Source organism: Myxococcales bacterium (assembly GCA_016712525.1).
Classification (GTDB): Bacteria; Myxococcota_A; Polyangia; order Polyangiales; family Polyangiaceae; genus JAAFHV01.
In genome coordinates, this window is the sequence record JADJQX010000008.1 from 403701 (window position 1) to 631238 (window position 227538).

Genomic DNA, 227538 nt, shown 5'->3' on the forward strand with positions numbered 1-227538 from the left:
GGGTAGAAACACTCCATGCCTTGGAGGTGGAAGTAGGCGGAGGTGTCGAACGTGATGCGGTAGGTCGCCACCTCGAGCTTGCCCTCGGGCACGAGATCACGAATCCGGCCGTCGGCGTCGGTCACCCCGGCCCCCTCCTTCTCCCAGCGGCCGTCACCTCGTTTCTCTAGCAATACCGGCACGTTAGCAGCAGGTTTGCCGAACGTCGTGTCGAGGATGTGGGTCGATACGGAACGCATGGTGGTCTCCCTTTCTCGGGGCGCTCAGCGGCGCCCGAGGACGAGCTTCTCGAGGCGAAGCTCCGTGATCTTTCGTTGTTCGTCGGCCGCGATCGTGAGCTCTTCGTCCGGGCCGTTGCCGAGACGCCCACGGAGGATCGCGAGGAGCTCGTCGGCCGAGCGGCCCGTCGCGCACACGATGTAGATGCGACCGAACTTCTCTCGGTAGGCGGCGTTTCCCTTCGCGAGCTCGGCGAGGGTAGACGCCTCGGCCGAGCCGACCTTCGACTGTTCGCCGCGGCTCCACGTGGCGCTCGTGGCGGTCTGAGGTCCCTCCGCCTTCTTGCCGCCGATCTCGGGGTGCGCGCGGAAGGCCTCGTCCCAGTCGGCCGGAGAGAGTCCGCGCCACACCCGAAGCGCCTCGGCGATCATGGCCTCGAGAGAGGCGAACGGTCGGGCGAGCGCCATCGTCCGCGCGAAGACCTGCGAGCCGCAGCAGTGGAGGAACGCCCGCTCCGCGTCGCCCGCAGGGAGGGTGTTCACGTAGCGCACACCGTGGGCTTCGGCGCCGTCGGGGGACAGCGTGCCGAAGAGGCGGAGGCGACCCACGCCTCCGTCGGGCCAGACGCGCAGGCGAACGTGGGTTCCCGGGGCGTGAGGGCGGAGCTCGTCCTCGATCTCGTGGACGGTGTCACCGAGGAGCCTCGTGCGCGGGAGGATCTCGACGAAGTCGGTGTCTCCGAGCGACGCCACGTCCCGACCTCGCGCGTCGGCGATCTCGAGCGTGACGCTCTCGGGCGCGCTGCCGCGAAAGGGCGCCGTGTCGACGACGACGCGATGGAGGGCACCGCGACCGGCGAGCTCGACGAGCACGGAGTCGGGCCCGCCATCGCGACGGCGAGGTGTCTCCCACCCGTCGCTTCGGTCGAGCGCGCGCCCGGGGAGGACGAGACGACGGGCCGCGTCCACGGTCGTCCCCGTGCACGCGACGACTCGACCCCCGCGCTCGACCGCCCCGAGGTCGCTCTCGGGGCGCGCGAGCACACGAGGGCTCGGGAGCACCTCGCCGTGCACACGCAGCCTCGCCACGCCGCCACCCGGAAAGGTGCGGAGCCGGACGTGGGTGACCCTCACGTTCGCCGTGACCTCGAGCACGTTCTCCGCGCCGGCGGTGAGGGCGACGCGTGGCACGAGCTCGGTCCACACGAGGTCCTCCGAGAGGAGAGCGGCCACGTCGGGGTGACCGGGCAACGCGACACCTTCGAGGCTGCACTCTTCGGGGTGCTCCCCCTCGAAGAACGACGTGTCGACGACGACCGCCCGCACCCGGCCCGGCATGCCGAGGCGAACGATCGCGGCGTCGTGACCGGGACCTCGGCGCCGCCTCGGCTCCCACCCGTCCCTCGCGGAGGCCCCACGCGCGACGGGCGCGGTGACCACGAGCATGCCGTCGGCCCTCGCGGAGGTCTCGTCCGTCACGTGGAGAACGGCGCCCCCGGTTCGGGCGGCGGCGAGGTCGGGGTAGTCGCGATGGTCGGCCATGGTCGTCTCGTCTCTCGTCCGAGGTCGCGCGCTCGCGGGCCGGGCGCGGAGCCCATGCGTCGCGGCTGCCGAACGTCGAAGCGGTGGGCCGGGCATTTTCGGTGGCCGCGCTCGCGAGGGTCAAGGGCGAACGCGGAATTCGCCGTCGACGCGAGCTCGCCCCTACGCCCGCGCTCGCCAAGCGCGCGCCTTTCTGCCACAACGTCGGGCGTGAGCTTCGCCGAGACCCTCGCCTCCCTGTCGCCCGCGGCCGCCCTCTCGAGAGAGGGTAACATCCTGAAAGATTTGTGGAATTTCGCGAGCAAGGTCCCCGGCGGCAAGCGGCTCTTTTCACGCGCGATCGGCATGGCCGCGCCCTACACGGGCACGATCCCGTTCGAGGTGCGGAGGCTCGAGCCGGGGAGCTCCGAGTGTGTCCTCTTCGACAAACCCCACGCGCGAAACCACCTCCGCTGCATCCACGCCGTGGCCCTCGTGAACTTCGCCGAGGTCACCGGGAACGTCGCGCTCGCGTATGGCCTCCCCGACGACGCTCGCTTCATCGTGGCCGGCCTGTCCATCGAGTACCTCAAGAAGGCACGCGGGACGATCACGGGTCGCTGCACCATGCCGCCCATCACGTCCTCCGAGCGCCGCGAGTACGAGGTCCCCGTCGAGATGAGCAACGAGGCCGGCGAGGTGGTCGCCACGGCGACGCTCCGGACCCTCGTGGGGCCCAAATCCCGCGGGTAGCTCGCGCTCACACCTCGCGGCGCACGGCGACGAACGACTCGTGGATCGCGACGCCTACGTCGCTGCACGACCGCTGAAGCTCGTCGAGCCACACGTGGAGCCCCCGGGAGAGCACCTCGCCTACGTCGGTGCGCTCGACACGCGTCACGAGCGCGGTGAGGCGATCCTCGGCGGTCGACGCGCTCGTCCCGAGCGGACGCCCCGTGATCGCGTGGAGCGAGCGCTCCCCCTTGCGCAGGCAGTACCTCACGCTCCGCGGGAATTTCTGATCGAACAGGAGGAACGACACCACCTGGGACGGCATGATCTGGCCGTGCCGCTTGCGGTACATCTCGAGACCCGAGGCCGATCGCAGGAGCGCGCCCCACGAGATGTCGTCGTAGGGGGCCCCCATCGCGGTAGGGTCGGGCGTGAGGAGCTTGTGCTTCACGTCGAGGATGCGGCTCGTCATGTCGGCCCGCTCGAGCAGGCGCCCGAGCCTCGCGAAATGCCACGCCTCGTTGTGGGTCATCGTGAGGTACGTGATGCCCACGAAGAGCTGCGACGCCTTCTTCACCGAGTCGAGGAAGTCGAAAGGCGACTGTGCCGCGGCCGGATCGCGCGACGCCTCGACGGCCATGAGGTACGTCTCGTTCACCTGCTCCCACATCTCCGACGAGATGATCTCGCGGACGGTGCGGGCGTTCTCGCGGGCGCACGCGAGCGACGACACGACCGAGCCCTGCGCCTTCGGGTCGAACGCGAGGAAGCGCAGGACGCTCTCTTTCGTCGCCTGTCCGTAGCGCGAGGCGAACGTCGTGTGGTCGCCGAGGGTGCGAACGAGAGCCTCCCAGTCGATCTCGCTCTCGTCGGGGCCGTCGAGCGTGAGCAGGTGGTTCACGCCGATCACACGCGCCGTGTTCTCGGCCCGCTCGAAGTACCGGCTCATCCAGTAGACGGCGTCGGCGACGCGGCTCAGCATCGGCCTTCCTCGCGCGGCGAGACGTCGGCGCCCGATCGGTCGGGCGGCGCGCCGAGCACCCACGTGTCCTTGCTGCCCCCGCCCTGCGACGAGTTCACGACGAGCGAGCCTTCGACGAGCGCCACGCGCGTGAGGCCACCGGGCAACACCCACACGTCGTCTCCGTAGAGCGCGTAAGGGCGCAGGTCGACGTGCCGCCCACAGAGACTGTCGCCTACCAGCGTGGGGACGCGCGAGAGCCCGATCACCGGCTGCGCGACGTAGTTTCGCCCGTTCGCGAGGATCGCCGCGCGCACGTCCTCGAGCTGCTTCTTCGTGGCCTTGGGGCCCACCACGATCCCGTACCCGCCCGACTCGTTGACCGGCTTCACCACCATCTCGGCGAGGTTCGCGAGGACGTGCTCTCGCTCGCTCGGCACGTCGCACGAGAACGTGGGAACGTTCGGCAAGACCGGGTCCTCGCCGAGGTAATACTTAATCATTTCAGGAACATACATATACACCGCTTTGTCGTCCGCCACGCCGTTGCCCACGGCGTTCGCGAGCCCCACTCGGCCCGTGCGGTACACCTCGAAGAGGCCGGGCACGCCGAGCAGGCTGTCTTTGCGGAACACCTCCGGGTCGAGGAAGTCGTCGTCGATGCGTCGATAGAGGACGTCGACGCGCTCGTAGCCGCGGGTCGTGCGCATGCACACGTTCCCCTGGTGCACGACGAGGTCGCGCCCCTCGACGAGCTCGATGCCCATCTGCTGCGCGAGGAACGCGTGCTCGAAGTACGCCGAGTTGTACGCGCCCGGGGTGAGCAAGGCGACCGTGGGGGACGACGACGGCGAGAGGTGCCGGAGCGTCGCGAGGAGACGCGAGGGGTACTCGTCCACCGGGAGCACCTTCGAGGCCGACAAGACCCCGGGGAAGACCCGCTTCATGAGCCTGCGATTCTCGAGCACGTAGCTCACGCCCGACGGGCAGCGGAGGTTGTCCTCGAGCACGTACATTTGGCCGTCGCGGTCGCGGACGAGGTCCGTGCCGACGACGTGGCAATAGATGCCGCGCGGGGGCACGACGCCCTGGCACTGCGGGAGGTAGCCCTTCGCCGACAGCACGAGCGCCTCGGGCACGAGGCCCGCCTTCACGATGCGACGCTCTCCGTACACGTCCCCGACGAACGCGTTCAGGGCCAAGATGCGCTGCCGGAGCCCCCGCTCGATGACGGAGAAATCCGAGCTTTGGACGATGCGCGGGACGACGTCGAACGGGAAGATGCGCTCGGTGCCGCCGTCGGCGCCGTACACGTTGAACGTGATGCCCTTCTGGAGGAGATCCCGCTCGGCCACGCTCTGCCTGCGACGGAGCTCCTCGGGGCGGAGCCTCTCGAGCTCGCTCGTGATGGGGGCGCTCCCGGGGCGCGGGCTCCCGGGCGACGCGAACATCTCGTCGTAGAAACCACCGGTGTCGTAGAAGGAGAGGTCCACGGTTTCCCCCGTCTTGGGTTTTCCGACGATCACGCCGGGAGCGACGTGGCCGCGCCTTCGAGGAGCGCGCGGGCCGGCACGATCAGGTCATCAAGGTTTCCGTTTCCGAGAGGTTTCGCGTCACCCCGAGGTCGCGAGGTCGCCCCGCGTTCGGCGACGAATGGCCGCGAAAATGGCCTCGTGGGTCGCGGGGCTCGCGAGCAGCACGGGGCCTTGGTCCGGCGACCCGTCCCCGAAGGCCGCGACGGCGTCACGGAGGGCCTCGCGGGCGGCGATGGCGAGCATCAGCGGGGGCTCGCCGACGGCCTTGCTCCCGTGGATGGTGCCGGGCTGCGCGGCGTCGGGGAGGAGGGTCACGTTGAAGATGGGCGGCGTGTCGCCGATCGACGGGATCTGGTACGTGCTCGCCGAGTGCGAGAGGAGCCGCCCCTCGGCGTTCCACTTCAGCTCCTCGCCCGTGAGCCAGCCCACGCCCTGCACGAACGCGCCCTCGACCTGCCCGCGGTCGATCGCCGGGTTCAGCGAGTCGCCCACGTCGTGGAGGATGTCGACGCGGCGGAGCGACTTCATGCCGGTGTACCCGCACACCTCGACCTCGACCACGGCGGCGCCGTACGCAAAGTAGTAAAAGGGCTTTCCCATCCCCTTCGTGCGGTCGTAGCCGATGCCGGGGGTGCGGTAGAACCCCTGGGCCGAGAGGTTCACCTGCGCGAAGTAGGCGCGCTCGCAGACCTCGGCGAACGTCACCGCGTGCTCGGGGATGTCCTCGGCGTAGACCTTCCCGTCGGCGAACACCATGGCCGCTGGCGCCACCATGCGGCCGACCTTCTTCTCGACGAGCTGCGCGGCGACGGGCCGGAGGCGCTCGCGGAGGATGTCGCACGCGGCCTTCGCGGCCGCCCCGTTGAGATCGGCCCCGCTCGACGCGGCCGTGGCGCTCGTGTTGGGGACCTTGTCGGTGCGTGTCTTCATCATTCGCACCGCGTCGGCCGTCACGCCGAGCTCGCGCATGACTACGCCGCGAATCTTCGTGTAGAGGCCTTGCCCCATCTCGGTGCCGCCGTGGCTCACCTGCACGGTGCCGTCGCGGTAGGCGAGCACGAGCGCCCCGGCCTGGTTCAGGAAGGTCGCCGTGAACGAGATGCCGAACTTGACCGGTGTCATGGCGATGCCGCGCTTCACCCGCGCGCTCTTCGCGTTGAAGGCGGCGATCTCGGCGCGGCGCTCGTCGAGGCGCGCCGAGGCACGGAGCTCGGGGAAAATGCGCTCGATCCGGTTGTGCTCGAGCGCTTGCCCGTAGTGCGTGGTCGCGGTCTCGCCGGTGCCGCGGTAGAGGTTCAGGGCGCGCACGTCCTCGGGCTTTTTGCCCAAGGTGCGGGCGATACGATCGACGATCTCCTCGATGACCACCATGCCTTGGGGCCCGCCGAAGCCGCGAAACGCCGTGTGAGAGACGACGTTCGTCTTGGCCACGCGGCCCGAGAAGCGCACGGCGGGCAGGTAGTACGCGTTGTCGAGGTGGAAGACGGCGCGGTCGCAGATCGACTCGCTGAGGTCGAGGGCCCACCCGCCGTCCGAGACGAGATCGATCGCCGCGCCGACGATGCGCCCCTCGCCGTCGAAGCCCACGTCGAACGACGCGAAGAACGGGTGCCGCTTGCCCGTGAGCTCCATGTCGACGTCGCGATCGAGCTGGAGGCGCACGGGCCTCTTCGCGACGGACGACGCGAGCGCCACGATGGCCGCGAACGTGTTGCCCTGGGTCTCTTTGCCTCCGAAGCCACCGCCCATGCGCGGCGCGCGCACGACGACGCGGTTCCTCGGGACGTTCATCACGTGCGACACCACGGCCTGGACCTCGGACGGGTGCTGCGTCGACGAGGTCACGCGCACGTCGCCGTCGTCCCCCCACTCGGCGTGGGCGGCGTGCGACTCGAGGTAGAAGTGCTCTTGCCCGCCGATCTCGAGCTCGCCCGAGAGCCTGTGGGGAGCGCGCTCGAGCGCCGAGGCCGCGTCGCCGCGACGAATGACGTGAGGCTCCGTGTGGTAGCTGCCCTGCCGGATGGCCTCACGCAGCCCGAGGACCGCGGGGAGCGGCTCGTAAACCACCTTGACCTTTTTCGCGGCCCATTTCGCGGCCTCCCGTGTCTCGGCGACCACCACGGCGACGATGTGCCCCACGAAGCGGACGGTGTCGTGGGCGAAGAGCGGCTCGTCGTGGCGGACTGCGCCCACGTCGTTCGTGCCGGGGACGTCGCGGGCCGTGAGCACGCAGACCACTCCGGGCATCGCGCGGGCCTCGGCGTCGTCGACCGAGACGAGCCGCGCGTGCGCGTGCGGGGACATGACGGGCCACACCTCGAGCGCGCGCTTCGACTGGGCCTCGTCGTCGACGTAGAGGGCCGTGCCGGTCACGTGCCCCTTGGCGCTCTCGTGCGGCAGGTCGAAGCTCGGGGCCTTGCAGGTGAACGTTGCGCCGCGCTCGAACCACGGGAGCCCCTCTTGGGCCTCGCTCTCGTCGCCCGCGAAGAGCTTCTCGAAGAGTCCGACGACGAGCTCGCTCCGGAAGTCTTTGCCGGAGCGGACGTCGTCGAGCGGGGTGAACTCGCCCGCGAGCACCGCCGACACCTCGCGCACCGTCGCCGCGTTCCACGGCTTCCCCACGAGCGCCGCCTCGGCCTTCGTGGCGAGCGCGGGGGTCGCCGCGACGCCGCCGTACGCGAGCTTGGCCGCGACCACCACGTCGTTCGAGTCGAGGTCGACGGCGAAGCTGCTGGCCACGATGCTGATGTCCATCTCGCGCCGCTTCGACACTTTGTACGACGCGGCGATCCGCCGGGCCGCGCCGGAGGGCCCGCGCGGGATCACGATTTTCGAAACGATTTCATCACGTTCGAGAACGGTCTTTCGGTACCCTGCGAAGAACGCGTGGAGCGGGATCGTGCGCTCGCCACGGACGCTCGACGCGACCACGTCGGCCGAGAGAGACAGGAGCACCGGCGCCATGTCGCCGATGGGCGAGGCCGTCACGAGGTTTCCTGCCAGGGTGGCTCGGTTTCGAACCTGGCGCGACGCGAACACGAGCAGCATCTTTTTGAGCTGCGGGAGCTCCTCGCCGATGGCGTCCTCGAGCGCCGTGAGGGTGGCCGCTCCACCCACGACGAACGCATCCGCCGTGCGCTCGACACGCGTGAGCTCCGCGACGCCCTCGGTCGAGACGAGCAGCGCGTAGCGTCGGTCGTGTTTGTTCACGTAGACACCGATCTCGGTCGCGCCGGCGACGAGCTCCGCCTCGGGGTGCTTCGCGCGGAGCTCGAGGAGCTCGGCGAGCGTGGTGGGCCTCACGAAGCGCCGGCCCATGGCCTCGTAGTCGACAGGCCCGAGCTCGGGAGCCGGTTTTTTCAAGCGAAGCGCGAAGAGATCCCCCTCGGGAGCGCGGGCCTTCTGCTCACGGGCTTTGGCCGCGGCCTCCCGGATCGGGCGGTACCCCGTGCAGCGGCACAGGTTGCCGTTGAGCTGATCGACGAGGTCCGCGTCTCCGCGAATGTCGTCTCGGTAGTAGGCCTCGAACATGGAGCAGACGAAGCCCGGCGTGCAATACCCGCACTGCGACCCGTAGGCCTCGACCATGGCGGCCTGCACGGGGTGCATGGCTTCGGGTGTGCCGATGCCCTCGACCGTGACGACCTCGCGCCCGGCCACCATCGGGAGCAGCGTGATGCACGCGTTGATGGCGCGGTAGGTGGGCGTGCCGTCGGCGCGGCGCTCGACGATGGCCACGGTGCACGCGCCGCAGTCGCCCTCGGCGCAGCCCTCCTTCGTGCCGGTCTTCCCGGAGGCCCGCACGTACTGGAGGAGCGTCGTGTGGGTGGCCTCGGACGAGACCGTGACCGGCTTGCCGTTCAGCGTGAACGAAAACGAGGAAGCGTGCGCCATGACGGCCTAAGTTACCCGAAATTGCCCGGCTTTCGCACGCTCGATGCCCGGCCCGCGCGACGCTCTGCGGCATGACGCACGCGAACGGCACCTGGCGCCAGCGCAGCAGCGGTGTATAGGAACCGGATGCTCGTCGCTCGTCGGAAAAGCTCCCTCTTTTTTACCTCCGTGTGCCTGGTCGCGCTCGGCGCGTGCACCGAGGTCGTCGTCGTGGAGCGACCTTCCGGACAGCCCGCGCCCGAAGCCGACGGCGCTCCCCCGCCCCAGCCCGAGCCCGAGGCCGACGCCGCGCCCGAGCCCGAGGTCGACGCCGCCCCCGCCCTTCCCTGCCTCGAGGACCTCACGCAGCGGAACGTCCCCTTCACGAAGGCGCAGGCCCGTGGTGTGGTCGACGCGATCGTCGTGAACGCGCCCATCAACGGCGTCGTGTTCGCGTCCGAAATGGGGGACAAGCCCACGACGCAGCCCATGGCCTGCGAGTTCGTGCGCACCCTCTTCCGGTTCGCCGAGGTGCTGAAATCGAAGGGCATCCACAAAGTGGGGACGCTCGGCTCCTACTGCTACCGCTGCTGCTGCGCCTGGAGCGAGACGAACTTCTGCCGCGGCGTGAACGACCCCGAGCCTTCGTGCGGGTCGAACGGCTACTCGAACCACTCGTTCGGCCGCGCGGTCGACGTCCGCTACCTCACCTTCGACGACGGCCGCACGGTCGACATCAACAAGGACACCGACTTCAAGGCCACCGCCGGCGGGACGTGCGGCGCCGCGCGCACGAGCCAGACGGGCACGAGCAAGACCCTCTACGACATCGTCTGCGAGACCGCGGCGCTCAAGATCTTCTCGACCGTGCTCACGCCGAACTACAACTCCGACCACCGCAACCACTGGCACATGGACACCGGCCAGTCGGGCAACCCGAAGAGCACCACCGTGCGCTCGCTCGGCGAGATCGACGTCGATCGCGGCGACCACCCCGACTCCTGCGGCGAGTAATTCGTCAGCAGTTTCGTAGCCTTACACGGCCTCGTCAGGTCTGCCCCGGCCCTCGCCCCCGCAGGAACGCGACGAGCTCGGCCGCGATGGCCACGGCGATCTCGTCGGGGAGGCGCGCGCCGATGTCGAGGCCCACGGGCATGCGCACGCGCGCCGCATCGCTCTCGGAGAAGCCGCGATGCAGGAGGCGCTTTTTGGTGCGCTCGGCCTTGGCGCGGCTGCCGACCCCCCCGACGAACGAAAAGGAGCGCCGAAGCGCCCACTCGATCGCGCGCTGATCCTCTCCGTGATCGTGGGTCATCGCGAGAAAGATGCCCCGCTCGGGCACCTCGCGGCCGAGCTCGTCGAACGCGCCGACCAGCGTCCTCACGCCCGGGAGACGGCCCTCGGTGGCCCATGCCTCGCGCGGGTCGACCACCGTGACCGCGAGCCCGAGGCGCGCGAGGAGGGGCGCCGTGGCCGTCGCCACGTGACCGCCACCGACCACGAGGCACGGCTCGACCGACACGAGCGGCTCGAGCAACACCGAGACCCGCCCGCCGCAGCACATGCCGAGCTCGGCCCCGAGGAGGAGCTCGCGCACGCTCGCCCTGGGCGGATCGTCGGCGAGGTACGGTACGAGGGCGGAGAGCACCTCACGCTCGACGGCCCCACCGCCGACCGTGCCGATCGAGGTGCCGTCGTCGCACACGTAGAGCTTCTGCCCGGGCGTGGAGGGCGCCGACCCCTTGCGATCGAGCACCGTGGCCATGGCCCCGCGGCGACCGAGCGCGGCCTTCTTCGCGGCGGTCTCGAGCACCGCCGAGGGCGTGGCCGCGTGCGGGACGAACCCCTCACCGGCCTCGCCTCGGGGCTCTGTGCGATCTCCGTGTGGCACCGACGTGACACTTTACGCGAATTTGGGACGCTGCGGCAGGATGCGGGTATCTTCGGGAGCGGAGGCGTTCCCGCATGACTCGACGGCTCGAGCCGAACCAGGTGCTCGTCATGATCCTCGCCGGCGGCGAGGGCAAGAGGCTTCATCCCCTCACGTTCGACCGTGCGAAGCCCGCGGTCCCGTTCGGGGGGCGCTACCGCATCATCGACATCGTCCTGTCGAACTTCGTGAACTCGGGCCTCACCCGCATCAAGATCCTGACGCAGTACAAAAGCGCGTCCCTCGAGGAGCACATCGCGCGCGTGTGGCGGCTCTCCCCGATCCTCGATCAGTTCATCGAGGCCATCCCTGCGCAGCAACGCACGGGGAAATCCTGGTTCCGAGGCTCGGCCGACGCGGTGTACCAGTGCCAGCACGTCATCACGGACGAGCAGCCCGAGCACGTGTGCATCTTCGGCGGCGACCACGTCTACAAGATGGACGTGCGCCAGATGCTCGACGCGCACGCGACGTGGCAGGCCGACGCGACCGTCGCGGCGATCCCGGTCCCCAAAGAAGAGGCGCGCCAGTTCGGCGTCATCGAGGTGAACGCCGAGGGCCGGATCGTGGGCTTCCACGAGAAGGTCGAGAATCCGCCCGAGATGCCGAACCGCCCGGGGTACTGCCTCGCGTCGATGGGGAACTACGTGTTCCGGACCGAGGCGCTCATGGATGTACTCTACACCGATACCGGCCTCGAGGACTCGAAGCACGACTTCGGCCACGACATCCTCCCGGCGATGGTGGCCGAGGGCCTCAAGGTCTACGCGTACGACTTCATGACCAACGCGGTCCCGGGCGAGGATCCGGCCGCGCGTGGGTACTGGCGCGACATCGGGACGCTCGAGGCCTACTGGGAAGCCCAGATGGATCTCATCAGCATCCACCCGGCATTCAACCTCTACAACACGGCGTGGCCCATCCGCACGGGCGTCACGCACGACCCGCCCGCGAAGTTCGTGTTCCGTGACGCGGCCCAGGCCCGCGTCGGCATCGCGACCGACTCGCTCGTGTCGCACGGCTGCATCATCTCGGGCGGGCGCATCCACAGGAGCGTGCTCTCGGTCGGGTGCCGCATCAACTCGTTCAGCGAGGTCGAGGAGAGCGTGCTCTTCGAGAAGGTGCGCATCGGGCGCCACGCGAAGATCCGGCGCTGCATCATCGACAAGGACGTCGAGATCCCGAGCGGCATGGAGATCGGCTACGACTCCGAGGCCGACAGGCGCCGCTTCTTCGTCACCGAGACGGGCCTCGTCGTGATCCCGAAGCGCGCCAAGCTGCGCGACGACGGGTCGATGAAGGTGCTCGACATCAATGGCTGAGAGCGGGCGGCGGACGGTGTTCGTGGGCGACGTCCACGGGTGCCGACCGGAGCTCGAGAGGCTGCTCGAGCAGGTTCAATTTTCGGAGCGCGACAGGCTCGTGTTCGTGGGCGATCTCGTCGCTCGCGGGCCCGACTCGCTCGGCGTGCTCGCGATCGCACGCGCGCTCGGCGCCGTGGTCGTGCGAGGGAACCACGAGGAGCGTGTGCTCCGGGAGCTCGGCCTCGGGGCGACGTTCGGGGGCTCCCCCTCGCGCCCGCACCAAGAGATCGCCGCGCGCCTGGGCCAGGCCGACGTCGACCTCCTCCGCGAGACGCCGCTCTATCGCACCTTCGACGAACACGGGCTCACGGTGGTCCACGCGGGCATCGATCCCGAGGAGCCCCTCCACCTCCAGCGGCCCGAGACGCTCCTCTTCGTGCGGAACGCGCGCACGCCTTCGGGAAAAAAACGGCTCTGGGGCGAGGTGCACGAGGGGCCGGTCTCCTACGTGTTCGGGCACAACGCCATCGAGAAGCTCCAGCTCCACCCGTTCGCCACCGGCCTCGACACGGGCTGCGTCTACGGCGGCGCGCTCACCGCGCTCGTGCTCGGGGAGAACGAGACTCTCCCCCGCGACGTCACGGCGCGTCGCGCGAAGCTCGTGTCGATCCCCGCCGAGCGCGTCTGGTTCGATCCGCACTCGCGGGACGACTGACGAGCCGCGCATGGCGTGGCGCGGCGCGAAATAGCGCGGCGCGTCTTCTTTTCCCCTGCCACGAGGAGGCACGGAGGGCTTGCGCGTGCACGCTCGCGGCGCTAGTAACTCTCACATGAGTTACGACATGGCTCACGACGACGCCCCGGTCTCCTCCGACGATCGCCTCCTCGCCCGCGAGGCCGACGATTCCCCCGCGCGTGTCCTCACGCCGCGCCTCGGTGGCTTCTTCAGCGACGTCGTCTGGCTCGAGCCGATCGCCACGGAGCCCTCGGCGTCCACGTCCGTGGCGCGTGACGAGTAGGCTTGACGGAGGGCGCACGTCGGCGCTTTCGTGCGTAGCGTGAGCCAGACATCCTCCTCATCGACGCTCGACGACCTCCTCGCGTACCTCGGAGCCGCTCCGACGCCCTACCACGCCGTCGCCGAGACGCGGCGGCGCCTCGTCGGAGGGGGCTTCCGCGAGCTCTCGGAGCGCGAGCCGTGGGACGGCCTCGCCCCGGGTCGCTATTTCGTCGTGGCCGGGGAGACGACGCTCATCGCCTTCGTGCTCCCGCACGGTCGGAAGGTGGGCGGCTTTCGCATCGTGGGCGCGCACACGGACAGCCCCAACCTGCGCCTCAAGCCGAAGCCCGACTACACCAAAGAGGGCTACGCCCAGCTCGGCGTCGAGGTGTACGGCGGCGCGCTCCTGAACTCGTGGCTCGACCGGGATCTCGGCATCGCCGGCCGCTTGCTCGTGCGCGAGGGCGAGAGCATCGTCCCGAAGCTCGTGACCGTGGCGCGGCCCATGTGCCGCGTCGCGCAGCTCGCCATCCACCTCGATCGTGACGTGAACGACGGGCTCAAGCTCAATCGCCAAGAGCACCTCGCGCCGATCTTCGGCCTCGGCCTGGGCGACGACGTCCTCACCACGTGCGCGAAGGAGGTGGGCGTCGCGCGCGACACCGTCGTGGCCCACGAGCTCATGCTGTTCGACGTCACGAAGCCCACGCGCGGGGGCCGCTCGGACGAGCTCTTCTTCTCGGCCCGCCTCGACAACTTGGCCATGTGCCACGCGGGAACGCACGCGCTCCTTCGCGCCGTCCCCGAGGCCGAAGCCGGCAACGTCGTCCCGGTGCTCGCGCTCTTCGATCACGAAGAGGTCGGCAGCGAGAGCGTCACGGGCGCAGGCTCCGCGTTTTTGCCGCGCGTGCTCGAGCGCATCTCGATCGCCACGGGCGCCTCGCGGGAGAGCCACCTCCGAGCGCTCGCGAGCTCGCTCTGCGTCTCGGCGGACATGGCCCACGCCGTGCACCCGAACTACGACGGCCGCCACGAGCCGCGCCACAAGCCCGTGCTGAACGGAGGCCCGGTCATCAAGACGAACGCCCAACAGCGCTACGCGACGAGCGGAGAGACGGCCGCGCTCTTCCGCGAGCTCGGGCGCAAGGCCGGCGTGCCCATCCAAGAATATGCACACCGCACGGATCTCCCGTGCGGCACGACGATCGGCCCCATCACCTCGAGCCTCCTCGGCATCCGGACGGTCGACGTGGGCAACCCGATGCTCAGCATGCACTCGGCGCGCGAGCTCGGGGGCTCCGAGGACCCCGAGCTCATGGCGATGGTGATGCGCCTCTTCTTCACCTGCCACGACCCGTCGGCATGAGACCGAGTCGGGCCCTCTCGGGCGCTTCGGTGGGCGTCGTGGCGGCGCTCGTCGTGGCGCTCGGGTGCTCGAAGAAGGCCCTCTTTTCGGCGGGCGATCCGTGCCAACCGGGGCGCGTCGAGTGCGTCTCCGGGAGCGTGGCGCTCGTGTGCGGCGCCGAGGGGACGTTCGTCTCGGTGGCCTGCCGTGGCAAGGGAGGCTGCGTCGCCCAAGGGGCCCTCGCCACGTGCGATCGTTCGACCGCCGAGCCAGGCGACGCGTGCGAAGGCGACGACGGGCGATCCACCTGCACGAGCGACGCCCGACGCGCGCTCCTCTGCCGCAGCGGAAAGCTCGAGACCGCCTTCGAGTGCCCCACGTTCGACTGCCACGTCTCCGGGAAGCGTGCAGAATGCACGCGAGCCTTCGCCAAGGAGGGCGCGCCCTGCACGACGGAAGGCGACACCGTGTGCGCCGAGGACGAACGCTCGCTCCTCGTGTGCCGCGGAAAGGTCGCGGCGAAGAGCCGCCTCTGCCACGGCAAGAACGGCTGCAAAGGAGCGCGGAACCCCGCCTGCGACGACACCCTCGCGAGCCCCGGCGATCCCTGCACCCTGTCGGGCCAGATCGTCTGCTCCGAGGACGAGACGACCGAGCTCGTCTGCCAGAACGGCCGCTTCACCACGTCGCGCTCGTGCCCGAAGGCGGGCTGCCGCGTCGAGAACGCCGCGCAGAAACGGATCTCGTGCAGGTAGCCTAAGCGCCTGATTACTTTACAGTTTCGGAGCTATCCGAGGCGGGCTCCGGGGGGGCCTCGCTCGCCGAGATCCGTGCGTCGCGATCGCCGTCGAGGGCGCGCATGACGATCCCCGCGGCCACGTCGGAGGGGGGCCTCCGCGTGTGCTCGGTGATGGCGGCGCCGAGCTCGCTCGGGGTCACGAAGCCGTCGGAGTTCCGGTCGACGCGGGCGAACCCGCCGAGCTTCGACCATAGGTGACGGGCGAAGCTCTCGAGCAGCACGACCTTCACGTCCCTCCCGCTGCCGGCCGGGGGGATGGCGTCGGGCCTCTCCCTCGCGAAGTCGACGAGGGGGGTCACGTGGTCCATGCCCTCGAACAGGTTTCGCACGAGCGCGACCGTGTACGTTCGCGACGGATCGAACGGCGCGCCCGCGACGTGGGTGAGGCGCCCGTCGGGGCCGACGACCGTCCGATCGCAGACCTGGAAGAAGCTGCCCGACTCGACCGGAGCCTTGGCGCGCGAGACGGCGATGGCGCGCTCGATGACGGCCCCCGGCAAGGCGACGACGACGAGCTCGTTCGCGAACGGCACCTCGGCCTCGAGATCGCCGTAGGAGAAGGTCTCGGTGTAGTCCCTCGAGGCGCGGATCCCGCCGCCGTTGAACACGCACAGGTCGGCCCCGAGGGTGTCGCGGACCCGCGTCGCGAGCAGCTCGCCGAGGGTCGTCTGGCGGGAACGTGTGCCCTTCGACGACAGGGTGACGCCGGGCTCGATCACGAGCAGCACGGCCGACGCGAGCGCGTGGACCTTCTCTTCGTGCGAGCGCGCGCACGCGCGGACCTCGGCGACCTCGGGGTAGTCTCGCGTCTTCACGAGGGTGGCCGAGACCTCCGGTTTTCCTTTGCCGGAGGGCGGGAACGCGAGCTCGACGACGGCCGCCAAGATCGCGTCGGCGCCCGCCTTGACGAGGGTCGTGTCCGCCACCGTCTCGAGGTACGGCTGGTGATCGTGGCCCCCGAGCAGCACGGGGAACGCAAGGTCGCCGAGGGCGGCCGACGCCAGCGCCCGATCGTCGGCGACGGGTTGATGCGTGAGCGCCACGACCGTGTCGCACCCCGAAGCGCGGAGCCGCCGGGCCTCGTCGAGGGCCGCGCGATTCGCAGGCAGCACAGTGGCCGGCGCGAAGGGTGGCCTGCGGTACACGGCGCGATCGTCCATCACGACGCCGACGAGCCCGACCTTCGTGACGGCACCCGACGGCGCGCGCACCTCGACGACGTCGGACAACGGAAGGTCGGGATCGTACCCGCGGAGGTTCGTGCCGAGGAGCATCGCCCGCAGCTCGCGTGCGCGCGCCGACAGCTCGTGTGGGGGGATGTCGTCCTCGTGGTTCCCGAAGCACGCGTGTGTCACGCCGACGGCGTTCAACGTGTCGACCATGCCCGCGCCCGCGTCGAGGCTCGACAGCAGGCTAGGCGCCACGAAGTCTCCCGCGAGGGTCACGAGGAGCGTGTCGGCCGGGTCGGTCGCGCGCGCGTGCGCGACGAGCCCCGCCAGGTGCGGCAGGGCGTCGAGGACGTACACGTCGTTGATGGCGACGATGCGCAGCCTCGGGCCACGCGTGAGATCGGGCTCGGCCATGGTGCCTCGAAGCTTACCCGCGGCAGCGCACGCTCAGCGGGCGTTTTTGCAGCAGCGGAAGCCGGTCGAGTAGTCCTTGTAGGTCGCGTCGTGCGCGTCCGTTCGGTACTTGCAGCCGTCGCCGTTCTTGGTCGTGTCGAGGTAGTAGCCGCCGCGGAAGGTGCCCGCGGGATCGGACACCCACTCGTGCACGTTGCCGACCATGTCGTAGATGCCGAACGCGTTCTTGCAGTGCGGGTGGCTGCCCGTGCGCGCGAGCGACCCGGGCACCTGGTTCAGCCGGGGGTCGTTCATCTTGGTGCTCGACTGGAACACGGTGGCGTCGTTGGGGAAGACCACCGAGAGCGGCGCTTTGCCCTGGTCGTTGCAGTATCCGTCGTGCCGGTCGTTCCCGTACGGGAAGGTCGTCGGGTTCTTGCCCTGGCACGCGCTCACCCACTCTTCTTCGGTGCAGAGGCGCTTCTTCGCGGCGGTGCAGGCGGCCTCGGCCTCGTTGCGGCTGATGTGGGCCTGGGGCACGACGCCGGGACGCGACACGGCCATGAGCTTCTCCCCCTTCACCTGCTCGTACGGCGAGTGAGGGACCTCGCGGCCACCGGCGAGGCCCACCAACGACGCCTCCCATTTGTCGATGCAGAAGGACGTCTTGGCGGTGACGTGCGCCATGCCGGCGGGGCACGGGCCTTTGGCGCCTTCGGCCTCGTCGACGGGCGCTCCGACGAGAGCCGCGAAGGCACAGACGACGCCGAGGACGGCGAAGCGTGTACGGCGGGGCTTTCGCGTAACCATGGCCGGTGCCTAGCAGACCCGCGCTCGACGCGCCAATCGGGCCCGGGACGGCACCGCGAGCCTCAGCGCATACCGCTTCCGCCCGGGTACATGACGCCGAGGGTTTGGATGGTCTCGGGGCGAGACGACGGTTCGTTTGCGCCCGGCCCGCGGGTGGCCTTGTAGGCGACCGCCACCGAAACGACGGCCGCCGCGCAGGCAGCGACGACGACGGCCCGGCTCGTGTTCGAGGTCTTGGGTTTTACGCGGTCCAAACGAGGATTCCTTCCGTCGAGGCTTTTCGACCGACGCGCGGGCTTCGCCGCCAAATGGCTCCCGCTATTGGAAGCCGAACCCCAAGGAAGGACTCTATGAAAGCAAAGTTTCGTCCCCTCGGGAGAGAAAGATCGCGCCAGGCGGCAAATTGAGGCGGGACCTCAGGCGTGGGACGAGGGACGCACGACCTCCATCGCCCGCGCGACACCGCGGAAAAGCAGCTACGCTCGTCCGACGCGAGTCTCGCGTGCGACGAGAGCCCCCATGAGCACCATCGGACCCCGCCCCCGTTCCCTCCCACTTGCACCTACAGCCAAGCCCGCCGAGCGAAAGCTCCCGATCTTCGGCGAGGCGCGCGACATCGATCGGCGCTGGCGCCCGATCTACGTCGTGTGGGAGACCACGCTCGCGTGCGACCTCGCGTGCCGGCACTGCGGCTCGCGTGCGGGGCGCGCCCGGCCCGACGAGCTCACGACCGAAGAGGCCCTCGACCTCGTCGACCAAATGGCGGCGCTCGGCGTCAAGGAGGTCACCGTCATCGGCGGCGAGGCCTACCTTCGTGACGACTGGACGGACATCATCAAGCGCATTCGCTCGCACGGCATCTCGTGCAGCATGACCACCGGAGGGCGCGGGCTCACCCTCGAGCGCGCGCGCGCTGGCAAAGAGGCAGGGCTCCTCTCCGTGTCCGTCTCGATCGACGGGTTCCGCGAGACGCACGACGCCCTCCGCGCGGCGCAAGGCAGCTTCGACGCGGCCATGCAGGCGATGGACAACCTCAAGGCCGTCGGCATCCCGTTCTCGTGCAACACGCAGATCAACCGGCACAGCATGCCGGAGCTCGAGGCGCTCTTCGACTTCCTCGTAGAGCGGGGCATGCACTCGTGGCAGATGCAGCTCACGACGGCCATGGGGCGCGGCGGCGACGAGCCCGACATGCTGCTCCAGCCCTACGAGCTGCTCGAGCTCTTCCCCATGCTCGTGCGCATGAAGCGGCGCGCGGACGAGAAGAAGGTGCGCTTCTGGACGGGCAACAACATCGGCTACTACGGCCCGCACGAGGCCGAGCTCCGCCGCACGTTCCCGGGCAGCCATCGCGGCTCGTGCGGCGCCGGGCGCCTCAGCATGGGCATCGAGGCCAACGGGGACATCAAGGGGTGCCCCTCGCTCCCCACCCAAGACTACGTCGGCGGCAACATCCGCGACGCGAAGCTCGTCGACATCTGGGAGGGCACGAAGGAGCTTCGTTTCACGCGCGACATGACGGTCGAGGATCTCTACGGCTACTGCCGGACTTGCTACTACGCGGAGGACTGCAAGAGCGGCTGCAACTGGACCACGCACGTGCTCTTCGGCAAGGTCGGCAATAACCCCATGTGCCACCACCGCGCCCTCGATCTGGCCGAAAAAGGCCGAAGGGAGCGCCTCGTAAAGACCCACGGTGCCCCGGGGCTACCGTTCGACTACTCGCTCTTCGAGATCATCGAAGAGGCCTTCCCCGAGGACGAGCGCGCAAAATACCTCGAGCTCGCGCACGCGGCCATGAAGCGCCCACCGCGCGCGACATGACCCCCGTCGGCGCGACGCTCACCCGCGCCAGTCGACGGTCGCCTCGGGATCGAACGGTGCGTCGTCGCCGGGGTACGTGACCGCTCGGACGAGGCCCGTGCGTGCGTCTTGTTCGTCGTCGTCCATGCTCGGCGGGAAGTCGCTGTCGGACACGTCCTCGTCCGGCCAGGGCTCGTCGTCCGTGGGCTCGTCGTCCTCGATGGCGTAGGGCGATTGGCCTGGAAAGGCGCGCTCGATCGCGCGAGCGAGGAAGGGCCTCGCGTCACCGACGCCGTGCGAAAAGGCGATTTTCCGCAGCTCCCACGCGACCACGCGGGCGTTCGGAGGACGGTCGTCGGGGGACGTGGCGGTCGCGGCGAGCAAGAGCTCCGTGAGCGCCTCGGGGAGCCTCGGTCGGAAGACGGGCTGCTGCACCTCGCCGGCGCGCACCATCGCGAGGGCCTCCGCGTGCGTGACCTCGGCCGGAAATCGAGGCCCGAGGAACATGGAGCGCACGAGCATCCCCAACGCGAACACGTCGGAGCGCGCGTCTTGCGGTCGGCCGTGCACGAGCTCGGGCGCGAGCATCTCGAGCCGCGACGAGACCGTGCGCATGCTCCTCACGCCGGACTGCGCGCTCGACACGCGGCCGATCTCGAAGTCGGTCACTTTGACGGCCCCGGCGTACGCGAGCATCACCTGGCGCGCCGACAAATCGCCGTGGAGCACACGCGCACGCGCTCCATCGAGATCGCAAGCGACGAGGGCGCCCGAGAGCGCGTCGGCGACCTCCGAGGCGACGAAGAGCGCGACGTCGAACGCGAGCCGAGACGAGGCGCGATCGTGGGCCGCGAGGAGCTCGGCCAGCGAGACCCCGGAGACGTGCTCCGCGAGGACGTACGCCCGGCCGGAGAGGACGCCGTGCTCGTAGACCTGGGCGACGTTCGGGTGATCGACCAGCGCAGCGCGCGCGACCGATTGCCCGAGAGCGCGCACGAAGCCCTCGGCGTCGTCGCTCGGGACCGTATCGAAGAGCTTCACGATCACGCGCCGCCGGACACCTCCGTCGGACACGAGCTCCGCGCGGTGCGCCGACGTGCGCGAGCCTCGCCCCACGAGCTCGCCGAGCTCGACGCGACGCCCCGAGAGGGGGAGCGAAGCCTGAGGGAGACGCACCACGGCCATGCCCCGACGGGATTGCAAACGGCGAGCCACGTGGGGCCCGCCGGGTTCGGCCCATTTCCGTAGGCTCGCGCGTGGGGCGAGCGCAGCCCGGGCCGACCATCGGATCCACGTGCGCGATCCATGACCGATGTAGGAGAACGTAAGGCAAAAGCATTCGACGCTGTTGTGCTACTCGATGGGCATGCGACCGGGGCAAACGCCACGGAGTCACCTCTTCGTCTGCGAGAACGTGAGGCACGGCTCTCCGCTCGGGCCCGGATGCGGCGCGCGAGGGACCGAGGTCGTAACGACCCTCCGCGACGCCGTGCTCCGTTCGGGCATCGTCCAGCACGTGTGGGTCACGAGCACGAAATGCCTCGGTCTCTGCCCGAAGAAGGGGACGGCGGTCGCCCTCTATCCGCACGGTGGTCTCTTCGTCGAGGTCACGAAAGACGACTGCAAGGCCTTGCTCTCTCTCGCCATCGAAACGAAGGACTCGCCATGAACGCGCTCGATTCCGCCCTCACCGAGCTCGAGAAGCTCGAGGAGCTCCAGAGCCAGAAGGTCATCGACCTCGCCCGCCGCTTGAAGCCCGGCCTCACGTCGGACGACATCAAGAACCCTCACGACTTCCCCGAGCTCGACGACCCGGACTGGCACTACCAAGACGGTGTGCTCACGGGCATCCAGTCCGCGATCGCCACGGTGCGATCGCTCCTCCAAGGGGGCAGGTCGTGACCTCGAAGAAGAAGCCGGACGACAAGAACCGTCCGTTCTCGAGCGCGCTCGTCGGGCTCAAGAAGAAGCTCGAGGAAGAAGAGGCCGCGAAGAAGGCCCAGAGGGCCCAAGGTCAGAGGCCTGCCCCGCCGAAGCCGCAGACCTCGCGCCCGAAGGCGCCGAAGTCCGACGCGCGTGAGGACGAAGAGAGCTTCCACCGCATGATGGCCGGAGTCGTCCCGCTCGGCGAGGCGAAGGCGACCCGCCTGCCGAAGGGAGCCGAGACCGCGCAAAAGCGGCCCAAGCCCACCGTCGAGGAGCTCGCGACGCGCGCACGGACCGAGGCCGAAGAGGTCCACGAGCACCTCCGGCGCCTCGTCGGCGGCGGCACGCGCTTCGAGGTGCAAGACGATGGTCGCCGCGTCGAGGGCCGCCGCGTCGACGTGCCCCCCCAGGTCGTGCGATCGCTGCGCCGCGGCGCCGTACCGATCGACGCGCGCCTCGATTTGCACGGGCTCGGGGCGAGCGAAGCCCACGCCGATGTCGCCACGTTCCTGAAGGAGAAACACGCCAGAGGCGAGCGGTGCGTGCTCGTCATCCACGGCAAGGGGGAGAGCCTGCCCTCTGGCAAGGGTGTGCTCCGCGGCGAGATCGCGGCGTGGCTCTCGCAAGGCAAGGCGAGCGAGCACGTGGCGGCCTTCGCCACGGCGCTGGACGAGGACGGCGGCGAGGGCGCGGTTTACGTGCTGCTCCGGCGTGACTTGGGCTAAGGGCTCGCCCATGAACGATTCCGTCTGGCCGGGGCTCGTGCGGCGCGCCATCGGCACCGCGGGGGTCGCCTCGCTGGTGCTCGCTTGTACGCCTCCGGCAGAGCCGAAGGGCCCGGCGCTCGAGCCCTCGAGCGTGGCCCCGAAGGAGAGCGCTCCGCCCTTCGCCGAAGACGACAAGGCGTGGGGCTCGTTTCATTCGAGCCGCTTTCTCATGACCTTGCACCTCCCCGAGGGCAAGGCCTGGCGCATCGACGACCACACGAGGCCCGAGCTCGTCGGCATCCACGAAGCCACCCGCTCGGAGCTCCACTTCGCGGTCGAGCGACAGCCCGAGGTCGTGGGGCGAGCCCAGTGCGAGGCCGACGCGCGCAAGAGGGGCCGCGTCCCCGCGGGAGACCTCCGCACGCTCGAGGACCGCGTCACCGTGGGGCCGGAGGCCTACGATACGCGCATCTGGGTCGCGCTCGAGATCTCGACGCGAGGCACGATCCGCGGTCACCTCTTCGCCTTCGGCGGCATGGTCCGAAGCTGCCTCTTTTTCCACTACGCGACCGAGATCCCGAGCTTCGCGTCGGAGCGCGTGCTCTCGGCGCGCCTCGCCCTCGTGCGGGCGCGGGTGCTCGACACGATCGCGGTCGATCCCCCACGAACCACGACCGACGCCGAGCTCCCCCGGGCCAAAGACGGCCAAAAATAGTCGTAAGATCAGGTATTTGAGCGAAAGCGAAGGCTTCCCGGGTGCGCCGCCCTCGTGGCTTTTCGGCGCATCGCCTATGCTTCGGGCGCTCATGGCCGACCTCCGCGAAGCGCTCGAGACCGACGTCGCCATCGAGACGCCGGAGCACGTCGTGTTCCGCTACCGCGTCGCCGGGCCGGCGCGCCGCACGCTCGCCCACCTGGTCGATCTCCTCGTCTGTTACGGCGTGCTCGTGGTGCTCGGGATCGTGCTCGTCTTGGCCGCGGGCTCGGGCTCGTTCGGTGAGGACATGAGCGCGCTCGCGAAGGTCGGCGCCGGCGTGATGCTCGTGCTCCTCTTCTTCGTGCAGTGGGTCTACTTCGTCGTCGTCGAGACGATGTGGGGGCGCTCGCCCGGAAAGGCCGCGCTCGGGCTTCGCGTGTTGACCACGACCGGTCGGCCGGTGACCTTCGTGCACGCGGTCCTCCGGAACCTCTTGCGCGCGGCCGACGCCCTACCCTCGGCCTATGTCCTCGGGGTCGTGTGCATGGCGGCCACGCGCCGGTTCCAGCGCATCGGAGACCTCGTCGCCGGGACCATGGTCGTGGTGACGGACGGGCCACTCCACGCCGATCCGATCGCCCTCTACCCTCCCGCGTCGCCGCGGGAGCTGGCGAGCCTGCCCGAGCGTGTCACGTTCGATCCCGAGGAGCGCACGGCCATCGAGCTCTTCCTGCGCCGCCGGGGGAGGCTCGGTCCGGCCCGCGAAAACGAGCTGGCGCGCATGATCGCGCCGGCCCTCGCGGCGCGCTTCGAGGTCCGCCACGACGACCCCGTTCGTCTCGTCGCCCTCCTCTACGACCGCGCCATGTCCGGAGGGCGCGAAGAGGCGCCGCCCTCGTCGCGGAGCGCTCCACCCGTCGAAGCGAGGCGAGCACCATGGCGCTAGCGTCGGTCCCCAAAGAGCGCGCCTTCGCCGAGCGCCGTGCCCGTGACTGGAACGATCTCGACACGCTCGTCCGCGTCGCCGAGCAGCGCGGTCCGAAAGGGCTCTCGGACGAGGCCGTGCGTCGCCTCCCTCCGCTCTACCGTGACGTGTGCGGCGATCTCTCGCGCGCGCAAGCGGCTCGGTACAGCGCGCCGCTCGTCGACCACCTCCAAGACCTCACGGCCCGCGCACACACGGTGCTCTATGGTGCGAGCGCCGGGAGGCCCGCGCGAGAACGCGGCGCCGTGCCGTGGCTCGCTCGCTTCCCTCTCGCGGTGCGGCGCCATCGTCGCGCCATGGCGCTCGCGGCGGCGCTCTTCTTCGTGCCCTTCGTGATCGGCCTCGTCATGACGATCGGCAAGCCCGAGCTCGCGTTTCGCATCGTGCCCGAGGCCATGCTTCGCCCCCTCACCGAGGCCTACCAGCGCGGCTTCGACGGCGGGCGAAGCTCGGCGGACGACACCCTCATGACCGGCTTCTACGTGAACAACAACGTGGGTATCGCCCTCCGTTGCTTCGCGCTCGGCATTTTCGGCGGGCTCGGCTCGGCCTTCACGTTGGTCCAGAACGGCCTCTTCACGGGCGCCGTCGTCGGCTACGTGGGCTCCCAGGGCGCGGGGCTCAACATCCTCACGTTCATCGTCGGACACAGCACCTTCGAGCTCGGCGCGATCGTCATCGCGGGCGGAGCGGGCCTCGCCATGGGGTGGGCCGTCGTGAGCCCCGGCGAGAAGACCCGCCTCGGGTCGCTCCGCGCGATCGCGCCCGACGTCGTCACCATCGTGTGTGGCGCGGCGGTCATGCTCTTCGTCGCCGCCCTCGTCGAGGGGTTCTGGTCGTCGTCGTCGGTGCCCATGCCGGTGAAGCTCGTCGTCGGCGTCGTGCTCTTCGTCGTCGTCCTCGGGTACCTCGCGCTCGCAGGCCGCGAGCACGAACGAGGAAACGGGAGGGCGCCATGAACGTCCTCTCGTCCCGCGTGGTCCTCCGCGTTCGAAAGCCGTCCGACGTGCTCGATTTGGCGCTTCGTTTCGTGGTCGAAAACCGTATTCCTTTCGCGAAGATGGCGCTCATCGTGCTCCCCCCCGGGGTGCTCGCGACCTGGGCCCTCGGGCGAGCTTCCGGCTGGGCCCTCGCGTGGGCGTTCGCGGCGCTCTTCGGGCTGCTCGCGCAAGCGCCCTTCACGGCGCTCGCGTCGCGCCTCGTCTTCGAGCGGGACGTCCCCGTCCTCGCTGTCCTTCGAGAGTCGGCGCGGAGGCTCCCGTTCCTCGTCGGCGTGAGGGTCGTGCACCTCGTCGCGGTCGTCGTGGCCGCGTCGTTCTTCGTGGTGCCCGCGCTCTTCGTGCTCGGCTTCGCGCTCTTCCTCGGCGAGGTCCTCCTGCTCGAGAGGGCGAGCGTGTCCGCGGCCCTGACGCGGCTCCAGCGGCTCTCTGCGGGCGCCGCCGGCGACTCGGTGCTCGCGGTCCTCGTGCTGACCACGCTCCACGCCGCGGCCACCGTGCTGGGCGACGTCGTCGGTCGGGCGATCGTGGCCGATCTCCTCGCGTTCGACCCGCCCGCCGCGGCGTGGGAGAGCGGCATGGGCAGCGCCTTCGCGGCCGTGGGTTTTTGGGCTTTTCTGCCCTACGCCGCCACGGCGAGGCTCTTCTTCTATCTCAACGTGAGGACACGCGCCGAAGGCTGGGACGTCCAAACTCGCTTCTCGGCCATCGCCGGCCGCGCACGTGGAGACGACGACACGTCGAACCCCTCGAAGGAGGCCGCGTGAGGCCAGCGCGATCCCTCGCCTTCGCGCTGACGCTCACGTTCGCGCTCACGTTCGCGCGCAACGGAGCGGCCGAGCTCGATCCGTCCAAGGCCGCGAGCCAGGCCGAAGCGGCGCGCAACGAGCCGGCGATGGAATTCTGCCGGAAGCCACGCGCGCCCCTCGGGGAGCGCGCGCTCGAGCTCTGCACGATCGCCGAAGAGACCCCGACCTGCGAAGGGTTCCGCGCGGCGTGCGCTGCGGCGCTCACGAAGAAGCCCGACGACGCGCCGAGCGAGGCGTGGGCGCGTATCGTCCGCGCCCTCGGGGTCGTCGCCCACGTGCTCGTTTACGTGGTCGTCGCCGCGGCCGTGGCGCTCCTCCTCGTGCCCATCGTACGCGCGCTGCGCAAACGCAAGCGGGACCTCGCCGTCGACGAGGAGCGCGCGGCGATCCCGTCGCCCGAGCCGCGCCCCGACGCACCCCGGGATCCCACGACGATCGACGACGCAGAAGCCGCGCTCGCGCGGGCCGACACACTCGCGCGTGACGGCGACCTCCGTCGCGCGACCAATCTCTACCTGCTCGCCTCGCTGTCGGCCCTCGACCGACGTGGCGCCATTCACGTCACGAAGAGCCGTACCAACGGCGAGTACGTTCGCGCGTGCGCGGAGGAGTCGAGCCGAGCGAGCCTGCGCGCCATCACCCGCGAGGCCGATCGTCAAGCGTTCGGCGCCGAGCCCCCGGCGGGGGCCGAGGTAGACCGCATCGCGAAGCTCGCGCGCGCCATCGTCCGCGCCATGCCGGCGGGGCTCTTGCTGCTCGCGTCGCTCCTCGGCGCGGGTTGCTCGCCGAGGCCTCGTACGTTCGACGATCCTGCCGGGACCGAGCTCTTGTCCGAGGTGATGAAGCGCCAGGGCTCGCCCATCACCCCCCTCGGCTCGTCGCTCGCCAAGCTCGCGCCGGTGACCGACGACGCCCCCTCGCCCATCGTGCTCGTCGATCTCGAGAGGACGGCCCTCGAGCCCGAAGCCGAGGCCGCCCTCGTCGCGTTCACCGAGAGCGGTGGGGTCCTCGTCCTCTTCGGCCAAGAGAATCATAAACTTTCGGAAACGTTCGGCTTTCAGACATCGCTCGGCATCGATCGTGCGATCGACGTTTCGCTCACGCCGCTCTCGGTCGACGTGGACGACGACGACGAGGACGCCGCGCCGCTCGACGCGCGCCTCGCACGCGCGTACGCCGCCGAAACCCGGCACTTCCCCGGCAAAGTGGCCCGACCGCGCATCGTGCGCATGTCGGGCGCGCGCTCTCTCGCGACGATTCATGGCGAGCCGTACGCGGCCGCGAAGACCTACGGGAAAGGCACCGTCGTGGTGGTCGGGACGGACGATCTCCTTTCGAACGTCGTGCTCGCGCGCCCCGAGAACGCTGCCGCCATCGTGGCGCTCCTCGCCGAGCTCTCGGCCGTCCCCGCGCTCCCCGGGGAGGCGAACGAACGCCGCAGCGCGCTCGCGCGCCCGATCCGCATCGCGAGGCCGGAGGACGGAGCGTCACCCCCGTCCAACCCGTTCTCGGCGCTCGCGCGGGCCGGGCTCGCGCGCGGCATGTGGCACGCCCTCGTCGCGTCGCTCGTGCTCTTCCTGGCCTACGGGATCCGGAGCGCGCGGCCGAGGCCGGAGCCGGCCCCTTCGCGTCGCGCGTTCACCGAGCACGTCGAGGCCGTCGGAGCGTTCTACGCGCGAGCGCCGAAGCCACCCCACGCCCTTGCCGCGTTCTCCCGCTACTGCGAGGAGAAGCTTCGCCCCGCGTTGCCGCGAGGCTCCCACGACGTCCCCGCGTTCCTCGCGGCGCGGACGGGGCGAACGGTAGAGTCGTGCCGTGAGGTCTGGGAGAGAGCCCTCTCCGCGCGATCGGAAGACAGCCCCAAGGGCGACGAGCTCCGCGTCCTACGAGACCTTCGGGCGCTCGTCGTGGCTGCCATCGCCCACGACGACCCCGAGACCCGGAAAATGAGGCCATCGTGACCACCCAAGCGCTGACAGAAGATTCTTTGCGTCCGTTCGTCGACACCTTCGAGCGAATGCGCGCGCGCATCGGCGAGGTCATCGTCGGACAGGAGGAGCTCGTGTTCGGGCTGCTCGTCGCGCTGTTCGGAGGCGGGCACGTGCTCGTCGAGGGGGTGCCCGGCCTCGGAAAGACGCTCGTCGCGCGGAGCCTCGCGCAGGCGTCCGGCGCCGCGTTCAAGCGCATTCAGTTCACGCCCGACCTCATGCCGAGCGACGTGACCGGCTCGTCCATCTACGATCGTCAATCGGGCACGTTCGCGTTCGTGCCGGGGCCCATCTTCACGAACCTCCTGCTCGCCGACGAGGTGAACCGCGCGCCCGCCAAGACGCAGTCGGCGCTCCTCGAGGCCATGCAAGAGCATCAAGTCACGGTCGATGGGCACAGCCGCGCGCTCCCCCCGCCGTTCCTCGTGATCGCCACGCAGAACCCCATCGAGTCTCAGGGGACCTACCCTCTCCCGGAGGCCCAGCTCGACCGGTTCCTCCTCAAGCTGAACGTCGAGAGCCCGCCCCGCGAGGTCGAGGAGCGCATCGTCAAACATCACGCGCAAGGGTTCGATCCCAAAGACATTTCTAGCCTCGCGCCCGCTTCGAGCCCCGAGGAGATCGCGCGGCTCCAGCGCGTCGTCGGTGCCGTGCGTGTCGACGACGCGATCGTGTCGTACATGGTCGAGCTCGTGCGGCGCACGCGGGACGATCGCGCCATCGAGCTCGGCGCCTCGCCGCGCGCGTCCATCGCGATGCTGAAGGCGGCGCGCGTCGTGGCCGCGAGCGAGGGGCGCACCTTCGTGACCCCCGACGACATCAAGCCCATGGTGAAGCCCATCCTGCGCCACCGCGTGATGCTTCACCCGGACGCCGAGCTCCAGGGCCTGTCGGCGGACGACCGCATCGACGCCATCGTGAAGGCGACGCCGGTGCCTCGGGGCAAAGGATGATCTTCGTCCCGAGGAGGCGACTCGTCGCGCTCGCGTTCGTGGCCGCCGCCGTCGCCACCGTGTCGGGGTTCGTCCCCGGGCTCGGCGCGCCACTCGTGGCGCTCGACGTGGTGCTCGCCGTGGCAGCCCTCGGCGACGCATTTTTCGCGAGGAAGGCGTCGATCCGCGCCAGCCGTGAGGTGGCCGAGATCCTCTCCCTCGGCCGCGCGAACGCGGTGACCCTCACGCTCCAGCAACCCGACCCGGGCTCGGCTCCGCGGGACCGTGATGGACGATCCGCTCCCCGACACCGAGACCCGAGGCCTCCCGGCGACCTTCGATCTCGGCCCCGGCGAGAGCGCGGACGTACGCTACGAGGTCACCCCCACACGACGCGGCCCACGGCGCTTCGGGGCGGTGACCGTACGCACCGAGAGCCTCCTCGGCCTCGTCGACGTGCAGGCGTCTACGGCGTGCGCGGCCGAGGCCAACGTCTACCCCGACGTGCACGCGGCGCGCGAGCTCGAGATGCTCCGGAGGAAGGGCCGGGGCGACAAGAACGTCGGCTCCCTCCGCGCCCGAGGCGGGGACACCGAGTTCGAGCGCCTCCGCCCCTACCTCTTGGGCGACGAGATCCGGCACATCGACTGGAGAGCGTCGGCGAGGCGCGACGATCTGACCGTTCGCACGTTCCAGGCCGAGTCGAACCAGAACGTGGTCTTCGCGATCGACGTCGGCCGTGGCATGCGCGGGGAGAGCCAAGGCATCACGGCGATCGACCGCGCGCTGAACGCCGCCCTCCTCACCGCGGACGTGGCGCTGCGCGGCGGCGACAAGGCCGGTTTCCTTGCGTTCGACGACCTCCCGCGCGCATTCCTGAAGCCCGTGGGTGGGCGCGCCGGAGGTCAGAAGCTCACGCGGGCGGTCTACGATCTCGAGGCCGGGCTCACGGCGACCGATTTTCACGCGGCGACGACGTTCCTCCGCGCGAAGATGAAGGCGCGGTCGCTGCTCGTCGTCTTCACGAACCTCCTCGAGCCGCGCGCGGCGAAGGAGCTCGCGTCCTCGCTGAAGGGGCTCCTGCCACGCCACCTCCCGCTGTGCGTCCTCATGCGCGACGAAGAGGTCGAGCGGCTCGCCCTCGATCCGATCGGGCGCGAGGACGAGGCCTACGTGAGGGCCGCCGCGGCCGAGGCCCTCACGTTTCGAGAGCAAATCATCCGTGATTTGCGGCACGCCGGCGTGCTCGTGCTCGATGCTCGGCCCGAGGAGGTGACGCCGCTCCTCGTCAAACGGTACCTCGAGGTGAAGGCGCGCCGCCTCTTGTGAGCCCGCGCGCGAGGAGGCTCAGCGCAGCATGCGGTGCACGACGAGCAACACGAGCGCACCACCGACCGCGAGGCCGAAGCTCGGGAGGTTGAAGCCGGTCACGCTGCCCCAGCCGAGGCGAGTCCCGATGAACCCGCCGACGATGGCGCCGAGGATGCCGAGCGCCGTGGTGGTGATGAACCCTCCGCCGTCTTTGCCCGGCATGACGAACTTGGCGACGAGGCCCGCGAGGAGGCCGAACACGATCCAGCTCAGGATGCCCATCGTGTGCGGAACGTAGCCACAGATGCGCGCCCACGGAAGCTCCGACGTCGACCGCGCTCGTTCGACCCGCGGGCGGCTAGCCTCTGCGGAGCTCGAGCACGGGGAGCTCGGCGCCGCACCCGAGCCGGAACGGGTACCAGTGCCCGAAGCCACTCGTGGTGTAAAGCCTAGTGTTTTCGACAAGATAGGGACCCCACAGGTACCCATCGGGGGCGAGCGGCTCGAACGCGCTCTTCCCCGCGAACCCGATCTGCCCTCCGTGGGTGTGGCCCGCGAGCACGAGGCCCACGTCGAGGGACGAAGCGGGCACGATGCCCTCGGGGCGGTGCGACAGGAGAAGGCGAAAGTCCCCGTCCGCCCTCCGTAGGGCTCGCTCGATCGACGCACGCATGGGCGTCTCGATGTCCCCGCGCATGGCGCGCGGATCGTCGATCCCGAGGAGGGCGAGAGACGCACCGTCGACGTCGAGCTTCACACCGTCGTCGACGAGCAGCGGGACACGGGCGCGCTCGTAGGCCCGACGGACGTCGCGCGTCGATTGAAAGTGCTCGTGATTGCCGAGGCAGCCGTACACACCGAGGCGCGGCCGCGCGTTCGCGAGCACCGAGAGCGCGTCATCCCAGAGCCACGGCCTCTCGACGAAGTCGCCCGTCACCACCACGAGGTCGGGGCGCTCGAGGCTCGCGCGCTCGAGGGCGGCCTCGAGGTCTTCCGTCGTTCGGTACACGCCGAGGTGCACGTCGCTGACCTGCACGATCCGGAGCCCCTCGAGCGCCTTCGGTAGCTTCGGGACGGAGAGGACCTTCGTGCGGACGGCAGGCGACGCAAACCCCGTAGAAAACCCGATGGCGCCCGCACCGACGGCGCTCGCAGGGGGGAGCGCCGCCACGGCCGAGAGCGCGGCACGGCGCGTGATACGCGGGCGGGCGAGCGGAGGAGGGGCGGCCGAGGGAGGAGCCTCGGGTGACTGCCCGGGCGAGTCGATGGTGCCCTCGCTCGCCGGACGCGAGCGGCGCGTGAGCCACGCGAGCACACCCGCCGAAGGGATCGACACGAGCACGAGCGCGAGAAAAACTGGGGCGGCCGAGACGAACGTCCCTCCGGCTCGCCCCGCGAACGAGGACGTCCGAAAGACGAGCCACGCGCCGTGCGCCGCGAGCGCCGACATCACCAAGGCGAGCCACGCGCCCCGCAGCGCGGGCCTCGCATAGACCCGCGGCAAGAACACGCGCACCGCCGCGAGGTTCGCGAGGAGGAGCCCGATCGTCGCGACGAGCGACCACGACGAGCGAACGAGCGGGAAGATCATGCGCGCCTCGAGATCGACGTCGACGCCATCGTGGAGGGGAACGCTCGACCGAAGGAGAGGCTTCCGTTTCGCATGCCGAGAGCATGGGCCCGCGAGATGGGAGGGGTGCGAGGCTCGCGTGAAACGTCGTCGCAGGTCAGGTGAACGCCGCGTGAACGGGCGCCCCAGGGGCCGACTATGCCTTTGATTTCAAAGGACAAAATGCGAAAGGGGCGCCCTGTTTCGAGCGCCGCCTTCGGGGTGTCCGGAGCCGTACCCGCTATTTCTGGGGCACGATGTTCCGCTTCTGGAGGAGATCGGCGAGGGTGCCGAACTTCGCCTCGCGCTTCACCTGCGCGCGGTACTGCTGGTACGCGTTGCGCTCGGTGTCCTCGTTCATGGCGCGAATCGAGAGCTTGAGCTCACCGCGCTTCGGGTCGATCTCGACGATCTTGGCGTCGAGCTCCTTGCCCACGGGGAACTCCTTGCGGAGGTCGGTGCCGCGGGGGGTGCCCGTCGCGCCGGCCGTGATGAAGCCGCGCGCGTGCCGCCCGGTGGCGCCGAGAACACGCACGGTGAGCCCCGCCGCTTCGGCCGCCACGATCTGGACCTTGACGGTGCGATGCGGCGCGATCTTCTGAGGCGCCTCGCCCGCCGCGTCTCCCGAGGGGGCCGGGTGGAGCGCGATGCGGTGCGAGCCGGGCTCGACGTGAGCGACGACCACCTCGATCGCGTCGCCCTCTTTGAGCACCTCGTTCGGGTGGTTGATGCGCTTCACCGAGAGATCGCCGACCTGGATGAGGCCGTCGACCCCGGGCTCGAGCTCGATGAAGGCGCCGAAAGGCTTGAGGCGCGCGACCTTGCCGGTGTGCCTCGTGCCGACCGCGAACTTCTCGGCCACGGCGGCCCACGGGTCGTCGATCGTCGCGCGACGGGAGAGCCAAATCTTCTGCTTCTCGTCGACGCGGAGGATCTTCACCTTCACGGTCTCGCCGACCTTGAAGACGTCCTTCGGCTGATCGGCGCGGTTGTGGCTCATCTCGCTGAGCGGGACGAGGCCCTCGACGCCGCCGATGTCGACGAAGGCGCCGAACGACACCACCGTGCGGACCACGCCGTCGACCGTCTTTCCGATCTCGATCGACTTGAGCGCCTCTTCGCGCCGCTCCTTCGACTCGCTCTCGAGCATGGCCCGACGCGACAGCACGACGTCGCGGCCGCGCTTGCCGTACTGGGTCACGGCGAAGCCGAGCCGCTTTCCGACGAGCGGGTGGAGGTCGGCGCCGAGGCGCAGGTCCATGTGCGAGCCCGGGGCGAACGCGCGGAGGCCGTCGACGTCGACCTCGACGCCGCCCTTGATGACGCCCGTCACGATCCCGAAGACCATGGTCTTGTCGCGGAACGCAGCGGCGACGAGGGGCTTCGCGCGGCGAAGACGCTTCGGGTGGTGCGTGAGCACGACCAAGCCGCCGCGGCCGCCGTCGTTGTGCACGACGCCGACGAACGGAGCGCCCGGTTCGAGGATGACCCGCGGGAGCTGCACGGCCGCTTCTTCGGTCTTCTTCGCCGGAGCTTCGGCGGCAGCGGCAGCGGGAGCCTCAGCGGCCGCAGGAGCCTCGGCGGCCACGGGAGCCTCGGCCGCGGCCTCCACGCCTTCGGCCGGAGCCTCGGCGGATTCGGTCGCGGGAGAGCCGGGGGAGACCTCGGTCACGGGCACGGGCTCGCCCGCAGGCGCGGCGCTCGTGTCCTTGGCGTCGTCGTCGTCGTCGGCCGCGAGATCGGCCTTGGCGTCTTCCTCGGAGATGAGGAGCTCGCGAAGATCGAAGAGGGCCGTGCCCTTGCCCGAGAGGTCGACGAAGAGCACATCTTCGGTGATCTCGAGCACCTTGCCGAACACCACGTCACCGAGGGCGAACGCGGGGCGCTCCTTCTCGGGCTTCGGGGCCTTCTTGGGCTTGGCCGGACGAGCGGCCTTCTCACCTTCGGCGCCTTCGGCCGACGCGCCCTCGACGGGCTGGCCTTCGCCCTCGGCACCTTCGGCCGACACGCCGGCTTCGCCCTCGGGGCGCGCGCCGGGCTTCTTCTTGCGGCGACGACGACGACGCTTCTTTTTCTCGCCACCCTCGGTCCCGGAGGCTTCTGCGGTCGCGCCCTCACCTTCGCCCTCTGCGCCGTCGTCGTCGCCGGCCCCTTCGGGCGCGGCACCGAGCGGCGTGGTAGGCGCCTCGGACGAGACGGCCGATGGCGCTTCGTTCGACGCGGAGGCCTCGGGGGCTTTCGGCGCGTCGACCGAGACGGCTTCGGGGGAGGTGTTCGGGGTTTCGGGAGTCTCCGGTGTGCTCATGGCTTTGCCCGATCGGGGGGGCCGACCATAGCCCATTTCTTCGCGCATCAAAGCCGATTTGGGCCCCGCACGAAGAAACCGGGCCTCGCGCCCCTCACGGCACGGCTCTCGGATGTCCCGCCCTCCGCCCCGCGAGCCCCCTCCGCGGTGCGGCTCGGGCGCACGACGTCCGCGCGAGCGACGATCGGAGCAGGGCCGTCGTAGAGAAGCCCCACGCCTCCAACGAATCCAAATAAACCAATAAGAACGGTTACTTCGCGAGCGCGTCGTACGCGAGCCCGTGGAACGCGAGGCGGTTCTGGTAGTAGAACAAGAGGCGCGTATCGTGCAGAACGAGCGACTCTCCACGAGGCGAGAGGACCTCCTCCACGTGGTACCCCGCGAAGGCGCGCAGGGCGTCCTCGAGCACACCGTCGGCGTCGCGGTTTCGGAGGCCGGGCGCGGCCACGATCTTGTTCTTCGACTCGAGCTCTCGCACCTCGGCGAGCACCCGAGCGACCTCGTTCGCGAGCTCGGCCCGGGGCATGCGCACGTCGTCCTTGGAGCGCAGCATGGCGAAGAGATCACCCTTGCCGACGTGCCGCCGTAGGCTCCCGAAGGCCGCGGCCGCGACGACGTGGGTCGCCATCACCACGGTCTCCTTCTTGAAGCCACGCACGATCGCCTCGCCGAGCTCGCGGGTGTACTCGACGTCTCGCTTCGCGTCGCGGCCGCGCGAGCCGTCTTTGCGCTGGAGGAGAGACTCGGCGTCCACGTGCCGGCCGCGCGCGTCGTGCGAGCGCCCCTCTTCGTCGACGAGGTTGCCGAAACAATCGAGGGGCTCGCCGAAGCGCACGACACACGCGCCGTCGAGCCCAAGGAACTTCTGCGAGAAGGCGGCGACACGCCCCACCCGCGTCGACTCGTCGTCCTCGATGATGTAGCGGGCCTTGCCTTCTTCCTGGAGGAAGTCGTCGATGAGGGTCTCGGCCTCGAGCGTGAGCAGGTAGTTGATGGTGGCCGGGACGAAGAACACCTTGCGGGGTCGCCCCGCTTCGACCGTGCGGGCGAAGGCCTCGAGGCCCGTACCCGCGAGACCGAGCTTCAGCTTTCGCTCGACCCCGCCGGAGCGAGACCGCGTGCCTCCCGGGAAGAACAGGCTGTGGTACCCGCGCTCGATGAGGACGCACGAGTACGCCTTCAGCACGTCCTTGTAGAGCGCGTGGCGGAGCCTTCGGTCGACGCGGTAGGCGCCGAGGTTGTGCATGAAGTAGCTCAGCACCGGGTTCGTGAAGAGGTTCTTGCCGGCGCCGTAGGTGGCGGGAGGAAGCCCCGAGCGCTCGAGCGCGAACCCGAACACGACCGAGTCGAGGTTCGAGAGGTGCGTGGGCACGTAGACCACGGTGCCGATCTCGGCCAGCCGACGCACGTGCTCGCGCGGCCCTTGCACGACGATGCGGCCGTCGAGCGCCGTGAGATCCAGCGACTGCGGCAGGTTCTTCATCATCGATCGCGGAGACATGAGCGCCCCGAGGAGGGGAGCCATGGCGCGCGAGGCGAACTGGTAGACGCGGGGGTCGAAGTTGCCCGCCACGTCCCAGGCGTACACCTTCGCGTACTTCGACACGGTCTCCCGGAGCTCGGCCTCGGACATGCGCCCGAGCGACGAGGCGAGGTGACGCCACTCCGCGAGCTCCGCCCCCCCCGACGAGGCGAGCCTCCGAACCTCGAGGTACGCCGCATCCGACAGCGTGTAGAGCGGGTCCTTGGTGGACGCCCCCACGCGCGACACGACCTCCTCGACGATGCTGCTCCGCGCCTCGTTGAAGCGGAAAATGGGGGCGGCGCTGTCGCGCACGGATACGGACCTTTCGAAGAGGCGCTCGAGGGGCACGCGCCGATGACACCAAGGGCGGTCGCTCGAGGCAAGCGGAAGCGCGACTATACGTACTCGTACACAAAGAACCGCGTGCCCGAAGCCGATCCGTCCGCGAGGCTCGTGCGTAGCCCGAATGACGCGGGAACCACGCGACCTTCGGCGCCATGCGCGGAGAAAATGCGTTAGGATCCTCCCGTCGAGCTCCCCTCCCCTGGCCCAACCACCCCGACCATGAGCGACGCCCCCGATTCCGATGCGCCCGACGAGCTGTGGGCCGAGGTGTCGAGCCTCCTCTTCGCGGCCCGCCACCCGCGGATCGAGGGGCTCGTGCTCGAGATGCAGCCCCCGCCGGTCGTCGACGCCTTCCACGCGGCCCGAGAGACGGCCGCGGCGGTGGGGCTCGCGCTTCCCCCCGAAGCTCCTCCCCCCGCCCTCCGGGAGCGCATTCTCGCCACGTTGGCCGAAAAACGCCGAGGGCCACGCCAGGCGCTCCTCGTGCTCGACATGCTCGTCGATCACCTCGCCCCGGGCGGCGCCCTCGAGGTGCCCCGCGCCCGCGACATCGTGCCCGCCCTCGCGAAGCGCATCGACGAGGCGCGCGCCTCGGGCATCCCCGTCATCTACGTCGTCGACGAGCACTCCGCCGACGATCCCGATCTCGCGATGTGGGGCACCCACAACGTCGCCGGAACGGGCGGGAGCGACGTGTGGCCCGCGATCGCGCCCCACGAAGGGGACACGGTGGTGAAAAAGCCTACCTACAGCGCCTTCTTCGAGTCCTCGCTCGACTCGGTGCTCGAGGGCCTCGCGGTCGACACGCTCGTCCTGACGGGCTGCCTCACCGAGATCGGCATCAAAGCGACGGCGATCGACGCGCTCCAACGGGGCTACGCGATCGACGTCCCCCCCGATGCGCAGGCCGGTGCGGCCGAGCCCCTCGAGCAGGGCACGTTGGCCTCCCTCCGCATGATGGCCCCCTATGGTCCGGCGCGGCGGGCGCGGCTCGCGAGGCTCGGCGCTACGGCTCCGCACGCGCCCTGAACGCCAGCGTTCACAGCGCCGCGCCGAAGCCGAACGTCGCCGCGACGAAGAGCTGCGGCCCTCTCCCGATGGGCACGTAGCTCGGCTCGAGCTCCGCGAAAATGCGAAAGCGCGACGCGCCCATGCCGTGCGACACACCTCCGACGAGGCCGAGCCCGGACCTGTGATCGAGCCCACGCGACGAGTCCCCGAGGAGCGACGCGCCCGGGTGGTCGCGCCACGTCTCGGCCTTCGCGTAATGGATATGGACGAGGCGAAGCCCGCCGTACGGCCTTAGCCCCCAGGTGTCCGTGCGTTCGACCCGCAAGCCGAGCGCCAGCCGAATCCAGATGTTGTTGGGCTCGGTGTCTCGCGCCGCAGAGAGCCCGGCCGCGCCGAGGAGCTCGAGGGCGAAGAGCCTCCCCAAAGGGAACGTGGCGCCGAGCTCACCGCCGATCGCGGGTACGGCGCCGGCCCCCGTGTCGAGCACCGAGATCCCGGCCGTTCCCGCGTAGATCGTGAGCGCCCGTGGGCGTGCGGCCGCGGGGGGAGCGTCGGCTTCGACGGCCCACGCGAGGCGCGGAGCCAGGGCCACGAAGAAGAGGGCGAGCGCGGCGAGCGACGAGCGTGCGACGAGGCGGTCCATGAGCCGTGGGTGGACCCACGCGCCACGGATTATGAGTACGCTCTTGCTCGAGGTGACCTTTGGGGTTCTGGCAGCGACGCCGTCGAAAGAAGATCGTGACGCGAGACCTCTCCCGCGACGAGCTCTCCGCGATCGTGCGGGCCGTGCACCTTTGGCCCGTCCTGCCCGAGCCCGACCGGAAGAGGCTCGTCGACGACGTCAAAGTCTTCCTCGCCGAGAAGACCTTCGAAGGCGCCCAAGACCTCGAAATTACCGATGAAATACGCACGACCGTGGCCGCCGCTGCGTGCCTCTTGGTCGTGCGACGCCCGCCCGAGCGCGCGGACGATCTCTACCCCGATCTCGAGACGATCGTGATCTACCCGCATCCGTTCGTGGTCACGGCGAGCGTGAGGCTCGGAGCCGTGACCCTCGAGGGCACCCAGGTGAGGAGCGGCGAGTCGTGGTCACGGGGGCTCGTCGTGCTCGCGTGGGACGAGGTCGCGCGGGACGTGAGGGTGCGAGGCTCGGGCCACAACGTGGTGCTCCACGAGCTGTCGCACCAGCTCGACGCCGAGGACGGAGACGTCGACGGCGTGCCGCTCCTCGGCTCGCGCGGCGCCTACACGCGCTTCGTGTCCGTGCTCGACGCGGAGCGTGCCTGGCTTGAGGGGAGGCTCGCGCGCGGCCTCTCGGTCGACATCGACGCGTACGGAGCCCAGAGCCCAGCCGAGCTCTTCGCGGTGACGACCGAGGCCTTCTTCGAGCGGAGCGTGCCCCTCGCGCGGCGCCACCCCGAGCTCTACGAGGCGCTCGTGTCCGCCTACGGAATCGACCCCGCGGCGCTCCTCGAGGGGCGTCAGGAGCGGCTCGGCGACGGAGACCACGAAGCGTGACGGGACGACGCGACGAGTGGCCTCAGGCGCCCTCGAGCGCCTCGTGCACCTCGACCGCCACCATGTCGGAGAGCTTCTCGTAGAGCTCGTGCCCCTCGTCGGCCGTCGCCAGGCTCGGCGCGCCCGTGTAGGCGTCGGGCATGCCGATCTCGCGGAACGTGGATTTTCCCTCGCGGATGCCGTCGGCGAGGCTCACGGTCAACGTGGGGAGGCTCGTGTAAGATGCACGCACCTCGCCCCCCGCGGCGAGCACGAGGGACGTCTCGTAGCGCCCGGCGTGGCAGTCTCCGCGCTTGAACTCGTCCGACAGCGTACGCCCCCACCTCCGCGTGAGCGGGCACGCCACCGACACACGCCCCTTCGGATGGAGCGCCGCCGCCGCGCGAACGGCCGCGTCGTGTGCCGGCTCGAGGTGGTTGTTCACGAAGCACACGTGCGCGAAACCCTCGCGCAAAAAACGCCCGGAGAGATCCGCGAGCAGGCTCGTGAGCACCTCGGCCGAGAGCCCGATCGCCCCCGCGAAGCCACCGGCGTAGTCCGTCACGCCGTACGGAACGCTCGGCGCCACGACGGCGACGATCCCCTTCGCGGCGAGCTTCGCGACGGCGCGACGCGCTGCCTCTTCGGAGATGCGCGTGTCCGTGTCGAGCGCGAGGTGAGGCCCGTGCGGCTCGCAGCTCCCCGTCGGGACGAGCGCCGCGACCGGTCCGGCGCGGAGCATTCCCGAGAGCTCCTCCGTGGTGAGCGTGGCGAGCCTCACGACGGCGACCTCTCCGTCTCGGGGAGCGGGGGCAGGCTCGGGCGCTCGCGTAGGGCCTTCTTGTCGACCTTGCCGCGATCGTTTTTGGGCAGGTCGTCCACGAACTCGATGACCCTCGGGTACTTGTGCTTCGACAGGATCGCGCGCACGTGGTCTTGGAGCTCGGCCTCCACGACGTCGTGCGCGCGGGTCTCGCCGGAGCGGAGCACGACGAACGCCTTCGGCTTCACGAGGCCCTCGTCCGTGATGCCCACGACGGCCGCGGCCTGCACCGCGGGGTGGCGCATGAGGCACTCCTCGACCTCGAGCGGCGCGACCCACTGCCCGCCCACCTTGAGCAGATCGTCGGCCCTACCTGCAAAGTACACGTAGCCGTCGGCGTCGATCGAGAAGAGGTCGCCGGTGCGGCACCAGTGACCATGGAACGTGCGGAAGCTCCGGTCCCGATCGAGCCAGTACCCGTGGCTCACGCTGTCGCCCTTCACCCAAAGCACGCCGATCTCGCCCGGAGCGCAGGGCACGGCCCCGGCCCCCTCCGCATCCTCCGGGAGCACGCGGATCTCGTAACCCTCGACCACCCGCCCGAGCGAGCCCGGGCGCACGTCGCCGGGCCGGTTCGAGGCGTAGATGTGGAACATCTCCGCCGACCCGATGCCGTCGTACACGTCGCTCGAGAACCTGTCGTTCCACCTCCGGAGGAGCGCCTCGGGCAAGGCCTCGCCGGCCGACAGGGAGAAGCGCACGCTCGAGAGATCGAGGCCCGGCCTCCCGGCGGCGCGCTCGGACTCGTCGTGGTCGAGGAGCTTGCCGAGCATGGTCGGGACGTTCGTCACCACGGTGGGCTCGTACCGCTCGAGGGCCGCGATGAGGCTCTCGGGCGTGGGCCGCTCGGTGAAGAGCCCGACGGTGGCCCCCACGGCGAACGGGAAGAAGAGGTTCGTGCCCGTGGCGTACCCGAAGAAGAGGCGCGGCACCGACACGGTCACGTCGCTCGCCTGGTACTTCACGGTCCGCTTCGCGTACATCTCGGTCGAGTAGGCGAAGTCGCGGTGGGAGTGCACGTTCGCCTTGGGCTCCCCGGTCGAGCCGCTCGTGAAGAGCCACATCGCGGGCTCGTCGCGGTGCGTGGGGATGGGCTCGAGCGCGGGCGTCACGTCCGCGATGGCGCGCGCAAAATCGAAGAATTTCGGATGCTTGGGTACATCGCAAGGGGCCTCCGGGTCGGCCCCCGTCGGCACGTCGGGCACGACGAACACCACCTGGAGCTCGCGGCCGAGCGTCGGGAACTCGTCGGCCACGTGCTGGGCGATCGACGGCGTGGTGATGACGCACGTCGCGCGGGTGTAGCCGATGAGGTAGTCGATCGACTCGACGGGCGCGTGCGGGTTGCCCATGGCCACCACGGCCCCACGGTGGAAGGTCCCGAAGATGGCCCACGCGAACGGAGGCATGTCCGGCAGCACGATGAGCACACGCTCGCCGCGACGGACGCCGTGTCTTCGCAGCGCCTCGGCCACGTGCCGCGCGCGGTGAGCCACGAGCTCGTAGGTGTAGGCGCGCTCCCCGAACCGGAGCGCCACCTTGGCCCCGAGGCCCTCGGCGATCCGCTCGAAGAGAAAGTAGCTGGCGAGGTTCAGGTCGTCGTCGAAGCGCATCGGGCGAGAGTCTTACTCAAAGACCCGCCGCTTGGGCACCCGACCTTCGAGCATCTTAGGACGCTCTGCGTCAGGTCACTTGAAGCCCTTCGGAGGGAGCGCGCGCAGGAACGTGACGAGCCCGTCCATCTCGGTGGGCGTCGTGGTCCACTGGTGCTTGACGCCCCCCGGGATCATGATGGGCTGCCCGTTGAGGATGCCCGTGGAGATGATGACGGCGACGTCCTCGTCGGAGACGGACGCGAGCGACGCCGGGGAGTGGTCGACCCCCGCCGCGCCCGCGTGGCACGTGGTGCACGCAGGCTCCGACTTCGGCGCGTAGCCCGACTTGTAGCGCGTATCGCCGGCCGTGTAGCGCGTCGGGGCGTAGCTCGTCACGGTGAGCGTGCTCGACACCTTCTTGCCGCCCACCTCGGCCGAAATCGTGAATGTTCCCGCTTTCTTGGCCGTCACCAAGAAGTAGCGCCCGTCGTCCCCTTGGGGGTTCTCGAGGGCCGCCGCGACGATGTCGACTGCGGTCGGATCCGACGCCGTGAGCTTCGTGTCGGGGCCCGCCCCGTAGACGGCGAACGGGACCTTGAAGACCCGCGTGCCGTCGAACCCGGTGAACGACGCGGCCGGGTCCATTCGGAGCTCGGGGGTGGCGTCCGGGACGGGGCTCGTGCCCGTGTCGTTGATGGTGCTCGTGTCCCCCGTGCTGCCGCCGTCGGTCGGGGTGACGCCTCCGTCGGTCGCGCCGGGGTCCGAGGAGCACGCCCCGAGCGGCGTCATGGCCACGAAGGCCGCGGCGGCGAGGGCGAACGAGGGAACGGCGAAGCGAAAGGACGAGGAGGCCATCGGGCCGCACTCTAGCAAACCCACGGCTCCGAGCACGCCCGCGTCGCCGAAGGACGTGCCGTTCCGCCCGGGCTTCAGCTTTGGGATGCGAGCACACGAAGCGAGCCGCGGACCACGCCGTACCCCGCCTCCGTGCGCAGGGCGCGGACCACCTCGGGTGGCGAGAGCGTGCCGGCGACGAGCTCGCGGTAGGCCGAGACCACACGACGTACGTCGTCGGGCGTCTCGCGGACGAGCTCGATGCGGAACCGCCCGACCCCTTGTTTCACCAAGGTCGGGACGATGTCGGCCGCGCTCTGCGAGCGCTCGTGGAAGACCGTGTTCCGGCATCCGACGTCGGCGATCACCGGGTGGCTCATGCCGGCCCGGTCACGGAGCGCCACGGCGTGCCGCTCGCACGGTCTCCCGCACGTCCTGTGGTCCCGCCCCTCGGAGAGCAGGTGGGCGAACACGCAGTGCTCGGTGTGGAAGAGCGGCATCGGATGGTGCACGACCACCTCGGCCCGCGCGGCCAGGTCTCCGCGCAGGAGCGACACGACCTGGGCCGCGTCCGAGTCGAACGAGGGAGTGAAGGCTCGGAGACCGCGCGAGAGCAGGTACCGCGCCGTGACCGCGTTCGTGACGTTGAGCGAGAAGTCGCCGATGCGCAGGCTCGTGTCGAGGGGACCGTCATGAAGCGCGCCGAGCCCACGAACGAGCGTGACCGACGGCTCGAGCGACGCGAGGTACCGGTCGATCTTCTCTTCGCCCGGTTTGCGAATGCGCGGCGGCGCGACCCCCACGACCTCGTGGCCTTCGGCGCGGAGCGCGCGGAGCGCCACGCCCACGCCTTGGAGCTCCAGAAAATCGAGGTACACCCCGGTCGCTCCGGCGAGGAAGGCCGCGCGCGCCTGCGGCAAATCACGCGCGAGCACGAAGAGCCCCGGCGGCACGGCGGGGGGCAGCTCCACGGCTCCGAACGCGCCGAGGTCGACGTCATGGACCACGTGCGCGCGTGACCCGAGAGCACGCGTGAGCTCGTCGACGAGCGCTCGCCGCGCGCGGTTCATCGACGACGGAGGCACGAGGGTCCGCTCCGGGACGCGCAGCTCGATCGCGTCGAGGAAGAAGGGTGTATCTTTCAGCTTTCCGAGCTTGTCGCGGACGACCGCCTCGGCGAGGGGCCTCTCGGCGGGCGCGAGCGGCAAATCTCCCTGGACCGAGACCTCGAGCCCCGAGGCGACGCGCGCGGTGAACGTAGGGAGCTCTCCGTGATTTCCCGACACGGTTACGGAGAACCCGAGCCTCGCCGGCTCACGCTCGAACGCCTTGCGCGCCTCGGCGGCCGCGACCGGGTCCGACGTCTTCCAGACGCGCCCCCCCGGCTCGGGAGGTACGAAGGTCTTGTCCGGGCCGAGCCAGACGCTCACGCGCTCCGAAGGCTCCGCCACCTCGACGTCGACACCGCCCCGGAAGATGGACCACACGCGCCCACCGACCTCGCCTTCGCCGGCCTTTTTTCCCTCGAACAGCACGCCGTCGCCGCGACGGAGCGGCGCCTCGAGCTGGACGTCGACGGTGCGGCGCGCGCCCGGCCTCGAGGGCGTGGGCCCCACCGTACCGAGGAAGAGCCCACGATGGTCGCACGTCTTTCCATCCACGAGCCGCTGGTGGTCCGTGCCCTTCAAGAAGCCCGGCCCCGAGCCGCGCGTGTACGCCTGGAGCGCCACGGCGCGGTCCTCGTCGCCCGGGGGCGGGGCGTCTCCGGCCGACGCGAGCGCCGCTTTTTTGTAGAGCCGCGTGGTCGACGCCACGTACTCGGGCCCCTTGAGCCGCCCCTCGATCTTGAGCGAGCGAACCCCCGCGCTCGCGAGCTCGGGCACGAGCGCCGAGGCCTCGAGATCCTCGGGCGAGAGGAGATAGGCCATGCCACCGAGCGGCCTCACGTCGCCATCGACGACGAGATCGTACGGGAGCCTGCAGGCCTGCGCGCACGCCCCTCGGTTCGCGCTGCGACCGCCGATGGCCTCGCTCGTCAAACACTGCCCGGAGTACGCGACGCACAGCGCGCCGTGCACGAACACCTCGAGCTCGGCCCGCGTACCTTCGGAGATCACGCGGACGTCGTCGATCGACAGCTCGCGCGCGAGCACGACGCGCACCGCACCGAGCTCCTCGGCGAAGCGCACGCTGGAGGCGTCGGTGCACGTCATCTGGGTCGACGCGTGCACGGCCAGCGTGGGAGCCACGGCCTTCGCCAGGAGCGCCACGGCCGGATCTTGCACGATGATGGCGTCCGCGCCGGCCCTCGCGACCGCCGAGATCGCCGCGACGACGGCGGGGAGCTCGTGCTCGAAGACGAGCGTATTCAGTGCAACATACACCTTGGTTCCCCGCTCGTGGGCGAACCGCACGGCCGACACGAGATCGTCCTCGGTGAAGTTCGTCGCCCGAGCGCGCGCGTTGAACGACGAGAGGCCGAGGTAGACGGCGTCGGCCCCGGAGAGCACCGCCGCCTCGAGCGCGTCCCTGTCGCCCGCGGGGGCGAGGACCTCAGGCCGGAGCGCCATGCGCCCCCTCGGCGACGAAGCCCGCTGGGCCATCGTTCGTCGGGAAATGGAGCATGTCGGAGGGCGCCGCGTGCACGCCGATCCGACCGAAGAGCGTCACGTACGCGAGCCAACCGAGCGGCGGTCTCGGCGGCTCGATGCCACCGGAGAGGACGTCCTCCGCGGCCGCGCCGAAGAGGTCGATCAACATGCCCGCGAACACGCGGCCGGAAGCGGCGTTCGCGTGGCGCGGCGCGCTCGTGTACCCGGGGAAAGGGCGGAGCCCCATCCACGCCGCCCCCCGCGCCACGAGCGAGAGCTCCTTCGCCGCGCGCGAGAAGCCGAAGCCCTCGACGAGGCGAAGCGCCGCCGACACGACCCTCGGGGGCGCGAAGGGCGGACAGTCCGGCACTTCTGTGTAGAAGGCACGGACCGACTCGGGCGCGTAGTGGAGCGCGAGGCTCGTCTCGAAGAAGCCCGCGTGAAAGTCGTCTTCCATGCCCGCGGCGAGGCGCGCCCGAAGGTGCTCGTCGGCGACCGGCTCGTACGCGCGGGCGTACTTGCGAGGGTCGACGTCGACGAGCTCGTGGAGCAAGAGGCTCATGGGCGAGAACGCCACGATGCCGTGCTCACGGAGCCACGACACGCCGGCCTCGAGGGCGGTCGTGTGGAGGGGGCTCCCGTGGAACGTCACGAAGACGACCTTGTGGGCGCCGAGCCGCCGGAGCTCGCGGCACGCCGACAGCACCTTCGCCTTCACGGCGTCGAAGGAGACGGGCACGCTGCCGGGCCCGGACGCCGGCTCGACGCCGACGTCGAGGTCCCGCGTGGGCAAGAAGGGAAAGAGGCCGTCGTCCCGTTCGCCGGAGCGCGCGCGGAGGAACGCGTGGAGATCCTTCGCGAGCCCCATCGACACGAGGTGGTCGTTCCGGAGCGAGAGGTGCGGCCCGTGGTACTCGATAGGGTTCACGAGGACGAACGCCGGCACCCCACGCGCGAGGGCGGCCGAGGCGAACGAGTCGTCGTCGAAGAGCTTCACCCGAGAGACCTTAGTCAAAAAGCGTCGCCTCGTCCTGCCCACGGCACCCGGACGGAGGAAATGAGACGCAAAAAACCCCGGAAGATCGGGATCTTCCAGGGTCTTCGGCCCGCGCGTGAGGCGCTTCAGTTGTTCGGGGCGCCGGCGTTGATCCAGCCCTGTACCGTGGCGAGCTCGGCCGCATTGAACGGGGTGCCGTTCTGCGGCATGCGGCCGCCACACGTGGTGCCCGAGAGCTTCTGGAAGAGCTTGCTCATCGCCGCGTTGTTCCGGACGACACGCTGGGTGCCCCCGCCGCAGGTGGTCGGGTTCGAGGCGTTGGCCACGCCGACGAGGTTCGTGTAGGCCATGGCCTGGTTCTGCATCGAGAGGCCTCCCGAGCCGTTGTTCCGGAGGTGGCACGCGTTGCCGCAGCGACCGCCGCCGCTGAAGAGGGCATAGACCTGCGTGAACGTCGGCGCGACTGCACCGTCCGAGGCGTCGCCCCCGCCGCCATCGGTGGGCGTGCTCGAGTCGGGGGTGGCGGAGTCGGGGACGCTGCTGTCGGGCAGCGGGTTCGTGCCCGTGCCGGTCGGAGTGGGCGTCGTGCTCGTCGAAGTCGACGTGGTGGTGCCCGTCGGGCTCGTCCCTGCGTCGTCGGTCGTCGTGCCCGTGTCGTCCGAGCACGCCGCGAAGGCGACGCCGAGACCGATGAATGCCGCTCCAATGCCAAGTCCACGAAGAATCATGTGCGTCCTCCTCCAGGTGCCGGCCGCGCGCCATCGCGCTGCGACGCACGGTTCGTATACGCAAGCCGAGGGCAAAGCGCACGGTTTTCGGCACAAATTCGCGGAGAACGCAAGCGTTGCTGGTACAGCGCCGTACCGGTCACGACCGATCCGGGCCCGGCCCCCTCAACGCGCATACTCAGCCGTTTTCGCCAAGCCGACGGCTCATGGTCGTTTCCGAAAAAAAGTTGGAGACAACCCGAGCGAGGGGAGGTAAAGGAATGCGCGTTCGGCCGTGGTCACCACCACGGAAGAGCCTTCCCGGGGTTGTAGCTCAGCTGGGAGAGCGCATCCATGGCATGGATGAGGTCAGGGGTTCGATCCCCCTCAACTCCACGAAAACCCGAGTGTGACTCCGAGAGCCGCCCCCTTCGAGCGGCTCTCTCTCGTTTTGTGCTTCTTTCACGCGGGACACCTCGGAGCTACGCGAGGCGGTCCCGGCAGCCGCTCGCGCGGGGAGCCTGACGACGATTCGTCGTCCCCCTCGTTCTTACCCCAGCGCTCGCCGGGCGCTCAGACGACCATGTAGCGATAGAGGCGATTGTCGCGGCCGAGCTCGGCCACGAGCGCGAAGACCACGTCGCCGAAGGCGTCCCCCTCGGCGAGGCGGGCGCGGCGGTACGTCGGGTCCGAGAAGAGGGTGTCTTGCTCCTCTTTCGACCGCGAGGTCCGCTCCAGAAAATCGACGTAGCGCGCGCGGAGGTCGTGAACGAGACCCGAGACGCGCGCCTCTTCCGAGAAGTCTCGCGCGACCTTTCCGAGCCGCGCCATCGGCGAGAGGCCCACGATCTCCCTCATGTCGTCGAGGCCGACGTGCCCCGTGCGGCGCGCGCACGCGAGCAGCGAGACGAGGACCGAGTAGCAGGTCATGCAGCGGCTGAAGCGGAGCTTGTAGCTCCGGAGCCGAAGGTCGGCCTTGAGGCGCTCCGCCGAGAGCTCGAGGCGCTTCTCGGTGTTCTTCGACTCGTAGTTGAGGAGCAAGATGCGCCAGTAGCGGACCACGTCGTTCACGAGGACGATCGGCAGGTAGTCCTGCGGGTGGAACTCGGCGTTCTTCCAGTAGGCGGCGATCACGTCGTCGACCACGGCCCGGTAGGCGGTCTCTCCCGCGACGGCCTCGCTCTCGAGGAGGAGCAGCATGCGCGCCGTGAACGTGTTCTCCGCGTCGTCCTCGGGCTTGCCGATGTTCGCGACGAGGCGCTCGGCCGTGTGCATGCGCAAGAACTCGCCGTCCCGCGAGGGCGGAGGAAACCCCACCTCGCGGAGGGTCCGCACGATCGCGGCCTGGATCTCGACGGCGTCGAGCGTCCGCGCCGGCCTACCCCTGCGGACGAGGAACACGTCGAGATCGCTGAAGGGCGAGAGCTCCCCCCTGCCGGCCGAGCCGGTCGCGTAGAGCGTCGTGTGGTCAGAGAGCAGCACCTCCGAGCGCTCGAGGTTCGCCGCGAAGCCTTCGCGGAACGTGGCGAGGCGCGTTTGGGACCGCGCCGCGCGGGCCGAGAGATCGTCGTCGACGTTCGTCATGGGAGGGCTCCGTCGTGGGCCGCGAAGAGCCGAGCGATGAGCTCGGCGAGCGAGCGAGCGTCGTCGAGGGCGGCGTGCGTGTGGGGCAACGAGGGGCGAAGGTGCGAGGGGAGCTTGCCCCTCCCCGCCTCGCCGATCGGGACCTCGGTCCGGAGCGCCACGGCGGTCTTCACGCAGAAGCCTCGCGAGTACGAAAAAGGGGACATTTTCGCGAATTCGTAGAAATAGTAAGTCAAAAACGACCAGTCGAAGCCGAGGGGGTAGGCGCAGAGCACGGGGGTCGTCTCGCCGGCCTCGGCCGCGACCCACGCCGCGAGCGCGGTCATCGCCTCTCTCGGGTCGCGCCCCTCGGCCGCGAGCCGTTCGCGCGACAGCCCCGAAACCCGTAGAGCCTCGGGGTCGAACCTGTCCGAGATGGGACGGAGCTCGACCGCGAACGACCGCTCGGGGCCCGTCGCGGGCCGGAACGAACGCCCGTCGAACGTACCCGCGACGACGAGGCCGAGCGACAGCATCGAGAACGATCCAGGGACGGGGCCGTCGGTTTCGACGTCGGCGGCGAAGAAGGTGTCGACCATCGGGCGCCAGGGTCTCCTACCGTGGGCGGGCCCCGACGAGAAGCCCCGGGCCGCCCGGGCGCCGATTTCCCCGCGCGGCTCGACCTTTCGAAACCCAGGTGGTGCACGCTTCGTGTCCTCGGGTACGTTTCGAGGGCTCGCCCATGTTGCCCCACTCCCTCGAAGAGACCGTACGGGTCGTGTCGATCGCCCCGCACGTGCGAAAGACCTTCGAGCTACTGCCGGAGCCCGTCCGTCTCGACGCCCACCTCCCGAAGGAGCGTACGCCCCGAGCCCACGTCGCGACCCAGCTCGTGAAGCTCGGGTTGCTCGGGTGCGGCGTCCGCCTCGGCGACGTCACCGTCTCGGGCGAGGGCCGCGCGACGATCGTGCTCTCGCGAGGCGGAAAGAGCATCTCGCTCGCGGACGACGTGGATCCCGCCGACGTACGCGCGCTCGTGCCTTGGATCCTCGGTGGGCTCTTCGACGCACGCGACACGGCCCACGTGCTCGAGCGCCTCGCGTTCCAGTCGTCGGCCTTGGCTACCCTGCGCACGCTCACGAGCGCCATGCTGTCGGCCGGAGATCCCGACACGGCGCTCACCTTGTTCTTGGCCGGGGTCACGTCCGGGCACGGCCTCGGTCTTCATCGCGCCGTCCTCTTCGCGCGGGACGCCGACGGTACGCTCCGTGGGACCCACGCGGTGGGACCCGACGACGAGGCCGAGGCGCACCGCGTGTGGGAGGCCCTCGAGATCGAGGACGTGGGCCTCGATCGGCTCGTCGAGGACATCGCCCGTGGGGCGTACGACCGCCGCCTCGAGACGCGCGCGCGAGGCATCGTGCTGCCTGAGTCGGGCGAGGTGTCCGCGCTGCTCGCAGGCGACGGCCCCGCGCGCTACACGCGCCCGCCCGAGAGCCCTGCGCTCGCCCTCCTCGGCGGCCGAGGGGGGTTCGTGCTCGCCCCGCTCCGCACGCGCGACGGGGTCGTCGGGGTGGTCTACGCCGACAACCTCTTCCCCGGAGCGCGGATCTCCGACGACGCCTTCGCGACGCTTCCTCTCTACGTCGGGCAGACCATGCTCGTGTGGGAGAACCTCGCGCTCTTCGCCAGGGTCGACGCCCTCTCTCGCGTCGACCCGCTCACGGGGCTCGCGAACCGCCGGGAGCTCGACGTGCGCTTCGAGGCCGAACGATCTCGGGCCGAGCGGCGCGGCTCCTCCCTCTCGCTGCTCGTGCTCGACGTCGACCACTTCAAGCGTGTGAACGACGAGCGCGGTCACGCCGAGGGCGACACGCTCCTCCGCGCGCTCGGAGAGATCCTCCGAGGCTCGAGCCGGCCGCACGACGTGGCCGCGCGCTACGGCGGCGACGAGCTCGTGTTGCTCCTCCCGGACTGCGGCCCCGAGGAGGCCGCAGCCGCCGCAGGCCGCATCGGTAAACTTGCGAAAGAAAAGGGTATTTCCCTGAGCATCGGAGGCGCGAGCTTCCCCTCGGGCGACGCCCCGCAGGCCACCGATCTCTTCCGCTCCGCCGACTCCGAGCTCTACCGCGCCAAGCGGAGCGGCCGAGGGCTCGCCTTCGTCGCGGGCGCGCGGGTCACGTACGACTAGGACGGCCGCGCGGCGCCCGCGGGACGAGCCGTGACTAGCAGCCCGTTGATTTTCTCCCGTCCCCCGTCGGGGACTTCCAAGGGTCGTCGGCCCGTCGCCGCCGCATCCCTACCGCCTTCGTTGCGATCCTGCGGTGCCTCCCCCGTCGGGGACTTCCAAGGGTCGTGCTCTCCTACAAACGACCCTTGGGAGTCCCTGACGAGGGAGTAGGCTCCGGGCGCTCCTCGGAACGCGCCTCGGCGGGTCGGGCGCGGACGTCGAACGGCCTCGGTCCCCCGTCGGGGACTTCCAAGGGTCGTCCGAAAATCAACAGGCTGCTAGCCCACCTTGATGCCGAGGCGCTTCATCATCTTCTGGAGCCCGAACCGCGACAACCCGAGGTCTTGGGCGGCGCGCGACTGGTTTCCGGCCGACACGCGGAGCGCCTCGCGGACGAGCTCGGCCTCGAGGGCGTCGACCTTGTCGCGGAGGGTACGCCCCTCGGGCCCCTGCCCCGCGCCGAGGGAGATCTCGGTCGAGAGCTCGCTCGTGTCGATGCGCTCGTCGGCCAGGACCAAGGCCCGCCGGATCTCGTTCTCGAGCTGACGGACGTTGCCGGGCCACCCGTACGCGACGAGCTTCGCCATGGCCGCGCGCGTGACCGTGACGGGCCTCGTGCCGCCGTACTTCGCCAAGAAATACGCGACGAGCTCGGGGATGTCGCTCGCGCGTTCCCGCAGGCTCGGCACCGTCAGCGTGACCACGTTCAGGCGGTAGTAGAGGTCCTCGCGGAACGCTCCGGCGCGCACCATCGCCGCGAGATCGCGGTGGGTCGCGCCGAGCACACGCACGTCGACCTTGCGGCCGCGCTCCCCCCCCAAAGGTCGCACCTCGCCGTCTTGGAGCACGCGGAGGAGCTTCACCTGCATCGCCGGCGACATCTCGCCGATCTCGTCGAGGAAGAGCGTGCCCTTGTGGGCGAGCTCGAAGAGGCCGACGCGGGTCGCGCTCGCTCCCGTGAACGCGCCGCGCACGTGCCCGAACAGGGTCGACTCGAGGAGAGGCTCGGGCACGCTCGCGCAGTTCTCGCTCACGAAGAGCTTGTCTCTTCGGGGTCCGCGCTCGTGGATGGCCCGGGCGACGAGCTCCTTGCCCGTACCGGACTCGCCCAGCACGAGCACGGGGACGTCGCTCGCGGCGACGCGGTCGGCCACACGCAGGACCTCGAGGAGCCGAGGCGCGCGCCCCACGATCCCCGAGAACGAGTGGGTCTCTTCGCCGAGCCGCGCGCGCACGTGGGTAAGCTCGGCCGACACACGACCGAGGCTCTCACGCGCTCGCTCGGCGGCGCGCTGCTCGCGCCGGAGCGCGCGGCGCAAGAGGACCTTGTCGCGTGCGTCCGAGATGGCCATCGCGGCCTGCGTCGACAGGAGCCTCACCCACGAGAGCTCGCGCGGTCCGAACGCGCCGCGCTTCACGCGATCGTCGAGGTACACCACCCCGAGCACCTCGCCCCGCGCCACGAGGGGCACGGCGAGCACGCTGCGGAGGCCGAGCGCATGCACCGACGCGTAGGCGTCCCCGTGGGTCTGGAACGCGTCGAGGGCCACGATGGCCTCCCCGGTCTCGAAGGCCCGCCGCGCGAGCGTCGTCGAGACGCGGAGCTTGTCCCCCTCGAGGTCCTTTTTTTCGAGGTTCCGAGCCGCGCGCGGGAGGAGCTTTCCGTTCGGCGCGCGCAGGAGCAAGAGCCCCCGCTCGACCCCGGTCCACAGCACGAGCGCGTCGAGCACCTGTTCGAGCAGGGGCCGCAGCCGCTCCCGTGAGGCGAGCGTCCGCACGATGCCCTCGAGCTGCGCGATCTGGGCCGGGAGAAGCTCCGACGGGGCGGCCGGCGTGCCCTCGATCGCACCGGCTGGCGCCGTGAGCCAGTGCCCGTCGGGCACGTTGGCCACGAGCTCGGGGCGCACCTCGCACCACTTTTTCACACGTCCTACGACCTCACGGAGCGCCACGTCGAGCGTTCGCGCGGAGGTCTCGTCACCGAGCTCGCGCGCGAGAGTGCGGCCGGCCGCGAGGGCAGGCCCCGACGCGCTGACGGCCACGTTCGGCCGCAACGTCGCGAGCTCGACGAGGGCCGCCAAGACCTCGCGAGCCGACCTCGCGCCGTCTCCGACCACCTCGGGCCGAGCCCGCGCGCGCGCCCCCCAATAGTCCCACGCGGCGGCCGACGGCTCACGGAGCGCCTTCGCGTCGCACGCGGCCATGCGGGAGGGTGACACGGTCTCTCGCGCGAACACGAGGAGCCGAGCAGTCGCCGACAGGTCGGGCTCGGCGACGGGCGAGAGCCCCGCGAGCAGCGTGTCGGCGCGTCGCGCGGCGTCGGCGGCCTGGCTCGCGTCGCGCGCGACCTCCGCGAGCCCGAGGAGCGCATAGGCCTCCGCGCGCGAGTCGGAGGCCGAGGCCGCGAGGGCGACGGCTTCGCGCGCCGCAGCCTCGCCTTCGCGAACCGCGCCCACGAGGCCGTACGCGGCCGACATCGACAGAAACGCGCGCGCCGCTCGGCCGGGCTGCCCGAGCCGCTCCCAGAGGAGCGCGGCGCGTGTGGCCTCCGCGAGGGCCGTGGGCACGTCGCCGACGTCCGTCGCGGCCGCGGCCATTCCGGTGGCGTAGCTCGCCTCGTCGACGATGGCCCCCTCGCGGGTCGCGTGCACCCGCGCGCGCTGGAACGCAGCACGCGCCCGCTCGGGCTCCCCCGCGGCGTGTGCGATCATTCCGCTCACGTTCTCGAGGCGCCCGACGAGCCCCCCGTCGGTGCACTCCGCGATCGCCGCTTCGAGCGCAGAGAGCGCCGGGAGCACGCGGCCGGCGTCCCCCTGGCAGACCCACGTGTACGCGACGAGCCCCCGCACCTCGGCGACGTAGGGGTCGAGCGGACGGAGCCCTTCGACGAGCGCCGCGGCCTCGTCGAGCTCACCGCGGTCCCACGCGATCCGGGCCCGAACCGCGCGCGCACGCGATCGGAGCTCTGTGGCTCCACCCGGGTGCGAGCCCTCGACGACCTTCGCGAGCCCCGTGGCTTCGTCCGGATCTCCGCGCCTTCGCGCCACTTCGGCCGCGACCACGCACGCCTCGGCGACGTCCCGCGACGACGCCTCGCCGGAAGCCTTCGCGGCCTCGATCGCCTCGCCCGTGGGCCCCGTGCGGAGCGTCGCGAAGGCCTCGCCCACGGCCCCGTCCCGCACGAGACGTTCGGCGTACGCCACGACCGACACGAGCGGCAGCGCAGCCCCACGCGCGAGCGCGGCCTCGACGCCACGCATCGCGCCACGCAGCGCCTCACGCGACCTCGGCTCGAAGAGGACACGGAGCAACGCTTGGCCCTCGAGCGGGGCCTCCTCGATCGGGTGCACGCGCGCGGGGGCGTCGAAGGTGAGGTCGCGGGCGGTGAGAGCACGCAGGTCCCCGAGCTCCCGAGCGCGTGCGACGAGGAGGCGCGCGAGCCCTCCCTCGTGTGCCCCCTCCGGCAGCGAAAACTGCGCCGCGTGCGGCCCGACGAGCCGCACGAGCCACCGCCGCAGCTCGAGGGGCACGAGGGCGCGGACGGGCGGGACCTCGGCCGTGACGCCGATGGCGGCCAGCCGCTCGCTCGCCTGCGACAAGTACGTACGTGTAGGCTCCTCGATGCCCTCGTCGAGCACCATGCCCAGACCGAGGCCTCGAGCCCGCTCGGGCGAGACCGCGATCGCGGCCCGCGCCACGCGACGGAGAAGGTCCTCGTCACGCGGCTCCTCACGCGGGAGACCGAGCAGCGCGCTCGCACGATCGGCGACCCACGCAGGCGAAGGACGCGCCGTCGGCAGGCGCGCCATGAGCGCCTCGGCCCACGCGCGGCAGGCATCGGCGCGAGGGCAGGCCCCGGGCAAAACACCCTCGACCAGCTCGCTCAGGATCACCCCGAGGGCGTACGAGTCCGCTTCGGGGAGGGCGAGCGCGGGACGGCCGGCGCCCATGGCCGCGAGGAGCTCGGGGGCGGCAAAATGCCTCGTCGCGCCGCGCGACTCTTCGGTGGCTCTCGCCGCGAACCCATAGTCGACCAGCGACGCGCCGCGCCCGTCGGGGCTGTCGCGTGTGGCAAGCCCCGAGACCACCACGTTGTCGGGTTTGACGTCACCGTGGCAGAACCCGAGCGCGTGGAGCTCGGCGAGGGCCCGCCCGACACCGTGGGCCACGACGAGCGCGAGCTCTTGCGCCGAAAAGGTCCAGTCACGCACGGCATCGCCGAGCGGTCGGCCCTCTGCCCATGTGAGCGCGACCCATCGGGCCGGAGGCCCTCCCGGAGCCCCCCCGAGGACCTCCGCCGCGGCCTCTCCGGAGGCGACCACCCTCGGGCCGTACGCGAGATCGAGCCGCGCGAGCAGCTCGGCCTCACGCCAAGCGGCCTCGTGGTCGACCCGCTTCACCGCCAAAAGCGCACCTCGTGCCGTGCGACCTCGGAAGACCGTCGCGCTCGAGCCCTGACCGACGAGGGCCTCGAGCTCGACCGGCCCGAGACGCGTTGTCAACGTAGATGCCACAGGAACACCGCCCAGCACCTCGGTATTTCAAGGTCCGTACGTGCACCTGTCAACCAAGTTTATAGCAGCCTCACCCGAGGCCCCACGGGGCGAGGTGACGCGCGGCCTCGGCGAGCACGCGCGGCAAGCTCTCGGCGAGCTCGTGACCGTCGTCGACCTCCACGAGGCGCACGTTCGGCCGGCCGCGAGCAAACGCTCGGGAGCGCTCGACCGGCACGACCTCGTCCCGGAGGCCGTGGACGATCAAGGTCGGGACCCGAACGTCGGGCAAGACCTCAGGATCGTGCGCGGCGAGGTCGAGGTAGAAGCCGTAGTCGACCGTGGCCTTGGTGCCCGAGACGTAGTCGTCCACCTCGAGCGCGCCCGTGGTCTCCCACGTCGAGAGCCCCTCACGCCCCAGGCGGGCCTCCCACAAGGTACGCAGTCCGAACGCGGGCGCGAGCAGCACGAGGGCCCCGACACGCGCATCCCGCTCGGCGACGCGGCACGCGGTGAGCCCACCGAGGCTCGAGCCGACGAGGACCACCCGTTCGGCCGGGCCCCCGATGCGGGCCACGGTGTGCTCGATCATGGCGGAAAGTCGGAGGCGCTCGAAGCTCGGACGGCGAAGGTCGAGCCGCTCGAGAGAGGCGTCGTGGTCGCGAGCGAAGTCTTTGAAAGCCATAGCTTTTTTGGACATGGGCCCGGAGCCGAAGCCGTGGAGATAGAGGATCTTGGGTGCGAGGGCGGGCATGCCCCGAGGAGACCACGAAAAAAGCCCCTCGGCGAAGCCACGGGCGCGCCTCTGCCCCTCGGGACCGCGGAGGCCATTGCCAGGGTGCCGCGCCCCTCGCTAGACTCTGCCTGCCCGCGGGCTCCGAGGAATTTCCCTCGGCCTTCCGCGGTCGTGGTCCCCTCAACGTCGCGCATAGGAACGAAGCCCGACCCCATGTGGAAGCTTGTCATCGAAGACGACGAGGGAAAGCGCACGGTCGTGCCGCTCTCGCGGGACGAGTACACGCTCGGCCGTCGCGAGGGGAACACGATCCGCCTCACCGAGCGCAACATCTCCCGGGATCACGCGAAGGTTCGCCGTAAGCCCGGCGCCAAAGAGACGTACGTCCTCGAGGACGCGCAGAGCTACAACGGCGTCCACGTGAACGGCCTTCGGGTCGCCGAGCCGATCGAGCTCCAGCACGGTGACCTCATCCAGGTGGGCGACTACCGCATCGTCTTCCAAGACGACAGCATGACCGAGGCCACGGCGCCGTACGTGCCCGTGTCCGAGGTCGAGGCCACCAAGAAGACGCTCCCCATGGCGAACGCGTTCCGCGGCTCGCTGCTCATGGAGCGCCCCACGCGGCTCGTCATGCTCGTCGGCCCGACGCCCGGGGTCGAGTTCCCGATCGAGACCGAGCTCACCACGGTAGGCCGCAGCGAAGAGTGCACGGTGTCGATCGACCACAACTCGGTCTCGCGCGTGCACTGCGAGATCCACGCGCTCGGCGAGGGCCGCTACGAGATCGTCGACAAGGGCTCGTCGAACGGAGTGCGCGTGAACGGCGCCGATCTGCGGCGCGGCATCATCGAGGCCGGTGACTTGATCGAGCTCGGCGACGTGCGCTTCAAGTTCGTCGGCGCGGGCCAGGTGTTCATCCCGGGCGCAAACGAGAGCCAGCAGCTCACGGCCATCAGCGATCGTCAGGTCGAGCTCGCCGATCGTCGCCCCAAGCCCGCCAAAGGTAGCGTCGTTCCCTACATGATGCTCGGCGCGGTCGTGGCCGCGCTGCTCGTCGGGGGCGGGTACTACGCGCTCGCGCGAAACGGGAACGGCCCGCCCGCGGGTGGCACCACCGGAGACGCGATCGTCGACTACGAGAAGGGCAAGCTCGACGAGGCCGTGGCCGTGTGCGCCAAGGGGGCGACCCTCCCCGCGTGCGACGAAGCCTACGGGAGCGCGCGCGGGCAGATCCGCGAGGCCTCGCCGATCCGCACCTCGACCGACTACCGCACGTTCGAGGCCAAGTGGGCCGAGGGGCTCATCCAGCGCGCGCAGGCCACGGCCGACGTCGCCGCGAAGAACGCGCTCCTCCAGCGCGTCGAGGCCACGACGTCGCTCGACGCGGCGATCCGCGCGAAGGCCACGGCGCTCATCGTGCACGCCGAAAAACCCGAGACCCCGCCGCCACCGGCCACGGAGACGGCCGCCACGGCGAGCGCACCCACCGGAGCGCACGCGACGGCACCCACGGCTCCTGTCGTGGTGGTCACGCCGCCCCCTCCCGAGACCACCGCCCACCCGACGGTCGCCCCACCGCAGCCCACGGCCCCGACCGCGCCGCCCCCGAGCGTCACCGCCGCCCCCACGGCCAAGCCGTCGGCCACGGCCAAGCCCGAGAAGCCGGTGAGCCCCCTCGAGGCGGCCATCAAGGACGCCAACTGGGCCCAGGTGAAGAGCATCCTGCTTCCGCGCATGAGCTCGCTCGGGTGCGGAGATCTTCAGACGCTCAAGACGGCCTGCCGCGAGACGGGCGACGCTTGCGCCAAGGCGGCGGGTCAGCTCCGCGTCGACAAGGGCTGCACCCACTGAAGGGCAAAGCCCACCCAAGGCCCTGAATTCGTTCAGGTTCTTGGTGGGCTTGACGCCCGCCTCGCCGTGCGCCTCGAGGCTCGGCCGCGCATCGTCCAACCGATAGTCCGCGGTCCGAAGGGCGTGCTTCGATCGCCATGAACTTGGCGTTCGCGCCGAGCGCCGCGACGCTCTCCCTCGTGTGCGCGACGGATCCGGCCATTGGCCTCAGCGATCGCGTCCGGGCTCGCTGGCCAGACGTCGATCGACGCCTTCCAGAGTCGACGAAAGCCACGCGGCCCGACGGGAGGCCGCGGCTTTAGGGGACCGGATCGGGCTTCACGCCCTTCTCGAGCGCGTTTTTGCAGCCGAGCTCGACGCCCGTGGGGCCGTCGGCCGTCTTCACGATCTTGAACTCGACGCGCCGGTTCTTCTCCCAGGCGGCCTCGTTGTGCTCGGGATCCTCGGGGCAGTACTCGCCGTAGCCCTTGCTCCGGAGCTTGTTGGCCGGGGTCCCGCGCGCGACGAGCGCCGCGACGACCGCGTTCACGCGGAGCTGCGTGAGCTGGAGGTTGTACGCGTCGGGGGCGCGCTCGTCGGCGTGGCCCGCGACCTCGACGAGCTGGAACTCGGGGTGGTCCTTGATGGTACCCGACACGGCGTCGAGGATCTCGTTCGACTCCGGGAGGATCTCGGCCGAGCCCGTCTTGAACTGGATCTTCTTGAGGATGACGATGTTGTTGTCCTCGACCACGACGTTGCCGCGGTCGGGGCAGCCGTCCTCGTCGCGGAACTTGTTGAACGTCTCGGGCTCGTTCGGGCAGAGATCTTTCACGTCGGGGATGCCGTCGTGGTCGTTGTCGGGCTCGGGGCATCCGTCCTCGTCCTCGAAGCCGTCTTTGTCCTCGGGGTCGTCCGGGCACTTGTCGCGCGAGTCGGGGATGCCGTCGTGGTCGCGGTCGCCGTCCTTCGGGGGCTCGGGGCAGCCGTCGGTGTCCTCGTCGCCGTCCATGTCCTCGGGGACGTTGGGGCACTTGTCCTTGATGTCAGGGATGCCGTCGTGGTCGTTGTCGGGCTCGGGGCACCCGTCCTCGTCCTCGAAGCCGTCGAAATCTTCCTTTTCGTCCGGGCACTTGTCGAGGTCGTCCTTGATGCCGTCACCGTCGCGATCGCCGATGGAGGGCTCGAAGATGAAGCCCACGAAGGCGCGCATGTCGGCCGCCTCGAAGCCGCTCGTGTACCGGGGGCCGGCGCCGAGCATGAGGTAGCTGTTCCGCTCGATGAAGATCTTGAGCCCGCCGGTGACCTCGTTCGAGGGCTTCACCGCGCTGTCGGCGTTGCCGAGGAGGAAGGTGCCGTAGGTGTCGGCGACGATGTCGACCGGCTCGGCGACGCGAACCGAAGCGCCGAGGCCATACGTGATCCGCTGACCGTCGACGAAACGGCCGTCACGGAGGTCGAGCTGCGTGCCGCTCGCGCTGTGCGCGCGGAAGCCTGCGTTCGCGCCGATCTTCAAGATACCGGCGCCGAAGAAGCGCTTCTCTCCGATGAGCTGCGGCCAGATGAAAAACCCAGGATCGGCGCCCGCCGAACGAGGGGCGTCGGTGACAGGGACACCCACCTGCGTGGCGAGGGCGAGGCCGAAGCCACGCTCGACCCGAAGGATGCGGAGCTTGCCGTGCACGGCGATGAACCCGAGCGTCTGCGAGTCGAACGCGTTCGGCGACCACTGCCCGGCGTTCACCGTGGGCTGCGGAGGGTTCTGATTGTCGAACTGGGCCTCGCCCGAGGCGAGGTTCACGGGCGCCGAGAGCCCGAGGACCAGCATGTTCGCGATGCCGTAGTTGAACGAGAACGTGCCCTGGAACTGGTGGTTGATGAGCTGCGGGCTCGACTGGCCCACGTCTCTCACGCGGAGGAGGTTTCGCCCGTAGTCGATGACGAGACCGAGGCTGAAGTCGTTCGCGCCGAGGATGTCGGTGCCGTTCGTGTGGAAAAACCCCTTCGAGTCCATGGAAGGTCGGAAGAGGTGGGTGTCGAACCCCTGCCCGTTCGCCTCGGGGATCGGCTGCGCCGAAGCCGTACGAGGCAGCGCGAGCGCGCACGCCCCCGCGAGACAGGTCACCCCCACGAGGCCCAAGAGACCGCGACGATTCGGACGCATGACCCTATGCGACATAGCACCAAAGCGACGATTCGCGCTCATTTTCGGGGAAGAATCGCGTGAAGTGGAGCACCTCGGCGCCGTGTCCCCTAGCAGCCTGTTGTTTTTCGGACCGAGGCCGTTCGACGTCCGCGCCCGACCCGCCGAGGCGCGATCCGAGGAGCGCGCGGAGCCTACTTTTGTAGGCGAGCACGCACCGCAGGATCGAAACGAAGGCGGTCGGGATGCGGCGGCGAGCGGCCGACCGGAGAAAATCAACGGGCTGCTAGGGCCAAAAAGCACGAGAGCCCGAGGGATTTTCTTCTCCCGTCGCCGAGTTTGCTATCGTCGTCGGGTACCGTGCGTCGGAATCCGGTCCTCTCCTTCACTGCGCTGGCGCCGCTCCTCGGAGCCTTGGCGCTCGTGGGCGAGGCCCGCGCCGACTCGCCACTCGACGGCAAGTGGCGTCAGAGCGCCCTCCGCGAGGATTTCACGGTCCAGAAGTGGCAGACGGGCTGCGGACCACCGCCGCGTTCGTCGTCCACCGGGGGCGGCGAGACCGTGACCGTGCGCGCCGAAGGCGACGTGCTCTCGTTCGTCGGCGGGGGGCGCGTCTACCGCTCGAACCAGTGTTACGACCCCTTGCCCACGCTCGCCCGCGAGACGTACTCGCACGCGGCGGACAGCCGACTCTGGCGGATCCGCTGCACGACGCCCCCCGGTGACCCGCGCAAGACGATCATGCAAACGCTCGTGGCCGCCACGAGCGACACGCACATCGACATCACCGAGACCGGTCGCTACGAGATCGCCCACGAGGACGGGCTCTGCGTCGCCGACGTCAAACGCACACGGTCCTTCGATCTCGTGCAAAAAGACGGGCCCGCCGCGCCGGCCACCGCGACGGCGACGGCCCCTCCGCCCGCCCCGACGCCCCCTCCGCCTCCCAAAGAGGAGCCGAAACCCACCTCGTCCTGCGCCGCGCCAGGTCCTCCCGCGAGGCTCGAGGCCCGTCCCTCGAAGAAGCTGCTCCGGCCCGGGGAGACGTTCGTCTTTCGGGGGAAGACCGTCGATCGCGAGGGCTGCCCGCTCCCGTCGGAGGTCACGTGGGCGGCCTCGAAAGAGGCCATCGCGGCGAAGATCACGGTCGATTCGAAGGGGAAGGTCACCGTGCCCGAAGGCACCCCCGAAGGCGAGTACACCCTCGAAGCGACCGCCGACGGAAAGACGGCCAAGGTCGTTTTGTCCGTGACGAGCGCCGCGAACTACGAAGCGTTGCTGACGAAAGACGGGCTGAACGCCGCGGGCGAGACCGACACCGCGAGCGTCACGTCCTTCCCTGGCGTGAGCATCGGGTCGAGCGAGGTCGCGGCGGACGATGGCCATGCGCGTAGGCGAGCCGTGTTCGTCGGTGTCGTGGGCACGGCCGTCGTCGCGTTGGCGATCGCTTACGTCGTCCTGAGACGGAGGCAGCGGCGCGCCCAGGCGCTCGAGGCCGAGGCCGTCGATCGTTACGAGTCCCGCGTGCGCGAGACCGAGGCTCGGAACGAGGCATCGTCGCTCGACTACGAGAAGAAAAAGCGCGCGCACGAAGAGAGCCTCCGGGCGGCCGAGGAAGCCAAGGAGAAGCTCGCCGCGGCACGCGCCGCACGAGCTGCCGCGACGCGGGCCCGCGCCTCGGGGGCGGCCATCGCGGCGCCGGTCGAAGAGCGCACCTGCCCGACCTGCAAGCGCACCTTCGAGAACACCTACTTCTGCCCCCACGACGGCAGCAAGCTCGTCGAGGGAGCCCAACGCGACGAGCTCTCGGGCGCGCTCTCCTGCCCCACCTGCAAAAAAGGCTTCCCCGAGGGCACGAAGGTGTGTCCCGAGCACGGCGACGAGCTCGTGCCCGCGGGGGCTCCCCGGCCGGCCCCGGTCAAGGCGGCCCGCGGCAAAATCTGCCCGAGCTGCGGCGCTCGGTTCGACGGCGCGGCGACTTTTTGTGGCAAAGACGGCACCTCGCTCGTCTTGCTCAACTGAGCGACCACCCGCAACCATCCGAAATCGCTCGATAAAAGACATCCGCAGGGTGCCCGAGCGCCGAACGGGTGGAACTTTAGATCGTCCGCGGTTCTGCCTCGTCGAATCTGACCAAGCCGAGCCCGCCGGCCTTCGTCTCACCCCCGTCGACCCAGCGCCCCCGAGACGATTTCGGCCTTCACTTGATCGCCCAAAACGATGCCCGCTATAGTTCCAGGTGTGGTCGTCCCCTCGGGGAGCCACGAGCCTCCCGTGGCTCGTGACCCCGCCGGCGACGTTCACGACGACGATTGGATGCCGGCGCGAGCGACACGTGTCCCACGCCCCCAAAGGATGGTTCCGCGATGAAGATTTCGTGCCAATCGTGTCAAGCCAAGTACACCATCGCGGACGAGAAGGTCGTCGGCAAGGTCGTCAAGATCCGCTGCAAGAAGTGCGGCGCGACGATCGTGATCAACGGCGCCGAGGCCTCCGCGGGCGACGACGCGAGCGCGGGCGGCGAGGTGTTCGACTACGCCGCAGGTGCCGGCGACCAGTGGACGGTGAACGTCGCCGAGGGCGATCAGCGCACCATGTCGACCCAAGAGATCGTCGCCGAGTACCAGAGCGGCGTCGTCTCCGCCGAGACGTACTGCTGGAAAGACGGCATGGACGGCTGGCTCCCGCTCCGCGACATCGATCAGCTCCACCGCGCCGTCTCGAGCCCGAGCGTGCACCCGGTGGCCATCAACACGGGCGGCGAGTTCGCCCCGCAGCCCGCGGCGCCGCTCTTCGGCGGTGGGTCCTCGCAGCCCGCGAGCCTCTTCGGCGACAGCTCCGCGTCGACGAGCCCTGCGCCCGCAGCGGCGCGGCGCGACCGTGGACGGAACGCAGGCGCCGACCTCTTCGGTGGGGCGGCACAGGCCGGTGGCGAAGAAGACCGCCTCGGCGCAGCCGCGAGCCGTGAGGAGCCGAAGCTCACGGGTCAGCGCAACGAGTCGAGCGTGCTCTTCTCCCTGAGCGCGCTCACCAAAGAGGCCGAGAAGCCCAGCGCGAAGCCCGAGAACAAGACCACCGCGCAGGGCGATGGCTCGGGCCTCATCGACATCCGCGCCCTCTCGTCGGCCTCGAAAGCCAACGACAAGCCCAAGTCGAGCGGCGTCGACGACATCATGAACCTCGGCGGCGGCGGAGCCTTCGGTGCGGCCCTCGCGGCGCCGATCCTCGCGCCTCCCCCGATGGACCCCGCCGTTTCCGCCGCGGACGCCTCCTCGGCGTCCGGTTCGAAGGGCAACAAGGGCATTATCTTCGCCATCATCGGCGGCGTCGCCTTCCTCACGGTGGCGGTCGTGTTGGCGATCGTGTTCACGCGGCCCCCGGCCGACGCGTCGGCGAACAACGGCAAGACGACCGGCGGAACGGGCGCCACCGGACCGAGCGCCATGGCCATGAACGAGCCCCCGAAAGAGACGGCGGCCCCCACGGCGGCCCAGCCGCCCCCCTCCGATCCCGGCACGACGGCCAAAGAGCCTGGCGCAGGCGCCGCGGCCCCCACGAAGGGCGCGCCGGTCGCGGCCGCGGGTGGTGCGGCCAAGAAGACCGAGCCCTCCGGTGGCGGCGGCGCAGCGCCCGCTCCTGCGGCCCCGAAAGAGGCTCCCGCCGCGGGCGGCACCAGCCTCGAGGCCAAGATGCGCGCCGCTGCGGGTCAAACCGCGGCGCCTACGGCGGCTCCCGCCCCCGCGTCCGGCGCTCCGTTCGATCGTGGCGCCGCCGCGGCGGCCCTCGCCGGCGTGAACCCCGCTGCGTGCAAGAAGCCCGACGGGCCCACGGGCTCGGGCCACGTCACCGTCACCTTCGAGCCGAGCGGCTCGGTGTCGTCGGCGGTGGTCGACAGCGGCCCCTACCCCGGCACCCCGGTGGGTGGATGCATCGCCGGCAAGTACCGCGGCGCACGTGTCCCGCCGTTCGGTGGAAGCTCGGTGAAGGTGGGCAAGAGCTTCTCGCTCTAAATGCTCTGCCGGCCCTCGCGGCCCGCACGAAGGCACGCTCGACCCTCGCAAGCGGGGCTCCGGGGGTGCCTTCGGCGCTTTCGGAGAAGCCAGAAATGTCGGCTCTTTTCATAGCGATAGCGATCGCCTGCGGCTTCATCCTGGGCTTGCGCGTCGGCCTCGCGCTAGGCAAACGGAACGCCGAAAAGGCGGCCCTCGCGAAGCGAAAGCGCTAAGCCCAGTTCATGCGGCTCGTGCTCTCGGTGCTCGTGATGGCCCTCGTCTCGCTCGCCGCGACGAAGGCACGCGCCGAGGTCACGTGCGGGGCCCGCGACGCGAGGCTCGATCGGGTGGCGCAGACCCTCGCCGAGCGGAAGGCGCGTGGGCAAGGTCCCCTCGATCTGCCGGACCTCGCGCTCGCGGTGCAAGCCGAGCGCGTCGCGCACGTCTGGCCTCGCGCGTGGGTGGCCGAAGGGCCGTCACCGGACGCGCTCGAGCGTGGGTACGCCACCTACCGAGCGGGAGAACGGGGTCGTCCGGCGCGCGCCTGCGGCGTCGGCACCACCACGACGAGCGCGGGCCGAGCCGTGCTCGCGGTGCTCTCCCTCGAGGTGTTCGGAGAGCTCGTCCCCGTCAAGGAGCGTGTACGCGTCGGCGAGTTTCTTCCCGTGGAGGCCACGCTCGGCGGCGACGTCCGCGGGGCGCGAATCATGGTCAAGGGGCCCCTCGGCGCCCCGCGTGTGCTCCCGGGCGGCTTCGACCCTGCGACCAGCAAGGTCCGCGCGACCTTCGCAGCCGACTCGCGCGGAGCGTTCGTCGTCCAGGTCGTGGCCGACACCGACGCGGGCCCGCGGCCGGTGCTCGAGGCCCGCGTCTTCGCCGACGTCCCACCGAGCTACACGCGGCCGAAAGACGAGCTTTTGCCTCCCTCGGGCCCGCCGGACGAGGCCCTCTTTCAGCTCGTGCAGAAGCTCCGAGAGGACGCGGGCCTCCCGCGCTTCGTGCGAGATCCGAAGCTCGACGCGATCGCGCGTGCCCACGTCGAGGCCATGATCGCCGCGCGTGCCATCGCCCACGACACCGGCGACGGCGATCCGCGGCAGCGAGCCGAGGCCGCGGGCGTCCGCCCGAAGACGGTGGGAGAGAACGTCGCCGAATCGCGCGAGGTCATGGGGCTCCACCGCGCCCTCACCGAGAGCCCCTCGCACTACGAGAACCTGCGCAGTACACGTTTCGAGCGCATCGGCGTGGCGGTCGTGGCCGACGCTCGCGGCGCGCTCTGGGGCTGCGAGCTCTTCGTCGGAGAAAAACCATGATCCGTGCCCTCTTCGTGCTCACCCTCGTGTCCGCCGTGGCGTGCGGTGGCCCGCGGCCTCCGTTCGACGCGACCTCCGCGAACGCCGCCGTCGGCAACGTGGATCTCGCGTCGTGCACGACCGGCGCGCCGCTCGACTTTCACGCGACCCTCGTCTTCGCGAACGACGGCTCGGCAGAGAGCGCCATCGTCGACGGCGGGCCCCTCGCGGGTACGCCCGCGGCGGCGTGCGTGGAGAAGGTATTGCGGGGCGTGAAGGTCGCGCCCTTCGACGGCCCCCACGCGACGGTGCGCCGTTCTTTCCACATGAAATAACTCGGGTTTTTGCCACCCGCCCCCCCGCCGAGAAGACCGGGGTTGCGCTCGGCGGCGCGGTGAGAAAAACCATTCGAAAGGGCGCAACGTTCCGCCCTCGCTTGCCGACGATGGGGCACACCCCCGCGTCTCCCCCGAACCCACGAGCTTCCCATGCGCCTCTCCATTCGCCCGACGGCCCTCCTCGCCACGGCTCTCGTCTCCCTCCTCGCGGCCGCGTGCAGCGTCACCACCACCGAGCCCCCGGCGGACGGCGGCACGGGCCCGACCCCGACCGGCACGTCGACCGGGCCTGGCCCGACGCCCTCGGCAGGCCCGAACGTCATCGGCGCAGGCGGCATCGCCGCGTGGGACGCCCTCACCGACAAGGACGCGATAAAGGCCTTCCCGTCCCTCTATTTGCACCAGTCGGTCGGCCAAGACCTCGAGGACGGCGCCGAGGCCATCGGCTTCGGCTTCGAGTACTACGGCCCCGGCCAAGCCCCGAACAGCGTGGTGAACGGCTTGAACGGCGGGCTCTTCGCCGACGTGGGCCCCACCGACAACGGCAAGCCCATCTCCAAGATGAACGTCGTCCGGCGCGAGTTTCAGAAACAGAAGGGCAAGCTCAAGGTGATGACCTTCTCCTTCGGCTACGCCGACGTCATGGACACGGTCGACGACGGTGGCAGCGTGCCCCTCGATCGGGTGCTCTCCGAGTACAAGAAGCTCGTCGACGAGGTGAAGGCCGCGGGCGTGCGGTTCGTCCACGTGACGCCGCCGCTCGTCTTCGATCCTTCGACCAACGCGCCCAAGATGAAGATGCGCGCGTACATGCTCGAGACCTTCAAGGACGACAAAATCTTCGACCTCACCGACATCGAGAGCCTCGATGGCGGCGCGCGCTGCGAGAAGGGCGGCGTGTGGCACATCTGCCAAGCGAACCGCTCGACGGCCGCGTGCCCGAGCAAGGGCCAAGGGGTCGACGGCGACGGGCAAGGCCACCTCTGCTCGACGAAGGCCGCCGAGCTCTCCAAGGCGCTCCTCTATTCGATCTATCTCGCGGGCAAGTGAGGCGCTCGCCGAGGGCTCACCCTCGGCCCGTGACGCGCACAAAAACGAGAGCGGCGAGGCCCCGGAGGATCTCGCCGCTCGTTCGTTACGTGCAGAGCGCACGCAAGCTCACTCGGTCTTGGTCTCGCTCAGGATCTTGAACTCGACGCGGCGGTTGGCCGCGCGGCCGGCGTCCGTGAGGTTGTTGTCGATGGGCTTCTCCATGCCGTAGCCGTGCGCCTCGAGGCGCCCCGCGACGATGCCGTGCTCGGTGAGCCAGCGCATGACCGAGTCGGCGCGGTCTTGGGAGAGCTTCTTGTTCATGGCCGCGCCGCCCTTGTTGTCGGTGTGGCCCTCGATGCTCATGCGCTGGATGCCGGGGTTCGCGCGGAGCACGTTCGCGATCTCCTGGAGCATGGGGAAGCTGTCCGGGAGGATGTTGGCCTTGCCCGTGGCGAAGTGCACCTGCTGGAGCACGCGGATCTGACCGCCCTCGAGCTTGATGAACGCCGGGCAGCCATTTTTGGCGGGATCGGTGTTCGGAGCGCCGGGCTCCTTGGGGCACGCGTCCTTCGCGTCGACGATGCCGTCCTTGTCGTTGTCGTCGTCGGGGCAGCCGTCGCCGTCCTCGAAGCCGTCCTTGTCCTCGGGCTGATCGGGGCACTTGTCGGTCGCGTCGGGGATGCCGTCGCCGTCGCGGTCGGCCGGCATCGGGCAGCCGTCGTTCGGGTCGTTGCCCTGGTGATCCTCGGGCTCGTCCGGGCACGCGTCGATCTCGTCCGGGATGCCGTCGTGGTCGCGGTCGGGCGCGCTCGGGTCGACCTTGACGGACTTGTCGCGCTTCTTCGGCGAGGGGGCGTCCGAGTCGAGGATGGGCACGTAGGTGCCGAGCAGCGCGACGATGCGGAGGTCGGTCGCGCCGTAGCCCATCGCGATGCCGCGGCCAGCGCCGAGGCCCACCCACCAGCGATCGGCGTGACCGAAGCGCATCCGCCCCTCGACGTTGAACTCGATCGAGGTGTTGCGCGACGTGAAGGCGGTGGGGCCGGTGATGTTCGAGTCGGTGATACCGGTCTGGCCGAAGATGTTGAGCCCGAGGCGGTATTTTCCGTCTTGGATGGGCAAAAATCCGCCGAGGGCCCAGCGCCACTCGGTGCCCACGCCGAGGCCGTTGCCGCGGGTCGGGGCGTTCATGGCGCGGTCGGGGCGGAAGTGCACGCCGGTGTTCGCCGTGAGCACGATCGGGCCCGCGGTGACCTCGCCCATGACGAGGACCATGGCCGAGGCCTGCGAGTCGCCGCCGAAGTTCGTGGTGGTGCCGGTGGGCGCGAAGAGGCTCCCGCCCACGCCGAGCGCGTGTTTGCGGTTCTCGCTGCGGAGGGCCACGGCGCGCACGTCGACGCGCATGTCGCCCGCGCCGGGGCCGCTCGGGGTGAAGGCGGTGGTGCCGGCCGTGCCTTGGCTCGTGATGCCGGCCTGGTCGTAGTTCGGGACGTCGCCGTTCTGGATCGGCGTGAACGGGAACGTGAGCCCGAGCGAGAACCGGTCGAGGAACTGGAACCCCAAGCTCCCGTACATGGTGAGCTGGTTGTGGATCGCCCCCGACTTGGAGTTGAGCAGGGTGTTGCGGTCGGTCGCGATGGTCGCCGTGCGGAGCGGGCGGAACGAGTACCCCACCGCGAGCTGCCCGTAGAAAATGGGGCGCTGGTTCGTCACGGGGCGGAACACGGCCACGCCGTCGTCGGGTGCGCCGGGCACCTCGAGGCGGTCGAGCTTGAACGTGCTCTGCTGGGCCGAAGCCTGGCCGTACGCCGCAAAAACGCCCACGAAACCAAGGAGCCCGAGGGCCCGACCGAACCTGCGCTTGCTCGTCATCGCCACGGCACCGTACACAGGACATTCGGCCTTTTCTACCCGGTATTCGGCGATCCGCTCCGGGGCGCTCGGAGGGCCACCGTCTCGTAGCTCGCCGCGCGAGCTTCCCCATGGACGTCGAGGGCTTGGGGCCCCGGGCTCGCGCGGTCTCGAGGGCCTCCGCGGGTAGAAATCGACATGGATTCGGCGTGCTCGCGCCGTGTTCGCTTGACGTGGTCGAGGCCTAGTGCTTTCTTGCGCCGCCCTGGCGACGGGACGAGCCGTCCGCTAGCGCCCCACGACGAGAGAGAACCATGAAACGCACGTACCAGCCCCACAACCTCCGGCGTGTTCGCACCCACGGCTTCCGCGCCCGCATGGCCACCGCCGGCGGCCGCAAGGTTCTTTCGAACCGTCGCCGCAAGGGCCGCGCCCGCCTCGCCGTCACCACCTTCAAGAAGTGAGCGCGACGAAGGCGCCTCGCGCCTTCTAGCCTCATGCCTCGCTCCCCGCGACGAGCTTCGTCTCGGGGCGTGGGCTCCCTTCCATGTCGGCCGACGCACTCCCCGCCCCTCCCCGAACCTTCGGGAAAGAGAGGCGGCTCGTGCGTCGGGCCGATTTTTTGCGTGTTCAGGCGTCGACACACAGGGTCGCGACCTCGTCGTACGTGCTGCTCGTGGCCCCGCGGCCCGAGCCGCTCCGCGAGAGCCTGCCCGCGCGCCTCGGGCTGACCGTGGGCAAGAAGGTGGGGCACTCGCCGGACCGAAACCGCGTAAAGCGTGTATTTCGTGAGCTTTTTCGGCTCTGGCCAGCGCCGGGGCTCGTGCCCGCGGGGTTCGATCTCGTGGTGATCGCGAGGGCCGGCGCGCCGCGTCTCGGCCTCGCCGAGGCCCGCGCCGAGGTGCAGAAGGTGGCGAGGCTCCTCGCAAAGAGGTGTGAAGAATCGCTCTCCGCGCTGGCGAAGGCGCCCGCCGCGCCCCATGTTCCCGCCCGCGCATGACCGACGCACCGCCCGGCCCGGTCGCACGCCTGCTCATCGGGCTCGTGCGGCTCTATCAGATCGTGCTCTCGCCGTTCCTCGGCGGGCAGTGCCGGTTCTACCCGTCGTGCTCCCGGTACGCCCTCGAGTGCCTCGCGCTCCACGGCGCGGCCCGCGGCAGCTTGCTTTCGGTCATCCGCGTGTGTAAGTGCCACCCGCTGCATCCCGGCGGTCACGACCCGCCACCTCCACGGCTCGCGCCCCCTCCCCCCAGCGAAGCCCCGTAACACTTCCATCGCGCCGAGCGCAAAAAGCCCTCACGAACCGCGAGCCCGACCGAGAGCACCGAAAGCATGGACCGTAATACCCTCGTCCGCTGGGTCGTCATCGCGGCCGCGATCTTCCTCTTCATGAAGTTCGGCATGCCGCTCCTCCGCGGCACCGACAAGCCGCAGAGCGTGCCGCTCGAGACGTACGTGAACGCGCCCGGCTTCGAGCCCGACGAGCTCGATCCCCCGAAGGACGGCGCGCCGGTCGTGAAGCCGAAAGAGGGCGAGCTCTGCGAGATCGCGGGCGCCCGCTTCGACGCGGTGCTCTCGACGCGCGGGGCCTCGCTCGTCCACTTCGACCTGAAGGATCAGCAGTACGCGGGCGGCGGCACGTTCGACATGTCGACCACGCCCGACCACGAGCGCTGGCGCAGCCTCCGCACGACGTTCCGCGGCGAGGGCGCGAACGACCAGCTCAAGTACGACCGCTTCCTTTGGAAGCTCGAGCGCCTCGAGGGCAAGAAGGGCTGCGTCTTTTCGTACGAGGACGAGCTCGTCACCATCAAGAAGACCGTCCGCACCAACGATCGCCCCTTCGAGCTCGAGGTCACGACCGAGGTGAAGAACCTCGCCGAGGACGCGAAGAGCCACAAGCTCGCCGTGGGCATGTTCGCCTTCCGCCGCAACGAAGAGGTGAAGGGCAAGCTCGGTCGCGTCTCCCCCTTCCAGACCGAGCTCGTGTGTGCCCAAGGCAAGGACGTCACCCGAAAGAACAAGGACGAGTTCAAAGAGGGCTGGCAGACGGTCCAGGGTGTCGACCGATTCGCGGCGATCTCGAACTACTACTTCGGCCAGGCGATCGTGCCCACGGTCGAGGGCGGCCCCGCCGACTGCGCCATCCTCGCCGAGGACTGGTTCTCGCCCGGGCAGGCCCGCGACGACGACAAGGCCGGCGCCGTGTACCACGCGAGCCTCGTGTATCCTGCACGCAAGCTCGCCAAAGGTGAGAGCGCGTCGTACACGCAGGTCGCCTTCTTGGGCCCCAAGGAGCGCGACGTGCTCGCCGCCGTGGGCCAAGGCGGAAAGGCCGCCCCCGTCACGGGCAACCCGCACCTCGGCGAGCTCATCAACCTCGGGTTCTTCTCGCCCGTGGCGAAGGTGCTCATCAGCTTCCTCGTGTTCCTCCACGCGAAGGTCACGTTCGGGAACTGGGGCCTCGCCATCATCTTGATGACGATCTGCGTGCGCCTCGTGCTCTTCCCGCTCACGTGGAAGTCGATCAAGTCGACCGTGGGCATGCGCAAGCTGAAGCCCGAGGTCGACGCCATCAACGCGAAGTTCGCCGACGACGCGCAGGCGAAGAACCTCGCCATGATGGAGCTCTGGAAAAAACACGGCGTGAGCCCCTTCGGCGGGTGCTTGCCGCAGCTCGTGCAGATGCCGGTCTGGTTCGCGATGTACACGACCCTCCAGACGGCCGTGGAGATGTACCACGAGAAATTCTTGTGGTTCCAAGACCTCTCGGCGCCCGACCGGTTCTACATTTTGCCGCTCGTGCTCGGCGCGTTCATGATCGTGCAGCAGCGCATCGTGCCGCAGCAGCCCGGCATGGACCCGGCCCAGCAGAAGATGATGATGTGGCTCATGCCGGGCATCTTCACCGTCATGATGCTCTTTTTGCCGGCGGCGCTCGGCGTCTACATGCTCACGAACAGCATCCTTGGCATCGTGCAGCAGCTCGCGGTCGAAAAATTCGCCCCGAGCGGCCCCCAAAAGAAGGCCGGAGAGATTTCGGTCGAGGAAGTGGCCCAGTCCAAGGTAGAAGTCGGGAAGGGAAAGGCCCGGGTATGACGATGAGCGACGTGGAGACCAATAGCGCAGACGCGCAGAGCCAGCGGGCTGTCCAGTTCGTCCGGATGCTCCTCACCAAGATGCAGGTGGACGCGGACGCGATCCTCGCGCCCGACGACGGCGAAGGCTCGGCCGACGAGATCCGCATCGACATCGAGGGCCCCGACGCGGGCCGGGTCATCGGCAAGCGCGGCAGCGTGCTCGAGGCCATCCAGTACCTCACGACGCGCGTCGTGCATCGCCCCGGCGACGCACGCCGTCACGTGCAGGTCGACGCCGAAGGGTACCGCGCCCGCCACGAGGACCAGCTCGCCGAGATGGCCCAGAAGCTCGGGCAGCGCGTCGCCAAAGAGGGCAAGATCATCACCTTCGACCCGATGAGCGCCCGCGATCGCCGCATCGTGCACGTGGCCCTCAAGGACGTGCAGGGCGTCCGCACGGAGAGCCACGGCGAAGGCCCCGATCGGCGCGTGCAGATCATCCCGCTCAAGAACGGCTCCTGATCGGGAAGCGCCCGCGCGCGCGCGGCGGCCGAGCTCCCCCAAGGGCTCGGCCGTTCGCCATTTTTCCTCGTCGCGCGGAAAAATAGGTCGTTCGACCTACTGCGTCGAAGATCGCGGCGACGGGCAATCAAGGGCGGGTTCGCCCTGGCCGGCGCATTTCGCTACCATCGGCTCACCCGATGGCGGCCCGCTTCACGAACCTCGATGGCACGACGCCCGACAAGGGCCCTCTCGACATGTTGAAGTGGCAGGTCGGCGATCGCCTGCTCGGGAAGCGGCGGCGCTCGGGCCCTCCCTTTACGGTGCCCCATCGCCCGAACGACGGCGCCCTCGTGCGCGAGGCCCGCGCGAGCCTCACGTGGGTCGGCCACGCCACGTTCGCGATGCGCCTCGGGGGCAAGCTGGTGGTGACCGACCCGGTGCTCGGCACGCGCATCCAAGGCGTCGTGAAGCGGCTCTCGCCGCCCGGGCTGCGGCGCGAGGCGATGGGCCACGTCGACGTGGTCACCGTCTCGCACGACCACTTCGACCACCTCGACGTCCCCTCGCTCCGCCACATCGGCCCGGAGGCCACCTTCGTCACGCCGCTCGGGTGCGGCAAGCTCCTCCGCGACGCGGGCCTACCGAACGTGATCGAGCTCGACAGGTGGCAAGAGGCCGACGTGCACGGCCTCCGCGTGCGGCTCGTGCCGGCGCAGCACTGGTGCATGCGTGCGCCGTGGGACAGGAACACACGGCTCTGGGGCGGCTTCGTGATCGAGGGCCCCGAGGGCAAGGCCTACCACGCGGGCGACACGGCCTTCGCCGAGGACGTTTTTGCCGCGATCGGCGCGCGTGAGCCGGGCATCGACTGGGCCATGATGCCCATCGGAGCCTACGACCCCGAGTGGTTCATGAGCCCCCAGCACATCGGCCCCGAGGACGCCGTGCGTGCCCATCGTTTGCTCGGCGCGAAGCACTTCGTCGCGATGCACTGGGGCACCTTCCGCCTCACCGACGAGCCCATCGGGGAGCCACCGGTGCGCGCGCGTGCGGCGTGGGAAGCGGCTGGTAACCCTAGAGATCATTTGTGGATTTCGGATCTCGGAGAGACCCGGGATCTCACGCGCTGACGCGCGCTCCGGGCCGCACGCGCGCGAGCGACGAGGCCCGTCGCATCGAGCCTCGCCGCCGCGCCGACGCCACGACCATCAGGGCTTCGCCCAGAGCACCTTCAGCCTGTCGAAGGCCGCACGTGGGGTCCTGCCGTCGACCACCTGCACGCCGGGTCCCGGAAAATACGCGCCGCCGCGGCGGTTCTCGACGGCGTGGATGCCGAAGCCCTCTTCGTCCCAGCAGCCACCCGGGAAGGCCTCGCTCGCGGCCTTCGATGGCGTCGCGTGCCACACGTCGGTCTCGATGGCGTTCGCGTGGGCGCCCGCCTTGAAGTACTCGTCTTGCCACTCGAAGACGAGCCCGCCCGCTACGACGTCGCGGTTCGCGTCGATGTGCTTCCAGTGGCCCTCGATGTAGTCGGCCTGGGCCTTCGCCCGGTCGGGGAGCTCGACCATCGCGCCGTTCGGGCACATGCTCACGAGCGACGGGCTCGAGCCGGGGCGCACGGGCGCGCCGAGGGACGCGAGGATCTCCTTGCGGGTCGTGGCAGGGGCGCCGAACTCGGTCACGACGAAGGGCTTGTCGCTCACGTCCGCGAGCTCCTCGAAGAGGTGGTCGAAGTCGTTCGTGCTCGCGTTCGGATCGAGACGCCCACGGTACGAGTTCACGCCGAAGACATCGATGTTCGATACGTCGAAGCCCTTCTGCTTCACGATGCGGAGCGACTGCATGCTGTCGTCGATGAGCGCCATCAGCGTGTGCTTCTTCGGCGCCTTCGCCTTCACGGCGGCGCCGAGCTCGTTCATGTAGCCCCAGAACGCGGGATTTTGCCGGTTCTGGACGAGGTTCAGCTCGTTCGAGAGCACGAACCCGAGCACGGCCGGGTGGGACCCCACTTCCTCGGCGAGCGCCTCGAAGGCACGCTTGTCCGTCGCGCGCCGCTCGGCGGCGGTCTGTTGGCCGTTCCACGCCCACCCGGCCTCCGTTCGGGCTTCGTCGGCGACGAACGTGTCGCCCTCGGGGGTCGTCACGAAGAACGAGCCGTCCGTGGGGGGAGCCGAGACGCGCGTGTACCGGAAGATGCCGGGGCTCACGGGGAACGCCACGTACGCGCGGATCGGGCGGTCGCCGCCGTTCCAGAGCATGTCGAGGAACTTCGTGTGCGAGCGCATGGCACGCGGCCCCTTCTGGGCGTCCCACGGGTGCATCGCGTAGAGGCGGATGGTGTTGACGCCCATCTCGCGCATCTGCGCGACGTCCTTCGCCAGGACCTCTTGGTACGCGGGCTCGGCGAAGATGTCCCCGCCGTGTCCGTCGAGGTTCCCCGGCCCCCAGAAGGAGCTGTTGTCGCCCCCGATCGGGATGGGGGAGTAGTCGACGCCTCGCACCTGGTAGTCGTGACCATCGAGAACGAGCTTCCTGCCGACGATGGTGACGTCGGTCGCCGAAGGAACGAGGGCCGACGCCACCGACGCGCGCCCGTCGGCGTCGCTCGAGGGGAGCTCCCCAGGGTCGTGGGCGCAGGCGAAGAGGGAGGTCGCGGCGGCGAGGAGGGCGGCGAGGACGTGGCGGCGCATGGGGCTCTCTTTTCGGGTGAGGGGTCGTGCGGGCGGCCGGGCCATCGCGGCTCGGCGCCCGTCTCACGAGAGAGCATGCGGCGCCCCACGATGCAGCACAACGCAACCATCGTGAGCCATACCATTAGGGAAACTTATCTATTGGAAACCTGCCCCAGCGCCCGCACGTCGAGCACACGGAACTTTACGCGGGCCGCGTTTGCGAGCGTCCGCGGTCGGACGAATGCTCTCCACCGCGTGCGGCACTCTCGCCCACGTGTTCCCAAGCCCCGCCCCGAGCCTCTCGGGGCGCGTGGAGACGACACATGCATCCTGCATTTTATCATTGGTGGAAGACCTCGAGACGCGGCGCCGATTGTCACGCGGGGGCCCAGGCCTCGTGCGGCCCGTTCGGCGCGCGGCATCACGGCGGCGAGCCCGACGCGACCCGCAGCGCAGGCCCCCCCGGCCACGACGAGCCGTTCGGCGGTGGCCCCTTCGGCGTGAGGCGACCGCTCCGGTTCCTCGCGCACAAGCTCGAGCTCGACGAGGCCCAGGTCGAAGAGCTCGCGCGCATCATGAACACGCTGAAGACCGAGCGGGCCCAGGCCGAGGTCGATCATCAGCGCACGATCGCGGCGCTCGCCGACGCGATGGAGGGCGCGACGTTCGACGAGGCTCGGGCGGCCGAGGGCGGAAAGATGCGCGTCGAGAGCGCCGAACGTCTGAGGACCGCCGTCATCACGGCCCTCGGGCGAATCCACGCGCTGCTGAACGACGGGCAACGCAAGAAGCTCGCGTACCTCGTACGCACGGGCACGATCGCGGTCTGACCCCGGTGGCAGGGGCCCCAGCAGCTGCAGGAAGGGGCTCCTGCCTTCCCCGCGGGGCGCGCCGGACACGCCTCGCGAGCCCCTCGAAATGGGCGTAGAGTCGGCCCATGATGCCGAAGCTCGCCCGCGCCCTCCGGATCACCCTGTCGCTGTCCGTCGCGGGGCTCGCCGTGGCGTGCGGGTCGGCCAAGACGCCCGACGCCGTCAAGACGGAGCTCGCGCGAGGGCCCGCCGACACCGTGACGGTGGTGGTGTTCTCGGACTACGAGTGCCCGTTCTGCAAGGCCGCCCACACCGAGCTCGCCAAGGCGCTGCAGGCGTCGCCCGGCCTGAAGGTGCGGTTCGTACGGCACCACGTGCCTCTCCCGAGCCACCCGCACGCGGAGATGGCGGCACGCGCGGCGATCTGCGTCGAGACCCTCGGCGGGCGCACCGAGACCATGGACGACGCGCTCTTCGCCGCGGGCTCGGCGAGGCTCGATCCGGGGAGCTGCGAGGACGCCGCGGCCGACGCGGGCGTGGACCGCGACGCCTTCCGCGACTGCCTGCGCGCGCCCGCGACCGACGAGCGCCTCCGCCGCGATCTCGCCGCGTACATGGAGACCTCGGCCGGTGGCGTCCCGCTCTTCTTCGTCGGGAGCGCGCGCTTCGAGGGTGCGCAAGACTCGAGCACGTGGATCGACGCTTTTGCCCGGGCAAAACCGGCCAAATAGGTCCGACCAAGCCGCCGAGCCGATCTCCCTACATTGGCACCTCGGACTGCGCGGCATAGGCAAAAAACCTGGCCCGGGAAGGCGGTCGAGCTATGGTGCTGTCCATGCGGATGCGCCCCTTCCTTTGGTTTGCCGCGGCCTCGGCCGCAGCCGTCGCGGTCGCTTGCGCCACGGGCACCGTCGCGGAGGACGACGACGCAGGCGGAGGCATCGGCGAAGAGGAAGACTCGGGGGTCGTCACGCCGGTGCGCGACTCGGCCACTCCTCCACAGAAGGACGCGGCCGGCCCGACCGACGCGGGCACGGGCGACTCGGGGCCGCTCGTGGATGGCGGCGGAGACGGTGGCACCGACGGAGGCACCGGTCAGTGCGTAGCGCCGAACACCTGCGTGGGCGGCATCACGATGACCCCCGTGAGCGGCGACAAGAACGCCGACACCTCCACACAGACCGGCTCGACATCGCGCTGGCTCAAGATCCGCGTGAGCGAGGACGACAGCAGCATCGTCGGCGAGTCGATGAAGCTGAAGCTCACGCTCACGTCGCCCCCGGGCACGAACTTCGACATGCGTGTCTTCCTCGCGGGAGACGGCTCCGGCCAAAAGTGCCCGCCCGAGGGCGCCGACCGCACGACCAACACCGTCGCCGGGGCGGACGTGACGTCGATCGAGTGGGGCGAGATGGGCATCACCTCGAACGGCTCGGACGACGACCGCACCGTGAGCGTCGAGATCGTGCACGTGTCGGGCACCTGCACCACCGGTCAAAACTGGACCTTGCTCGCCGAGGGCAACAAGCTCTGAAGAGCGCTTCGTGAAGCGCGCTCGGGGCACGTTCGCCGTCGTCGCAGCCGCAGGTCTCCTCGCGTGCACGGCGCCGCCGAACGCCGTGGCGCGCGCGCCGAAGGTCGAGACACGCGCCGAGCCCCACGTGTTCGACGACGACTTCGAGGCCGCGCGCGCAGAGGCCCGGCGCAGGCAGGTGCCGCTCTTCGTCGACGCGTGGGCGCCGTGGTGCCACACGTGCCTCGCCATGCGCGCGAACGTGCTCGCCGATTCTTCGCTCCGCGCCGAACGCCTCCCCGACGGGCGCACGCTGGGCGAGGCGTTCGTGTGGGCCTCGATCGACACGGAGAAGCCGAAAAACCAGGCCTTCGTCGCGAAGTCCCCGAACCGCTCCTGGCCGACGCTGTTCGTGCTCTCCCCCGACGGCGATACCGCGCGGCTCGTATGGGGTGGCTCGGCCACGCGCGCGGAGCTCGTTTCGTTGCTGGTCGACGTGACCTCGTCCGGCGAGGGCTCGTTCGCACGAGCGACGAGGCTCGCCGCCCTCGGTCGAACGAAGGAGGCTCACGCCGCATACGAGGCCATCGCAGGGAACGACAGAGAGCCGCTCGTCGCGAGGGCGCGCGCGGTCGAGGGGATGGTCGGCCTCGCCGGCACGCCCCCGGAGGACGTGCTCACCCTCGCGCGCGCCGCGCTCGAATGGCTCCCTCGAGGCACGTCGCGCGCCGTCGTGCTCGCAGCCGCCCTCGAGGCCCTCGGCGAGACGAAGTCCAAAGACCCTCGCCTCCTCGCGCAGGCCCGGGCCGAAGCCAAGCCGAGCTGCGGAACGGCCCCTTGCGCCGATCCCATGGCCGACGACGATCGGTCGAACCTCTACGAGGCCTTGTGCGCCTACGACGATGCCGTGGGCGACGCCCTTGCCAAGACCGACGACGCGGCGAAGTGGCTCGCCACGATCGAGGCGACGCGGGCGTCCGCCACGTCGGCCGAAGCTCGCCTGGCGACCGACGCGCATCTCCTCCTCGCGGCCGAAGCGGCCAAGCGGGTGGCTCGTGTGCTCCCTGCCCTCGAGGCCTCGGCGCGTGCCTTCCCCGCGGACGGGAACACGCACGCGAGGCTCGCGCGCGCCAAGGCCGCCCTCGGGGAGTGGGAGGCGGCCGTGAGCGAAGGTCGGCGTGCCCTTTCCCACCTCGAGGGACCGAGGCTCCTCCGTGTGGCGGGAGCCCTCGCCGACGCGCTCGAGAAGGTCGGGCGCCCCGCAGAGGCCCGAGAGGCCCTCGATCTCGCGCTCCGAAGGACCTCGACGCTCGCGCTCACGGAACGCCAGCGCGCCCTGGCCGACACCCTCACGCGGCGAAGGGACGCCCTCCGGCCCAGCCCGGCGGCGCCCTGACGATCTCTGGGGTAGCCTAGTGACGTGAGCACGGTACGCTGAAGGGCATGCCGTACGCTGCCCTCGCCACGGTCACGGTCGCGCTCGTCGTGTTGGCGTTGGGTGGGCTCGCCGCGCGCAGAGCTCGCCGCGGACGACACCGTGGCCTCCCTCGGCGCCCCATCGCGGCGAAGCGCCTGCCCCGAGGGACGGGCACCGTCGAGATCGGCGACGGGCTCTTCGAACGCGCGCGCCTCGACGACGTGCCGCACCCCACCGCAGGGATCACGGCGTCCCCCCCCAGGGGCTTCTCACGCGTGCCCGCAGGGCCTCACGTCGTTCGCCTTACGAGCGACGAAAAACCGAACGAATTCGAAGAGATCAACATCACCGTCGTCGCGGGAGAGCGCGTCGTGATCGGGCTCGATCGCACACGCTCCCCGGCCGTCGTCGCGCGCGAGCCGGAGCCCGCCGCGTTCGATGCATCGTACATTCATTACCCGACGTGGGCGCGAGGTGTCGGGCTCACGATCCTCGACCGAGCCGTGCGCGCGCGCGATCCTCAAGGCGCTTGATGTCCTCTTTGGTGCTCCAGGCGACGAGCACCACGGCGAGCAGCGAGAGGTTCGCCCCGGCCTGCACGAAAAACCGAAGGCCGGGGAACTTGGCCGACGCGAAGAACGCCGCGAGGTACGCGAGCGACGCGAACACGAACCGAACCTCGGTCGTGACGGCAAGCATGACGGTGAGGAGCGACCAGAGCGCGAGGACGAGCGCCACGTGGAAGTGCAGCGGGAGACCGAGCAAGAGCGCGCCGGGCACGGCGAGCACCTGGGAGGCGTACCCCACGAGCAGCGTGTAGGCCATCGCCTTGTTGATGTGGGTCTTCCGGAGCGAGTCGCGCGCCCACACGACGAACGCCGCGCACATGACGGTGAGCCCCGTCGTGCGGAGGAGCAGCACGTCGACCGCGGGCTCGGCCTCGTGGAGCACCGCGAGCCCGAGCGGCCCTACGACGCCGATCACGCCGAACACGATCGCCACGAAGAGCCGCGTCCGCCGGCCGACGTTGGGATCGTATTGCTCCTCGAGCTTGTCGAGCTTCTCGAGGCGCCGCTTCTCTTCTTCGCGAGCCTTCATCGCGGCCTCGACGCGCGAGACGAGCTCCTCGGGGGGCTCGGGCATCTCGGCCAAGATGGAGTGCGCGGCCTCGGCCGAGCCGGCCTCGAGCTCGTAGCCGATCATGCGTACGGACACGGCGTGGAGACCGTCGCGTGCGTCGGTGTTGTCGGGCCACGAGCGCAGGGCCTCGAGGAAGCCGAAGCGCGCCGCGCCGAACAGGTTGTAGACGAGCTGCCGCTCGGGAGGCGTAGGCGAGGCGAGCGCGTTCAAGAGCTCGCGGCTCTTCTCTTCGGCGAGCGCCGTGAGCGCGCTCGAGCCGCGATGGGTGAGAAAATCCAAGATCGCGTTCCGGAGGTCGGCGACGTTCGCGTATCTATCTTCCTTTTTTCGCGCCATCGCGCGCAGGCACACCTGCTCGAGCTCCTTGGGCACGTCGCCCGGAAACTCGGGCGAGGAGCGCACGATGTGCTGCATCATCTCGACGAACGAGCGCCCGTCGTGCGGCGGTTTTCCAGCGACGATCTCGTAGAGCGTCGCGCCCACGAGGTAGACATCGGTGCGCTCGTCGATACGCGGAGGGGACTCGCCGAGCATCTCGGGCGCCATGTAGCAAGGCGTCCCCGCGGGCTCGGTGGCGTCGCGCGCGAGCGGGAGGCGACCCGAGCCGTCGTCGACGAGGCTCACGGCGATGCCCCAATCGAGCAGGTAGACCTCGCCGAGCTCGCCGACCATGACGTTCTCGGGCTTCACGTCGCGGTGAACGATGCCGACCTGGTGGGCGCGGCTCAGGGCGAGCGTGACCTGCACGAGCACCCGCAGGTGCCACTCGAGCAGATCGACCACGCCGTGTTTCTCTTTGACCAGGGACGGCTCGGCGAGGAGGGCGTCCCACGAGGTGCCCTCGACCTTCCGCATCACGATGTGAGGTCGACCGGCGTCGTCGGTGCCGAGATCGTAAATGGGGATGACGTTCGGGTGCTCGAGCCGGCCCGTGAGCCACGCCTCGCGGAGGAGCCGCATCGCCGCGTCGCCGCCGGATTTCCGCCCTCCGCCGGCCTCGCCCGCGTCGCGTAGGGTCTTGACGGCCACGAGCCTGCCGAGGGCCGACTGCTCCGCCATGCGCACGATGCCCATGCCGCCCTCGCCGAGGGTCGACTTGAGGACGAACCCTGGGAGGGTGCCCGCGCCAGGCTCCGCTCTGTGCAGGCCCGCCCGCGCGCGCTCGTCGGCCGAGGCGTGCCGAGACCGAGGCTCGATGGTGGAGCGAGGACGATCGACGAAGGTCGCGCCGAGGTCGCGAAGGAGCGGGAGCGTCGCGAGGTGCTCGGCGGCGTCGTCGGGAGACAGGGTGTCGTCGAGCTCGAGGCTCTTCACGAAGGCAGAATGCGCGCTCTGCCCCTTTTTTGGAAGCCTTCGGCCAGGTATTTGGGGCGCATGCGCTCCAAGAAGCCACTCCGCCTCCCGCCGTGGGCGCACGCTCTCCTCGCCCTCGTGGCCCTCGTGACGGCGCTCGCGGCGCGACCGCCTTCGGCGATGGCGCAGCTCAAGGTCCCCACGCCCGCGCCGTCGGCATCGGCGAAGGCCGCGAACCCTGCCGACGACGACGAGGCGGTCGCGTTCGACTCGCCTCGCGCCAGCATGACCCGGTACCTCGCGGCCGCGAACGAGGGGCGCTTCGTGGAGGCCGCGGCCTACCTCGAGCTCTCCAAGGCCGACGCCCCGAAAGGCCCCGAGCTCGCGCGCATGCTCGACATCGTGCTCGCGCGAAAGCTCTGGCTCGACCCGGGCCAGCTGTCGCCCCACGCCGCCGGCAAGAAGGACGACGGCCTCCCCGCGAACGTCGACGAGATCGGGCGGATCCGCACCAAGGACGGGAAGCTCGTCCCCATCCGCATCGTGCGCAAAGAGGCGCGATCGGGCGACGAAGAGCCAAGGTGGGTATTTTCCGCACAGACGGTCTCGTTGATCGACGGCCTCTACGACGAGCTCGGCGAGCGCTGGGCGCGCAGCAAGCTCTCTCCGTTCTTCTTTCGCGAGCTGCCGGGCTCGTTCCTCGTGTGGCACGCAGGCGCGCTCGTGCTGCTCGTCCTGCTCTCGGCGCTCGTCGCGCGGCCGCTCGGGTTCGTCGCGATCGGCGTCGCGGGCTACATGGCGAAGAGGGCGCGGCTCGCGTGGAGCCCCGAGCTCCGCCAGGGAATGAAGGGGCCGGCCCGGCTCGCGTGCGCCCTGCCCGTCATCTACGGGGGCACGCGCTTCTTCGGCCTCTACCAGCCCGCCGACGCGCTCGTCATGCGAGGGCTCCGGGCCGCGGCCCTCGTCGCGCTCTTCTGGTTCTTCTTGCGCGTGGTCGCGTCCTTCGGGGGCAGCGTGCTCGAGAGCGACTGGGGCCGAAACCGCCCTTCGCTCCGCGGCTTCTCGACGTTCTCCCTCAAGGTCGGGAAGTTCGTCGTGTGGGTGCTCGGCGCGGTGACCGTGCTCGGCGAGCTCGGTTACCCCGTCGGCAGCATCATCACCGGCCTCGGCATCGGGAGCATCGCGATCGCGCTCGCCGCCCAGAAGACGATCGAGCACCTCTTCGGCTCGATCTCGATCTTGGTCGATCAGCCCTTCCGCGTCGGAGACACGATCCGCGTGGACGGCATCGAGGGCACCGTCGAGACGGTGGGCCTCCGCTCGACCCGCATTCGTACGGCCGATCGCTCGCTCGTCGTGATCCCGAACGGGAAGCTCGCCGACATGCGCATCGAGTCTCTCTCGGCGCGCGACCGGACACGCTTCGTGTGCAAGCTCCGCATCACGCAGGGCGCGAGCGAGGCCACGCTCGCACGGTTCGTCGCGCTGCTCGACGCGCGCATCCCCGAGCACCCGAAGGTGCGCCGCGAGGACGTCCGCGTGAGGATCTCGTCGATCTCGGACGGGGTCGTCGAGGTGGACGCGGGGTGCAGCCTCGAGACGACCAAGCTCACCGAGCTGGTCGACGCGCGCCAAGAGCTCTTCTTCGTGTGCCTTCGCACGGCGAACGAGGTGGGCGTGGCGCTCGCGGGCCCGCGCGAGGCCCCGGCCGCCCCGCTCCCCGGGTGAGCGCCTGGATCACGCGGGGATCGCCGCCGTCCCCGGCATGGACGAGGGTGGATCCATGATGTGGAAAGTCAGGAAAATTCCGCGCCTCTTGCAGCACGAATTCCGATGTAGGCGCATGTCGCCTCGGCGATTCGGCGGCGGCACGTCCGTTGCTTGGTGGAGGGTGTGATGGGTGCACGCGGCCGGGAGTGGCTGCGGCCGTAACGCGAAGAGGAGTCGGAGGAACATGAGCTCGAAGCGCTTGACTGGTCTCGTGGGCTCGCTCGCAGCGTGTGCGATCGTCGTCGCGTGCGGAGGCGGAGGAACCGAGGACCCAGGCGCGTTCCCGACCGGAACCGGCGACGGCAACGGCAACGGCACGGGGACCGGCAACGGCAACGGCACGGGGACCGGCAACGGCCCCTTCGGCGGCCCGACGCAGCCCGGCGGCGGCAACGTCAACGCGGAGTGCGCGTCGGTCAAGGCGCAGGCCGACAAGCTCCCCCTCGAGATGATCGTGGTGCTCGATAAGTCGGGCAGCATGTGCGAGTACACGCAGAACACGAACCCGCGCGACTGCAACAACACGTCGTCGAAGTGGAAGGTCGTGACGAAGGCGCTCGAGACGTTCTTCCGCAGCTTCGAGTCGGCCGAGATCACCGTGTCGCTCATCGCCTTCCCCAACGGGAACGAGTGCAGCGCGGCCACCTACCAGACGCCCATCGAGCGCCAGAAGCTCCCGCTCGGCGCCGACGCCCTCGTGGCGAAGATGAACGGCCTCTCCCCGAACGGCTCGACGCCGACGACCCCGGCCGCCCAAGGCGCGGTCGCGTACGCGAAGACGGTCGACGCCGCCCTCGCGGGCAAGGGCAAGACCGTGATCGTGTTCGCCACCGACGGCCTCCCCCAAGACTGCAACGGCAACACGATCGCCGCCGCCGGCAACGCCGTGGCCACCGTGTCGTCGACGATCAAATCGTACGTCATCGGCGTCGGCAACCTGCTCACCCCCCTGAACGAGCTCGCCGTGAAGGGTGGGACCACGAAGGCCATCCTCGTGAGCACCGCCAACACGACCCAGGCGAGCACCGACCTCACCACCGCGCTCTCGGCCATCCGCGGCGAGTCGCTCGCGTGCGAGTACGCCATGCCGGCCGCGCCCCAAGGGCAGACGCTCGACATCAACAAGGTCAACGTGCAGTTCACGCTCGAGGGTGGCCAGCCCGAGACGCTGCCCTACAGCGCCGACTGCTCCAACATGAAGGGCTGGCGCTACGACAACGCCCAGGCCCCGACCAAGATCACGCTCTGCCAAAACGCGTGCGACAACGTGAAGGCCGTGGCAGGCACCAAAGCGAAGCTCGACGTCGTGCTCGGCTGCAAGACCGAGGGCGGCACGCCGCGCTGAAGCTCTCGCGCGGGGCCCTCCCACGTCGCCCCCCTTCGGCGGGCGTTTCGGGGTAGGATCCTGCGCGACGATGACCTTTCCCTCGCAGCCGGCCCGCGGACCGTCCGCCGAAGAAACGGCGTGGCAGGGCATGACCCTCGAGGGCTCCGCGTTCGGGCAGATTCGCCTCGACGTCCTCGTGGCCGTGCGCCGCGGAGAGGCCGTGTACCGTGGGCTCGCGATCGACTCGGGCGCGCCGATCGAGGTTCGGCTCTCGCTCGCGCACGCTGGAGACGAGGCCTTCCTCGCGCGGCACGCGGACGACGCCCGTGCGCTCGCCGAGCTTGCACACACGACCCCACATCTGGTTCAGGTCGTCGCGTCGGGCACCGCCGTGGGCCCATCGGGCAAGCTCACCGCGTTCGTCGCCACCGAGTCGCTCGGCGGTCGTACCCTCCGCGCCCAGCTCGATGCTCGCGCAAAAGGCGGAGCATCGCTCGCCGAAGGCCTCGTCATCTTCGGGCCCGTCGTCACGGCGCTCGGAGCCCTCCACGCGAGAGGGCTCTCGCACGGGGCGTTCTCTCCGGCGTCGATCGTCTTCGCGGAGATCTCCGGTCGCTCGGTCACCAAGGTGGTCGATGTCACGCTGGGCGCTTCGGGCGGGACGGAGCCCGAGCCTCGCCTCGAGGGCGCCGAGCTCTTCTACGCGGCCCCGGAGCACTTCAAGCGGACCTACGGGAGCACCGGCCCCGCGACCGACGTGTTCGCCCTCGCGCTGGTGCTCGTCGAGCATCTCTCCGGAGAGCGCGCGCTCCGTTCGTCCGACCCGACGGACCTCTACCTCGAGGTGACGAGCCTCCAGAAACGCCCTACCCCGAAGGCCCGGGGCGTGTCCGTGAGCGACGCGGTCGAGGCCGTGTTCGGGCGCGCGCTCGCCGTGGATCCGAAGAAACGCTACGACGACGTCCCCAAGTTCTGGGAGGCGCTCAACGCCGCGGCGGAAGACCGGCAGAGCCCGGTGTCCCTCGCGCCGAAGCCCCTCACGTCGGGCGAGGCCGCGCTCGCGCGGCGAGGGGAGCGCGCCGAGAAGGCCACGCGTCGCACTCTCGCGCTCCTCGCGATCGCCGCCACGTTCTTGGCGGGAATGGGCGGCAGCCTCTACGTGCGCTCGAAGCGCGCCAAAGAGGCAGCGCCCATCACCACGGCGTCCTCGCCCGTCGCTTCCGCCACGGGGGCAACGGGCGGCGTCGACGCGGCCCCTTCGCCCGCCCAGCTCGCCTCACCCGAAGCCGCGGCCTCGGCGGTCGGCGCACAAGAGTCCCCGGACGCATCCCCCACCGACGGCGGCGCCCCGGCCGAAGGCGCGATGATCCGCGTCCCGCCCTCGGCGTTCCCCATGGGCTCGGACCACGAGTCGCGCGCCGAGAAGCCCATGCATCGCGTGGTCCTCTCCAAGGCCTTCTTCATCGACGCGCTCGAGGTCACGGCAGGCGCCTACGCGGCTTGCGTCGCGAAGGGAGCATGCACGCCGCCGATCGTGCACTTCGGCGCGGGCAGCGACCCTCTCCAGAAGGGGTGCAACACGAGCCCCGAGCGCGCACGCCACCCGGCCAACTGCGTCGATCAAATCCAGGCGGGCAAGTACTGCGCGTTCGCCGGAAAGCGCCTCCCCACCGAGGCCGAGTGGGAGCTCGCCGCGCGTGGCACCGACGGCCGCGACTACCCCTGGGGAGACGCGCCGCCCAAGTCGTGTGCGCAGGGCATCCTGCGTGGGCTCACCGGCGGCTGCGAGAAGAAGCTCGAGACGTTCGAGGTCGGCCTCACCCCCGAAGGAAGGAGCCCGTTCGGTGCCTGGGACATGTCGGGAAATGTGTGGGAATGGGTCGCCGACGGGTTCGCGGACTATCCGGCGACGGAGGTGAAAGACCCGTTCGTCGCGCCGGGCACCGGACCCGACGCCAAGGGTGTCCTCCGGGGCGGCTCGTTCGACTACGCGACGACCGTGGCCAAGACGAGCTCGCGGCTCGGGTTGCTCCGCACGGCGGGCCACGTGAGCACCGGCTTCCGCTGCGCGAAGGACTGAGCTCCGCCGCGCGCTACTCCTTCATGCGGGTCGAGCGGTAGAAGAGCGCCGCGCCGACGACCCACACCGGGACCGACATGATCGCGATCCCCGTGTAGAGCTTGCTCGTGCGCAGCTCGGGTCCGGTCATCACGAGGGTGGCGCCGCCCATCAGGAACGGGAACACGAAGAAGAGACCTGCGAGCACGCGCGCCGTGAACCTGTCTGTGAGCACGGGCGGACCCTAGCAGCCTCCAGCCATTCGCGCATGGGCCCACGAGGCAGGGCGGTTCCGGACGAAGAACGCCGGCGCTCGCCCTAAAAAGACAGCGGGCGGCAGGTCTTGGTATAGTGCGGGTCGTTCCATGCGTACCCCCAAGGCCCTGGCCCTCCCTTCGCTTCTCGTCGTCGCCGCCACCGTGCTCTCGGCGTGCGGCTCGACACCTCCGTTCCTCGTCTTCCGGAGCGCCCCGGGCGAGAAGCTCGCGAGCGTCGACGGCGACCCCGTGCGCACACGAAGCCCCGGCTACGAGGTCTTCCCCGGCGCCAAGGCGGGCTACCACTTCATCCACTCGCCCGAGCAGTGGAAGGAGCTCTTCCCGGGTGGCGAGGTCCCGCCTCTCCCGACGGACCTCGATTTCAAGCGCAAGATGATGATCTTGGCCGTGGGCGACGGGAAGAAGGTCCAGGGCGTCAAGATCACCAAGGTGCTCGACACGGCGAGCACCGTGCACCTCTTCGTCCGCGAGACGCTCGAGGGCGAAAACTGCAAGTCCGAGACCGAATCGAACGCGTACGACGCGGTCATCACCGAGCGCCTCGACAAGAACGTCCAGGTCCACGTCGAGATGGAGCCGGGCAAGTCGTGCGGCGCGCCGCCGAGCGCGAAGGTCATGTGCCGCGTCGGGAGCAGCTCGTCGTGGGAGCCGAAGATCGCGGCCCAGCCCGGCGAGACGGTCGAGTGCGAGGCCGTGCCGCAGGTGAACGGGACGTTCGCGATCGTCGACCAGCACTGGCGCTTCGCCACGGTCCCGGCGGGATCGGCCACCAAGATGACGTTCTCGAAGAACAACACCCACGTGACGTTCCCGGTCGACGGCTTCGGCAGCTACGTCGTCGAGTTCGACATGACGGACGACGCGGGCCGCAAGGGCATGGGGCAAGGCACGGCCGAGGTGCTCCCCCCGAAGGACAACGACACGTACGTGCAGCTCGCGTGGGCCCACTTCGACGCGAGCGACGACCCGTCGACCTTCCCGCGTGTGTCGCTCAAGATCGCCGAGGACGGGAAGCCGAACCCCAAGGTGTGCGCGAAGGACGTGCCGAAGAAGCCCGACTTCTGCGACATTCGCGAACAGGCGCCCACCGTGCTCTTCCACCTCAAGGGATCGCGCGAGAAGTTCCTGGTCGATGCAAACTACATGGATGAGCGCGCCAAGGGCGGCCCGTACATCTGCGTGCGCACGTTCTTCAACGGCGCGAAGGTCGCCGACCAGTGCGACGACGTGCCCCGCCCGGCCGACTCGGTCTGGACGGTAGGCCTGCTCGACGCAAAGACCGGCCAGATCGGCGCGCCGCCGCCTCCCCCGCCTCCGGCCGAAGAGGCCCCCCCCTCGAAAAAGAAGAAGTAGGGGCGAAGGGCGACGCGCCGTCAGCCGACCATGGCGCGGCGCACGATCGACTGGACGAACCCGGGGAGCGCCTCGGGGGCCTCTCGAAAGAAGAGCGAGGGCTCCAAGAGCTCGAGCTCCATCAAGAGGAGCCCGAACGACGCGTCGCGGGCCACGTCGACCCTCGCGTAGAGCAGGTCCGAGTACGACGAGAGGACCCGCTCGGCGAACGCACGCTCGTCGTCGGCGACGGGGACGCGCGCGACGGCCTCCGCGTCTCCCGAGAAGCGGGGGCTCTTGCGCACGGCGTGCGACACCCGACCCTCGAGGACGACGATCGAGCGCTCCCCGTGACCGTCGACCGACGCGACGTAGGGCTGGACCATGACGTCACGCTCGGCGACGAGCGAAGCGAAGGCTTCTTCGGCCAAAGGCGCGCCCTCGGAGAAGCGCATCGTCTTCCACGAGCCGGCGGAAACCCTAGGCTTTACGACCACTTCCGAGAACCCGTGGGCTTCGCGGACGGCGGCGAGCGTGCGACGGTCCCCGCGATCGACGAAGGCCGTGGGCACGATCGGGATGCCGCGCGACGCGAGCCCTCGGAGGTAGATCTTGTCGACGTTCTCGAGGAGCACGGGGACCGGGTTCGCGACCTTGGCGCGCGAGCCGAGAGCGCGCAGCCACGTGACGAAGGCGTCGACGTTCCTCGCGTAGCTCCACGTCGACCGGACGAGCACGAGGTCGACCTCGCCCGGGGCCGGGAGCGGTGTGTCGCCGTCCCACGCGAGGAGGCTCACCCACGCGCCGGCACGCGCGAGCGCACCGACCAGCGCGGCCTCGTCGGGGTCGGGCTCGGGCAAGGTGCGGCACGTGGCGATGGCGATTCGAGGGAGAGACTTGGGGCTCGGCATGGGCCTTTCGCCGAAGGTACACCTTGGGCCGTGGGGGCCGGAACCGCGGTCGGCGCGACAAAGTGCGAGCGCGGCGCGCGACGCCTCCTAGGCCGCGGCATCCGATACCACATGCACGTCGTCGTCGTCGGAGGCGGGATCGCGGGGCTCGTCGCGTCGATCGACGCGAGGGCCCTCGGCATGGAGGTGACGCTCCTCGAGTCGCGGCCGGACACGGGGGGCAAGGTGCGTACGGTCACCGTGGGCGGGAAGCCCATCGACCGAGGTCCCACCGTGTTGACGATGCGATGGGTCTTCGACGAGCTCTTTCGGGAGACCGGGGCCGAGCTGTCGTCCGTGCTCGAGACGCGACCGCTCGACGTCCTCGCTCGGCACGCTTGGGGCGACACGCAGCTCGACCTCTACCGTGACGTGTCTCGGACCCGCGAGGCGATCGCGGCGGTGTTCGGCGAGCGGGACGCCGAGGCGTACGTCGCGTTCGCGGCGCGTACGAAGCAAATCTACGAGACGGCCCTCGGCCCGTTCTTGCGGTCGCAGCGGCCGACGATGGCCGGCATGCTCGCGCAGGCCGCGAAGATGGGTCCGTGGGCCCTCCACACCATCGACGCACATCGCACCCTTCAGAAAGCGCTCGAGAGCACCTTCGCCGACGAGAGGCTCGTGCAGCTCTTCGGGCGCTATGCAACCTACACGGGCTCGAGCCCGGTGCTCGCGCCGGCGACGCTCGCGCTCATCGCACACGTGGAACGCGACGGCGTCGAGGTCGTCAAAGGGGGCATGGTCGCCCTCCGCGACGCCCTCGAGGCCCGGGCGCGCGAGCTCGGAGTCTCTTTCGTACGCGGCGCACACGTGCGCAAAATTGCTACAAAAAACGGGCGGGTGAGCCACGTGGTCTGGGACGGCGCCGAGATCGGGGCCGACGCCGTGATGTTCGCGGGCGACGTGTCGGCGCTCGGCACGGGTCTCCTCGGAGACGATGTGCGCTCCGCGGCCCGCTTCGTCCCGCGCGAGGAGAGGTCCCTCTCCGCCGTGACGTTCTCGCTCGTCGGGCGCGTCCGCGAAGGGTCCACGTTCACCCTCGACCACCACAACGTATTTTTTCCGGACGCGCGCGGCGGTGGAAAAAAAGAGCACGAGACGCTCTTCGCAACACGCGGCCGCGCCATGCCTTCCGATCCGACCGTGTACGTGTGTGCCCAAGACCGCGGCCCCTTCGCTCCCGGCGTGCGCGATGAGCCCGAGCGACTCTTCGCGATCCTCAACGCGCCCGCCGACGGTGACACGAGCCCCCTCTCGGACGAGGACATCGAACGATGCAAAGACCGTATGATTTCCCGCCTGGAAGCGTCGGGCCTCTCGCTCGACGTCTCGAGCTGGACGGCCCACACCCCGACGAGCTTCGCCGAAGCGTATCCGGGCTCGGGGGGAGCGCTCTACGGGGCGGCCAGCCACGGGGCGTTCTCGGCGCTGAATCGGCCCTCCGCCCGTACCAAGGTGAAGGGGCTCTACCTCGTGGGTGGGAGCGTGCACCCGGGGGCCGGCGTCCCGATGGCGGCCCTCAGTGGGAGGCTCGGGGTCGCGGCGCTGTCGGAAGACCTGCCCTCGACCGCGAGGTCGCGAAGGGCGGCTACCACTGGATCTATCTCGACGCGCTGAGCGACTGCGGCTCCTTCGCGGTCGTCGTGATCGCGATGGTGGGGAACGCATTCTCGCCGCGCTACTTCCGCGCTCGGCAGCAGAAGACGGCTGCGAACCCCATCGACTACAGCTCGCTCCACGTCGCCGTGTACGGACCGGGCAAAGGCGCGTTTGCGTTCACCGAGAGGGCGTCTCACGACGTCTTCCGGTCGCGCGAGGCGCTCGCCATCGGCGCGAGCACGTTGACGTGGGAGACGACCCCCTCGGGGGAGGACGCGCTCGTCGTCCGCATTCACGAGATCACCTCTCCGTTCCCTTCTCTCGTCCCCAAGAAGCTCCAAGGCACGGTCACCCTCGTTCCTCGCCACACGGTCGACGAGCCCATCGCGCTCGACGCCAAGGGTAGGCACATGTGGTACTGCCACGCGCCCGACGCGCGGGTGTCCGTGCGGCTCGACGAGCCCGGTCTCTCGTTCGACGGCTCGGGCTACCTCGACGAGAACGGCGGCGACGAGGGCCTCGAAGCCGCGTTCTCCACGTGGCAGTGGTGCCGCGCGTCGCTGCCATCGGGGCGCGCCTTCGTGCACTACGCGACCCAGGAGAGCCGCGAACGCGGTCTCGTGAGGCGCACCTCGTCGCGCCTCTTCTCGAACGGGACGTCGACGCGCGCCGTACCTCCCCGCGAGCTCGACCTCGGGCGCACGCTGTTCGGTCTCGAGCGCCACGTGAGGCTCGACGCCGGCTTCTCCCCCACCTACGTTCGCACGCTCGAAGACGGGCCGCACTACGCACGAACGCTCGTGCGGGGCCGCGTGCTCGGCGAAGATGCGTTCATGATGCACGAGACGTTCGACGGAGAGAGGTTCCGCTCCCCGTGGGTTCGTTTCCTCCTCCCGTTCCGCATGCGGGGCGGACGCGCGGGGCTCGTGCCGTGACGCTCGGCTCGCCGTTCGAGGCGCTCGTGGGCCTCTGGGCCACCTCTCAGGTCGGGTTTCTGTCCGTGATGGTGGCGCGCTCGAGGTCGCGCCACGAGGAGAAAGGCACGCCGGGGCCAAGTGAGCCCTCGCGGCGCCGTGTCTTGCTCGTGCGCCCCGTCGCCGGGCTCGAGAGCGACCTCGAAGCGAGGTTGGAGCGTTCGGCCGGCGCGCCCGCCGTGATGCTCGCCGTGCGCGACGAGAGCGACCCCGGCTTCGAGAGCGCGACGCGCGCATCCCTGCGCCTCTGCGAGGGAGGCACACGCTCGAAGGTCGTGCTCACGTACGCGGATGGCCCGAACCGAAAGGCCGAACAGATAGCTCGGGCCCTGTCTCGGGCCGCGCGGGACGGCCTCTCGTTCGACACGGTCGTCGTCGCCGACTCCGACGTGGCACCGAGCCCCGCCGACCTCGACGCGCTCGTAGGGGCGCTCGACGGGGGCGCGAAGGCCGCGTACGTCCCTGTGTCGGAGGCGCCGCCCCCGGCCGACACGAAGCTCGGGGATCGCGCGAACGTCGCCGTCCTCTCGGCCTCTCCCCACGCCTTCCCGCTCTTGGCCGGCATGGATGGCGAGCTCTTCGTCGGGAAGCTGTGCGCCATCGACCGAGCCGCGCTCGAGGGTGCGGGAGGGTTCGAGGGGCTCACCCATCTGCTCGGCGAGGACGTCGAGCTCGAGCGCCGGCTCCGCGCGAACGGCCACGACGTGGTGCCCGTGCCGCGCGCCGCCGTGGCGACCCGGGGCGGCCGAGAGCTCTCCGATGCGGTCGCACGGTTTGCCCGGTGGCTCGGGGTGGTGCGCGCGCAAAGGCCTCACCTCCTACCCACGTATCTCTTCGTTTTTGCTTCGTTTTTACCCACCTTGTCCGCCTGTCTCCTCATCGGCTCACGCGGCGCTGACGCGGCGGCGTATGGCGCTCTCCTCGTGGGGGCCGTGCTGTTCGCGCGCCTCGCCGTAGCGTTCGAGGGGCGGCGCATCGCGGGACTTCGCCGGGGCCTCGGCGTAGCCTTCGTCGACGTGGTGCTCGCCGACGCCGTGCTGCTCTCCGCGCTCTTTCGTGCGGCGACGTCGCGGGAGGTGGCTTGGCGGGGTCAGGTCCTCCGCGTGACCAAAGGCGGCGTCGCTCGTGTCGGAGAGGGCGCGATCCGGCGCGGGGTCGTGCCATGAACGTTCCGACCGTGGCCATCTGGCTCCCCGTTGCGCTCGTGGTCGCGTGCGCGATGGAGCCTTGGGCCATGCTGCTCCACGGCGTCGTGTGGCACGGCCCGCTCGCCTTCGTGCACCGCAGCCACCACACGAAACGCACCGGGACCTTCGAATGGAACGACGCCCTCAGCACGCTCCATGCGCCCCCGGCCATCGCGCTGATCTTGTTTGGCTGCCGCGGGCCCGAGGGGCCGCTCCGCGAGGTGCTCTTCGGTGTGGGCCTCGGCATGACGCTCTTCGGCATGGCCTACGTGGTCGTCCACGACGGGTTCGTGCACGAGCGGCTCCCCATCACCTGGCTCGCGCGCTTTCGCTACTTCCGCACGCTGCGCGCGTGCCACCGCGCCCACCACCGCGGCGACGCCGACCATGGGCCGTACGGGCTCTTTCTCGGGGCGTTCGAGGCTCGATGGCACGCGCGACGCCGCGGACGCACGCGTGCCGTCTCACGGTAAGTCAGCGCCCGACGCGGCGCTTTAGCTTCTCGAGCTCTTCGTCGTCGTCGTCTACGGCGGTGGTCTCTCGCGCGTCGGCGAGGCGGGCTCGCCGAGGTGTCCGTGGGTCGGCCGACGCCACACGCACCTTCTTGGCTTCGTCGGGCTCGCGCTTCGCGAGGAGCTTGGCGGCGAGCGCGCCGCCGAGGAATCCGAAGAGGTGCCCTTGCCACGAGATGCCCTCTTGGCCCGGCAAGACGCCGAACAGCGCGCCACCGTAGAGGAAAAACACGACCAAGCTCCCGAGGATCGAGCCGAGCTTCCGCTCGACGACGCCACGCGCGAGCAAATAGCCGAGGTACCCGAACACGAGGATGCTCGCGCCGACGTGCACCGTCGCCGCGGGTGCGATGAGCCACGTGCCGAGGCCACCCACGAGGGCGGCGAGCGCGCTCACGATCGCGAGGTCTCGTTTCCTTCGCATCATGACGAAGGCGCCGAGCACCAGCATGGGCATCGTGTTGCTCACGAGGTGGGCGAAGCTCCCGTGCAGGAACGGAGCGAAGAGGATGCCGAGGAGTCCGAGGAGCGTGCGCGGGTGTACCCCGAGCGCGACGAGGTGCCCCTGGAACACGAGCGCGTTCACGAGGTGAACGACCCACATGAACCCGACGAGCCCGCCGAGGATCTTGCCTTGGGCGCGGACCTCACCGAAAAATTCGGATTTTGCCTTCGTGAGCTCGGACGCCATACCGGACACAGCGTAGCCCCTTCCTGCACGAGCGGAAGGGGCGGGGCGGTCGACCTTACGCCCGGGACGCGACGAGCGCTCGGCCGAGCTTCGCCGCCCAACGGGCCGTACCCAGCGCTCCGAGCCCGCGCGCCGCGTCCACGTAGGCGCGCGGCCTCACGAGGCTCGTGCGAGCGAGGAACTCGGCCATCGTCGCCGGCGACGCTTCGTCGCGGAGGACGGCGCCGTAGGGCTCGTCTCCCATCGCGTGGAGAGAGGCGAAGGCCGCGTCCAGGAGGCGATTTTGCGCGTCTCCACGGAGCGAGCCCCCCGCCATGATGCGAGACAGGCCGCCCGTCACGGCGTGGATGGCGGCATCGTGAACGATGGGATCGGGCAGCCCTTCCCCGCGGGAGAGCGCACGAGCGACGTGCCCGCGGACGAGCGAGAGGCTCCGAAGCATGGCCCCGAACCCACAAAACGTGAGCGGCGAGTGGCGCGAGGCCGCGTCGCCCACGAGGCCTACGCGCGGGTGCGGGGGAGCGGGCGGGGGCACGGCCCGAGACGCTCCTGGTATGAGCCCGAACGTGGGGCGGACGAGCGTCGGATCCCCGCCCTTGTAGTCGGGGAGCGTCTCGAAGAAGCGCGTGTAGAGCGCACGCAACGGGCCGACCTCTCCCACGGGCTCCGAGGTCAAGGCGTAGTAGAAGAGATACACGGTCGTCTCGCCGGTGTGCCCGGGGAACCCCTCCCACACGTGCTGGCGCCCACGCGCGTCGGCGTGCTCGGTGGTGACGAGGATCTCGCCTACGTCGGGGTCGATGTCGGTGGGGCCGCTCCCCTCGCGCACGCCACGGAGCACACCTCCGACCGTCGGGCACACGATGTCGGCGCGCGCGTAGGGGCTCGCGAAGCCGCGTGCGTCGAGGACGAGCCGCGACACGATCGTGGTCGCCCCGGACGGCCCTTGGACCTCGACCCGAACCGCCGTCTCCCCGCATCCGAGCCCTGTCACGCGGGAGCCATCGACGAAGGCGACGCCGAGGGCATCGCAGCGGCGGCGCGCGAGGGCGAGCAGGCTCCCGGCGTCGACGGCGACGTCGAGGGTGCGCGTGACGGGGTACGACGAGCCGCCAAAAAACCTACAGAATCCGTGACGATAGCGACGAACGACGAGGCCCTCGAGCTCGACCTCCGTGACGAGCCCCTCTCGCACGAGCGCGGAGAGCTCGGCGTCGCTCGCGTTCCACTCGCGGTGCCCGCGGCCTGCCCTCGCCCGCTCGACCACGGTCACGCGCACCCCACGTGCGGCGAGGGCCCAGGCGAGGAGCAACGACAAACCTCCGCCCGAAAGGACGACCTCGGTATCGGGGGTCACCGACGCATCGGGCGGCGCGAGCTCGCGATCGCGCTCGGGGCCCCGACGAGCGGCGTCGAGCGCATCGAGCCGCTCTTCGAGATCGTGGCCCAAGCGCTCGCGCAATAATCCCCGGTCATGCGTCACGCGGCACGCTCGCTCTCGGGGGTCACGGCGTCGACGAGGTAGCGGGTCGCGTCGAGCGGGCCGTCCACCGAGGCCCGCGACGGCACGAGCGCGCGCGCGCGGCCCTCGGCGAGCAAAAGGAGCTTCTTGCCCGTCGACACGACGGCCCGCGTGGAGACCGCGTCGTACCCGTTCGACGCCACGACACGCCCGATCTCCGCGTACACGAGGCGCGCGCCCCAAATGGCCGCGCGGCAGTCCTTCGGCAAGAGGCCGATCCCCGTCTCGGCGCGGGCGTAGAGGAGCTCGGCGCGACGGAGGAGCCTCGCCGTGGTGCGGCGGAGGCGAGGGTCGGCGGGCCCACGCAAGGCGAGCGCGAGCGCCTCGTCCCGGGAGAGGCCTTCGTCCGCGAGCCACGTCGTAGGGAGGTACATGCGTCGGAGGCGCGCGTCGGCCCCGACGTCGCGGGCGACGTTGGTGAGCTGCATCGCCACGCCGAGGTCGCAGGCCCTGGCGAGAGCCTCCTTGGAGCGGGCGCCCATCACGAGCGTCATCATCGCGCCGACCGCACCCGCGACTCGCGCGGCGTACGCCTCGAGCGACGCGAGGTCGGGCGTCTCGCGGTCGTCGGCGTCCCACGCCATGCCGTCGAGCAGGGCGTCCGGGAGCGCGCGAGGGATGGCGTGCTCGTGGGCGACCCGCGAAAAGGCGCGCTCGACGGCACCCTCGGGTTTCCGTGCGTCATACACGCGATCGAGCCGCTTCCCGAGCACGGCCACGGCGATGGCGCGCTCGCTCTTCCCGACGAGCGAAGGGTCGTCCACGGCGTCGTCGGCCGTTCGGCAGAACGCGTAGAGGGCGATCGCCGCCGGGCGAACGCGCGAGGGCAAGAGGCGCGACGCTCCGTAGAAGCTCTTCGAGCCCTCGCGGAGCATGGCCTCGCACTCCGCGAAATCGCGCGACGACGGGGAGCTCACCTCGCGCCTTTTCGGGCGAAGGCGCTCGCGTCGGGCACCACGGTGTCGAGCACCCGCGCCGACGAGAGCACGCCGGGGAGCCCCGCGCCCGGGTGCGTGCCCGCGCCCACGAGGAAGAGGTTCTCGATGTCCTCGCTCTGGTTGTGGGGGCGGAAGTAGGCGCTCTGGGTGAGCACGGGCTCGACGCCGAAGGCTGCCCCCCGGAACGAGAGCAGCTCGTCCTGGAAGTATTGCGGATCGATGTGCTCGCTCACCACGATGTTCTCCCCGAGGTTCGGGAGCACGGTCTTCTCGAGCACCTTCTGGATGCGCGCGCGGTACGGCTCCGCCTCCTTCGACCAGTCGGTGCCGCTCTCGAGGTGCGGGACCGGAGACAGCACGTAGAAGGTGTCGCACCCCTCGGGGGCGAGGCTCGGATCGGTGGCCGTGGGCCTGTGCAAGTAGAGGCTCATGTCCGTGGCGAGCACCTTCTTCTCGAAGATGTCGTCGAGCAGGCCCTCGTACCGAGGCCCGAGCAAGATCGAGTGGTGGGGCACGTCGGAGTAGACCTTCTTCGTGCCGAAGTACCAGACGAAGAGCCCCATGCTGTACCTTAGGCGCTCGATCTTGCGGTTCGTCCACGAGGGCCGCGCATCCTCCGGGACGAGGTGGCGATACGTCCAGGCCGAGTCGGCGTTCGACACGACCACGTCGGCCGCGACCTGCTCTCCGCTCTCGAGCAGCACGCCGGTCGCGCGGTTCTGCCGAGGGCGCGAGGCGAGGACACCTTGCTTCTTCGCGTTCGTGGGCGCGACCGTGATGCGGCGCACGGCCGTGCCGAGGCGCACGGTGCCGCCCTGGTGCTCGATGAGCTTCACGAGGCCGTTCACGAGGGCCCCTGTGCCGCCCATCGGGAAGTGCACGCCCCACTTTCGCTCGAGGAACGCGATGAGCGTGTAGATCGACGTGGTGCTGTAGGGGTTCCCGCCGACGAGGAGAGGGTGAAAGCTCAGGACCTGGCGGAGCGCGTCGTCCTCGACGAACTTCGACACGAGCCCGTACACGGTGCGGTAGCTCTCGAGGGCCACCATGTCGGGCGCGATCTTGGCCATGCTCGTCCACGAGCCGAACGGGACGTGCGCGAGCTTCTCGAAGCCGACCTTGAAGATCTTCTCGCTCATCGCGACGAACTGCTCGTACCCGGCGACGTCACGCGGGGAGAGCTTGCGCACCTCGGCGGCCATGGCGTCGGCGTTGCCCGTGTAGTCGAAGGTACGACCGTCCGAGAACCGAATGCGATAGAACGGCGTCACGGGGCGGAGGTCGATGTCGTCCGCCATCGTGCGGCCCGCGAGCTTCCAGAGGTCCTCGAAGAGGAAGGGCGCGGTGATGACCGTGGGCCCCGAGTCGAAGACGAAGCCCTGACGCTTGCGCACGTAGCCGCGCCCCCCGGGGGCGTCGAGCTTGTCGATCACCGTGACGCGGTACCCGCGGGCACCGAGACGGACGGCCGCGGCGAGCCCGCCGAAACCGGCCCCGATGACGACCGCGTGAGGCCTGTCGTCGGCGCCGCGGGGGCTCGGGTCGTGCGCTCGACCTTTGGTGGAAGCGGAGCCATTCAACGTGCGGGATTCGTTCATCGTCATGACCTCGGGCAGGTACGATGCCGCTCGGAGCCGGGCGTGCTTTCGGGCACGATCCTAGGGAAATCTTCGGCTCTTTTGCGCAGGTTGGGGGAGGCACCTGCATTTTTCGGCAAGAGAAGATTGACGAATGACACGAAACCTTGGCAAAAAGGCGTCGCGATTCGAGAGGATCTCTCCGAGGAGGACGTTTCCATGAAGAAGATTGCGCTTTTGTTTGCGGTGACGGCGGCGGTGGCGGCGGCGGCGATCGCCTGTGGCGACGTGAAGCCCCCGATGGACCCGTCGGCGCTCAGCTCGGCTTCGGCCGGCATGCCCGCGGCCCCCGAGGCCCCCGCGGCCCCGAGCGGCGCGCCCTCGGGCGCCCCCGCGGCCCCCGCCAAGTGAGCTCGCAGGTCGCGTAACGCGGCCGCGATATCCGAGAGAGGCCCTCGCACATGCGGGGGCCTTTTTCGTTCCATCGGTGCCGTCCGAAATGTGCAGCGCGCCGGCGCGCTCGCCCGGGGGGTCCTCGCCGAACGCCAAAACCTCGCCCTCACGGCGAGGCTTTTTTCTTAGGGTCTCGTGCCCCTCGCCCGCTTCATTCCAGGCGCCTGGAATGGAAAGGGCCCCGTCGCGAGCGGGTGACGCGAGCCTCAGTGGGACGTGGCCTGCGCCTTGGGCTTCGCGTTCCACACGCGGGTCGCGAGGAGGAGCCCCACGAGGGCGACGGGGATGATGGCCGTGGGCCACGTCCACCAGGCCGACGCGTCATGGGAGGCGGGCTTCGCGGGGAGGACGGCCTTCATGACACGAGAGCCGAGCGTCGAGCCCAGATAGACACACCCGTCGATGACGCCGACCACGATCCCGACGTTCTTCTTCCCGCCGAAATCCATGCTGGCCGTTCCCGAGAGCATGCCGTGCACGCCGATGATGGCGAGCGTCATGAGCACGAGCACCCAGCCCACGTAGGGTGTCGAGATGGTGGCGTACATCGCGAGCGAGCCGGCCAGCATGACCGAGTAGAGCACCGCCGAGACGGGACCACGGCGCGACTGGAAGAGGCGGTCGGAGATCATGCCCGCGACCACGCCGCCCATGATGCCGGCGACGCAGTTCAACATGCCCCAGTGCTGCTGGACGAAGTCGGTCGCTGCGCGCCCCGTGTCCTCCGAGAACGGCTTGTACGTCTTGAGGATCGCGTTCCGGAGGTAGCCGCTGCAGAACTCGACGGCCGCGATCGTGAGGATCGCCGAGCTGCCGAGCATCATCTTGAGCAGCTTGCCGAGGGGGAGCCGCTCTCCGCCGCCCGTCGCGTCGCCGAGGTCGAAGTCTTGGTGGCCCGCGTCGCCAGGCGTGTCGCGCACGAGGCCGAGATCGACCACGGCGAGCACGAGCAGGATGCCCGCGGGGATGAAGAAGGCGTAGGCGCCGCCCATCACGCGGACGATCGCCGCGCACCAATCGAAGGCGAAATAGAGGCCGAGCGAGATGAGGATGCCGAAGATGCCGCCGAAGGTGCCGCGCTCGCGGAGGTGGAACCAAGCGGAGTTCACCTTGACGATCGACACGGCGCCGAAGCTCTGGAAGTACATGTTCACGGCGTAAAGGACCGAGAACAAGGGCACGATCGTGGCGCGAGCGTCCTTCGGGATGCCGCCGTTCTTGATGGCCGACAGGGCGACGACGCCCATGACGACGTTGGCGACGGCCGAGCCCACGGCGGCCAAAATGGTCGTCTTTCGGCCGCCGATCTTGTCCGTCAGAGGGCCGTTGATGACGAACGAGAGGCCGTAGGTGAGGGCCCCCCACGAGTCGATCTCGAAAAATTGCTGTTTGTCGAAGAGGAGCGCCACGTCCTTCTTGTCGACGCAGGCGGCCAGGTTGTAGCGCGCCATGTAGAGGAACGCGTACGTGAGCCCGACCGGGAACCAGTTCATGAACCTGCGCCGAACGAAGGCCTGCGAGTGGCCGAGGTCGGGCTTGGGCAGCCTGACGACGACGACCACGATCACGACGAGCAGGATCGCGATGACGAGGAGCTCGGAGAGCCAGCCGGGCATGTTGGCGGCGGACAATGGCACAGCACGCGAGCCGCCCCAACGCAAATCGCGTGACATTTCGCGCACGCAGCCCCACCTCGGCCGAGGCGCTCGTTCCGCGCGGGCCGCCTACGCTTGCGTCCCCGGTGCGATGCCGTGCATCATCGCCGAGCCCCGAGGGGGACCTTCTACCGAATGCTTCACTCCGAGCTCCTCGCCCAGATCCCGCTCTTCGACACGCTCTCGACCGAGGACACGGAAGCCCTCGCGAAGCGCCTCGCCGAGCGAAAGTTCGCGGCGGGCTCGAAGGTGTTCGACAAGGGCGACAAGGGCTCGTCGATGTACATCGTGCTCTCGGGCGCGGCGCAAATTTACCTCCCGGGAGACGGCGACGACCGCGTCGTCCTGAAGGACGTCCGCACCGGGGAGTACTTCGGCGAGCTGTCCCTCTTCGACGACAAACCCAGGTCCGCGAGCGTCTCGGCGAGCACCGACACCGTGCTCCTCGAGCTCACGCGCGAGGAGTTCGCCGAGCACCTCGGGCGCTCTCCCACCGCCGCCATGGCCATCTTGGCCGAGATGGCCGAGCGCCTCCGCGAGACGAACGCGCTCCTCTCCCAGCGCGCCGCGAGAGACGTCGTCAAGGAGATCGAGGACAACCTCACCTGGGGCCAGAAGCTCGCCGACAAGGTCGCGGAGCTGAACGGGAGCTGGGCGTTCATCCTGTTTTTGTTAGGACTTACGGTAGCTTGGGTGATCTTGAACAGCGTGTTCCGGCTCGCCTTCGACGACTACCCGTACCAGTTCTTCAACCTCGCCCTCGCCATCTTGGTCGCGCTGCAGGGCCCGCTCATCGTCATGAGCCAGAACCGCCAGTCGTTGAAGGATCGCGCCCAAGCCGAGACCGACTTTCGCGTGAACTTGAAGAACGAGGTCGGCATCGAGGGCCTCCAGCGCGAGCTCGGCGCCTTCCGCGCGGAGACCTTGAAGCGGCTCGAGGTGCTCGAACGCTACGGGCGAAACGAGCGCATCCGCCACGAGCTGCCCTCGAAGAAGTGACGAGCCCGCTTGCGTCGACGCGGCCCACCGAGTAGACCGGGCGGCGTCGAAGGAGGCGGGAAGTCCGGTGAAATACCGGCACGGAGCCGCCGCTGTAACCGGGGACTTTCGTATCACGACCCACTCGGACCTCTCGCGAGGGAGCCTCCGGGGAAGGAGATACGAAGGGACGATCCGGGAGTCAGAACACCCCTCCCTCGAGGGCCCTCTCGTGTCGCTCATCCCGGGCGCCGCCGCCGAGGGCTCTTCCGAACCTTGCCGCGCGAGCTTCGCGGCCGGAGGCCCGAATGGTCCAAGGTGTTCGTGTCGGCGCTCTCGCCCTGGGTGCCCTGCTCGTCGGATGTGCGTCGCTCGCCGAAGGCCCCGAGGGCCCGGCCCCCGGAGCCGTCACGTTCGGAGATGCCCCTCCCCCTTCGTTGCCCGTCGGAGACGGCGGCCAGAAGCCTCGCGTCGACGGAGGCTTCCCGACCGACGGGGGCGTGCTTCCGGCCGCGCGGTTCGCGCAACGGGTCGTGTCGGTCACGCCGGGCGACTGCGCGGGCTTCGGCCTCGCCTCCATGCCCGACGTCGTGCTCGGGCCGCCCGAGGGCAGCGGCGACACCCAAGGCAGCCTCGACGTGCTCTCGCTGGGGAAGGGCGGCGCGATCGTGCTCTCGTTCGAAGAGAACCCGATCGTCGACGGCCCCGGTGCGGACTTCGTCGTGTTCGAGAACGCCTTCTTCGCTGGCGGAGATCCGAGCCGGCCGTTCGTCGAGCTCGCCACGGTGTCGGTGAGCGAGGACGGCGTCTCGTTCGTCGAGTTTCCGTGCACGAAGAGCGCGAGCGAGCCTCCGCCGTACGGCACGTGCGCGGGGTGGCGGCCGGTGCGCTCGTCCTCCGCGAGCGGGGTGTCTCCGTTCGATCCCGCGACCGGCGGCGGCGATCCCTTCGATCTCGCCGACCTCGGGCTCCGTCGCGTGCGGTTCGTCCGCATCGTCGACCGCGGGGAGGGCAACTGCGCCTCGAGCCCCACGGACAAGCTCACCACGGTCGGTTTCGACCTCGACGCGGTGGCCTCGATCCACGCCGAAAAGAAGTGACGTTTCGGCATGTTGCACTCGGCGTAAGGTTGGGCGTTTCGGCGCGTTGGCACTTCCGGTGGGAGTTTTTTCTCCCGCCACCGTCCATCGGGACGTAGACTCACGCCCGCTTCGGGTGCCCTCTCTCGGGAGGGTCCTCGGGCGGAATCAACCGAGGAGCTTTGCCGTGAACGTATCCCTGAAACTCGCCGCGACCATCGCCCTGACCTCGCTCGCCCTCACGGCTTGCGGCAAAGACGAGCCACCGCCCCAGACGCCCCCCGGCACCTACGGCGCGCAACCCGGACAGCCCGGCTACGGACAGCCCGGCTACGGGCAGCCCGGGCAGCCCGGACAGCCGCCGCCCGGTTACCCGCAGCAGCCCGGCGCTCCCCAGCCCGGCGCTCCTCAGCCCGGCGCTCCCCAGCCCGGCGCTCCCCAGCCCGGCGCTCCCCAGCCTGGCATCCCCGGCTTCCCCGGCACGGCCCCGGCCGCTGGCGGCGCTGCGGGCGGAACGGCCACGCAGATCGACCCGAACCTCGCCGGCCTCGCCGCCGGCCCCATGATGCTCTACGCCAACGGCGAAGCGCCCGGCATGGCCAAAGAGGGCAACCTCGCCGCCGGCAACTTCCAGCCCGGGCAGACGCTCGAGGGCGCGTTCACCATCCAGCCGGGCAAGTGCTACACGCTCGTCGCGGCCGGCGCTGGCGTCTCCTCGATCGACCTCGAGATGTTCCTCGTCACGCCGATCCCCGGCATGCAGGGCTCGTTCGCGAAGAACACGAACAAGGGCGCGCAGACCTCGATCGGTGGCAAGGCCAACTGCGTGAAGCTCGCGCTCTCGCCCGTGCCCGTCCAGGCCAAGTGGGTCGCCACGGCCAAGGCCGGCGCCGGCATCATCGCCGTGCAGCTCTACTCGAAGTGAGACGACGACCGCTGCCCACCGCGGGCAGTTAGGCCGAAGAGGCGCCGCAGGATCGTACGATCCGCGGCGCTTCGGCATTTCGGGCCGAAAATTCGGCGCGAAGCTCGGCGCGAAGTCGTGCTACTCGACCCTCGTCATGCTCGACATCGCCTTCATTCGCCAGAACCCCGAGCTCGTCCAAGCGGCCATCACGAACAAGCGCCTCGAGCTCGACGTGAACGAGCTGCTCGCCGTCGACAAGGAGCGCCGCGACGGCATCGTGTCGGTCGACGCGAAGCGCGCCCGCAAGAATCAGCTCGCCGCGATGATCCCGAAGGCGAGCAAAGAAGAGCGCCAGGCCCTCATCGACGAGGCCAAGACCGTGCGCACGGAGCTCGAGGCCCTCGAGCCGAAGATGGCCGAGATCCAGCGGCGCTTCGACGACCTCATGCTGCGCGTCCCGAGCCTCCCCCGCCCCGAGGTGCCCATCGGCAAGGGCGAAGAGGACAACGTCGAGATCCGCAAGGTGGGTACGCCACGCACCTTCTCCTTCACCCCGAAGGATCACGTCGAGCTGGCCACGGGCCTCGGCCTCGCCAACTGGGATGGGCCGCGCAAGTTCGCGGGCGGCCGCTCGTACGCGCTCACCGGCATGGGCGCGATCCTCGAGATGGCCGTGACGCGCCTCGCGATCGACGTGCTCGTCTCGCGGGGGCTCACGCCGGTCATCCCGCCCGTGATCGTGCGGGAGCGTGCGCTCGTCGGCACCGGGTTCTTCCCGCTCGGCCGCGAAGAGGCCTACTCCATCCCCGCCGACGATCTCTTCCTCGTCGGCACGAGCGAGGTCGCGCTCGTCTCGCTCCACGCGGACGACGTGCTCGACGCCTCGAGCCTGCCCATCCGGTACTGCGGCATGTCGCCGTGCTTCCGCCGCGAGGCCGGAGCTTCGGGCAAGGACACGAAGGGCCTCTACCGCGTGCACCAGTTCACCAAGGTGGAGCAGGTCGTGTTCTGCGCGCCGGACGAGGAGCTCGCCGAGAAGGAGCACTATGCCCTCCTCGCGAACGCCGAGGCGATCCTCGAGAAGCTCGAGATCCCGTACCGCGTGGCCATCGCGTGCACCGGCGAGATCGGCCTCGGGCAGACGCGCAAACACGAGGTCGAGTCGTGGATGCCCGGGCGAAACGCCTACGCCGAGACCCACTCGTGCTCGACCCTCGGCGATTTCCAGGCGCGCCGCTCGAACATCCGCTTCCGGAAGGAAGACGGCACGCTCGCGTTCCCTTACACGCTCAACAACACGGCGATCGCGAGCCCGCGCATCTTGATCCCGCTCCTCGAGAACCACCAAAACGAGGACGGCTCGGTGACCGTGCCCAAGGCGCTCGTGCCGTACATGAACGGCGTCGAGGTCTTGCGCCCCAAGGCGTGACGCGGAGACGAGGCGGCGGCGCGGCGCTCAGACGAGCCGGACAGGGGACGCGAACGCCGCCTCGCCGTGCCGGAACGGGAGCTTTTTTCCCTTCAGCGTGAGGTACGCCCCCGCCGAAGCGAGACACACCACGAAGGCGAGGAGCAAGAGCACCCAAGTGCTGCTCCTGCGGCGAGGCGCGTCGGTCGATGGTGGAGGCGCGACGGGCGCCGCGTCGGGCGAAGGCGCGCCGAACGGAGCGCCCCCGAACGATCCGGAGGGCACGGGCCCCGACATCGGCCCCGAGCCAAACCCGTTCGGCATCCCGCCAGGTTGACCGGGCATCGCGCCAGGTTGACCGGGCATCGCGCCAAGTTGACCGGGCATCGCGCCAGGCTGACCGGGCATCGCGCCAGGCTGACCGGGCATCGCGCCAGGCTGACCGGGCATCGCGCCAGGTTGACCGGGCATCGCGCCAGGCTGACCGGGCATCGCGCCGAACCCTTGTGAGGGAGAAGGCCCTTGCGGGCCTGGCAGCGGCCCACCGAGCAGCGCCGCCCCTGGTGGCCCGGAGAAGCTCACCGGGGTGCGGACCGCGAGCGGCCCCGGCGAAGGCGCGCCACTCTGCGGCGCGGGGAAGCCTGGCGCCACGGCTCCCATGGATCCCGAGGGATAGCGGGCGGCCTCCGGCATCGGACCGTAGCCCGGACCGGCCCCGTAAGGCCCGAGCCCCGGCATCGCGGGAGCCACGGGGGGGGCCACCGGCGACGGCATGGATCCGGAAGGGAAACGCTGGGGCTCTGCGCCCTGCGCCGGGCCGAGCGCGAAGGCTTGCGCGGGCGGTGGAGAAGGCGGACCCGCGCCCAGAGGCGGTCCTTGAGGCGCTTGCACCGCGCCCATTTGCCCCGAGGGGAACCGCTTGGGCTCGTTCCCCGAAAGGCCGATGTGCGGGTTCGACCCCGAGGGCGCGCGCCCCTCGGACGCTCCTGCCGGGAGGCCCACCGCGGGGGGACGCGGCGAGGCCTCGACCTCGGGCCAAGAGGGTGCATTCTGCACATTTTGGGTCGGCAGGGGGAGCCCACCCGGCGGGCTCTTCGTGGCGTCGTTTCGTGAGCCGAGCGCCATGGTGGCCGCGAACGGAGCGGCGGGAGCGGGGGGCGCGGGGCGCGGGGGCTCGGCGCGTGGAGGAGCTGGGCTGCCGGCGGGCCCGAGGCGACCCGCGAGGATGTCGGCGGGCGTGAGGCCGAGCGGGAGCGTGTTCGGGGCGTGGGGCTTCACGCTCTCGGCGAGGAGCTGCCGCGCGGCCGCCGGGCTCATGGCCGCCGTCACCTCGTTCGCCGCGGGGGGGTCGAAATCGAGGTTGGGGAGGCCACCCGTCGGATCGACCGGCTTCTTGGTGAGGAGCAGCGCCTCGCTCGACTCGACACCGCTCATGGGGACGAGCGGCTCCGGAACGAACCCGGCCTTCGTACCTGCGAGATCGCCCTCGAGGGCGGCGCGGGTGCGAAGGAGCTTCACGACCTCGGGGGCGACCTGAGTGGTGACGAGGCTGCGCGGCTCCCGGCTCGACCGAATCGACTCCACGTCGAGGTCGTCCGGGACGAAGATCGGCCCCCGCTCCGTCGCGTCGTCGAAGCCTCGCTCGGGGATCGTCGACGGGACGACCTCGGCGTTGCCCCACACGTCGAGCGAGGGCGCAGGGCGCGCCACGGTCGCCTCGTTCCCCGCGGGAGGGAACGACGAGGTCGTTCGGATGGCCACCATCGACGGCGAGGACACCTTGCGCGCGCGGAGGAGCGCCGTCGGGTCGACCGCACCGGCGGATGGCTTCAACCGCGCCCCGGGCCCCTCCATGATCAGGCGGCGAACGTCGGCGCGAGAGAGCTTCTGCGTCAGCGCCGCGTCCTCGTCGTCTTCGAGGAGCCCCGGGTCCGGCGGCTCTCCTGGGTCGCGTGGGGTCTTCCCCGCCATACCCAGATGCTAGCGTCGCTTTCGGGGCCTGGGCCAACTCGATTGCTAAGACGGTCGATTATTGGCCGAGGGGGGATCCGGCGTTCAGCGCCGCGGGGCGTTTTGCGCCGAGAACTTGGTCGCAGGGTTTCCGGCGATTTACCGGGGAAAGGTGACCTACGAACGCCCCACCACCTTCGCCGTGCTCTTCACCCTGTCGGCCCTCGTCGCTCCCGCGTGCGATTCGGGCGCGAGCCGCGCCACGGATGAGCCGATCCCCGCCCCGTCCGCGAGCGTGCCTCGCGACGAGCCGAAGGCCGAGAGCGAAAAGGACACGGGGCAAGGGGACACGGCGCGCCCCGCGGCGGAGCTCGACACGGGCGGCGCGTGCCCCGAGGGGATGGCGCTCGTCGACGGCGACTACTGCAGCGCGGTCGAGCAGCGGTGCAAAGAGGGCAAGAGCTGGTACGCGAAGTGGAACGACAAGACGATCTGCCTCGAGTTCGAGGCCCCGTCGAAGTGCGTCGGCACGAAAGAGCACAAGCGGTTCTGCATGGACCGCTACGAGTACCCGAACCGCGCCGGCGTGCGGCCCACGGTGATGAACGACTTCCCGATGGCCCAGCGTTTGTGCGCCGACCAAGGCAAGCGGGTGTGCACCGAGACCGAGTGGACGATGGCGTGCGAGGGGCCCGAGTACAAGCCGTACCCCTACGGCTTCGCACGAGATCCCGAGATCTGCCGAGGGGATCAGAAGGGCGTGGAGCCCGAGCCCGAGGGCACGAGCGAGAACGGGATCCCGTTCTACAAGTTCGCGTCGAAGGATCGCGAGGTCCGAAGGGCCGAGCTCGAGAGGCTTTGGCAGGGCGTCCCCTCGGGGTCGCAGCCGAAGTGCGTGAGCGACTACGGCGTCTACGACATGCCCGGAAACGCCGACGAGCTCGCCGCGGCCGAGTCCAAGGAGAGCCTCTACGACAACGTGACCACGGGCGGGCCGTGGCGCTACGGCGTCAGGAACCAGTGCCGCCCCAAGATCACGACCCACAACGAGGGCTTCGCCTACTACTACCTGAGCTTCCGCTGCTGCGCCGAGGCCGACGGGAAGCCGACCGATCCTCGCTCGCCCAAGCAGATCCGCAGGCACGAAGAGTGGCGAGGCGGCAAGCCTCCCGTACGCGACAGCTGGGACGGCGACCCGATGCCCGACGCGACCCAGGGCGCGCTCGAGCCCAAGCGCGAGAAGCCCGCGCGAAAGACGGCGAAGGCGCCGAAGCCCGAGCCTCGCTGAGGCTTCCCCTCCGAAGACGAATGCCCCTCGGCTCGTGTGCAGACTGCACGCATGCGCGAGGGGCATCGACGTTACGGGCGGAGGCGTGGATGGGATTCGAACCCACGTATGATGGTTTTGCAAACCATTGCCTAACCACTTGGCTACCACGCCGCCCGAGCTTGCGCTCTGCAACGAGGACTTAGCCGAAAGGGGCGGGCGAGGTCAACGCCTTCCGCGTGGTGGCCCTCCTCGGGCCGACGAAACCGGGTATGGTGCGGCCCATGCTCGTGCTTCGTTCCCTCGCATTTTTCCTGGTTCTCGCGGCGGCGGCGCTCGCCCTCTCCGGCTGCGGGACCCCATGGCGTGTGCTCAGCCAGGCGAACCCGAACCCGATCGGCCCGCGGTCGAAGCTGACCGTCCAGAAGATGACGTTCGAGAACCTCCAAGTAGGCGAAAAGAGCGACAAGCAGTACGCGGGCGAAAAAGAGGACAAGACCGCCGCGGCGTGGGAGGGCGACAAAGCCGAGATGGCGCAGGCCTTCGCGAGGGCCTTCATCGAGGCCCAGGAGCCGCTCCAGACCGGCGACAACGGGGACTTCGTCGTGCAGCTCAACTGCACCTTCATCGAGCCGGGGTTCTACGCGTACGTGGCGAGCGCGCCGGCCGAGATCCACGTCCGGGTGCGGGTCGTCGACCGCGCCGGCACGCTCGTCGACGAGATCGAGATCCGCACGGCCTCGAGCGACATGGCGAAACGAACGCGGCTTCGAAACGCGGCCGACGCCGCCGGCGCGGCGCTCGCCAAATACCTGAAGAAACGCGTCGGGCTGTGAGCGACGAGGCGAAGCCCTCCGAGCCCGCTCTCTTCGAGGAGGATCCGAAGGCGGAGCTCGCGTCCCTCCGCGCCGAGCTGCGAGAGACGCGCGAGCTCCTTCGTGAGCTCGTGGCGATGCTCGGGGAACGTGGGCTCGTCGATCCCGTCGAGGTGAGGGCGCGCCTCGCCAACGCGCGGAGGCAAGGGCACACCGACGCGCACCCCTACCGCGCCGCCGCACCCCCGGCCGAGCCGCCTCCCGCGGGCACGGTCGCGTGCGCCAAATGCGGCACGATCGTCCCCGAGCGAAAGGTGTTCACGAACGCGAACGGGCGGTTTTGCCGCGACTGCTTCGAGCCCGCATGAGCCACGCCGTCGTGCGACGTGACGCGCTCGTCGCGAGGCTCCTCGTGGTCTTCGCGAGCTTCGCCTTTCGCCTGCCGGAGCTCGTCCACGCAGGCGAGGTGAACTCCGACTCGGCGATCGTCGGGCTCCAGGCGATGCACGTCATGAAGGGCGAGACCTCGGCCTTTCTGTGGGGCAGCGGATACCAGAGCGCCGCGGACGCCTACTGGGCCGCACCGTTCTTTGCGAGCTTCGGCAAGACCCCGTATTCACTCGTCTTTTCGGCCCTCACGCTGCACGTGCTCGGCACCTTGGCGATGCTCTCGATGGGCGAGCGGCACGCGCGGCTCGCCCGGCTCTCGCGCCCGAGCTACGCCGGCGCCCTCGTGAGCCTCCCGCTCGTGCTCACGACCGCCGCGATCCACACCTACGCGCTCTACCCGCCGCGGCAGCTCTCGATCACGGCGGCCCTCGTCGCGCTTTGGCTCGTCGACAGGGCATCGACGTCGCGTTTCCGGCTCGGGCATCTCTTCGGCGGAGCGGCGCTGTCCGGGCTCGCGTGCGCAGCCGATCCGTACGCGCTCGTGTTCGTGCCGCTCGTGGGTCTCTCGGTCGCCTTGTCTTCGCTCGAGGGCCCCATGGGCCGCGCGCACGTGAGGCTCCTCGCGTCGAGCCGCGACCGCCGCGACGTCGCGGTGCGCCTCGGGGCGGCCCTCTTCGGCGCCGCGGCGGGGGCCGTGCCGGTCTGGCTCATGTGGCGTTCGCAGGGCGCGCGCCTCGGCGTGACGAACCTCGACGCCTCGCGCGTCGCGCACAACACGAAGCTCCTGCTGGAGACGTGCGGGCCGTGGGCGTTCGGCATGACGAGCTACTACGCCAGGGTCTCCATGGACTACGCCCCATGGGACATGCACCCGGCCTACGCGCTCTTCGCGAAGGCCGGAGGGTGCCTCTTTTTGGCCTTTTTCCCCGCGGCGCTGCTACTCGCCGTCACGAAACGGCGGCTCCGGTTCGCGTCGCGGAGGGCCGGGGTGGTCGGCGCCCTCGCCCTGCCGCTCACGCTCTACGGGTTTCTCACCTCGGTCATGGTGATGGACCATTTCTCGATGCGGTACCTCGCGAGCATTCCGCTGCTCGCGCCGTTCGCCCTCGTGCCGCTCCTCGTCTCCCTCGGGCCGAAGCGGCTCGCGTGGCTGCTCGTCGCGCCGCTCGCGGCGGCGGGGATCTCGGGGTGGGTGTCGTTCGGGCCGGACGTGCGTGGCCCGCTCGTCGCGCCGAGACCGGTCGGCCCCACGGACGAGGCGCGCCTCCACGAGGCGCTCTCGCGGGAGGGCGTGACCTATGCCATGGCCGACTACTGGACGGCCTACCGCGTGACCTTCATGACCCAAGAGGGGCTCGTCGTCGTCCCGACACACGAAAAACAAGACCGGTACCGACCCTACCGCGACGCGTTCGAGCGAGCCTCACGCGTCGCGTATCTCGTCGATCCGAAGCGGTCCTCCGAGGCCCCCGAGGTCGTCGGCGAGGCCCTCGCGAAGGGCGAGCTGTGCGGCAGAGGGCGCGTCCGCCGCGCCGATGTGGGGCGCTTCGTCGTGTTCGTGGTCGACCGCGCGCTCTGACGTTACGCCCCGGTCGGGCCGGGTCGCGCGAATCAGAAGAGGAGCGCGAAGATCTTCATCGCGACGAACGCCATGAGCGCGCTCAACGGCAGCGTGAGCACCCAGGCGATCACGATGTTGCCGGCGACGCCCCAGCGCACCGCCGAGAGTCGCTTCGACGCGCCGACGCCCATGATGCACGCGTTGATGCAGTGGGTGGTCGAGACGGGCACGCCGATGTGGCTCGCGCCGAGGATGACGAGCGCGCCGGCCGCCTCGGCCGCGAACCCTTGGATGGGCGAGATGTGGATGATCTTCGAGCCCATGGTCTTGATGATCTTCTGCCCGCCCGCCATGGTGCCGAGCGCGATGGCGCTCGCGCACGCGAGCACGACCCAGAGCGGAACGGCGTCGCCCTTCGGCGCGATCATGGGCGGCAGCGTGTGGCCGGCCTTGCCGTAGGCGAGGAGCGCGAGGGTGATGACACCCATCGACTTCTGCGCGTCGTTCGAGCCGTGCGCGAACGCCATGAGCCCGGCCGAGACGAGCTGGAGCTTCTTGGAGGCCCGGTTCACCGCGGCGACGCGGGCCTTCAGGAAGTGCACGATCCAGAGCACGCCGATCATGACGAAGAACGCCACGACGAAGCCGAGCGTAGGCGAGACCACGAGCGGGACGAGCACCTTCTGGACGAGCGCCGACCACTTGAACGCCGAGAGGCCGGCGTGCGCGACGACGGCGCCTGCGAGCGCCCCGATGAGGGCGTGGGAGCTGCTCGACGGGATCCCGAACCACCAGGTGACGAGGTTCCAGATGCACGCGCCGACGAGCGCGGCGAGCACCACCTCTTGCGTCACGATCGACGGATCGGCGAAACCCGACGCGATCGTCTTGGCGACCGCGGTACCGACGACGGCACCAAAAAAGTTCAATAGTCCCGCCAAGATAACGGCCGTACGAACCGGGAGTACGCCGGTCGACACCACGGTGGCGATCGCGTTGGCCGCGTCGTGGAAGCCGTTGATGTAGTCGAACACGATGGCGGCGATGACCACCGCGACGAGCAGGCTAAGCATGCTTGACCGCGAGGTTGGCGAGCACGCTCGCGAGCTCGTCGCAGTGATCGAGAGCGTTCTCGAGGTCGTCGAGGACGGCCTTCTCGCGGATGAGGACCTTGCCGTCGATCGAAGGGTCCTTGAAGAGCCGAGACACCTCGGCCTTGTAGATGCGATCGCCCTCTTTTTCGAGCTTTCGGAGCTCGCGCGAGAGCTCGACGATCTCTCCGTACGCGTGCTTTCGAAGGAGCGGGATGGCCTTGTCGACGACGACCGTGCAGTCGTGGAGGACCTTCATGAGCTCGCGCATGGCCGGCGAGAAGGCGTCGACCCCGAAGAGCCGCGCGGCCTTGGCGGCCCCGTTCGCGAGATCGAGCACGTCGTCGAGCTCGGACGAGAGGTGGTGGAGATCTTCGCGATCGATCGGCGTGACGAACGTCTTCGCGAGCGCCTCCTCCATCTCGTGCACGAGCTGGTCGCCCTTGTGCTCGAACGACTGGAGGACTTCCGACGCCTTCGCGACGTCGTCCTCGGCGAGCACGGCCGCGACGCCTTCCCTCGCCGTAGTCGCCTGTTTCTCGAGGATGTCGAAGAAGTGCTCTTCTTTGGGGACGAGCCACCGGATGACGTCTTGGATTCCCATGCGGTCGGCGCCACGGTGGCGACTTGTCGGGCGGGGGTCAAGGACCACGGCTCGAAAGTTGCGAAGCCTTCACATAGGCGTGCCACGGGAGTTTCGTGGCGGAGAGAGCCGCGGCAGAACCTGCGCGTTTCGGGCCCCCTCTCGGGGTCAGGGCTTCTTCCCGAGGTAGGCGCGCGCGGCGAGCGTGCCCTTTTCGTGGAGCGGCACGACCTCCGGGGAGAACCCGGCGCGGCGCAGCGACCCGACGAACGACGCCTCTTCGTAGCCGGACCAGACCGCGTACACCCCACCTGGGGCGAGGGCGTCCCGGGCCGTCGCGAGGCCGGGCGGTGCGTAGAGTCGCGCGTTCGGGCGGAAGCTCGCCCACCCCGGGCCATTGTCCACGTCGAGGAGGATGGCGGCGAGGCTCGTCTCGCGCGCGATCACGTCGACCACGTCGGCGGTCTCGAGGACGACACGCGGATCGGAGAGCACGTCGCCGACGAGGTGCTTTCCGTGCGTCTCGGCGATTCGGAGAACGGCCGCGAGCTTCTCGACGACGACGACGCGGGTTCCGGCCGGCACGACCGAGAGCACGCCGCGGAGGGTCGCGCCGAAGCCGAGGCCACCGACGACGACCGCGCGCGTCGCGTCCGGGAGGCCTCTCGCCGCGAGCGCCCCGAAGCCGTGCTCGGTGCCGAGGGCGCGGCTCGTGAGGAGCGGAACGTTGCCCAAGACGAGATCGAGGTGGCCGTCACGCTCGCGCAGGGTGAGGGTGCGCCCGGCCTCTTCGTACACCTCGACGATCCGAAGGGCCATCAGCGCCGCTCCGGAGCCACGCCCGAAGGGGCCGAAGGCGGGAGAGGTGAAAGCAGCACGGCCCCCGACGGCCTCGGTGGCGACGGCGTTCCGGCCTCGAGCGGCACGACCGGGTGCGAAGGGATCGCAGCCGAGTGAGGCGGCGCGACGGGGTGGGGTTGGGGAGCGGACCGCCCCGCGATGTAGGCGGCCATGAAAAACGCGAGCACGGCCGCCACGGCCGCGACGATGGCGAGACCGTAACGAGGTGGTTCGTGGGGGGGCGCCGCGGGCGGAGCTTGCCTCGGTGCCCCCTGGGGCGCCATCGGGTAGAACTGACCGGGCGTGGAGAGCCGAAGCTGGGCGCCCGCCACCCCGAGCGGCGTGGGCGCGATCGGGGCGTGCGAGATCGCGACGGGGGGTGCGGGGGTGTAGGAGAAGCTCGGACCGAGGATGGCCGCGCGCTCGAGCGACGGGGCGGTCGCGTGGGGCGCGTAAGGGGCGAGCGCGCGCGCGAGCTCGGGGATGTCCGTGTAGCGTTTCAGGCGGTCGCGCTCGAGGCACTTGGCGACGACCTCGCTGAACCCCGGCGGGCACTCGGGCAGGATCTCGGCCACGGTGGGGATCCTGTGCTTCATGACCTGCTGCACGAGCTCCCCGAGCGACTCGGCGGTGAACGGCCCTCGACCGCAGACGAGCTTGAACAGGATGACACCGAGCGACCAGATGTCGCTGCGGGTGTCGGCCGCGCTCGCGTTCAGCACCTGCTCGGGGGCCATGTAGCTCGGCGACCCGAGGAGATCGGTCGCGCGGGTCACCACGCTGTCGTTCGTTCGAGCGGGCGGCCTGCGGCTCCCGGCGCGTGCTTTTCCGCCGGGGTTCGTGTCGTCGGCCTGCGCTTCGATGTCGAGGAACTTCGACACGCCGAAGTCGAGCACCTTGATCGTCGGCGCGCCGCCCGGCCCCTCGGCGAGGAAGAGGTTCGCGGGCTTGATGTCCCGGTGCACGATCCCGTACGAGTGCGCCTCGCCGATCGCCTCGCACGCTTGGAGGATGTACTCGACGGCCTCGGGCACGGGCAGGCGGCCTCGGATCTTCAAGAGGTCGGAGAGGTCCCGGCCCTCGAGGTGCTCCATCACGATGTAGGGGGTGCCGTCCTCGAAGGCGCCGACGTCGAGCACCCGCGCGGCGTGCTGGCTCTTCAGCTTCACGCTCGCGCGCGCCTCGCGCATGAAGCGCTTCGTGTACGACGGGCTCACGACCTCGGGGCGCATGCACTTCAGCGCGACGGTCTGGCCGAGCTGGAGGTGGGTCGCGGCCACCACGATGCCCATGCCCCCCTCTCCGAGGATCCGCTCCACGCGGTACTTGCCGCCGACGATGCCCCCGGGAGTTAGTGCCACGCGCGCTCCAGACTGGCCTTTCTATCACGACCCGACCGGCCTCCACGAAAAGGCGGCGCGACCGGGCCAGGCCAAAAAGTGGCCGGGCCACCCGCGACACCCCGAAAATCGGCCAATTTCTCGGCCATTTTGCTTGGCACGGGGTGTGAAGATGTGTGGGCATGCACCACCGCTCCGCCCCTCCCCTCTCCCACCGCGCCGCGGCGTACCTGGTTCGCCTCGCGCTCGCGGTGCTCCTGTGGCCGTCGCTCGCGCGTGCCGACGAACCGATGCCCGAGTCGGTCATGGTCGACCGCCTCGCCGACGGTGACCTCGACGCATTCGACACCGTGGGTCCGCTCCGACGGGGCGAGACACGAGGCCGCTACCGGGGGCTCTCCCTCTCGCTCGGAGCGCACGCGGCGCTCGGGCCCGAGCGCACCGAGCACGGGGCGTTCGTGGTCGTGGGGATTCCGCTCGACGCCGCCCTGCCCGCGCCGAGGGCCCTCCCGGATCTCCGTGGAATCTACACCGATTCGCCGCCGGTCGAGCGCGCCGTCCTCCGCGCCCAGGGCGTCGGCACGAACGAAGGTCCGACGTCCGGTCCGAGGCCGCCCGGTGCGCCCTACGTACGCGCGATCGTGGCGGCGGCCGAGCGGGCCCAGGGCGTCTCTTCCGGGTTCGGCCGCCTCGACGCGCTCGCCGGTCGCGCGAGGACGAGCGGGCTCTTGCCCGAGCTTCGCCTCCGCGCCACGCGCTACGTCGACGACCGCGCCCAGGTCGACGCGCTCGCCGATCAGAGCCGGCTCACGGACACCTCGTCGAAGAACCTCGGGCTCGAGGCGAGGCTCACGTTTCGCCTCGACCGCGTCGTGTTCGCCGACGAAGAGCCGGCGCTCGAACGCACCCGTCTCGAGGTCGCGGCGTACCGCGCGAAGGTGTCGCAGAAGGCGCTCGATCTCCTCTTTCGCCACTACCGCGCGCGGGTCCTCGCGAGCGACGGAGGCCCCGATCACGACGAGGCCATCGCCCGCGAGGCCGAGCTCGCCGCGGCGCTCGATGCCCTCACGGGAGGTTTTTTCGCCGCCCACCCCCCACCGTGACCCGTGGTCTCGCGCGCGGCCCGGCGAGGCCTTGCCGCTTCAGTCGGCCTCGTCGACCGCGCCGCCCTTTTTGAGGGTGCCGCCGGCCGCCGCGAGCAAATAAGCCTCGATGAAGTCGTCGATGGCGCCGTCGAGCACGGCGTCCACGTTGCCGGCCTCGTGCGAGGTGCGAAGGTCCTTCACGAGGCGGTAGGGCGCGAGCACGTAGCTGCGGATCTGGTTTCCCCAGGCGATCTGCGTCTTCGTCGCTTGGTAGGCGTCGTGCGCCTCTTCGCGCTTCTTGAGCTCGACCTCGTAGAGCTTCGCTTTCAGCATCTTGAGGGCGAGGGCGCGGTTTTGATGCTGCGAGCGCTCCGCGCGGCACACGATGACGATGCCGCTCGGGAGGTGCTTCATGCGGACGGCCGTCTCGACCTTGTTGACGTTCTGCCCGCCCTTGCCGCCGGCGCGCATCGTCGTGGTCTCGAGGTCGGTGTCCTTCACGACGATGTCGATCTCGTCCTCGATGTCGGGCGTGACCTCGACGGCCGCGAAGGCCGTCTGGCGGCGAGCGTTCGCGTCGAACGGAGAGATGCGCACGAGCCTGTGCACGCCGTGCTCGGCGCGGAGGTACCCGTACGCGTTCGGACCGGTGACCGAGATAGAGGCGCCGTCGATGCCGGCCTCGTCCCCTTCTTGGTAATCGAGCAGCTCGCACTTGAAGCCGCGGCGATCGCACCATCGGCGGTAGAGCCGGAGGAGCATGAGCGCCCAGTCCTTCGCGTCGGTGCCGCCGGTGCCGGGGTGGATGCTGACGATCGCGTTTGCGTGGTCGACCGGACCCGACAGCATGCGCTGGAGCTCCGACGCCCGCACACGCGCCGACAGGTCGGGGAGCAGCGCCTCGACCTCGGCGACGATGCCCTCGTCGTTCTCGGAGGCTCCCAGCTCGAGCATCTCGGCGGCGTCGTTCACGTCGCGGTCGAGCTTCTCGAAGGCCTCGACCTTCGTCTCGATGTTGCCGCGCTTCTTCGTGGACGCTTGGGCCTTCTTCTGGTCGTCCCAGAAGCCTGGCGCCATCGTCTCTTGGTTCAGGGCCTCGAGCTCACGCTTAAGCTTGGGGAGGTCAAAGATGCCCCCTTAGCGTCATGAGGCGCCTTTGGAGGTCTTGGAGGATTTCCCGGGACTCGGAAAGCATGGGACGCGGGGGTTTAGGCGCCCTTCACGCCGAAATCAAGCGAGGCCCACCCGGCCGACCGCCTCGGCACACATAGGCACACGGCACACATGTGCCATAGGCCACGAAATTTCCATACGTTACGAGCACATAAGCACATGTCATCCGCTGGCATGGGCGCTGCAAACCTCCTCGGCACACACCGCCTTTGGAGGTCCCATGCGACTCGGAGCCCGTCTCTTCCTTCTTCCCATCCTGCTCGGCGCCACGCTCATGAGCGAGGGGTGCGCCGCCGAGAGCGACGACATCGACAACGGCTTCGAGTCCGACGACCCGCGCGGCGAGCAGGAAGAGGTCGACTACACGTCGTCCGCCACCCCAGGGGCAGCTCAGGATGCCGGAGCCGCGGCCCCTTCCGCGTCGAGCGACGCACGCTCCCCCGAGGCGGCGAACCGCGCCATCGAGGAGGCGGACATCATCAAGGTCGAGGGGAACCGACTCTACGCGCTCTCACGGTACGGGGGGCTCTCGGTCGTCGACACGACGAACCCGGGCGCGCTCCGTTTGCTCGGGCGGAAGCGCCTCGGCGGCATCCCGTTCGAGATGTACTTCCGAGACGGCCGGGCCATCGTCATGATGAACGACTTCGGCCACTACGTCCGCGACCAAGGCTCGTTCTACGGGCGATGGGTCCAGACGAGCGAGATCGCCGAGCTCGACGTGGCGGACCCCGCCCGGATCACCGAGGTCGCGACGTACGACGTGCCCGGCGCGATCGCCGACTCGCGGCTCGTCGGCAAGGCGCTCTACCTCGTCACGTACGAGAACGGGAGCTGCTACCGCTGCGCCGATAGGCCCTCGACGATCGTCACGTCGTTCGACGTCGGAGCCGCGATCACCAAGATCGATCAGCTCCCGTTCTCCTCGCCGAACGCGGGGTACGCGGCGTGGCAGCGGAGCGTCTCGGCGACGAACGAGCGCCTCTACGTGGCCGGCCCCGAGTGGAGCTGGAACGGCGGCGACGGCGGCCGCTCGGTCATCCAGGTGGTCGACATCAAGGACCCGAACGGCAAGCTCGTGAAGGGCGCCGACATCCCGATCGCCGGCCAAATCCAGAGCCGGTGGCAAATGGACGAGCACCAAGGGGTGCTCCGCGTCGTGAGCCAGCACGGCAACGGGTGGGGCCCGAACGGGGCCATCGATCCCCAGGTGGAGACCTTCGCCATCGACTCGTCGTCGAGCTTCCGCAAGCTCGGACAGACGAACCTCAAGCTCCCGAAGCCCGAGTCGCTCCGGGCCGTACGCTTCGACGGGACGCGCGGGTACGCCATCACGGCCGAACGGTCGGATCCGCTCTTCACGATCGACCTCTCGGTGCCCTCGGCCCCGAAGCAGGCGGGGGAGCTCCACATGCCGGGCTGGATCACGCACCTCGAGCCTCGAGGGGACCGGCTCGTCGGCTTCGGCTTCGAGGACACGACGTGGCGCTCGCGCCTCGCGGTCTCGCTCTTCGACGTGTCCGATCTCGCGAGGCCCACGCTCACGAAGCGCGTCGCGTTCGGAACGGCGGGCGGGGGGTACGCCGAGGACGCCGACCGCATCCACAAGTCGGTCCAGGTGCTCGACGACAAGGGCCTCGTGCTCGTGCCGTTCGCGAGCCGCGGCGGGTGGGACGGAGCCTCGTGCAGCCCGGGCAAGAGCGGCATCCAGCTCATCGACTACTCGCGGAACGACCTCGTGCTCCGCGGCGTCGCGCCGCAGCACGGCGAGCCGCGGCGCGCGTTGGTGACGGGAGACACGCTGCTCGGCGTCTCGGACCGGAGCGTGACCACGTTCTCGATCCAAGACCGCGATAACCCTACGAAATCCGACGACACCGACCTTTCGAATCCGGCGTACCGCATGGTCTCGGTGGGGGCGAGCATCGCCTCGATCACGAACGACGGGTGGTCGTCGGAGGTGATGCTCTCGCTCACCCCGAAGGAGAGCCCCGACGACGCCCGGGTGACCGGGAAGGTCTCGCTCGCGAGCCTCGCGGGAGAGGGCGCGAGCGCGTGTGCGATGTGGGGGAGCTCGTGGACGGCCTGGTACTCGGCCCGGCTCTTCGCGTACGGCCACCACGTGATCGTGACCGTGCCGGTGCACACGTACGATGGAGCGGCCTCGAGCAAGCTCGTGGTCGGGGTGGTCGACGTCGCCGATCCCTCGGCCCCCAAGCTCGTCGCCAAGAGCCAGATCGTCATGTCCTCGCGGGGCTACGGGTCGGGCTTCTTCGACGGCTACGGCTTCTACTCGAGCTACGGCGGCGCGATGCTCGGCGCGGGCGACGGCGTCGTCATGGTGGGCTCCAAGCTCGCCTACCTCGAGAACACGACGGAGGTCGCCTCGGGGCCGTTCGGCGCTCGCTCGAGCGTGGTGCGCCGAACCCTCCACGTGCTCGACCTCGCTGCCCCCGAGGCGCCCGTCGAGCTCCCCGCGATCACGCTCGGCGACAGCCTCGGGGCGTTCCCGCTCCTCGTCGACGGGACCAAGGTCGTGACGTCACGCTGGGTCGAAGGGTCGCGCGCAGGGAAGGTGAAGTTCTTCCTCGACCGCGTGGACCTCGACGGGCCCTCGCCCACGCGGCTCCCGGCGGTCAACACGCCCGGCTCGGTGATCTCCCTCGACGCGCCGACCTCGCGCCTCGTCACGGCCGACTACACGAAGATCACGTACCCGGCGTCGGACTACGCGTCGTGCGCGGCGGTGACGGGAGGGGACGGGCGCTACGTGACCTCGAAGGAGACGTGCACGACCGTGGCCCGTACGTTCAAGCTGGTCGACGCGGACGGGACGAAGCTCTCGGTTCGAAGCACGCTCGCGCCGCCGTCGCAGCGCATGGGCGGCCTCCTCGCGACGGACGACCGCGTGTATGTTACACACTACCCGAAGTACGACTACACGAGCGTGCGGACGTCGGACGGGATGTCGATGCCTCGGGTCCTCGACGAAGGGGGCATGTGGACCCTCGGGGGCGTGCGCGACGGGCAGCTCCGGATCGTGAACGAGCTCGTCGGTGACTCGAAGTGGCCGCTCGCGGCGCGCGGGACGACGATTGCACTCTACACCGAGAGCGGGCTCGCGCTCTACGACACCACCGCGGAGGCCTCGCCCCCGAGGCTCGTCGGAGAGGCCAAGCTCCGCGGCTGGGGGTACACGTCCCACGTGCTGCTCGAGGACGACCGCGCCGTCTGCGCGATCGGCGAGCACGGCATCCAGGCCGTCGCGCTCACGCGCTGAACCGGGAGCCTCGAGCATCGCCCGCGCGGGTCACGGAGCGCCGTGGCCCGCGCGACGCCGATTTCGCTCGACGAGTGGCTACGGGGGTCACGAGCTACGGAACGTCGCGTTCCATCCGCACGTGCATGCCGATGCCCGGCATGTCGAACGGCTCCGAAAACCGGCTGAGCCCGAGGCGCTCGTAGAAGGGAGCGGCCGTGAGGCGCGCGTTGCACCAGAGCGTGCCCCCGCCGCGTTCCGTGACGTGCGCGACCACCGCGGCGACCAGGGACGCGCCGTGCCCGTGCCCACGAACCTCGGGGGCCGTGGCCATGCCCCGCAGGCGAAACCCACGGCGACCGTCGCCGCCCGGGCGAGCCTCGGGGACGAGCGAGGCCACGCCGACGATACGCCCGTCGACCTCGACGCCGAAGTGCACGGCCAGAGGGCTCGTGTCCCCCTCGAAGACGCAGTCCGCGAGCGGCCTCCCGGGGCGAAGGACGAGGGAGCGGAGGGGGTGGGTGGCCTCGGCCGAGATCGAGACGACGCGTGGCATACCAGACGTTCTCATCGCGGAGGAGCGTATCAGAGCGCCCCGTTCGCCGACCCGTCGGCCCCGCCATCGCCCTTGCGTGGCGCGACGACGGGCGAGCCCGAAGGATCGAACGGCGAAGGGACAGGGGCGCGACGCGGGCCTTCCGTACAAGGTGGGACACGTGCGTCGTAGAAGGCACGCGCGACCTCGAGCCGGGGGGTCGCGCCGACGAGGCGGAACGGCGTACCGACGAGGGCGCAGTCGCGCTGGAGCAGAACGTAGAGCTCGCTCCCTCGGCCGTGCGGCTCCTCGAATCGCAGGCGGCCGAACGCGCGGCGCCCCTCGTCGTCGGGTCGAGGGCCGAAGAGCTCGACGACCTTCGTGACGCGGCTCTGCGAGACGACGTCCTCGCACGAGCCGGGGAAACACGCGGGGCTCGAGAGCTCTCGGACGGCGCCGCGATCGCCCCGCTCGGACGCCTCGACGAGCGCGCCGAGGAGCCGCTCGGCCTTGTTTTTCCCTGTGGCGACGGACGGCTCGGCCGAGGGCTCGAGGGAGGCGTCGGGAGACGTCGCCCACGCGGGGACGTCTTTTCCCTCGGGCGAAGCGCCGAGACGGCGGGGGGGGCCCGAACGCGCGAGCCGCTCGCGGAGGTCGTCCGGCGAGGGAGGTAAGCCTTCTTGCTGCGGCCAACACGCGACGGCGCCCGAGGTGGCAAAGGCCGCGCCGAGCGCGAGGGTGGTGAGCCACGCGGCGCGACGAGGCCTCACGCGATCCCCACGAGCGCGCGCGCCGAACGCACGGGGCCGAGCGTGACACCGAACGCGGCGAGGGCCGACCTTCGCATCTCGTCGGGGTCTCCGGTCGTGAAGAAGCCGGGCTCTCCGCCTCCCTCGGGCACGAGCCCCGACGCTCGCACGCGTTCGGCGAGGAGCGCGGCGGGATCGAGCAGCGCGACCCCCGGCAGCGCCTCACGGAACACGGGGAGCAGCGCCGGGTAGTGCGTGCACGCGAGCAAGACCGCAGGGAGCGCGCGCAGATCGGCGACCGCACGCCGAACCTCCCGCGACACCGCGCTCCCCGAGAGCTCTCCCCGCTCGACCATCGCCGAGAGGGGCTGCGCGACACGCGCGACGACGCGGACGTCTCCGAGCCTCTGGGCGTGGGCGCGCGAAAGGACCGTGCGCACGCCCCCCACGAGGCCTATCTCGCGATGCCCCGACGCGCGAACGAGGGCGACGCCCGACGAGATCACGTCGTGCACGGGCACCCCTTCGGGGACACGGGCGCCCGGGAAGGCGGTGCTCGCGGCGTTGCACGCGACGACGACCGCGACGGCCCCGCGCGACGCGAAGGCCGACACGATGGCCTCCATGCGGGCCCGCAGCGCCGCCCGCGACATCTTACCATACGGTAAGGAACCGCTGTCCGAGAGGTAAACGAGGCCAGCGCGCGGACGCCCCTCGGAGAGGCGACGAAACACGTCGAGCCCGCCGATGCCCCAGTCGAGCACCAGCACGAACGGACCACGCGCGAGCCCCGGCTCGGTCATGGATAGCTTTGGGGGAGCGTGAACCCGCGTGGGAGGGGGCCCGTGTCGAACGCGACGATGCGCGAGGCGAGGGCCACGTCGATGACCTCGAGCTTCTTGCCGGGGAAGCGCCCCTCGAAATACCACCGGTACTCGTGCTCGGCCCGAATGGGGTTGTGCTTCAGCATCGTGGCCCAGCCCGGATCGCGCACGAGGCGCCGGAGCTTCTCGCGGAAGGCCTTCTTTCGACCGCGCTCGCGGAGCCCTCGGAGCGTCGACGCGACGAGCGCGGGGGCGTCGGACGAGGTCAAAGGAGACGCGACCATGTCGACCACGAGGATGCGACCTCCCGGCGCGAGGACCCGCCGGATCTCGGCCATGATCGGGTCCCAGTCGAGGTAGCGGAACGACAGCATCGACACGACCACGTCGACCGACGCGTCGGGGACGGGCAGCGAAGGCCCCGCGATCGTGCCGAACGTCACGTTCGAGAGGTGACCGAAGCGCCGCTCGGCCCGGGCGATCATGGCCCCCGAGGCGTCGACCCCGTGGCCCGAGGCGATCCGTGGCGAGAGCCTCGCGAGCAGCGCGCCGTTGCCCGTGCCGATCTCGAGCACGCGCGGAGCACGGGAAAAAGGCATGTGGCGTTCGATCCAGTCGACCTCGGGCCCGCGCACCGCGATGTCGGCGAAGGCCTCGTCGTAGAGGTCGGCCACCTTGTCGTACGAGCCGTCGACCGGCGCCTCGTCGGGCTCGTAGCGGGTCATCGCCTCGACGGGTAGGACATGCGCGTACTTGAGGATCGAGGCCCCGAGCCCGTGCGATTTTCGGCCCGGGAGGGCGACCACGTAGAGGGCGGCGTCGTCGCTCGCGTGCGGCGGATCCCACACGAAGCGGCGCGGGCTCCGCGAGAACGTCGTGTAGAGGTGGTAGCCGTAGGCAGGCACGCCGAAGGTCCGCGCGAAGAACGGGCAGAACCAACGCGCGCTCCGGCAGGCATGAAAGTAGGCCGAGGCGCCCTCGGCGAAGGGGATGTGGAGGGTGCGCCACTCGTGGGGGCTGAGCTGCTCCGGCACCTCCGTCGTTCGGAACATGGGGCCGTACATGCCGGAGTGGCCGACGAAGTGGAGCTCGTCGATGCGCTCGCCGCGGGCCGCGATCCGTCGGATCGCCGCGACGAGCTCGGCCTTGCTCTCGACCGCGACGTCGACGACACGCACACCGGGCAAAGCGGCGCGCTTCTCGGCGGCGAGCGTGCGGGCCACCCGGCGAAACTTGGGGCCGCCCTCGCGGTAGAGGGTCGTGTAGGCGACGAGGACGGTCACGGGACGGGCTCCCACCGCTCTTCGGAGAGCACGACGTCGGCCGGGAGCCAGGCCCCGCCGCGGGCACGCAACGTGACACGCGCGGTCTCGTCGAAGAGCCGGAAAGACGCCACGTCGCCCGCGTAGACGTGCAAGGTGACCCCGCGCGCGTCGTGGCTCTTCATGGTGTGCACGCGGTCTTCGTCGATCTCGAGGACGTCCCCCAAGGAGAGCTCCCGCACCGCGCGCTCGCAGAGGCCCAGCGAGGAGCTCATGGCGTACCCTCGTTCCTCGAAGCGTCCCTCGAGCACGGCGACGACCCCCCGCGCCCCTCCGTGGTCGTGCGGCGCCGAGCGCACGCCGGGCGCCCATGTGGCGCGCATCACCTCGCCCACGTCCGCCTCCGCATAGAGCACCTCACGCGTGTAGGGGCGCCCCGCCACGACCTCGACACGCGGAGGTGGGAGCGCCATGGCCTGCGCGCGTGCGGCGGCGAGGGTGGCGGTCGACACACGGCCCGTGGCACGAAGCTCGGCGAGCGCCGCCACGAACGGGCGGTCCGGGCGATTGTCGTCGGCGTTCGTGCGGCTCACCATGTCTCGTGCTCCTCGAGCGTCGAACGCCGCGCGGGGCCCGACCGATTCCGCGGCGAGTCTTCGCGATGACGGCGCGATTTTCAAGGGAAGAGCCGGGCCGGTCGAGGGCAGATGCGCTAAGGGTGAGCCCCATGGAACGGCGCACTTTTTACCCGGAGATCGAGCCCTACAACCAAGGCCACCTCGACGTGGGCGACGGCCACACGCTCTACTTCGAGGAGTCGGGGAACCCGAACGGCAAACCCGTGGTGTTCCTGCACGGCGGGCCCGGGGGTGGAACGGAGCCGAAGCACCGGCGTTTCTTCGACCCGAAGGCGTACCGCATCGTCCTCTTCGATCAGCGGGGGTGCGGGAAGAGCAAGCCGCACGCGTCGCTCGAGGCGAACACCACGTGGCACCTCGTGGCCGACATCGAGCGCATTCGCGAGCACCTCGGTGTGGAAAAGTGGCAGGTCTTCGGCGGCTCGTGGGGCTCGACGCTCGCCCTGGCCTACGCCGAGGCTCACCCCACGCGCGTGACCGAGCTCGTGCTCCGCGGCATCTTCTTGCTCCGAAAGAGCGAGATCGACTGGTTTTACCAGGGTGGCGCGAGCGCCATCTTCCCCGACGCGTGGGAGGCGTTCCGCGATCACATCCCGGAGGCCGAGCGGTCCGACTTCGTGAAGGCGTACTACGCGCGCCTCACCTCGAGCGACCCGGCCGTGCGGAGCGCCGCGGCGCGGGTGTGGAGCGTGTGGGAGGGCCGAACGAGCTGCCTCATCCCGAACGTCGACCTCATCGAGCGCACCGCGGGGGACGACTTCGCCCTCGCGTTCGCGCGCATCGAGTGCCACTACTTCATCCATGACGGGTGGGTCGCGGGCGACAAGGCGCTGCTCGCGAACGTCGACAAGATCCGCCACATCCCGACCGTGATCGCGCAGGGGCGGTACGACGTGGTGTGCCCGGCGACGAGCGCGTGGGATCTTCACCGCGCCTTCCCCGAGGCCGACCTCCGGATCGTGCCCGACGCGGGCCACGCCGCGGCCGAGCCGGGCATCGTGCACGAGCTCGTCTCGGCCACCGACAGGTTCGCCAAGCGGGCATAAACACAAACGATTCGGGCACTTACGGGCGACCGATCGTGGGGCAGAGCGGGTCCCCGGGAACACACGGGGGCTCGGCTGCGCTCGGGCCCTTGGACGTGCCCGCGTGGGGGGCTCCCGTCGGCGCGTGGGTCGATGGGGCGTGGGCGCGGGCCGCGCGGAGCTCCGCTTCGAGCGCAGCGATGCGGGCCTCTCCGCGGGAGACGTCACGCGAGGCGGCCTCGGCCTTCGCCTTCTCGGCCGCGAGGTCGGCGCGCGCTCGCTCGAGGGCCACGCCGTCTTGCCGGAGCAAGGCGTCCGCTTCGGCGAGCCGCGCTTCGGCCGCGGGGCGCACGATGCCGAAGTACCCCGCCGCCGAGCCGAGCGCGACGAGGCCCGCGAGCGCGTAACCGAAGAGCCCCGCCGCGGGAGAGCGCTCCGCCGATGCGAGCACCTCGAGGCGCTTCACCGCGAGCTCGTGCTCCCGCTCGAGCACCCTGGCTCGTTCGGCGACCTGCGCCTCGGCGAGTACCCGCTCTCGCTCGATGGCGGCGCGTTTGTCGGCCTCGATGCGGGCCTCGAGCCTCCGATCCTCCTCGGCGCGGATCTCTCGGGCGCGCTCGGCGTCGCGTCGACGAGCCTCTTCTTCGCGGAGAAGCGCCTCGGCCGCGCGCGCTTCCGCAGCCAGCTTGGCCTCGTGCGCCGCGAGGTGGCGCTTCTCTTCGCTCGCGACACGCTCCTTCTCGAGCCTCATGAGCTCACCGAGGGACGAGACGGACGAGTCGTCGTTGGGCTTCGTGGGGGGCCGATTCATGGGGTGCGCCTCTCGACGGCGCGCGCGCGCGGAGGGGCCGACGACCGAGAGGAGCCTCGATCGTCGCCCTCACCGCGCAACCACGCGCGTGCATGGGGAGCCTGCTCGCGGCGTGCGCGAGCGGCGTTGCTCCGATGCGACACCCGGGACGCTCGAGCCATTGGGAGAGTCGCGCGAAAATTTCGCGAGAGGCCACAAAATGCGGAACGGCGCGCTCCGAAGAACGCGCCGCCCGACTCGGCCCGGCTTACGCCGAGCGACTCTTCACTTGATGACCGCGTCGACGACGTGGATGACGCCGTTCGAGGCCTCGATGTCCGTCTTGGAGATCTTGACCTTGTTGATGGTCACGTCCGAGCCCTTGACGGCGATGGCGAACTTCTTGCCGTTGAGCATGGTCGCGTCCTTCGCCTTGGCGACGTCGGCGGCCATCATCTTCGAGCCGACCACGTGGCCCTTGAGGAGCGCCTCGAGCTTCTTCTTGTCCTTCGCGAGGGCGTCCATGTCCTTCTTGGACACCTTGGCGAACGCCTCGTCGGTGGGCGCGAAGACGGTGAAGGGGCCCGCACCCTTGAGGGTGTCGACGAGGCCCGCGTCGCCGAGGAGCTTCGCGAGGGTCTTGAAGTTGCCCGCGTCGACGGCCGTGTCGACGATGTTCTTCTTCTCGGGGACGGCCGGCTTGGGGGGCTCGGGAGCGGCCGAAGCCGAAGCCGAGGGGGCCGCCGAGGGGGCCGCCGAGGGGGTCGGCGTCGGGGCCGGGGTGGGCTCGGGAGCGGCCGACGGCGTCGGGGGGACTTCCGGCGGCGGGGTGTCGCCGCAAGCGATGATGGCGGCCGCAGCCGAGACGACGATGAGCGAAACGATACCGAGCTTCTTCATGGGAATGGGTGCTCCTCTATACCTTGGGCGCCACTCCGATGCGCGGGGCAGAGCGCGTGTTGCATGGGGCGCCCGGGCAAGTTCCTCGGAATGACGCGCCCTTCCTACATCGGTTCCGCCGGAATGGCGAGCCCCTTTCGAAGGGGCGGTATGCTCGTTTTTTCCGACGAATCCCGATCTCGGCCAGAAATTGTCACCCCAAGAGCCATTTGCCGGGGCGGAATGGGGCGCGCGAGGGGATGCCGATAGGCCCCATTTCGAGGCGGAGCCGCCTCCCTCGCGATATCGTCCTGCGTCATGAACGTGCGCGAAGGCCTCGCAGGGTGGCTCGGACGGACCCCCCTCGTGAAAATCCCCAGCCTCTCCGAGGAGACGGGCTGCACCATTCTTGGCAAAGCGGAGCTCTCGAACCCCGGCGGGAGCATCAAGGACCGCACGGCGTTCGGGCTCGTCGACACGGCGCGGCGCGAGGGAAAGCTCGCCCCCGGGGGGCTCGTCGTCGAGGGCACGGCCGGCAACACGGGCATCGGCCTCGCGCTCGTCACGCGGGCCCTCGGTCACCCGCTCCTCATCGTGATGCCCGACAACCAGTCGGTCGAGAAGATCGAGACGCTGCGGGCGCTCGGAGCGGAGGTGGTACTCGTGCCCGCCCTCCCCTTCGCCAACCCTGGAAATTACTACCATGTCGCGCGCGCGCTCGCGGAGGAGCGCGGGGGCTTCTGGGCCGATCAGTTCGAGAACCCCGCGAATTTCGACATCCACTACCGCACGACCGCCGAGGAGATCCTCGAGGACACGGGCGGCGCGCTCGACGGCTTCGTGTGCTCCGCCGGCACGGGCGGCAGCCTCGGGGGCATCTCGAAGAAGCTCGCCGAGAAGAGCCGCGCCGAGTCGTGGCTCATCGACTGCGAGGGCAGCTCGCTCCACGCCCACGTCACGCGGGGCACGCTCGATGCGGAGGGCTCGTCGATCATCGAGGGCATCGGCATTCGCCGCATCACCAAGAACTTCGCCGAGGCCCGCCTCGCCGGGGCCTTCCGAGGCACCGACCGCGAAATGGTCAAGATGCTTCACTACATGGGAAAGAACGACGGCATCTTCGTCGGCGGGTCCGCGGCGCTCAACTGTGTGGGGGCGGTGAAGCTCGCGCGGAAGCTCGGCCGAGGGGCGACGGTCGTGACGCTGCTCTGCGACGGAGCGGGCCGCTACCAGAAGCGCCTCTTGAACCCCGAGTGGCTCGCCGAGAAGGGGCTCGACCCCGAAGCGAAGGACCTGTCGTTCGTGGAGTAAGGAGGGCGACCTGGCCGGCGGGCCCGGGAAAGGCTAGGATTTCGGACCCATGGCGCGACGCATCTCGACACTCGGCAAAGGCATCGTGGTGCTCACCGCCGTCTCCGGCGCGGCCTGTGGCCTCGCGTTCTCCGACATCGGCGACGAGCTCACGCCTTCTGCCGACGGCTCGACGACGTCCACGTCCCCGACGGGGACGACGCCCCCCACGGGAACCACGCCCACCCCTGGCCAGGATGGCGAGGCGCCCGACACCGGGGCCGACGCGTTCGGTCAGCCCGACGCCCTCGGCGGCCTCGACGGCGGGGCCGACGCCGCGACCGACGCCCGTCCTCCGAACACGACGGCGCGTCCGCGGATCGTCTTCCGCTTCGAGCTGAACTGGATCTGCGGGCTCTTCCCCACGGTTTACTGCACGAGGAACGAGGGGGCGTTCGGCGCGAATGGGACCTACCGCGGGCTCTCGGCGAACCTCGGCGGCACCCCGAGCGGCACGGGGCTCAACGCGTGGCGAGGCGAAAACGCGGGCACGAGCTTCCTCGAGATCGAGAACGCGATGGACACCGTCCCCACGGGCGCCGCCCCGACGAAGCTCACCGTGGCCGCTTGGGTGAAGCGCGCGAGCGGAACCAAGCGCGACACGCGGATCCTCTCTCTCGGTCCCAAGTCGGGGGCGGGCAAACCCGTCTTCGAGCTCGGGTTCAAGGCCGACAACGACACGAAGATCTACTTCTCCGTCGACGACGACCTCGACAAGGGCGAGGGCACGGGCATGCCCGATCTGATCCAGCAGGGGGTGTGGACGTTCGTCGCCGTCACCTACGATCGCGAGCTCACGAGCAACCGGGTTTGTTTCTACCGAGGCACGGAGGCCGTCGCCGTGACCGAGGTGGAGTGCCGCAACTACTCGGCGCGCGACATCAAGCGGCCGAACGCAGGGCGCTTCGTCGTCGGGGGACCGGCCAAGGACAGCGACCGCAAGAACGACACCTCCTTCGCCGGCGGCATCGACAACGTGTTCGTGTACGTGGGCGACGTTCTCCCGATCGCCGAGATCGAGAACCTCCGCAACGACTGAAGGCCTACAGCGTGCCCAGGTAGGCGAGCACGGCCTTGCGGTCGTCCTCGGGCATCTCGCTCGCGCGGCCCATGTCTTTGGCCTTCTTGAGCATCTCGTCGAGCGTCGTGTAGGCGCCGTCGTGGAAGAACGAGGGCCGCGTCGCGATGCCCGCGAGGGACGGCGTGACGAACTTGCCGCCCGAGCCGACGTCGTGCGCCTCGCGATCGCTCTCGAGGCCTCCGCCCGTGTGGCACGTCGCGCAGTCGTACTTGGCGGACGCGAAGACCTCGGCGCCGCGCTTCGCGAGCGGATCGGGCACGGCAGGGCGTGTACGCGGAGGTGCACCGAGGGACGACACGTAGGTGACGAGCTTGCCGAGGTCGGCGTCCGAGAGGCCCGTGCCGCCGAGCTGCCGCTCGGTCACCTTGATGTGATCGGCGAGCGTCTTGTGCTCGCCGAGCCAGCCGTACGGCCCCGCGCCGAGCTGGCCTGCGAGCGTACGCGTGCGGCGTTTGCCGTCGGGGGTCGCCCAAACGATGCCGTCGTCGAGCCCGTCGACGTGGCAGCTCGCGCACGCACGGCCGTCCTTGGAGATGCGCGGATCGAACGTGGAGAAGAAGAGATCTCGGCCCTCGATCCACGCGTCCTCGCGGGGCAGCTTTCGCGCGAGGGCGACGTCCAGCACCTTTCCGTCGAGCAAAGCGAGCTCCGGGACCTTGACCTTGAGCGGGGGGACGTCGAAGTCGGTCACGAAGAGGGTCTTCTCGACCTCGCGCATGGTCGAGCGCGGCGTGACGAGGTGCACCGAGAGGTGGCGCGTCGCCTGAGAGTACACGTAGACCTTGTCTCCGCCGGGGGCCAAGGCGAGCGCGGACGGCGAGCCCCCCACGTCGATCGACCGCCGCGCGGAGGACCCCGAGAGGGACGAGCCGTTCGCCGACGGGAGAGGCACGACCTCGACGCGCTTCGTCCCCGCGCAGGCGACGAGCGCGAGCCCCTTCGAGGCGGGCGCCACGGCGGCGACCGGGAGATCGCACTTCGTCGGGTCGTTGAACGCCGACCCGCCGCCGACGACCGAGGAGCGCCCGGTCGTGACGCCGTCGTTCACCGAGACGGACACCTCGCGCGCCTCGAAATGCACGGGCGCCCCGCTCTCGGCCGTGGTGCCGTAGCCCGTGACGCCTCCCCCGCCTCCGCCTCCGCCCATGGGCTCCATCGGGAAATCGCCGTCGCCCTGAATGGACGGCACGTTCCGAGCCCGCGGCATGGCGGTGAGCTTGGACGCGACGAAAAACGATCGCGGGCGCGGGCGGACCATCGCGACGGGCGCGAAGACGTGCTCGGTGACCTTGCCGTCACGCTCGTCGATCGTCGCGACGAGCGCGTTCCCGTGGCGCGACAGCTCGCTTTTGCACATCGCGTGCTCTCCGCCCGAGCCCGCCTCGCAGGCGCCCGAGCCCACGCCGTGGGCGACCTCGTGCACCTTCGCGTCGCCCGCGACGAGCGCTGCGCGGTGCACCACGGAAGTCGCGTCGTATGCGGCGTGCGCGACGTAGATCGTGCGACCGTCCCGCGAGACGACCATTCCACGAGGCTCCCGCGGGACCAATGCGCGCCCGAGCTCTCGGCCCGATCGCGCGTCGAACGCGAGCAGCGTGTGCGACGCGCCGCACGTGACGTAGAGCGACGCCTCGTCCGGAGAGAGTGCGAGGGCGCGAGGGTCGTCCGAGGTGGGGATTCGTCGCACCTCTCGGTAGCGCTGGCCGTCGACGTGCCGCGCATAGACGACGACCGCGTGCTCCTCGGGGTGAGCGACCGCGAGCGTGCCGTCCCCGAGGAGGAGGCCCGTGGCGGGCGCGCTGCCCACGAGCGTGCGCGCGAGAGGGGTCCCGTCGCGCGCGTCGACCTCGACGATGGCGGCGTCGTCGGCGTCGAGCACGATCGCCACGGGGCGCTCACCGATCTTGGCGAGCAGGAGCCCACTCGACCGCGCGACGTCCTCCCCTTGGCGGACGAGCGGCACCGACGGGAGCGCCGGACGCGTGCGCCGCACGAGGTGAGCGACGGCAGCGCGTTCGTCGGGGGAGGCCTTCGCGACGCCGAGGGCCGCAGCGGAGACCAAGAGAGAGACAGCGGCCAATGGGACGATCCACGTCTTTCGCATGCAGGGTCGTCGCCCGTGCGCCCGATTCCGTGACACGGGCCGCACGATTTTTTTCCGGAACCTGCGGCCGCACGCCACGACCCCCTCGACCATCGGGGCGCCCCCGACTATTCACCGCGAAGCCCCCATGACGAACGAGACCCCCAAAGAGCCGTCGACCACCCCCGAGAAGGCCTCGGCCGAGCAGGCCATCATCGAAGGCCGCAAACAGAAGGCCCAGAAGCTCCGGGAGCGCGGGGAGAACCCGTTCGCGAACGACTCGCGCCCCCGAAGCGGCGGCGAGACGACCACGCTCCGCGGCCTCCGCGACGAGGCAAGCGCCGCGCGCGACGACGCCGGCAAGTACGACGAGGCGAAGGTGAAGGGCGCGCTCCACGGCCGCTCCTTCCACGTGCGTGGCCGCGTGCTCGCCATCCGCGTGACCGGTGGGCTCTCCTTCCTCCGCCTCCGGGACGGGACGGGCGAGCTCCAGATCCTCTGCGATCAGAGCAAGATGGGTGAAGAATACACGCGGCTCGACGACCTCGACATCGGCGACGTCGTCGAAGCCGAGGGCACCGTCACGGCCTCGAAGCGCGGGGAGCTGTCCCTCGAGCCCACGCGGGTGCGCCTGCTCACGAAGGCCTACCGCCCGCTCCCCGAGAAGTGGCACGGCCTCACCGACGTCGAGACCCGGTACCGCCAGCGGTACGTCGATTTGGTCGCGAACCCGGACGTGGGCCAGGTCTTCCGGGCGCGGAGCTTCATCGTGCGGGCCGTGCGCAAGATCCTCGACGACGCGGGCTTCCTCGAGGTCGAGACGCCGACCATGCACACGCTCATCGGCGGCGCGGCGGCGCGCCCCTTCACGACCCACCACAACACGCTCGACATGGACCTCTTCATGAGGATCGCCCCCGAGCTCTATTTGAAGCGCCTCCTCGTGGGCGGGCTCGACCGGGTGTACGAGATCGGCCGCTGCTACCGAAACGAAGGCATCTCGACCCGCCACAACCCGGAGTTCACGATGCTCGAGTTCTACCAAGCGTACGCGACCTACGACGAGCTCATGGGCTTCGCCGAAGAGATCCTGCGCGGGGCCGACGCGGCGCTCGCGAAGGCCATGCCCGAGGCCCAGAAGGCCTGGAAAGAGGCGCGCCCCTTCACGTTCGACGAGCCCTTCGCGCGCGTCCCGATGGCCGACGCGGTCAAGAAGGGCGCCGAGGCGACGGACATCGCCGACTGGAAGGCCGCGGTCGCCGACGGCGGCACGGGGCTCGTCGCGCTCCTCCGCGGCGGGTTCGTCGACAAGATGAAGGAGTGGAGCAAGAGCTCGCCCCGCGCCAAAAAGCTCGACTGGGGTAACCTCCGGAAAGGCTTCGAGAAATGCGACAACGACGGGGAGCGCCTCTTCTGCCTCTACGAGTACGTGGTCGAGCCCTTCTTGGCCGACGACTACCGCTCGAAGGACGGGACGAAGAGCCTGCCCGTGTTCGTGAAAGACTACCCGTTCGAGACCTCGCCGCTCGCGCGCAAGAACGACGCGCGCCCCGAGCTCGTCGACCGGTTCGAGCTCTTCGTGCACGGCCGAGAGCTTTGCAACGCCTTCAGCGAGCTGAACGATCCCGAGGACCAAGCCGCGCGTTTCCTCGAGCAGGTCAGCAAGAAGGAGAAGGGCGCCGAAGAGACCATGGACTACGACGAGGACTACGTGCGCGCGCTCGAGCACGGCATGCCCCCGGCCGCCGGCTTCGGGATGGGCATCGATCGCCTCGTCATGATGCTGACGAGCGCGGCCTCCATCCGCGACGTCATCTTCTTCCCGCTGCTTCGTAAGGAGAGCTGACCGCTCGCGGTCCGCGGTCCCGAGCCGCGTCCTCCGCATCGTGCCCCGAGCTCCGGGAGCGATGCGAGGCGCGGCCACGAGGGAGCCCGCGTCGGCCGCCCTCACGTTCCGAAGCGACCCGCTGGCCTCGTCGGCGCCTCTCGTGGCCACTTCGCCCGACCGCCGAGGCAGGTGCGAGGAGCCACGCGCGAGGGCGTGCGCGGACTAGCGGAGCCGGGTGTGCAAGATCCGGAGCGCGCTGCGCGGAACCAGCAAAAACCAGGGAATAAACGCTGCCGCGGCCCGTGGCACGGTCTTCGCTCTCCTCCCTTCGACGCTGGAGGAACGATGAAGGATTGGATGGGTAGGATCGGGCTCTTCGGGCTCGTCGGGGCGTGCATCTTCGGGTCGAGCATCGCGGGCTGCGCCGGCGAACGGGACCCGATAAACCGCGTGCAACAGGGCGTCGTGCAGAAGTCGTTCTTCTTGGGGCAAAACCTAGAAGACCACCGGGACGACCCGGAGTTTCGGACGAAGAGCTTCAACATCGACAGCGGCGCGAACGTCGAGAACGCCTCGGGCACCATCGGCGGCGCCACGGCGGTCGATCGCGTGCGCTGGGAGGTGACCGAGGGGATGCTCTTCGCGCGGCGCTCGTACCAAGAGTCGCCCGGGGCGGACAACCGCGGATTGCCTCGCGTCGAGGTGGCCCCCGGGAAGTGGGAGTTTCCCACGAAGCCGACCGGCACGATCGTGGCCGCGTACAAAATCCTCTCTCACTTCGACATTCGCCGCGAGTACAACCCCTCGACCGGCGAAGAGCAGAACACGATCGTCGAGAACACGAGCGACAGGCCTTGGTACTCGCGCGAGTACATGCGCGTCGACTGGTCGATGAACCTGGCCGAGAGCTCCAGCGGCGATACGAGCTGGGTGTTCGGCGCGGGCTCGAGCGCCACCGCCATCCAATACTCGCCGACGAACGACAACGACGAGGACCGCCCCCACTTCGAAGAGGGGTATTTCGATATCACGAGCAAATACCAGCTCAAGTCGCAGGAGCTCCCGGGCTTCGGCGTGTCCGAGTGCGTGCTGCTCGGGTTCTTCAACGGGTCGAGCTCGTTCGACTGCACGCCCACGGAGGTCAAGTTCCGCTCGTCGTTCGTGAGGCTCGACGGGAGCGAGGACTTCGAGCCGTTCGAGGAGTCGCGCGCATCGCGTGACATCGTAGGCAATTGGGGCAACGCCGGGAACAACTTCAACCGCGAGTACGGCGCCGCGCCCATCACCGCGTGGGACCCCCAATACGGATATACCGACGCGAAGACCAAGACCTTCTTCGCGATGCACAACATTTGGGAGAAGAGCCACCAGGCGGCGGCGTGCACCTCCAACGAGGACGCCGACTCGGACGGCACGGCCGACGCCTGCTCGAACGAAAAGACCGGATACAAGGGGAGCCGGGGCTCGCAGTGCGACGTGCACGTCGGCAAGTGCACGCTACCCGTGCGCGACCGCGAGGTGAAGACCGTCGGCTACTGGCTGAACGCCGAGACACCCAAGGAGCTCACCGACCAGGTCGGCGCCGATGGCAAGACCATCACCAAGCCGGGCCCCATCGAGGAGATGACCATCACCTGGAATCAGCTCCTCCGCAACGCCGTAGCGACGCGGCGCGAGGTCGAGTGCCGGCGCACGAAGGACGGCGACCGTGACACCTGCCACGGACAGTTCTTCGACGGGCAAGGACCCGAGGCCAAGGAGATGGTCGCGTTCGGTGGCTGGGGAATCGACAAGGCCAAAGCGCTCCCCGTAGACAAGGGCAAGCCGGTCATCACGACGTGCCACAACCCGGTCCGTGCCTACGATCCCGAGTCGTGCGGCAAACCCGGAGAGGCCATCCGCCTCGGAGATCTCCGGAAAAACTACACGATCTACTGGCCCTTCGCGTCGCGCGCCCCGTACGGCGGCGTCGCGTCGATCGGCGCCGATCCCCTCACAGGAGAGATGCTCGGGGCCACGGCGACGATCATGGGCCGATCGGCCACGGCCGCGGCCGCGCAGCAACGCGACATCATCCAGCTCGCCATCGGCGACACCACCATCGACGACCTCGTGCAGGGTGGCCAAGCCGAGCGCTACGCCGATCTCGTCAAGAACGGTCGTGTCAACGAGACGATGGCCCGCGGGAAGACCCCGGAAGAACACCGTGAAATCGCGGGCCGCGTGGACCAAGCGCCCATCAAGGCGACCCTCGGCCAAGAGAGCGCTCGGCTCGACACGCTCGGTCAGGTGGACCGAAGCCTCGCCCGCGCCAAGCTCCGCGCGCAAGACAGCCTGCTCTCGCCCCGGATCACGGCGGACAACCAGCGCGTCGACGGCCTCCTCGGGAAGCTCGACGGCTCGCCCCTCAAGGCCGACATCGCCGACAAGAACCTACAACAGCTCGTCGCCCAGTCGAAAGACAGGCAGTCGACCGTGTACCGCGCGCTCGAGACGTTCGCGAAGAACGACCCGGGGAAGACGCAGGACCTCTTCGAGCGGTACGAGGCCTACCTCGGCAACAAGGGTATTTGTTTCCACGACTCGGCCGCGTCGGCCGGCGCGGGGAGCATCTACCAGGCCGCGCTCGCCCCGTACTTCAAGAAGAAGTACGAGGGGCTCGACCCGAAGGCGCGCGGAGCCGCGATCTACGAGGAGCTCCTCCGCGAGGCGGTCAAGGGGATCGGCTTCCACGAGATCGGCCACTCGATCGGCATGCGCCACAACTTCGCGAGCTCGTGGGACGCGATGAACTTCTCGCCCCAGTACTGGCAGCTCCGCACCGCCGAGGGCAGCGCCACCGGCAAGTGCGCGGACACCGGCCGAAGCGGCCCTACGGACTCCTGCATGGGGCCGCGCTACCTCGACCCGGTCACCACCGACGAACAAGGGCTCGATCCGAACGAGCCGCGCCCCGGCATCGAGTACTTCGCCAACACCTCGACGATGGAATACCAGATCGAGCGCTTCGGCGAGACGGTCGGGGCCGGCACGTACGACCTTCACTTCATGAAGACGATCTACGGGCGCGTCCTCGAGACGATGGACCCGCGCCAGATCGCCCCGGAGCAACAACAGTATTTCGGCTTGAAGACCCTGTCGCAGGGTATCCCGTCGAACCTCGTGTTCGTCCCCAACTCGGGATACGGCGTGCACTACACGAAGCAGGCGAACCTCGCCAAGGTGTTCGACCCGGCCCGCGACTGCCGCCCTGCGACCGAAGCCGAGAAGGAGACGGCGAAGTGGCGTGTCGTCCACGGGAAGATCTGCGCGCCTTCTCCGAAGAACCACCTCGCCTACGAGGACATGAAATCGTCGGAGATCGCGTTCACCGACAAGAAAGGCGTCAACACCCCCGTCGGCGTGGACGGAGTGCGCTGGTCCGGCACGGACGAGAATGGCGATCGCCTGGTGCGCTGGCACTACCGCTACGGCGAGGACTACAGCCGCGGAGGGTACATTCACGCGAAGCTCTTCGACAGCGGCGCCGACGTCTACGAGACGACCGTCAACACGATTCGTCGCTTCGACCTCACCTACCCGTGGACCTACTTCCGACGCCTGAACAAGGAGTTCGCGTGGTGGTCCGTCCCGAGCGCGGTCGCGGGCAACACGTTCGCTCGTCTTCGCGCCTACCACTGGAACACCACGACCGACATCGGCCGCGCAGGGCGGACCGACCTCACGAACCCGGACCAGGATCAGCCGGCGGTGTACGCGTCGAACGAGATGTTCGACTTCTTCCAGCGCGTCGTGCTCATGCCCGAACCGGGGACCTACGGGCCCTCGGCCGATACGACGCTCCGCACCCCGAAGCGCCCGAACGCCCTCACCATCTTCGATCTCACGACCGACACCAAGAACGCCGGCAACATCGGGGAGATCGGCCTCGTCGACGGCAGGTACGTGCAGATCGACTTCGACAATGCGCGAGGTGGGAGCTGGGACTACCAGCACTACCCCGTCCACATCGGCTTCGACGAAGAGAAGATCCTCGCGCTCCGTGAGATGGTCGACTCTCGCCCGACGCTCTCCACCATCTCGCGTGAGAACGCCCTCGACGGCCGGGACCCCTACATCAGCTTCCGGACCGACAACGCAGCCGGGCTCGATCGCCTCATCGGCGGCATCCTCGCGCAGGACTGGGAGACCATCGCCCCGTCGCTCTCGAGCGACAAACGCACCCTCCAGACCTTCAGCATCGTCGACCGCGACCCGAGCAAGCTCGTACGTCCGAACGGCGCCAAGATCGTCTTCCCGAACACGGGCTACTCGAACGCGATCGGCATGGGCATCTACTCCGTGCTCTTCTCGCGGTTCTCGAGCGACCTCACCCTGACGAACAAGCTGCGCATCCGCTTCGCCAACGACAACGGACCGCAGATCCCGGACGCGAGGCGCGTCTCGTTCACCGACCCGCAGACGGGCTTCCGGTACGACGCGAGCCGCTTCGGCGTCGAGCGCATCCAAGGGAGGGACGTGGAGACCGGCATCGCCTCGCGCATGCTCCAGCGCGCGAACGAGCTCGTCTCGGCGGCCTACCAGGTCAAAGAGGTCGACGGCGCCCCCGTCCTCGACGGCTTCGGCCAGCCGGAGCTCACCCTCGTGAACGGCGCTCCCGTGGTGAAGGCCCCCGACCAAGCCGCGGCGCTCCGGCGCTACATCGGCCTGCTAGACGGCATCCGGCAGGTCGGCCTCATCCTCGGCGACGGCCCGCTCGGGAACTGACGAGGGCCACGGCAAAGGCGGCGGGCGGCTCCTTTCGGGGGGCCGCCCGTCGGCGTTCGGCGAGGGATGGTGCGGGTGGAGGTGACCCCTGCCCTCCCCCGGGAATCGCGTGGCACAGGCTCGTGTCGCTTCCCCAAGCCCACCTCCGGGCGCTAAGAGAGGGGCCTCCGCATGTCCATCGCCCTGCTCGTCCTGCTCTTCTCCGTGGGCCTCGGCTCGGTGCTCTTCGTCGCGCGAGGCGTGCGTCGGGCGATGAAGCGCGAGCGCGGCAAGGTCTTGACGAGCGCGCTCGGCGCCGTCGCGGGCATCGTGTTCATCCGCCTCACCTACTGGGCCATGACGCTGCCGATCCTCCGCGGCTCGGCATGGACGGTGAAGGACGCGGCCGTTCGCGCCGGTGCGCTCTTGAGCGGGCTCGTGTTCCTGTGGGCGGGCCTCGCGGTGGTCGTGGCGCTCGCGTTCGACGTCGCCGAGCGCCGCGCGTTCGCGCTCTTCGTCGCGATCCGCCACGTGCGCTCGAAGAAATCCGGGTTCTTGTCGGCGATAAGCGGCCTCTCGATCGCGGGCGTCGCGATCGCGTCGTTCGTGCTGTGCGGCGCCACGAGCGTGATGGGCGGCTTCGCTGCCGACCTCAAACGAAAGATCCTGGGCAACAACGCCCACATCGTCGTCGATCAGACGTCCCTCGCCCCGTTCGAGGGTGGCGAGGAGCTGCTCGCTCGCGTGCGAAAGGCCCCTCACGTCATCGGCGCGTCGCCGGTGCTCTACGGCGAGGTGATGATCACCTCGAGCTCGAACCTCGCCGGCGTCGTCGTGCGTGGCATCGACCCGGGCACGATCGGCACGGTCATCGATCTCCCGACGAACATCGAGGTCGGGAAGATCGATTACCTGTCGAGCCCCGAGAAGCTCCTCCACCTCCCCGAGAAGGAGATCATCGGCCTCGGCCCCGGCGGGGAGCCCTACACCAAGGGCCCCGAGACGCTCGGGTTCGAGATCGACCCCGTCACACGCGAGAAGCTTCCCCCACCCCCCGTGAGGCCCGGCATCATCGTCGGGCGAGAGCTCGCGAAGACGCTCCACGTGTACGTGGGCGACGAGGTGACGCTCATCTCGCCGCTCGGCGACCTCGGCCCCATGGGCGTCATGCCCAAGACGAAGCGCTTCCGCGTGGCCGCCGTGTTCTTCAGTGGCATGTACGAGTACGACGCGAGCCACGTCTACACGACGCTCGACTCCGCCCGGGAGTACTTCGGCATGCCCGGCAAGGTGTCGGCGATCGACGTGAAGGTGGACGATCCCGAGCTCGACGGCTTCGACTTCGGGGGCTTCGAGGCCGCCGTCGCGCGCCCCGAGCTCCGCATCCGCGATTGGCGCGGCATCAACAAGAACCTCTTCTCCGCCCTCAAGGTCGAGAAGATCGCCGTGTTCCTGATCTTGACGCTGATGACCGTGGCGGCGAGCTTCTGCATCATCTGTACGCTCCTCCTGCTCGTCACCGAAAAGACCAAAGATATCGCTATATTGAAGGCTCTCGGTGCGACCGACGGGGCCATCCTGCGCACGTTCATCCTCGAGGGCGTGCTCGTCGGCTTCCTGGGTACGTTCCTCGGCGTGAGCTCGGCGACGGCGAGCTTCAAAGGGCTCGAATGGTTCGGCGTGCGCCTCGACCCCGACGTCTATTACATCGATCGCCTCCCGGTCGCGGTCAACGCGAGCGACTTCGTGCTCGTCGCGGTGAGCGCCATCGTGATCTGCACGCTCGCCACGGTGTATCCGGCCGTCGCGGCGTCGAGCATTCGGCCGGTCGACGGCCTGCGGTTCGACTGACGTGGCGAAGGCTCCGCGCCGCACCGTCTCTCCGGAAAAAAAAGACGACGAGCGCCCGCTCGGCGAGCGCTTGCGGGAGAGCGCGCGGTACACTGTCCGCACCGCGCGCCTCGTGTTCCGGTCGGCCCCTCGCCTAGCCTCGGCCTTCGTCGCCCTGACGCTCGCGGCGAGCGCCCTGCCCCTCGCCGTCGCGTTCATCGGGAAGCGCCTCGTCGACGCCGTGGTGGCGAAGCACGAGCGCGAGGCCCTCGCGTGGGTCGCCGCCGAGCTCGCCGTGGTCGTGACGCTCGCCCTCGTCACGCGGGGGGCCCAGCTCGCGCGCCTCGTGCTCGGCTCGCGTCTCGGGGTCGACGTGAACACGGCCATCTTGGCCAAGGCCACCACCCTAAGCCTGCCCGACTTCGAGGACTCCGAGCTCTACGACCGCATGACCCGCGCCCGACGCGAGGCCTCGTCGCGCCCCGTCGCCCTCGTGAGCGACGCCTTCTCGTTCGTGCAGAATACATTGACGCTCTTGGGGTACTTGGCGCTGCTCGTGGGGTTCGGCGGCTGGGTCGCGGCGCTCCTGCTCCTCTCGACCGTGCCGGCCACGATCGCCGAGGTTCGTTTCGGGAAGAAGCAGTTCAAGCTCCGCAACTGGCGCTCGCCCGAGTCACGGAAGCTCCTCTACCTGGAGCAGGCGCTCGCGAGCGACGAGCACGCGAAGGAGATCCGCCTCTTCGACCTCGGCGCGCTCTTCCTCGGGCGGTACGTGGAGACCGCCGAGGCCTTCTACCAAGAGGACACGAAGCTCGCGGTGAAGAAGTCGGCCACCACCACGGGGCTCTCGCTCATCGCGACGCTCGCCCTCTACGCGACGTACGCGTCGGTCGCGCTCCTCGCGGCCCGCGGTGCCCTCTCGCTCGGCACGATGACGATGTACGTGCTCGCGTTCCGTCAGGGCCAGTCCGCCTTCCAGAGCGCGCTCTCTTCGGTCGGGTCCATCTACGAGCACAACCTGTACATGTCGAACCTCTTCGGCTTCCTGGGTGACGACGAGGCCTCGTTCGGCGCCCTCGCCGTGACCTCCGGAGATGGCGCGACGACACGTGCGAAGACGGACGCGCTCCCGAGCGCGCCGAGGAGCGGCGGCGCAGAGATCCGCTTCGAAGGGGTCGGCTTTCGTTACCCAGGCAAGGAGGCCTACGCGCTGCGGGGGATCGATCTCGTCCTCCGCCCCGGGGAGAAGGTGGCGCTCGTGGGCCACAACGGCGCCGGCAAGACCACCTTCGTGAAGCTCATGACCGGCCTCTACACACCGACCGAGGGGCGCATCCTCGTCGACGGCCGGGACGTCGCCGAGTGGGACAGGCGCGCCCTCGTCCGAAGGTTCGGCGTGGTCTTCCAGGACTTCAACCAGTACCAGCTCTCGCTCCGCGAGAACGTCGGGGTCGGTGAGGTCGCACGCATGCACGACGACGACGCGATCGAGCGCGCCGTCGCGCGGGGCGGAGCGACCACGGTCGTCGAGTCGCTCGCCGAGAAGGGCGGCCTCGACGCCGCGCTCGGGCAGTGGTTCCGCGGAGGTGTGGAGCTCTCCGGCGGACAGTGGCAGAAGATCGCGCTCGCCCGAGGGTTCATGCGCGAGGACGCCGACGTGCTCGTGCTCGACGAGCCTACGGCCGCGCTCGACGCCGAGAGCGAGCACGTGGTGTTCGACCGGTTCCAGGCGCTCGCCGAGGGCCGCACGACCCTCGTGATTTCCCATCGATTTCCGACGGTTCGCATGGCCGACCGCATCGTCGTGCTGGACGGCGGCGCGGTGTGCGAGGAAGGCACACACGACGCGTTGGTCGCCCGTGAAGGGCTCTACGCGAGGCTCTTCAAGCTTCAAGCTCGTGGGTACACCTGAAGGATTTTCGCGATCGCCGTCGTGCTTGTCGGCGCGAGCGGGTTCGGGCGAGCATGGGGGAGGAGCGGCGGTTCGCCGCCTTGGCGAATGCGAGACGACGACATCCCGCAAGGGGAAAAGATTGGGGCCTATCGCATCGTCCGGAGGCTCTCCCGCGGCCCCATCGCCGACGTGTGGCTCGCGAAGGCCGAGGGCCCGCTCGGGTTCGAGCGCACCGTCACGCTAAAGAGGCTCGCCGATCGGCACCCCACCGACAGCGCCGTCGCGCGGACGTTCGCGACCGAGGCCGCGGCCTACGCCAAGCTCTCGCACCCGTCGATCGTGCGCCTCTTCGACTTCTTCTCGCACGACGACGAGCTCGTCATGGTGCTCGAGCACGTCGACGGCCCGACCCTCGAGGCGCTCGTCGCCGCCGCGACCGGCGCCGGCCTGACCGTGCCCGACGGTGCCGCGCTCTACGTCGCGATTTGCCTCTTCGAAGGGCTCGCCAAAGCCCACGCCGTCCGGGACGACGACGGCCTCGCCTCCCCCATCGTGCACCGCGGCGTGAGCCCCGCGACGATCCAGATCGCCTTCGACGGCGACGTGAAGCTCGCCGATTTCGGCGTGGCGAAGGTGACGGGGGTGCGCTCCGAGACCGAGGCTGGCGCGCTCAAAGGCACGCTCGGGTACATGGCGCCCGAGCAAGTCAAGGGCAAGCCCATCGGGCCCCACACCGACGTGTACGCCGCGGGCGTCTTGGTGTGGGAGCTGCTCGCGAGGAGGCCGGCCTTCAAGGCGCCTGGCGCGAGTGATTTCGCCGTGCTCAAAGCGATGGCCGAGCCGAGCCTCCCTTCGCTCGACGAGCTCCGCCGCGATCTGGATCGGCGCGTGCGCGAGGTCGTCGGGGCGTGTTTGATCGTCGACGACGCACGACGCGTGGTCACGGCCGCCGAGGTCGCGCGCACCCTCCGCGACGTGTGCCCGCCCGAGACCGGACGCGGGGAGCTCGTCGAGCTCGTGACCAAGCTCCGCGGCACCCTCGAGCCACGCGACGAGCCCGAGGGAACGAGGCCCTCGTGGCGATCGTCCGTGCCCGACGAGACCTCGGCCGACACGCTGCTCGACAGCCTTTTTTCGCTCGATGCGCCGCACGGCCCCGACAGCGCCGCCACACCGCCCAAGGCACCCGAGGTCGACGCGCCGAGCCCCGCGAAAGCCGTTGCCGCCCCCCCCTCGCCCAAGTCGCCCTCGCCCCCGCCCGCAGCTCCGCTCCCCACTCCGACACGCGACGAGCCGCGCGTGACCGAAGCCTCACCCCGTGCGACCGCCCCGCTCGCCTCGGCGCCGCGCTCGGGCAAGCCGGAGGTCGACGCGGCCGACGCGGACCTCGTCGCGAGCCTGCACGCCGCCCCCGCGAGCACGTCGAAGCCACGCCCTACCCACCGTCCGGTGAGCCCTCCGGCCGCCGCGCCGCGCACGACGGGAGGGTTCGCCGTCACCTACGGCATCGTGGCCGTAGCGCTCCTCGCGCTCTCCGGCCTCGTGTACGCGAAGCGCGCGGCCGTAGCCGAGATCATGCTGGACCATCCGACCGAGCCCGTCCCGTTCGTTCCGTCGGATCCGTTCCCGCCCCACGAGGCGCCGATCGTGCTCCCGCCCACGGCCGATGCTCGCGCGGCCGCGCCGTCCCCGTCCGCCACGACCGACCCCCCCGCGCCGAGCGGCCCCGTCCCGCGCGACACGGGTCCGACGGACGCAGGCCCCCGCGATGCCATCCTCGACACGTCCCCGGCCACGCCCGGGCACCGCATCTTCGTGGACGGGAAGGTCGTCGGCGAGACGCCCCAGCGCGTCGTCGTGCCGTGCGGAAAGCGCACGATCCAGCTCGGAAAGGGCGCCCCGGTGCGCACACTCGATCTGGCCTGCGGGAAGACGACCCCTCTAGGCGACAAATAACCACACAGTGCGCCTGTGCCTAGAACGCGCGGGGCGTGGTAGCCTCGCCGCGCTTTGCGCTCCACTTCCCCCCACGCCCGCTCCGTCGTCGCGCTCGTCACGGCCGCGGCCCTCACGCTCGAGCCGCTCGCGCTCGCGCAGCCGAAGGCCCCGCCCAAAGGGCCCGCGCCCTCGGCGACCCCTGCGCCGCGCGGGGATCTCATCGCGCGCGGCCGTGAGCTCTTCGAGGACCAGCAGTACGAAGAGTCGATCCAGACGCTCTCGGCGGCGCTCCTCCGACCGGGGAACACGAAGGCCCAGAAGGTCGACGTCTACCGCCTCTTGGCCCTCAACTACATCACGCTGAACCGCAAAGAAGAGGCCGAGAGCGCCGTGCGCGGCCTCCTCTGCATCGACCCCGACTACCAGCTCCCCGCGAGCGAGTCGCCGCGGTTCCGGGACTTCATCGCGCAGACCCGCGCCAAGTGGGAGCAAGAGGGCAGGCCGGGCCTCGAGAAGCCCGAAGCGCCGCCCCCTCCGGCCGTGGGCATGCGCCACACGTCGCCCTCCGAGGCGAAGCGCGGCGCCGAGCTCGATCTCTCGGCGCGCCTCGAGGATCCCGGGCATCGCGTCGATCTCGTCGAGCTCTACTTTCGTACCGGGACGAAGGGCCCCTTCGAGAAGGTCCGCGCGCGTGTCGACGGCGACGGCGTGCGCGCCACGATCCCGGCCACGGCGGTGAAGCCCCCGCTCGTCGAGTACTACCTCCAAGGCTTCGACAAGGCCGGGCTCCCGGTCGTCTCCCGCGGCGACGCGGCCGCTCCCTTCCGCGTGCCCGTCCCCGAGCCGAAGAGCGGTGGGTGGGTGCTGCCCGTCGCGATCGGCGGCGGCGTCGTGGGCGCGGCGGCCATCGTGGTCGGCAGCCTCGCGCTCGCGGGCGTGTTCTCGTCCACCACGACGCCCCCTCCGCCCGGCCCCGGCCAGGGGACCGTCACCGTCACCATCCGCGAGTGAACGCGGCGTTCGCGATCGATCCCTCCATGAGCCAAGAGCCACGATTTCCGTTCCTCCACGTCCACGTCTCGCCCGACGACGCCGATCTCGTCTCGAGCGATCTCTTCGATCTCGGCGCCACCGGCGTCGAAGAGCGCGACGAGACCACCCTCAAGAAGAACGAGACCTCGGGCAAGGTCACGCTCGTCGCGTCCTTCGAGGACGAGGCGACCGCCAACCTCGCCATCGAGTCGCTCGACCCGGCCCTCGAGCCGCGCCTCGAGTGGGTCGTCGGCGACGCCTGGCGCGACGCTTGGAAAGAGCATTTTCGCCCATTCGCCGTGGCCCCGGGCCTCGTCGTGCGCCCCCCGTGGGAGGCCTACGAAGCCAAAGAGGGCGAGCGCGTGCTCGAGCTCGAGCCGGGCCGCGCGTTCGGCACGGGCCTCCACGAGACGACGTCCCTCGTGTGCGGCGCGCTCGTCGCCCACGGAGACGAGCTCCGCGGAAAGCCCATCCTCGACGTGGGCACGGGCAGCGGCATCCTCGCGCTCGCGGCGATCCACCTCGGCGCCTCGCACGCGACCTGCACGGACAACGACGACGAGGTCATCCCCGTCGTGCTCGAGAACGCCGAGCGCAACGGCATGACCGACAAGGTGAAGGCCGCCGCGATCGGGCTCGACGCCGTCGAGGGCACCTTCCCCGTCGTGGTCGCCAACATCGAGGCGCGCGTGCTCGTGCCCATGGCGAACGACCTCAAGGCCAAGGTCGCGAAGGGCGGGCTGCTCGTGCTGTCGGGCATCTTGCTCCCGCAAGAAGAAGAGGTCGTCGCGGCGTACGCGCCGTTCCAGGTCGTGTCGGCGCCCAAGAAGGGCGAGTGGGTCGCGATCGTGCTCCGCGCGCCGTGACCCGCCTCCTCCGCGCCCCGGTCCGTGGCCTCCACCAAGGCGCCATGCGGCTCGAGGGTGAGCTCGCCCACTACCTCACGCGGGTGCTCCGGCTCGAGCACGGCGCGGCGCTCGAGGTGTTCGATCCCGAGGCGAAGCTCGAGGCGCGCGCGAAGCTCTCGCTCGACGGCGCGAGCGTCACGCTGCACGTCGAGGCGCTCGCTCCGGCGCGTGTCGTCGCGAGGCGCACGCTGTGCCTACTCCAAGGCCTGCCGAAGGGCGACAAGCTCGACGCCATCGTCCGCGACGCGACCGAGCTCGGGGCCTCGCGCGTCGTGCTCGTCGCCGCGGCGCGCTCCGTCGTGAAGCTCGATCCGAAGCGCGCCGAAGAGCGCCGCAGAAGGCTCCTGCGCATCGCCGAAGAGGCCGCGCGGCAGTCCGGTCGCGGCGACGTCCCCACGATCGAAGGCCCGTTCGCCCCCCGCGACGCAGCCTCGCGCGCCCCCGAAGGAGCCCGCTTCGTGCTCGCGCCCGGCACGCCCCACGGCCTCGGAGATGCGCTGCTCTCCGAGCTCGGCCACCCCGACACGCCGCTCACCTTCGCGGTAGGTCCCGAGGGCGGGCTCGCCGAGGACGAGCTCCGCGCCTTCGAGGACGAAGGCTTCCTCCGGGTGGGCCTCGGGCCCTTCGTGCTCCGGACCGAGACGGTCGCCGCGGCCGTGCTCGGCGCGGTCCGCGTCCTATCGACGTAAACTGCCGTATCTTCTCGCATTTCCGGCCGTGCTCGCGTCTGCCTTTCGAGCACGTGGTCCACGCTTCGTCCATGGCAGGGTCGAAAAGGCCTGCTATCTCTGGGCGTTACGGGTCCATCCCGAAAAACGAGGCTTCATGAAACGCTCGATCGCGCTCGCTTCTCTGCTCGCCCTGGCCGCTTCGCTCGTCGCCTGCTCCGCCGAAACGGACACCGGCCCCACCGCTGGGGACGACGAAGGCGCGGTCATCCCGAACATCGAGACGCTCACCGGCAAGAGCGTGCAGTGGGTCTATTCGGGTCCGCTCCCGAGCCTCGAGTCGCCCAAGGTGGAGGTGTCGATCCCCGCGAGCGTGGCGCTCGTGACGGGCCTCTTGCCCGAAGGGTACGACGTCGCCAAGCTCCCGCCCTACGCGCGCACGCGCCGCACCGAAGCGGGCCGCACCGAGCTCGCCATCGGCTACCCGGTCGCCACCGCCGCGACCGACAAGATCAACCCCGAGCGCAACGCGCCCTACCGCAACTGGCCGGGCGACAACAAAACGCTCTATTCGATCCCGTTCACGCCCTCCGTGAAGGACTCGGCGAACAGCGACGCCACCATGTGGGGCGGCTTCCCGTTCATCAAGTACTCGTCCGTCGGCCACGCGCTCCACGGCCCCATCGACGTCGCCCCGGAGGAAGAGGGCGGCGAGGTGTGGAAGCTGAAGCGCGCCCCCGTGTCGAAGGGCTGCAACCGCATGGCCGGCGAGCACATCGTCGAGCTCGCGCACCTCATCGGCACCGACATGGCCACGAAGAACTGGGCCGAGAACACCGTGCTCCGCACCGCGGGCAAGGACGGCGTCGGCGTGCCCGTGCTCGTGCGCGAGGCGCAGATCTCCTGGAACGGCAAGGCCGTCGACTCGGACTACCCCGTGCACCCCGGCTACGAGGCGCGCGTGAAGCGCCCCGCCGCGGCCGAGGCGAACGTCTTCCACGCGTGGGACGCGAGCGCCGCCGAGTACCGCTCCTTCGTCTGCCCGCTCGACAAGAAGTGGCTCCGGCAGAAGGCCCTCACGGCCGTCCCGAAGGACTACTGCAAGACCCGCTGGCCGAACGCCGAGTGGTACACCGACTGGTCGCGCTTCGGCTTCCGCTGAGATTCGTCGAAGAGGCGAAAACCGCAGCGAAACGCGCGAAAGCCCCCCGGACGAGCTCCGAATCCGCCTTTCCGCGCTCGGAAACACCGAGATCGAGGTCCATTTCGGTCGTTCCGCGCCCGGAAGGGTCGAGATGGACCACAGAATCGGTCCTTCTGCGCGTGGAAGGTCCTCGTTTGACCGGATTCTCGGTCCTTCCGCGCTCGGAAGCTCCCCGTTCGACCTCATTCTCGGTGCTTCCGCGAGAACGCCGGGACCTTGGGTGAGCCGCTTGTGCGGGCCGGAGAAACGGGCGAAAAGGGGCCCATGAAGCGCGCGTTCTCTTCGCTCTCCGCCCTCGCGGTCCCGTTCCTCTTCGCCGCCGCGTGCGGCACGCCCCCCGCGGCCCTCCCGCCGCCTCCGCCGCCTCCGGTGCCGAGCGCCGTGCCCGAGCCCGCGCCGCAGGGCAAGGTCGTCGAGGGCGCGTCGGGCGTGGACATGTCCGCGATCGACACGCAGGTGAGCCCCTGCGAGGACTTCTTCGGGTACGCGTGCAACGGCTGGATCAAGGCGCACCCCATCCCGGCCGAAGAGACGAGCTGGATGCGTAGCTTCTCGGTCATGCGCGAGGAGAACGAGAAGACCCTCCACGAGATCCTCGAGCGCTACGCGAAGGGCGAGGGCAAAGACGAGCCCTACGCGAAGCTCCTCGGCGACTTCTACGGCTCGTGCATGGACGAGGCCGGCATCGAGAAGGCGGGCAAGAAGCCGCTCGAGGCCGACCTCAAGCTCGTTCAAAACGCGAAGGACGCGAAGAGCCTCTCGAAGGTCATCGGCAAGCTCCACAAGTCGGGCACGGTGGTCTTCTTCGACTACGGCCCCGAGCAAGACTTCAAGGACGCGAGCCGCGTCATCTTCGCCGTGCACCAGGCCGGCCTCGGCATGCCCGAGCGCGAGTACTACCTGAAGACCGACAAACGCTCCGAGGAGCTCCGCACGGCGTACCTCACGCTCGTGCAGACGGTGTTCGAGCTGCTCGGCGAGCCCAAGGCGAAGGCCAAAGAGAAGGCCGCCGCCGTGTTCGCGGTCGAGAAGGCCCTCGCCGAGATCTCCTCGACGAAACAAGACCTCCGCGAGCCGCAGAAGAACTACCACCCGACGAAGCGCGACGAGCTCGCCAAGGTGGCGCCGAACGTCGACTGGGCGAGCTACCTCGGTGAGCTCGGCATGGAGAAGACGCCCGACTTCAACGTCGCCCAAGATGGCTTCTTCAAGGGGCTCTCGGCCCTCATGGACGGCAAGAAGCTCGACTACGCGAAGGTGCGCGCGTACCTCACCTTCCACGTCGTGCGCGACGCGCTCCCCACGCTCCCGAAGGCGTTCGTCGACGCGGGCTTCGAGTGGAAAAAGGCGATCTCGGGCGCGAAGGCCCAGCCCCCGCGGTGGAAGCGCTGCGTGCGCGCGACCGACGCGGCCCTCCCCGAGGCGCTCGCGCAACCCTTCGTAAAGAAGACGCTCGGCGCCGAAGGCAAAGACGCCGTGAAGAAGCTCATCGTCGCCGTCGAAGAGGCGATGAAGCAGAACCTCGACACGCTCGGCTGGATGGACGAGCCCACGCGCAAGATGGCGCTCGTGAAGCTCGCCAAGATCGCCAACAAAATCGCCTACCCCGACACGTGGCGCTCCTACGACGCGGTGAAGGCCGATCGCGCGAGCTACTTCGCCAGCGCGAAATCCGCCGACGCCGTCGAGATCGCGCGCCAGCTCGGAAAGGTCGGAAAGCCCGTCGATCGCGCCGAGTGGCAGATGAGCCCGCCCACGATCAACGCGTACTACGAGCCGCTCTTGAACGAGATGGTGTTCCCCGCGGGCATCTTGCGCACGCCGTTCTATTCGAACACCGTGGCGGCGCCCTCGAACTACGGCGGCATCGGCATGGTCATGGGCCACGAGCTCACACACGGCTTCGACGACGAGGGCCGCCAGTTCGACGCCGACGGCAACCTCAAGTCGTGGTGGACGCCCAAGGTCGACGAGGAGTTCGTGAAGCGCGCCTCGTGCGTCGAGAAGCAGTTCAACGAGTACACCGTGCTCGGCGACGCGCACGTCGACGGCAAGCTCACCATGGGCGAGAACCTCGCCGACCTCGGCGGCGTGAAGCTCGCGCTCATGGCCCTCGAGAAGCAGATCGGCCCGAACGCCCGCCAAGCGGACGGCCCCTACACACCGCGGCAGCAGTTCTTCCTCGGGTTCGCCCAGGCGTGGTGCGGCAGCTACCGCGACGAGTCGATGCGCCTCCTCGTGGCGACGAACCCGCACTCGCCGCCCCAGTTCCGCGTGAACGGCCCGCTGTCGAACACGAAGGAGTTCGCCGAGGCCTTCCAGTGCAAGCCGGGCCAGAAGATGGTCCGCAAGGAGCGCTGCGAGGTCTGGTGACCCTGCGGGCCCCCGCGGGCTCGGGTTTCGAGGGCGCTCTCCCCAGGGCGCCCTCGCGCATTTTGTCGACCACGATAACCCATGAAGATCGCTAACGAATTTTGACCGGAAAGGGCGTCCGTTTTCCCCTATCCTGACGGCGCATGCTCGAGCGGATCGCCCTCCACCAGACACGCCTCAGGACTCCCGGGCTCGGGCTCGAGGGAAAGGGCGTGGCCCTCGGCGCGAAGGGGCTCGTGCTCCTCCCGTCGATCGATCGGCTCGTCGCGTGGCTCTCGGTCTACACGCGGGAGCACTCGCTCGAGGATCTCATGCCGAGCATGGAGATCGAGCTCGTGCGCTCGAAGCTCGGCACGCGCGAGATCACGCTGTCGTTCGCGGCCGAGTCGAGCGATCGCATGGACCGCGTGGCCGAGACGGCGCGCCTCGTCGGCGGGTTCACCTTCACGGGCACGAGCCGCCACTTCGTGCAGTACCGCGACGCGGGCGCGCCCTTCGGGTACGACGCCACGCAGCTCCTCTCCACGGAGCTGCCGCTCTGCCTCTACCACGACAAATTCTCGCAGATGTACGAGGTCGACAAGAAGGTCGACCTCCGCGCGCTGCTCCTCCGCTTGATGCCCCACGTCGACCCGTCGACGAACGACGACGCGGGCCCGCGCTTCATCGTCGCCGAGGCGGGGCTCGGGCCGGCCCTCATCCACTACTTCGTGCGCTCGCGTGTCGAGGGCGAGGTGGCCGTCGGCGAGTGGCCCCCGGAGAGCGCGTTCGACGAGGGCCCGGTGCGCAGGTACGTCGTGCGCCTCGCCGAGCTCCCGAAGCGCATGCTCTCGCTCATGCGGCTCACCCCCGGGATCACCACGTTTTTGCCGGCGGGCCCCGGCGTGGCGGTCGAACAAGGCTACAGGCACCCCGTCGCGCTCCGAGCGTGCCCCGTGTTCGATCCGAACGGGCTCGTGCTGCTCCGTGGCCGCGGCGACGACCCGTGGACCCTCGAGCGCACGCCCGCGATGGGCGATCTCCGGGCCTTCGCGCGGGTCGAGCTTCGGCACGACGCGAGGCCCGACGCGCTCTCGGCGCAGAGCACCATGAAACCCGACGCGGTCCGCGTGCCGCTCCGGGTCGTGCCCTCTCCGGCTCCGTGGCGCAACGTCACGGCGAGCTGGGTGCCCCCGGAGCAGGTCTCGCTCCTGCGCAGGCTCGCGTACGTGCTCCCCCACGACACCATCACCCGCACGCGCATCGCGATCACGCCGAAGGGGGCGTTTTTGCGCGCGTCGATGGGCATCGAGGCGATCCCGATCGGCACGTTCTTCTACGAGTTCCACCCGAGCCTCTTCTTGCCCGCGGGGTACGACGTGACCCCGGCCGTGGCGCCCGAGGTGCTCCACCGCGCGCTCGGGGCGCCGGCGTCCCAAGTGCTCTTCGTCGACAACCTCGCGCGCGCCATGAGCGTCGAAGAGTCGGCGTTCGTCCCCCTCGAGACGGTGCTGCTCGAGGCGAAACCCTGGGAGCCCATCGTCGCCGAGTCGATCGAGCGGGCCCTCGCCGAGAAGACCGTCGACCTCAAGCTCGACGGCCTCGGCGCCTTCCCCATGAGCGCCGTCGAGCCGCCGAAGCCCGCGCCGAGCGGAGGGTGACGTGGCGAAACCCGCGCCGGGTCCCATCCAAGACGCGCTCTTCATGACGTTCCTCGCGCCGCTCGTCGTGGGCGGCGAGATGCACCTTCACAAGCCCATCGGCGGAGCCACCGCGCTCGCCATGGAGGGCGACCGGCCGTTCCCGGACCCGGAGCTCGGGAGCCATGTGCAGCTTGCACGTGTTCGGGTCGCGCGGGCCCTCGCGCCCGTCGATCGCTTCGAGGCCATCACGTCGAGCGAGTGGGCCCTCACCGCGATCCTGAACGACCTCATCCAATCGACGCACCCGGGCTTCGACGCCGTGCTCCGGAGGAGCGCCCCGGCGAAGCTCCTCGCGGTGCTCGACGACACGCTCTCGCTCGTCCCCTCGCCCGCCACGGTCGGAGAGGCGCTCTCGCGGCACACCCTCTTTTCTCGCATCTTCGAGGTCACCCGCACCGACGTGTCCCTCGCCTGGTGGACGGGCAAGGCGCTCTTCCTGGGCGAAGAGCCACCCGCACGCCTCAAGGCCTGGCCCGAGATCCGGCGCGTCGTCGAGACCCGCCTCCCGCGGCCGCTCGTCGAGCTCCCCACGAGCGGAGGTGTAGCGCCCCACTCGACGTTCCTCCTTACCCTCGCGAAGCTCCTCTCCAAATCTCCCCTCACGGACTTCGCGACGATCGACCGCAAAGAGCCGATATTTCACTGGTCGGCGCCCACGTTGGGCCTCGTGTCGACGCGCAACGGGCGCACCCTCGCGCTCCGCGCGATGCACGATCTCCCCGAGGACGCCGTCGACGAGGCGCTGGGGATCGCCACGCGGGTCCTCGTCGAGGCGAAGGCTTGGCAGCCCCTCGGCGTCGCGCTCGATGTGCTCGGCGAGCGAATGCTCGCGCGCGCCGTAAAAATCGCAGGGAAAGGGGGCGACGCGACCCCGATCCCCGAGGACAGGGCCGGCACGCCTTCGGGCTTCACGCGGAGCGCCGGTGCGTTCGCAGCGCAACGCATCGTCGCGACGACCGGCGCGGGCCTCGGCGCCGAGGACAGGGCCCGTGTGCTCTCCCTGCTCGGTCCTGCGGCGGGCTCGGGGGCAGGGCTCGCGCTGTCGCAGCTCCTCGGAGGTTAGAGATGAAGTCGGTGGTGTACGACGCCTACGGCCCGGCCAACGTCGCGCGCGTGCGAGAGGTCCCGGCTCCCACGAAGCGCCCCGGTACGCTCCTCGTGCGCGTCCGAGCGGCCGCCCTGAACCCGAAGGACGTGCTCGTCCGAAAGGGGAAATTCAAGGTCGTCACGGGCTTCCGGTTCCCGCGCACGATGGGCTACGACTGGGCGGGCGAGATCGTCTCGGGCGACGCGACCTTCCCCGAGGGCACGAAGGTCTTCGGCATGATCGGCGCATGGTCCGGCGGCGCCTTCGCGGAGGTCGCGAGGGTCTCCCCGAACGAGCTCGCTCGCATGCCCGAGGGGCTCTCCTTCGTCGAGGCGGCCTCGCTCCCCCTCGCCTCTCTCACCGCCCTCCAGGCGCTCCGCGACGAGGCTCGAATCGCCCCAGGCCATCGTGTGCTCCTCCACGGCGCGAGCGGCGGCGTGGGCGTGCTCGCCGTCCAGATCGCGAAGGCGCTCGGCGCTCACGTCGTCACGACCTCGAGCGAGGCGAACCGCCCGCTGCTCACGTCCCTCGGAGCGGACGAGACGCTGGACTACCGCGCGCTCGATTTCGCCAAGGGCGAAGGTTTCCCGCATCCGCTCGAGGCCTTCTTCGACATCTTCGGCAACCAGTCCTTCGCGAAGATCCGGCCCTTCCTCGGCCCCGAGGGCACCTACGTGAGCACGGTCCCGTCGGCCCGCGTCGTGCTCGACACGCTCACGACGCGCCTGCCCACGCGGCGCCGCGCGAGGCTCGTCGTGGTTCGGTCGCGGAGGAGCGACCTCGAGACCATCGCCGGCCTCGTCGGCGACAAGAAGCTCCGCCCCGTGGTCGACGCGGTCTTCCCGCTCGACGGCATCGCCCAGGCCTGCGAGCGTGTCGAGACGAAACGCGCTCGCGGCAAGGTCGTGCTCACGGTGCCCTGAGCGCCTCGTGCCCCCCTGAGACCCGCGGTTCACGAGCGCACGGAGAGCCGCGGCGAGGGGCCAGGCTTACGGCACACTTTTCCCATCGAATTCCGACACTTCCACGAACCCACGAGGATCGCGGGCGCTGGCCCGAGACGTGCTGAGGAGAGGGACGTGCTCCCTCGCTCCTCGTGCCTCGTGCTCGGCGTCCTCGCCCTCACCGCCCTCCCCCGAGAGGCCTACGCCGACGAGACCGTCCCCGTCGAGGTCCGAGTGCCCGAGGGGTTCTCTCTCCGCGGCACGGGTGCGCTCACGGGCACACGGGCGACGTGCTCGCCCCCCTGCACGCTGCGGCTCGCGCCGGGGACCTACACGTACACCTCGTCGCGGCGCACGGGCGACGAGGTCGCCTTCACGGGAGCGAGCCGCCTCGACCTCCACGGTCCGGCCGAGCCTCTCCACACCGCGGGCCTCGTGATGGCCGGGGTGGGTCTCCTCGGCGTCGCGGGGCCGGTCATCGCCATCTTCTCGACCTGCACCGACTCGACCGTCGACGCGTTCGGGCGCGTGACACCGCGGAGCTGCGTGCGATTCGGCGAGAGCACCGACAAGGCCTTGGCCATCGTCGCAGGCTCGGGCTTCTTCCTTGGCGTCGTCGGGGCCATCCTCTTCTTCGCGACCTCCGGCGGGCTCACGGTGACCGACGTGCCGCAAACTGCCGAAAAGGGCCTTCGGGCGGGCCTTTTGCGGGGTGGGACGTTCGTGTTCTGAGGTCCGCCCAATTTCTACCGTGGGGGCTGTAAGGCCGGGAGCGAGCGCCCGTTCGGAGCCCACGATGCTCGCCCTCACCCGCTCCCTCCTCGTCGGCACGGCCTCCTTCGCTTCCCTCCTCGCCCTCACCGGCACCGCCCACGCCGACGACTTCGGCACGCGCCCCGCACAGGCGGCCTCGCCCATCGCCCCGGTCGACGCCCCCACGGCGAGACCACGCCCGGAGACGAACCGCGCGACTCCGCCCGAGCCGAGCGACGAGCCCGAGAGCCCGCCCCAGCCCCAGCGCCTCGACCTCGTCCCATCGCGCTCGACGCCCGAGCTCGCGACCGATCCTCCGCGAGACTGGGCCGTGCTCTACGGCGGTCTCCGCCCGACGCTCGGCACCTTCGGAGGCATCGCCACCCTCGCCGTGGCCCAGTCCCGCACCGAACGTTTTTATGGCGCCTTCTCGCTGGCCCTCGTGCGCAACGACGCCGGCACCCACGCTGGCGCGCTCCAGCTCGCCCTCGGTCGGAACCTCGCCGACACCTTCGCGGGCATCGCGCAGGTGAGCCTCACCGAGAACCGGGCCCGCACCATGCGCGGCCTTCTCCAGACCACCCTCGCCTACAACCGCGCCGGGGACTTCGTGGGCCTCGCGCAGGCCGCCGGGTACAACCGCTCCTCGGAGTTTCTCGGGGTCGCGCAGGTCGGCGGGTACAACCGCGTCGATCATGGCTTCACGGGGCTCGCCGAGCTCGGGCTCGTGAACCACGCGCGCGGCGGCTTCACCGGGCTCGTGCAGCTCGGAGGGCTCGCGGCCACGGGGCGTGAAATCTACGGTTACGGCTCGAGCAAGGACGGCTTCGCGGGCGCCGCGCAGGTGGGCCTCATGACCAGCACGAGCGGCGACTTCGACGGCCTCGTGCAGCTCGGCTTGGGCGCGTACACGGGGCGCACGTTCACCGGGCTCGCCCAGATCGGCGCGCGGAGCGAAGCCGAGACGTTCCGTGGGCTCGCGCAGGTCGGCGCGTCGGTCGTGTCCGAGAAGTCTTCGTACGGGAGCCAGATCGGCCTCGCCGCGATGGCGATGCGCGAGCACACGGGGCTCCAGATCGGAGCCCTCGCGTACGCCAAGTCCACCGCGGGCGCGCAGCTCGGCGTCGTCAACGTGGCCACCGAGGTGACCGGCGTCCAGGTCGGGCTCGTGAACCACGCGGAGAAGCTCCGGGGCCTCCAGATCGGGCTCGTGAACCACGCGAACGACGGCGTGCTGCCGTGGACGGCGCTCATTAATTTCGGCTTCGGCGACGCCCCCGAGCCCACGCACGACGACAGCATCGCTCGGGCGTCTTCCCGCGCGACGGCCCACTGACGAAGGCCGTCACTCGGCGGTGATCGTGACGCGCTCGATGACGATCGGCGTCACCGGGCGCTCTCCGTGGACCGGCTCGTTGGCGATGGCGTGCACCACGGACACGGGCCCACACTCGCCGAAGATCGTGTAGCCCTTGTCGAGGTGCGGCGCCGACGCGTCGGTCACGAAGAACTGAGCGCCGTTCGTGTCGGCCCCGCGGTTCGCCATGCACAAGAGCCCCGCGCGATCGTGTTTGGCGCCGGGCCAGAGCTCGTCGGGAAGCACGAAGCCGGGCTCTCCCGTCCCGTTCCCCTTGGGATCCCCCCCTTGGATCATGAACCCCGGGATGATGCGGTGGAAGATCGTCCCGTCGTAGAGCGGGCGCGTGACCCACGTGCCGCTCGACGGATCCTTGAACGGTCGCAGGCCCCGGGCGAGGCCTACGAAGCTCGCCACCGTCACCGGGGCACGATCCTCGTAGAGCTCGCACCGCAGATCGCCGTGGCGCGTGGTCAACGTGGCGACGAGAGGGCCGTTCCCGGTGAGCCCTTGCGTGGCGTCGGCGAGGAAGAATTTGCCGCCGAGCGGGTCGTCGGGCGACGGGACGATGCGCTCGCGGGTACGGAGCTCCGCCTCGGAGGGTGGGCGGGGGGTGCGCGGGGGCGGGGCAGCGACCTTGGCCGGCGCGGGGGCCTCGACGAGGGCGCGAGGCGCAGGGGGCGGCGCGAGGACGACGCTCTCGACACGAGGGGGCTCGCACGCCGCGAGGAGCACGACGGAGAGCGCGCTCACGCAAGAGAAGACGGAGAGAGAGACGATGGCAGGTCGCATCGGCGCGCACCTTAGCAGCGTCGCTCCGCTCACCCGAGCCCCGCGAGAAGCGACCGGACGAGCAAGACGAGCGACGAGACCGCGAGGAGGCCGAACACGGCGACACGAAAGCGCTCGGGGGAGAGCCTCGCGTGAACACGCTCGCCCACGACGAGGCCGAGCACGACCGGCACGAGCAAGACGGCCGAGTCACGCAGAGAGGGCCCCGTGAGCTTGCCGGTGGCTGCATAGGAGACGACGAGGACACCGTTCAACACGACCCACAGCGCCGACAGCGTCGCGCGGAACGCGCCCTTCTCGGGCAGCGCGCGCCCTACCACCCACACGCACATCGGGCCCCCACACGCGAACATTCCATGCAGAATACCGGCAATCGTGAGCGCGGCGACCTGCGCGGGGCGCCCGGGCTCCGAGGGTGCGGCAGCGGACGGGCTCGAGGCCGCTCGAAGCTCTCGCGCGGCGAGCGCGAGGACGAACGCGGCGAAGACGACCTTGACGATTCCCGGGCTCGCGACACGGGCGACGAGCCCACCCGCGACCATCCCCGCCCCCATGAACGGCACGATCCTCCCGAAGAGCACGCGCTTCTCGACGAGCCGGTAGGTGCGCGCCACCATGACGAGCGAGAGGACCAGGTTCGCAGGGAGGAACCGGACGAGCACGTCGTCGACGGGGAGGAGCTGCGCGCCGAGCGAGACCGAGACGACCGTGCCTCCGAAGCCCGCCGCCGCCTCGACGACGAACGCAACGAGGACGACGAGGGCGAGGGCGAGGGTCGTCATGACGGAACGCGGCACCGTACGCGCGAGGCCCGAGAGGGGCACGTCCTCCGCGCGTCTCGATGCTACGCTCCCGCGTGGAGGCCTTGCATGATCAAATCCATCCTTCCTTTCGCCCCGTTCGTCGCCGCCGGCATCGTGCTCGCGGCTTGCTCGAGTGATCCGGACACGACCGGTGACGGCGGAACGGCCGACTCCGGCGCCACCACGCCCGACTCCAGCACCACGCCGACCGACTCCGGAACCACCACGCCCGACTCGAGCACCCCCGCCGACGCGAGCGTCGCGCCCACGTTCACGAACGTCTACGCGAACGTGCTCCAGGGCGCCTGCACCGGATGCCACACGACCGGACATGCGACCGGGCTCGACATGAGCTCGAAGGCGACAGCCTACACGAACCTCGTCGACAAGGCCGCTGGGCAAGGGGGCACGTCGACGAGCTGCACCGGCAAGACGCGTGTCACGGGCGGCGCGCCGGGCGCGAGCCTCCTCTTCACGAAGATCGACCACTCGGCCGGGTGCGGCAACCCGATGCCCCTCGGCGGCGCGAAGCTACCCGCCGACAAAGCCAAGCTCGTATCGGACTGGATCGCCGCCGGCGCCCGCAACGATTGACCTGCGCGCCCGAGCCCGAGGCCCGATCGTCGGCACGGTCGGGCCTCGCGCCGTTCACGGGCGAGCCACGCGAACCGCGCGGGCTTCGGGCGGCTCAGGCGGCCTTCGGCCCCTTGAGGAGGAACGTCTCCATCTCGCCCTTGCCCTTCACCTTGATGACCCCGCGAGCTTCGAGGTCGAAGCCGTCCCGGAGCTTCTCGAATGCGGCGCGTGTCACCTGGATCTCGCCGGGGGAGCCGCTCGATTCCATGCGGCTCGCCGTGTTCACGGTGTCACCCCACAAGTCGTAAATGAACTTTCTCTTGCCGATCACGCCGGCCACGACCGGCCCCGAGTGCATCCCGATGCGGAGGCGCAGGGAGTAGCCGCCTTCGCGGTTGATGCGCTCGAGGGCGTCGCGCATGCCGAGCGCCATCGCGGCGACGCGCTCGGCGTGATCGGGCTGGGCCGACGGGAGCCCGGCGGCCACCATGTAACAGTCGCCGATGGTCTTGATCTTCTCGACCCCCAGCCGCTCGGCGAGGTCGTCGAACGCGCTGAACGTGCGGTTCAACATGTCCACGAGGGCGGCGGGTGTGAGCTTCTCCGAGAGCTCGGTGAAGCCGACGATGTCCGCGAAGAGCACGGTCACGTCCGCGAAGCCGTCGGCGATGGGCTCGCCCTTCTCCTTGAGGCGCTCGGAGATCGCGCCCGGGAGGATGTTGAGGAGGAGGCGTTCGGAGCGGGCGTGCTCCTCGGCGAGCTTGTCCTCGGCGCGCTGGGTGTCGCCCGTGAAAAGGTGCACGATGAAGCAGAGCGTCGCGATGACGGCCAGCGCGCTCGACACGTCGAGGCCGACGAGCACACGCATCGGGATCACCTTCACGAGCTCGCTCGGCGGCGGCGCGGCCACGAGCATGTACACCGAGAAGAGCGTGCTGAGCCCCGCGAGGCCATAGCGCCCGGCGCGCTCCTTTTCGGAGAACACGAGGAACGCGACGGCCGCGAAGAGCACCATGTAGTACACGAACCCCACGCGCCCGCCGAGCAGAGCCGAGGCCACGAGCACCACGGTGTTGACCGGCACGAGCACGGCGACCTTCGCGAGCGTGAAGAGCCCCCGCTTCGACAGAAAGAGCGCCACGATCATGAAGGCGACCGCGATCACGTTCGCCAGAAGCGGGGCGAAGAAGACCCGGGCGTCCGCCACGGCATACCCCAGGGCGAAGCTCCCGCAGCTCAGCGTACCGAGCAGCGCGCTCTGGTTCGTGAGCCGGATCCGGCGCTGCTCTCCCGGCGCCTCGGTCGTTATGCCGAGGGACGACCATGTTCGAAGCAGAGAGAGCATCGCGGGCATGTTCGATCGGCAAGGGGGGCGAGTCAAAGAGGCATTTTTCGGGGGCGGTGCGCGCGGCACCAAGGGCCGTTCGAAACGCCGATTCCCTCATGACCTCGCGAGCTTGGGTACAAGCCCCGCCGTCGCTCCCGCCCTCCCCTCCCCGGCCGCCCTCGTCGCACGGAGAAATCGACGAACGACGAAGGAAGATGCCGGAAAGGCGCCTCGTAGGAAGAGACCGGAATGGGACGCGGGCGGCGCTTCGGCCGGCCACGCATCCTCGGTGGTTCCTATCCTTCTTCTCTCGATGAGGTAAGTGTCATGCGCTCCTACGTGAAGCTCGTCATGGTGTCGGTCGGCCTGGGTCTCTTCGTCGCCACGGCGACGGGCTGCGGCGGTGGCGCCGGGCAAACGAAGGTGAGCTCGGCGAAGGTGGAGCTCTCGGCGATGGACGAGCTCAAGGCGATCCCCGAGGACCTCACGAAGGACGTCGAGGCGCTCACGAAGCCCATCGACGACGCTCAGAAGATCGCCGACGAGATCGGCGCCCTCCCCAAGAAGCACCACATCAGCGCCGCGGACATGGCGGCGATGAGCAAGGCCACGTTCGACAACGGCAAGGTCGAGGTCAAGGTCAACGGCGACGTGAGCGCCGAGGCGAAGGCCGAGATCGAGGCCACGCTCAAGAAGCTCTCCCTCGTGGTCGCCGAGCTCAAGGCCACGCCCGAGAAGGTCGCGGCGCTCACGAAGAAGTGCGTCTCCGCGACGGCCCGCGTTCCGGTGCTCGCCACCGAGGTCACGTCCAAGGCGACCTTCGCGGTGTCGAACCCCTTCACGAGCGCCGAGGGCAAGGCGAAGGCGCAGGGCGAGATCTCGAGCGTGCAGAAGGTTCAGGCCGACGTGTCCAAGTCGATCAGCGACGCGCAGTCGAAGGTCACGAGCATCCCGGGGATGGCGACCGGCGCCCTCGCCAAGCTCGGCGCGTCGTTCACCTCGATGAACTGACACACACCGTCGCACGTCGACTCGCGTCAGCACGGAGGGCTCACGACGGAAATCGTGGGCCCTTTTCGTATGTTCCGCGTCGCCGCTTCGAAGGTCAGAGGTCGTCGACGGGGCGCGGGATGGTGCTCGTCGACGAGGAACGACCACGCTCGCCGATCGGGCCCGCGCCCCAACAGCGAACGTCCCGATCGCCGAGGACGACGCACGCGCTCGATTCGCCCACGGCGAGCAGCCGCACGCCCTGGAGATCGACCTTGGTGGGGCTGAGCTGGGAGGCGACGGGAGCAGCGACGCCCCGGGCCGTGAGCGAGCCGTCTCCGAGCACCGAGCCCGTGCTCGTACCCCAGCAGTAGACCTTGCCGCCGGCCGCGGGCTTCTGGAGCGCGCACGCGTAGCCGTCTCCGACCCCGACGTCCGCCACCTGGGCGAGGGCCGCGCCTCCGGCGATTTGCACGTCGAACGAGATGTCGGTCTGGGTGCCGCCGACCGGCTCGCGACCGGCCTGACCGACGTTGTTCTGCCCCCAGCAGCGCACGCGCTCGGCGCCCGTCACGGCGCACGCCGACGTGTCCCCGACCGCGAGGCGCGTGAGGGGAAGGACGTCGGGGACCAGCGTCTTTCTCGGCCGACCGTCGGTGACGGAGGTCGCGTTGCCGATCCCGAGCTTCCCCGAGCCGTTGTCTCCCCAGCACACCACGTTGCCGGGCTCGACGAGGGCGCAACCATGGGTGCGCCCGAGGCTCACGATGCGCGCGTTGACGAGCTGATCGACCTCGGGGAGCGGGCTCTGGAGCGCCGCGAGCACGGGGCGTGGCGTGATGGCCTCGGCCATCGGCGGGGTGCCGCGACCGAGGCCAAGGTTGTCACCACCGCTCACATAACCCCAGGTATAGACGCGGCCCAGATCGCCGATGGCGGCCGAATAGAGCGCACCAGCCGAGACGCGGCCCACACCCGACCGTTGCACGGGCCCTTTGAGCGCGCCGGCCGTGAGGGCATCCTTCACGATGCGCGCGAAGGCCGTCCGATCCTGGCTCGGAGACGAGTCGCGGGTGAAGTCCCCGAGCTGGTACTCGTTGTTGAAGCCCCAACACGCGTACGTCCCGTCGAGGAGGCGCGCACACGCGTGGCGGTACGAGGCGTGCACCTCGGCGACGCCACGCAAAAACCCACCGCCGTCCTCGGCGCGAATCGGGATGGGGCTCGGTTTGGGGGTGCTCGTCCCGCCACCTCCGGCGAGGCGGTAGTCGCCCCAGCAGCGCAAGATGCCCCCCTCGAAGACCACGCACGCCACGTTGTCGCCGACCGTGATCGACTCGACCTTGAGCCCCGCCGTCTCGCTCGCCGCGTCTCCCCCGCTGTCGACCGCGGGCACGTCTCCGTCTTCTTTGGCCGCGTCCAGGTCGGGTGCTCCGTCGGGGAGCGTCGGGACGATCGCCCCATCGGGGAGCACGGTCCCGTCGACACCTGCGTCGCTCGAGAGCTCCCCCTCGCGGAGCGCCGAGCACCCGCCGGCCAGGCCTCCGAACGAAACGAGCGAGAGCCCGACCGAAACCCACGCGAAGGAAGAGCGCACACGCGTCATGCCGTGGAACGTAGCAGACGACAGCGCCCGAGGGGCGACGAGCGCGCCCGGTAGGCTCACCCGGGGCGGCGGACGATACCGCGAATTCCCGAAAGGATACGGGCATTTCCGGGCCGTAGGAGCGGCGCGAGGGCCCCGAACGCGGCGGGCACGGACGCGGCGGGCTCGATGGCCATCGTCCACGTGAGACGCGTCCCCGAGCCGTGCGCGGAGAGGCGGAAGTCCTCGGCGAGGGCACGGAGCCACGGCCGATCGGCGCGGGTCACGCGGAACGTCGCGCGCTCGTTCTCGTCCCAGCGGTAAAACTCCTCCTCGACCTCGATCGCGCGCGCCACGCGCAGCCTGCGCACGCAGCCCGCCTCGTGGGGACGAGGGGTGAGCCACACGAGCCTGTCGATGCCGGGGAACCACGACCACATGCGGTCGCTCCCGAGCGCCTCGAAGACCGCCGGCGCAGAAGCATCCACGTCGACGTGGGCGTGGACGACGATCGGCGCGGTGTCGAAGAAGGAGTCGTCGATGGTGCGGAGCGTGTGCTTCATCTCCCCACGCCCTACACCAGGCGAGGCCCGCCGTCACGGCGAGGGAGCCCCGAGGCCGGGTCGAGGCACTCCCTCACGCAGAAGGCTCCGCGGCACGCTCAGCCGGTGGCTGCCGGCGCGGGCGGGGGCGCGCCGAGGCTCGCTTCGATCGCGGCGCGGAGGGCGTTTCGGAGGCCTTCACGGTCGGCGGCGATCCCCTCGGCGTAGGCCTCCCCGAGCGGGCGCGCGTGGACGCTCGCCTCGTCGTCACGTTCCTTTCGGAACGCGCCGAGGATGGCCCCGAGGACGTCCGGGCCCTTCGCGCGGAGGGCTTTCCACGCCGCGTCGCTCCCGCGCGCGAGAGGCCGGGTGTCGACCTGGGCGAGCGCCGCCTCGACCACGGGAGCGACCTTCGCCGCGCCGTGCACGAGGTAGTGCCCCTCACCGAAGACCACGTCGAGGGCGACGCTCCGCGCGTACCAGCGCCCGACGAGCTCCGTCGTCTCCTTGGCGTCGAGCACGAGGAACACGGCCTTGAAGAGCAGCTTGAGCGGGAAGAGCAACACCGCCTTGGCCGCCCCTTTCACGAAAGCGAAGAAGCCCTCGTCGGGCTCGCTCGCGAAGAGCTTGATCTCCTCTTGGGGGAGGCGGATCCCGTGGGTGCCCGCCACCGTCTCGACCATGCGCCGGGCGATCTGGCGCGAAATCACGCCGTCGAGCAAGGGCACCGGGACGAACCCGGAGAGGGCTTGGAGCACGGCGAACGTACCGAGGAGCGGCTCGGGCGTCTTTTCCATGGCTCGAGGCGTACCGAGGTCGGCCCCGCCTGTCGAGCGTCCCGTTGCGCTCGCGCTGGTGGTCTTGCCTCCCCGGACGACGGCCGGGCTCGCGCTCGCTCCCGGGGTAGACTATCGAAGACGTATGGTCCCGAGAGTGCTCCCCGCCAAGGCCCCGTCCTCGATCGCCGAGGCCGTCGCGCTCTTGCGTGAAGGCGAGCTCGTCGCGTTCCCGACCGAGACGGTCTACGGGCTCGGAGGTCGCGCGCTCGACCCGGCGCACGTCGCTCGCATCTTCGCGGCCAAAGGTCGTCCGGCGTCGCATCCCCTCATCGCCCACGTGCCCTCGGCCGACGAGGCTCGCGAGCTCAGTCGCGGCGGGAGCCTCGGGGCCGCCGGTGTCGCGCTCGCCGAGGCGTTCTGGCCCGGGCCCCTCACCCTCGTCGTGGAGCGTGCGGCTCACGTGCCGCCCGAGCTCACGGGGGGCTCCGACTCGGTCGCGCTCCGTGTTCCGCGCCACCCTGCGGCGCTCGCGCTCCTTCGTGCCCTCGGGGAGCCGCTCGCCGCCCCGAGCGCGAACCGTTTCCAGTCGCTGAGCCCCACGCGCGCCGAGCACGTCGTCCGCTCGCTCGGAGCCGAGGTTCGCCTCGTCCTCGACGGGGGGCCGTGCCGCGAGGGGATCGAGTCCACCGTCGTCGACGTCCGCTCGGACACTCCGCGCGTGCTCCGGCAGGGCGCGCTCTCCCTCGAGATGCTCCGCCGCGTCTGCCCTCACGCGGCCCTCGCCGAGCCGAGCGCGCCCTCGCGGGACGAGCTCCGTGCGTCGCCCGGGCTCGATCCGAAACACTACGCCCCGCGCGCACGCCTCGTCCTCGTGGAGCGCCAGGCCCTCGCCGCGGCCGTACGCCACGAAGCCGAGAGAGGCCGCCCCGTGGGCGTGCTCGTGCTCGGGCCGTTCGATGCGCGCGACGGTGTGAAGGTCGAGCGCCTCCCCGACGACGCCGAAGGGTACGCCCACGGCCTCTTCGCCGCGCTCCACCGCCTCGACGACGAAGTGGCGACCATCGTGGTCGAGCGCCTCCCCGACGACCCCGCGTTCGACGCCGTGCGCGACAGGCTCGCGCGGGCGTCCCACATCGCCTAAAACCCGGGCGAATTTCGCCACAGTTTCGGGCATTTACAAAATCAGGGCCGTGGGTATCGACCGGCCCCGCGGAGGCCCGCGAGCTTGCTAAGGTTCGGCGTCGAACGTGCCCCGGCGCCTGCGGGGGCCCCGGAGGTCGAATGTCGCACACGCCCGTCACACCGCATGGTTTCCCGAAGCCCCGAGGTTACGCCCACGGCATCGTCGCTCAAGGGCGCACGCTGTACGTGTCGGGCCAGATCGCATGGGACGGGAACGCGCGCCTCGTCAGCGCCGACTTCGGCACCCAGTTCCTCCAGGCGCTCGACAACTTCATCGCGGTCGTCCGCGAGGCCGGCGGGGGCACCGAGCACATCGTGAAGATGCTCGTCTTCGTGACCGACCTCGACGCCTACCGCAACGCCACCCGTGAGATCGGAGAGGGCTGGCGCTCGCGCCTCGGCAAGCACTATCCGGCCATGAGCCTCGTCAAGGTCGCGGGGCTGCTCGAGCCCGGCGCCATGGTCGAGATCGAAGGCGTCGCCGTCCTCCCCGAGTAGCCCGAGCGCGAGAGCCCACCATGCGTACCCCCGAAGGATTCCTCTACTCCCTCGCCCCCGAGACCGGCGTCGCGACCATCACGCTGAACCGGCCCGACACGCTGAACTCGCTCACCTTCGCGATCTACCGCGAGCTCACGGACTTCTTCGCGGCCCTCGACCACGAGCGCGACGTGCGCGCCGTGGTGCTCACCGGCACGGGGCGCGCCTTCTGCTCCGGCGGAGACGTCGAGGACATCATCGGCGAGCTCTTCGCCCGCGACATGCAGGGTCTGCTCGAGTTCACGCGGGTCACGGGCGCGCTCATCCGCAACATGCGCGCCCTCCGGAAGCCGCTCGTCGCCGCGGTGAACGGGACGTGCGTGGGCGCCGGCGCCGTCATGGCCCTCGCGGCCGACTTCCGCGTCGCCGCCGACACGGCCAAATTCGGCTTCATTTTCCCGAAGGTCGGGCTCTCGGGCGCCGACATGGGCGCCGCCTACCTGCTCCCACGCATCGTGGGTCTCGGCCGGGCGAGCGAGCTGCTCTTCTTGGGAGACATCGTGCTCGCCGACGAGGCCCAAAGGATCGGGCTCGTTTCGAAGGTCGTCCCCCAAGCCGAGTGCCTCGCGGCCTCGGTCAAGCTCGCGGAGCGCCTCGCGAGCGGCCCCGCCTTCGCCCACGCGATGACGAAGCAGATGCTCGAGAGCGAGGTCGGCATGACGCTCGACCAGGCGATCGAGGCCGAGGCCCAGGCTCAGGCCATCTGCATGCAGCACCCCGACTTTCGCGCCGCGTACGACGCGTGGGTCAAGAAGGAGCCCACCTTCTTCCAAGGGTCCACGCGCCCCTTCTCGGCGAAGCCATGAGCTCGCTCGGGATCCCCGCGTTTCTCCCCGAAGAGGGGCTCGTGAAGCTCGCCGAGGAGCTGCCCTCACGCGTCGCCGAGCACACGCCGACGAGCCACGATCCGTTCGGCGCGGTCGCGAAGCTCGTGCGGCAAGGCCTCTTCGCCCACGTGGTGCCCGAAGCGCTCGGCGGCGCCCCCTCCCCCACGGGCCGCCCCGACACGCTCGACGTACGCGCGCTCTGCCTCGTGCGCGAGGCCCTTGCCTACCGCAGCCCCCTCGCCGACAGCATCTTCGCCGTGCAGGGCCTCGGCTCGTACCCGCTCGTGCTCGGCGGCGATTTCCCGGGTCGAGACGCGATCTTGCGCGAGGTCGCGAAGGGTGAGCGGGTGTGCGCGTTCGCCCTCACCGAGCCCGAGGCCGGGAGCGACGTCGCCTCGATGCGCACGGTCGCCGAAGAAGAGGGCGGCGCGTACTACCTGACGGGCGAGAAGATCTACATCTCGAACGTCGGGCTCGCGCACCACTACGTCGTGTTCGCCAACGCCGATCCGGCCGCGGGCAAGAAGGGCATCTCGGCGTTCCTGGTCTCCGCGCGCGAGGCCGGGCTCGAGCTCGTGAGCGTGCCCGTGGGCGGGGGCCACCCGCTCGGGCGCCTCGTCCTCACACGGTGCAAGGCAGAGCGCATGATCGGCGAGAAGGGCCAGGGGCTCAGGCTCGCGCTCGGCACGCTCGACGTGTTCCGCACCTCGGTCGGCGCCGCGGCGTGTGGCATGGCGAGGCGCGCCCTCGACGAGACGCTCGCCCACGTGCGGAGCCGTACCCAGTTCGGCAAACGCCTCGTCGACTTCCAGCTCACGCAGGCCGCCCTCGCCGAGATGTGGACCAAGCTCGAGGCGGCGCGCCTCCTCGTCTACCGCGCCGCGCACGCGAAGGACACGGGCCACGCCGACGCGAGCCTCTTCGTGGCCATGGCCAAGCTCGAGGCCACGGAGAGCGCGCAGCTCGTCATCGATCGCGCGGTGCAGCTCCACGGGGGGAGCGGCGTGGTCGAGGGCTCCGTGGTCGAGCAGCTCTACCGCGACGTGCGCCCGCTGCGCATCTACGAGGGCACGAGCGAGATCCAGAAGCTCATCTTGGGCGCGGCCCTCGCGAAGCCGTGAGCGCGCCTTCGCTCTTCGAGCCGCTCCCGCTCCGTTCGGGCAAGACGCTCCCGAATCGGCTCGTGCTCCCCGCGATGGTCACGCGCCTCTCGGGCGAGGACGGGCACGTGAACGCCGACGTACGCGCCCGGTACGCGCGGTTCGCGAAGGGCGGCGTCGGGCTCGTGGTGGTCGAGGCCATGGCGGTGCACACGGCGAAGAGCGGCCCGCTCCTCCGCATCTCCGACGACGCGTTCTTGCCCGGCCTCCAGGATCTCGCGAGCGCCTGCCACGACGCGGGCCCCGGCCTGGTTTTCCCGCAGATCATCCACTTCTTGAAGGTGGCGAGGTCGGGCTACCGGCAGACCGTGGACATGCTCTCGCACGACGAGATCGACGCCATCGTCGACGCCTTCGCCCGCGCGGCCGTGCGCGCCCGTCGCGCGGGGTTCGACGGCGTCGAGCTCCACATGGCGCACGCCTACACGCTGTCGTCGTTCCTCTCGCTCAAGAACCCTCGGAAGGACGCGTACGGTGGCTCGCTCGAGAACCGCCTGCGGCTGCCGAGGCGGGTCCTCCGCGCGGTGCGTGCCTCCGTCGGAGACGACTTCCCGGTCGGGCTGCGCTTCGTCGGAGACGAGTTCATCCGAGGTGGCTACACCGTGAAAGACGCGGGGCCCATCGCCGTGGCGCTCGCGCGCGAAGGCGCCGACATCGTCTCGCTCTCGGCGGGCGGAAAGTTCGAGGACGCGCGCAAGATCGAGGGCGAGCCGCCCTACCCGTACACGGGGTACTCCGGCGACAGGTGCATGCCTGGGGCGCAGTACCCCGAGGGCGCGAACCTCGGCATCCCTCGTCACGTGCGCGCCGAGCTCCGCGCCCACGGCCTCGCGACCCCGGTCGTGGCCGCCGGCAAGATCGCGACGAAGGCCTTCGCCGAGAGCGTGCTCGCCGAAGGGAGCGCCGATCTCGTGGGCCTCGCGCGGGCGCTGCTCGCCGACCCCGACCTCCCCACGAAGTGGCAGAAAGGGGAGGAAGATCGGGTCGTTCGATGCCTGTACGGAAACGTATGCAAGGCCCTCGACGAGAGCTTCCGAAGGGTCGACTGCACCCTCTGGCCGAAGGGCGCGGGCCAGGCCCCGGAGAGCACCGACCGCACGCCCCCCACCTGGAGCCCGCAGGGCGACGCGCTCCGCGCCGAGCACAAGGACGGCCGCGTGATCGTGCGGTGGGAGAAGGCGCTCGACCCCGAGGGGCTCTACGGGTACGAGGTCCTTCGTGGCGAGGGCGACGGGGGGCTCCTCCTCCACGTGGCGACGGTCCGCGAAAAATCGCAGCGCTTCGAGGACTCGCGCGTGCTCCCCGGTGCGGTCGTGCGGTACGCGGTGAGGCCGTTCGATCTCGCGGGCAACCGCGGACCGCTGTCGGCCACGGTCACCGTCCGGGTCCCCTCGGACTGACCTCGGGGTGCCGCCGCGCACCGTTCGCGCCGAGACCCCTCGTCACGAGGGCCGAAGCTGCTATGTCCATCGCGTGAACAAGCTCCGGTGGGTCTTCGTGGGTTCGGCGCTCCTCCTCGTGGCGTGCGGGCTCACGTTGTCGACCGAGCCCGACGACGGCCCGCTCGACGCGAGCCCAGCGCCTTCGGGGACCGCGACCGCGACCACTCGCCCCCCCCTCCGAGACGCCACCCCCCCGGTCGAGCCCGACGCGGCGCTCCCTGACGCGGCGCTCCCTGACGCGGAGGCCGGGGCGGCTGACGCGAGCGACGCGGGCGATGCGGCCGACGCACGACCCGACGCGGGGGATGCGGGGGATGCGGCCGACGCGCGACCCGACGCGAGCGACGGAGGAACTGTGGTCGTTCCGCCGGCCACGTTCATCTTTCGGTTCTCCGGTCTCGTCGGAGGGCGCTTCGTGAACGACGCGAACGCCACCTTGCCCGGGGTGCCCACGAACGCCGCGGCCCAGAGCGACGCGCCCCTCGGCCTCCCCGGCCCCGCGACGAACCCTGGCTCCGTGCGCATCGCGCCGAACACACGCGGGTGGGTCAAGGTCGATGCGGCGCAGGCCGCCGTCACGGCGTCCCCTGTCACGAAGCTCACGTTGTCCGCGTGGGTGAAGCCCGAGGTCACGGCGGGCACGGCCACCATCGTGTCGTTCTCGACGGTCCGTGGCGCCACGCCCCTCTTCGAGATCGCCCGCTCGAACACGAACGAGGTCCGCTTCGGCATGGGCGAGCTCGTGACGGCCGCAGGCTCGACTCACGTCGGCTCGGCGACGCCCTTCCTCGCGCCCGGTGCGTGGCGCTTCCTCGCCGTCACGTACGACGGGGCCACGGGGCAGGCGTGTTTCTACCGCGGCGCTCAGGGCCCTCTCGGAGAGGCGACGCTCGACGGGTGCGTAGCGTACGCGGGCCGCTCCTTCACCCCTTCTCCGAACCGCGACAGCGCGCTCGTCATCGGCAATTCGGCGAACGAGAACGTGGCCGATCCGACGAACCCGAACCGCTACGTGCCGAGCGTCGGCGGCGGCCTCGACGCCGTGCGAATCACCCTTGGAAGTACCCTGAATCTCTCACAAATTCGGGCCGTTCAAGCGCTCGACTGAACGGGTGCCGCGCCCGTCAGGCCTCGCGCAGGGCACGCAAGAAGGACTCGCCGTAGGCGTCGAGGCGGCTCGGACCGAACCCGTCGACGAGCCCGAGCTCGGCGAGGGACGAGGGGCGCCTCTTGGCGATCTCGGCGAGGGTCGTGTCCTTCGCGACCACGTACGCGGGCACGTTCTTTCCGCGCGCGAGCTCGGAGCGGAGCGCACGCAAGCGCTCGAACGTCGTGCGATCGTCCTCCGCGATCTCGACCGTTCGCGAGGGTTTGCGTGCCGTGCCCCCGGTGCGGCCCCGCCTCTGCGCCGTCTCTCGCGCGGGCACGACGACACGCAGGGGCTCCTTGGCGCGCAGGGCATCCCAGCCCTCTCGCGTGATGAACGGCACGGGGTGCTCGGTGGGGGTCAAATCGAGGAAGCCGGCCGCGAGCCCCACGCGCAGCACCGAGAGCACCCACGCCGGATCTTCGCCGCGAAAGAGGCCGAACGTGGAGAGATCGTGGAACCCGAACCTCTGCACCCGCGCGTCGTCGTGGCCGACGAGCATCGACACGATCGCCCCGAGGCCGGCGCGCTGCTTCGCGCGAGCCACACCCGAGAGCGCCTTCTTCATGACGAGGTCGGCCTCTTCGCGCGCGAGCGCCTCTCCCTCGCCCGCATCGAGCCGCTCGCACACGTCGCAGTGGCCGCAGCCGCCGAGCGTCTCTCCCTCGTCGCCGAAGTAGCGAAGGATGAAGTCGTGCCGGCACGAGCCTGCGTCGATGTACGTAAGCACCTCGCGGAACTGGGCCCAGGCCCGCCGCGCCGCCTCCGCGTCGCCCTCGCCGGTGGGGTCGAGAGCGACGAGCCGCCTTCGAACGGCAATGTCGGCGGACGAGCACAAAAGCAGCCCGTGGGCCTCGTCGCCGTCGCGCCCTGCGCGCCCCACCTCTTGGTAGTACGCCTCCACCGAGGTAGGGGGTTGTGCGTGCACGACGCAGCGGATGTCGGGGCGGTCGATGCCCATGCCGAACGCGTTGGTCGCGACGACGACGGCGAGGCGCCCCGAGGAGAACCCGGCCGACACCTTCGCGCGCGTCTCGCCTTCGAGCCCGGCGTGGTACGCGGCCGAGGCGTATCCCTCGCCGACGAGGAGCTCGTTCCAGCGCTCGGCCGACTTGCGCGTCGCCGCGTAGACGATGGCGGCGCCTTTGGGGGACCTCGGCCCGGAGAGAGCGTCCCGGAGCGCGCCGAGCACACGCTCGCGGGCCTCTTTCGGGCCGTCGATCGTGCGCGCGCGCAGGTGGAGGTTCGGCCGCGCGAACCCTCGCAGCACCTCGTCGTAGTCGGTGAAGCCGAGGCGCGAGGCGATCTCCTTGCGCACGAGCGGGGTCGCGGTCGCCGTGCACGCGAGCACACGCGACGGCGAGAGCATGCCGAGGAGATCCCCCACACGGAGGTAGTCGGGGCGAAAATCGTGGCCCCACTGCGCGATGCAGTGGGCCTCGTCGACCGCGACGAGCTCGACGCGCGCGCGCGCCAACCGGGCGAGGAACGCCCCCGAGGCGAGCCGCTCGGGCGCCACGAACACGAGCTTGTACTCGCCCGCGGAGAGGCCCTCTTCACGCCGCCGCCGCTCGTCCGCGTCGAGCGTGGCCGACAAGTAGGTGGCCGAGATGCCGCGCGCGACCAAGCTGCGGACCTGGTCCTCCATGAGGGCGACGAGCGGCGAGACCACGAGCGTCATGCCGTCGAGCACGGTGGCCGGGAGCTGGTACGTGAGCGACTTTCCACCGCCCGTGGGAGCGACGAGGAGCGCGCGACCGCGGCCCACCAAGAGCGACTCGATGGTCTCCCACTGCCAGGGGCGGAACTCCCGGAGGCCGAACACGTCGCCGAGCGCCGCCCGCGCGCGCACGAGGCGCGGGTCGTCGTGCCGCTCGCTCGGCTCGGGCGCTCGCAGGTCCATGGGCGGCGCACCCTACAGGCGGAAGGAGGAACCTTCAACGTGCGAGAGCCCACGGAGATCGACCTTCGTGGAGGGCTCGCTCGCGCTCACTCGGCGACACGAACCGTGTTTCGACCCGCGTTTTTGGCGGCGTAGAGGGCCTTGTCGGCGCGCGCGACGAACGCGGCCGGGGTCGTGTCGCGGAGCGGGTCGATCTCGGCCACTCCCGAGCTCACGGTGAGCGGCCCCGAGGTCTTCGGCGAAGGGAGCGCGAGGCGCTCGACCGCGATCCGCATGCGTTCCATGACCCTCGACGCGTCCGCGAGGGGCTGCTCGGGGAGGATCACCACGAACTCCTCTCCGCCGTAGCGAAAGAGCGCGTCCGACGAGCGCAGGTTCGTCCGCATGGCTTCGGCGACGGACCGGAGGGCGTCGTCGCCGGCGACGTGCCCGAGCGCGTCGTTGAAGGCCTTGAAGTAGTCGATGTCGCAGATCGCGAGGGAGCACTTGTGGCCGTACCGCTGCGCCCGCGAGATGAGCCCCTCGAGCTCGTCGTTCAGGCGGAGGCGATTTCCGGCCCCGGTGAGCGCGTCGGTGCGCGACGCCGCGAAGAAGCGTGTGCTGTCGTGACGGAGCGTCTCGGCGCGCGTCGCGAGTCGGCGATGGAGCCTCACGACCCGCGCCGCGGACAAGAGGCGAGCTTCGAGCTCGTCGAGATCGACGGGCTTTCGCTGGAAGTCGTCCGCGCCGGCGCGCATGCCCGCGAGAAGGTGAGCGCGATCGTGATGGCTCGTGAAGATGATGAAGTAGGTGTAGGGCGCGTCGTCCCCCGCGCTGCGGACCTTCGCGCAGAGCTCCGGCCCGCTGATACCCGGCATCTCCCAGTCGCTGATGACGACGTCGGCCGGGTGCACGGCGAGCTTCGCGAGCGCTTCGTCGGCATCGCACGCGCTGCGGCACGAGTGACCGAACGAGCGCACGGCCGCGGCGAGCCCCTCGCGCGTGGCGCGGTCGTCGTCCACGACGAGCACGTCGAGCCGCGCCGCGGCATAGTCGGGCACGGCGGACATGCCGTTGGCCGAAGATTCACCCTCGAGAGAGACCACGGCCAGACGAGGTGCACATCGTGTGCCTCCTCGGATTCTCGATGGTCGAGCACGCGACCGAAGCGCTCCACGCAGCACGTTCGCGACCCCCGCACCGATTGCACGCCCCCGGCGAACAGAACGACAATCGTTCGTCATTTCAAGCACTTAAGTCACTTCTTGTGCCAACGATGGGCCGTTGGCGCGCTTGACCTGCGCCGAGGAGGCGGCCACTGTGGAGCCGTGAGTCGCGTGTCGTGCTCGGCCTCGGTCCGGAGGTCCCTCGAGCGGGGGATCCGTGGGCCTCTCCGGCAGCTACGGCGAGCCGTCGCGGCCTCGTGGATCGCGCGTCTCGTCGTCGTCGTCGCGATCGTGCCGATGGCGCTCTCCTTCGCCATGCCGGCCCTCGCGCGCGTCGTGGCGGGCCCTCCTCCGCACGTCTGCCACTGCGACGTGCGGCACGGTCACGCGTCGTGTGCGTGCCCTAAGTGTTTCCCCGATCTCGAGGAGCCGGGCTTCGGGGAGGACGTGCTGCGTGGCCAGTGTGGGGACGTGGAAGCGGCGGCGCGTGACACGGTGGCCCTCGACATAGGCGTGCCGACCCCGGCGTTCGTCATGGCCCCGGCCTTCGTCGGCCCCTCGCCGAGGTCGCGTGCGATCGTGCTGCCCGAAGGGCCCCCGAGCGCGCCCCCGAGGCGACCTCCACGGAGCGCCAGGACGTCGTCCAGCTAGGCCTGATCTCTCGGAGATCGCTCCATTTTTCCTTCGTCTCCGGCGCCTCGCCGGGGAGGGTTCCATCATGTTTCGTTTTGTTCTCGCCGCGACGCTCGTGGCGCTCGCCGGCTGTGGCGGAGAGCCACCGTCGGACGACTTCACGGGCGGTACACGCTCGGTCGCGCTCGTCCCGAGCGGGAGGGAGCTGACGCTCCGCACCGAAGGCCCTGCCATCGTGAGGGGCACGAACACCTTCGTCTTCTCCCCGTTCGGCGGACAGGTCACCGGCGCGTCGGGCTTCATGCCGGCGCACGGTCACGGGACGCGCCCGGCCACCTTCGAGGCGCTCCCGGACGGGACACAGAAGGTAGGTCTCGTGCTCTACATGTCCGGCCGATGGGAAATGTCGTTCGACGTTCGCGTCGGCGAGGCGACCGAGACCGTCCGGCTCGACGTGCAAGTGCCGTGAAATATCCCTACCTCCGGGTCGCGACGACGCTCGCGACCTTCGGGGCCTTCGTGGCCCTGACGGAGCCTCGCGCCGAGGCGTGTGGCTCGTGCCGAGGCCCGGGTGGCGCAGGCTCGGCCGTCACGGCCCCGTACGAGACCTTCGGCGTCACGGTCGCGCAGACCGCACGCCTCGGGCACGGCATCTGGAACGATCGCGGCGAGTACGTGGCGTTCGGGAAGGCGAGCCGCGACGTCGCCATGGACGTCGCGTTCGGCGCGGCCTACCGCCTCCGCGACGACGTCGAGCTCGCCGCGTTCGGCACCTTCGGGCACGCGAGCGTGAGCGGGCCCGATTTCGCTCAGGCGCGCACGGCGTTCGGGGACACGTCTCTCCGTGGGCGGTGGGAGATCGTCTCCGAGCCCGCCATCGCCCTCCCCGGCACCTTCGGGTACCCGTCTCTGGGCGCGAACCTCACCGCGCGTGTCCCCACGGGCTCGGTGGAGCTCGCTGGGGCGTCGGGGTCCGGACCGAGCGCGGGCACGGCGGGCTCCACGGCGACGAGCCTCGGGCTCGGCACGACCGAGGTCGCCCTGTCGATCGACGTGCGACGCACCTTCGCTCAAAAGGTGCAGCTCGCGCTGATCGTCGAAGGGGCCCTCCGCGCCCCGGACAGCGCCCTCGGCATCGATAGGGGCCTCGGGCCGCGGTGGCTCACGCGGGCCATGGCCCTCTATTTCCCGTCGAGCACGGTCACGTGCGGCCTCTTCGTCGACGTGCTCGGAGAGGGCAACGTGTCGTACGGCGGGCGCACCATCGAGCGCTCGTTTCAGAGGGCGTTTTCGTTCGGTGGGCTCGTCGGCCTGAAACACGACTCGGGCTTCCGCGCGGGAGTGTCCCTCGGGCTCGGCCCACCGATACCTTCGCTTCCGGTCAACGTGGTCGGCATGACGACGGCGACCGCGTTCCTCGGCTTCACGCGGTAACGCGAACAGGCTCGGTCACTCGAACGAGGTGACCGAGCCGCCGTTCACCACCGTGTAGCCGAGCGCATGGAGCGCCTTCGCCGCGCGGGTCGCGCGTTTTCCGCTTACGCACACGACGACGAGAGGCTGCTCCTTCTCGAAGAGCCCGGGGGCTTTCGCCTCGATCTCGTCGACGGGCACGTTCACGGCCTTCGCCGGGTGCCCGTCCTCGAACTCGCCCGGCGTGCGCACGTCGACGAGCACGGCGCCCTTCGCGAGGGCCTCTTTGGCTGCCGCGACGTTCGGCGTGTCCGATGCGGGGGCCTCGGCCTTCGCGCCTTCGGTCGCCGGGAGCGGCGCGGAGCTCGAGGCCTCGCTCTTCGCGCACCCGGCGACGGAGAGCGCGAGCGCGAGGACGGAGACGGACAGTGACGACGACACGGACCGCACGAGCTTCGATCGTTTCATGGTGCTCCCTTCAGCAACGCACGTGCCAGCGGTCCACCCTGGCGTCGCGCCGCGAAATCGGGATTTCCGTTTTGATTCGCGCGTTTCCGACGTTTCACGCGACGTTTCACGTGGCGACGCAGGATCCTCTACGGATCGCTCCCCACGGCCCCCTTGAGGCCGCTCACGACCTTCGCGAAGCGCCCTCCGAACCGCTCGCACACGTCGCACTCGGCGAGGTGCGCGTCGACCTTCGCGCGCTCGTCCGGCCCGAGCTCCCCGTCGAGGTAGTCGCTCAGGCGCTCGAGGACCTCGCCGCACGAGAGGCCGCCCACCGTACGCATCTCGGGAAGCTTCACGACTCACCTCCGCGGTAGGCCCCGAGCAGCCGAAGCCGTGCCCTATGCAGACGGCTCTTCATGGCGGGGAGAGAGACGCCGAGGGCGTGGGCGGTCTCTTCGCCCGAGAGGCCTTCCACGTCCCGGAGCCACAAGACCTCGCGCTCCTCGTCGTCGAGGAGGGCATACGCATCGCGGATCGCGAGCTTCTCGTCTTCGCGAGGGGGCACGACTTGCCCCCACCCGGCCGAGATCCCGAGATCGAGCAACGTGGGCTCGGTAGTCTCGGCCCGGCGAGCGGACCGACCGTGGGAGCGTGCCACATTTCGTACGATCCCGAAGAGCCACGAGCGCCGCGAGCCCTCCCCGCGGAACGCGCCCGGATCGCGCAGCGCGACGAGCAACGCCTCTTGGGTCACGTCGTCGGCGGCGTCGGGCCGGAGCAGACGCGCGAGGCGACGCATGGGCTCGCGCGCGGCGAGGATCTCGGCTTCTTCATGGGGCTCGGGTGTCACGACTTGGTGGCAGGTACCTTACACGTTCCGATGCCGAAGAGCGTATAGAGCGGGCAGCTCCCGAGGAGCCCCGTCGCGAGCGGGACGAGCCCGATGAGCCCGAGCCAGGTCTTCGGACCCACGAAGACGAGGGTGAGCCCGACGAGCCCGAGGACGATACGAACGGCGCGGTCGATGACGTGGGTGTTCTTAGGGAGGAGGTTCATGCCCATCCGTGCGCCGTGGCGCCAAAAGGATTCGCGGGGCGACGAAAAAAAGAAATCGGGGCGCCCCTCACGCTGCGACGCGCAGGCCTTGCACCCACGCCGTCAGTAGCGCGCATCCTTCGGTTTGCCGCCCTTCGGCCAGTCTTTGGCTTTGCCCGCGAAGTCGGGGCGAGGCTGCGTCGTGAAATACGCCGCGACGTCATAGGCATCTTGCTCGGAGAGCGTGTTGCCGGCCCCGAGGGGCATCTTCGACTTCACGAAGGCCGCGGCCGTGTCGAGGCGGGCCATGCCGGCTCCGATGTTGAACGACTTGTCGCCCCAGAGCGGAGGGAATTGGTAGGCGGTCCCCGCAGGTTTGCCGAGCCCGTTCTCTCCATGGCACGCGACGCACTTCGCCGCGAATACCACCTTGCCGTGGTCCTTGTCGGGAGTCGGCGGATTGGCCATTTTCTCGAACCCGCGCCCCTCCACGGGGTGACCGACGGGCACGTCGCGCGAGAGCCAGGCGATGTAGGCGACGAGCGCGGTCATGTCGCGGCTCCCGGGCGGTAGGCGCTTTCCGTTCATGCTGCGCTCGAAGCAGTCGTCGATGCGATCCTCGAGGGTCGCCACCTCTCCGCTCCGGGCGCGGTACTCGGGGAACATGCCGGTGAGGCCGACCCACGGGGCCGCGCCCGCGACCGTGCCTCCGCCGAGATGACACGTCGAACAGTGGAGGGACGCGCCGACGTACTCGGGCAGCTCCTCGTACGTCGCGGTCGCGATGCGGCGCCCGCGCTTCACGGCCTCCCCGAGCGGACCTTCGGGGATGGTGGCGTCGTCCGGCACCTGGAGCTTCACCTTCTCTCCCGGCTTGAGCGCGGCGCTCGCGTGGGGCTCGGCGGCGCTCGAGAGGGTCGTGGGCTCTTCGCGAATGAAGCTCGAGCTCTCGCGACGCCCACAGCCGAGGCCCGCAGCCGTCGCCACGACCATCGCCACGAGACCGACCCGCACTCCGACACGATGTTTCATTCTGTTTCTCCCGGGGCTCCAAGGGTACGCCCCACCCCACACCTCAGCACGCGCCGTGCCAGATCGACTGGCATCGGTCGTGCTTTCCGCTCCGTGCCCAAGCGTGCGCGAGCGCCAGTGATCTCGGCGAATAGCACCGCACGCGCACGACGATGGGCTCCTTTCACGGCTCTGCCTGCCGTTCCTCCGCCCGGGGGCCCGGTCGTCGCGAGCGCGACGCTTCGAAGGCCTGAAACAAATGAAACAAACAGAAACACGAACGAGACGTATCGCGGTCGGCGCCCTGGCCGCGCTCGCCATCGCCCTCGGGCTCGAGCGACCGGCGAAGGCCGACCCACCGCAGATGAAAGAGGAGTCGGCCGTGCCACGCCTCGGCGTCGAGTCGAAAGACGGGTCGATGGCGCTCGCGCTCGGAGGGTTTCTCCAGGCGCGGTACGGGTTCGCCGCCAAGGAAGGCGAGCACATCGAGCCGGAGCTCGTCCTCCCCCGCGCGCGGTTTTACGCCTTCGGTCGCATCGCGGGGGAGCGCGTCCGCTACCGCATCGGCATGGGCAACCCTCTCGGCTCCACGGCGGTGGAGCTGCTCGACGTGTACGCCGAGGTGAAGGCGCTCCCCGAGGTTCGCCTCCGCGCCGGGAGGTTCAAGATCCCGGTCGTCCGCGAGTGGGTCGAAGCCGCCAGGCTCCTCGCCTCCGTGGAGCGCAGCACGGTGACCCAGGCCGTGCTCCCTGGGCGCGAGATCGGGCTCCTCGTGGCGGGCGAGCCGCTCGGAGGGCACCTCGACTACGCGGTCGGATTCTTCGGTGGCCGGGGGGACAGGCCGACCCCATCGACGAGCCGCGTGCCGTCGGCCGCTGCGCGTATCGTTTGGAACGTGCTCGGGCGTGGCATCGAGGGCGAGGCCGACTTCGAGGGCTCCGAGCCTGCGCTCTCGGTCGGCGCGAGCGCCTTCACGACGTTCGCGTCTCCCAACGACGCCCCAACGGATCGCCTGCACGCACGCGGCGTCGAGATCGCCTTCCGAGCCCACGGCTTCGACCTCGCCTTCGAGGCGATGGAGCGCGCGGACGCCCTCGGCCACACCCGCGGGGCCTATCTTCGCGGCGACTATTACGTGCGACCGCTCAAGTCGACGGTCGGCCTCCGCGCCGTACGTCGACTCTCGAGCGAGCCCGGGGGGACGTCGAGCGAGCTCTCCGTCGACCTCGGCTACTACCCGCTCGGCCACGACCTCAAGCTCATCGGCGACGTCGGTCTCGCCCACGTTCGCGGCACCTACGAGCCCTTCGCCACCGCCCAGCTCCAGGTCGGCTTCTGACTGCACGACGAGGCCCACCCCGGCGTCCGGAGCGGGCCTCGCCTTTCACGCACCAAGCGGTCTCAGCGGCCAGAGAACCGGCCGTTGCCACCCTTCTCCTGATCCGAGGTCGCGATGGCCATGAACGTGGCCTGGTCGATGTGCTTCGCCTGGTAGGTGCCGCCCACCGCCGAGAGCTGCCCGTAGTACGCCCGGAGGTGGTTTCGCGAGCCGCGAATGAGCTCGTCGAGCGCAACGCGGACGTCGTCGTGCGTGCTCCTCGCTTTGATGCCGTCGAGGTCGTGGATGTCGAGCTCCTCGATCTCGAGACCTACCGCCAAGGCCCCGTTACGACTGGCTTTTCCGGCGGCGACGAGCGAATCGTAGAGCGCCTTGAGCTCGGCGTTCTGAAACTCGCCCGGGCCGCGCCCGGCCACCGGGTCGGGTACGCCGTAGAGATCGAGCAGGTCCTTCATGCGGTCCATGTGGGTCTGCTCGCTCGACGCGATGTTCTCGAACGTCTGGCCGCCGATGGCCGCGAGCGCCACGTAGACGTCCCGCGCGAGCTTCTCCTCCTCGCGAACGAACGCGAGGTCCGCGGCCTCGACCGACGAGAGCGGCACGACGGTCTCTGCCGCGCACCCCACCACGGGCACGAGCGCGACCGCACCGACACCGACCAGGAACGAACGACGCGAGAGGAACATGGCACCTATCTCCTTCACTCGTAGGAGCCACGACCTCGTCGCGGGGGTTCGCACGATCCTACGAATCGGTAAGAAGTGGGCGCCGGCCTCTCTCCCCGAGCCTTCACTGTGCGGTGAGCACGAGCACGTACTGCTGCGGGAGGCGCGACTCCGAGCGCTTCACGAGACCGCTGGCCTTGGCCTCCGCCACCACCTCGTCGACCGAGAGCCGATGCTCTTTGGGCGGCCCCATGGTCGCCTCCGCGTGAAAGTCGACGATGACCACACGGCCCCCGGGCCGGAGGGACGCTCGGATCTTCTTGAAGTACGCCTCGCGCGCCCCGATGTGGTGCAGCGTGTCGACCACGAGGACGACGTCCACGGGCTCGGGGATCTTCGGATCGTCCGCCGTGGACTGCACGGCGACGAGGTTCGTGAGCCCTTCGCGCGTCGCGCGCTCCTTGAGGTAGCGGACCATGTCGCCTTCGACGTCGACGGCGAACACCTTGCCCGAGGGCACACGCTTCGCGATCTTGACCGAGAAATACCCCGTGCCGGCGCCCACGTCGGCGACGAGCTCGGTGCCCTTCCCGCCCTTGTCGAGCCCCATCGCCGAGAGCACCTCGTCGGGCTTCTGCCACGCGTCGCGGTCCTCGGCGTCGAACACCTTGGCCCAGCCTTCGGCCCCGTCGAACCGGTGCTGCATGCCCTGGCCGTGGTGACCGTGACCGTGCCCCGGGGCGTGACCATGACCGTGCCCGACGTGGGCCCCTTGCGCGGGCCCGGGCCCGGACGGGGGCGCCGCACCTCCCGATGCGCACCCAGCGACCAAGCTCACCACCACCGCACCGTGAACGATCTTCATCACCGCATCTCCTTCGGCCAAGTCGCGCTCGCCCGGAGGGCCGGTCGCGCGCGCTCCCTTCTTTAGAGAACCCGGGCCGACGAGAGAAGGGCCGGTCTTCGCTCGGACGGGAACACGTCGTCGAATTTTCACGAACCCTCACGGCGAGTGGCTGGCTCCCATTCGACGAAGAGGTGATTTCATGGCGACCGTCCCCGTACAGCTCTCGACCTTCACCGACACCGTTCAAAAAGAGGGCATCGTGATCCTCGACTTTTGGGCCTCGTGGTGCGGGCCGTGCGTCGCGTTCGCCCCGGTGTTCGAGGGTGCGGCCGACAGGCACCCCGACATCACGTGGGGCAAGATCGACACCGAGGCCGAGCCCGAGCTCTCCCACGCCCTCGGCATCCGCTCCATCCCGACGCTCATGGTCTTTCGCGATGGCATCCGTGTCTTCAGCCAGCCCGGGATGCTCCCCAAGGATGTCCTCGAGCGCCTGGTGGAGGACGTCCGCACCCTCGACATGACCGAGGTCAAGAAGCACGCGCGGCCCGCCTGACGAGCCGCGGTTCGAGCAAAGAAAGGAGGCGCCGAGCGACCCTTCCCAACCACCTCCGCACGACGACAGGCCCCGCTCCGGGAGGAGACGGGGCTCTCGTCATTTCGGAGCTCGAAAAGGCGAGCGGGACGGAGCGAGAGCTCGCCTCACCCCGGCTCGCCGCGCCTTTTTCAAGCCACTACGCTCGCCCCCGCAACATGCCATTCCAGTAGATCTCCGGGAGGCCGTGGAGCTTCAGCATGTACATGCTGAATCGTTCTTTCGTCTGGTCGAAGGGGAACGACTCGGCAGGGTTCCCGTCGTAGTCGAACTCGGCCAAAATCAGCTTTCCGTAGCCGGTCACGAGCGGGCACGACGCGTACCCGTCGTACTTCGCGGACGGCTCCTTTCCTGCCCTCACGGCGAGCAGATTGGCCACGAGGACCGGGGCCTGCTTGCGGATCGCCGCTCCGGTGCGGGACGTCGGCAGGCTCGAGTTGTCCCCCAGGGAGAAGACGTCGGGATACCTCGTGTGGCGGAGCGTGTACTTGTCGACCTCGACCCACCCGGCCTTGTCGACCAGGCCGCTCTCTTTGACGACGTCGGGCGCGCTCTGCGGCGGCGTGACGTGCAAGAAGTCGTATTTCTTGACGACCTCGGCTTGGGTGTCGAGGTTCTTGAACACGGCCTCTCGAGAGGCCGGGCGGACCTCGACGAGGTCGTGCCGAAAGAGGGTGTCGATCCCCTTTCGCGCGACGATCGGCTCGAGCGCTTCGCGGTAGTGCTTCACGCCGAAGATCGCGGGTGTGGCCGACGCGTAGAGGATCGTCGACCGATCCCGTACGCCGAGGCGGCGCAGGTGATCGTCCGCGAGATACATGATCTTCTGCGGGGCGCCGGCGCACTTGATGGGAGTCGACGGGAAGGTGAAGATCGCGGTCCCTCCGCGGAACGCCTTCAGGAACGACCAGGTCGAGTCGACCGTGTCGTACGAGTAGTTGCTGCAAATGCCATCTTTCCCCACGTTGCCGGGGAGGCCCTTGATTTTGTGCCAGTCGAGCTGCATCCCGAGGGCCACGACAAGCTGACCGTAGTGCACGGTCTCGCCACCGGCGGTGACGACATACTTCTTCTCCGGCTCGAAGCGCCCCACCTTGTCGCGAATCCAAGTCACCCCTTTCGGGATGTAGTCACCCTCGGGCCTTCGGGCAGACTCTTTGCTCACGACCCCGGCCCCGACCAGCGTCCAGAGAGGCTGATAGTCGTGGGTCTCGCTCGGCTCGATGAGGGCGATGTCGAGCCCTGGAGAGGCCTCTTTCAGCCTCGCGGCGACCGAGAGCCCGGCCGTGCCTCCTCCGCAGATCACAACGTCGTGGCGCCGCTCGGTCATCGGGATTCTCCTTGGGAAGTCGGAAGTCGAGGAACATCGTTCATTTCGCGTGTCGCGGCGCCGAATCGTTTGGCGAGGGACACGGCGAACCCGAGCGCATGTTTGATGTCGGAGTCGCCCAGGGCGAGCATGAGGCCCACCGGGCCGATACCGGTGCGCTTCGCGTGGGCCGCGTCGGCCAAAGAGCGCCCGAGCGCCCCCACGACCTCGAGCGCCGGCGCCCCGAGGAGGCCCGAGTCGAGGAGGCGTGTCAGGGCGTCCACCGTCTTCGGCTCGGAGAGGCGCGCGAGCGCCGCCGTGAGCCCCTTCCTTCGAGCGTCGAGGTCGACCCCCTCCGCCGTGAGCGCCGCGGCGTGGGTGTCGAGCGTATCGACCACGGCGGCCACGAGCTTCGGGAGCTCGGTCGACAGCTCGATCGCGTGGCGCAACCCGGCGAGTGTCTTCGGGCGGACGAGCACGTCGACCAGGGCACGCGCCTCTTCGACGGCGGCCTCGGGAGACTCTCCCCTGTCGTGCAGGCGCGCGGCGGCGGTATCGACCGCGTCCGTCATGGCGCCGACGAACGCCGGCGCCGCCGACGTCACCGTGTCGAGCGCCGCGAGCTTTCCCTCGATGCGGGCGAGGCGCGCCTCGATCGCCGCGAGCGACGCGGCGATCCCCCTCTCTTGGTTCATCATGCCGCTACGTAGAGCAACCCACGTGCCGGGGCGGAAACCGCCTGTTTCCGCGGGGCTGGCCGCTACGGCTCGCCGCCCTGTTTCACGGCCGTTTCACGTACCGCCCCACGAACGTTTCACGACGTTTCATTTCGCAACGCATCATTTTTTTCGCTCATTCGGGCTCGTTCAACTCTTCCCGAAGGGCCTCGCGCGCGCGGTGCAAGCGGCTCTTCAGCGCATCGACCGAGATGCCGAGCACGCTCGCGGCCTCGTTCGCGGGGCGGCCCTCGAGATCGCGCAGGAAGAGGACCTCGCGGTGAACGGCGGGAAGCGCGGCGACAGCCTTCGCGAGCGCCTCGGTGTCCTCGCGGAGGGCCATGCGCTCCTCGGGGCTCGGGGTCGCGTCGGCGGCGTCGGGCACGTCGTCGGTCGAGGCGTGTGGCCGGTTGGCGAGACCCCGACGGCGGCGCGCGCAAGCACTTCGCGCAAGCGCAAACACCCAGCTCGTGAGCGACGCACGCTCCTCGAAGTCTCCGAGGTGGCGCGAGAGCGCGAGCAGGGTGTCTTGTTTCACGTCGTCGGCGTCGTCGTCTTGGCGGCACAAGCGGCGCCCGAAGCGCTGGACCGTCGGCTCGAGCGTCGCGAGCAGCTCCTCGAGGGCGCGGTCGTCTCCCGAGCGGGCCCGGGCCACGAGGTCGGAGAGGTTCGCAGGAGGGGGATGGGTCGCCATGGCCCGGAGCATTGCACGCCCCGGGCCACCCGAGAACCGTCAGCCGCTCGGCTCACCCGAACGGGAAGAACCCCTTCTTGGCCTCTCTTGGCTGGGCCTTGCCGGCGTCGTGGCGCTCGTGGCACGAGCAGCGCTCGGCCTTGGGCACGTCGCCCAGCACGGCCTCGACGTGCATGCCGCAGCCGGCAAACGTAGGCTTGGAGCACGTATCGCAGGTGGTTCGTCGGCACATGATCAGGTCTCCTTCACGGTGAACGAAAGTCCGGAAAAGATTGTCTTTTTTACCTTGCAGCCCTCGACCGCTCGCACGATCGCGGGCCGGTATTTCTCGGGGAAGCCCGGAGGCAGGGTGAGCTCGAGCGCGATCGACGTCGGGAGGTGCGTCTCCGGGTCGACGACGTGCTTCTGCACGAGCGACAGGCCCTCGGTCGCGATGCCACGGTTCTGGCAGAAGCCGAGCGCGTAGATGCCCGCGCAGGTCGCGAGGGAAGCGAGGAAGAGGTCGTAGGGAGCCGGGCCGTCCCCCTCGCCACCGAGCTCCTTCGGCTGGTCGGTGTGGATGGTGCGGCCGAGCACGGTCGCGTCGACCCCTTTGCCACCCGGGAACGTCACCTGAATGTCTTCGATCATGCCCGTACGAGCCAGCTTGGCCGTCGGAGGGTTCGCAAAATCGTGACGCGTCAGGGCACGAACATCGAGGCCTGAAGCATCACGCGATCTCCCGCCGTGTCGACGATGCGCTTCGCGTCGGCCGTGCCGTCGGGCGCGAGGATCCAGCGCCGCTCGTAGTCGAGCATGAGGCGCATCTTCGGCGTCACGGCCACCTCGAGCGCGGGCGTGAGCGTGCGGAATACACGCGTGTCGGGCGCGCTCTCGAGCTGCCGATGGAGCTCGTCGTAGCGGAGCTTGAGGAGGACGTGGTCGAAGATCCGCACGCGGCCGAACGCCACGAACCCGAGCGCCTCGCCGTTCGGAGCGACCGCCACGTCGGCCCCCTCGAAGGGAGGCTGCTGCCCGAGGACCAGCATGCCCTTCGCCGACACCACCTCGGCGCGGAAGCGGAAGGGCTCCCGCTCGAAGGACAGCCCGGCGCCCGCGCGATTGCGGTTGTACCTTTGGTTTTCGAACGGGCGCGTGCCGTGGAGGCCGAACACGTAGAGCGACAGCTCCTGGCGGTGCGGGTCGGTCCGCTTTCCCGAGAAGACCCACGTCGCCGTCACCCGCCCCGAGACGTCCTTCGAGCCGTCGTCGTCGAGCGCGCCCATCCGCCCCTGCGAGAGCATCGCCATGTACGAAAGAGAGATCTTCTTGGAGAGCTCGAAGCTGTCGAAGGCGGCGACGCCGAGATCACGGAACCCGTAGGCGTTGCTCGTGATCTTGCCGGCCTCGACGCGGCTCTCGAGGAGCAGCTGCGTGGCCACGCTCGAGTAGTTGACGAACTCCGAGGCGAGCGGGTTCGCCTCGACCACCTCCTCCGAGAGCGGGAGCTTGAACTGCCCGAGCCTGAGGCGCAGCCCCGGGACGTACGAGAAGGTGAGCGCCGCGTCGGCCACCGTCGCCGAGGTCTGGCGGTTGATTCCCGCGCGCCCGAGCTCGACGGTCGCGATGTAGGTGATCTTCTGCGACGTGCCCGGCACCGAGCCTCGAACGCCGGGGCGGAGCCTGCGCACCGAGAGGCCCACGTGGGCGTCCGAGTCTTGGATCGTGTTGAACGTCGCCCACTGCCCCTCGTACGGGCGGAGCTTCGGCGCCGTCAGCCCGAACACCCGATCGCCGAGCACGTTGGCCTCGCCGACCACCTGCGCGAACCCAAAGAACCGGAAGGGCTGATCCTTCACGCCCTCCTCGGTCGCGGTGATGATGGGCCAGTCGGCCGCGCGCGCGACACGAGGGGCAGAGACGAAGACGAGGGCCGCGGCGAGCGCGAGGCGGAGCGAGGGGCGGAGGGTCACGTCCCCCTCCTTGCGCGCGCCGTGCCAGCCCGCTTTCCCCACGTTTTCGGCGCGCGCCGCGGGAACATGAAACATCGTGAAACACGGCACGCCCACAAACGAGCACGGGCCACCCGAGGGCGGCCCGTCGTCGGAGCTCCGTTTCGCGGCGAGGGTCAGCGCGCGACGGGAAGCTTCGCCTCGTTCACGGCCAACATGCCGCCCGCCATGTTCACGAGCTTCGAGAAGCCCTTCTGAGCGAGCGCGGCTGCTGCGCGGCCCGACCGACCGCCGGAGCGGCACACGAGCACGACCTCGGAGGCCTTGTCCCACGACGCGGCCTTGGCCTCGACGGTCGCGAGGGGCACGAGCTCGGCCTCGGGGATGTGCCCGAGCTCACCCACGTACTCGTCGGGCTCGCGCACGTCGACGATGCGCACCGTGCCACGAGCGGCGTAGACGTCGGCGACGGTGGCGTCGCGGTAACCTTGGGCGTTCGGAGTCGCTTTTTCGTAGACCATGATCTTCTCTCTTTCGTGTCAGCCGAGGGCGACGTTGCCACACGCGCGGTTCGCCGGTACGGCCTCGTCGAGCTTCTTGGGTTTGGGGAGGTTCAGGCCGTTCATGATGGCGGCGAACTCTTCGCGGCTCTTGCCCGCGACGCGCGGATTGAGCCGCTTTTCCTCGCCGATCGTCGACTGGGTGAACCCTCGGTAGTCGTGCCCGGGGAGCACGACGGTCGAATCGGGGAGGGCGAAGAGCACTTTGGTGAGGGAGTCGTAGAGGGTATCGGGGCTGCCATTCTGGAAATCGGCACGACCGCAGCCGCGCACGAGCAAGGTGTCGCCCGTAAGCACGTGCCCGTTCACGAGGAACGAGAGCCCGTCGTCCGTGTGGCCGGGGGTCTCGAGGACCATGATGGCGAGATCCCCGAGGCGGACGACGTCGCCGTGCCGGAGCTTCTGATCGACGCACGGTGCGCCCACCGCGCTCGCACACGTCCAGGCGCCCGTGCGCTCCCGGAGGAGCCCAGCCGACGTCACGTGGTCGGCGTGCACGTGCGTCTCGAGCACGTGGGTGAGCCGGAGCCCGAGCTCGGAGACGAGCTTGAGGTCTCGCTCGAGGTGCTCACGCACCGGATCGACGAGCGCGGCCTCTCCCGAGACGTCGTCGGCGAGCAGGTAGGTGTACGTGGAGCTTTCCGTGTCGAAGAGCTGCCTCAGGAGCATGATCATCCCTCGTTCGTTGGGTCGGACCACCTCGACTTAGCGAAGCCCGTGCCAGACCCGTTCTCGGCCAATTTCAGCGACAATCGGGGCTCGGGTGCCCCTTCTTCGCCCGTGGGCGAAACAAGTTGAAACACGGCTCACGGGCCGAGGCGACGCTTGCGGCCCTCCTCGATGCCGAGCTCCCGCATGCGCCGCCACAACGTCACGCGGGAGAGCCCGAGGAGCTTCGCGGCCTGCTCTCGATTTCCGCGCGCCCGATCGAGCGCGGCGCGAATCTTTTTTTCGTCGAGCGCCTCGCTCGGGGCGTCGGAGGGCGTGGGCCCCTCGTCGAAGGACGCCGTCGACGTGGGCTCCGTCCCCGAGACCTCGGGCGGGAGGTGCTGGAGCTCGAGGCGCGGTCCGTCACCGACCACGTACGCGTACGAGAGCACGTTGCGGAGCTCACGCACGTTCCCCGGGAACGGGTAGCGAACGAGCGCGTCCAGGGCCGCGTCGCTCACGTGGGAGATCTTGCGGCGGCTGCGCACGTTCATCTCCTCGACGAGCTTCTCGACGAGGAGAGGGATATCCCCGGGCCGCTCGCGCAGGGCCGGCAAGAACAGTGGTATGACGCGGAGCCGGTACATGAGGTCTGCACGGAACCGACCCGCCTCGACCTCGCGCCGGAGCGCCCGGTGCGTCGCCGACACGACGCGCACGTCCACGGGGACGGGATCACGCGCCCCCACCGGGAAGACGGTCCGCGTCTCGAGCACGCGGAGGAGCTTCGCCTGGAGGTCGAGGGGGAGCTCGGCCACCTCGTCGAGGAAGAGCGTGCCCTTGTGCGCGAGCTGCATGTGGCCCGGCACGTCGCGGACAGCGCCGGTGAAGGCCCCCTTCGCGTGGCCGAAGAGCTCGCTCTCGAGCAGATTTCCCGGGAGCGCGGCGCAGTTGATGGCCCGGAACGGACCCTTCGCGCGAGGCGAGGAGGCGTGCACGGCCTGGGCGACGAGCTCTTTTCCGGACCCTGTCTCCCCTCGCACGAGGAGCGTCACGTCCTCGGCCGCGGCGCGCGAGATCAGGCGAAAGAGCTCGAGCATCTTCGGGTCGCGGGTCCACATGCCGTGGAAGAGCACCCGACCGTCCTCGCCGGCCGTGCCACCGTCCTCGAGCGTGACGAGGTAGCCGGCGTGCAGACCGCGGGGCTCGAGGGGCGTCGCGCGGACACGAAGGAGGCGGCCCTCGTCCGCGGGGTGGACGATCGTCGTCGCCACGGGGCGGCCTTCGGAGAGCGCCTCGGCGAAGGGTTTCCGCGCGCGGGTTCCACAAAGCACACGCGGCCCCGAGGCCCCTCTCGGGATCTCGGAGCCGAGGAGCGCCTCGGCGCCCGGCGTGACGAGCACGACGTCGAGGTCCGCGCCCAAGACGAGCGCGGGCCCGACGATGCCCCCTACCGCCGATCGAACGAGCTCGTCGGCCGACGCCTTCGTAGGCGCCACGTCAGGTCGACTTCGCGGGCGGTGGCGCGCCCGTGGCCTCGGCGAGCGGCTTCGGAGCCTGCGCCGTGACGTGTTGGATGAGCATGCCCACGGTCATGGCCGCGACGAACACGAGGGCCGAGCCCTGGCCGGCCGCGGCGCTGACGAGCGCGGGTCCCGGGCAGAACCCACCGAGCCCCCACCCGACGCCGAAGAGCACCGCGCCGAGCACGAGCTTCGCGTCCACGTCTTGGCGAGTCGGGAGGTGGAAGATGTCGGCCAGGAGCGGACGGCCGCGCTTCTGGACGAAGCGGTTCACCGTGAGGTGCACCGCGATCGCGCCACCCATCACGAACGCGAGGCTCGGATCCCAGTCCCCCGACACATTCAAAAACCCAATAACTTTGGACGGTTGCGTCATACCCGAGAGGCCGAGCCCCACGGCGAACACGAGGCCCGCCACGAACGCGAAGCCGAGCTCGCGCGCCTTGTTCTCTTTCGGCTGTTTCATCGAACGACTCCGAGCTTGTGGAAGACGAAGGCCGAGACGCCGCCGGCGGCCATGAAGGTGAGCGTGGCGACGAGCGAGCGCCCCGAGAAGCGTGAGAGACCGCAGACGCCGTGCCCGCTCGTGCACCCGTTGCCGAGGCGCGTCCCGAAGCCGACGAAGAGACCGGCGAGGACGACCCAGACCATCGGCAAGCTCGAGGCTCCGGTCGGGAAGCTCTGGGGCCTCACGAAGGCGAGCGCGAGGCCGCCGAGCAAGAGGCCACCGATGAACGAGAGGCGGAAGTCGCGGTCCGAGACGCCCTTCTGGAAGAGCCCGCCGTAGAGGCCGCTGATGCCCGCGACCTTGCCGTGCACGGCGAGGATGATGGAGGCCGAGATGCCGATGAGGATGCCGCCGATGCCGGAGGCGATGGGAGTGAAGTGGCTCATGGTTATCAGGTGGCTTTCGAGGTTTCGACGAGGGCTTTTTTCTCGCGCGAGGCGCGCACGAGGAACACCGTGGCGACGAGGACGACCAGCGCGACGGCGACCGGAGTGCCGATGTCGCGGAGCGCCCCTGCGGGGAGCTGCTTGCCGAGCAGGAAGACGCCCATGGCCAGCACGAGCCAGCCGAACGAGCGGCGCAAGGTCTCCGGGTTCGCGAGCTTGGCGAGGCGCGCGCCGACGAGGCTGCCCCCGACCGACATGCCCGTCACGACGAGGAGGAGCGGCCAGTGCAGCGACACCGTCGCCACGTGCCCCGCGAAGCCCGAGAGCGACTGCATCGCGATGACCATGAGAGACGTGGCCACGGCGCGAGGCATCGGCAAGCCCCCGAGGATCGACAGGGCAGGCACGACGAGGAAGCCGCCGCCGGCGCCCACGAGGCCCGACACCCCGCCGACCAGGAAGCCCAGGCCGAGCGCCTTCCCGATGGCCACGTCGTGAGGACCATCGCCACTCCCACCCCGTCGGCCGCGGAGCATCGCGATCGACGTCGCGAGCATCATGGTCGCGAAGAGCACGAGGAGCAGGGTGGCCGGGAGGTAGTGCGCGAGGCGACCCCCCACGTACGCGCCGGCCATTCCCGCGACGCCGAAGAGCCCGCCGACCCGATAGGCCACACGGCCCGCCCGGGCGTGCGCGACCATGCCGACGAGGCTCGTCGTGCCGACCACGAAGAGCGAGCTCGCGATCGCCTCCTTCGGATCGACCTTCGCCACGTACACGAGCATGGGGAGCGTGAGGATGGAGCCTCCCCCGCCGAGGAGGCCGAGGAGCACACCGATGATGCCTGCGAGGACGGCCGCGATGACCAACATGCCCGGTGGATTACACGTTTCGTGCCAGAAGCGGACTGGCGCCCTTCCCCGTGATTTCGGCGGGTTCCAATGTTTCATCACGTTTCACGCCCTCCTGCACGTTTCTCGAGCCGGCGGTCGAAAAGGATGCGTCGCGGAGGGTTCACCGAGGCGTCATCACGGCGACCGCATGCCTCGGCAGGCTCGGCGCATGCACGACGAACCGAGGCCCGAGGGCCACGCCCCCCCCACCGCGTCCACGTTCGCGGGCGAGGCTCCGGGCTCCCCGATCTTCTTCTTCACCGTCGCGCGGCTCGTGTTCGAGCCGTACGAGGCCTTGGCGAGCCTCGCAGGGCGCCTCGCCGGGTCACCCTCGAGCGTGACACGCCTCCGCTACGTGCTCGACGGAGAGCCGAGCTCACGGCGCCAGGACCTCGTCGCGTCGGCGCTCCGGGCGGGTGCCAAGCGGACCCACGAGCGGACCTCGACCTTCGCTCCGTCGTGGGGCGCGCGGGAGAGGGGCTCTCGACCGTGGCCCCCCGTGCCCTCCGCTTCTTGGGCCTCGACCCCACGAACGCCCCCGAGCCCTTCGCCACGTTCTGCCGCGCCGCCGAAGAAGACGACGACGAGCGCTCGTTGCGTGGCGAGCTGTCGGTCCTGCCCGTTCGACTTCCCGACATGTCTTACCTTCTCTTCTTCGACGACGGCGCGCGCGAGATCCTCCGGGTCGGTGTCGAGGACGTGGCGAACCGCGCCGAAGCCCCGGCCCCGCTCGGTGCGGACGAGCTCGAGCGGCTCGAGCGGGTGCTCGACGGCTCCGGTCGCAGGCGCGAAATCCCTCATGATTCGGCCCATCTCGCCTTGCACGCGCGCGCCGATGCGGGCAAGGTCGACCGATGCGCCGCAACGTGATCCTCGGGCGAGGCCTCGCCTTGGTTTTTGTCCTCTTCGCCGCCGGTGCGAGCGCGGGCGCGGGCTGTGGCAGCAGCGAGCCCGACTCGATCTTCGACGGCGGAGATCGCACCGACGCCACCACGACGAGCACGACCAACCCTCCCCCGCCCGGAACCTTCGATCCGACCGAGGGAGGCCCTCCGAAAGACGCCGACCCCGACGCGCTCGGGCGGCTCGCCGTGACACCGGCCAACGCGACGGTCCAGGTGACCATCGTGAACGGCGTCGTCACCGTGAACGCGCCCGTCACGTTCAGCGCGACGTACAGCGGCCAGCCCGTCTCCCCCGAGTGGCTCTTCGATCGCGGCGAGCTCGGCGACGTATCACCTGCGGGCGTCTTCAGCGCGAACGGGCGCAACGTCGGCGAGGGGACGATCACCGCGCGGTTCGGCGCACGCGAGGGCACCGCCAAGGTCAAGGTCGTGGTCGTGTCGCAGTCGAACGGCTCCACCGCGGGCGACGCGGGAGCCGGCAGCGGCGGCCTCGGAGGGGTCGGCGGAGAGCCGCTCGGTCCGGCGGTCGACGCCGCGATCGTCACCAAGCTGAAGACACAGTCGACGCTCCCGGCGACGCCCCAAGAGCTCGGGTTCCTCTACCCGTACGACAAGACCGTGTGGCCACGCGGCCTGCTCCCGCCGCTCCTCATGTGGCAGACCACGCGCGAGGCTACAGCCGTCTACGTGAAGCTCTCGCAGGGGAATTTCACCTTCGAGGGCACCTACTCGGTGGCCCAGCACGCCGCCGGGAGCGCGGCCCGGAGGCGCACCCGCATCGAGGAGGCCGCGTGGCGTACGGCCACGTCGGGCAACCAAGGGGACGACCTCTCCGTCGAGCTCCGCATCTACTCGGCAGCCGACGACAAGGTCTACGGCCCCATCAAGCAGACGTACAAGGTCGCCCCCGGGGTGCTCCGCGGCACCGTCTACTACAACTCGTACGACTCGAGGCTCACGGGCGGAACGGGCGATCCCACGGGGGGTGTCATCGCCATCCAGCCGCGCGCCCCCGACCCGGTGCTCGCCATCCCGGGCGCCGCCGGCAAATGCCACGTGTGCCACACCGTCTCGGCCGACGGGTCCACGCTCTTCGCCCAAGACGGGAAGCTCACCTACCCCGGCGCCGACGACTACCGCCGCGGGGCCGCGTACGACCTGCGCTCGGCGAGCTCGTACGCCACGCGCACCGTCTACGACGGCTCGGTCACCCCGGCCCACGACCGCAAATTTACCTGGTCCGCGCCCTACCCCGACGGCTCGTTCGCGCTCGTGAGCTCGCGTTTCACACGCGAGGCCTACCTCGCGTCGGATGCCCAGCTCGTCTCGCGCGCCGACGGGAGCCCGGTCACGAGCACCACGGGCCTCGCCGGTGTCGTGACGAGCGCCGTCACCCCGACGTTCGCCCCCGACGGCCGCAAGGTCGCCTTCAACTTCTGGGAGGGCGCGGGCGCGGGTGGCGTCACGGCCGGCGCGGGACGAAGCCTCGCCATGATGGACTTCGGCTGCGGCGCGGCCACGGGCGCCACGGCATGCAACCCCGCGTCACCGCGAGCCTTCTCGCGAATCCGTGAGGTCTACAAGGATCCGGCGCGCTACCCCTCGTGGCCGAGCTTCCTCCCGGACGGCAAGGCCGTGGTCTTCAACAACCAGCTCGTCGGCGGCGACTGCGGACCGGGCTCGGCTGGGGCCCGCGCGGTCGATCGCACGAGCATCCACAACTGCCAAATCACGACCTGGTTCGGCGCGAAATCCGAGCTTTGGCTCGCGCGCGACACCTCGCCCACGCAGGCGCGCAGGCTCGACGCCGCCAACGGCACGGGCTACCTGCCCACGAACGCCGACCACCCCAACGACGCCGAGCTCTCGTACCAGCCCACGGTGAACCCCGTGCCCTCGGGCGGGTACTACTGGGTCGTCTTCACGTCGCGCCGTATGTACGGAAACCTGCTCACGGACAAACCCTGGGGCCCCTCGGGCGACGGCGGCGGCCCGCAGAAGAAGCTCTGGGTCGCGGCCATCGACATCAACAACCCCACGGCCGCCGCCGATCCGAGCCACCCTGCGTTCTACCTGCCCGGGCAAGAGCTCTCGTCGGGCAACACCCGCGGGTTCTGGGTGGTCGATCCGTGCAAGCCGAACGGCACCTCGTGCGAGACCGGCGACGAGTGCTGCAACGGCTTCTGCCGCAAGAACAACGAGGCGGGTGGCCTCGTCTGCGGAGACAAGCCCCCGGGCACGACCTGCGTGCAGGAGCTCGAGAAATGCAGCGTCGACGCGGACTGCTGCGATCCGCGCCAGAAGTGCATCGCCGGCCGCTGCGCGTTCGAGTCGCCCATCCCGCGGTGATCGGGCGCCGTCACGAGCGAGCCCCGCGGGCCTACGGGCTCACGGGGCTCGTCGTCTTTCGAAGGTCGAACGTGTGGTGATCGTCAGACGAGCACGCCGGGCAGCGGACCGCCGCCGGAGCCGAAGCTCCCGAGGTTCGCGCCCATCGCGCGCGCGATCGACACCCAGAGCTCGCCGTGGCGGCGGCCGTTCGTGTCGATGACGCGGCCCGTACGCACGGCGCCGCCGCCCTTGCCACACACGATGAACGGCATGTTGTCGTGCGTGTGGGTGTTGCCGTCGGAGACCTCGGAGCAGATGACGACGAGGCTATGGTCGAGCATCGTGCCGCTGCCCTCGGGGCGCGCCGCGAGCTGCTCGAGCACGTACGCCGCCTGCGAGACGAACCACGTGCGCTGCGCCGTGTAGTCTGCAAACTTCGGATCCCCCGGATCGCCGTAGTGCGAGGCCTGGTGGCTGCGCATGTCGAAGTTGGGCTTGTAGAGAGGAGAGCCCGGGAACCGGCTCATGATGAGCTCGCTCGTGTGCTGCGAGCACTGGATGACGCCCACGCGCGTGAGGCCGCACGCCATCGCCTGCACCATGAGGTCGCTCTGGGCGCGGAGGATCTGCGGGAACGTGGCGGCGTCGTAGAGGTTCTGGCTCGTGAGTCCGGCGAGGTTCACGAGCGGGTTCTGGCACGACGCCGTGGGCGTGGCGCCGAGGCCCTTCACGCGCTTCTCGACGTCCCGGAGGGCCTCGAGGTGGAGATCGAGCTTCGCCTTCTCGACGTCGCCCGTGCGCTTTCGCAGCTCCTCGAGATCGGCGAAGGCCGTGTCGAGCACGCTCACGTCGTCGGGGTTCGGGCCGGTCGGCGCCCCGCCGCCGGGGTTCGCGTTCCCGAAGAGGCGAGAGAAGGCGGCGCGCGGATCGTCCTCGGGGGCGACGGTGGTGCCCGGGCCGACGTACGAGATGAACTTGTCGCCGCTCGCGTTGTTCTGCGCCGCCATGGCGCCGAGGTAGAGGTGCGAGACGGGCGACGCGCTGCCCACGTTGCGCGCGAGCCAGCGATCGATCGACTCGCCCCCACCTCCGTCGACGGCCGTGAGGAGCTTCTTCGCGCCACCCGGGTGGCTGCCCGAGTCGGTCGCGCCCATGCTCAGGCCGCGGAGGAAGATCGAGTCGTTCTTGAAGCGCGCGAGCGGCTGGAGGTTCTCAGAGAGCGTGAAATTCGTGTCGCTCCCGCTCGGGAACCACTTGCCCGCCGCACCACCCGGGTCGGGCACCCCGTCCGGAAAGTAGAAGAAGATCACACGCTTGCAGGGCCCGTTGGCCCCGTCGGCCGAGGCCGTCTTGAGGAGCCCCGCGAACGGCGACATCATGGCGGCGCCGAGGACACCACGGAGGAGCGAGCGGCGAGAGATGGGATTGCGGTTCATTTGCGCACCGTGAAGTCATCGGAGGAAACGAGGTCGACCAAGAGCTCGCGGATGTCTCCGCCCTTCGCAGCGAGACGGGCCTCGTAAGGCCGCGTCGTGCACATGTCGTCTTCCATCACACCGCGAGTGAAGCGGTAGAGCTGCTTCGCGACGCACGCCTCGGCGGCCTTGCTGGCCCCCAAGGTCTTCCCGAGCGTCGTGAGGTCGGAGAACGGCGCGCTCGTGCCCTTGCCGAGCCCTTCGACGTCGGTCATGTCGCCCTTCGCGTCGATGGGCTTGCCGTTCTCGGTGTCGCGGAGCTTGCCCATGGCGTCGAACCGCTCGAAGCCGAAGCCGACCGGGTCGATGTGTTTGTGGCAGCTCGCGCAGAAGGGGTTCGCCGTGTGCTGCGCGAAGCGGTCGCGCGTCGTGGCGTTGGGGTCGATCTTGGGCACACCCCCGACGTTCGGCGGCGGCGGCGGGAGCTCCTGGCAGAGCAGGTTTCGCCGCACGAAGAGGCCTCGGCGGATGGGCGACGACTGGTCGGAGTGCGACGTCGTCGCGAGCATGCCCGCGTGACCGAGGAGGCCCGAGCGGGCCCCGTCGGGGTAGGTCTGCTTCTCGAAGGCGGCCTTCGGCGCGGGCATGCCGTAGTGCTTGGCGAGCTCGGCGTCGACGAAGGTGTAGTTGGCCGTGAAGAGCTCCGACGCCTTGTGCGAGCCGTCGAACACGACGTGCGTGAAGAAGCGCGAAGTCTCCTCCCGCATCGACGCGCGGAGGGCCGGGGAGTCGTTCGGGAAGAGCGACGCTTGCTTCTCGACCTCGAGGACTTTGTCGGCCCCGGTCCACTGCGCGGCGAACTCACCGAGGTGCGCTCGGGTGCGGGGCAGCGAGAGGAGGCGCCGGGCCTCGCGCTCACGCCCTTCGCGAGTCGCAAGCTCCCCCTTCTCCGCGGCGGCGAAGAGCGCATCGTCGGGCATCGAGCCTGTGATCCCGTACGACATGGCCGAGGCGATCTCCCAGCCGGTGAGCGTGAAGGTCTCTCCCTTCTTCTCACCCACCTCGGATCGGTAGAGGAAGGCCGGCGACGTGAGCATGGCGCGGAGCGCATGGCGCGCGCTCTTCGTGCGGTCCGAGCCCGAGAGCGCGAGCGCTTCGTAGCGCTTCACCTCGTCGGCCGAGAGCGGGCGGCGGAAGACCTTGCGGCCCATGCGCCCGACGAAGGACTTCGCGCAGCCCTCGTCGACGTTCGCGCACGCGAGCAGCTTGGGCATGTCGGCGCCATCCGTGACGACCTTCGCCATGCGGAAGACCGCCTCCGACAGGGTCGCGCTCGTGACGCGCGACGGGCCGTGGTGATCGAAGAGGAAGCCCTCGGGCCTCGCCTCTTTCGGGTACGACGCGAACGCCGACGCGAGCAGGGTGTCGTTCGGCTTGGTCGTGCCGGAGCCGCCCTGACAGCTCACGTCGACGAGGCTGTTCTCTCCGCCGAAGCCGTCGGGGCCGCGGCGCGTGTTCGACGGGTCGGGGATCCAGTCTTTTTCGTCGAGGACGAGCTTGTACTGGTGCTGCCCGTTCGGGAGCTGCTTGTCGAGCGAGAAGACGTTGCCCATCTTCGACAGGGCGTATCCGCCGCCGGCGATCGTGCCCGGCCACCCGTTGAAGCTGCCCGCGACGTGCACCTTGGTGACGGAGCGCGCGCCCGGGTCGTACGTGAACCGAACGACGCCGCACGTGTCGGCCGGCGCGGGCGCGGAGGCCGAGGCGATCCCCAAGAGGTCCGCCACGGTGGCCTCGAGCTCGCGCCGCGAGAGGAGGCGGAGCCCACGCGCTTGGGGCTTCGGCGCCTCGCACACGACCTCGCCCTTGAACGTGTCGAGGATGTAGCGCGCGATCTGGGGAGGGCAGTCGCCGACGCACTTCTCGGGTGCGCCTTGCGGCATGCGCTCGTCGATGATCTTGACCAGCGTCTCTTCGCCGCGCGACCAATCGCGGAGGCCCGGGGCGACGCCGCCCTCGCCCTTCGCGCCGTGGCAGCTCGCGCAGAGGTCCTTGTAGAGGGCCTGGCCCTTCGTGACGTCGGCGACGTCCGAGCGCGTGGACTTGTCGTTGCAGCCGAGGGCGGTCGCGCCGACGACCGCGAGCAACCCGGCGATGAGGAATACACGCATGAGACCCTCCGCGCGTCACTCTATGGGGAGTTACGCGAAAGGCAACCCATTCGGCCTAAGGAGTGGACCCGCCCGCGAAATCAAAGGAGAATTTGCCGCACTTTGGCTCGTCGTCCGCTCGGCATCGCCGTCCTCGTGGTGTGCCTGTGGCCCACCTCGACGTGGGCCCAGGTCAACACGGAGGCCCTGCGACCGCGGGTGGTGGACGACGGCCTCTCGCTCGGCGCCGAGCTGTCCCTCGGGCTCGCCAAGGGAAACGTCGATTTTCTCGACCTCGGCGCCACGGTCCGTGTCGTCTACGAGACGCTCCGCGACAAAACCGACGAGCCGGGTCCACGCTTCTCGAGCCAACGGGTGTTCGTCATGGCGAGCGGGCGTTACGCCGAGCGCACGGCCCTCGGCGAGGAGACCGCGAAGCCCTACATCAGCCAGACGTTCGTGCACGCCCGGTGGACCGCCATGTGGCGCGAGCGCTTCGGCACCGAGGTCTTCGCGCAGGTGCAGACGAACGAGTTCCTGAGGCTCCGCTCCCGCGCGCTCGGCGGCACCGGCCTGCGCGTCGACCTCGTGCACCGCGAAGGGCTCCAGCTCTGGGCCGGGACGGGCACGATGCTCGAGCACAACCGGATCGACGTCGCGCCCGGCGCGCCCGACCCCGAGACGGAGCTCTCCCATAGGTCGACGAGCTATCTCGCGGTGCGCGCCGAGCCGCGCGAGAAGAGCGTCCTTTTTCAGCTGACGTCGTACCTGCAGCCCGCGTGGGCTCGCCCCGAAGATCTCCGCACGCTCACCGAGCTCGAGACGCAGGTCAAGGTCACCGACGTGCTGGCCCTGGGCCAAGCGCTATCGCTGCTCCACGACACCCGTCCTCCCACGGGCGTGCGACCGACCGACCTCCGTCTCACGGCGTCGGTGAAGGTCTCGTTCTGACAGGCCCATCGAGGGGCCTTCGCGGGAGCGCGCACCTTGCCCCCGATCTCCCGACATGGGGGTGGCACCTGCGTGACACGTTCACTCGAGCAGCGCGCCCGCACCGAACGAAATCGTAAGGGAAGGCCCCGGCTATCGAGCGTGGGAGCATGTACCATGAAAAATGGTGCGGTTCGCGGCCCGAGCACGACCGACCAAGGCGCAGAAAGCATGATCCCCGAAGACAAGACGCTCCCTGGAATCGGCCCTCAGCGAATCGTCGCCTCCGAGCGAGAGACCGTGCGCCCCGCGAAGGTCGCGGTCCCCGAGGCCCCCGAGAGCGCCGTCGTCGCGCGGGTCGCGCCTTCGTCGTCCCTTCCGCCCACGCCGGACGAGCCCATCTCCGAGGTGCGCCTCGTCGCGTCCGACGCCCCTCCGGCGTCGCGCACCCCGAGCACCCTCCCGATAAGCCGGGTCTCCCCGAAGAAGCGGCGGCGCGGGTCGGTCGTGGAGCGGATCGAGGTCAGCCGCAAAGACCCACGGCGCGAGGACGACTGACGCGCAGACCGCAGGTTGCGGTTGACGATGCACGGGCGAACCCCGCACGCTCTTCGGCGATGAGCCAGACGAAGACGGCGACGTGCATGTTGTGCGAGGCCTCGTGTGGGCTCGTCGTGAACGTGGGGCACGACGAGGGCGGGGTGCTCCGTGTGCTTCGCACCGAGGGCGATCGGGACGACCGATTCAGCCAGGGGTACCTCTGCCCGAAGGCGGCCGCCCTGGACGACGTGAGGCTCGATCCCGATCGCGTGACCGAGCCCATGCGACGCACGCGCGGAGGCTCGTTCACGCGTGTCACGTGGGACGCCGCCCTCGACGAGGCCTCCACGCGCCTCGCCGAGCTCCTCGACCGGCACGGCCCGCACGCCGTCGGCACGTACACGGGCAACCCGCTCGTGCACTCGTACGGCGGGATTTTGGGCTCGATCGTGCTCTCGCAGTCGATGGGATCCTACTCGCGTTTCTCGGCCACCAGCGTCGACCAGCTGCCGCACATGCTGGCGTCGTACCTGATGCTCGGCCACCAGACGCTCCTCCCCGTGCCGGATCTCGACCGGGTGTCCCACTTGCTCGTGCTCGGGGCGAACCCGCTCGTCTCGAACGGGAGCATCATGACCGCGCCGGGCACCAAGAAGCGCCTCGAAAGGCTCCGCGCGCGCGGGGGCAAGATCGTCGTCGTCGACCCGCGTCGCACCGAGACGGCCAAGGTCGCGGACGCGCACCACTTCATCGTCCCCGGGACCGACGCGCTCCTCTTGCTCGCGATGCTCGAGACGATCTTCGCCGAGGGGCTCGCGCGGCCCGAGCGCATGGGTGTGCCCTTCGTGGGGCTCGCGGAGCTCGAACGCACGGCGCGGCGCTACCCGGCCGAGCGTGTCGCCGACGCGGTGGGCATCCCGGCCGACACGATCCGCGGGCTCGGGCGCGCCCACGCGACGGCGAGCGGCGCTGCCTGCTACGCGCGCTTCGGCGCCTGCACCCAAGAGCACGGGGGACTCGCGGCGTGGCTCGCCCTCGCCCTCGACGCGGTCACCGGCAACCTCGATCGCCCCGGCGGGAAGATGCTCGCGACCCCCGCCGTCGACGTCGCGAAGCTCGCCTCCCGCCTCGGCATGCGCGGCAGCTACGCGAGGTTTCGAACGAAGGTGCGCGGCTTGCCCGAGTTCGGTGGAGAGCTCCCCGTCGCCGCGCTCGCCGAAGAGATCGAGTCCGAGGGACGCACCAAGATTCGCGCGCTCGTCACCATGGCCGGCAACCCCGTGTCGAGCGCACCGAACGGTCCGCGCCTCGGAAAGGCCCTCGAGACGCTCGACTTCATGGTGTCGGTCGATCTCTACCGCAACGAGACCACACGGCACGCGCACATCCTCTTGCCACCGACGTTCGGGCTAGAGCGAGACCACTACGACCTCGTGCTCTACGCATTCGCCGTGCGAAACGTCGCTCGGTACGCCGAGGCCCTCTTCGCCCCGAGGGGCGACACACGCCACGACTTCGACATCCTCACGGACCTCGCAGGGCGCGTGCTTTCGCGCCGCAATCCCACCATGAAGGGCCTCGCCGCTCGGGCCGTCGTCGGCTCCGCGCGCGCCATGGGCAGCCGTCGCATCCTCGATTTGCTCCTCCGCACCGGGCCCTACGGGACGTCGCTCGAAGCCCTCCGCGCCGAGCCCCACGGCGTCGACTTCGGCGCGCTCGAGCCCCGCCTCGCCGAGCTGCTCGAGGGGCGCCCCGTGGACCTCGCGCCGAAGCCGCTCGTCGAGGGGACCTCACGCCTCGATGCGCAGCTCGAACGCAGCACGCGGCGCGAAGGAGAGCTCCTCCTCGTGGGACGACGAGGCCTCCGCAGCAACAACTCGTGGATGCACAACGTGCCTCGCCTCACGCGCGGCGCCCCCGTCTGCACGCTGCTCGTGCACCCCGACGACGCCGCGCCCCGGGGCCTCGGCTCGGGAGACCGCGTCAAGGTCCGCTCGCGCGCGGGGGAGCTCGTCGCCACGGTGACGGTGAGCGACGAAATCGGCAAAGGTTCCGTGAGCTTACCTCACGGATACGGGCACTCCGCGACCGAGCTGCGAGTGGCGCGCGCCCTCGAGGGAGCGAACGTGAACGACGTGACCGACGAGACCCGCGTGGACACGCTCTCGGGGACAGCCGTGCTGAACGGTGTCCCGGTCACGCTCACGAAGCTTGCCGTCGGGGAGAGCTCGGCCGCCGAATAGGGCTCACGATCGACAAAAGCAAACGAGGGGCACCGTGGAGGCCACGGCGACCCTCGTCTCGTCGCGGAAGGGGATGGTCAGCCGCCGCCGGGGAGGCAGAGGCCGGTCATCGTGTTGCACGACGCGCCCGCCGCACAATCCGTCGGCTGGAGGCACGGGAAGACGCACTTCTGGAACTGGGTGTTGCACTTCGCGAGGCCGCAGCTCTGATCGGTCTGGCAGGGGAGCGCCATCGGGCCCGGCGTGGAGAGCGTCGCCGCGGTGGGAGCCGGGGTGGGCTGCTGGGGGACGCCGGGTTGCGGCTGATAGCCTCCCTGCTGCGGGTAGCCCTGCTGCGGCGGCTGCTGCGGGTAACCCTGCTGCGGGTAACCCTGCTGCGGGTAGCCCTGCTGCGGGTATCCGGGCTGCCCCGGCGCGCCGGTCTGCGGGGGCGCGGTTTCGTCCTGGCGAGCGCAGGCGGTGGTGGAGACGACGGCCGCGACGACGAGGGCGAGACCGGCCGCGACGGAGATGCGGGCCTTCGGAGACGAGGAGGTCATGGTCGAGTAGGTCCTTTCGTGCGCACGAAGGCCAGGACGGCACGCCCGAAGGGGCGAGGCTGCGAGGGGGCCATCGAGAGCGCCAAGCTACGGTATCACGCAACCCGTGCGACGGCGGCGCAACACGAGGCATTCAATCGAGGGCCCCGAGGCCTCGGCCTCCGCGAAAAAAAGAACCCCCGGCGGCCCTTCGGCTCCGGGGGTGCTCGCGCGGGCGGGGGGCGCGGCGCGCCTCAGGCCTCGACGATCGTGACCTTGTTCATCTTGACCGGCGACACCGGGCGATCGCTCGCGTCGGTGCGGGTCTTCTCGATCTTCTTCACGACGTCCATGCCCTCGACCACCTTGCCGAACACGGGGTGCTTGGACGGGCCGGGCGTGAACCAGTCGAGGTACGAGTTGTGGACCGTGTTGATGAAAAACTGGCACGATCCGCTGTTCGGTCGTCCCGTGTTCGCCATCGACAAGGTGCCGGGCTCGTTCGAGAGCTTGGCCGTGTGCTCGTCCTTGATGGTGCCCTTGGGGCCGTCGCCGGTGCCGGCGCGGGGGCTCTGCGGGTCTTTGCTGTGCGGGCAGCCGAACTGCAGCATGAAGCCGTCGATGACGCGGTGGAAGTGGAGCCCGTCGTAGAAGCCGCCCTTCGCGAGCTCCACGAAGTTGCCGGCCGTGAGGGGCATCTGGTCGATGAAGAGCTCGACCGTGATGGGGCCGAGCGACGTGTCGAGAATTGCCTTGGGGTTTGCCATCGGGGCGAAACCTTAGTGCACGGCGGGCCGCTCGGCGCCCCAAAAATGGAGGGGCCGGGCCCACGCCGCCCGACGCCACGCCGGTGTTTGCTATCGTCGGCCCGTGACCGACCACGCGCCCGCCATCGCCTACCTGACCGACGCCGAGGGCATGTGGTCGAAGGTCGAGAGCTTCTGCCGCGACAACCCTGTCGTCCGTCTCGACGATGCGGGCGCCCTCCACGTCGCGCCGGGGGGCCTCTTCGTCTTCGGAGGCGACACCGTCGATCGAGGACCGTACGGCCTTCGCATCGTGAGGGCGCTCGTCGACGCCAAACGCCGGCAACCCGACCAGGTCGTCTTGCTCGCCGGGAACCGAGACATCAACAAGCTCCGGCTGGCCCGTGAGCTCTCGGGCGAGACGCACCGCCGCGCGCCACCCGAGGCCTCCGGGTGGTCTCGGCCCGAGATGCTTCGGTTCCTGCTCGAGCACACGATGGGGGCCAAAGGGGCGTTCGAGCACCGCCGCGCCGAGCTCATGAGGGACGGAGGCAAGGCCACCGACGCCGACGTGGTGGAGAGCTACCTCGCCGACATCACCCCCGATGGCCCCCTCTTTACCTACCTCTCGATGGCGCGCCTCGCGTTCCGTGCCGGCGTCACCCTGTTCGTGCACGGAGGTGTGACGGACGCCTCGTTCGGGGTGGTCCCGGCGGCGCCCTCGCGAGGCGTGCCGGCCCTCCGTACCACGGACCTCGAAGCGTGGCTCTCGGGGCTCGAGACGTTCTACCGCGACGAGCTCTCGGCGTTCGTCGACGGCGGCCCGTACGACGCGCTCGTCGCCTACCAAGCGCCCGTCTCCGGGACACGGCTCAACCAGGCGAGCGTCGTCTACGGGCGACCCGCCGACGACCTCAATAACCCCGTCCTCATGCCCGAGGGCCTCCGCGAAGCGCTCGCGAGCCAGGGGATTTTCCGAGTGATCATGGGGCACACGCCCGTGGGAGACGTGCCCTGCGTGCTCCGGGACCGAAACCGTACGCTCGAACAGGTGAGCGCCGACTGCTCCCGCGGCCGCCACGACGACGCCCCCTGCGTGCTCGTCCGCGGCGACGTGCTCGAGGTGCGAGGAGTGGCCATCCTCGACGACGGCGAGCGCGTGGACCACTCGGCCACGTTCGACGCACGCGCCGACGCGAGCCCCCTCGGGACGGTGCTCGCGGGCTCCGGTCACTCCGTGCGGAGCCGCACGGCCGACGGGCGCTACGTGGCTGCGCGACTCTTCCCGGGGTTTCGCACCGAGCAGCTCGCCCTCTCGCCCGACGACCTCGAGCGCCGCGCCTCGGTGGAGTGAACGAGCACGAAGGCACGCGGGCCCGACGCCTCCGCGCCGAGCCCGACATGTCATGGCGAGAGGCCTCGCGCCGCGCTCAGAAGAAGCCCATGGGGTTCTTGTCGTAGCTCACGAGCACGTTCTTCGTCTGTTGGTAGTGATCGAGCATCATCTTGTGGGTCTCGCGCCCGATGCCCGACTGCTTGTAGCCGCCGAACGCCGCGTGCGCCGGGTAGAGGTGGTAGCAGTTCGTCCACACACGACCGGCCTGGATGGCGCGCGCGGCGCGGTAGGCCGTGTGCACGTCACGGGTCCACACGCCCGCGCCGAGCCCGAACGACGTATCGTTCGCGATGGCCATCGCGTCGTCGAAGTCCGAGAACGTCGTCGTGGCGACGACCGGCCCGAAGATCTCTTCTTGGAAGACGCGCATGCGGTTGTGCCCGCGGAGCACCGTCGGCATGACGTAGTACCCGCCGGAGAGGTCACCCGAGAGCTCCGCGCGCACGCCGCCGGTGGCGACCTCGCACCCCTCTGCCTTGCCGATCTCGATGTACGAGAGGATCTTCTCGAGCTGCTCCTTCGAGGCCTGAGCGCCCACGGTGGTCTCCGTGTCGAGCGGATCGCCGGGCACGTGTTTCTTCGTGCGCTCGGTCGCGTGAGCCAAGAACTCGCCCGCGAACGAAGCCTGGACGAGCGCACGCGACGGGCAGGTGCACACCTCGCCCTGGTTCAACGCGAACATGTTGAAGCCCTCGAGGGCCTTCTCGTAGAAGGCGTCACGCTCGCGGCCCACGTCGGCGAAAAAGACGTTGGGCGACTTTCCGCCGAGCTCGAGCGTCACCGGGATGAGGTTCTCGGACGCGTAGCTCATGATGAGGCGCCCGGTGCTGGTCTCGCCCGTGAACGCGATCTTGGAGATCCGGTTCGACGAGGCGAGCGGCTTGCCGGCCTCGAGGCCGAACCCGTTCACCACGTTGAGCACACCGGGCGGCAGCAGATCGCCCACGATCTCGAGCCACTTCAAGATCGAGAACGGCGTCTGCTCGGCCGGCTTCAGCACCACGGCGTTGCCCGCCGCGAGCGCGGGGGCGAGCTTCCATGCGGCCATGAGGAGCGGGAAATTCCAGGGAATGATCTGCCCGACCACGCCGAGCGGCTCGTGGAAGTGGTACGCCACCGTGCCGTCGTCGAGCTCGGCGCACGTCCCCTCTTGGGCGCGCACGCACGCCGCGAAGTACCGGAAGTGATCGATCGCGAGAGGGATGTCGGCGGCGAGCGTCTCGCGGACGGGTTTTCCGTTGTCCCACGTCTCGGCGACCGCGAGGGCCTCGAGGTTCTGCTCCATGCGATCGGCGATGCGGCTCAGCACCATGGCGCGCTCCGCGACGGGCTTCTTGCCCCACGCGACCTTGGCCCGGTGGGCCGCGTCCAGCGCGAGCTCGATGTCCTCGGCCGTGGAGCGGGGGATCTCGCAGAAGGGGCGCCCGTTCACGGGAGAGACGTTCTCGAAGTACTGCTCGCGGCGAGGCGGGAGCCAGATGCCATCGATGTAGTTTGCATAACGCGATCGAAACTCGACCTTCGATCCGGGCTGATTGGGGGCAACGTATTTGGTCATGGTTCTCTCCGTTCGTTGCCCTGCGAAGAGCACACCTCGTGCCGCGCGATTCTCGGGGAATTTCGGCCTTTGGCGCACCGCGTGATGTAGCGAATCGCTCCACCTCGTGGGACAGTGTCGCTCCTTTCGCTCCAGCTCTTGGACACACGCCGATGGCGTCGTACGACAAGGGAGGGAACGAGGCTCGCCGCGCGACGCCCTCTTTCCAGCGACGGAGAGTGACACGCCGATGTTGACGTTGCCGGAGCCTGAACGAGAGCTGTGGGAGCGGTTCGTGAGCCGAGGTCGGGTGCTCGCGTCGCACCCCGTGCTCACGCGATGGAAGCGGGCGCTCTCCCTCGGCGTCGCCGCGGACGTGGTGGCGAAGCCCTCGGGGCTCGACGGCGCCCGGCTCCGTGAGCGACGAGAGCGCTGCGATACGCTGCTCGAGGAGGGCCTCCCCATCGTCGACCCGATGGCGAGCGAGCTCGACGCCCACGGGCTGCTCGCGGTCCTCACCGACGAAGAGGGCATCATCCTCGCGAGCCGTGGCGGAGGGGTGTTCGTGGGCCGCGCGGAGGCGGCGCGCCTCGTCGAGGGCGCCCGGTGGGACGAGCCCGAGCGCGGCACCAACGCGATCGGCACCGCCATCGCCGAGGCGGTCCCCGTGTGCGTCGTGGGGCGCGCCCACTTCGAGCGCGCGAACCACGGGCTCGTCTGCTACGCGACCCCGGTGCACGACGCCGCCGGGCGGCTCGTGGGCGTGCTCAACGTTTCCGGGCCGGTCGAGGCGCACAACCCCTACGCCAAGCTCGCCGTGCTCGCGTCCGGGCGGGCGATCGAGCGGGCGCTACGGGCGCGCGCGTTCGGAGAGGCCGTCCCCGGCGGCATCGACGTGCTCACGCGGCTCGCCGATCGCGCGTCCACCCCGACGTACGTGACGGGCGCGCGTGGCGAGCTCCTTCATCGAAACGAGGGCGCGCGCGCGCTCGGGCGGGCCGAGGGCCTCGACGCCGTCCTCGAGCAGCTCTCGTGCTCTCCCGAAGCGCGAGCCCGCGAGGTCGACCTCGGGCGCAGGTTCGTGGCCCACCCCGAGCCGCTCTTCTCCCGCGACGGCGCGCGGATCGGCACGATCGTGCACCTGGAGCCCGCACAAGGCCGCGCTCCCTCGCGACCGCCCCGGGCAAAGGCATCGGCCTTCGACACGATCCTAGGCTCGGACCCGTCGATCGTGGCGGCCAAGAACGCCGCCGAGCGGTTCGCGCGCACCGATCTCACCGTGCTCCTGCTCGCCGAGACGGGCACGGGGAAGGAGCTCTTCGCGCGCGCCATCCACGCCGAGAGCCCTCGCAAGGGCGGGCCCTTCGTGGCCATCAACTGCGGCGCGGTCACCGAGTCGCTCGTCGCGAGCGAGCTCTTCGGGTACGGCCCCGGCGCCTTCACGGGCGCGAGGCCTCAGGGCCAAGACGGAAAATTCGCGGCCGCCGCCGGAGGCACCCTCTTCCTCGACGAGGTCGCCGAGCTGCCCGCTTCGGCGCAAGCGGCGCTCCTCCGTGTGCTCGAGGACGGCACCTACTCACGCGTCGGAGAGAACGACGTCCGGCGCGCGAACGTACGCATCGTGTGCGCGACGTGCCGCGATCTGCCGGCGATGGTCGAGGCCGGGGCCTTCCGGAGAGACCTTTACTTCCGCATCAAGGGAGCGAAGGTGTCGCTCCCTCCCCTCCGTGCACGCGCCGACGTACGCGAGCTCGCCCGAGAGCTCGTCGCCGCGCTGTCGCAGGGGCGTGCGTCGTCCTTGCTCCCCGAGGCCGAAGAGGCGCTCGCCCTCTACGATTTCCCCGGCAACGTGCGCGAGCTCAAGACCGCGCTCACGTACGCCCTCGCGCTCTCCGACGGCGGCCCCATCGGCGAGGAGCACCTCCCCGACGACATACGCGAGGCCACTCCCCCACCCGCGCCCCTGGTCTCTCCCCTCCCCGACCGCCGTGAAGGGGCGCGCGCCACCGCCGAACGCGACGCTCTCCGCGCGGCGCTCGACGGCGCACGCGGCAACATGAGCGAGGCCGCGAGGCAGCTCGGCGTCGCCCGGAGCACCCTCTACCGGATGCTCGTTCGCCATAAAATTCCTGCGCCTTGACAAAGGTCAGACCTATTGTAGAGCGTCGTCATGCCCAATGGAGTTCTCTGGTCCGAGGCCTTCGGCCTCCTCCCCGTGCGCGAACGCCTGAACGACACGTGGCTCACGCTGCGGGGCGATAGCCACACACCGAAGACGAAGTTCGGTCCGAGCAGCCTTCGCATCTTCCGCCCCGAGCAGGCGATGAAGCTCTGGCTCGGCGCGTGGGCCGAGCGGCGCCGCGCCGTCGTCTACAACCTCTTCAACCACACCCCCACGCCGGCGAGCGAGGGGTGGAGCGTCCGCAAGACCCAGGTGCGCGACTTCCGCGGGGGCACACTCACGTACGACAGCCACAACGGCACCGACTTCGCGATCCCCCTCGGCACGCCCGTGGTCGCGCCCGCGGCCGCGCGCGTCGGCTACGTGACGAGCGAGTTCAACCGAGGCGGTCTGAAGGTCGTGCTCGACCACGGCGACGGGCTCGTGACCACGCACGCGCACCTCGCGCGATCGCTCGTGCGTCCGGGCCAGCGGGTGGCGCGCGGCGAGCCCTTCGCGCTCTCGGGCATGAGCGGGCTGAACGGCTTCCTCTTCTTCCCGTGGGAGAGCCCGCACCTCCACATGAACGTGCTCTTCCGCGGCGTCGCGGTGGACCCCTTCGCCTGCGAGGGAAAGAACCTGTGGAACGCGCGCGAGCCCTTGCCCACGGCACCCGAGGCCTCACGGGAGGTCCCCGCCTCGCGCTGGGACGAGGCCGCGATCGACGACGAGATCCGCGCGTGTGCCCACCCGGCTCAACGCGAGGCGCTACGGGCGATCCCCGATCTCGAGCTCCGCGCCACGGCGCTCTTGCACGACCGCCACTACTACCCGACGCGGTTCACGAAGCACCACGCCCTCTACCTTGGCGAGGGAGAACCCGCGGGGCGCCTCGCTCTTCCGTTCTCGCCCCGCGACGTCGACGGCATGGCCTTCCCGAGCTGACTCGCGCGCGCGACCGCCGTGCTCCGTCGACACGATCAGTAGCGTTCGAAGGAGAGGGTCTCCCGCGTGACGTCGTCGGCCGTCCAGCTCCCCGGGCCCGTGTGCTCGCGCGCGTACTCGGTCAGATCGCAGCGCAGCGTCGTGTAGGGCCGCCGCGGCTCCGGGAGCTCCGTCGTGAACGTGGGCGTTTCGGCGAGAGTCGTCTCCATGCGCTTCACCATCGGGCAACCTCCTTCGCGCCTCATGACGTACCGAAGTCGGGCCCCGAGGTGAAACATTCGGCGTCGGGTTTGTGGGTCGATGTAAGCGTAACGAATCGACTCAGAAATAGGCGTCCTGCATGTCGAGGGTGGTCGTGTCGAGCGACGCGAGCAGGTCGAAGAGCGGCCTCGTCCGCGGGAGCTCGTGCACGAAGAAGAACCTGCAGGCCGCACGCTTCCCTCGTAGAAAATCGGCGCGCTCGCCGACGCCCTCACCGTCCCCGGCCGCGAGCGCGAGCTCGAGCCACATCCACGCGACGACCACGTGGCCGACGGCCTCGAGGTAGGCCGTGGCGTTCGCGAGGGTGCGCGCCGGATCCCCCGCACCGAAGAGCGTGGCGGTCACCTCCGACGTACGCGCGACGGCCGCCCCGAGCTCGGCCCCGAAGCGGGCGCGCTCGTCCTTCGTCTCGGCCGCGCGCGTGATGGTGGCCTGCATGCGCGACGCGAGCACGAAGAGCGCTCGCCCGCCCTGCATGGCGGCCTTCCGACCGAGCAGATCCTGAGCCTGGATACCGTGCGTGCCCTCGTGGATCGGGTTCAGGCGGTTGTCGCGGTACATGCGCTCGACGGGGTAGTCGCGCGTGTAGCCGTACCCACCGTGCACCTGGATCGCGAGGCTCGTGCCCTCGAGCGCGTGCTGGGACGGCCAGCTCTTCGCGATGGGGGTGAGGATCTCGAGCAGGAGCGCCGCCTCGTCGCGCGCCTCCTTCGTCTCGGCCGAGCGGGTGTCGTCGACGAGCTTCGCGCAGTAGAGCCCGAGGGCGAGCCCCCCTTCGGCGTAGGCCTTCTGCGCGAGCAACATGCGCCTCACGTCGGCGTGCTCGACGATGGGCACCTGGGGCGTCGACGCATCCCGCTCGCCGAGCCTTCGCCCCTGCGGGCGGCTCCTCGCGTAGGCGAGCGCGTGGAGGTAGGCCGTCGCGCCGAGCGCCGAGGCCCCGAGCCCCACCATGATCCGCGCCTCGTTCATCATGTGGAACATGCACCGCATGCCGCCGTGGAGCTCTCCGAGCAGATAGCCCACGGCCCCGGGCGCGCCGCCCGGCGTGTGTTTTCCGTCGCCGAACGCGAGCAGCGTGTTCACCGTGCCTCGGTAGCCCATCTTGTGGTTGAGGCCCGCGAGCGACACGTCGTTGCGCTCGCCCCGAGCACCGTCCGGCGAGACGAGCCACTTGGGCACCACGAAGAGCGAGATGCCCTTCGTCCCCTTCGGGCCGCCCGGCACCTTGGCGAGCACGAGGTGCACGATGTTCTCCGACAGCTCGTGGTCCCCGCCCGAGATCCACATTTTGTTGCCGAAGAGCCGGTACTCACCGGGCCGCTCGGGCACGGGCTCGGCGCGGGTCGTGATGTCACCCACGCTGGAGCCGGCGTGCTCCTCCGACAGGCACATGGTCCCGAAGTAGCGCCCCTCGAGCATGGGCTTCGCGTAGGTGTCGATCTGCTCGCGCGAGCCGTACGCGACGAGCAGGTTGGAGGCGCCGAGCGTGAGCAACGGGTAGGCCGCCGTCGCCGTGTTCGCCGCGAGAAAATAGGCAAAGCCGGCCTTCTCGACGCACATGGGGAGCTGCATGCCGCCGAGGTCGGCGTCGTGGCCTGCGGTGTAGAGACCGGCCTTCGCGAAGGCGTCGAGAGCGACGCCGACCTCGGCCGGCAGGACGACCTTCTCACCGTCCCAGTGGGGCTCTCGTTCGTCGGAGGTGCGCGCGTGCGTCGCGAAGAGCTCGGTCGCGATGCGCTCGCACGTGTCGAGGACGGCGTCGAACGTCTCGCGCGAGTGGGCCGCGTATCTCTCACGCCGTGTGAGGGCCTCGACGTCGAGCCAGTCGTAGAGAAAGAACGCGAGGTCGCGGCGCCGGAGGACGTTCATCGCCCGGAGGAGAGTCGCTCGGCGACCGACGCGCAAGCCCCAATTCGAGCGTCACCGCCGCCACGCCACACGGGCTCATTTTCAACGCAATATCCAACAGTTACAAAGCCGCCCATCGAAGCCGAAGCGCTCGTCCTTCACGCGCCCGCGTCGAGCGACGCGACCCCTTCCATGATCTCGGCGACCCGGCCACCGACGAAGATGCCGTCGGTGTCGACGCGGAGGAAGAGCTCGGACGGGCGACCGACGTCGGCGCCTTGGAGGACACGCAAGGCCACGTCCCTTCGCCCCCGCGCCGACGCGAGGTACCCGCCGAGGTTCGCGCACGCGGAGCCCGTGGCCGGATCCTCGACGACCCCACCGAGCTGCGTGAAGAAGAACCGGGCCACGCAGGTGCCGTCGCCACGCTCGGCGACGAGATAGACCATGGACTCGTCGGGCGAGGCCCCGCGCGCGAGCCGCACGAGCCCCTCGAACGTGGGGCGCGCGGCGGCGAGGGTGGCCTCACCGTCGACGAACGCGACGATCTGAGGAGCTCCCGTGTCGACCCACATCGGAGCTTCGCGGAGCGCCCCGTCATGGAGCCCGAGCGCGACCTCGGCGTCGCGGCGCGACGGCTCCACCGCGCGCAGCGTGGGCTCTTTTGCCGCGCGGAGCTCGCAGAAGGGCCCACGAACCGTCACGGGGACGGGACCTGCGTTCGTTCCGAGCACGATCCGCGAGCGCCCCCTCGCGACCACGAACGCCGTCCCGAGCGAAGGATGGCCGGCGAAGGGCATCTCGTACGACGGCGTGAAGATGCGCACACGAACGTCGGTGTCCTCACGCTCCGGGGCGAGCACGAAGGTCGTCTCCGAGAGGTTCGTCTGACGCGCGAGCGCCTGCATCGTGGCGTCGGGGAGCCCGTCCGAGCCGGGGAAGACGCAGAGAGGGTTGCCGGAGAAGGTGCCCCCTTCGACGCCGAACACGTTGACGATTCGGAACGGGAGCTTCACACGAGCCCCCGTGGCACGTCGCCGGAGACGTCACGGCGCGCGCGGTCCCGTGCTCCCGCCTTCGGAGGGTGCGCGTCGTGCTTGGGCGAGGTCCGTGTCGGTGCGAGCATGGGATCCGGCGCCGCGACGGCGCGTCGTCGCTCATGCTTCTCCGATCTCGGCCGTAGGTTCAACCCGGCTCGACCTCGAGGTCTGCGAGCGACGTCTTAGGGCCTCGCATTTGACACCTCACCTGTGAGGTGCGAAACACCAGACGTGGCTCGTCTTCGCTCGTTCGCCCTCGCCGTCGCCCTCGCCCCTGGGGCGCTCGTGGCCTGCGCTCTCGATCTCGCGCCCACCACCGAGACCGCGCCCGAGCCGAGCGCGCCTGCCCCCAAGGTGACCGCCGACACCTCGAACGACGCCGCGCCACCTCCCCGCGCCGACGCCGAGGCCGACGCCGGCGAGCCCTGTGTGCCGGGCCGCCAAGCGACGGACGTCGGGCCGCGCGCCGAGACCTTCTCCCTCGACGTGCGCGGTCAGAAGGCGTTCGTGCACGACGCCGGGAAGACCGCCGGCTACTTCCACACGTTCGACGCGCTCACGGTCGGCGGCGGGGAGCCCCATAAGGTGCACGTGCTCCTCCCTCGGAAATACGGCGAGAGTTGCGCGCGCTACCCGCTCGTCGTCATGAACGACGGTCACACGGCGTTCTGGCCAGGGGGCCTCGCCAACAAGACGTTCGGCATGGCCGAGGCCCTCGCCGACGCGTACGCACGCGGAGCGCTCCGCGAGGTCGTGGTGGTCGCCGTGGAGCCGGTCTCGCGAAACCGCGAGTATACCCACGCGCCGTGGCTCACGGGCGAGGCGTGCTGCGGGGCGAAAGCCTACGCGGCCTGGCTCGCCGACGGGCTCGTCCCCTTCGTCGACGCGGCCTACCGAACGCAGGCCTCGCGCGACCAACGCTTCGTGCTCGGCTCCTCCCACGGCGGTCTCTCGGCGCTCTACGTCGCCGGCAAGCGACCCGACGTCTTCGGCGGGGCGATCGCCATGTCGGCCTCGCTGTGGGCCGGCCTCGACGATCGTGTGTCGGGCACGCGCGGCGGGCCCCTCGCGACGTCGGCGCTGCTGTCCGAGATAGGCCCCGGGCTCTCCTCCGCCACGCGGCCGAAGGTGTACCTCGACTGGGGCCTCTACCGAGAAGGAGGCACGCACAACACGGTCACCGAGGAGCTCGCGACGACACGCGGAAGGGAGCTCGCCGGGCTGCTCGTCACACCGGCCTACGGCTACCGGGACGGCCGCGATCTCTTCACGGTGGAGGACCCTCGCGGCGAGCACGACGAGACCTCGTGGGGCCGCAGGCTCGCGGGCGCGCTCGAGCGCGTCGTGGGCAAGTAGTCAGCGCCGCGAGCTCCGTAGGCGCCCGCTCCCGGTCGGCACGCGCGAACCGAGCTCCTCGACGACGGCGCGCACCCCGACCGCCAGCCCGTCCATCGCAGGCTTGCCGACCTTCTCACGGAGCTCGGCCTCGAGGCGTGCGAGCACCGCGAGACCTTCGAGGATCCCTCGACGTCCCTCGGCGGTGAACACGACGAGCCGGCCTCGTGCGTCCGCCGGATCGGCGATCCTGGCCACGACCCCGGCGCCCTCGAGATCGTCGAGGAGCTGCGAGATCGCCTGCTTCGTCACGCCGACACGCTCGGCGAGCTCCGAGACCCGCGTGCCGTCGAGGTCGATGTGCGGAAGGAGCGCCGTGTGCGACCGCCGGAGCGAGGGGCGCCCCGGGATCGCCGCGATTCGCCGCAGCGCCTCTTCGTCCACGAGACGCGCGGCCTTGAAGAGGAGCTGGAGCGTGCTCGCCGCCTTGGCGTCCGTGAGCTCGGCCTCCTCGTTCGTCTTCTTCGTGCGCGCCATTCGTCAACCGTCCTTGACCATTTCGTCAACCGAGCTTAACCATATCGCATGGTCGAGACCCGCCCTACACGGATGTCGTTCGAGCTCGAGCAGCGCTTGCCGGGGGGCCTCAGGCTCCCCACCCGCATGACCGCGCTCGCCACACGGAGCGGGGTCGTGCTCGTCTCCCCCATCCCCATCGACGACCGGATCGCGGCCTCGATCGCCGAGCTCGGTGACGTGTCGGCGCTCCTCGCTCCGAACCTCCTTCACCACCTCTACTTGGCAGCAGCCAAGCAGCGCTACCCGTCGGCCAGGGTGCTCGCGTACCGAGCGCTCGAGACGAAGGTCCCCGGGCTCACGCTCGATCACCCACTCGACGACGGCCTCCCGGAAGACCTCCGCGAGGACCTGCGGGGCGTGCTCGTGGACGGGGCGCCGAGCGTGTCGGAGATGGTGCTGTTCCACGTCCCGTCGAGGGCGCTCGTCGTCACCGACCTCTTCTTTCACGTCGTGCGGCCGGTGGGCATCGTCACCCACCTCGTGCTCTTCCTCGTGGGGTGCCATGGTCGCTTCGCCCAGAGCCGCGCATGGCGCTTCTTCGTGAAGGACCGCGAGAAGACGCGCGCGAGCGCCAGGGCCATCGCCGAGCTCCCCTTCGACGAGGTCGTGGTCGCGCACGGCGAGCCCGTCCGAGAGGGCGCCAAAGAGGCCGTCGTCCGCGCGCTCTCTTGGATGCTCGGGCGCCCGTAGCGGCGTGTGCCCCGCGATGCCGATGTGCGCTCTTGCGTCCGCCCCCGTTCGGCGAGGCACGGGCTCCTGTCTCAACGGCCCGACGCTTCGGCCTCGAGCCACTCGTTCTGTTTGTCGGCGCCCTTCTTCCAGCCTTCTTCGAGCTGCTTCGCGAACGACTCTTCGACGAGGCGCCCCACGAAGGCGACGGACGACTCGACGGTGATGTCGACGTGGCGCTCGGTCTTCTTGCCGAGCGGCTTGGTCGTCATGGTCCCCTCGACGCGAACCTTGTCGGCGAGCGTGCTCGGCACGAGCTTGAAGCGGAAGATCTCCGCGGCGCGATCGAACGTGCCCTCTTCCATGTACCGGAACCGGCTCCCGACGAGCTTCTGGATCGGGCCCGGGAGCGACAGCGTCGGCTCGACCGACACCGTGCGGCGCAGGACGGGGCCCTCCTCCGAGCGCTCCACGACCGACCAATCTCGAAACCCGAGCCCCTCGAGGAAGAGCTTCCGCGAGAGCGCCTCGTCGAAGAACGAGTCCCAAAAGGCGCTCGTTTCGCAGGCGATCACGTGCACCATCGACAGCTTCACCATGGCGCGGAAGCCTTTCGCGAACCACGCCCCGGCGCAAGGCTTCTCTCAGTCGAGCGCGAACGGCTCCTTCCCCGCACGACGGCGAAGGTCGTCGAGGGTGCGCTTTACCCCGTCGCGCCGAAGGAGGCGGACGAGGATCTCGCGCTTCTTCGGGTGGTCGAACAGGGCGACGCCGAGCGCGATCGTCACGATCCCTGGCCCCGGGAGGACGAGCATGGCCAGGCCGAGCACGACGAGCACCCCTCCCGAGACCTGGCGGACGAGCCGGACCAAGGGAGCGCGCTCGCGCGCGGGCCGCGAGAAGTAGTCGGAAGGGAGCGTCGCACACAGGTGGCGAACGAACGCGAGCCCCGCCAAAAACACGACCCCCGCCACGAACGCCGCCACCGCCACGTCGCGAAGGGTGAAGGAGATGGGACCGAGCTGCACGGCGTCACTCTATCGTTTGCCGCGCGGAATTCGGAGTCGGCAGCGGCGATTCGTGACCGGGCATACGGCCTCGACGCAGCCCCTCCCGACCGGCACGAAATCGCGAACCATGACGAACACTTAGAGAGTCTTCACGCACACGCACGAACGGCGAGCCGCCCTTGGGACAGCTCGCCGTACGCCCACGCGAGGACGCATGGTCACGAGGGCATCACTTGAGGCGCGTCTCGAACACCTCGGCGAGCACGCGGCACGCGTCGACCGTGGTGAACATGCCCACCACTTCGTTGTTCTGGACCACGATCGCCGAGCCGTACTTGTGCTCGGCCATCGTCGACGCCACCTCGGTGACCGGGGTCATGGCGTCGGTCTGGTAGGGCTGCGTCGCCATGGCCGCGTCGACCGTGACGGTCTTCGGGTCCACGCCCTGGAGCGTCTCGATGACGTTGATGTCGCGGAGGCTGAGGAGCCCGACGACCTTGGAGCCCGACATGACCGGGAGGTGCCGAATCCGGTGCTCGGCCATCTTCTTCGCGGCGTTCGCGATGCTGTCTTTCTCGTCCACCGTGTGGGGCGAGGTCGTCATGTACTTGAAGATCGGGGGAACGGGCTTGCTCATGACAAGGCTCGTTTGCAAACGGCGTGCACAACCAAAATACCCGCGAAATGCACGAGTTTTCGAGGATGCTCCGCAAGACGTGCGCGACGGGCGCAACCGGGGCGCCCCGGCACGAGGGTCGAGGACGCGGCAGCGCAGCGCGTGCACGAAGGCACGCCCGACGTGCGCAAACCCAAGGGCCGATGGGCAGGTCTCCGCCTCGCCTACACCGCTCGCGCGAGGTGCACCGCGAAGAGCGACGCGTCGTCGGTGTAGGTGACCTCACGCCCGAAGCCCGCGCTCGCCAGCATGGCGTCGACCCGGGTCGTGTCGTACTTGCGGCTCGACTCGGTGTGGATACGCTCGCCTCGCTCGAAATGAACGGTGAGGCCGAGCTGCTCGATCGAGACGGACTGCTCGCAGAGGCTCTCGAGGTGCATCTCGATCCGTGACGCTTCGTCGTTCCAGAGCGCCACGTGACGGAACGTCTCGACCTCGAAGCGGCCGCCGAGCTCGCGGTTGATGCGGGTGAGGACGTTCTTGTTGAACGCCGCCGTCACGCCCGCGGCGTCGTCGTAGGCGGGCACGAGCCGCTCGGGGCTCTTCCGGAGGTCCGTGCCGAGGAGGAGGCCATCCCCGGGCCGGAGCGCGGCGCGTGTGCCCGCGAGGAGCGCGTGCGCCTCGGCCTCGTCGAAGTTGCCGATCGAGCTCCCGATGAAGAGGACGAGCGTCGGTGAGCCGAGGTCACGGATGACGGGGAACGACGCCTCGTGGTGACCGACGAAGCGCTCGACCACGATCTCGGGCAGCTCCCGCGAGAGGCGTGACGCGGCTTCGCAGAGCGCCGAGGCCGAGACGTCGACCGCGAGGAATCGACACGACGCCTGCGCGCGCACGACCGCCTCGAGGATGAGCTGCGTCTTCGTGGCCGTCCCTGCTCCGAGCTCCACCACGGTGAGCGGACGCGTCGCGCCCGCTCGCATACGCCGCACGACGTCGTCCGCGTGGACCGCGAGGATCGCGCGCTCGGTGCGCGTCGGGTAGTACTCCGGGAGCTCGGTGATTCGCTCGTAGAGGGCCGAGCCGGCGGCGTCGTAGAAGAGGTAGGGGGGTAGGCTCTTGTGTGGGCAAGAGAGCCCGCGGAGCACGTCGGCGGCGATGGGCGACCTCGGGAAAGCTTCCACGACCGTCACTTCGTCACCTCGACGCCGCGCCAGAACGCCACGTGCCCCGCGATCGCGCGTGCCGCGTCTTTCGGGCTCGGATACGTCCAGGCGGCGTCCTCGTTGGTCGCGCCGTCGACGACGACGTGAAAGTAGCTCGCCTCGCCCTTCCAGCCGCAGGTCGTCTTCGTGGGGCTCTCGCGGAAGAAGCGCATGTCGAGAGAAGAACGTGGAAAGTACACGTTCCCTTCGACCACCTCGAACACGTCGCTCTCCGCCAACAAGGCCCCACGGTACATCGCCTTCGCCATCGTCGTTCTCCCTTCACGCGTGGCCCCGCCCGGAGGCACGGCCGCTCATTCGATGCCAGTACGCTCGCGGGGGCGCCCGGTTTCGCCCCGGACGTCACGCGCGACCCGAGCGCCGGTCATTTGGAAGCCCGTGTCGGGCGGCCAGAAATTGCGGTACGTCGCGCGCACGTGGCCCCGAGGTGTCAGCGCCGAGCCGCCACGAAGCACGTACTGCCCGACCATGAACTTCCCGTTGTACTCGCCCACGGCCCCCTCGGCCGGAGCATACCCCGGATACGCCGCGTAGGAAGACGACGTCCACTCCCACACGTCGCCGAAGAGCTGCTCCACGCGGCGCGAGCCCGACGCGGACGCGACCGGGCGAAGGACCTCGTCGTCCACGAAATTCCCGACCTCGGGATCGACGTGCGAGGCGACGTGCTCCCACTCCCCCTCCGTCGGGAGCCGTCCGCCCAGGAACCGCGCGATCGCGTCGGCCTCGTAGTAGTCGAGGTGAGAGGCTGGCTCGGCCGGATCGAGCTCGACGAGCCCCCGCAGCGTGAACCCCAAGACGGAGCCGGGCTCTACCCTCATGCCGTGCGGAGCCGTGAGGCCGAGCGCGCGAACGCGTTCGTACCCCGCGGAGAGCCAGAGCGAGGGGGTGCGATACCCACCCGCCTCGACGAACGCGCGCACCTCGGCCACGTTCACGGGGCGCGTGGCGATCGCGAACGGCTCGAGAAAAATGCGGTGACGCGGGCCTTCGTTGTCGAACGAAAACCTCGTGCCCTCGTGCCCGACGACGCACACTCCGCCCGCGTGCTCTGCGAAGACGAGGTCTCCTGGCGAGCGCCTCGTGCTCGAAGCTCCTGCAGGGAGGTACGCCGGAAGGAGCGGGCTCTCCGAGAACGCGTGACGAATGTCCGTGAGGAGGAGCTCCTGATGCTGCTGCTCGTGTGCGAGGCCAAGGTCGACGAGCGCTTCGAGCGCAGGCCAATCTTCGTCGGGAGCCTCCCGGAGGAGGTCGCACATCGACGCGTCGACGGCGCGACGGTACGCGCCGACCGCTTCGGCCGTCGGGCGCGACAAGAGCCCCCGCTTCGGCCTCGCGTGCCGCTCACCGAGCCCTTCGTAGTACGAGTTGAAGAGGTACCCGTACCGAGGATCGACCGGCGGGCCCCCCCTCGGCGCGAGCACGAACGCCTCGAAAAACCACGTGGTGTGGGCCCGGTGCCACTTCGTGGGGCTCGCGCTCGGCATCGACTGCAGGCCCTGATCCTCGGGAGAGAGAGGCGCGGCGAGGTGCTCCGTGCGAGCACGAACGGCGAGGTACCGTCGGGCGAGCTCCTCGCGCGTCACGGCGTGCCCTCCGCAGCCCAGCTCGGGACGAGGTCGAGCTCCGGGTACGCACGAAAGATCCCGCTCGAGGAGAAGGCGAGCCGCCGCGGAGAGGCGAGGTACGCGGCCACGCGAGGGCGCGCGGCGACACGTTCCTCGAGGGACGCGAGCGCCGGGAGGGTGCGCTGCTTCGCGGCCATGGCCCGTGGGAACGCGTAGCGCAGCCCCGCGAGCACGTGGAACATGGACAGGTCCGCGTACGTGTGCACGCCCACGAGCGAGCGCGGCTCTCGGGCGTCGGCATTTTCCCGGACGATCCGCTCGAAGTAGTCGAGGAATTTCGGGAGGCGATGCTCGAGGAAGGCGGTCGTCCGCTGCCGCGCCGCTTCGGTTTGTTCTTCGTAGTAGAGCGACGTCCCGATCGGGTGGTGCGTGTCGTGCACCTCCGAGACCAGGTCGGAGATCGTGAGCTGGAGGGCGAGCGTTCCGTGCCCTTGCCCTTCCCCCTCACCCGCGAGGCCGAGCCGAGGCCCGAGGTAAACCAGGATCGCGCCCACCTGGGCGAGCACGAGGGATCCATGGCGGAGGATCGGTGGAGCGAAAGGCCGGGCCCCCGCGCCAGGGTGCTCTTGCAGGAGCGCCTTGAGCGCCTCGACCCCGCCGTGCGCCGCAGAGCGCGCGACGTCGACGTAGGGAGCGCCTGCGTCTTCGAGCGCGAGCCGGACGAGCTCGCCGCGACCGGGAATGTGAGGCCAGTAGAAGAGCTCGTAGTCGACGTCGTTCATGATCGGGGTTCCTTGTGCGAGACGAGGCCGCGCGGGACGATGCGGCGCTCGGCGAAACGAAACACGGACAGCACGAGCAACGAGAGCAGCGCGGCGGGCACGGCGCCTTCGAGGATGGTCGGGGCCGACTCGAGCCGCACGCCCGTGAGGATCGGCTGACCGTAACCACCTGCACCTACCATGGCCCCTAGCGTCGCCGTGCCCACGGAGAGCACCGCCGCCGTTCGTACGCCCGAGACGATGCTCGGCGACGCCAACGGGAGGTCGACACGACGCAGGCGCTCGGCGCGCGGGAGCCCCAAGAGGTCGGCGCTCTCGACGAGGCGCGGGTCGATCGTCGTGAGCCCCGTCACGGTGCCCTCGACGACCGGAAAGAGCGAATACACGACGAGCGCGACGACGGCGGGCACGGTCCCGATGCCCAGCACGGGGACCAGCAGCACGAGGAGGGCGAGCGAAGGCACGGTCTGAACGACCCCGGAGATCCCGAGCACGATCGAGGCGAGCTTCGGCCTGCGCGAGCACACGACCCCGAGAGGCAGGCCGACGAGCATCGCTAGCAGTAGCCCGCCGAGCGAGAGCTGCACGTGCTCGAGGGTGCGCCGGACGAGGCGGCCCGAGAGGGTGTCGCGCGTGCTCGGGGCGACGATCCCGAGCGCTCGCTCGGCGAACCCGTGCGCGACGGAGTCCTCCGAGAGCCGGCTCACCAAGACGTCCGCGTTCATGCGGCGCATGGTCTCCGCGTCGATGCGCCCCTCCATCGAGAGGACCTTCGCGAGGCATGCGGGCGCGCGCTCGCCGAGGCGCGCGTCGTAGAGCACGATCGCGCGGTAGGCTGGAAAATAGCCGCGGTCGTCGGCGAGCACGCGGAGCCCGTGGGCCACGATCGCCGCGTCGGTCGTGTAGACGTCGGTGACGTCGACCCCGCCTTGGACGAGCGCGCGCTCGGCGACGTCGTGGTCCATCGCACGCACTTCCCCTGGGACGAGCCCGTAGGCGCGACGAAGCCCCTCGAAGCCGTCGGCGCGACCGACGATCTCGTGCGAGAGGCCGAAGACGAGCGGCCGCACCCTCGTGAGATCGCTCGTACGAACGAGCCTCTCCTTCGTCGCCAGGTCCTCGCGCACGGCGAGCGCGTAGGTGTTGTCGAAGCCGAGCGGGCGCGACACCGCGATCCCGAGCTCGGCGAGCTTCGCGCGGAGGTCGGCCTCCGGGGCACCCCGCGGCAAATGCAAGAGCTCCTGTTCGAGCGTCCCCGTGTACTCGACGTACGCGTCGATCTCCTTGGCGACGAGCGCACGAAAGAGCACGACGCTCCCGCCGAGCCCACGGAGGTGACGGACCTCGGAGCCCGCTCCGCGGCACGCCTGCGCCACGACCTCGCCCAATACGACGCCTTCGGTGAACGCCTTCGAGCCGACGGTCAAGGGGCGCGCCGAGGCCTCCGACGCCACGACGAGCGACACCACGACGAGCGCGAACGCCGAGGCCACGCGACGGGTCACGTGGCCACCTCTCCGAGGCACGCGTCGAGAAGGCGCGCCGTGAACGAGCCTCGCTCCGCCGCGCGGAGGTCGGCGAGGGAGCCACGCGCGTCGATGCGCCCTTCGTGCACGACGACGATCTCGTCGCCCAGGGCGACCGCCTCGTCGAGATCGTGGGTGACCATGACGACCGCCGCCCCCGAGCGACGCAAGAGATCGCGGAGGTCCCGTCGGAGCTCGGAGCGCACGACGGGATCGAGCGCCCCGAGCGGCTCGTCGAGGAGCACGAGGCCGGGCTCGTCCATGAGCGCGCGGACGAGCGCGACGCGCTGCCTTTGGCCGCCGGACAGCTCGAAGGGGAGCCGCGCGAAGAGCGAAGGATCGACGCGGGCGAGGCGGGCGAGCGACGTGAAGCGCTCTTCGATCTCTTCCGCGCCTCGACCGAGCGCGCGGGCACGAAGCGTCGCGTTCGCGCGCACGTCGAGGTGAGGGAAGAGCCCTCCCTCTTGGGTGACGTAGCCGATGCGGCGGCGCACCGTGTCGTGGCGTGCGGGGACGAGAGGCTCACCGAAGACCTCGACGCGCCCCCGATCGGCGACGACGAGCCCCGCGAACAGCCGGAGGACGGTGCTCTTCCCCGAGCCGCTCGCGCCCACCATCACGACCGTCTCTCCCGCCCTCGCCTCGAGGTCGATGGGGCCGAGGACGAAATCGCGAGACAAGCGGACGACGGTCTCCGCGAGCTTCGCCGTAACGACGGGTCCGGTCACGCGCCGGAGTCTACCCTCTCGTGCCGTGGAGGTCCGCGCGTTTCGCCCGCCGCAAGAGGGTATCGCCCACGCGCGGTTGCCGTATGCTCCCCGGGCTGCGCCATGGCAAACGCCACCCCCCTCAAGCTCGAAGGACGATTCTCGATCGACGACGTCGAACGCCTCGTCGACGCCCTTCGGACCTACGAAGGCTCGCTCGAAACACGCAGCGACGTCGTGGTCGATCTCGAGGCCGTCGTCGCGCTCGACGCGACCAGCATCGCCGTGGTCGCGAAGCACCTCCGCGCGCTCGCGAGGCGCGGCCACGAGGTGCGCATCGAGGGCGGCGACCCTTCGCTCCGCGACGAGCTCACGGCCGACGTCGGCCGTGCACCCATCGAAAAACCGAAAGATGACGGCATTCTAGCCGACGTCGGCAACGGCACACTCTCCCTCTACGCGACCGCGAAGGACATCTTCGCCTTCGTGGGGGAGGTCGTGCTCTCGCTCTTCGGAGTCGCCAAGGAGCCGCGCACCGGCAACTACCGCGACGTGCTCCGGATCGCCGAGCGCGCCGGCGCCGACGCCGTGCCCATCGTGCTGTTCATCAACTTCCTCGTCGGGTTCGTGATGGGCTTCCAGGGCGCGAAGCAGCTCAAGATGTTCGGCGCCAACATCTTCGTCGCCGATCTCGTCGGGCTCTCGGTCACGCGCGAGCTCGGGCCCCTCATGACGGCGATCATCTTGGCCGGGCGCTCCGGCTCGGCGTTCGCCGCGGAGCTCTCGACCATGAAGGTCTCCGAGGAGATCGACGCGCTCCGCACCATGGGCTTCGGTCCCATGCGGTACCTCGTCTTCCCGAGGGCCTTCGGGCTCATGCTCGTCGCCCCGATTCTCACGCTCTTGGCCGACTTCGTCGGCATCTTGGGCGGCCTCGCGGTCGGGGTCGCGGGGCTCGATCTCACGGTGCGGGGCTACCTCGTCGAGACGCGCCAAGCCGTGACCGCGTGGGACTTCAACTCGGGCCTCGTGAAGAGCGTCGCGTTCGCCCTCGTGATCGCGCTCGTCTCGTGCCAACAGGGGTTCGCCGCCGAGGGAGGGGCCGAGGGCGTCGGGCGAAAGACGACCACGTCGGTCGTCGCGTCCCTCTTCGCGCTCATCGTGGTCGACACGCTCTTCACCGTATTTTTCCGGGCGTTCGACCTATGAGCACCCCGCGCGAGAAGGGGCCGGGCAAGGGCCTCGCGTACCGCAGCCGCGACTCGGCCACCGCCAACGAGCGCGCCGAGGAGACGCGCCCCATGATCACGGTCCGCGACCTCACGATGGGTTGGGGAGACAAGATCCTCCAAGAGAACGCGTCGTTCGACGTGCCACGCGGGTCGACGTTCGGCATCCTCGGCGGCAGCGGCTGCGGAAAGTCGACCATGCTCCGCTACCTCGTGGGCCTCGAGAAACCCATGCGCGGGCGGATCGAGATCGACGGCATCGGCGAGCCGGATCTCGACGTGGGCCGCCCGCGTTACGGCGTCATGTTCCAGTCCGGGGCGCTCTTCGGCTCGATGACCGTCGAGGAGAACATCGCCCTCGCGCTCCGGCAGTGGACCCGAGTACCGGACGACTACGTCGACGAGATCGTCGCGAAGAACCTCGATCTCGTGGGCCTCGACGGGGCACAAGCCAAGATGCCCTCGGAGCTCTCGGGCGGCATGAAGAAGCGCGTGGCGATCGCGCGCGCCCTCGCCCTCGAGCCTTCGCTCCTCTTCCTCGACGAGCCCTCGGCCGGCCTCGATCCCGTCGCCTCGGCCGAGCTCGACAAGCTCATTTTGCGCCTCAACGACGAGAGGGGCACGACCGTGGTCATCGTGACCCACGAGCTCGAGAGCATCTTCTCGGTCATCCGAGACGCCATCTATCTCGACAAGAGCACGAAGAGCATCCTCGCGAGGGGCAACCCGAAAGACCTACGCCGCGACGACTCGAACCCCACGGTCTACGCCTTCTTCAACCGGATCGCGAGATAGCTTCATGAGCCGAAAAACGAACCCGACCAAGCTTGGGCTCTTCGTGGTCGCCGGCCTTTTGGCCTTCATGGTGACGATGGTCTACTTCGGCGCGAGCTCGCTCCAGAAGGAGACCTTGACCTTCAAGACGTACTTCAACGAGTCCGTCCAGGGGCTCGAGGTCGGCTCCCCCGTGAAGTACCGCGGCGTGACCATCGGCACGGTCTCGAAGGCCGACATCGCGCCCGACCGCAGGCACGTCGAGGTGACGATGGCGCTGAACCTCACCGACGTCGCGCGACTGAAGCTCACCGAGGGCGAGGCCGTGAAGGGCGCGACCGCCAAGGTTCCCCCGGACCTCCGCACGCAGCTCGCCTCTCAGGGAATCACCGGCGTGAAATTCGTCCAAATGGACTTCTTCGACGTCAAGTCCAACCCCCCGGAAAAATTGCCTTTTCCGGTCGGCAACGACACCATCCCGTCGGCGACCTCGACGCTGAAGAGCCTCGAGGACTCGCTCGTCGGCGCCGTCAACCGGATCCCCGAGCTCATCGACGGCATCATGGCGATCATGCTCCGCGTGAGCCACATCCTCGAGGACTTCGACTCGAAGAAGGTCCCCGATGCGGCGAAGGAGACGCTCGGCAAGGTCGACGCCGTGCTCACCTCGCTCGACGGTACGCTGAAGGACCTCCGAGGGTCGAACGTCATCGGCAGCACGGCCCGGACCGTGGCCGACATCGACAAGGCCGTGAACAAGATGAGCGCGCTCCTCGACAAAATCGACGGCGACAAGGGCCTCGTCGCGAGCGCGACCCGCACGAGCGACGCCATCGGCGATCTCGGCAGAAACGCCACGGGGACGACCCGCGAGCTCGACGCCACGCTTCGCGAGGTCCGCGAGGCCGCCGAGTCGATCCGCAACCTGACCGAGGCTCTCGAAAAGGATCCCGACATGCTCCTCAAAGGCCACGCACGAAAGAGGGCGAAATGAGCCTGCGACGCGCCATGCTCTTGGCCTCCGCGAGCGTCGCGCTCGCCGGGTGTGCGCTCACGTCCAAGTCGGAGCCGCTCGTCCCGAGGTATTTCGAGCTCGGGTTCGTGGCGCCCGAGGGGCGTGCCCAGGCCGTGGCGAACGGGCCCGAGGTGCGCCTCGGCAAGGTGAGCGCCGCGTCTCACGTGCGCGAACGGCGGGTGCGGAAACGAGGCGACGTGGAGCTCTCCTTCGAGGACGAAAAGCGCTGGACCGAGCGCCCCGAGGCCTTCTTGCGACGGGGGCTCGCCCGGGTGCTCTACGAAGAGCAGGGCTACAGGCAGGCCCTCTCCGGCGCGCCCTTCGTCGTCGATTGCGAGCTCGTCCGGCTCGAGGAGGTCGAGGAGAACGGCGCGGTCCGAAAGGTCGTCGTCGGCATCGTCGTCACCATCCACGACGAACGCCGGGTGCTCGTCGGAGACACGTTCGTGGCCGAAGAGGCGACCGCCGACGCGGAGGAGGCGACGATCGTTCGCGCGTACGGGAAGGCCCTTCGTCGCGCGCTCGATCACGTCGCGGACGACCTCGCGAAGGCATCTCGCGCCGAGGCCACCGCGAGCGCGCCGCGCTGACGTCCGCCGCTGCTTCATTTCGGTGTAGGCTCGCGGCCATGCAATCCTTTCGCACGGCGGCCGAGGCGGTCGCCCTGGTGAAGAGCGGCGACCGAGTGTTCGTGCACGGCAGCGCGGCGACGCCGACGCGGCTCCTCGCGGCCCTGCTCGCGCGCGCCGGAGAGGTCTCGGGCGTCGAGCTCGTCGCGATCAGCACGCTCGGCGAGATCGACTGGAAGCACGCCGACGTCGTGAAGAGCTTCTTCCTGAGGTCGCTCTTCGTGTCGGCGAACGTGCGCGAGTGGGTCGACGGCCCAGACGCCGACTACGTCCCCGTTTTTCTGAGTGAAATCCCGGGGTTGTTCCGTCACGAGCGCCTCCCTCTCGACGTGGCGCTGCTCCAAGTCTCACCACCCGACGCCCACGGCTACTGCTCCCTCGGGACCTCGATCGACGCCGCGCACGCCGCGGCCGAGTCGGCGAAGACGGTGATCGTCCAGGTGAACCGCAAGATGCCGCGCACACTCGGCGACGCGCACGTCCACGTCTCTCGGATCGCAGCCATGGTCGAGTGCGACGACGACCTCCCCGAGGTCACCTACGCGAGCGACGATCCGGCGACCGCGGCCATCGGTCGCTACGTCGCCGAGCTCGTCGAGGACGGATCCACTCTCCAGATGGGGATCGGCGGAATCCCGGACGCCGTGCTCGCCTTCTTGGGCGACCACAAGGATCTCGGCGTGCACACCGAGATGTTCAGCGACGGGCTCGTCTCCCTCGTCGAGCGAGGGGTGGTCACGAACGCCAAGAAGAAGGTCGAGCGTGGCAAGACCGTGACCACGTTCGTGCTCGGGAGCCGCAAAGTCTACGACTTCGTCGACGACAACCCCGCCGTCGCCTTCCGCGACGTGAGCTGGGTGAACGACGCCTCCGTGATTCGGAAGAACCCGCGGGTCGTCGCGATCAACAGCGCGCTCGAGATCGATCTCACCGGGCAGGTGTGCGCCGACTCGATCGGCACCTACCAGTTCTCGGGCATCGGCGGGCAAATGGACTTCATGCGCGGCGCCGCGCTCTCCGAGGGTGGAAAGCCCATCATCGCCATGCCCTCGACCACGTCGAAGGGGATATCGCGCATCGTCCCCGTCCTGAAACCCGGCGCGGGGGTCGTCACCACGCGGGGCCACATCCGGTTCGTGGTCACCGAGCATGGCGTCGTGAACCTCTACGGGAAGGGCCTCCAAGAGCGCGCCCAGCTGCTCATCGGCATCGCGGCGCCCGAGCATCGCGAGGTGCTCGAGCGCGCCTACCGCGAGCGTTTCCATGGCGACCCATGACCTGACCGTCTCCGTTCGAGCTCCCCTTCGCCCTCCTCGACCGACGTTCAGCCGCCTTCCCCCGTCGGGCGCTGCGAGGGCCTCTTCGCCGTGAGCGCGCTCCGCAGGGTGCGCTCGAGCTCGTCGATGCGATAGGGCTTCTGGAGGAAGTGGGCAGGCTCGCCGCGAGTGCGTTGGGTCGCCTCCTCTTCGCTGTACCCGCTCGAGAGGACGATCGGGAGGTTCGGGTCGAGCGCGCGCAGCGCCTTCATGGTCTCGACGCCCGAGAGCACGGGCATGGTCATGTCGAGGAACGCGAGCACGATGTCGCTCTTGTGGGCCTGGTAGAGCTCGAGGGCGCGCTTGCCGTCGGGCGCCTCGAGGCTCTCGAACCCGAGCGACCGAAGCAGGAGACCGAGCGTCGCTCGGATCGACTTCTGGTCGTCGGCCACGAGGATGGTGCCCTCGCCCTTCCAGTCGGAGGCGAGCGGCAGCTCACGGGCGGGCCGCGGCCTCCGATCGCTCGCCGGTAGATCGATCGAGAACCTCGTGCCGACGCCCGGCTCCGACCAGAGGCGGATCGCGCCGCGGTGCGAGCGTACGATCCCGAGCACCGCCGACATGCCGAGCCCACGCCCCGCGAACTTGGTGGTGAAGAACGGCTCGAAGAGGCGGAGCTTGGCCTCTTCGTTCATGCCCGAGCCCGTGTCCGACACCTCGAAAACCACGTAATTTCCAGCACTTATCCCGAGCTCGGACGCCTCGAGCTCGGCCACCGTACGCGTCGAGGTCATGAGCGTGATGGTGCCTTCGCCGTCCCCCAGGGCGTCGGACGCGTTCGTGAGCAGGTTCATCACCACCTGCTGGAGCTGCGCGCGGTCCCCGACGACGCTCGGGAGATCGGTCGAGAGCGCCTTCACGACCGTCGCCTTCTTCGACAGCACGACGTCGAGGATGCTGGCCATGTCGGCGAGCAGCGCGCCGAGGTCGACGGGCTCGACGGCCATCGAGCCCTTGCCCGAGTACGCGAGGAGCTTCTGGGTGAGGTCGGCGGCGCGGAGCGCGAGCTGCTCGATCTGGAGCACCGAGTGCGAGAGGCGATCGAAGTGCTGCCCCTTCTTGCTCTGCTCACCGAGCTCGCGCCTCGCGAGGCTCGCCTGCCCGAGGATGCCCGTGAGGAGGTTGTTGAAGTCGTGCGCCACACCCCCAGCGAGCACGCCGAGGCTCTCGAGCTTCTGCGCTTGCAGGAGCCGCCGCTCGAGCTCACGCTTCTCCGCCTCGGCGACGACGCGGCTCGTGACGTCGAACACGTAGCCGATGAAATGCGTGGCGGCGCCCGAAGCGTCCCGTACAAGGTACGTGTAGTCGTAGATCCAGATGGACGCCCCGTCGCGACGGGTCACCCGGTACGGCTCGTGCGCGAACGACGTCTCGGGGCGCTCGGTCGCCGACCGGACCTCCTCCGCGACCCTCGTGAGGTCGTCGGGGTGCACGAGGCTCCCGTAGGCGACGCGCCCGTCGAGGAAGTCTTGGACCTCGTAGCCGAACACCTCGACCACGTTCGGCGAGACGAACTCCACCGGCCACCCGGCCTCGTTTCGCCAGGTGAACACCACGATGGGGCCGCGCTCGAAGAGCGAGCGCTGGTCCGAAAGCCGAATGTCTCCTCCCACGCGCTCAGGATAGACCGAAACCCACCCGAGACGGGCCCCCTTCCTTCACGTATCGAGGCGTCGACGAGCGCACGAGCGTCCCCGTTTCGGGTACCTTCGGCGCATGCGTTTCTCCAAGCCCCGCTCGTGGTCGGCATTCTCCGTCGCGCTCCTCCCCGCGTTCGCCGCGCTGACGCTCGGTTGCGAGAGCACGGCCACCGTCGCGTCGAACCTACCGCTCCAGCGCGTCGTCGTTTATCGCAATGGGATCGCGTACTTCGAACGAGGTGGAAAGGTCGATGACCAGGAGGTGCGCTTCAAAATGAAGGAGGAGGCGGTGGGGGATTTTCTCGCCACGCTCGCCGTCATGGAGAAGGGAGGGAGCAGCGTTCGCGCGGCGGCTTTCCCCATCAAGAGCCCGGACGACATCCCGTCCTGCGATCCTAGCCCTCTCGCGACCGCCGATAGGCCTCCGCGCCGCCCGAACGATCCGGAAGAGCCGCCGCGGCTCCGCCCCTGCACCGAAGAGGAACGCAGGAGGATCCGCGAGGTCGTGCTCCAGCTCGACGGGAAGCAGCACGAGCTCCAGGTGGGCTACGTCACCGAGGCGCCGGTCTGGCGGCCCTCGTACCGCCTCGTCGTGGCGGGCGGCGGGAAGGCGCAGATCCAGGCGTGGGGCATCGTGCAGAACCTCTCCGGCGAAGACTGGAAGAACGTGAGGCTCTCGCTCGTCGCGGGTGCGCCCGTCGCGTTCGAGGCCACGCTCGGCACACCCGTCGTGCCGGCGCGTCCCGTCGTCACGGACGAAGGCGAGGTGATCGCCGCCGTGCCCCGCGCCGAGACCTCCCTCGCGCAGGCCGAGAGACGCCGGGAGCCACCCCCGCCGCCACCTGCAGCCGAGCCGAAGCCAGTCGTCACGAACGAGGATCGCGACGACAAGGAGCTCGAGGCCGACGAGGCCGCGGCGACCGTGAGCCGTGGGCCGAGCGCCGGCGCGCGGCCCGCAAAAGACGCCATGCGGCCGCGTTCCGCCGTGAAGGCACCGGCCCCCGAGGCCCCCAAGACCGCGCCGATGGACGGCCCCACGCGACCGACGTCGACGCCCGTCGTGCCGGGAGCCCCCCGCAACCTTCGAGCGCTCGCGGCCGTGAGCGCGACCGGTGGCGTCACGAGGTACGACCTCCCCGAGGCCGTGACGATCCCCGACAAGGCCGCCACGATGGTCATGCTGCTCTCGCGCGACCTCCCCGGCGACTCGGCGTTCCTCTTCGCTCCCGACGGCTCCGTGCCCGACTCCTACGCGCACCCGTTCCGCGTGGTGCGGTTCACGAACAAGAGCGGCGGAACGCTCGAAAAGGGGCCTATCGCCGTGTTCGAGGCGGGCTCGTTCCTCGGGCAAGGCATGGTCGATCCTCTCCCCGAGGGCGCCACGGCCACGGTTCCTTTCGCCCTCGAGCGGGGCATCGCGGTCGACCGTACCGTCAAACATGACGAGCTCGGGGAGCGCGTACAGAAGATCGAAAATGGTGAGCTTTGGGTCGAGCGGGACAGCGCGACCCACACCCTCTACCGGATCCGAAACGGCAGCGCCGTCCGCGCGAAGGTGCTCGTGAAACACCCCCGTATCGGCGGGAGCCACCTCGAGAAGCCCCCGACCGGCACCGAGGACAACGTCGGCCAAGGGTCGGCGCTCGTCCCGTTCGACGCCGCCCCCAACGCGGACGGAGAGCTCATGGTCGACGAACGCGTCAGCGTCGTGCGCCCCGAGAGCTGGACGTCGAACGTGGCCGACGCCGCGGTGAAGGCGCTCCTCGCGCGGAGCGACGTGCCCGACGCCACCCGGAGGTCGGTCGACGAGGCCTGGAAGCTCCGCCAGGAGATCCTGCACCTTACGGACGTCGAGCGGGAGCACGCGCGCACTCTCGCGGAGCTCTCGGCCCAGAGCGAAGAGACGCGACGGAGCCTCCGCGCCATCGAGAAGAACAAGCTCGCCGACAAGCTCCGCGCTCAGCTCACGAAGCGCCTCGAGGACCTCGCGAAGAAGAGCGAGGAGGTCGGGAAGAAGCAGGTCGAGGCGCAAGCGAAGCTCGCCGAGGTCAACGTTCGTTTTCGCGATCTCCTTCGGAGCGTGAAATACGTCGCGCCCGTCACCACCAAGCGAGGCTGAAGAGCGCCGCTGTCGTCGGTGCGCTCACAGGCTCGCGACGGCCCGCAGCGCTCCACGATCACACGCGAGGTAGGGCAGCCCTGAGCCGAAGAGGACGAGGTCGGCGCGCTGCCCCTGCGGGCCCTCGGAGACGGTGAGAAAGCCGCCCGAGGGCGTTCGGATGGCGTAGACGCCCGGCAAGTCGCGGTGCGGAGTCGCCTCGAGCACGACGCCCGGATCGACACCACGGAGCACGACGCGGTCTTGGAGGCGCACGACCGAGAAGCGCTTCTCTTCGGCCACCTTCATGTAGGCGTCGGGGGCGAGGTGCGAGTACCGGCGTGCCTCCCTGCGGCATCGCTGGTCGACCCAGAGCTCGTACGCGCCGGGACGGAGCTCGGCCGCCATGGGTGCAGCGGGGCGCT

The 227538-nt window shown here is 69.9% G+C and carries 201 protein-coding genes, 2 tRNA genes and 1 riboswitch (2 of these 204 running past the window's edge); of the genes, 106 read left to right on the forward strand and 97 right to left on the reverse strand.

The features are described 5' to 3' along the window. Together uraH and alc are read right to left on the reverse strand one after the other, a co-directional pair. Window positions 1–239, reverse strand: partial view of a hydroxyisourate hydrolase gene (gene uraH / locus IPK71_31110; GenBank protein ID MBK8218202.1) — the 5' portion only. Its footprint begins 100 nt before the window's first position; 239 of the gene's 339 nt are visible here — the first part of the coding sequence; its start codon is at window positions 237–239; its stop codon lies beyond the left edge, outside the window. 24 nt (window positions 240–263) lie between these two features. Beyond that, on the reverse strand, window positions 264–1760 hold the full coding sequence (gene alc / locus IPK71_31115; GenBank protein MBK8218203.1) for an allantoicase: 1497 nt from the start codon (window positions 1758–1760) through the stop codon (window positions 264–266). A gap of 54 nt (window positions 1761–1814) precedes the next feature. On the opposite strand from alc, the gene IPK71_31120 reads away from it, so the two are divergent. Then, complete coding sequence (locus tag IPK71_31120) at window positions 1815–2492, forward strand: DUF4442 domain-containing protein (protein ID MBK8218204.1); 678 nt, start codon at window positions 1815–1817, stop codon at window positions 2490–2492. A gap of 7 nt (window positions 2493–2499) precedes the next feature. On the opposite strand, the gene IPK71_31125 is transcribed toward IPK71_31120, so the two are convergent. The 3 genes from IPK71_31125 to xdhB form a co-directional block, all read right to left on the reverse strand. Beyond that, window positions 2500–3453 carry an alpha-E domain-containing protein gene (locus IPK71_31125; GenBank protein MBK8218205.1) on the reverse strand — a complete coding sequence of 318 codons (954 nt, stop codon included), beginning with the start codon at window positions 3451–3453 and terminating at the stop codon, window positions 2500–2502. After that, the gene (locus IPK71_31130; protein ID MBK8218206.1) at window positions 3447–4883 is read right to left on the reverse strand and encodes a circularly permuted type 2 ATP-grasp protein; all 1437 of its coding nucleotides are present in this window, start codon (window positions 4881–4883) and stop codon (window positions 3447–3449) included. The genes IPK71_31125 and IPK71_31130 overlap by 7 nt, the downstream gene beginning before the upstream one ends. Window positions 4884–5045: 162 nt before the next feature. Then, complete coding sequence (gene xdhB, locus IPK71_31135; GenBank protein ID MBK8218207.1) at window positions 5046–8861, reverse strand: xanthine dehydrogenase molybdopterin binding subunit; 3816 nt, start codon at window positions 8859–8861, stop codon at window positions 5046–5048. A gap of 126 nt (window positions 8862–8987) precedes the next feature. On the opposite strand from xdhB, the gene IPK71_31140 reads away from it, so the two are divergent. Then, on the forward strand, window positions 8988–9854 hold the full coding sequence (locus IPK71_31140) for an extensin family protein (GenBank protein ID MBK8218208.1): 867 nt from the start codon (window positions 8988–8990) through the stop codon (window positions 9852–9854). A 34-nt stretch (window positions 9855–9888) separates the two neighbouring features. Here the strand turns inward: IPK71_31140 and IPK71_31145 are convergent, their stop codons facing one another. Continuing rightward, window positions 9889–10731 (reverse strand): XdhC family protein, encoded by an 843-nt coding sequence (locus IPK71_31145; protein ID MBK8218209.1) that lies wholly within the window; start codon window positions 10729–10731, stop codon window positions 9889–9891. 74 nt (window positions 10732–10805) lie between these two features. On the opposite strand from IPK71_31145, the gene glgC reads away from it, so the two are divergent. The 5 genes from glgC (at window position 10806) to IPK71_31170 (ending at window position 15174) form a co-directional block, all read left to right on the forward strand. Continuing rightward, window positions 10806–12092 (forward strand): glucose-1-phosphate adenylyltransferase, encoded by a 1287-nt coding sequence (glgC, locus tag IPK71_31150; protein ID MBK8218210.1) that lies wholly within the window; start codon window positions 10806–10808, stop codon window positions 12090–12092. Then, window positions 12085–12789, forward strand: coding sequence for a metallophosphoesterase (locus tag IPK71_31155; protein MBK8218211.1), 705 nt, complete (start codon window positions 12085–12087; stop codon window positions 12787–12789). The genes glgC and IPK71_31155 overlap by 8 nt, the downstream gene beginning before the upstream one ends. A 115-nt stretch (window positions 12790–12904) precedes the next feature. Further along, a complete protein-coding gene (locus tag IPK71_31160) occupies window positions 12905–13093 on the forward strand; it encodes a hypothetical protein (GenBank protein ID MBK8218212.1) in 189 nt (62 codons plus the stop codon). Window positions 13094–13132: 39 nt separating this feature from the next. Continuing rightward, window positions 13133–14440, forward strand: coding sequence for a M18 family aminopeptidase (locus tag IPK71_31165; GenBank protein ID MBK8218213.1), 1308 nt, complete (start codon window positions 13133–13135; stop codon window positions 14438–14440). Next, on the forward strand, window positions 14437–15174 hold the full coding sequence (locus tag IPK71_31170; protein ID MBK8218214.1) for a hypothetical protein: 738 nt from the start codon (window positions 14437–14439) through the stop codon (window positions 15172–15174). Before IPK71_31165 ends, IPK71_31170 begins: the two co-directional genes overlap by 4 nt. Window positions 15175–15187: 13 nt before the next feature. Here IPK71_31170 and IPK71_31175 read toward each other — a convergent pair whose 3' ends face one another. The 3 genes from IPK71_31175 to IPK71_31185 form a co-directional block, all read right to left on the reverse strand. Continuing rightward, window positions 15188–16801 carry a 5'-nucleotidase C-terminal domain-containing protein gene (locus IPK71_31175; GenBank protein ID MBK8218215.1) on the reverse strand — a complete coding sequence of 538 codons (1614 nt, stop codon included), beginning with the start codon at window positions 16799–16801 and terminating at the stop codon, window positions 15188–15190. Between the two features lie 33 nt (window positions 16802–16834). Next, on the reverse strand, window positions 16835–17590 hold the full coding sequence (locus IPK71_31180) for an SUMF1/EgtB/PvdO family nonheme iron enzyme (GenBank protein MBK8218216.1): 756 nt from the start codon (window positions 17588–17590) through the stop codon (window positions 16835–16837). Window positions 17591–17652: 62 nt separating this feature from the next. Further along, the gene (locus IPK71_31185) at window positions 17653–17844 is read right to left on the reverse strand and encodes a hypothetical protein (protein ID MBK8218217.1); all 192 of its coding nucleotides are present in this window, start codon (window positions 17842–17844) and stop codon (window positions 17653–17655) included. Between the two features lie 265 nt (window positions 17845–18109). Between IPK71_31185 and IPK71_31190 the strand changes: the two genes are divergently transcribed. Beyond that, complete coding sequence (locus IPK71_31190; protein MBK8218218.1) at window positions 18110–19414, forward strand: radical SAM protein; 1305 nt, start codon at window positions 18110–18112, stop codon at window positions 19412–19414. Window positions 19415–19432: 18 nt separating this feature from the next. On the opposite strand, the gene IPK71_31195 is transcribed toward IPK71_31190, so the two are convergent. Continuing rightward, the gene (locus IPK71_31195) at window positions 19433–20578 is read right to left on the reverse strand and encodes a protein kinase (GenBank protein ID MBK8218219.1); all 1146 of its coding nucleotides are present in this window, start codon (window positions 20576–20578) and stop codon (window positions 19433–19435) included. 181 nt (window positions 20579–20759) lie between these two features. Here IPK71_31195 and IPK71_31200 point away from each other — a divergent pair, with 181 nt between their 5' ends. The 10 genes from IPK71_31200 (at window position 20760) to IPK71_31245 (ending at window position 29764) form a co-directional block, all read left to right on the forward strand. Beyond that, a complete protein-coding gene (locus IPK71_31200; GenBank protein MBK8218220.1) occupies window positions 20760–21062 on the forward strand; it encodes a (2Fe-2S) ferredoxin domain-containing protein in 303 nt (100 codons plus the stop codon). Then, a complete protein-coding gene (locus IPK71_31205) occupies window positions 21059–21295 on the forward strand; it encodes a hypothetical protein (protein ID MBK8218221.1) in 237 nt (78 codons plus the stop codon). The genes IPK71_31200 and IPK71_31205 overlap by 4 nt, the downstream gene beginning before the upstream one ends. Continuing rightward, window positions 21292–22044 (forward strand): Smr/MutS family protein, encoded by a 753-nt coding sequence (locus IPK71_31210; protein MBK8218222.1) that lies wholly within the window; start codon window positions 21292–21294, stop codon window positions 22042–22044. The genes IPK71_31205 and IPK71_31210 overlap by 4 nt, the downstream gene beginning before the upstream one ends. Window positions 22045–22054: 10 nt before the next feature. After that, window positions 22055–22741: a hypothetical protein gene (locus IPK71_31215; GenBank protein ID MBK8218223.1), complete on the forward strand. Its 687-nt coding sequence runs from the start codon at window positions 22055–22057 to the stop codon at window positions 22739–22741. A 91-nt stretch (window positions 22742–22832) separates the two neighbouring features. Then, window positions 22833–23669, forward strand: coding sequence for an RDD family protein (locus IPK71_31220; protein ID MBK8218224.1), 837 nt, complete (start codon window positions 22833–22835; stop codon window positions 23667–23669). Further along, window positions 23660–24667, forward strand: a complete 1008-nt coding sequence (locus IPK71_31225) for a stage II sporulation protein M (protein MBK8218225.1) — start codon at window positions 23660–23662, stop codon at window positions 24665–24667. The genes IPK71_31220 and IPK71_31225 overlap by 10 nt, the downstream gene beginning before the upstream one ends. Beyond that, complete coding sequence (locus tag IPK71_31230) at window positions 24664–25473, forward strand: hypothetical protein (protein MBK8218226.1); 810 nt, start codon at window positions 24664–24666, stop codon at window positions 25471–25473. Before IPK71_31225 ends, IPK71_31230 begins: the two co-directional genes overlap by 4 nt. Beyond that, complete coding sequence (locus tag IPK71_31235) at window positions 25470–27476, forward strand: hypothetical protein (protein ID MBK8218227.1); 2007 nt, start codon at window positions 25470–25472, stop codon at window positions 27474–27476. The genes IPK71_31230 and IPK71_31235 overlap by 4 nt, the downstream gene beginning before the upstream one ends. Window positions 27477–27532: 56 nt before the next feature. Continuing rightward, window positions 27533–28456 (forward strand): MoxR family ATPase, encoded by a 924-nt coding sequence (locus tag IPK71_31240; GenBank protein MBK8218228.1) that lies wholly within the window; start codon window positions 27533–27535, stop codon window positions 28454–28456. A gap of 267 nt (window positions 28457–28723) precedes the next feature. Further along, window positions 28724–29764 carry a DUF58 domain-containing protein gene (locus IPK71_31245; GenBank protein MBK8218229.1) on the forward strand — a complete coding sequence of 347 codons (1041 nt, stop codon included), beginning with the start codon at window positions 28724–28726 and terminating at the stop codon, window positions 29762–29764. A gap of 18 nt (window positions 29765–29782) precedes the next feature. Here the strand turns inward: IPK71_31245 and IPK71_31250 are convergent, their stop codons facing one another. The 4 genes from IPK71_31250 to IPK71_31265 form a co-directional block, all read right to left on the reverse strand. After that, the gene (locus tag IPK71_31250; GenBank protein ID MBK8218230.1) at window positions 29783–30028 is read right to left on the reverse strand and encodes a GlsB/YeaQ/YmgE family stress response membrane protein; all 246 of its coding nucleotides are present in this window, start codon (window positions 30026–30028) and stop codon (window positions 29783–29785) included. Window positions 30029–30104: 76 nt separating this feature from the next. Next, entirely contained in the window at window positions 30105–31337 is a 1233-nt protein-coding gene (locus IPK71_31255; GenBank protein MBK8218231.1) for a metallophosphoesterase, read from the reverse strand. A 259-nt stretch (window positions 31338–31596) separates the two neighbouring features. Further along, window positions 31597–33660 carry a S1 RNA-binding domain-containing protein gene (locus IPK71_31260; protein ID MBK8218232.1) on the reverse strand — a complete coding sequence of 688 codons (2064 nt, stop codon included), beginning with the start codon at window positions 33658–33660 and terminating at the stop codon, window positions 31597–31599. Window positions 33661–33910: 250 nt separating this feature from the next. Further along, a complete protein-coding gene (locus IPK71_31265; GenBank protein ID MBK8218233.1) occupies window positions 33911–35497 on the reverse strand; it encodes a 1-acyl-sn-glycerol-3-phosphate acyltransferase in 1587 nt (528 codons plus the stop codon). A gap of 252 nt (window positions 35498–35749) precedes the next feature. On the opposite strand from IPK71_31265, the gene IPK71_31270 reads away from it, so the two are divergent. After that, window positions 35750–36559: a cysteine hydrolase gene (locus IPK71_31270; protein MBK8218234.1), complete on the forward strand. Its 810-nt coding sequence runs from the start codon at window positions 35750–35752 to the stop codon at window positions 36557–36559. A gap of 10 nt (window positions 36560–36569) precedes the next feature. Here IPK71_31270 and IPK71_31275 read toward each other — a convergent pair whose 3' ends face one another. Next, entirely contained in the window at window positions 36570–37184 is a 615-nt protein-coding gene (locus IPK71_31275) for a hypothetical protein (protein ID MBK8218235.1), read from the reverse strand. 95 nt (window positions 37185–37279) lie between these two features. On the opposite strand from IPK71_31275, the gene IPK71_31280 reads away from it, so the two are divergent. Continuing rightward, complete coding sequence (locus IPK71_31280) at window positions 37280–38059, forward strand: zinc-dependent peptidase (protein ID MBK8218236.1); 780 nt, start codon at window positions 37280–37282, stop codon at window positions 38057–38059. Between the two features lie 22 nt (window positions 38060–38081). Here the strand turns inward: IPK71_31280 and IPK71_31285 are convergent, their stop codons facing one another. The 6 genes from IPK71_31285 to IPK71_31310 form a co-directional block, all read right to left on the reverse strand. Beyond that, a complete protein-coding gene (locus IPK71_31285) occupies window positions 38082–38780 on the reverse strand; it encodes a creatininase family protein (GenBank protein MBK8218237.1) in 699 nt (232 codons plus the stop codon). Between the two features lie 35 nt (window positions 38781–38815). After that, a complete protein-coding gene (locus IPK71_31290) occupies window positions 38816–40474 on the reverse strand; it encodes a benzoate-CoA ligase family protein (GenBank protein ID MBK8218238.1) in 1659 nt (552 codons plus the stop codon). 75 nt (window positions 40475–40549) lie between these two features. Further along, window positions 40550–41311, reverse strand: a complete 762-nt coding sequence (locus tag IPK71_31295; protein ID MBK8218239.1) for a hypothetical protein — start codon at window positions 41309–41311, stop codon at window positions 40550–40552. A 74-nt stretch (window positions 41312–41385) separates the two neighbouring features. Beyond that, entirely contained in the window at window positions 41386–43860 is a 2475-nt protein-coding gene (locus IPK71_31300) for a U32 family peptidase (protein ID MBK8218240.1), read from the reverse strand. Beyond that, window positions 43844–44878, reverse strand: a complete 1035-nt coding sequence (locus tag IPK71_31305; protein ID MBK8218241.1) for a creatininase family protein — start codon at window positions 44876–44878, stop codon at window positions 43844–43846. Before IPK71_31305 ends, IPK71_31300 begins: the two co-directional genes overlap by 17 nt. A 125-nt stretch (window positions 44879–45003) precedes the next feature. Then, the gene (locus tag IPK71_31310) at window positions 45004–45606 is read right to left on the reverse strand and encodes a hypothetical protein (GenBank protein ID MBK8218242.1); all 603 of its coding nucleotides are present in this window, start codon (window positions 45604–45606) and stop codon (window positions 45004–45006) included. A 302-nt stretch (window positions 45607–45908) separates the two neighbouring features. Between IPK71_31310 and IPK71_31315 the strand changes: the two genes are divergently transcribed. Next, window positions 45909–45981: transfer RNA gene (locus tag IPK71_31315), tRNA-Ala, on the forward strand. Between the two features lie 177 nt (window positions 45982–46158). Here the strand turns inward: IPK71_31315 and IPK71_31320 are convergent. Continuing rightward, window positions 46159–47169 carry a hypothetical protein gene (locus IPK71_31320; protein MBK8218243.1) on the reverse strand — a complete coding sequence of 337 codons (1011 nt, stop codon included), beginning with the start codon at window positions 47167–47169 and terminating at the stop codon, window positions 46159–46161. After that, on the reverse strand, window positions 47166–47747 hold the full coding sequence (locus IPK71_31325; protein MBK8218244.1) for a 3'-5' exoribonuclease: 582 nt from the start codon (window positions 47745–47747) through the stop codon (window positions 47166–47168). The genes IPK71_31320 and IPK71_31325 overlap by 4 nt, the downstream gene beginning before the upstream one ends. Before the next feature lie 143 nt (window positions 47748–47890). Between IPK71_31325 and IPK71_31330 the strand changes: the two genes are divergently transcribed. Then, window positions 47891–49339 (forward strand): GGDEF domain-containing protein, encoded by a 1449-nt coding sequence (locus IPK71_31330; protein ID MBK8218245.1) that lies wholly within the window; start codon window positions 47891–47893, stop codon window positions 49337–49339. 317 nt (window positions 49340–49656) lie between these two features. Here the strand turns inward: IPK71_31330 and IPK71_31335 are convergent, their stop codons facing one another. Together IPK71_31335 and IPK71_31340 are read right to left on the reverse strand one after the other, a co-directional pair. Further along, a complete protein-coding gene (locus IPK71_31335) occupies window positions 49657–53880 on the reverse strand; it encodes a sigma 54-interacting transcriptional regulator (protein ID MBK8218246.1) in 4224 nt (1407 codons plus the stop codon). 82 nt (window positions 53881–53962) lie between these two features. Beyond that, window positions 53963–54625, reverse strand: a complete 663-nt coding sequence (locus IPK71_31340) for an alpha/beta fold hydrolase (protein MBK8218247.1) — start codon at window positions 54623–54625, stop codon at window positions 53963–53965. 195 nt (window positions 54626–54820) lie between these two features. Here IPK71_31340 and IPK71_31345 point away from each other — a divergent pair, with 195 nt between their 5' ends. Beyond that, a complete protein-coding gene (locus IPK71_31345; protein MBK8218248.1) occupies window positions 54821–56461 on the forward strand; it encodes an FHA domain-containing protein in 1641 nt (546 codons plus the stop codon). Between the two features lie 298 nt (window positions 56462–56759). Here IPK71_31345 and IPK71_31350 read toward each other — a convergent pair whose 3' ends face one another. Next, window positions 56760–58646, reverse strand: coding sequence for an OmpA family protein (locus IPK71_31350; GenBank protein ID MBK8218249.1), 1887 nt, complete (start codon window positions 58644–58646; stop codon window positions 56760–56762). 297 nt (window positions 58647–58943) lie between these two features. On the opposite strand from IPK71_31350, the gene IPK71_31355 reads away from it, so the two are divergent. From IPK71_31355 to IPK71_31375, 5 genes are all read left to right on the forward strand, one after another. Next, window positions 58944–60605, forward strand: coding sequence for a hypothetical protein (locus IPK71_31355; protein ID MBK8218250.1), 1662 nt, complete (start codon window positions 58944–58946; stop codon window positions 60603–60605). Between the two features lie 344 nt (window positions 60606–60949). Next, on the forward strand, window positions 60950–62593 hold the full coding sequence (locus tag IPK71_31360; GenBank protein MBK8218251.1) for a zinc-ribbon domain-containing protein: 1644 nt from the start codon (window positions 60950–60952) through the stop codon (window positions 62591–62593). Between the two features lie 224 nt (window positions 62594–62817). Then, a complete protein-coding gene (locus IPK71_31365) occupies window positions 62818–63888 on the forward strand; it encodes a CAP domain-containing protein (protein ID MBK8218252.1) in 1071 nt (356 codons plus the stop codon). Next, a complete protein-coding gene (locus IPK71_31370; protein MBK8218253.1) occupies window positions 63885–64202 on the forward strand; it encodes a hypothetical protein in 318 nt (105 codons plus the stop codon). The genes IPK71_31365 and IPK71_31370 overlap by 4 nt, the downstream gene beginning before the upstream one ends. A 153-nt stretch (window positions 64203–64355) precedes the next feature. Further along, on the forward strand, window positions 64356–65255 hold the full coding sequence (locus tag IPK71_31375) for a hypothetical protein (GenBank protein ID MBK8218254.1): 900 nt from the start codon (window positions 64356–64358) through the stop codon (window positions 65253–65255). A gap of 108 nt (window positions 65256–65363) precedes the next feature. Here the strand turns inward: IPK71_31375 and IPK71_31380 are convergent, their stop codons facing one another. Beyond that, the gene (locus IPK71_31380; protein MBK8218255.1) at window positions 65364–67109 is read right to left on the reverse strand and encodes an OmpA family protein; all 1746 of its coding nucleotides are present in this window, start codon (window positions 67107–67109) and stop codon (window positions 65364–65366) included. Between the two features lie 293 nt (window positions 67110–67402). Between IPK71_31380 and rpmH the strand changes: the two genes are divergently transcribed. From rpmH to IPK71_31410, 6 genes are all read left to right on the forward strand, one after another. Then, a complete protein-coding gene (gene rpmH, locus IPK71_31385; GenBank protein MBK8218256.1) occupies window positions 67403–67552 on the forward strand; it encodes a 50S ribosomal protein L34 in 150 nt (49 codons plus the stop codon). An 83-nt stretch (window positions 67553–67635) separates the two neighbouring features. Further along, window positions 67636–68088 carry a ribonuclease P protein component gene (gene rnpA / locus IPK71_31390; GenBank protein ID MBK8218257.1) on the forward strand — a complete coding sequence of 151 codons (453 nt, stop codon included), beginning with the start codon at window positions 67636–67638 and terminating at the stop codon, window positions 68086–68088. Then, window positions 68085–68354: a membrane protein insertion efficiency factor YidD gene (gene yidD, locus IPK71_31395; protein MBK8218258.1), complete on the forward strand. Its 270-nt coding sequence runs from the start codon at window positions 68085–68087 to the stop codon at window positions 68352–68354. The genes rnpA and yidD overlap by 4 nt, the downstream gene beginning before the upstream one ends. A gap of 66 nt (window positions 68355–68420) precedes the next feature. Further along, window positions 68421–70187, forward strand: a complete 1767-nt coding sequence (gene yidC, locus IPK71_31400; protein MBK8218259.1) for a membrane protein insertase YidC — start codon at window positions 68421–68423, stop codon at window positions 70185–70187. Window positions 70188–70189: 2 nt separating this feature from the next. Beyond that, on the forward strand, window positions 70190–70690 hold the full coding sequence (locus tag IPK71_31405) for a KH domain-containing protein (GenBank protein ID MBK8218260.1): 501 nt from the start codon (window positions 70190–70192) through the stop codon (window positions 70688–70690). 236 nt (window positions 70691–70926) lie between these two features. Continuing rightward, complete coding sequence (locus IPK71_31410; protein MBK8218261.1) at window positions 70927–71802, forward strand: MBL fold metallo-hydrolase; 876 nt, start codon at window positions 70927–70929, stop codon at window positions 71800–71802. A 78-nt stretch (window positions 71803–71880) separates the two neighbouring features. Here the strand turns inward: IPK71_31410 and IPK71_31415 are convergent, their stop codons facing one another. Beyond that, window positions 71881–73362: a hypothetical protein gene (locus IPK71_31415; GenBank protein ID MBK8218262.1), complete on the reverse strand. Its 1482-nt coding sequence runs from the start codon at window positions 73360–73362 to the stop codon at window positions 71881–71883. A 305-nt stretch (window positions 73363–73667) separates the two neighbouring features. Between IPK71_31415 and IPK71_31420 the strand changes: the two genes are divergently transcribed. The 5 genes from IPK71_31420 to IPK71_31440 all read left to right on the forward strand — a co-directional run bounded on the left by IPK71_31420 (window position 73668) and on the right by IPK71_31440 (window position 77619). Then, a complete protein-coding gene (locus IPK71_31420; GenBank protein MBK8218263.1) occupies window positions 73668–74174 on the forward strand; it encodes a Spy/CpxP family protein refolding chaperone in 507 nt (168 codons plus the stop codon). A gap of 107 nt (window positions 74175–74281) precedes the next feature. After that, on the forward strand, window positions 74282–74887 hold the full coding sequence (locus IPK71_31425) for a thioredoxin domain-containing protein (protein MBK8218264.1): 606 nt from the start codon (window positions 74282–74284) through the stop codon (window positions 74885–74887). A gap of 104 nt (window positions 74888–74991) precedes the next feature. Further along, window positions 74992–75690, forward strand: coding sequence for a hypothetical protein (locus IPK71_31430; GenBank protein MBK8218265.1), 699 nt, complete (start codon window positions 74992–74994; stop codon window positions 75688–75690). A 10-nt stretch (window positions 75691–75700) separates the two neighbouring features. Further along, window positions 75701–77065 carry a thioredoxin family protein gene (locus tag IPK71_31435; GenBank protein ID MBK8218266.1) on the forward strand — a complete coding sequence of 455 codons (1365 nt, stop codon included), beginning with the start codon at window positions 75701–75703 and terminating at the stop codon, window positions 77063–77065. A gap of 47 nt (window positions 77066–77112) precedes the next feature. Then, the gene (locus IPK71_31440) at window positions 77113–77619 is read left to right on the forward strand and encodes a hypothetical protein (protein MBK8218267.1); all 507 of its coding nucleotides are present in this window, start codon (window positions 77113–77115) and stop codon (window positions 77617–77619) included. Here IPK71_31440 and IPK71_31445 read toward each other — a convergent pair. Beyond that, window positions 77570–79540 carry a serine/threonine protein kinase gene (locus IPK71_31445; protein MBK8218268.1) on the reverse strand — a complete coding sequence of 657 codons (1971 nt, stop codon included), beginning with the start codon at window positions 79538–79540 and terminating at the stop codon, window positions 77570–77572. The two genes, IPK71_31440 and IPK71_31445, sit on opposite strands and share 50 nt — an antisense overlap. 60 nt (window positions 79541–79600) lie before the next feature. Between IPK71_31445 and IPK71_31450 the strand changes: the two genes are divergently transcribed. The 3 genes from IPK71_31450 (at window position 79601) to IPK71_31460 (ending at window position 84696) form a co-directional block, all read left to right on the forward strand. Next, window positions 79601–81247, forward strand: coding sequence for a mechanosensitive ion channel family protein (locus tag IPK71_31450; GenBank protein ID MBK8218269.1), 1647 nt, complete (start codon window positions 79601–79603; stop codon window positions 81245–81247). Window positions 81248–81473: 226 nt separating this feature from the next. Continuing rightward, window positions 81474–82634 carry a VWA domain-containing protein gene (locus IPK71_31455; GenBank protein ID MBK8218270.1) on the forward strand — a complete coding sequence of 387 codons (1161 nt, stop codon included), beginning with the start codon at window positions 81474–81476 and terminating at the stop codon, window positions 82632–82634. A gap of 1345 nt (window positions 82635–83979) precedes the next feature. After that, window positions 83980–84696: a formylglycine-generating enzyme family protein gene (locus IPK71_31460; GenBank protein ID MBK8218271.1), complete on the forward strand. Its 717-nt coding sequence runs from the start codon at window positions 83980–83982 to the stop codon at window positions 84694–84696. Window positions 84697–84709: 13 nt separating this feature from the next. On the opposite strand, the gene IPK71_31465 is transcribed toward IPK71_31460, so the two are convergent. After that, on the reverse strand, window positions 84710–84910 hold the full coding sequence (locus IPK71_31465) for a hypothetical protein (protein ID MBK8218272.1): 201 nt from the start codon (window positions 84908–84910) through the stop codon (window positions 84710–84712). Between the two features lie 130 nt (window positions 84911–85040). On the opposite strand from IPK71_31465, the gene IPK71_31470 reads away from it, so the two are divergent. Next, window positions 85041–86306: a hypothetical protein gene (locus tag IPK71_31470; GenBank protein ID MBK8218273.1), complete on the forward strand. Its 1266-nt coding sequence runs from the start codon at window positions 85041–85043 to the stop codon at window positions 86304–86306. 20 nt (window positions 86307–86326) lie between these two features. On the opposite strand, the gene IPK71_31475 is transcribed toward IPK71_31470, so the two are convergent. After that, a complete protein-coding gene (locus tag IPK71_31475) occupies window positions 86327–87196 on the reverse strand; it encodes a hypothetical protein (GenBank protein MBK8218274.1) in 870 nt (289 codons plus the stop codon). Window positions 87197–87307: 111 nt separating this feature from the next. On the opposite strand from IPK71_31475, the gene IPK71_31480 reads away from it, so the two are divergent. From IPK71_31480 to IPK71_31495, 4 genes are read left to right on the forward strand one after another with little or no spacing between them, the layout of a single operon-like run. Next, window positions 87308–88852, forward strand: a complete 1545-nt coding sequence (locus IPK71_31480; GenBank protein ID MBK8218275.1) for an FAD-dependent oxidoreductase — start codon at window positions 87308–87310, stop codon at window positions 88850–88852. A gap of 35 nt (window positions 88853–88887) precedes the next feature. Then, window positions 88888–89769 carry a hypothetical protein gene (locus IPK71_31485; protein ID MBK8218276.1) on the forward strand — a complete coding sequence of 294 codons (882 nt, stop codon included), beginning with the start codon at window positions 88888–88890 and terminating at the stop codon, window positions 89767–89769. Then, window positions 89766–90974: a glycosyltransferase gene (locus IPK71_31490; GenBank protein ID MBK8218277.1), complete on the forward strand. Its 1209-nt coding sequence runs from the start codon at window positions 89766–89768 to the stop codon at window positions 90972–90974. The genes IPK71_31485 and IPK71_31490 overlap by 4 nt, the downstream gene beginning before the upstream one ends. Next, window positions 90971–91468, forward strand: a complete 498-nt coding sequence (locus IPK71_31495) for a sterol desaturase family protein (GenBank protein ID MBK8218278.1) — start codon at window positions 90971–90973, stop codon at window positions 91466–91468. The genes IPK71_31490 and IPK71_31495 overlap by 4 nt, the downstream gene beginning before the upstream one ends. A 1-nt stretch (window position 91469) precedes the next feature. On the opposite strand, the gene IPK71_31500 is transcribed toward IPK71_31495, so the two are convergent. The 4 genes from IPK71_31500 to crtI are packed head-to-tail and all read right to left on the reverse strand — an operon-like array spanning window position 91470 to window position 96256. Continuing rightward, window positions 91470–92198: a rhomboid family intramembrane serine protease gene (locus IPK71_31500; protein MBK8218279.1), complete on the reverse strand. Its 729-nt coding sequence runs from the start codon at window positions 92196–92198 to the stop codon at window positions 91470–91472. 55 nt (window positions 92199–92253) lie between these two features. Next, the gene (locus tag IPK71_31505) at window positions 92254–93681 is read right to left on the reverse strand and encodes a lycopene cyclase (GenBank protein ID MBK8218280.1); all 1428 of its coding nucleotides are present in this window, start codon (window positions 93679–93681) and stop codon (window positions 92254–92256) included. After that, window positions 93678–94637: a phytoene/squalene synthase family protein gene (locus IPK71_31510; protein MBK8218281.1), complete on the reverse strand. Its 960-nt coding sequence runs from the start codon at window positions 94635–94637 to the stop codon at window positions 93678–93680. The genes IPK71_31505 and IPK71_31510 overlap by 4 nt, the downstream gene beginning before the upstream one ends. After that, entirely contained in the window at window positions 94634–96256 is a 1623-nt protein-coding gene (crtI, locus tag IPK71_31515; GenBank protein ID MBK8218282.1) for a phytoene desaturase, read from the reverse strand. Before crtI ends, IPK71_31510 begins: the two co-directional genes overlap by 4 nt. Window positions 96257–96454: 198 nt before the next feature. Between crtI and IPK71_31520 the strand changes: the two genes are divergently transcribed. Continuing rightward, entirely contained in the window at window positions 96455–96646 is a 192-nt protein-coding gene (locus tag IPK71_31520) for a hypothetical protein (GenBank protein MBK8218283.1), read from the forward strand. 248 nt (window positions 96647–96894) lie between these two features. Here the strand turns inward: IPK71_31520 and IPK71_31525 are convergent, their stop codons facing one another. Continuing rightward, entirely contained in the window at window positions 96895–98304 is a 1410-nt protein-coding gene (locus IPK71_31525) for an MFS transporter (protein MBK8218284.1), read from the reverse strand. Between the two features lie 174 nt (window positions 98305–98478). Here IPK71_31525 and IPK71_31530 point away from each other — a divergent pair, with 174 nt between their 5' ends. From IPK71_31530 to IPK71_31555, 6 genes are all read left to right on the forward strand, one after another. Then, window positions 98479–99342 (forward strand): DUF1003 domain-containing protein, encoded by an 864-nt coding sequence (locus IPK71_31530; GenBank protein ID MBK8218285.1) that lies wholly within the window; start codon window positions 98479–98481, stop codon window positions 99340–99342. A gap of 57 nt (window positions 99343–99399) precedes the next feature. After that, a riboswitch (cobalamin riboswitch) is annotated at window positions 99400–99533 on the forward strand. Between the two features lie 96 nt (window positions 99534–99629). Continuing rightward, entirely contained in the window at window positions 99630–100421 is a 792-nt protein-coding gene (locus tag IPK71_31535; protein MBK8218286.1) for a hypothetical protein, read from the forward strand. Window positions 100422–100587: 166 nt separating this feature from the next. After that, a complete protein-coding gene (locus IPK71_31540) occupies window positions 100588–101325 on the forward strand; it encodes a hypothetical protein (GenBank protein ID MBK8218287.1) in 738 nt (245 codons plus the stop codon). Window positions 101326–101461: 136 nt separating this feature from the next. After that, window positions 101462–102736: a serine--tRNA ligase gene (gene serS / locus IPK71_31545; GenBank protein MBK8218288.1), complete on the forward strand. Its 1275-nt coding sequence runs from the start codon at window positions 101462–101464 to the stop codon at window positions 102734–102736. A 188-nt stretch (window positions 102737–102924) separates the two neighbouring features. Beyond that, complete coding sequence (locus IPK71_31550) at window positions 102925–103956, forward strand: hypothetical protein (GenBank protein MBK8218289.1); 1032 nt, start codon at window positions 102925–102927, stop codon at window positions 103954–103956. An 881-nt stretch (window positions 103957–104837) separates the two neighbouring features. Next, window positions 104838–105953 (forward strand): SUMF1/EgtB/PvdO family nonheme iron enzyme, encoded by a 1116-nt coding sequence (locus tag IPK71_31555; protein MBK8218290.1) that lies wholly within the window; start codon window positions 104838–104840, stop codon window positions 105951–105953. An 81-nt stretch (window positions 105954–106034) separates the two neighbouring features. Here IPK71_31555 and IPK71_31560 read toward each other — a convergent pair. After that, window positions 106035–106106, reverse strand: a tRNA-Cys gene (locus IPK71_31560). A 110-nt stretch (window positions 106107–106216) separates the two neighbouring features. On the opposite strand from IPK71_31560, the gene IPK71_31565 reads away from it, so the two are divergent. The 3 genes from IPK71_31565 to IPK71_31575 are packed head-to-tail and all read left to right on the forward strand — an operon-like array spanning window position 106217 to window position 108716. Beyond that, window positions 106217–106768 (forward strand): hypothetical protein, encoded by a 552-nt coding sequence (locus tag IPK71_31565; GenBank protein ID MBK8218291.1) that lies wholly within the window; start codon window positions 106217–106219, stop codon window positions 106766–106768. After that, window positions 106765–107115 (forward strand): hypothetical protein, encoded by a 351-nt coding sequence (locus IPK71_31570; protein MBK8218292.1) that lies wholly within the window; start codon window positions 106765–106767, stop codon window positions 107113–107115. The genes IPK71_31565 and IPK71_31570 overlap by 4 nt, the downstream gene beginning before the upstream one ends. After that, window positions 107112–108716 carry a hypothetical protein gene (locus IPK71_31575; GenBank protein MBK8218293.1) on the forward strand — a complete coding sequence of 535 codons (1605 nt, stop codon included), beginning with the start codon at window positions 107112–107114 and terminating at the stop codon, window positions 108714–108716. Before IPK71_31570 ends, IPK71_31575 begins: the two co-directional genes overlap by 4 nt. A gap of 32 nt (window positions 108717–108748) precedes the next feature. On the opposite strand, the gene IPK71_31580 is transcribed toward IPK71_31575, so the two are convergent. From IPK71_31580 to IPK71_31595, 4 genes are all read right to left on the reverse strand, one after another. After that, window positions 108749–109771, reverse strand: coding sequence for an inorganic phosphate transporter (locus IPK71_31580; GenBank protein ID MBK8218294.1), 1023 nt, complete (start codon window positions 109769–109771; stop codon window positions 108749–108751). Continuing rightward, entirely contained in the window at window positions 109764–110393 is a 630-nt protein-coding gene (locus IPK71_31585) for a DUF47 family protein (protein MBK8218295.1), read from the reverse strand. The genes IPK71_31580 and IPK71_31585 overlap by 8 nt, the downstream gene beginning before the upstream one ends. Window positions 110394–110540: 147 nt before the next feature. Beyond that, window positions 110541–111191 carry a hypothetical protein gene (locus IPK71_31590; protein ID MBK8218296.1) on the reverse strand — a complete coding sequence of 217 codons (651 nt, stop codon included), beginning with the start codon at window positions 111189–111191 and terminating at the stop codon, window positions 110541–110543. Next, a complete protein-coding gene (locus IPK71_31595; protein ID MBK8218297.1) occupies window positions 111191–112573 on the reverse strand; it encodes a serine/threonine protein kinase in 1383 nt (460 codons plus the stop codon). The genes IPK71_31590 and IPK71_31595 overlap by 1 nt, the downstream gene beginning before the upstream one ends. 161 nt (window positions 112574–112734) lie before the next feature. On the opposite strand from IPK71_31595, the gene IPK71_31600 reads away from it, so the two are divergent. After that, complete coding sequence (locus tag IPK71_31600) at window positions 112735–113655, forward strand: hypothetical protein (GenBank protein MBK8218298.1); 921 nt, start codon at window positions 112735–112737, stop codon at window positions 113653–113655. A 39-nt stretch (window positions 113656–113694) separates the two neighbouring features. Here IPK71_31600 and prfB read toward each other — a convergent pair. Then, window positions 113695–114832, reverse strand: a protein-coding gene (gene prfB, locus IPK71_31605) for a peptide chain release factor 2 (GenBank protein MBK8218299.1) whose coding sequence is annotated in 2 segments (ribosomal slippage) — window positions 113695–114762 and window positions 114764–114832 — 1137 coding nt in all. Because the reading frame shifts where the segments join, the coding sequence is not laid out codon by codon here. A gap of 198 nt (window positions 114833–115030) precedes the next feature. Here prfB and IPK71_31610 point away from each other — a divergent pair. Then, window positions 115031–118090: a beta-propeller domain-containing protein gene (locus IPK71_31610; GenBank protein ID MBK8218300.1), complete on the forward strand. Its 3060-nt coding sequence runs from the start codon at window positions 115031–115033 to the stop codon at window positions 118088–118090. Between the two features lie 94 nt (window positions 118091–118184). Here IPK71_31610 and IPK71_31615 read toward each other — a convergent pair whose 3' ends face one another. From IPK71_31615 to IPK71_31635, 5 genes are read right to left on the reverse strand one after another with little or no spacing between them, the layout of a single operon-like run. After that, window positions 118185–118640 carry a GNAT family N-acetyltransferase gene (locus IPK71_31615; protein MBK8218301.1) on the reverse strand — a complete coding sequence of 152 codons (456 nt, stop codon included), beginning with the start codon at window positions 118638–118640 and terminating at the stop codon, window positions 118185–118187. Between the two features lie 14 nt (window positions 118641–118654). Next, on the reverse strand, window positions 118655–119374 hold the full coding sequence (locus IPK71_31620; GenBank protein ID MBK8218302.1) for a hypothetical protein: 720 nt from the start codon (window positions 119372–119374) through the stop codon (window positions 118655–118657). After that, the gene (locus IPK71_31625; GenBank protein ID MBK8218303.1) at window positions 119371–120156 is read right to left on the reverse strand and encodes an aspartate/glutamate racemase family protein; all 786 of its coding nucleotides are present in this window, start codon (window positions 120154–120156) and stop codon (window positions 119371–119373) included. The genes IPK71_31620 and IPK71_31625 overlap by 4 nt, the downstream gene beginning before the upstream one ends. Next, on the reverse strand, window positions 120153–121460 hold the full coding sequence (locus tag IPK71_31630; GenBank protein ID MBK8218304.1) for a class I SAM-dependent methyltransferase: 1308 nt from the start codon (window positions 121458–121460) through the stop codon (window positions 120153–120155). The genes IPK71_31625 and IPK71_31630 overlap by 4 nt, the downstream gene beginning before the upstream one ends. Then, window positions 121457–122035 (reverse strand): cysteine dioxygenase family protein, encoded by a 579-nt coding sequence (locus IPK71_31635; GenBank protein ID MBK8218305.1) that lies wholly within the window; start codon window positions 122033–122035, stop codon window positions 121457–121459. Before IPK71_31635 ends, IPK71_31630 begins: the two co-directional genes overlap by 4 nt. 131 nt (window positions 122036–122166) lie before the next feature. Here IPK71_31635 and pip point away from each other — a divergent pair, with 131 nt between their 5' ends. Then, the gene (gene pip / locus IPK71_31640) at window positions 122167–123123 is read left to right on the forward strand and encodes a prolyl aminopeptidase (protein MBK8218306.1); all 957 of its coding nucleotides are present in this window, start codon (window positions 122167–122169) and stop codon (window positions 123121–123123) included. A 19-nt stretch (window positions 123124–123142) separates the two neighbouring features. Here the strand turns inward: pip and IPK71_31645 are convergent, their stop codons facing one another. Both IPK71_31645 and IPK71_31650 read right to left on the reverse strand, forming a co-directional pair. Then, window positions 123143–123913: a hypothetical protein gene (locus IPK71_31645; GenBank protein ID MBK8218307.1), complete on the reverse strand. Its 771-nt coding sequence runs from the start codon at window positions 123911–123913 to the stop codon at window positions 123143–123145. Between the two features lie 264 nt (window positions 123914–124177). Next, window positions 124178–124792 carry a fasciclin domain-containing protein gene (locus IPK71_31650; GenBank protein MBK8218308.1) on the reverse strand — a complete coding sequence of 205 codons (615 nt, stop codon included), beginning with the start codon at window positions 124790–124792 and terminating at the stop codon, window positions 124178–124180. Window positions 124793–125089: 297 nt separating this feature from the next. On the opposite strand from IPK71_31650, the gene IPK71_31655 reads away from it, so the two are divergent. After that, window positions 125090–126082, forward strand: coding sequence for a cysteine synthase A (locus IPK71_31655; protein ID MBK8218309.1), 993 nt, complete (start codon window positions 125090–125092; stop codon window positions 126080–126082). A 49-nt stretch (window positions 126083–126131) separates the two neighbouring features. Next, complete coding sequence (locus IPK71_31660; GenBank protein ID MBK8218310.1) at window positions 126132–127160, forward strand: hypothetical protein; 1029 nt, start codon at window positions 126132–126134, stop codon at window positions 127158–127160. Between the two features lie 4 nt (window positions 127161–127164). Here the strand turns inward: IPK71_31660 and IPK71_31665 are convergent, their stop codons facing one another. Continuing rightward, a complete protein-coding gene (locus tag IPK71_31665; GenBank protein MBK8218311.1) occupies window positions 127165–129306 on the reverse strand; it encodes a c-type cytochrome in 2142 nt (713 codons plus the stop codon). A 127-nt stretch (window positions 129307–129433) separates the two neighbouring features. Between IPK71_31665 and IPK71_31670 the strand changes: the two genes are divergently transcribed. From IPK71_31670 to IPK71_31740, 15 genes are all read left to right on the forward strand, one after another. Then, window positions 129434–131131, forward strand: a complete 1698-nt coding sequence (locus IPK71_31670; GenBank protein ID MBK8218312.1) for a lysine--tRNA ligase — start codon at window positions 129434–129436, stop codon at window positions 131129–131131. 327 nt (window positions 131132–131458) lie between these two features. Beyond that, window positions 131459–135880, forward strand: coding sequence for a hypothetical protein (locus IPK71_31675; GenBank protein ID MBK8218313.1), 4422 nt, complete (start codon window positions 131459–131461; stop codon window positions 135878–135880). 171 nt (window positions 135881–136051) lie between these two features. Beyond that, entirely contained in the window at window positions 136052–137710 is a 1659-nt protein-coding gene (locus IPK71_31680) for an ABC transporter permease (GenBank protein ID MBK8218314.1), read from the forward strand. A 1-nt stretch (window position 137711) separates the two neighbouring features. After that, on the forward strand, window positions 137712–139601 hold the full coding sequence (locus IPK71_31685) for an ABC transporter ATP-binding protein (protein ID MBK8218315.1): 1890 nt from the start codon (window positions 137712–137714) through the stop codon (window positions 139599–139601). An 87-nt stretch (window positions 139602–139688) separates the two neighbouring features. Then, a complete protein-coding gene (locus tag IPK71_31690; protein MBK8218316.1) occupies window positions 139689–141539 on the forward strand; it encodes a protein kinase in 1851 nt (616 codons plus the stop codon). A 54-nt stretch (window positions 141540–141593) separates the two neighbouring features. After that, window positions 141594–142532: a hypothetical protein gene (locus IPK71_31695; GenBank protein MBK8218317.1), complete on the forward strand. Its 939-nt coding sequence runs from the start codon at window positions 141594–141596 to the stop codon at window positions 142530–142532. 26 nt (window positions 142533–142558) lie between these two features. Beyond that, on the forward strand, window positions 142559–143419 hold the full coding sequence (locus IPK71_31700) for a 50S ribosomal protein L11 methyltransferase (GenBank protein ID MBK8218318.1): 861 nt from the start codon (window positions 142559–142561) through the stop codon (window positions 143417–143419). After that, a complete protein-coding gene (locus tag IPK71_31705) occupies window positions 143389–144150 on the forward strand; it encodes a 16S rRNA (uracil(1498)-N(3))-methyltransferase (GenBank protein ID MBK8218319.1) in 762 nt (253 codons plus the stop codon). The genes IPK71_31700 and IPK71_31705 overlap by 31 nt, the downstream gene beginning before the upstream one ends. 136 nt (window positions 144151–144286) lie before the next feature. Further along, the gene (locus IPK71_31710; protein MBK8218320.1) at window positions 144287–145291 is read left to right on the forward strand and encodes a L,D-transpeptidase family protein; all 1005 of its coding nucleotides are present in this window, start codon (window positions 144287–144289) and stop codon (window positions 145289–145291) included. Window positions 145292–145597: 306 nt separating this feature from the next. After that, the gene (locus tag IPK71_31715; GenBank protein ID MBK8218321.1) at window positions 145598–147706 is read left to right on the forward strand and encodes a M13 family metallopeptidase; all 2109 of its coding nucleotides are present in this window, start codon (window positions 145598–145600) and stop codon (window positions 147704–147706) included. Window positions 147707–147849: 143 nt separating this feature from the next. Then, window positions 147850–149346 carry a hypothetical protein gene (locus tag IPK71_31720; protein ID MBK8218322.1) on the forward strand — a complete coding sequence of 499 codons (1497 nt, stop codon included), beginning with the start codon at window positions 147850–147852 and terminating at the stop codon, window positions 149344–149346. A gap of 1 nt (window position 149347) precedes the next feature. Continuing rightward, complete coding sequence (locus IPK71_31725; protein ID MBK8218323.1) at window positions 149348–150451, forward strand: hypothetical protein; 1104 nt, start codon at window positions 149348–149350, stop codon at window positions 150449–150451. A 2-nt stretch (window positions 150452–150453) separates the two neighbouring features. Then, entirely contained in the window at window positions 150454–151398 is a 945-nt protein-coding gene (locus tag IPK71_31730; protein ID MBK8218324.1) for an NAD(P)-dependent alcohol dehydrogenase, read from the forward strand. Between the two features lie 156 nt (window positions 151399–151554). After that, the gene (locus IPK71_31735) at window positions 151555–152151 is read left to right on the forward strand and encodes a hypothetical protein (protein ID MBK8218325.1); all 597 of its coding nucleotides are present in this window, start codon (window positions 151555–151557) and stop codon (window positions 152149–152151) included. Between the two features lie 64 nt (window positions 152152–152215). Continuing rightward, window positions 152216–153508: a hypothetical protein gene (locus IPK71_31740; GenBank protein MBK8218326.1), complete on the forward strand. Its 1293-nt coding sequence runs from the start codon at window positions 152216–152218 to the stop codon at window positions 153506–153508. A 9-nt stretch (window positions 153509–153517) separates the two neighbouring features. Here the strand turns inward: IPK71_31740 and IPK71_31745 are convergent, their stop codons facing one another. Beyond that, window positions 153518–154321: a peptidylprolyl isomerase gene (locus tag IPK71_31745; protein ID MBK8218327.1), complete on the reverse strand. Its 804-nt coding sequence runs from the start codon at window positions 154319–154321 to the stop codon at window positions 153518–153520. Between the two features lie 29 nt (window positions 154322–154350). Further along, window positions 154351–155103, reverse strand: a complete 753-nt coding sequence (locus tag IPK71_31750; GenBank protein ID MBK8218328.1) for a TSUP family transporter — start codon at window positions 155101–155103, stop codon at window positions 154351–154353. Between the two features lie 87 nt (window positions 155104–155190). On the opposite strand from IPK71_31750, the gene IPK71_31755 reads away from it, so the two are divergent. Further along, complete coding sequence (locus tag IPK71_31755) at window positions 155191–155718, forward strand: hypothetical protein (GenBank protein ID MBK8218329.1); 528 nt, start codon at window positions 155191–155193, stop codon at window positions 155716–155718. A gap of 94 nt (window positions 155719–155812) precedes the next feature. Here IPK71_31755 and IPK71_31760 read toward each other — a convergent pair whose 3' ends face one another. Next, window positions 155813–156847, reverse strand: coding sequence for an adenylate/guanylate cyclase domain-containing protein (locus tag IPK71_31760; protein MBK8218330.1), 1035 nt, complete (start codon window positions 156845–156847; stop codon window positions 155813–155815). Window positions 156848–157354: 507 nt separating this feature from the next. On the opposite strand from IPK71_31760, the gene IPK71_31765 reads away from it, so the two are divergent. Then, on the forward strand, window positions 157355–158038 hold the full coding sequence (locus IPK71_31765; GenBank protein ID MBK8218331.1) for a hypothetical protein: 684 nt from the start codon (window positions 157355–157357) through the stop codon (window positions 158036–158038). A gap of 94 nt (window positions 158039–158132) precedes the next feature. Here IPK71_31765 and IPK71_31770 read toward each other — a convergent pair whose 3' ends face one another. The 3 genes from IPK71_31770 to IPK71_31780 all read right to left on the reverse strand — a co-directional run bounded on the left by IPK71_31770 (window position 158133) and on the right by IPK71_31780 (window position 160941). Beyond that, window positions 158133–159623 (reverse strand): hypothetical protein, encoded by a 1491-nt coding sequence (locus tag IPK71_31770; protein MBK8218332.1) that lies wholly within the window; start codon window positions 159621–159623, stop codon window positions 158133–158135. A 56-nt stretch (window positions 159624–159679) separates the two neighbouring features. Continuing rightward, entirely contained in the window at window positions 159680–160165 is a 486-nt protein-coding gene (locus IPK71_31775) for an SRPBCC family protein (protein MBK8218333.1), read from the reverse strand. A 98-nt stretch (window positions 160166–160263) separates the two neighbouring features. Beyond that, window positions 160264–160941: a hypothetical protein gene (locus tag IPK71_31780; GenBank protein MBK8218334.1), complete on the reverse strand. Its 678-nt coding sequence runs from the start codon at window positions 160939–160941 to the stop codon at window positions 160264–160266. Window positions 160942–161065: 124 nt separating this feature from the next. Here IPK71_31780 and IPK71_31785 point away from each other — a divergent pair, with 124 nt between their 5' ends. The 6 genes from IPK71_31785 to IPK71_31810 all read left to right on the forward strand — a co-directional run bounded on the left by IPK71_31785 (window position 161066) and on the right by IPK71_31810 (window position 167182). Continuing rightward, on the forward strand, window positions 161066–162064 hold the full coding sequence (locus IPK71_31785) for a threonylcarbamoyl-AMP synthase (protein ID MBK8218335.1): 999 nt from the start codon (window positions 161066–161068) through the stop codon (window positions 162062–162064). Between the two features lie 140 nt (window positions 162065–162204). Continuing rightward, a complete protein-coding gene (locus IPK71_31790) occupies window positions 162205–162603 on the forward strand; it encodes a RidA family protein (protein ID MBK8218336.1) in 399 nt (132 codons plus the stop codon). Between the two features lie 20 nt (window positions 162604–162623). After that, window positions 162624–163451 carry an enoyl-CoA hydratase family protein gene (locus IPK71_31795; GenBank protein MBK8218337.1) on the forward strand — a complete coding sequence of 276 codons (828 nt, stop codon included), beginning with the start codon at window positions 162624–162626 and terminating at the stop codon, window positions 163449–163451. After that, a complete protein-coding gene (locus IPK71_31800) occupies window positions 163448–164593 on the forward strand; it encodes an acyl-CoA dehydrogenase family protein (GenBank protein MBK8218338.1) in 1146 nt (381 codons plus the stop codon). Before IPK71_31795 ends, IPK71_31800 begins: the two co-directional genes overlap by 4 nt. Next, window positions 164590–166032 carry an NADH:flavin oxidoreductase gene (locus IPK71_31805; GenBank protein MBK8218339.1) on the forward strand — a complete coding sequence of 481 codons (1443 nt, stop codon included), beginning with the start codon at window positions 164590–164592 and terminating at the stop codon, window positions 166030–166032. The genes IPK71_31800 and IPK71_31805 overlap by 4 nt, the downstream gene beginning before the upstream one ends. 73 nt (window positions 166033–166105) lie before the next feature. Continuing rightward, on the forward strand, window positions 166106–167182 hold the full coding sequence (locus IPK71_31810; protein ID MBK8218340.1) for a hypothetical protein: 1077 nt from the start codon (window positions 166106–166108) through the stop codon (window positions 167180–167182). A gap of 16 nt (window positions 167183–167198) precedes the next feature. On the opposite strand, the gene IPK71_31815 is transcribed toward IPK71_31810, so the two are convergent. Further along, entirely contained in the window at window positions 167199–169124 is a 1926-nt protein-coding gene (locus IPK71_31815; GenBank protein ID MBK8218341.1) for an ATP-dependent DNA helicase RecQ, read from the reverse strand. An 86-nt stretch (window positions 169125–169210) separates the two neighbouring features. Beyond that, window positions 169211–170173: a diguanylate cyclase gene (locus IPK71_31820; GenBank protein MBK8218342.1), complete on the reverse strand. Its 963-nt coding sequence runs from the start codon at window positions 170171–170173 to the stop codon at window positions 169211–169213. Window positions 170174–170431: 258 nt separating this feature from the next. On the opposite strand from IPK71_31820, the gene IPK71_31825 reads away from it, so the two are divergent. The 3 genes from IPK71_31825 (at window position 170432) to IPK71_31835 (ending at window position 172336) form a co-directional block, all read left to right on the forward strand. Beyond that, a complete protein-coding gene (locus IPK71_31825) occupies window positions 170432–170920 on the forward strand; it encodes a hypothetical protein (GenBank protein MBK8218343.1) in 489 nt (162 codons plus the stop codon). 67 nt (window positions 170921–170987) lie between these two features. Then, window positions 170988–171371, forward strand: a complete 384-nt coding sequence (locus tag IPK71_31830; protein MBK8218344.1) for a hypothetical protein — start codon at window positions 170988–170990, stop codon at window positions 171369–171371. Then, window positions 171368–172336 (forward strand): hypothetical protein, encoded by a 969-nt coding sequence (locus IPK71_31835; protein MBK8218345.1) that lies wholly within the window; start codon window positions 171368–171370, stop codon window positions 172334–172336. The genes IPK71_31830 and IPK71_31835 overlap by 4 nt, the downstream gene beginning before the upstream one ends. A gap of 15 nt (window positions 172337–172351) precedes the next feature. Here IPK71_31835 and IPK71_31840 read toward each other — a convergent pair whose 3' ends face one another. The 5 genes from IPK71_31840 to IPK71_31860 form a co-directional block, all read right to left on the reverse strand. After that, window positions 172352–172783 (reverse strand): rhodanese-like domain-containing protein, encoded by a 432-nt coding sequence (locus IPK71_31840; GenBank protein MBK8218346.1) that lies wholly within the window; start codon window positions 172781–172783, stop codon window positions 172352–172354. A 128-nt stretch (window positions 172784–172911) separates the two neighbouring features. Further along, a complete protein-coding gene (locus tag IPK71_31845; protein MBK8218347.1) occupies window positions 172912–173106 on the reverse strand; it encodes a zf-HC2 domain-containing protein in 195 nt (64 codons plus the stop codon). A gap of 11 nt (window positions 173107–173117) precedes the next feature. After that, entirely contained in the window at window positions 173118–173615 is a 498-nt protein-coding gene (locus IPK71_31850) for an RNA polymerase sigma factor (GenBank protein ID MBK8218348.1), read from the reverse strand. Then, a complete protein-coding gene (locus IPK71_31855) occupies window positions 173612–173821 on the reverse strand; it encodes a DUF2892 domain-containing protein (protein ID MBK8218349.1) in 210 nt (69 codons plus the stop codon). Before IPK71_31855 ends, IPK71_31850 begins: the two co-directional genes overlap by 4 nt. A 102-nt stretch (window positions 173822–173923) precedes the next feature. Beyond that, window positions 173924–174793, reverse strand: coding sequence for a c-type cytochrome (locus IPK71_31860; GenBank protein MBK8218350.1), 870 nt, complete (start codon window positions 174791–174793; stop codon window positions 173924–173926). A 277-nt stretch (window positions 174794–175070) separates the two neighbouring features. Between IPK71_31860 and IPK71_31865 the strand changes: the two genes are divergently transcribed. Then, window positions 175071–176150, forward strand: a complete 1080-nt coding sequence (locus IPK71_31865; GenBank protein ID MBK8218351.1) for a hypothetical protein — start codon at window positions 175071–175073, stop codon at window positions 176148–176150. Between the two features lie 62 nt (window positions 176151–176212). On the opposite strand, the gene IPK71_31870 is transcribed toward IPK71_31865, so the two are convergent. Together IPK71_31870 and IPK71_31875 are read right to left on the reverse strand one after the other, a co-directional pair. Continuing rightward, complete coding sequence (locus IPK71_31870) at window positions 176213–176836, reverse strand: DUF2202 domain-containing protein (GenBank protein MBK8218352.1); 624 nt, start codon at window positions 176834–176836, stop codon at window positions 176213–176215. A 103-nt stretch (window positions 176837–176939) separates the two neighbouring features. Next, a complete protein-coding gene (locus IPK71_31875) occupies window positions 176940–177680 on the reverse strand; it encodes a methyltransferase domain-containing protein (GenBank protein ID MBK8218353.1) in 741 nt (246 codons plus the stop codon). 181 nt (window positions 177681–177861) lie between these two features. Between IPK71_31875 and IPK71_31880 the strand changes: the two genes are divergently transcribed. After that, window positions 177862–178218, forward strand: coding sequence for a thioredoxin family protein (locus IPK71_31880; protein ID MBK8218354.1), 357 nt, complete (start codon window positions 177862–177864; stop codon window positions 178216–178218). Between the two features lie 178 nt (window positions 178219–178396). Here IPK71_31880 and IPK71_31885 read toward each other — a convergent pair whose 3' ends face one another. The 12 genes from IPK71_31885 to IPK71_31940 all read right to left on the reverse strand — a co-directional run bounded on the left by IPK71_31885 (window position 178397) and on the right by IPK71_31940 (window position 187404). After that, on the reverse strand, window positions 178397–179587 hold the full coding sequence (locus IPK71_31885; GenBank protein ID MBK8218355.1) for an NAD(P)/FAD-dependent oxidoreductase: 1191 nt from the start codon (window positions 179585–179587) through the stop codon (window positions 178397–178399). Next, window positions 179584–180264, reverse strand: a complete 681-nt coding sequence (locus IPK71_31890; protein MBK8218356.1) for a DUF1641 domain-containing protein — start codon at window positions 180262–180264, stop codon at window positions 179584–179586. The genes IPK71_31885 and IPK71_31890 overlap by 4 nt, the downstream gene beginning before the upstream one ends. 154 nt (window positions 180265–180418) lie before the next feature. Further along, entirely contained in the window at window positions 180419–180976 is a 558-nt protein-coding gene (locus tag IPK71_31895) for an RNA polymerase sigma factor (GenBank protein MBK8218357.1), read from the reverse strand. Window positions 180977–181028: 52 nt separating this feature from the next. Further along, window positions 181029–181208 carry a hypothetical protein gene (locus tag IPK71_31900; protein ID MBK8218358.1) on the reverse strand — a complete coding sequence of 60 codons (180 nt, stop codon included), beginning with the start codon at window positions 181206–181208 and terminating at the stop codon, window positions 181029–181031. 2 nt (window positions 181209–181210) lie between these two features. After that, complete coding sequence (locus IPK71_31905; GenBank protein MBK8218359.1) at window positions 181211–181606, reverse strand: OsmC family protein; 396 nt, start codon at window positions 181604–181606, stop codon at window positions 181211–181213. Window positions 181607–181656: 50 nt separating this feature from the next. Continuing rightward, window positions 181657–182928 carry a hypothetical protein gene (locus tag IPK71_31910; GenBank protein MBK8218360.1) on the reverse strand — a complete coding sequence of 424 codons (1272 nt, stop codon included), beginning with the start codon at window positions 182926–182928 and terminating at the stop codon, window positions 181657–181659. Between the two features lie 155 nt (window positions 182929–183083). After that, window positions 183084–183428, reverse strand: a complete 345-nt coding sequence (locus tag IPK71_31915) for a rhodanese-like domain-containing protein (GenBank protein MBK8218361.1) — start codon at window positions 183426–183428, stop codon at window positions 183084–183086. Between the two features lie 18 nt (window positions 183429–183446). Next, window positions 183447–184136 carry an MBL fold metallo-hydrolase gene (locus IPK71_31920; protein ID MBK8218362.1) on the reverse strand — a complete coding sequence of 230 codons (690 nt, stop codon included), beginning with the start codon at window positions 184134–184136 and terminating at the stop codon, window positions 183447–183449. Window positions 184137–184273: 137 nt separating this feature from the next. Continuing rightward, window positions 184274–185236, reverse strand: a complete 963-nt coding sequence (locus tag IPK71_31925; protein MBK8218363.1) for a sigma 54-interacting transcriptional regulator — start codon at window positions 185234–185236, stop codon at window positions 184274–184276. 379 nt (window positions 185237–185615) lie between these two features. Continuing rightward, the gene (locus tag IPK71_31930) at window positions 185616–186104 is read right to left on the reverse strand and encodes a YeeE/YedE family protein (protein MBK8218364.1); all 489 of its coding nucleotides are present in this window, start codon (window positions 186102–186104) and stop codon (window positions 185616–185618) included. Beyond that, window positions 186101–186532: a YeeE/YedE family protein gene (locus IPK71_31935; protein ID MBK8218365.1), complete on the reverse strand. Its 432-nt coding sequence runs from the start codon at window positions 186530–186532 to the stop codon at window positions 186101–186103. The genes IPK71_31930 and IPK71_31935 overlap by 4 nt, the downstream gene beginning before the upstream one ends. A 5-nt stretch (window positions 186533–186537) precedes the next feature. Then, the gene (locus IPK71_31940) at window positions 186538–187404 is read right to left on the reverse strand and encodes a sulfite exporter TauE/SafE family protein (GenBank protein MBK8218366.1); all 867 of its coding nucleotides are present in this window, start codon (window positions 187402–187404) and stop codon (window positions 186538–186540) included. 510 nt (window positions 187405–187914) lie between these two features. On the opposite strand from IPK71_31940, the gene IPK71_31945 reads away from it, so the two are divergent. Both IPK71_31945 and IPK71_31950 read left to right on the forward strand, forming a co-directional pair. Next, window positions 187915–188295 carry a hypothetical protein gene (locus tag IPK71_31945; GenBank protein MBK8218367.1) on the forward strand — a complete coding sequence of 127 codons (381 nt, stop codon included), beginning with the start codon at window positions 187915–187917 and terminating at the stop codon, window positions 188293–188295. Then, on the forward strand, window positions 188280–190679 hold the full coding sequence (locus tag IPK71_31950) for a hypothetical protein (protein MBK8218368.1): 2400 nt from the start codon (window positions 188280–188282) through the stop codon (window positions 190677–190679). Before IPK71_31945 ends, IPK71_31950 begins: the two co-directional genes overlap by 16 nt. 83 nt (window positions 190680–190762) lie before the next feature. Here IPK71_31950 and IPK71_31955 read toward each other — a convergent pair whose 3' ends face one another. Beyond that, window positions 190763–192097, reverse strand: a complete 1335-nt coding sequence (locus tag IPK71_31955; protein MBK8218369.1) for a DUF1552 domain-containing protein — start codon at window positions 192095–192097, stop codon at window positions 190763–190765. Then, window positions 192094–194247, reverse strand: coding sequence for a DUF1592 domain-containing protein (locus tag IPK71_31960; protein MBK8218370.1), 2154 nt, complete (start codon window positions 194245–194247; stop codon window positions 192094–192096). Before IPK71_31960 ends, IPK71_31955 begins: the two co-directional genes overlap by 4 nt. Before the next feature lie 102 nt (window positions 194248–194349). Between IPK71_31960 and IPK71_31965 the strand changes: the two genes are divergently transcribed. The 3 genes from IPK71_31965 (at window position 194350) to IPK71_31975 (ending at window position 197939) form a co-directional block, all read left to right on the forward strand. Next, a complete protein-coding gene (locus IPK71_31965) occupies window positions 194350–195177 on the forward strand; it encodes a DUF481 domain-containing protein (GenBank protein ID MBK8218371.1) in 828 nt (275 codons plus the stop codon). A 210-nt stretch (window positions 195178–195387) separates the two neighbouring features. After that, window positions 195388–195714, forward strand: a complete 327-nt coding sequence (locus tag IPK71_31970; protein MBK8218372.1) for a hypothetical protein — start codon at window positions 195388–195390, stop codon at window positions 195712–195714. Between the two features lie 59 nt (window positions 195715–195773). Further along, window positions 195774–197939: a molybdopterin-dependent oxidoreductase gene (locus tag IPK71_31975; GenBank protein ID MBK8218373.1), complete on the forward strand. Its 2166-nt coding sequence runs from the start codon at window positions 195774–195776 to the stop codon at window positions 197937–197939. A 77-nt stretch (window positions 197940–198016) separates the two neighbouring features. Here the strand turns inward: IPK71_31975 and IPK71_31980 are convergent, their stop codons facing one another. Together IPK71_31980 and IPK71_31985 are read right to left on the reverse strand one after the other, a co-directional pair. Next, window positions 198017–198478, reverse strand: a complete 462-nt coding sequence (locus tag IPK71_31980) for a hypothetical protein (GenBank protein ID MBK8218374.1) — start codon at window positions 198476–198478, stop codon at window positions 198017–198019. Window positions 198479–198711: 233 nt separating this feature from the next. After that, entirely contained in the window at window positions 198712–199224 is a 513-nt protein-coding gene (locus tag IPK71_31985; protein MBK8218375.1) for a peptidylprolyl isomerase, read from the reverse strand. Between the two features lie 103 nt (window positions 199225–199327). On the opposite strand from IPK71_31985, the gene IPK71_31990 reads away from it, so the two are divergent. After that, complete coding sequence (locus IPK71_31990; protein MBK8218376.1) at window positions 199328–200557, forward strand: metallophosphoesterase; 1230 nt, start codon at window positions 199328–199330, stop codon at window positions 200555–200557. Window positions 200558–200633: 76 nt separating this feature from the next. Here IPK71_31990 and IPK71_31995 read toward each other — a convergent pair whose 3' ends face one another. Continuing rightward, window positions 200634–202157, reverse strand: coding sequence for an aldehyde dehydrogenase family protein (locus tag IPK71_31995; GenBank protein MBK8218377.1), 1524 nt, complete (start codon window positions 202155–202157; stop codon window positions 200634–200636). A 229-nt stretch (window positions 202158–202386) separates the two neighbouring features. On the opposite strand from IPK71_31995, the gene IPK71_32000 reads away from it, so the two are divergent. Further along, window positions 202387–204276 (forward strand): sigma-54-dependent Fis family transcriptional regulator, encoded by a 1890-nt coding sequence (locus IPK71_32000; GenBank protein ID MBK8218378.1) that lies wholly within the window; start codon window positions 202387–202389, stop codon window positions 204274–204276. A gap of 30 nt (window positions 204277–204306) precedes the next feature. Next, window positions 204307–205242 (forward strand): M23 family metallopeptidase, encoded by a 936-nt coding sequence (locus IPK71_32005; GenBank protein MBK8218379.1) that lies wholly within the window; start codon window positions 204307–204309, stop codon window positions 205240–205242. A gap of 35 nt (window positions 205243–205277) precedes the next feature. On the opposite strand, the gene IPK71_32010 is transcribed toward IPK71_32005, so the two are convergent. From IPK71_32010 to IPK71_32020, 3 genes are all read right to left on the reverse strand, one after another. Further along, window positions 205278–205463, reverse strand: coding sequence for a hypothetical protein (locus tag IPK71_32010; protein ID MBK8218380.1), 186 nt, complete (start codon window positions 205461–205463; stop codon window positions 205278–205280). Between the two features lie 100 nt (window positions 205464–205563). Beyond that, window positions 205564–207375 (reverse strand): acyl-CoA dehydrogenase, encoded by a 1812-nt coding sequence (locus IPK71_32015; GenBank protein ID MBK8218381.1) that lies wholly within the window; start codon window positions 207373–207375, stop codon window positions 205564–205566. A gap of 137 nt (window positions 207376–207512) precedes the next feature. Further along, the gene (locus tag IPK71_32020; protein ID MBK8218382.1) at window positions 207513–208370 is read right to left on the reverse strand and encodes a PhzF family phenazine biosynthesis protein; all 858 of its coding nucleotides are present in this window, start codon (window positions 208368–208370) and stop codon (window positions 207513–207515) included. A 255-nt stretch (window positions 208371–208625) separates the two neighbouring features. Between IPK71_32020 and IPK71_32025 the strand changes: the two genes are divergently transcribed. Next, a complete protein-coding gene (locus IPK71_32025) occupies window positions 208626–209750 on the forward strand; it encodes an alpha/beta hydrolase (protein ID MBK8218383.1) in 1125 nt (374 codons plus the stop codon). Here IPK71_32025 and IPK71_32030 read toward each other — a convergent pair whose 3' ends face one another. After that, a complete protein-coding gene (locus IPK71_32030; GenBank protein MBK8218384.1) occupies window positions 209751–210266 on the reverse strand; it encodes a MarR family transcriptional regulator in 516 nt (171 codons plus the stop codon). A gap of 48 nt (window positions 210267–210314) precedes the next feature. On the opposite strand from IPK71_32030, the gene IPK71_32035 reads away from it, so the two are divergent. After that, window positions 210315–210998, forward strand: coding sequence for a hypothetical protein (locus tag IPK71_32035; protein ID MBK8218385.1), 684 nt, complete (start codon window positions 210315–210317; stop codon window positions 210996–210998). 71 nt (window positions 210999–211069) lie between these two features. On the opposite strand, the gene IPK71_32040 is transcribed toward IPK71_32035, so the two are convergent. The 9 genes from IPK71_32040 to IPK71_32080 form a co-directional block, all read right to left on the reverse strand. Beyond that, window positions 211070–211576 carry a DUF2505 family protein gene (locus IPK71_32040; protein ID MBK8218386.1) on the reverse strand — a complete coding sequence of 169 codons (507 nt, stop codon included), beginning with the start codon at window positions 211574–211576 and terminating at the stop codon, window positions 211070–211072. Between the two features lie 45 nt (window positions 211577–211621). Beyond that, window positions 211622–212005 (reverse strand): hypothetical protein, encoded by a 384-nt coding sequence (locus tag IPK71_32045; protein MBK8218387.1) that lies wholly within the window; start codon window positions 212003–212005, stop codon window positions 211622–211624. Between the two features lie 211 nt (window positions 212006–212216). Beyond that, window positions 212217–212624, reverse strand: coding sequence for a CBS domain-containing protein (locus tag IPK71_32050; protein ID MBK8218388.1), 408 nt, complete (start codon window positions 212622–212624; stop codon window positions 212217–212219). 203 nt (window positions 212625–212827) lie between these two features. Further along, window positions 212828–213796 carry an L-histidine N(alpha)-methyltransferase gene (egtD, locus tag IPK71_32055; protein MBK8218389.1) on the reverse strand — a complete coding sequence of 323 codons (969 nt, stop codon included), beginning with the start codon at window positions 213794–213796 and terminating at the stop codon, window positions 212828–212830. Next, on the reverse strand, window positions 213793–214077 hold the full coding sequence (locus tag IPK71_32060) for a DUF427 domain-containing protein (GenBank protein MBK8218390.1): 285 nt from the start codon (window positions 214075–214077) through the stop codon (window positions 213793–213795). The genes egtD and IPK71_32060 overlap by 4 nt, the downstream gene beginning before the upstream one ends. A 45-nt stretch (window positions 214078–214122) precedes the next feature. Beyond that, window positions 214123–215436, reverse strand: a complete 1314-nt coding sequence (locus tag IPK71_32065; protein ID MBK8218391.1) for an ergothioneine biosynthesis protein EgtB — start codon at window positions 215434–215436, stop codon at window positions 214123–214125. Then, window positions 215412–216179, reverse strand: a complete 768-nt coding sequence (locus IPK71_32070) for a glutathione S-transferase (GenBank protein MBK8218392.1) — start codon at window positions 216177–216179, stop codon at window positions 215412–215414. The genes IPK71_32065 and IPK71_32070 overlap by 25 nt, the downstream gene beginning before the upstream one ends. Further along, window positions 216176–217684: an ABC transporter permease subunit gene (locus IPK71_32075; GenBank protein ID MBK8218393.1), complete on the reverse strand. Its 1509-nt coding sequence runs from the start codon at window positions 217682–217684 to the stop codon at window positions 216176–216178. The genes IPK71_32070 and IPK71_32075 overlap by 4 nt, the downstream gene beginning before the upstream one ends. Then, window positions 217681–218433 (reverse strand): ATP-binding cassette domain-containing protein, encoded by a 753-nt coding sequence (locus tag IPK71_32080; protein ID MBK8218394.1) that lies wholly within the window; start codon window positions 218431–218433, stop codon window positions 217681–217683. Before IPK71_32080 ends, IPK71_32075 begins: the two co-directional genes overlap by 4 nt. Before the next feature lie 102 nt (window positions 218434–218535). On the opposite strand from IPK71_32080, the gene IPK71_32085 reads away from it, so the two are divergent. From IPK71_32085 to IPK71_32105, 5 genes are all read left to right on the forward strand, one after another. Beyond that, window positions 218536–219621 carry an MlaE family lipid ABC transporter permease subunit gene (locus IPK71_32085; protein ID MBK8218395.1) on the forward strand — a complete coding sequence of 362 codons (1086 nt, stop codon included), beginning with the start codon at window positions 218536–218538 and terminating at the stop codon, window positions 219619–219621. A gap of 92 nt (window positions 219622–219713) precedes the next feature. Next, a complete protein-coding gene (locus tag IPK71_32090; GenBank protein ID MBK8218396.1) occupies window positions 219714–220436 on the forward strand; it encodes an ATP-binding cassette domain-containing protein in 723 nt (240 codons plus the stop codon). Between the two features lie 4 nt (window positions 220437–220440). Further along, window positions 220441–221409 (forward strand): MCE family protein, encoded by a 969-nt coding sequence (locus IPK71_32095; protein MBK8218397.1) that lies wholly within the window; start codon window positions 220441–220443, stop codon window positions 221407–221409. After that, window positions 221406–222020, forward strand: coding sequence for a membrane integrity-associated transporter subunit PqiC (locus IPK71_32100; protein ID MBK8218398.1), 615 nt, complete (start codon window positions 221406–221408; stop codon window positions 222018–222020). Before IPK71_32095 ends, IPK71_32100 begins: the two co-directional genes overlap by 4 nt. 38 nt (window positions 222021–222058) lie before the next feature. Further along, complete coding sequence (locus IPK71_32105) at window positions 222059–223336, forward strand: acetyl-CoA hydrolase/transferase family protein (GenBank protein ID MBK8218399.1); 1278 nt, start codon at window positions 222059–222061, stop codon at window positions 223334–223336. A 47-nt stretch (window positions 223337–223383) separates the two neighbouring features. On the opposite strand, the gene IPK71_32110 is transcribed toward IPK71_32105, so the two are convergent. Further along, on the reverse strand, window positions 223384–224988 hold the full coding sequence (locus tag IPK71_32110; protein MBK8218400.1) for a response regulator: 1605 nt from the start codon (window positions 224986–224988) through the stop codon (window positions 223384–223386). Window positions 224989–225091: 103 nt separating this feature from the next. On the opposite strand from IPK71_32110, the gene IPK71_32115 reads away from it, so the two are divergent. After that, window positions 225092–227134, forward strand: a complete 2043-nt coding sequence (locus IPK71_32115; protein MBK8218401.1) for a DUF4139 domain-containing protein — start codon at window positions 225092–225094, stop codon at window positions 227132–227134. Window positions 227135–227158: 24 nt separating this feature from the next. Here the strand turns inward: IPK71_32115 and IPK71_32120 are convergent, their stop codons facing one another. Continuing rightward, a protein-coding gene (locus IPK71_32120; GenBank protein ID MBK8218402.1) for a hypothetical protein crosses the window boundary here: on the reverse strand, window positions 227159–227538 show its 3' portion. It continues 82 nt past the right edge of the window; only the last 380 of its 462 coding nucleotides appear in the window; its start codon lies beyond the right edge, outside the window; its stop codon occupies window positions 227159–227161.

What these genes read in the sequence shown, in the direction of transcription:
- IPK71_31455 (MBK8218270.1), top strand. Translation starts at nt 81,474, where the DNA reads ATGAGCTCGAAGCGCTTGACTGGTCTCGTGGGCTCGCTCGCAGCGTGT.
- IPK71_32090 (MBK8218396.1), top strand. Translation starts at nt 219,714, where the DNA reads ATGATCACGGTCCGCGACCTCACGATGGGTTGGGGAGACAAGATCCTC.
- IPK71_31645 (MBK8218307.1), bottom strand. Translation starts at nt 123,913, where the DNA reads ATGAATCGGCCCCCCACGAAGCCCAACGACGACTCGTCCGTCTCGTCC.
- rnpA (MBK8218257.1), top strand. Translation starts at nt 67,636, where the DNA reads ATGTCGGCCGACGCACTCCCCGCCCCTCCCCGAACCTTCGGGAAAGAG.
- IPK71_32060 (MBK8218390.1), bottom strand. Translation starts at nt 214,077, where the DNA reads ATGGCGAAGGCGATGTACCGTGGGGCCTTGTTGGCGGAGAGCGACGTG.
- IPK71_31225 (MBK8218225.1), top strand. Translation starts at nt 23,660, where the DNA reads ATGGCGCTAGCGTCGGTCCCCAAAGAGCGCGCCTTCGCCGAGCGCCGT.
- IPK71_31190 (MBK8218218.1), top strand. Translation starts at nt 18,110, where the DNA reads ATGAGCACCATCGGACCCCGCCCCCGTTCCCTCCCACTTGCACCTACA.
- IPK71_31840 (MBK8218346.1), bottom strand. Translation starts at nt 172,783, where the DNA reads ATGAAACGATCGAAGCTCGTGCGGTCCGTGTCGTCGTCACTGTCCGTC.
- IPK71_31815 (MBK8218341.1), bottom strand. Translation starts at nt 169,124, where the DNA reads ATGGACCTGCGAGCGCCCGAGCCGAGCGAGCGGCACGACGACCCGCGC.
- IPK71_31485 (MBK8218276.1), top strand. Translation starts at nt 88,888, where the DNA reads ATGGTGGGGAACGCATTCTCGCCGCGCTACTTCCGCGCTCGGCAGCAG.
- IPK71_32085 (MBK8218395.1), top strand. Translation starts at nt 218,536, where the DNA reads ATGGCAAACGCCACCCCCCTCAAGCTCGAAGGACGATTCTCGATCGAC.
- IPK71_31875 (MBK8218353.1), bottom strand. Translation starts at nt 177,680, where the DNA reads ATGAAGATCGTTCACGGTGCGGTGGTGGTGAGCTTGGTCGCTGGGTGC.
- IPK71_31745 (MBK8218327.1), bottom strand. Translation starts at nt 154,321, where the DNA reads ATGCGACCTGCCATCGTCTCTCTCTCCGTCTTCTCTTGCGTGAGCGCG.
- IPK71_31175 (MBK8218215.1), bottom strand. Translation starts at nt 16,801, where the DNA reads ATGGCCGAGCCCGATCTCACGCGTGGCCCGAGGCTGCGCATCGTCGCC.
- IPK71_31710 (MBK8218320.1), top strand. Translation starts at nt 144,287, where the DNA reads ATGAAACGCTCGATCGCGCTCGCTTCTCTGCTCGCCCTGGCCGCTTCG.
- IPK71_31855 (MBK8218349.1), bottom strand. Translation starts at nt 173,821, where the DNA reads ATGAACCTCCTCCCTAAGAACACCCACGTCATCGACCGCGCCGTTCGT.
- IPK71_31790 (MBK8218336.1), top strand. Translation starts at nt 162,205, where the DNA reads ATGTCGCACACGCCCGTCACACCGCATGGTTTCCCGAAGCCCCGAGGT.
- IPK71_31120 (MBK8218204.1), top strand. Translation starts at nt 1,815, where the DNA reads ATGCGTCGCGGCTGCCGAACGTCGAAGCGGTGGGCCGGGCATTTTCGG.
- IPK71_31520 (MBK8218283.1), top strand. Translation starts at nt 96,455, where the DNA reads ATGAAGAAGATTGCGCTTTTGTTTGCGGTGACGGCGGCGGTGGCGGCG.
- crtI (MBK8218282.1), bottom strand. Translation starts at nt 96,256, where the DNA reads ATGAACGAATCCCGCACGTTGAATGGCTCCGCTTCCACCAAAGGTCGA.
- IPK71_32010 (MBK8218380.1), bottom strand. Translation starts at nt 205,463, where the DNA reads ATGGTGAAGCGCATGGAGACGACTCTCGCCGAAACGCCCACGTTCACG.
- IPK71_31795 (MBK8218337.1), top strand. Translation starts at nt 162,624, where the DNA reads ATGCGTACCCCCGAAGGATTCCTCTACTCCCTCGCCCCCGAGACCGGC.
- IPK71_31500 (MBK8218279.1), bottom strand. Translation starts at nt 92,198, where the DNA reads ATGGCGTCCGAGCTCACGAAGGCAAAATCCGAATTTTTCGGTGAGGTC.
- IPK71_31985 (MBK8218375.1), bottom strand. Translation starts at nt 199,224, where the DNA reads ATGGCAAACCCCAAGGCAATTCTCGACACGTCGCTCGGCCCCATCACG.
- IPK71_31615 (MBK8218301.1), bottom strand. Translation starts at nt 118,640, where the DNA reads ATGAGAACGTCTGGTATGCCACGCGTCGTCTCGATCTCGGCCGAGGCC.
- IPK71_31600 (MBK8218298.1), top strand. Translation starts at nt 112,735, where the DNA reads ATGCACCACCGCTCCGCCCCTCCCCTCTCCCACCGCGCCGCGGCGTAC.
- IPK71_31655 (MBK8218309.1), top strand. Translation starts at nt 125,090, where the DNA reads ATGAACGTGCGCGAAGGCCTCGCAGGGTGGCTCGGACGGACCCCCCTC.
- IPK71_31690 (MBK8218316.1), top strand. Translation starts at nt 139,689, where the DNA reads ATGCGAGACGACGACATCCCGCAAGGGGAAAAGATTGGGGCCTATCGC.
- IPK71_31415 (MBK8218262.1), bottom strand. Translation starts at nt 73,362, where the DNA reads ATGCGCCGCCACGTCCTCGCCGCCCTCCTCGCCGCCGCGACCTCCCTC.
- IPK71_31310 (MBK8218242.1), bottom strand. Translation starts at nt 45,606, where the DNA reads ATGATTCTTCGTGGACTTGGCATTGGAGCGGCATTCATCGGTCTCGGC.
- IPK71_31780 (MBK8218334.1), bottom strand. Translation starts at nt 160,941, where the DNA reads ATGGAAAAGACGCCCGAGCCGCTCCTCGGTACGTTCGCCGTGCTCCAA.
- IPK71_31880 (MBK8218354.1), top strand. Translation starts at nt 177,862, where the DNA reads ATGGCGACCGTCCCCGTACAGCTCTCGACCTTCACCGACACCGTTCAA.
- IPK71_31830 (MBK8218344.1), top strand. Translation starts at nt 170,988, where the DNA reads ATGTTTCGTTTTGTTCTCGCCGCGACGCTCGTGGCGCTCGCCGGCTGT.
- IPK71_32030 (MBK8218384.1), bottom strand. Translation starts at nt 210,266, where the DNA reads ATGGCGCGCACGAAGAAGACGAACGAGGAGGCCGAGCTCACGGACGCC.
- IPK71_31140 (MBK8218208.1), top strand. Translation starts at nt 8,988, where the DNA reads ATGCTCGTCGCTCGTCGGAAAAGCTCCCTCTTTTTTACCTCCGTGTGC.
- pip (MBK8218306.1), top strand. Translation starts at nt 122,167, where the DNA reads ATGGAACGGCGCACTTTTTACCCGGAGATCGAGCCCTACAACCAAGGC.
- IPK71_31430 (MBK8218265.1), top strand. Translation starts at nt 74,992, where the DNA reads ATGCGGATGCGCCCCTTCCTTTGGTTTGCCGCGGCCTCGGCCGCAGCC.
- IPK71_31870 (MBK8218352.1), bottom strand. Translation starts at nt 176,836, where the DNA reads ATGTTCCTCTCGCGTCGTTCGTTCCTGGTCGGTGTCGGTGCGGTCGCG.
- IPK71_31535 (MBK8218286.1), top strand. Translation starts at nt 99,630, where the DNA reads ATGGTCCAAGGTGTTCGTGTCGGCGCTCTCGCCCTGGGTGCCCTGCTC.
- IPK71_31680 (MBK8218314.1), top strand. Translation starts at nt 136,052, where the DNA reads ATGTCCATCGCCCTGCTCGTCCTGCTCTTCTCCGTGGGCCTCGGCTCG.
- IPK71_31250 (MBK8218230.1), bottom strand. Translation starts at nt 30,028, where the DNA reads ATGGGCATCCTGAGCTGGATCGTGTTCGGCCTCCTCGCGGGCCTCGTC.
- IPK71_31675 (MBK8218313.1), top strand. Translation starts at nt 131,459, where the DNA reads ATGAAGGATTGGATGGGTAGGATCGGGCTCTTCGGGCTCGTCGGGGCG.
- IPK71_31130 (MBK8218206.1), bottom strand. Translation starts at nt 4,883, where the DNA reads ATGTTCGCGTCGCCCGGGAGCCCGCGCCCCGGGAGCGCCCCCATCACG.
- IPK71_31200 (MBK8218220.1), top strand. Translation starts at nt 20,760, where the DNA reads ATGCGACCGGGGCAAACGCCACGGAGTCACCTCTTCGTCTGCGAGAAC.
- IPK71_31260 (MBK8218232.1), bottom strand. Translation starts at nt 33,660, where the DNA reads ATGAGCACACCGGAGACTCCCGAAACCCCGAACACCTCCCCCGAAGCC.
- rpmH (MBK8218256.1), top strand. Translation starts at nt 67,403, where the DNA reads ATGAAACGCACGTACCAGCCCCACAACCTCCGGCGTGTTCGCACCCAC.
- IPK71_31625 (MBK8218303.1), bottom strand. Translation starts at nt 120,156, where the DNA reads ATGACCGAGCCGGGGCTCGCGCGTGGTCCGTTCGTGCTGGTGCTCGAC.
- IPK71_31215 (MBK8218223.1), top strand. Translation starts at nt 22,055, where the DNA reads ATGAACGATTCCGTCTGGCCGGGGCTCGTGCGGCGCGCCATCGGCACC.
- IPK71_31330 (MBK8218245.1), top strand. Translation starts at nt 47,891, where the DNA reads ATGTTGCCCCACTCCCTCGAAGAGACCGTACGGGTCGTGTCGATCGCC.
- IPK71_31475 (MBK8218274.1), bottom strand. Translation starts at nt 87,196, where the DNA reads ATGCCGAGCCCCAAGTCTCTCCCTCGAATCGCCATCGCCACGTGCCGC.
- glgC (MBK8218210.1), top strand. Translation starts at nt 10,806, where the DNA reads ATGACTCGACGGCTCGAGCCGAACCAGGTGCTCGTCATGATCCTCGCC.
- IPK71_31375 (MBK8218254.1), top strand. Translation starts at nt 64,356, where the DNA reads ATGCGCCTCTCCATTCGCCCGACGGCCCTCCTCGCCACGGCTCTCGTC.
- IPK71_32050 (MBK8218388.1), bottom strand. Translation starts at nt 212,624, where the DNA reads ATGAGCAAGCCCGTTCCCCCGATCTTCAAGTACATGACGACCTCGCCC.
- IPK71_31895 (MBK8218357.1), bottom strand. Translation starts at nt 180,976, where the DNA reads ATGGCGACCCATCCCCCTCCTGCGAACCTCTCCGACCTCGTGGCCCGG.
- IPK71_31980 (MBK8218374.1), bottom strand. Translation starts at nt 198,478, where the DNA reads ATGACCTCCTCGTCTCCGAAGGCCCGCATCTCCGTCGCGGCCGGTCTC.
- IPK71_31885 (MBK8218355.1), bottom strand. Translation starts at nt 179,587, where the DNA reads ATGACCGAGCGGCGCCACGACGTTGTGATCTGCGGAGGAGGCACGGCC.
- IPK71_31860 (MBK8218350.1), bottom strand. Translation starts at nt 174,793, where the DNA reads ATGGTCGTGGCGACGGCTGCGGGCCTCGGCTGTGGGCGTCGCGAGAGC.
- IPK71_31205 (MBK8218221.1), top strand. Translation starts at nt 21,059, where the DNA reads ATGAACGCGCTCGATTCCGCCCTCACCGAGCTCGAGAAGCTCGAGGAG.
- IPK71_31530 (MBK8218285.1), top strand. Translation starts at nt 98,479, where the DNA reads ATGCTTCACTCCGAGCTCCTCGCCCAGATCCCGCTCTTCGACACGCTC.
- IPK71_31955 (MBK8218369.1), bottom strand. Translation starts at nt 192,097, where the DNA reads ATGAACCGCAATCCCATCTCTCGCCGCTCGCTCCTCCGTGGTGTCCTC.
- IPK71_31700 (MBK8218318.1), top strand. Translation starts at nt 142,559, where the DNA reads ATGAGCCAAGAGCCACGATTTCCGTTCCTCCACGTCCACGTCTCGCCC.
- IPK71_32040 (MBK8218386.1), bottom strand. Translation starts at nt 211,576, where the DNA reads ATGGTGAAGCTGTCGATGGTGCACGTGATCGCCTGCGAAACGAGCGCC.
- IPK71_31365 (MBK8218252.1), top strand. Translation starts at nt 62,818, where the DNA reads ATGCGGCTCGTGCTCTCGGTGCTCGTGATGGCCCTCGTCTCGCTCGCC.
- IPK71_31960 (MBK8218370.1), bottom strand. Translation starts at nt 194,247, where the DNA reads ATGCGTGTATTCCTCATCGCCGGGTTGCTCGCGGTCGTCGGCGCGACC.
- IPK71_32095 (MBK8218397.1), top strand. Translation starts at nt 220,441, where the DNA reads ATGAGCCGAAAAACGAACCCGACCAAGCTTGGGCTCTTCGTGGTCGCC.
- IPK71_31765 (MBK8218331.1), top strand. Translation starts at nt 157,355, where the DNA reads ATGCGCTCCTACGTGAAGCTCGTCATGGTGTCGGTCGGCCTGGGTCTC.
- IPK71_31275 (MBK8218235.1), bottom strand. Translation starts at nt 37,184, where the DNA reads ATGGACCGCCTCGTCGCACGCTCGTCGCTCGCCGCGCTCGCCCTCTTC.
- IPK71_31270 (MBK8218234.1), top strand. Translation starts at nt 35,750, where the DNA reads ATGAGCGACGCCCCCGATTCCGATGCGCCCGACGAGCTGTGGGCCGAG.
- IPK71_31930 (MBK8218364.1), bottom strand. Translation starts at nt 186,104, where the DNA reads ATGAAACAGCCGAAAGAGAACAAGGCGCGCGAGCTCGGCTTCGCGTTC.
- IPK71_31635 (MBK8218305.1), bottom strand. Translation starts at nt 122,035, where the DNA reads ATGGTGAGCCGCACGAACGCCGACGACAATCGCCCGGACCGCCCGTTC.
- IPK71_31370 (MBK8218253.1), top strand. Translation starts at nt 63,885, where the DNA reads ATGATCCGTGCCCTCTTCGTGCTCACCCTCGTGTCCGCCGTGGCGTGC.
- IPK71_31940 (MBK8218366.1), bottom strand. Translation starts at nt 187,404, where the DNA reads ATGTTGGTCATCGCGGCCGTCCTCGCAGGCATCATCGGTGTGCTCCTC.
- IPK71_31245 (MBK8218229.1), top strand. Translation starts at nt 28,724, where the DNA reads ATGGACGATCCGCTCCCCGACACCGAGACCCGAGGCCTCCCGGCGACC.
- IPK71_31920 (MBK8218362.1), bottom strand. Translation starts at nt 184,136, where the DNA reads ATGCTCCTGAGGCAGCTCTTCGACACGGAAAGCTCCACGTACACCTAC.
- IPK71_31525 (MBK8218284.1), bottom strand. Translation starts at nt 98,304, where the DNA reads ATGCCCGGCTGGCTCTCCGAGCTCCTCGTCATCGCGATCCTGCTCGTC.
- IPK71_31970 (MBK8218372.1), top strand. Translation starts at nt 195,388, where the DNA reads ATGATCCCCGAAGACAAGACGCTCCCTGGAATCGGCCCTCAGCGAATC.
- IPK71_31340 (MBK8218247.1), bottom strand. Translation starts at nt 54,625, where the DNA reads ATGCCCGCCCTCGCACCCAAGATCCTCTATCTCCACGGCTTCGGCTCC.
- IPK71_31785 (MBK8218335.1), top strand. Translation starts at nt 161,066, where the DNA reads ATGGTCCCGAGAGTGCTCCCCGCCAAGGCCCCGTCCTCGATCGCCGAG.
- IPK71_31650 (MBK8218308.1), bottom strand. Translation starts at nt 124,792, where the DNA reads ATGAAGAAGCTCGGTATCGTTTCGCTCATCGTCGTCTCGGCTGCGGCC.
- IPK71_31220 (MBK8218224.1), top strand. Translation starts at nt 22,833, where the DNA reads ATGGCCGACCTCCGCGAAGCGCTCGAGACCGACGTCGCCATCGAGACG.
- IPK71_31950 (MBK8218368.1), top strand. Translation starts at nt 188,280, where the DNA reads ATGCGCCGCAACGTGATCCTCGGGCGAGGCCTCGCCTTGGTTTTTGTC.
- IPK71_31155 (MBK8218211.1), top strand. Translation starts at nt 12,085, where the DNA reads ATGGCTGAGAGCGGGCGGCGGACGGTGTTCGTGGGCGACGTCCACGGG.
- IPK71_31760 (MBK8218330.1), bottom strand. Translation starts at nt 156,847, where the DNA reads ATGATCGTGGCGCTCTTTCTGTCGAAGCGGGGGCTCTTCACGCTCGCG.
- IPK71_31585 (MBK8218295.1), bottom strand. Translation starts at nt 110,393, where the DNA reads ATGGGAATCCAAGACGTCATCCGGTGGCTCGTCCCCAAAGAAGAGCAC.
- IPK71_31925 (MBK8218363.1), bottom strand. Translation starts at nt 185,236, where the DNA reads ATGTGGACCCGCGACCCGAAGATGCTCGAGCTCTTTCGCCTGATCTCG.
- IPK71_31730 (MBK8218324.1), top strand. Translation starts at nt 150,454, where the DNA reads ATGAAGTCGGTGGTGTACGACGCCTACGGCCCGGCCAACGTCGCGCGC.
- IPK71_31350 (MBK8218249.1), bottom strand. Translation starts at nt 58,646, where the DNA reads ATGAGCGCGAATCGTCGCTTTGGTGCTATGTCGCATAGGGTCATGCGT.
- IPK71_31450 (MBK8218269.1), top strand. Translation starts at nt 79,601, where the DNA reads ATGCGCTCCAAGAAGCCACTCCGCCTCCCGCCGTGGGCGCACGCTCTC.
- IPK71_31405 (MBK8218260.1), top strand. Translation starts at nt 70,190, where the DNA reads ATGAGCGACGTGGAGACCAATAGCGCAGACGCGCAGAGCCAGCGGGCT.
- IPK71_31660 (MBK8218310.1), top strand. Translation starts at nt 126,132, where the DNA reads ATGGCGCGACGCATCTCGACACTCGGCAAAGGCATCGTGGTGCTCACC.
- IPK71_31575 (MBK8218293.1), top strand. Translation starts at nt 107,112, where the DNA reads ATGAGCCACGCCGTCGTGCGACGTGACGCGCTCGTCGCGAGGCTCCTC.
- IPK71_31800 (MBK8218338.1), top strand. Translation starts at nt 163,448, where the DNA reads ATGAGCTCGCTCGGGATCCCCGCGTTTCTCCCCGAAGAGGGGCTCGTG.
- IPK71_31665 (MBK8218311.1), bottom strand. Translation starts at nt 129,306, where the DNA reads ATGCGAAAGACGTGGATCGTCCCATTGGCCGCTGTCTCTCTCTTGGTC.
- IPK71_31915 (MBK8218361.1), bottom strand. Translation starts at nt 183,428, where the DNA reads ATGGTCTACGAAAAAGCGACTCCGAACGCCCAAGGTTACCGCGACGCC.
- IPK71_31935 (MBK8218365.1), bottom strand. Translation starts at nt 186,532, where the DNA reads ATGAGCCACTTCACTCCCATCGCCTCCGGCATCGGCGGCATCCTCATC.
- IPK71_31715 (MBK8218321.1), top strand. Translation starts at nt 145,598, where the DNA reads ATGAAGCGCGCGTTCTCTTCGCTCTCCGCCCTCGCGGTCCCGTTCCTC.
- alc (MBK8218203.1), bottom strand. Translation starts at nt 1,760, where the DNA reads ATGGCCGACCATCGCGACTACCCCGACCTCGCCGCCGCCCGAACCGGG.
- yidC (MBK8218259.1), top strand. Translation starts at nt 68,421, where the DNA reads ATGGACCGTAATACCCTCGTCCGCTGGGTCGTCATCGCGGCCGCGATC.
- IPK71_32000 (MBK8218378.1), top strand. Translation starts at nt 202,387, where the DNA reads ATGTTGACGTTGCCGGAGCCTGAACGAGAGCTGTGGGAGCGGTTCGTG.
- IPK71_31160 (MBK8218212.1), top strand. Translation starts at nt 12,905, where the DNA reads ATGAGTTACGACATGGCTCACGACGACGCCCCGGTCTCCTCCGACGAT.
- yidD (MBK8218258.1), top strand. Translation starts at nt 68,085, where the DNA reads ATGACCGACGCACCGCCCGGCCCGGTCGCACGCCTGCTCATCGGGCTC.
- IPK71_31255 (MBK8218231.1), bottom strand. Translation starts at nt 31,337, where the DNA reads ATGATCTTCCCGCTCGTTCGCTCGTCGTGGTCGCTCGTCGCGACGATC.
- IPK71_31740 (MBK8218326.1), top strand. Translation starts at nt 152,216, where the DNA reads ATGCTCGCCCTCACCCGCTCCCTCCTCGTCGGCACGGCCTCCTTCGCT.
- IPK71_32035 (MBK8218385.1), top strand. Translation starts at nt 210,315, where the DNA reads ATGGTCGAGACCCGCCCTACACGGATGTCGTTCGAGCTCGAGCAGCGC.
- IPK71_31460 (MBK8218271.1), top strand. Translation starts at nt 83,980, where the DNA reads ATGATCCGCGTCCCGCCCTCGGCGTTCCCCATGGGCTCGGACCACGAG.
- IPK71_31995 (MBK8218377.1), bottom strand. Translation starts at nt 202,157, where the DNA reads ATGACCAAATACGTTGCCCCCAATCAGCCCGGATCGAAGGTCGAGTTT.
- IPK71_31345 (MBK8218248.1), top strand. Translation starts at nt 54,821, where the DNA reads ATGTGGAAGCTTGTCATCGAAGACGACGAGGGAAAGCGCACGGTCGTG.
- IPK71_31170 (MBK8218214.1), top strand. Translation starts at nt 14,437, where the DNA reads ATGAGACCGAGTCGGGCCCTCTCGGGCGCTTCGGTGGGCGTCGTGGCG.
- IPK71_31290 (MBK8218238.1), bottom strand. Translation starts at nt 40,474, where the DNA reads ATGCGCTTCGACGACGACCTGAACCTCGCCAGCTACTTTCTCTTCGAG.
- IPK71_31125 (MBK8218205.1), bottom strand. Translation starts at nt 3,453, where the DNA reads ATGCTGAGCCGCGTCGCCGACGCCGTCTACTGGATGAGCCGGTACTTC.
- IPK71_31410 (MBK8218261.1), top strand. Translation starts at nt 70,927, where the DNA reads ATGTTGAAGTGGCAGGTCGGCGATCGCCTGCTCGGGAAGCGGCGGCGC.
- IPK71_31775 (MBK8218333.1), bottom strand. Translation starts at nt 160,165, where the DNA reads ATGAAGCACACGCTCCGCACCATCGACGACTCCTTCTTCGACACCGCG.
- IPK71_31440 (MBK8218267.1), top strand. Translation starts at nt 77,113, where the DNA reads ATGCCGTACGCTGCCCTCGCCACGGTCACGGTCGCGCTCGTCGTGTTG.
- IPK71_31240 (MBK8218228.1), top strand. Translation starts at nt 27,533, where the DNA reads ATGCGCGCGCGCATCGGCGAGGTCATCGTCGGACAGGAGGAGCTCGTG.
- IPK71_31905 (MBK8218359.1), bottom strand. Translation starts at nt 181,606, where the DNA reads ATGATCGAAGACATTCAGGTGACGTTCCCGGGTGGCAAAGGGGTCGAC.
- IPK71_32005 (MBK8218379.1), top strand. Translation starts at nt 204,307, where the DNA reads ATGCCCAATGGAGTTCTCTGGTCCGAGGCCTTCGGCCTCCTCCCCGTG.
- IPK71_31590 (MBK8218296.1), bottom strand. Translation starts at nt 111,191, where the DNA reads ATGGCCCTTCGGATCGTCGAGGTGTACGAAGAGGCCGGGCGCACCCTC.
- IPK71_32070 (MBK8218392.1), bottom strand. Translation starts at nt 216,179, where the DNA reads ATGAACGACGTCGACTACGAGCTCTTCTACTGGCCTCACATTCCCGGT.
- IPK71_31320 (MBK8218243.1), bottom strand. Translation starts at nt 47,169, where the DNA reads ATGACGAACGTCGACGACGATCTCTCGGCCCGCGCGGCGCGGTCCCAA.
- IPK71_31900 (MBK8218358.1), bottom strand. Translation starts at nt 181,208, where the DNA reads ATGTGCCGACGAACCACCTGCGATACGTGCTCCAAGCCTACGTTTGCC.
- IPK71_31480 (MBK8218275.1), top strand. Translation starts at nt 87,308, where the DNA reads ATGCACGTCGTCGTCGTCGGAGGCGGGATCGCGGGGCTCGTCGCGTCG.
- IPK71_32015 (MBK8218381.1), bottom strand. Translation starts at nt 207,375, where the DNA reads ATGAACGTCCTCCGGCGCCGCGACCTCGCGTTCTTTCTCTACGACTGG.
- IPK71_31230 (MBK8218226.1), top strand. Translation starts at nt 24,664, where the DNA reads ATGAACGTCCTCTCGTCCCGCGTGGTCCTCCGCGTTCGAAAGCCGTCC.
- IPK71_31380 (MBK8218255.1), bottom strand. Translation starts at nt 67,109, where the DNA reads ATGACGAGCAAGCGCAGGTTCGGTCGGGCCCTCGGGCTCCTTGGTTTC.
- IPK71_31750 (MBK8218328.1), bottom strand. Translation starts at nt 155,103, where the DNA reads ATGACGACCCTCGCCCTCGCCCTCGTCGTCCTCGTTGCGTTCGTCGTC.
- IPK71_31670 (MBK8218312.1), top strand. Translation starts at nt 129,434, where the DNA reads ATGACGAACGAGACCCCCAAAGAGCCGTCGACCACCCCCGAGAAGGCC.
- IPK71_31300 (MBK8218240.1), bottom strand. Translation starts at nt 43,860, where the DNA reads ATGGCGCTCCGGCCTGAGGTCCTCGCCCCCGCGGGCGACAGGGACGCG.
- IPK71_31770 (MBK8218332.1), bottom strand. Translation starts at nt 159,623, where the DNA reads ATGACGCGTGTGCGCTCTTCCTTCGCGTGGGTTTCGGTCGGGCTCTCG.
- IPK71_31195 (MBK8218219.1), bottom strand. Translation starts at nt 20,578, where the DNA reads ATGGCCGTGGTGCGTCTCCCTCAGGCTTCGCTCCCCCTCTCGGGGCGT.
- IPK71_31865 (MBK8218351.1), top strand. Translation starts at nt 175,071, where the DNA reads ATGAAACAAACAGAAACACGAACGAGACGTATCGCGGTCGGCGCCCTG.
- IPK71_32115 (MBK8218401.1), top strand. Translation starts at nt 225,092, where the DNA reads ATGCGTTTCTCCAAGCCCCGCTCGTGGTCGGCATTCTCCGTCGCGCTC.
- IPK71_31470 (MBK8218273.1), top strand. Translation starts at nt 85,041, where the DNA reads ATGCGTACCCCCAAGGCCCTGGCCCTCCCTTCGCTTCTCGTCGTCGCC.
- IPK71_31755 (MBK8218329.1), top strand. Translation starts at nt 155,191, where the DNA reads ATGATCAAATCCATCCTTCCTTTCGCCCCGTTCGTCGCCGCCGGCATC.
- IPK71_31610 (MBK8218300.1), top strand. Translation starts at nt 115,031, where the DNA reads ATGCGACTCGGAGCCCGTCTCTTCCTTCTTCCCATCCTGCTCGGCGCC.
- IPK71_31425 (MBK8218264.1), top strand. Translation starts at nt 74,282, where the DNA reads ATGATGCCGAAGCTCGCCCGCGCCCTCCGGATCACCCTGTCGCTGTCC.
- serS (MBK8218288.1), top strand. Translation starts at nt 101,462, where the DNA reads ATGCTCGACATCGCCTTCATTCGCCAGAACCCCGAGCTCGTCCAAGCG.
- IPK71_32105 (MBK8218399.1), top strand. Translation starts at nt 222,059, where the DNA reads ATGCAATCCTTTCGCACGGCGGCCGAGGCGGTCGCCCTGGTGAAGAGC.
- IPK71_31720 (MBK8218322.1), top strand. Translation starts at nt 147,850, where the DNA reads ATGCTCGAGCGGATCGCCCTCCACCAGACACGCCTCAGGACTCCCGGG.
- IPK71_32100 (MBK8218398.1), top strand. Translation starts at nt 221,406, where the DNA reads ATGAGCCTGCGACGCGCCATGCTCTTGGCCTCCGCGAGCGTCGCGCTC.
- IPK71_31845 (MBK8218347.1), bottom strand. Translation starts at nt 173,106, where the DNA reads ATGCGTACGGTGGGCGGCCTCTCGTGCGGCGAGGTCCTCGAGCGCCTG.
- IPK71_31890 (MBK8218356.1), bottom strand. Translation starts at nt 180,264, where the DNA reads ATGATGAACCAAGAGAGGGGGATCGCCGCGTCGCTCGCGGCGATCGAG.
- IPK71_31565 (MBK8218291.1), top strand. Translation starts at nt 106,217, where the DNA reads ATGCTCGTGCTTCGTTCCCTCGCATTTTTCCTGGTTCTCGCGGCGGCG.
- IPK71_31495 (MBK8218278.1), top strand. Translation starts at nt 90,971, where the DNA reads ATGAACGTTCCGACCGTGGCCATCTGGCTCCCCGTTGCGCTCGTGGTC.
- IPK71_31820 (MBK8218342.1), bottom strand. Translation starts at nt 170,173, where the DNA reads ATGTCCGCCGTGCCCGACTATGCCGCGGCGCGGCTCGACGTGCTCGTC.
- IPK71_31360 (MBK8218251.1), top strand. Translation starts at nt 60,950, where the DNA reads ATGAAGATTTCGTGCCAATCGTGTCAAGCCAAGTACACCATCGCGGAC.
- IPK71_31295 (MBK8218239.1), bottom strand. Translation starts at nt 41,311, where the DNA reads ATGGCCTCCTCGTCCTTTCGCTTCGCCGTTCCCTCGTTCGCCCTCGCC.
- IPK71_31975 (MBK8218373.1), top strand. Translation starts at nt 195,774, where the DNA reads ATGAGCCAGACGAAGACGGCGACGTGCATGTTGTGCGAGGCCTCGTGT.
- IPK71_31325 (MBK8218244.1), bottom strand. Translation starts at nt 47,747, where the DNA reads ATGGTCGACACCTTCTTCGCCGCCGACGTCGAAACCGACGGCCCCGTC.
- xdhB (MBK8218207.1), bottom strand. Translation starts at nt 8,861, where the DNA reads ATGGCGCACGCTTCCTCGTTTTCGTTCACGCTGAACGGCAAGCCGGTC.
- IPK71_31420 (MBK8218263.1), top strand. Translation starts at nt 73,668, where the DNA reads ATGCATCCTGCATTTTATCATTGGTGGAAGACCTCGAGACGCGGCGCC.
- IPK71_31285 (MBK8218237.1), bottom strand. Translation starts at nt 38,780, where the DNA reads ATGCTCCGCGCCGGACCGGTCGCGGCGCTCGTCCCGACGGGGAGCTGC.
- IPK71_31580 (MBK8218294.1), bottom strand. Translation starts at nt 109,771, where the DNA reads ATGCTTAGCCTGCTCGTCGCGGTGGTCATCGCCGCCATCGTGTTCGAC.
- IPK71_31180 (MBK8218216.1), bottom strand. Translation starts at nt 17,590, where the DNA reads ATGGTTACGCGAAAGCCCCGCCGTACACGCTTCGCCGTCCTCGGCGTC.
- IPK71_31550 (MBK8218289.1), top strand. Translation starts at nt 102,925, where the DNA reads ATGGTGGAGGCGCGACGGGCGCCGCGTCGGGCGAAGGCGCGCCGAACG.